General features: G+C 30.6%; 200 protein-coding genes, 1 tRNA gene, 5 pseudogenes and 1 other annotated feature. Of the genes and pseudogenes, 171 read left to right on the top strand and 35 right to left on the bottom strand.

What is annotated here, in order from left to right; translation table 11 throughout:
• From ACREV6_RS07030 to ACREV6_RS07015, 4 genes and pseudogenes are all read left to right on the top strand, one after another.
• A pseudogene (locus ACREV6_RS07030) lies at positions 1-317 on the top strand (hypothetical protein); the annotation flags it as partial.
• Between the two features lie 100 nt (positions 318-417).
• The gene (locus ACREV6_RS07025) at positions 418-591 is read left to right on the top strand and encodes a hypothetical protein (protein WP_431577287.1); all 174 of its coding nucleotides are present in this window, start codon (positions 418-420) and stop codon (positions 589-591) included.
• A 119-nt stretch (positions 592-710) separates the two neighbouring features.
• A complete protein-coding gene (locus ACREV6_RS07020) occupies positions 711-1,286 on the top strand; it encodes a hypothetical protein (RefSeq protein WP_431577286.1) in 576 nt (191 codons plus the stop codon).
• Positions 1,287-1,399: 113 nt separating this feature from the next.
• Entirely contained in the window at positions 1,400-1,768 is a 369-nt protein-coding gene (locus ACREV6_RS07015) for a hypothetical protein (protein ID WP_431577285.1), read from the top strand.
• Positions 1,769-1,822: 54 nt separating this feature from the next.
• Here ACREV6_RS07015 and ACREV6_RS07010 read toward each other — a convergent pair whose 3' ends face one another.
• Positions 1,823-2,263: a helix-turn-helix domain-containing protein gene (locus ACREV6_RS07010; protein ID WP_431577284.1), complete on the bottom strand. Its 441-nt coding sequence runs from the start codon at positions 2,261-2,263 to the stop codon at positions 1,823-1,825.
• A gap of 275 nt (positions 2,264-2,538) precedes the next feature.
• On the opposite strand from ACREV6_RS07010, the gene ACREV6_RS07005 reads away from it, so the two are divergent.
• From ACREV6_RS07005 to ACREV6_RS06890, 24 genes are all read left to right on the top strand, one after another.
• On the top strand, positions 2,539-2,700 hold the full coding sequence (locus ACREV6_RS07005) for a hypothetical protein (RefSeq protein ID WP_431577283.1): 162 nt from the start codon (positions 2,539-2,541) through the stop codon (positions 2,698-2,700).
• 202 nt (positions 2,701-2,902) lie between these two features.
• Positions 2,903-3,619, top strand: a complete 717-nt coding sequence (sigK, locus tag ACREV6_RS07000) for an RNA polymerase sporulation sigma factor SigK (RefSeq protein ID WP_431577298.1) — start codon at positions 2,903-2,905, stop codon at positions 3,617-3,619.
• A gap of 91 nt (positions 3,620-3,710) precedes the next feature.
• Positions 3,711-4,490 (top strand): shikimate dehydrogenase, encoded by a 780-nt coding sequence (gene aroE / locus ACREV6_RS06995; RefSeq protein ID WP_431577282.1) that lies wholly within the window; start codon positions 3,711-3,713, stop codon positions 4,488-4,490.
• Complete coding sequence (locus ACREV6_RS06990) at positions 4,490-5,545, top strand: type IV pilus twitching motility protein PilT (protein WP_431577281.1); 1,056 nt, start codon at positions 4,490-4,492, stop codon at positions 5,543-5,545. The genes aroE and ACREV6_RS06990 overlap by 1 nt, the downstream gene beginning before the upstream one ends.
• A 522-nt stretch (positions 5,546-6,067) precedes the next feature.
• A complete protein-coding gene (gene ftsA, locus ACREV6_RS06985; RefSeq protein WP_431577280.1) occupies positions 6,068-7,309 on the top strand; it encodes a cell division protein FtsA in 1,242 nt (413 codons plus the stop codon).
• 15 nt (positions 7,310-7,324) lie between these two features.
• Entirely contained in the window at positions 7,325-8,416 is a 1,092-nt protein-coding gene (ftsZ, locus tag ACREV6_RS06980) for a cell division protein FtsZ (RefSeq protein ID WP_431577279.1), read from the top strand.
• Between the two features lie 229 nt (positions 8,417-8,645).
• Positions 8,646-9,455, top strand: a complete 810-nt coding sequence (gene spoIIGA, locus ACREV6_RS06975; RefSeq protein WP_431577278.1) for a sigma-E processing peptidase SpoIIGA — start codon at positions 8,646-8,648, stop codon at positions 9,453-9,455.
• Between the two features lie 51 nt (positions 9,456-9,506).
• Positions 9,507-10,214 (top strand): RNA polymerase sporulation sigma factor SigE, encoded by a 708-nt coding sequence (gene sigE, locus ACREV6_RS06970; protein WP_431577277.1) that lies wholly within the window; start codon positions 9,507-9,509, stop codon positions 10,212-10,214.
• Between the two features lie 265 nt (positions 10,215-10,479).
• Positions 10,480-10,728: a YlmC/YmxH family sporulation protein gene (locus ACREV6_RS06965; protein ID WP_431577297.1), complete on the top strand. Its 249-nt coding sequence runs from the start codon at positions 10,480-10,482 to the stop codon at positions 10,726-10,728.
• Between the two features lie 136 nt (positions 10,729-10,864).
• On the top strand, positions 10,865-11,320 hold the full coding sequence (gene nrdR / locus ACREV6_RS06960; protein WP_431577276.1) for a transcriptional regulator NrdR: 456 nt from the start codon (positions 10,865-10,867) through the stop codon (positions 11,318-11,320).
• A gap of 74 nt (positions 11,321-11,394) precedes the next feature.
• Complete coding sequence (pgeF, locus tag ACREV6_RS06955; RefSeq protein ID WP_431577275.1) at positions 11,395-12,108, top strand: peptidoglycan editing factor PgeF; 714 nt, start codon at positions 11,395-11,397, stop codon at positions 12,106-12,108.
• A gap of 30 nt (positions 12,109-12,138) precedes the next feature.
• Positions 12,139-12,834, top strand: a complete 696-nt coding sequence (locus ACREV6_RS06950) for a response regulator (protein ID WP_431577274.1) — start codon at positions 12,139-12,141, stop codon at positions 12,832-12,834.
• 2 nt (positions 12,835-12,836) lie between these two features.
• Complete coding sequence (pnpS, locus tag ACREV6_RS06945; RefSeq protein ID WP_431577273.1) at positions 12,837-14,540, top strand: two-component system histidine kinase PnpS; 1,704 nt, start codon at positions 12,837-12,839, stop codon at positions 14,538-14,540.
• Between the two features lie 172 nt (positions 14,541-14,712).
• Positions 14,713-15,609 (top strand): phosphate ABC transporter substrate-binding protein, encoded by an 897-nt coding sequence (locus ACREV6_RS06940; protein ID WP_431577272.1) that lies wholly within the window; start codon positions 14,713-14,715, stop codon positions 15,607-15,609.
• Positions 15,610-15,812: 203 nt separating this feature from the next.
• Positions 15,813-16,724 carry a phosphate ABC transporter permease subunit PstC gene (gene pstC / locus ACREV6_RS06935; RefSeq protein WP_431577271.1) on the top strand — a complete coding sequence of 304 codons (912 nt, stop codon included), beginning with the start codon at positions 15,813-15,815 and terminating at the stop codon, positions 16,722-16,724.
• Complete coding sequence (gene pstA / locus ACREV6_RS06930; RefSeq protein ID WP_431577270.1) at positions 16,724-17,611, top strand: phosphate ABC transporter permease PstA; 888 nt, start codon at positions 16,724-16,726, stop codon at positions 17,609-17,611. The genes pstC and pstA overlap by 1 nt, the downstream gene beginning before the upstream one ends.
• Before the next feature lie 13 nt (positions 17,612-17,624).
• Positions 17,625-18,377 carry a phosphate ABC transporter ATP-binding protein PstB gene (gene pstB, locus ACREV6_RS06925; RefSeq protein WP_431577269.1) on the top strand — a complete coding sequence of 251 codons (753 nt, stop codon included), beginning with the start codon at positions 17,625-17,627 and terminating at the stop codon, positions 18,375-18,377.
• A 23-nt stretch (positions 18,378-18,400) separates the two neighbouring features.
• Positions 18,401-19,057, top strand: a complete 657-nt coding sequence (gene phoU, locus ACREV6_RS06920; protein ID WP_431577268.1) for a phosphate signaling complex protein PhoU — start codon at positions 18,401-18,403, stop codon at positions 19,055-19,057.
• Between the two features lie 66 nt (positions 19,058-19,123).
• Complete coding sequence (locus ACREV6_RS06915; protein ID WP_431577267.1) at positions 19,124-19,948, top strand: substrate-binding domain-containing protein; 825 nt, start codon at positions 19,124-19,126, stop codon at positions 19,946-19,948.
• A gap of 322 nt (positions 19,949-20,270) precedes the next feature.
• Positions 20,271-21,608 (top strand): DUF512 domain-containing protein, encoded by a 1,338-nt coding sequence (locus ACREV6_RS06910; RefSeq protein WP_431577266.1) that lies wholly within the window; start codon positions 20,271-20,273, stop codon positions 21,606-21,608.
• Positions 21,608-22,924: a ribosome biogenesis GTPase Der gene (gene der, locus ACREV6_RS06905; RefSeq protein ID WP_431577265.1), complete on the top strand. Its 1,317-nt coding sequence runs from the start codon at positions 21,608-21,610 to the stop codon at positions 22,922-22,924. The genes ACREV6_RS06910 and der overlap by 1 nt, the downstream gene beginning before the upstream one ends.
• Position 22,925: 1 nt before the next feature.
• Positions 22,926-23,918 (top strand): NAD(P)H-dependent glycerol-3-phosphate dehydrogenase, encoded by a 993-nt coding sequence (locus ACREV6_RS06900; protein WP_431577264.1) that lies wholly within the window; start codon positions 22,926-22,928, stop codon positions 23,916-23,918.
• A 160-nt stretch (positions 23,919-24,078) separates the two neighbouring features.
• On the top strand, positions 24,079-25,557 hold the full coding sequence (gene spoIVA, locus ACREV6_RS06895) for a stage IV sporulation protein A (RefSeq protein ID WP_431577263.1): 1,479 nt from the start codon (positions 24,079-24,081) through the stop codon (positions 25,555-25,557).
• A 111-nt stretch (positions 25,558-25,668) separates the two neighbouring features.
• Positions 25,669-25,744: transfer RNA gene (locus ACREV6_RS06890), tRNA-Pro, on the top strand.
• 230 nt (positions 25,745-25,974) lie between these two features.
• Here ACREV6_RS06890 and ACREV6_RS06885 read toward each other — a convergent pair.
• Positions 25,975-26,106 (bottom strand): annotated as a pseudogene (locus ACREV6_RS06885) (IS91 family transposase); the annotation flags it as partial.
• Between the two features lie 88 nt (positions 26,107-26,194).
• Between ACREV6_RS06885 and ACREV6_RS06880 the strand changes: the two are divergent.
• From ACREV6_RS06880 to ACREV6_RS06720, 33 genes and pseudogenes are all read left to right on the top strand, one after another.
• A pseudogene (locus ACREV6_RS06880) lies at positions 26,195-26,257 on the top strand (transposase); the annotation flags it as partial.
• 60 nt (positions 26,258-26,317) lie between these two features.
• Entirely contained in the window at positions 26,318-26,503 is a 186-nt protein-coding gene (locus ACREV6_RS06875) for a hypothetical protein (protein WP_431577262.1), read from the top strand.
• Positions 26,504-26,701: 198 nt separating this feature from the next.
• Positions 26,702-27,772 carry a GNAT family N-acetyltransferase gene (locus ACREV6_RS06870; RefSeq protein ID WP_431577261.1) on the top strand — a complete coding sequence of 357 codons (1,071 nt, stop codon included), beginning with the start codon at positions 26,702-26,704 and terminating at the stop codon, positions 27,770-27,772.
• 235 nt (positions 27,773-28,007) lie between these two features.
• Complete coding sequence (locus tag ACREV6_RS06865; RefSeq protein ID WP_431577260.1) at positions 28,008-28,796, top strand: hypothetical protein; 789 nt, start codon at positions 28,008-28,010, stop codon at positions 28,794-28,796.
• Positions 28,797-28,811: 15 nt separating this feature from the next.
• On the top strand, positions 28,812-29,078 hold the full coding sequence (locus tag ACREV6_RS06860; RefSeq protein ID WP_431577259.1) for a hypothetical protein: 267 nt from the start codon (positions 28,812-28,814) through the stop codon (positions 29,076-29,078).
• 1 nt (position 29,079) lies between these two features.
• Positions 29,080-29,235: a CD1375 family protein gene (locus ACREV6_RS06855; protein ID WP_431577258.1), complete on the top strand. Its 156-nt coding sequence runs from the start codon at positions 29,080-29,082 to the stop codon at positions 29,233-29,235.
• A 123-nt stretch (positions 29,236-29,358) separates the two neighbouring features.
• Positions 29,359-29,526: a hypothetical protein gene (locus ACREV6_RS06850; protein WP_431577257.1), complete on the top strand. Its 168-nt coding sequence runs from the start codon at positions 29,359-29,361 to the stop codon at positions 29,524-29,526.
• 118 nt (positions 29,527-29,644) lie between these two features.
• Positions 29,645-29,800 carry a hypothetical protein gene (locus ACREV6_RS06845; RefSeq protein ID WP_431577256.1) on the top strand — a complete coding sequence of 52 codons (156 nt, stop codon included), beginning with the start codon at positions 29,645-29,647 and terminating at the stop codon, positions 29,798-29,800.
• Positions 29,801-30,659: 859 nt separating this feature from the next.
• Positions 30,660-31,469 (top strand): phosphatidate cytidylyltransferase, encoded by an 810-nt coding sequence (locus ACREV6_RS06840; RefSeq protein WP_431577255.1) that lies wholly within the window; start codon positions 30,660-30,662, stop codon positions 31,467-31,469.
• Positions 31,470-31,590: 121 nt separating this feature from the next.
• Complete coding sequence (locus ACREV6_RS06835; protein ID WP_431577254.1) at positions 31,591-31,890, top strand: ribosomal protein L7/L12; 300 nt, start codon at positions 31,591-31,593, stop codon at positions 31,888-31,890.
• A gap of 144 nt (positions 31,891-32,034) precedes the next feature.
• Entirely contained in the window at positions 32,035-32,220 is a 186-nt protein-coding gene (locus tag ACREV6_RS06830) for a hypothetical protein (protein ID WP_431577253.1), read from the top strand.
• Between the two features lie 343 nt (positions 32,221-32,563).
• Positions 32,564-33,643 (top strand): helix-turn-helix domain-containing protein, encoded by a 1,080-nt coding sequence (locus tag ACREV6_RS06825; protein ID WP_431577252.1) that lies wholly within the window; start codon positions 32,564-32,566, stop codon positions 33,641-33,643.
• Positions 33,644-33,760: 117 nt separating this feature from the next.
• Positions 33,761-34,057 carry an immunity protein CdiI family protein gene (locus tag ACREV6_RS06820; protein WP_431577251.1) on the top strand — a complete coding sequence of 99 codons (297 nt, stop codon included), beginning with the start codon at positions 33,761-33,763 and terminating at the stop codon, positions 34,055-34,057.
• 302 nt (positions 34,058-34,359) lie between these two features.
• On the top strand, positions 34,360-34,836 hold the full coding sequence (locus tag ACREV6_RS06815) for an HIT family protein (protein ID WP_431577250.1): 477 nt from the start codon (positions 34,360-34,362) through the stop codon (positions 34,834-34,836).
• A gap of 163 nt (positions 34,837-34,999) precedes the next feature.
• On the top strand, positions 35,000-35,314 hold the full coding sequence (locus ACREV6_RS06810) for a glycine zipper domain-containing protein (protein ID WP_431577249.1): 315 nt from the start codon (positions 35,000-35,002) through the stop codon (positions 35,312-35,314).
• Between the two features lie 108 nt (positions 35,315-35,422).
• Positions 35,423-36,208, top strand: coding sequence for a nucleoside phosphorylase (locus ACREV6_RS06805; RefSeq protein WP_431577248.1), 786 nt, complete (start codon positions 35,423-35,425; stop codon positions 36,206-36,208).
• Positions 36,209-36,435: 227 nt separating this feature from the next.
• Positions 36,436-36,891: an AraC family transcriptional regulator gene (locus tag ACREV6_RS06800; protein WP_431577296.1), complete on the top strand. Its 456-nt coding sequence runs from the start codon at positions 36,436-36,438 to the stop codon at positions 36,889-36,891.
• Positions 36,892-37,267: 376 nt separating this feature from the next.
• Entirely contained in the window at positions 37,268-37,684 is a 417-nt protein-coding gene (locus ACREV6_RS06795) for a GNAT family N-acetyltransferase (protein WP_431577247.1), read from the top strand.
• 624 nt (positions 37,685-38,308) lie between these two features.
• Positions 38,309-38,464, top strand: a complete 156-nt coding sequence (locus tag ACREV6_RS06790; protein ID WP_431577246.1) for a hypothetical protein — start codon at positions 38,309-38,311, stop codon at positions 38,462-38,464.
• A gap of 22 nt (positions 38,465-38,486) precedes the next feature.
• Positions 38,487-39,257 carry a sugar phosphate isomerase/epimerase family protein gene (locus ACREV6_RS06785; protein WP_431577245.1) on the top strand — a complete coding sequence of 257 codons (771 nt, stop codon included), beginning with the start codon at positions 38,487-38,489 and terminating at the stop codon, positions 39,255-39,257.
• A gap of 331 nt (positions 39,258-39,588) precedes the next feature.
• Positions 39,589-40,119: a signal peptidase II gene (locus ACREV6_RS06780; protein WP_431577244.1), complete on the top strand. Its 531-nt coding sequence runs from the start codon at positions 39,589-39,591 to the stop codon at positions 40,117-40,119.
• Positions 40,120-40,297: 178 nt separating this feature from the next.
• Positions 40,298-40,612, top strand: coding sequence for a hypothetical protein (locus tag ACREV6_RS06775; RefSeq protein ID WP_431577243.1), 315 nt, complete (start codon positions 40,298-40,300; stop codon positions 40,610-40,612).
• 227 nt (positions 40,613-40,839) lie between these two features.
• Positions 40,840-41,181: a hypothetical protein gene (locus ACREV6_RS06770; RefSeq protein ID WP_431577242.1), complete on the top strand. Its 342-nt coding sequence runs from the start codon at positions 40,840-40,842 to the stop codon at positions 41,179-41,181.
• Between the two features lie 126 nt (positions 41,182-41,307).
• A complete protein-coding gene (locus tag ACREV6_RS06765; protein ID WP_431577241.1) occupies positions 41,308-41,487 on the top strand; it encodes a hypothetical protein in 180 nt (59 codons plus the stop codon).
• Complete coding sequence (locus ACREV6_RS06760; protein WP_431577240.1) at positions 41,450-42,319, top strand: alpha/beta hydrolase; 870 nt, start codon at positions 41,450-41,452, stop codon at positions 42,317-42,319. Before ACREV6_RS06765 ends, ACREV6_RS06760 begins: the two co-directional genes overlap by 38 nt.
• Positions 42,320-42,591: 272 nt before the next feature.
• Positions 42,592-43,701 carry a glycine cleavage system aminomethyltransferase GcvT gene (gcvT, locus tag ACREV6_RS06755; RefSeq protein ID WP_431577295.1) on the top strand — a complete coding sequence of 370 codons (1,110 nt, stop codon included), beginning with the start codon at positions 42,592-42,594 and terminating at the stop codon, positions 43,699-43,701.
• Positions 43,702-43,713: 12 nt separating this feature from the next.
• Entirely contained in the window at positions 43,714-44,109 is a 396-nt protein-coding gene (gene gcvH, locus ACREV6_RS06750; protein ID WP_431577239.1) for a glycine cleavage system protein GcvH, read from the top strand.
• 1 nt (position 44,110) lies between these two features.
• On the top strand, positions 44,111-45,451 hold the full coding sequence (gene gcvPA, locus ACREV6_RS06745) for an aminomethyl-transferring glycine dehydrogenase subunit GcvPA (protein WP_431577238.1): 1,341 nt from the start codon (positions 44,111-44,113) through the stop codon (positions 45,449-45,451).
• Complete coding sequence (gene gcvPB / locus ACREV6_RS06740) at positions 45,451-46,905, top strand: aminomethyl-transferring glycine dehydrogenase subunit GcvPB (protein WP_431577237.1); 1,455 nt, start codon at positions 45,451-45,453, stop codon at positions 46,903-46,905. The genes gcvPA and gcvPB overlap by 1 nt, the downstream gene beginning before the upstream one ends.
• Before the next feature lie 85 nt (positions 46,906-46,990).
• Positions 46,991-48,370: a dihydrolipoyl dehydrogenase gene (gene lpdA / locus ACREV6_RS06735; protein ID WP_431577236.1), complete on the top strand. Its 1,380-nt coding sequence runs from the start codon at positions 46,991-46,993 to the stop codon at positions 48,368-48,370.
• Between the two features lie 37 nt (positions 48,371-48,407).
• The gene (gene lplA, locus ACREV6_RS06730; RefSeq protein ID WP_431577235.1) at positions 48,408-49,400 is read left to right on the top strand and encodes a lipoate--protein ligase; all 993 of its coding nucleotides are present in this window, start codon (positions 48,408-48,410) and stop codon (positions 49,398-49,400) included.
• Positions 49,401-49,751: 351 nt separating this feature from the next.
• A complete protein-coding gene (locus ACREV6_RS06725; protein WP_431577234.1) occupies positions 49,752-51,776 on the top strand; it encodes a methyl-accepting chemotaxis protein in 2,025 nt (674 codons plus the stop codon).
• A 149-nt stretch (positions 51,777-51,925) separates the two neighbouring features.
• Entirely contained in the window at positions 51,926-52,180 is a 255-nt protein-coding gene (locus ACREV6_RS06720) for a hypothetical protein (RefSeq protein WP_431577233.1), read from the top strand.
• A 139-nt stretch (positions 52,181-52,319) separates the two neighbouring features.
• Here ACREV6_RS06720 and ACREV6_RS06715 read toward each other — a convergent pair whose 3' ends face one another.
• A complete protein-coding gene (locus ACREV6_RS06715) occupies positions 52,320-53,156 on the bottom strand; it encodes a class I SAM-dependent methyltransferase (RefSeq protein ID WP_431577294.1) in 837 nt (278 codons plus the stop codon).
• A gap of 183 nt (positions 53,157-53,339) precedes the next feature.
• Between ACREV6_RS06715 and ACREV6_RS06710 the strand changes: the two genes are divergently transcribed.
• From ACREV6_RS06710 to ACREV6_RS06675, 8 genes are all read left to right on the top strand, one after another.
• Positions 53,340-54,137: an amino acid ABC transporter substrate-binding protein gene (locus ACREV6_RS06710; RefSeq protein WP_431577232.1), complete on the top strand. Its 798-nt coding sequence runs from the start codon at positions 53,340-53,342 to the stop codon at positions 54,135-54,137.
• 12 nt (positions 54,138-54,149) lie between these two features.
• Entirely contained in the window at positions 54,150-54,833 is a 684-nt protein-coding gene (locus ACREV6_RS06705) for an amino acid ABC transporter permease (RefSeq protein WP_164949811.1), read from the top strand.
• 13 nt (positions 54,834-54,846) lie between these two features.
• Positions 54,847-55,590 carry an amino acid ABC transporter ATP-binding protein gene (locus tag ACREV6_RS06700; protein ID WP_431577231.1) on the top strand — a complete coding sequence of 248 codons (744 nt, stop codon included), beginning with the start codon at positions 54,847-54,849 and terminating at the stop codon, positions 55,588-55,590.
• Positions 55,591-55,618: 28 nt separating this feature from the next.
• Complete coding sequence (locus ACREV6_RS06695) at positions 55,619-56,755, top strand: trans-sulfuration enzyme family protein (RefSeq protein WP_431577230.1); 1,137 nt, start codon at positions 55,619-55,621, stop codon at positions 56,753-56,755.
• A 341-nt stretch (positions 56,756-57,096) separates the two neighbouring features.
• On the top strand, positions 57,097-57,840 hold the full coding sequence (locus ACREV6_RS06690) for a nitroreductase family protein (RefSeq protein WP_431577229.1): 744 nt from the start codon (positions 57,097-57,099) through the stop codon (positions 57,838-57,840).
• Between the two features lie 160 nt (positions 57,841-58,000).
• Entirely contained in the window at positions 58,001-58,945 is a 945-nt protein-coding gene (locus tag ACREV6_RS06685) for a ribonuclease Z (RefSeq protein ID WP_431577228.1), read from the top strand.
• 86 nt (positions 58,946-59,031) lie between these two features.
• Complete coding sequence (locus ACREV6_RS06680) at positions 59,032-59,238, top strand: hypothetical protein (protein WP_431577227.1); 207 nt, start codon at positions 59,032-59,034, stop codon at positions 59,236-59,238.
• A 68-nt stretch (positions 59,239-59,306) separates the two neighbouring features.
• Complete coding sequence (locus ACREV6_RS06675) at positions 59,307-60,359, top strand: DMT family transporter (protein ID WP_431577293.1); 1,053 nt, start codon at positions 59,307-59,309, stop codon at positions 60,357-60,359.
• 6 nt (positions 60,360-60,365) lie between these two features.
• Here ACREV6_RS06675 and ACREV6_RS06670 read toward each other — a convergent pair whose 3' ends face one another.
• Positions 60,366-60,860, bottom strand: a complete 495-nt coding sequence (locus tag ACREV6_RS06670; protein ID WP_431577226.1) for a methylated-DNA--[protein]-cysteine S-methyltransferase — start codon at positions 60,858-60,860, stop codon at positions 60,366-60,368.
• Positions 60,861-60,975: 115 nt separating this feature from the next.
• Here ACREV6_RS06670 and ACREV6_RS06665 point away from each other — a divergent pair.
• The 5 genes and pseudogenes from ACREV6_RS06665 to ACREV6_RS06645 all read left to right on the top strand — a co-directional run.
• Positions 60,976-61,305 (top strand): annotated as a pseudogene (locus ACREV6_RS06665) (hydroxylamine reductase); the annotation flags it as partial.
• 147 nt (positions 61,306-61,452) lie between these two features.
• Positions 61,453-62,715: a putative DNA modification/repair radical SAM protein gene (locus tag ACREV6_RS06660; protein ID WP_431577292.1), complete on the top strand. Its 1,263-nt coding sequence runs from the start codon at positions 61,453-61,455 to the stop codon at positions 62,713-62,715.
• Positions 62,708-63,442: a TIGR03915 family putative DNA repair protein gene (locus ACREV6_RS06655; protein WP_431577225.1), complete on the top strand. Its 735-nt coding sequence runs from the start codon at positions 62,708-62,710 to the stop codon at positions 63,440-63,442. The genes ACREV6_RS06660 and ACREV6_RS06655 overlap by 8 nt, the downstream gene beginning before the upstream one ends.
• A 126-nt stretch (positions 63,443-63,568) precedes the next feature.
• A complete protein-coding gene (locus ACREV6_RS06650; protein WP_431577224.1) occupies positions 63,569-63,934 on the top strand; it encodes a hypothetical protein in 366 nt (121 codons plus the stop codon).
• Between the two features lie 294 nt (positions 63,935-64,228).
• Positions 64,229-65,422: an acetate kinase gene (locus ACREV6_RS06645; RefSeq protein ID WP_431577223.1), complete on the top strand. Its 1,194-nt coding sequence runs from the start codon at positions 64,229-64,231 to the stop codon at positions 65,420-65,422.
• Between the two features lie 136 nt (positions 65,423-65,558).
• Here the strand turns inward: ACREV6_RS06645 and ACREV6_RS06640 are convergent, their stop codons facing one another.
• Complete coding sequence (locus ACREV6_RS06640; protein ID WP_431577222.1) at positions 65,559-66,506, bottom strand: ABC transporter substrate-binding protein; 948 nt, start codon at positions 66,504-66,506, stop codon at positions 65,559-65,561.
• 441 nt (positions 66,507-66,947) lie between these two features.
• Here ACREV6_RS06640 and ACREV6_RS06635 point away from each other — a divergent pair, with 441 nt between their 5' ends.
• From ACREV6_RS06635 to ACREV6_RS06590, 10 genes are all read left to right on the top strand, one after another.
• Positions 66,948-68,795, top strand: a complete 1,848-nt coding sequence (locus ACREV6_RS06635) for an FAD-dependent oxidoreductase (RefSeq protein ID WP_431577221.1) — start codon at positions 66,948-66,950, stop codon at positions 68,793-68,795.
• A 160-nt stretch (positions 68,796-68,955) separates the two neighbouring features.
• Positions 68,956-69,927, top strand: a complete 972-nt coding sequence (locus tag ACREV6_RS06630; protein ID WP_431577220.1) for a polyprenyl synthetase family protein — start codon at positions 68,956-68,958, stop codon at positions 69,925-69,927.
• Between the two features lie 24 nt (positions 69,928-69,951).
• Positions 69,952-71,397 carry a menaquinone biosynthesis decarboxylase gene (locus ACREV6_RS06625; RefSeq protein ID WP_431577219.1) on the top strand — a complete coding sequence of 482 codons (1,446 nt, stop codon included), beginning with the start codon at positions 69,952-69,954 and terminating at the stop codon, positions 71,395-71,397.
• The gene (locus tag ACREV6_RS06620) at positions 71,378-72,235 is read left to right on the top strand and encodes a UbiA-like polyprenyltransferase (RefSeq protein ID WP_431577218.1); all 858 of its coding nucleotides are present in this window, start codon (positions 71,378-71,380) and stop codon (positions 72,233-72,235) included. Before ACREV6_RS06625 ends, ACREV6_RS06620 begins: the two co-directional genes overlap by 20 nt.
• A gap of 16 nt (positions 72,236-72,251) precedes the next feature.
• Positions 72,252-72,833 carry a UbiX family flavin prenyltransferase gene (locus ACREV6_RS06615; RefSeq protein WP_431577217.1) on the top strand — a complete coding sequence of 194 codons (582 nt, stop codon included), beginning with the start codon at positions 72,252-72,254 and terminating at the stop codon, positions 72,831-72,833.
• Positions 72,830-73,582: an ABC transporter ATP-binding protein gene (locus ACREV6_RS06610; RefSeq protein WP_431577216.1), complete on the top strand. Its 753-nt coding sequence runs from the start codon at positions 72,830-72,832 to the stop codon at positions 73,580-73,582. Before ACREV6_RS06615 ends, ACREV6_RS06610 begins: the two co-directional genes overlap by 4 nt.
• Positions 73,579-74,322, top strand: coding sequence for an ABC transporter permease (locus ACREV6_RS06605; protein ID WP_431577215.1), 744 nt, complete (start codon positions 73,579-73,581; stop codon positions 74,320-74,322). Before ACREV6_RS06610 ends, ACREV6_RS06605 begins: the two co-directional genes overlap by 4 nt.
• Positions 74,323-74,426: 104 nt before the next feature.
• A complete protein-coding gene (locus ACREV6_RS06600; RefSeq protein WP_431577214.1) occupies positions 74,427-74,774 on the top strand; it encodes an FMN-binding protein in 348 nt (115 codons plus the stop codon).
• 23 nt (positions 74,775-74,797) lie between these two features.
• The gene (locus tag ACREV6_RS06595) at positions 74,798-76,381 is read left to right on the top strand and encodes an ATP-binding protein (RefSeq protein WP_431577213.1); all 1,584 of its coding nucleotides are present in this window, start codon (positions 74,798-74,800) and stop codon (positions 76,379-76,381) included.
• On the top strand, positions 76,374-77,069 hold the full coding sequence (locus ACREV6_RS06590) for a response regulator (protein ID WP_431577212.1): 696 nt from the start codon (positions 76,374-76,376) through the stop codon (positions 77,067-77,069). The genes ACREV6_RS06595 and ACREV6_RS06590 overlap by 8 nt, the downstream gene beginning before the upstream one ends.
• 85 nt (positions 77,070-77,154) lie before the next feature.
• On the opposite strand, the gene ACREV6_RS06585 is transcribed toward ACREV6_RS06590, so the two are convergent.
• Both ACREV6_RS06585 and nudC read right to left on the bottom strand, forming a co-directional pair.
• Positions 77,155-78,333: a DUF4317 family protein gene (locus ACREV6_RS06585; RefSeq protein WP_431577211.1), complete on the bottom strand. Its 1,179-nt coding sequence runs from the start codon at positions 78,331-78,333 to the stop codon at positions 77,155-77,157.
• Between the two features lie 519 nt (positions 78,334-78,852).
• Positions 78,853-79,680 carry an NAD(+) diphosphatase gene (gene nudC / locus ACREV6_RS06580; RefSeq protein ID WP_431577210.1) on the bottom strand — a complete coding sequence of 276 codons (828 nt, stop codon included), beginning with the start codon at positions 79,678-79,680 and terminating at the stop codon, positions 78,853-78,855.
• A 380-nt stretch (positions 79,681-80,060) separates the two neighbouring features.
• Between nudC and ACREV6_RS06575 the strand changes: the two genes are divergently transcribed.
• Positions 80,061-81,215 (top strand): ribose-phosphate pyrophosphokinase, encoded by a 1,155-nt coding sequence (locus ACREV6_RS06575; protein ID WP_431577209.1) that lies wholly within the window; start codon positions 80,061-80,063, stop codon positions 81,213-81,215.
• 146 nt (positions 81,216-81,361) lie between these two features.
• On the opposite strand, the gene ACREV6_RS06570 is transcribed toward ACREV6_RS06575, so the two are convergent.
• Positions 81,362-82,024, bottom strand: coding sequence for a TVP38/TMEM64 family protein (locus ACREV6_RS06570; protein ID WP_431577208.1), 663 nt, complete (start codon positions 82,022-82,024; stop codon positions 81,362-81,364).
• 379 nt (positions 82,025-82,403) lie between these two features.
• Here ACREV6_RS06570 and deoD point away from each other — a divergent pair, with 379 nt between their 5' ends.
• Positions 82,404-83,117, top strand: a complete 714-nt coding sequence (deoD, locus tag ACREV6_RS06565; RefSeq protein ID WP_431577207.1) for a purine-nucleoside phosphorylase — start codon at positions 82,404-82,406, stop codon at positions 83,115-83,117.
• 146 nt (positions 83,118-83,263) lie between these two features.
• Here deoD and ACREV6_RS06560 read toward each other — a convergent pair whose 3' ends face one another.
• Positions 83,264-84,052 (bottom strand): EFR1 family ferrodoxin, encoded by a 789-nt coding sequence (locus tag ACREV6_RS06560; RefSeq protein ID WP_431577206.1) that lies wholly within the window; start codon positions 84,050-84,052, stop codon positions 83,264-83,266.
• A gap of 215 nt (positions 84,053-84,267) precedes the next feature.
• Here ACREV6_RS06560 and ACREV6_RS06555 point away from each other — a divergent pair, with 215 nt between their 5' ends.
• On the top strand, positions 84,268-84,504 hold the full coding sequence (locus ACREV6_RS06555) for a TIGR04540 family protein (protein ID WP_431577205.1): 237 nt from the start codon (positions 84,268-84,270) through the stop codon (positions 84,502-84,504).
• Between the two features lie 105 nt (positions 84,505-84,609).
• Positions 84,610-84,741 carry a hypothetical protein gene (locus ACREV6_RS06550; RefSeq protein ID WP_431577204.1) on the top strand — a complete coding sequence of 44 codons (132 nt, stop codon included), beginning with the start codon at positions 84,610-84,612 and terminating at the stop codon, positions 84,739-84,741.
• Between the two features lie 95 nt (positions 84,742-84,836).
• Here ACREV6_RS06550 and ACREV6_RS06545 read toward each other — a convergent pair whose 3' ends face one another.
• Positions 84,837-86,204, bottom strand: coding sequence for an MATE family efflux transporter (locus tag ACREV6_RS06545; RefSeq protein WP_431577203.1), 1,368 nt, complete (start codon positions 86,202-86,204; stop codon positions 84,837-84,839).
• Between the two features lie 308 nt (positions 86,205-86,512).
• On the opposite strand from ACREV6_RS06545, the gene pulA (ACREV6_RS06540) reads away from it, so the two are divergent.
• From pulA (ACREV6_RS06540) to ACREV6_RS06525, 4 genes are all read left to right on the top strand, one after another.
• Positions 86,513-89,257: a type I pullulanase gene (gene pulA, locus ACREV6_RS06540; RefSeq protein WP_431577202.1), complete on the top strand. Its 2,745-nt coding sequence runs from the start codon at positions 86,513-86,515 to the stop codon at positions 89,255-89,257.
• A 164-nt stretch (positions 89,258-89,421) separates the two neighbouring features.
• Complete coding sequence (locus ACREV6_RS06535) at positions 89,422-90,330, top strand: alpha/beta hydrolase (protein WP_431577201.1); 909 nt, start codon at positions 89,422-89,424, stop codon at positions 90,328-90,330.
• A 95-nt stretch (positions 90,331-90,425) separates the two neighbouring features.
• Positions 90,426-91,370, top strand: coding sequence for a TRM11 family SAM-dependent methyltransferase (locus tag ACREV6_RS06530; protein WP_431577200.1), 945 nt, complete (start codon positions 90,426-90,428; stop codon positions 91,368-91,370).
• A 78-nt stretch (positions 91,371-91,448) separates the two neighbouring features.
• The gene (locus ACREV6_RS06525) at positions 91,449-91,754 is read left to right on the top strand and encodes a hypothetical protein (RefSeq protein ID WP_431577199.1); all 306 of its coding nucleotides are present in this window, start codon (positions 91,449-91,451) and stop codon (positions 91,752-91,754) included.
• Positions 91,755-91,879: 125 nt separating this feature from the next.
• On the opposite strand, the gene ACREV6_RS06520 is transcribed toward ACREV6_RS06525, so the two are convergent.
• The 4 genes from ACREV6_RS06520 to gatE all read right to left on the bottom strand — a co-directional run bounded on the left by ACREV6_RS06520 (position 91,880) and on the right by gatE (position 95,899).
• Positions 91,880-92,032, bottom strand: coding sequence for a lmo0937 family membrane protein (locus tag ACREV6_RS06520; RefSeq protein WP_431577198.1), 153 nt, complete (start codon positions 92,030-92,032; stop codon positions 91,880-91,882).
• Between the two features lie 228 nt (positions 92,033-92,260).
• Positions 92,261-92,416, bottom strand: a complete 156-nt coding sequence (locus ACREV6_RS06515; protein ID WP_431577197.1) for a lmo0937 family membrane protein — start codon at positions 92,414-92,416, stop codon at positions 92,261-92,263.
• 139 nt (positions 92,417-92,555) lie between these two features.
• Positions 92,556-93,938 carry a Glu-tRNA(Gln) amidotransferase subunit GatD gene (gene gatD, locus ACREV6_RS06510; RefSeq protein ID WP_431577196.1) on the bottom strand — a complete coding sequence of 461 codons (1,383 nt, stop codon included), beginning with the start codon at positions 93,936-93,938 and terminating at the stop codon, positions 92,556-92,558.
• Positions 93,935-95,899: a Glu-tRNA(Gln) amidotransferase subunit GatE gene (gene gatE, locus ACREV6_RS06505; RefSeq protein WP_431577195.1), complete on the bottom strand. Its 1,965-nt coding sequence runs from the start codon at positions 95,897-95,899 to the stop codon at positions 93,935-93,937. Before gatE ends, gatD begins: the two co-directional genes overlap by 4 nt.
• Before the next feature lie 432 nt (positions 95,900-96,331).
• Between gatE and ACREV6_RS06500 the strand changes: the two genes are divergently transcribed.
• Together ACREV6_RS06500 and ACREV6_RS06495 are read left to right on the top strand one after the other, a co-directional pair.
• Entirely contained in the window at positions 96,332-97,189 is an 858-nt protein-coding gene (locus ACREV6_RS06500) for a DegV family protein (protein ID WP_431577194.1), read from the top strand.
• Between the two features lie 62 nt (positions 97,190-97,251).
• On the top strand, positions 97,252-97,563 hold the full coding sequence (locus tag ACREV6_RS06495; protein WP_431577193.1) for a hypothetical protein: 312 nt from the start codon (positions 97,252-97,254) through the stop codon (positions 97,561-97,563).
• Between the two features lie 149 nt (positions 97,564-97,712).
• On the opposite strand, the gene ACREV6_RS06490 is transcribed toward ACREV6_RS06495, so the two are convergent.
• Positions 97,713-98,090 carry a hypothetical protein gene (locus tag ACREV6_RS06490; RefSeq protein WP_431577192.1) on the bottom strand — a complete coding sequence of 126 codons (378 nt, stop codon included), beginning with the start codon at positions 98,088-98,090 and terminating at the stop codon, positions 97,713-97,715.
• A 220-nt stretch (positions 98,091-98,310) separates the two neighbouring features.
• Between ACREV6_RS06490 and ACREV6_RS06485 the strand changes: the two genes are divergently transcribed.
• From ACREV6_RS06485 to ACREV6_RS06420, 14 genes are all read left to right on the top strand, one after another.
• Positions 98,311-100,080: a methyl-accepting chemotaxis protein gene (locus ACREV6_RS06485; RefSeq protein WP_431577191.1), complete on the top strand. Its 1,770-nt coding sequence runs from the start codon at positions 98,311-98,313 to the stop codon at positions 100,078-100,080.
• Between the two features lie 128 nt (positions 100,081-100,208).
• A complete protein-coding gene (locus ACREV6_RS06480) occupies positions 100,209-100,868 on the top strand; it encodes a prepilin peptidase (RefSeq protein WP_431577190.1) in 660 nt (219 codons plus the stop codon).
• Positions 100,869-101,076: 208 nt separating this feature from the next.
• Positions 101,077-102,258 (top strand): sensor histidine kinase, encoded by a 1,182-nt coding sequence (locus ACREV6_RS06475; protein WP_431577189.1) that lies wholly within the window; start codon positions 101,077-101,079, stop codon positions 102,256-102,258.
• Entirely contained in the window at positions 102,239-102,913 is a 675-nt protein-coding gene (locus tag ACREV6_RS06470; RefSeq protein ID WP_431577188.1) for a response regulator, read from the top strand. The genes ACREV6_RS06475 and ACREV6_RS06470 overlap by 20 nt, the downstream gene beginning before the upstream one ends.
• A gap of 183 nt (positions 102,914-103,096) precedes the next feature.
• A complete protein-coding gene (locus tag ACREV6_RS06465; RefSeq protein ID WP_431577187.1) occupies positions 103,097-103,270 on the top strand; it encodes a Flp family type IVb pilin in 174 nt (57 codons plus the stop codon).
• A gap of 26 nt (positions 103,271-103,296) precedes the next feature.
• Positions 103,297-103,686 carry a TadE/TadG family type IV pilus assembly protein gene (locus ACREV6_RS06460; RefSeq protein ID WP_431577186.1) on the top strand — a complete coding sequence of 130 codons (390 nt, stop codon included), beginning with the start codon at positions 103,297-103,299 and terminating at the stop codon, positions 103,684-103,686.
• Positions 103,687-103,720: 34 nt separating this feature from the next.
• Entirely contained in the window at positions 103,721-104,614 is an 894-nt protein-coding gene (locus ACREV6_RS06455) for a TadE/TadG family type IV pilus assembly protein (RefSeq protein WP_431577185.1), read from the top strand.
• A 33-nt stretch (positions 104,615-104,647) separates the two neighbouring features.
• Positions 104,648-105,625: a Flp pilus assembly protein CpaB gene (cpaB, locus tag ACREV6_RS06450; RefSeq protein ID WP_431577184.1), complete on the top strand. Its 978-nt coding sequence runs from the start codon at positions 104,648-104,650 to the stop codon at positions 105,623-105,625.
• 10 nt (positions 105,626-105,635) lie between these two features.
• Positions 105,636-106,802, top strand: coding sequence for a CpaE/TadZ family protein (locus ACREV6_RS06445; RefSeq protein ID WP_431577183.1), 1,167 nt, complete (start codon positions 105,636-105,638; stop codon positions 106,800-106,802).
• 10 nt (positions 106,803-106,812) lie between these two features.
• Positions 106,813-108,141: a TadA family conjugal transfer-associated ATPase gene (locus tag ACREV6_RS06440; RefSeq protein ID WP_431577182.1), complete on the top strand. Its 1,329-nt coding sequence runs from the start codon at positions 106,813-106,815 to the stop codon at positions 108,139-108,141.
• 45 nt (positions 108,142-108,186) lie between these two features.
• A complete protein-coding gene (locus tag ACREV6_RS06435) occupies positions 108,187-109,149 on the top strand; it encodes a type II secretion system F family protein (protein ID WP_431577181.1) in 963 nt (320 codons plus the stop codon).
• Between the two features lie 33 nt (positions 109,150-109,182).
• Positions 109,183-110,094 (top strand): type II secretion system F family protein, encoded by a 912-nt coding sequence (locus tag ACREV6_RS06430; protein ID WP_431577180.1) that lies wholly within the window; start codon positions 109,183-109,185, stop codon positions 110,092-110,094.
• 10 nt (positions 110,095-110,104) lie between these two features.
• The gene (locus ACREV6_RS06425) at positions 110,105-110,431 is read left to right on the top strand and encodes a DUF192 domain-containing protein (RefSeq protein ID WP_431577179.1); all 327 of its coding nucleotides are present in this window, start codon (positions 110,105-110,107) and stop codon (positions 110,429-110,431) included.
• Between the two features lie 195 nt (positions 110,432-110,626).
• Positions 110,627-112,642 carry a YgiQ family radical SAM protein gene (locus tag ACREV6_RS06420; RefSeq protein WP_431577291.1) on the top strand — a complete coding sequence of 672 codons (2,016 nt, stop codon included), beginning with the start codon at positions 110,627-110,629 and terminating at the stop codon, positions 112,640-112,642.
• Positions 112,643-112,689: 47 nt separating this feature from the next.
• Here the strand turns inward: ACREV6_RS06420 and ACREV6_RS06415 are convergent, their stop codons facing one another.
• On the bottom strand, positions 112,690-112,878 hold the full coding sequence (locus ACREV6_RS06415) for a hypothetical protein (RefSeq protein ID WP_431577178.1): 189 nt from the start codon (positions 112,876-112,878) through the stop codon (positions 112,690-112,692).
• A gap of 187 nt (positions 112,879-113,065) precedes the next feature.
• Between ACREV6_RS06415 and cysK the strand changes: the two genes are divergently transcribed.
• Complete coding sequence (cysK, locus tag ACREV6_RS06410; protein WP_431577290.1) at positions 113,066-113,974, top strand: cysteine synthase A; 909 nt, start codon at positions 113,066-113,068, stop codon at positions 113,972-113,974.
• 85 nt (positions 113,975-114,059) lie between these two features.
• Positions 114,060-114,539, top strand: a complete 480-nt coding sequence (locus ACREV6_RS06405) for a PIN domain-containing protein (RefSeq protein ID WP_431577177.1) — start codon at positions 114,060-114,062, stop codon at positions 114,537-114,539.
• Positions 114,540-114,606: 67 nt separating this feature from the next.
• On the opposite strand, the gene ACREV6_RS06400 is transcribed toward ACREV6_RS06405, so the two are convergent.
• The 4 genes from ACREV6_RS06400 to pgmB form a co-directional block, all read right to left on the bottom strand.
• Positions 114,607-115,194 (bottom strand): protein kinase, encoded by a 588-nt coding sequence (locus ACREV6_RS06400; protein WP_431577176.1) that lies wholly within the window; start codon positions 115,192-115,194, stop codon positions 114,607-114,609.
• An 85-nt stretch (positions 115,195-115,279) separates the two neighbouring features.
• A complete protein-coding gene (locus tag ACREV6_RS06395) occupies positions 115,280-115,735 on the bottom strand; it encodes a hypothetical protein (protein ID WP_431577175.1) in 456 nt (151 codons plus the stop codon).
• 158 nt (positions 115,736-115,893) lie between these two features.
• A complete protein-coding gene (locus ACREV6_RS06390; protein WP_431577174.1) occupies positions 115,894-118,203 on the bottom strand; it encodes a glycoside hydrolase family 65 protein in 2,310 nt (769 codons plus the stop codon).
• Between the two features lie 54 nt (positions 118,204-118,257).
• The gene (gene pgmB, locus ACREV6_RS06385; protein ID WP_431577173.1) at positions 118,258-118,905 is read right to left on the bottom strand and encodes a beta-phosphoglucomutase; all 648 of its coding nucleotides are present in this window, start codon (positions 118,903-118,905) and stop codon (positions 118,258-118,260) included.
• Between the two features lie 485 nt (positions 118,906-119,390).
• On the opposite strand from pgmB, the gene ACREV6_RS06380 reads away from it, so the two are divergent.
• From ACREV6_RS06380 to ACREV6_RS06370, 3 genes are all read left to right on the top strand, one after another.
• Positions 119,391-120,389, top strand: coding sequence for a LacI family DNA-binding transcriptional regulator (locus ACREV6_RS06380; protein WP_431577172.1), 999 nt, complete (start codon positions 119,391-119,393; stop codon positions 120,387-120,389).
• Positions 120,390-120,487: 98 nt separating this feature from the next.
• Positions 120,488-122,377, top strand: a complete 1,890-nt coding sequence (pulA, locus tag ACREV6_RS06375) for a type I pullulanase (RefSeq protein WP_431577171.1) — start codon at positions 120,488-120,490, stop codon at positions 122,375-122,377.
• A gap of 54 nt (positions 122,378-122,431) precedes the next feature.
• A complete protein-coding gene (locus tag ACREV6_RS06370) occupies positions 122,432-123,589 on the top strand; it encodes a metallophosphoesterase (RefSeq protein ID WP_431577170.1) in 1,158 nt (385 codons plus the stop codon).
• Positions 123,590-123,745: 156 nt separating this feature from the next.
• On the opposite strand, the gene ACREV6_RS06365 is transcribed toward ACREV6_RS06370, so the two are convergent.
• Together ACREV6_RS06365 and ACREV6_RS06360 are read right to left on the bottom strand one after the other, a co-directional pair.
• Positions 123,746-123,928 carry a hypothetical protein gene (locus ACREV6_RS06365; protein WP_125001750.1) on the bottom strand — a complete coding sequence of 61 codons (183 nt, stop codon included), beginning with the start codon at positions 123,926-123,928 and terminating at the stop codon, positions 123,746-123,748.
• A 771-nt stretch (positions 123,929-124,699) separates the two neighbouring features.
• A complete protein-coding gene (locus ACREV6_RS06360) occupies positions 124,700-124,915 on the bottom strand; it encodes a YwbE family protein (protein WP_431577169.1) in 216 nt (71 codons plus the stop codon).
• 202 nt (positions 124,916-125,117) lie between these two features.
• Here ACREV6_RS06360 and ACREV6_RS06355 point away from each other — a divergent pair, with 202 nt between their 5' ends.
• Positions 125,118-125,744: a hypothetical protein gene (locus tag ACREV6_RS06355; RefSeq protein WP_431577168.1), complete on the top strand. Its 627-nt coding sequence runs from the start codon at positions 125,118-125,120 to the stop codon at positions 125,742-125,744.
• Positions 125,745-125,973: 229 nt separating this feature from the next.
• Positions 125,974-126,132, top strand: coding sequence for a hypothetical protein (locus ACREV6_RS06350; RefSeq protein ID WP_164943594.1), 159 nt, complete (start codon positions 125,974-125,976; stop codon positions 126,130-126,132).
• A gap of 147 nt (positions 126,133-126,279) precedes the next feature.
• On the opposite strand, the gene ACREV6_RS06345 is transcribed toward ACREV6_RS06350, so the two are convergent.
• Positions 126,280-126,768, bottom strand: a complete 489-nt coding sequence (locus ACREV6_RS06345) for a hypothetical protein (protein ID WP_431577167.1) — start codon at positions 126,766-126,768, stop codon at positions 126,280-126,282.
• A gap of 245 nt (positions 126,769-127,013) precedes the next feature.
• Here ACREV6_RS06345 and ACREV6_RS06340 point away from each other — a divergent pair, with 245 nt between their 5' ends.
• From ACREV6_RS06340 to ACREV6_RS06310, 7 genes are all read left to right on the top strand, one after another.
• Positions 127,014-128,087 (top strand): protease complex subunit PrcB family protein, encoded by a 1,074-nt coding sequence (locus tag ACREV6_RS06340; RefSeq protein ID WP_431577166.1) that lies wholly within the window; start codon positions 127,014-127,016, stop codon positions 128,085-128,087.
• A 162-nt stretch (positions 128,088-128,249) separates the two neighbouring features.
• Entirely contained in the window at positions 128,250-128,699 is a 450-nt protein-coding gene (locus tag ACREV6_RS06335; RefSeq protein WP_431577165.1) for a hypothetical protein, read from the top strand.
• Between the two features lie 138 nt (positions 128,700-128,837).
• Positions 128,838-129,890, top strand: coding sequence for an FAD:protein FMN transferase (locus tag ACREV6_RS06330; protein ID WP_431577164.1), 1,053 nt, complete (start codon positions 128,838-128,840; stop codon positions 129,888-129,890).
• A 97-nt stretch (positions 129,891-129,987) separates the two neighbouring features.
• Positions 129,988-130,860, top strand: a complete 873-nt coding sequence (locus ACREV6_RS06325; protein WP_431577163.1) for a tRNA 2-thiocytidine biosynthesis TtcA family protein — start codon at positions 129,988-129,990, stop codon at positions 130,858-130,860.
• A gap of 214 nt (positions 130,861-131,074) precedes the next feature.
• Positions 131,075-132,229, top strand: coding sequence for an efflux RND transporter periplasmic adaptor subunit (locus tag ACREV6_RS06320; protein ID WP_431577162.1), 1,155 nt, complete (start codon positions 131,075-131,077; stop codon positions 132,227-132,229).
• Positions 132,230-132,273: 44 nt separating this feature from the next.
• Positions 132,274-132,966, top strand: a complete 693-nt coding sequence (locus ACREV6_RS06315) for an ABC transporter ATP-binding protein (RefSeq protein ID WP_431577161.1) — start codon at positions 132,274-132,276, stop codon at positions 132,964-132,966.
• A 13-nt stretch (positions 132,967-132,979) separates the two neighbouring features.
• Positions 132,980-134,191 (top strand): ABC transporter permease, encoded by a 1,212-nt coding sequence (locus tag ACREV6_RS06310; RefSeq protein WP_431577160.1) that lies wholly within the window; start codon positions 132,980-132,982, stop codon positions 134,189-134,191.
• Between the two features lie 25 nt (positions 134,192-134,216).
• On the opposite strand, the gene ACREV6_RS06305 is transcribed toward ACREV6_RS06310, so the two are convergent.
• Positions 134,217-134,489, bottom strand: a complete 273-nt coding sequence (locus ACREV6_RS06305; RefSeq protein WP_431577159.1) for a hypothetical protein — start codon at positions 134,487-134,489, stop codon at positions 134,217-134,219.
• A gap of 192 nt (positions 134,490-134,681) precedes the next feature.
• On the opposite strand from ACREV6_RS06305, the gene ACREV6_RS06300 reads away from it, so the two are divergent.
• Together ACREV6_RS06300 and ACREV6_RS06295 are read left to right on the top strand one after the other, a co-directional pair.
• On the top strand, positions 134,682-136,052 hold the full coding sequence (locus ACREV6_RS06300; protein ID WP_431577158.1) for a TRAP transporter large permease: 1,371 nt from the start codon (positions 134,682-134,684) through the stop codon (positions 136,050-136,052).
• A gap of 98 nt (positions 136,053-136,150) precedes the next feature.
• The gene (locus ACREV6_RS06295) at positions 136,151-136,489 is read left to right on the top strand and encodes an arsenate reductase family protein (RefSeq protein WP_431577157.1); all 339 of its coding nucleotides are present in this window, start codon (positions 136,151-136,153) and stop codon (positions 136,487-136,489) included.
• Positions 136,490-136,498: 9 nt separating this feature from the next.
• Here ACREV6_RS06295 and ACREV6_RS06290 read toward each other — a convergent pair whose 3' ends face one another.
• Positions 136,499-137,053 carry a biotin transporter BioY gene (locus ACREV6_RS06290; protein ID WP_431577156.1) on the bottom strand — a complete coding sequence of 185 codons (555 nt, stop codon included), beginning with the start codon at positions 137,051-137,053 and terminating at the stop codon, positions 136,499-136,501.
• A gap of 239 nt (positions 137,054-137,292) precedes the next feature.
• On the opposite strand from ACREV6_RS06290, the gene menA reads away from it, so the two are divergent.
• The 10 genes from menA to ACREV6_RS06240 all read left to right on the top strand — a co-directional run bounded on the left by menA (position 137,293) and on the right by ACREV6_RS06240 (position 150,614).
• Positions 137,293-138,231, top strand: a complete 939-nt coding sequence (gene menA / locus ACREV6_RS06285; RefSeq protein WP_431577155.1) for a 1,4-dihydroxy-2-naphthoate polyprenyltransferase — start codon at positions 137,293-137,295, stop codon at positions 138,229-138,231.
• Positions 138,232-138,508: 277 nt separating this feature from the next.
• A complete protein-coding gene (rbsK, locus tag ACREV6_RS06280; RefSeq protein WP_431577154.1) occupies positions 138,509-139,444 on the top strand; it encodes a ribokinase in 936 nt (311 codons plus the stop codon).
• Positions 139,445-139,500: 56 nt separating this feature from the next.
• Positions 139,501-139,896 (top strand): D-ribose pyranase, encoded by a 396-nt coding sequence (rbsD, locus tag ACREV6_RS06275; RefSeq protein WP_431577153.1) that lies wholly within the window; start codon positions 139,501-139,503, stop codon positions 139,894-139,896.
• 39 nt (positions 139,897-139,935) lie between these two features.
• The gene (locus tag ACREV6_RS06270; RefSeq protein ID WP_431577152.1) at positions 139,936-141,441 is read left to right on the top strand and encodes a sugar ABC transporter ATP-binding protein; all 1,506 of its coding nucleotides are present in this window, start codon (positions 139,936-139,938) and stop codon (positions 141,439-141,441) included.
• 40 nt (positions 141,442-141,481) lie between these two features.
• On the top strand, positions 141,482-142,411 hold the full coding sequence (locus tag ACREV6_RS06265) for an ABC transporter permease subunit (RefSeq protein WP_431577151.1): 930 nt from the start codon (positions 141,482-141,484) through the stop codon (positions 142,409-142,411).
• A 20-nt stretch (positions 142,412-142,431) separates the two neighbouring features.
• The gene (gene rbsB, locus ACREV6_RS06260; protein WP_431577150.1) at positions 142,432-143,340 is read left to right on the top strand and encodes a ribose ABC transporter substrate-binding protein RbsB; all 909 of its coding nucleotides are present in this window, start codon (positions 142,432-142,434) and stop codon (positions 143,338-143,340) included.
• Positions 143,341-143,583: 243 nt separating this feature from the next.
• Positions 143,584-144,582 carry a LacI family DNA-binding transcriptional regulator gene (locus ACREV6_RS06255; protein ID WP_431577149.1) on the top strand — a complete coding sequence of 333 codons (999 nt, stop codon included), beginning with the start codon at positions 143,584-143,586 and terminating at the stop codon, positions 144,580-144,582.
• A 605-nt stretch (positions 144,583-145,187) separates the two neighbouring features.
• Positions 145,188-145,874, top strand: coding sequence for a response regulator transcription factor (locus ACREV6_RS06250; protein WP_431577148.1), 687 nt, complete (start codon positions 145,188-145,190; stop codon positions 145,872-145,874).
• On the top strand, positions 145,864-147,357 hold the full coding sequence (locus tag ACREV6_RS06245; protein ID WP_431577147.1) for a sensor histidine kinase: 1,494 nt from the start codon (positions 145,864-145,866) through the stop codon (positions 147,355-147,357). Before ACREV6_RS06250 ends, ACREV6_RS06245 begins: the two co-directional genes overlap by 11 nt.
• A gap of 233 nt (positions 147,358-147,590) precedes the next feature.
• Positions 147,591-150,614, top strand: a complete 3,024-nt coding sequence (locus ACREV6_RS06240) for an insulinase family protein (protein WP_431577146.1) — start codon at positions 147,591-147,593, stop codon at positions 150,612-150,614.
• Between the two features lie 63 nt (positions 150,615-150,677).
• Here the strand turns inward: ACREV6_RS06240 and ACREV6_RS06235 are convergent, their stop codons facing one another.
• The 4 genes from ACREV6_RS06235 to ACREV6_RS06220 form a co-directional block, all read right to left on the bottom strand.
• Positions 150,678-152,465 (bottom strand): ABC transporter ATP-binding protein, encoded by a 1,788-nt coding sequence (locus ACREV6_RS06235; RefSeq protein WP_431577145.1) that lies wholly within the window; start codon positions 152,463-152,465, stop codon positions 150,678-150,680.
• Positions 152,404-154,158, bottom strand: coding sequence for an ABC transporter ATP-binding protein (locus tag ACREV6_RS06230; protein WP_431577144.1), 1,755 nt, complete (start codon positions 154,156-154,158; stop codon positions 152,404-152,406). The genes ACREV6_RS06235 and ACREV6_RS06230 overlap by 62 nt, the downstream gene beginning before the upstream one ends.
• 22 nt (positions 154,159-154,180) lie before the next feature.
• Positions 154,181-155,188: a LacI family DNA-binding transcriptional regulator gene (locus tag ACREV6_RS06225; RefSeq protein WP_431577143.1), complete on the bottom strand. Its 1,008-nt coding sequence runs from the start codon at positions 155,186-155,188 to the stop codon at positions 154,181-154,183.
• Between the two features lie 119 nt (positions 155,189-155,307).
• On the bottom strand, positions 155,308-155,838 hold the full coding sequence (locus tag ACREV6_RS06220; RefSeq protein WP_431577142.1) for an amidase domain-containing protein: 531 nt from the start codon (positions 155,836-155,838) through the stop codon (positions 155,308-155,310).
• Positions 155,839-156,312: 474 nt separating this feature from the next.
• Between ACREV6_RS06220 and ACREV6_RS06215 the strand changes: the two genes are divergently transcribed.
• From ACREV6_RS06215 to ACREV6_RS06175, 9 genes are all read left to right on the top strand, one after another.
• Complete coding sequence (locus ACREV6_RS06215) at positions 156,313-156,588, top strand: CD3324 family protein (RefSeq protein WP_431577141.1); 276 nt, start codon at positions 156,313-156,315, stop codon at positions 156,586-156,588.
• A 180-nt stretch (positions 156,589-156,768) separates the two neighbouring features.
• Positions 156,769-158,415: an ATP-binding cassette domain-containing protein gene (locus ACREV6_RS06210; RefSeq protein ID WP_431577140.1), complete on the top strand. Its 1,647-nt coding sequence runs from the start codon at positions 156,769-156,771 to the stop codon at positions 158,413-158,415.
• Positions 158,416-158,720: 305 nt separating this feature from the next.
• The gene (locus ACREV6_RS06205) at positions 158,721-160,346 is read left to right on the top strand and encodes an ABC transporter ATP-binding protein (RefSeq protein WP_431577139.1); all 1,626 of its coding nucleotides are present in this window, start codon (positions 158,721-158,723) and stop codon (positions 160,344-160,346) included.
• Positions 160,343-162,022 carry an ABC transporter ATP-binding protein gene (locus ACREV6_RS06200; RefSeq protein WP_431577138.1) on the top strand — a complete coding sequence of 560 codons (1,680 nt, stop codon included), beginning with the start codon at positions 160,343-160,345 and terminating at the stop codon, positions 162,020-162,022. The genes ACREV6_RS06205 and ACREV6_RS06200 overlap by 4 nt, the downstream gene beginning before the upstream one ends.
• 293 nt (positions 162,023-162,315) lie before the next feature.
• On the top strand, positions 162,316-164,091 hold the full coding sequence (locus ACREV6_RS06195) for an ABC transporter ATP-binding protein (RefSeq protein WP_431577137.1): 1,776 nt from the start codon (positions 162,316-162,318) through the stop codon (positions 164,089-164,091).
• Positions 164,084-165,847: an ABC transporter ATP-binding protein gene (locus ACREV6_RS06190; RefSeq protein WP_431577136.1), complete on the top strand. Its 1,764-nt coding sequence runs from the start codon at positions 164,084-164,086 to the stop codon at positions 165,845-165,847. The genes ACREV6_RS06195 and ACREV6_RS06190 overlap by 8 nt, the downstream gene beginning before the upstream one ends.
• A 175-nt stretch (positions 165,848-166,022) precedes the next feature.
• Positions 166,023-167,108 (top strand): hypothetical protein, encoded by a 1,086-nt coding sequence (locus tag ACREV6_RS06185; RefSeq protein WP_431577135.1) that lies wholly within the window; start codon positions 166,023-166,025, stop codon positions 167,106-167,108.
• A 60-nt stretch (positions 167,109-167,168) separates the two neighbouring features.
• Complete coding sequence (locus tag ACREV6_RS06180; RefSeq protein WP_431577134.1) at positions 167,169-167,891, top strand: response regulator transcription factor; 723 nt, start codon at positions 167,169-167,171, stop codon at positions 167,889-167,891.
• Positions 167,875-169,290, top strand: coding sequence for a HAMP domain-containing sensor histidine kinase (locus ACREV6_RS06175; RefSeq protein ID WP_431577133.1), 1,416 nt, complete (start codon positions 167,875-167,877; stop codon positions 169,288-169,290). Before ACREV6_RS06180 ends, ACREV6_RS06175 begins: the two co-directional genes overlap by 17 nt.
• 328 nt (positions 169,291-169,618) lie before the next feature.
• Here the strand turns inward: ACREV6_RS06175 and ACREV6_RS06170 are convergent, their stop codons facing one another.
• From ACREV6_RS06170 to ispG, 3 genes are all read right to left on the bottom strand, one after another.
• A complete protein-coding gene (locus tag ACREV6_RS06170; RefSeq protein ID WP_431577299.1) occupies positions 169,619-169,762 on the bottom strand; it encodes a hypothetical protein in 144 nt (47 codons plus the stop codon).
• An 84-nt stretch (positions 169,763-169,846) separates the two neighbouring features.
• Positions 169,847-169,972 (bottom strand): hypothetical protein, encoded by a 126-nt coding sequence (locus tag ACREV6_RS06165; protein WP_431577132.1) that lies wholly within the window; start codon positions 169,970-169,972, stop codon positions 169,847-169,849.
• A gap of 230 nt (positions 169,973-170,202) precedes the next feature.
• Positions 170,203-171,252 (bottom strand): flavodoxin-dependent (E)-4-hydroxy-3-methylbut-2-enyl-diphosphate synthase, encoded by a 1,050-nt coding sequence (ispG, locus tag ACREV6_RS06160; RefSeq protein ID WP_431577131.1) that lies wholly within the window; start codon positions 171,250-171,252, stop codon positions 170,203-170,205.
• Between the two features lie 176 nt (positions 171,253-171,428).
• Here ispG and ACREV6_RS06155 point away from each other — a divergent pair, with 176 nt between their 5' ends.
• From ACREV6_RS06155 to ACREV6_RS06135, 5 genes are all read left to right on the top strand, one after another.
• Positions 171,429-172,295: a LysR substrate-binding domain-containing protein gene (locus tag ACREV6_RS06155; protein ID WP_431577130.1), complete on the top strand. Its 867-nt coding sequence runs from the start codon at positions 171,429-171,431 to the stop codon at positions 172,293-172,295.
• A 527-nt stretch (positions 172,296-172,822) separates the two neighbouring features.
• Positions 172,823-173,716 carry a hypothetical protein gene (locus ACREV6_RS06150; RefSeq protein ID WP_431577129.1) on the top strand — a complete coding sequence of 298 codons (894 nt, stop codon included), beginning with the start codon at positions 172,823-172,825 and terminating at the stop codon, positions 173,714-173,716.
• A gap of 202 nt (positions 173,717-173,918) precedes the next feature.
• Positions 173,919-174,174: a binding site (T-box leader), on the top strand.
• Between the two features lie 130 nt (positions 174,175-174,304).
• Complete coding sequence (locus tag ACREV6_RS06145; RefSeq protein WP_431577128.1) at positions 174,305-175,069, top strand: class I SAM-dependent methyltransferase; 765 nt, start codon at positions 174,305-174,307, stop codon at positions 175,067-175,069.
• Between the two features lie 198 nt (positions 175,070-175,267).
• Entirely contained in the window at positions 175,268-176,080 is an 813-nt protein-coding gene (locus tag ACREV6_RS06140; RefSeq protein WP_431577127.1) for a GNAT family N-acetyltransferase, read from the top strand.
• Between the two features lie 32 nt (positions 176,081-176,112).
• Entirely contained in the window at positions 176,113-176,532 is a 420-nt protein-coding gene (locus ACREV6_RS06135; protein ID WP_431577126.1) for a hypothetical protein, read from the top strand.
• Between the two features lie 232 nt (positions 176,533-176,764).
• Here the strand turns inward: ACREV6_RS06135 and ACREV6_RS06130 are convergent, their stop codons facing one another.
• Complete coding sequence (locus tag ACREV6_RS06130; protein WP_431577125.1) at positions 176,765-177,373, bottom strand: class I SAM-dependent methyltransferase; 609 nt, start codon at positions 177,371-177,373, stop codon at positions 176,765-176,767.
• 302 nt (positions 177,374-177,675) lie between these two features.
• On the opposite strand from ACREV6_RS06130, the gene ACREV6_RS06125 reads away from it, so the two are divergent.
• The 7 genes and pseudogenes from ACREV6_RS06125 to ACREV6_RS06095 form a co-directional block, all read left to right on the top strand.
• The gene (locus ACREV6_RS06125) at positions 177,676-177,852 is read left to right on the top strand and encodes a hypothetical protein (RefSeq protein WP_431577124.1); all 177 of its coding nucleotides are present in this window, start codon (positions 177,676-177,678) and stop codon (positions 177,850-177,852) included.
• A complete protein-coding gene (locus tag ACREV6_RS06120; RefSeq protein ID WP_431577123.1) occupies positions 177,821-178,477 on the top strand; it encodes a hypothetical protein in 657 nt (218 codons plus the stop codon). Before ACREV6_RS06125 ends, ACREV6_RS06120 begins: the two co-directional genes overlap by 32 nt.
• Positions 178,478-178,483: 6 nt before the next feature.
• The gene (locus ACREV6_RS06115) at positions 178,484-178,645 is read left to right on the top strand and encodes a hypothetical protein (RefSeq protein ID WP_431577122.1); all 162 of its coding nucleotides are present in this window, start codon (positions 178,484-178,486) and stop codon (positions 178,643-178,645) included.
• Between the two features lie 312 nt (positions 178,646-178,957).
• Positions 178,958-179,818: an alpha/beta hydrolase gene (locus tag ACREV6_RS06110; RefSeq protein WP_431577121.1), complete on the top strand. Its 861-nt coding sequence runs from the start codon at positions 178,958-178,960 to the stop codon at positions 179,816-179,818.
• 888 nt (positions 179,819-180,706) lie between these two features.
• Complete coding sequence (locus ACREV6_RS06105) at positions 180,707-181,549, top strand: GNAT family N-acetyltransferase (protein WP_431577120.1); 843 nt, start codon at positions 180,707-180,709, stop codon at positions 181,547-181,549.
• Between the two features lie 237 nt (positions 181,550-181,786).
• Complete coding sequence (locus ACREV6_RS06100; protein ID WP_431577119.1) at positions 181,787-181,936, top strand: recombinase family protein; 150 nt, start codon at positions 181,787-181,789, stop codon at positions 181,934-181,936.
• Positions 181,918-182,106, top strand: a pseudogene (locus ACREV6_RS06095) (Tn3 family transposase); the annotation flags it as partial. The gene ACREV6_RS06100 and the pseudogene ACREV6_RS06095, both read left to right, overlap by 19 nt.
• 19 nt (positions 182,107-182,125) lie before the next feature.
• Here ACREV6_RS06095 and ACREV6_RS06090 read toward each other — a convergent pair.
• A complete protein-coding gene (locus tag ACREV6_RS06090; RefSeq protein ID WP_431577118.1) occupies positions 182,126-182,269 on the bottom strand; it encodes a hypothetical protein in 144 nt (47 codons plus the stop codon).
• Positions 182,270-182,584: 315 nt separating this feature from the next.
• Here ACREV6_RS06090 and ACREV6_RS06085 point away from each other — a divergent pair, with 315 nt between their 5' ends.
• Positions 182,585-183,646, top strand: coding sequence for a leucine-rich repeat domain-containing protein (locus ACREV6_RS06085; RefSeq protein WP_431577117.1), 1,062 nt, complete (start codon positions 182,585-182,587; stop codon positions 183,644-183,646).
• A gap of 24 nt (positions 183,647-183,670) precedes the next feature.
• Here the strand turns inward: ACREV6_RS06085 and ACREV6_RS06080 are convergent, their stop codons facing one another.
• Positions 183,671-183,976, bottom strand: coding sequence for a hypothetical protein (locus ACREV6_RS06080; RefSeq protein WP_431577116.1), 306 nt, complete (start codon positions 183,974-183,976; stop codon positions 183,671-183,673).
• 437 nt (positions 183,977-184,413) lie between these two features.
• Between ACREV6_RS06080 and ACREV6_RS06075 the strand changes: the two genes are divergently transcribed.
• From ACREV6_RS06075 to ACREV6_RS06005, 15 genes are all read left to right on the top strand, one after another.
• Entirely contained in the window at positions 184,414-185,118 is a 705-nt protein-coding gene (locus tag ACREV6_RS06075; protein ID WP_431577115.1) for a carboxypeptidase-like regulatory domain-containing protein, read from the top strand.
• A 223-nt stretch (positions 185,119-185,341) separates the two neighbouring features.
• Positions 185,342-185,488 carry a hypothetical protein gene (locus ACREV6_RS06070; RefSeq protein WP_431577114.1) on the top strand — a complete coding sequence of 49 codons (147 nt, stop codon included), beginning with the start codon at positions 185,342-185,344 and terminating at the stop codon, positions 185,486-185,488.
• 12 nt (positions 185,489-185,500) lie between these two features.
• Positions 185,501-185,776: a GTPase RsgA gene (gene rsgA, locus ACREV6_RS06065; RefSeq protein WP_431577289.1), complete on the top strand. Its 276-nt coding sequence runs from the start codon at positions 185,501-185,503 to the stop codon at positions 185,774-185,776.
• A 14-nt stretch (positions 185,777-185,790) separates the two neighbouring features.
• A complete protein-coding gene (locus ACREV6_RS06060; RefSeq protein ID WP_431577113.1) occupies positions 185,791-186,099 on the top strand; it encodes a hypothetical protein in 309 nt (102 codons plus the stop codon).
• Between the two features lie 31 nt (positions 186,100-186,130).
• On the top strand, positions 186,131-186,616 hold the full coding sequence (locus ACREV6_RS06055; protein WP_431577112.1) for a nucleoside deaminase: 486 nt from the start codon (positions 186,131-186,133) through the stop codon (positions 186,614-186,616).
• 295 nt (positions 186,617-186,911) lie between these two features.
• Complete coding sequence (locus ACREV6_RS06050; RefSeq protein ID WP_431577111.1) at positions 186,912-187,079, top strand: hypothetical protein; 168 nt, start codon at positions 186,912-186,914, stop codon at positions 187,077-187,079.
• A gap of 30 nt (positions 187,080-187,109) precedes the next feature.
• Complete coding sequence (locus tag ACREV6_RS06045) at positions 187,110-187,901, top strand: class I SAM-dependent methyltransferase (RefSeq protein WP_431577110.1); 792 nt, start codon at positions 187,110-187,112, stop codon at positions 187,899-187,901.
• A gap of 212 nt (positions 187,902-188,113) precedes the next feature.
• Entirely contained in the window at positions 188,114-188,653 is a 540-nt protein-coding gene (locus ACREV6_RS06040) for an HD domain-containing protein (protein WP_431577109.1), read from the top strand.
• Positions 188,654-188,863: 210 nt separating this feature from the next.
• A complete protein-coding gene (locus ACREV6_RS06035) occupies positions 188,864-189,406 on the top strand; it encodes a P-loop nucleotide/nucleoside kinase family protein (RefSeq protein WP_431577108.1) in 543 nt (180 codons plus the stop codon).
• A 640-nt stretch (positions 189,407-190,046) separates the two neighbouring features.
• A complete protein-coding gene (locus ACREV6_RS06030) occupies positions 190,047-190,469 on the top strand; it encodes a GNAT family N-acetyltransferase (protein WP_431577288.1) in 423 nt (140 codons plus the stop codon).
• A 15-nt stretch (positions 190,470-190,484) separates the two neighbouring features.
• Positions 190,485-190,637 (top strand): GNAT family N-acetyltransferase, encoded by a 153-nt coding sequence (locus ACREV6_RS06025; RefSeq protein WP_431577107.1) that lies wholly within the window; start codon positions 190,485-190,487, stop codon positions 190,635-190,637.
• Positions 190,638-190,836: 199 nt separating this feature from the next.
• Positions 190,837-191,061: a hypothetical protein gene (locus ACREV6_RS06020; protein WP_431577106.1), complete on the top strand. Its 225-nt coding sequence runs from the start codon at positions 190,837-190,839 to the stop codon at positions 191,059-191,061.
• A 5-nt stretch (positions 191,062-191,066) separates the two neighbouring features.
• On the top strand, positions 191,067-191,984 hold the full coding sequence (locus ACREV6_RS06015; RefSeq protein WP_431577105.1) for an aminoglycoside phosphotransferase family protein: 918 nt from the start codon (positions 191,067-191,069) through the stop codon (positions 191,982-191,984).
• A gap of 265 nt (positions 191,985-192,249) precedes the next feature.
• Positions 192,250-192,930, top strand: a complete 681-nt coding sequence (locus ACREV6_RS06010; protein ID WP_431577104.1) for an HAD family hydrolase — start codon at positions 192,250-192,252, stop codon at positions 192,928-192,930.
• Positions 192,931-193,237: 307 nt separating this feature from the next.
• Positions 193,238-193,912 (top strand): HAD-IA family hydrolase, encoded by a 675-nt coding sequence (locus ACREV6_RS06005; RefSeq protein WP_431577103.1) that lies wholly within the window; start codon positions 193,238-193,240, stop codon positions 193,910-193,912.
• Positions 193,913-194,391: the final 479 nt, after the last annotated feature.

Here is a 194,391-nt window from a genome sequence, read left to right as displayed (position 1 = left end):
GTAAGTTGGTGGCTATGGATATTTGGAATATAGTTGAAGAACATTTTAGATTAAATGAAATTATTGGAGATACTGTCCAAGCTAAGATTACATTATTTGAAACTTTAATTAAGCAAAAGGTACCTGGCATAAAAGATAAAGAAATCGAAACATTTAGACAAGCCATTGCTGGGGAAGTTAATAAAAATAAAGTAATTATAGAAAAAGCCATAGAGGATCCAGTAACCATTGCAACTCCAATTATAAAATACTTTGCGGCGGATGGAATAACAGAATTACAACCAGTTAAAATAATAGATCCAGTAGCAACAATATAATTATATTTAAAAGACCTGAGGTTAGAGAAATCTAGCTTCAGGTCTTTTTTTATTTTTTGTATAAGTATATAATATATGTAAATAATTTATTTTGGAGGCGATGGCCATAGAAGTTTTAAAAATTAGAGATACTTTTAAACTAATAAAAATTTCAGAAACCACCTATGAAATTAAAGATGGTGATGAATTAGTTTTAAAAATGGAAGGTACCTATACAGAAAAGGATTTGGAAGAACAATTCAATAATATTGGCAAGGGCTGCGTAATAATTTAATATTTTTTTATATATATTTATTTTTCTTTTCTTGTATATAAAATAATTTCATTAATTGTATGATTATACCTTTTATGGTACAATTCATTAAGAATTTAAAAGTACAAGGGGGAATAGACTTGAAAAAAAAACATATTATAATTGCAACTATAGCTGCGGCTAGTATATTTATAGTTGGTTATTTTGTAGGTGATAGTGCCGCAACAGATAGGGCAAATAAATTAGTAGATACAAGTGTAGCTATTAAAATAGCAAATTCTCAATCCGAGGCTAAACCAGTAACACCTTTAAAGGAGAAACCTAAAGAAGAGACAAAAATAAACACACTAACCAAATTGCCAGCAGAGCAGGAAGTTAAAGGCAGTAAAGTTACATTAAAAAAGGTTGTACAAGATGCTAATTCAATTAAAATTTATGTTGCATATGAAAATAAAACAAGTGAGACAATGCTAACTGGCGATTCGCAGTGCAAAATTATTAGCAGTAGTGTTCAATATGAATACAATTCAGATTTCAATTTTGAAAGATATTACGAGAAAAATATTGCTCATGCTCCTGATAGTATTGAACCTAGTGTAAAAGCTGATTCGATTATATTTTTTAAGCCAATACCTAACGTAGATAAAATTAATGTAATATTAAATGCAAACATGGAAAATTATAAGTTTAATAATGTAAAGGTAGAGATTAAATAAAAGAAGAAAGGTGCTGGTTAATCCAATGCCTTTCTTCTTTTATTTAAATTTTAAAGGAATATGGAAAGTTATGTTGAATTGTATATAATGACTAAAAATAGGGGGGCTTTTACATGAAAAAAGTAATAGGAATTTTAAGTATTGTTTTATTTACAATTATAACATTCCAATCTTGTGCGATGGGGGTAGGAAACGCAATGCAAAGTAAAACAGAAGCAAGCGGTTCAGCGGGCTTTATGTTGGCTTTAGCATGGCTTATTGCAGGAATAATTTTATTGTGTTCAAAGAAAAGCAAGGGTATGGTTATTACATCAATAGTATTTTATGCACTTGCTGGGATTGTAGGAATAGCCAATGTAGGTTCGTTTAGTGATTTACAAATATGGGCAGTAATTTCTTTTATATTTACAGGGTTATTGATATTCCACCTAATCAAAAATAAGCAATTATACGTTAAGCAACCTAAAAACGTTGCAGGATAACAAATAACATAGATACAATAAAAAGTAGCTAGGGTATAAAGCCTTAGCTACTTTTTATTCCTGTTCTTTTAACCATCTTTCAAGTACCTCATTAACTAAAGCGGATAGACTTTTCTTCTCCCTGTCCTTAAGTAGCCTTATTTGCACCTTTTCTTTTAGATCCGGTTCTATATATACCGTAGTTTTTTCATTCATGCTAACACCCCATAGATAATTATACGAACTATGGGGTTTACTGCATACCGTTATGCATGCACAATGCTTAAAAAATAAAGCATCATTGTTGGGACAATTAATACAAACATCAACCAACTTATATGGACACACCTCTAAAACTTTTCCTATTTCCAGCAATCTAAACAATTTAATCCTATATTTTTGATTTTCTAAATCAGACAGATAACTTTGGCTCACTCCTATTTTATTTGCAAGTTCGGTTACGCTAATACCTTTCGCCTTTCTTATTTCTTTTATTTTCAATTTATAATTATTCATATATAATAATAATATTATAAGATAAAATGTTTGTAAATAGGATAATGAAGGGCATTTTGTAAGTATTTAGTGCAATAATGTCGAAAGTATCGAGGTACTCGATAGATTTTCGATTTATAATGTAAGAAGAAGAAGAAAGCTATTGACTATATGGAATAGGATAATATCCTGTTGAATATATGAGAACGCTTGTTCTATTTAATCGAATGTGTTATTATTAATCTATTAAGGATGCATATGGAAAATTAGACAAATTAAACGAGGGGGATAAAATTATGGGGCAGGTAAAAAATAGCGAAGAGGATGTTTTAATTTTAAAAAAAACGGGAGATAATAATACAGATACCAATACAAAAACAATATCAAGACTATTGGTATTGGAGATAGATTACATTAATAAAATAGAAAAAGTACTAGCCCAATATATTATTGGCTAGTACTTTAAATAATATTCGTCAAAAATTCGTCAAAAACCATATGAAAAAATTAGATATAAAATAAAAGCCTTCCTTTATATATGTCCTACTAAAATGTTATAATATAGACCTTGCGGAAAAAATAAAGTAAAATAGGAAACAAATCGATGTTCCTTGAATATTATATTAATAAGCACTATTAGGAGGAACCTCCGTGTTTTTCATGAATTGTTTATTAGATATGATTGGAAATGTTACATTTTTAACTGCTTATATTACTGGTAGTAGTTCATTTCCCCAACCATTAAGTGAAGAAGAAGAAAAATGCTATTTAACAAAGTTAAAACAAGGCGATTTACTAGCAAAAAGTACATTAGTTGAACGAAATTTAAGACTAGTTGCCCATATAGTAAAAAAATATTCCTATCCAGGAAAGGACGTAGATGATTTAATATCAATTGGAACTGTGGGATTAATTAAAGCCATTGATTCCTTTGATACAAGTAAAGGAACAAGGCTTGCTACCTATGCTGCAAGGTGCATAGAAAATGAGATACTCATGCTTATTCGCAATAATAAAAAAACAAAAGGTGAAGTGTATTTGCAGGACCCTATTGGAATTGATAAAGAGGGAAATGAAATATCTCTTATGGATGTATTAAGTAGTGATGAAGATTCTATTATTGAGATTGTAGAAAATAAAATACAAATTAAAAAGCTTTATAGTAAGATAAACTTAGCTTTAATGGATAGAGAAAAAATAATAATTCAGATGCGTTATGGATTACTTGATGGAAATCCTCGAACTCAAAGAGAAATTGCATTAATTCTGGGAATTTCTAGGTCTTATGTATCTAGGATTGAAAAAAGAGCATTGAAGAAACTTTATAGGGAATTAAATAGTACTAATAAACCTAGACTCAATTGTTCTAATAAATAGTTATAGAGAATAGAAAAAAATAAAAAAAGGAGAATTTTATAATTCTGTCGAATATTATAAATTGTCCGTATTATAACTTGGAGATGATAAATTGAAATATACTGGATTATTAGGAAACAATATACAATATTCTCGTTCACCGAAAGTTCATAATGAGTATTATAGACTAAATGGATATGATTTTAATTATAAGTTATTTGATTTACAAAAGAATGAAATACCTTATTTTATTGAAAGTTTAGATGATAATAATATAATAGGATTTAATGTAACTATACCTTATAAAGAGCATATTATTAATTTCCTAGACAAGGTTATGTATCCAGCAAAAGATATAGGAGCGGTTAATACAGTCGTATTAAGAAATAATAAGCTTATTGGATACAATACAGATTATTTAGGTTTTATTAAAAGCTTACAAGTAGAGGGGATTAATTCTCTAAATGGTAGAGCGCTAATTATTGGAAATGGAGGAGCGGCAAAAAGCGTATTTTTTGCACTTAAAGATTTGGGAATAGAATGTATAGATATTACAGGAAGAGACAAGTGTAAAATTATACGTAAATTTTCTGAAATGGATAATTTTGTAGAATTTAATTCGGTTATAGATTGCAACAACTACAATATAATTGTAAATTGTACACCGCTAGGTGGAATAAATTATCTTGAGAAATTGACATTAAAACTAGAAAATACTTCAGAAAAAAATATATTATACGATTTAAACTATATACCCGAGAAAACATTGTTTTTAAAGCAAGGTGAAGAAAATGGAGCAAAGATTATAAATGGCAACAATATGCTTAAATTTCAAGCCCATTTTGCAATAGATATTTGGAAAGCTTCATTAAAAGAACAGGGGGAAAAATAATGATATCACTTAGTGAATTGCTAGAGAAAACTACGGAACAAAATGCATCAGATTTGCACTTAACAGTTGGTTCCGTGCCAATTATTAGAGTTAATGGACATCTAATACAAGTAGGGAAAGATAAATTAACTCCATCAGATACTGAAAAATACTCAAGGGAAATTTTGCAAGATTCTTATGAAGAATACTATGAAAATGGAGAAATTGATACCTCTTACTCTATTGGAGGACTTGGAAGGTTTAGAGTTAATGTTTATAAGCAAAGGGGAAGCGACACTATAGCTATTAGAGTAGTTGCGCTAAAAATACCTACACTTAAACAACTTGATTTTCCAGAGGTTGTTCGCGCCCTTACCACAAAGCAAAGAGGGTTAGTTTTAGTAACAGGACCTACAGGCAGTGGTAAAAGCACCACACTAGCTGCTATGGTTAATGAAATTAATTCTACTAGAGCATGTAATATTATAACATTAGAGGATCCTATTGAGTATTTGCATAAACATAATAAATCCATCATTAATCAAAGAGAAATTGGAAAAGACAGTAAAAATTATAAAAATGCTTTAAGAGCTATCCTTAGAGAAGATCCAGATGTTATATTAGTAGGCGAAATGAGAGATCTTGAAACAATTTCTATTGCTATTACCGCAGCTGAAACAGGACATTTGGTTTTCTCTACGCTACATACTATAGGTGCGGCAAAAACAGTAGATAGAATAGTGGATGTATTTCCTCCACATCAGCAGCAACAAATTAAAGTCCAGTTAGCTGCAGTAATGCAAGGAATAGTATCTCAGCAATTACTACCTAAAGTTAATGAAAAAGGAAGAGTGGCGGCCCTTGAGATAATGATATCAACTCCAGCAATCCAAAACCTTATAAGGGAAGGTAAAACACATCAATTACAGTCTTGTGTTCAAACTGGTGGGAAATATGGTATGAAAACTATGGACATGTCCATTGCAGATTTATATAAAAAAGGCATTATATCAAAGGATGAAGCGATGACGTACTCAGTAGACAATGAAATGATGTTAAGAATGCTATCACTTTAGTCAATAATTAAATTGAGCTAAAAGCATAGAGTAATTATAGCTTTTAGCTTTATTTTTATTTTAAAGCTAAATTTTAATGACATTTCAGAAGAAAAGTATCCCCCTTCTATAATCGGAAGATACATATTATAACAAAGAAAAAACTTCGGTGGCGGTCTAGATATCTTTCAAAGTCGTTAATACTGCAGCATCAAAGGTTATGATTAAATCCTATATTAAATGGATAAAGTTACCTGAGTAATATAATATTGCTTTTTTTATATATTGCTATTATACTAAGCCTAGAAGAAAAGTTAACTTTTTAACATTATAATTATAATTATTATTATAATTATAGTTATAGTTTACTAATTCTAAATTAAGTTTACATACTTCTACAGAAATAGGAAAAAAAGCAAGCGACTTTAATTGTATTTAAATTTATAATAAATATTATAAAAAATTCATTTAAATAAGAGGAAAATTTATTTTTTTGTTGAATATATACACTTGAGGTTTCTCTTATGAGGGGGGATAAACTTAATGAATGAACATATAGTAGGAATCGATTTAGGGTCATCGAAAATATGCGGAGCAGTTGGTAAGATTGCTAGCAATGGAAAACTTCAGATTATAGGCATTACATCAGTGGTATGTAGTGGTTTAAATAAATCAGTTGTAATTGATATTGATAGTACAGCTGAAGCTATAAAGCAATGTATCACACAATTAGAGCGTATGACAGATATACAAATAAGTGAAGGATATATATCACTACCTGGAGGAATTTGTGAACTAGTAAGAAATACTGGAATGATTGCAATATCTTCTGAAGACAGAGAAGTTAAACAATCTGATGTGGACAGAGTAATTGAAGCGGCTAAACTTATATCAGTTCCATCCGATAAAGAAATAGTTGGGGTTGAACCTGAACAATATATTGTTGATGGATATGACAATATCAAAGACCCAATAGGAATGAGTGGAGTAAGACTAGAAGTTGAAGCACAAGTAGTCATGGCACAATCTACCGTAGTTAGTAATTTGTTGAAAAGTGTGAAACGTGCTGGAATTAAAGTTAATGGGATAGTACTTCAACCATCAGCTATTTCAGAAGCTGTGCTACGAAGAGAAGAGAAAGATATGGGTATAGCAATCGTAGATGTTGGAGCAGAGACCATTGATATCTCAATATACAAGGGTTCAAAATTAAAATATACTTCTATTCTTCAATTAGGTGGAAATAACATAACCAATGATATAGCGGTTTGTCTTAAGGTTCCATTTAGCGAAGGTGAAAGATTAAAGCTTAAATATGGAAGTTTAGTTAAAGGTAAAGAAACCGATGTAGAGAAAATCAGAGTTAAAGATTCTTATGATAATTTTACGGATATTGATAATAACTTATTAATTGATATAATTGAGGCTAGAGTAGAAGAATTATTAAATTTAATTAAAAGCAACTTATTAAATAGTGGATTTTATAAAGAAATTTCTGGTGTAGTTATAGTTGGTGGAGGTATCTCTTTATTTAGAGGCACCACTGAGTTAAGTAAAGAGATATTCAATAAGTCAGTGAGAATAGGTTCTCCAGATTATGTGGGAGCGGCTAGCCCTATATATGTTACAGCAGTTGGAATAGTTGTACAAGCTGTTAATAATCTTAAAACTAGCAACAGTTTTTCTGAAGAAATAGATGAAAGTAAATGGTCAAAAAAACAAAATAAAAGTGGGAAAAACGATTTTGCAGCAAAAATCAAAGGGTTTTTTGCAGACTTTTTCTAATAAGGAGGTAGTGTTGTGCTAGATTTTGATGTTGATGTTCAAGAATTTGCTCAGATAAAAGTAATTGGGTGTGGTGGCGGAGGAAATAACGCTATAAACAGAATGATTATGGAGGGACTTAAAAACGTAGAGTTTATAGCTATAAATACAGATAAACAAGCTTTAATTCTTTCTCAGGCGGTACAAAAAATTCAAATTGGAGATAAACTAACTAAGGGGCTAGGAGCAGGAGCCAATCCAGAGATTGGTATGAAAGCAGCAGAAGAAAGCAGAGATGAGATATCCCAAGCTATAAAAGGCGCAGATATGGTGTTTATTACTGCAGGTATGGGGGGCGGTACTGGTACTGGAGCTGCACCTGTGGTTGCAGAAATTGCTAAATCTATGGGAATACTGACTGTAGGAGTTGTAACAAAGCCATTTCCTTTTGAGGGCAGAAAAAGAATGATTAATGCTGAAATAGGAATAAAAACTCTTAAAGAAACGGTAGATACTTTGGTGACAATTCCAAATGAAAGATTATTAACCATGGTAGATAAGAAAACTACATTGATGGACTCTTTCAAAATGGCAGATGATGTTTTAAGACAAGGTATACAAGGTATATCTGACTTAATTACTATACCCGGTCTTGTAAATCTAGATTTTGCAGATGTAAGAACAATTATGCTTGCAAAAGGTCTTGCACATATGGGTGTTGGTAGAGCCTCAGGTGATAATAGATCCCAAGAAGCAGCAAAGCAAGCTATTTCAAGCCCATTACTCGAAACTTCTATAGTTGGTGCTACTGGTGTACTTTTAAATATTACTGGTGGAACTGATTTAGGACTCCTTGAAATAAATGAAGCTGCGGAAATTGTTCAAGGAGCTGCAGATCCAGATGCTAATATTATATTTGGTGCAGTTATAGATGAAAATCTAAAAGATGAAATAAGAATAACAGTTATAGCAACTGGCTTTGAAAATGAACAAATCTTAAAAAATAAAACTGTACCAAAGACTAAAGAAAAAGAATTTGTTAAACCTATCGAAGAAGCTGCCTATACTAAAGATTATGAAAGTTCTGATTTGGAAATTCCAGCTTTTTTAAGAAGACAAAGTAAGTAAACTATATTTTATTAAATAGACTAGTCTAGAATAGACAAGTCTACTGGCTTGTGATTTATTTAAATTTAATTAACAAATAATAAAGTGCCGAAAGGCGCTTTATTTGCGTTTGAAACAAAATATGGGAATTGATGACGGTTTATAAAAGAATAAAATTTATAAATGTGGTAAAAAATGACAAAATTTTGATTGTATAAGTTATATAATGTTTTTAAAGGAGGAAGGACGAGTGATAGTATATGTAGATGTTCTTATATTAGTAAATTTTATAGTTAATCTATTCATATTGCATGTTACTGTTCAAACATTAAGAAAAAGAGTAAATCTTATGTGGATGTGCCTATCAAGTTTTGTGGGTAGCTTATATGTTTTAACAGTAGTGTACCCAAAGCTTAAATACTTGTCATATATACCTTTTAAAATATTAATAGTCATTGCAATGATTTTAATTGTTTTTAGAGAAAAAAAATTTTTATTCAACATTAAGGCTTGTTTAGTATTTATATTATATTCAATTCTTTTAGCTGGGATGTGTTTATTTATTCAAATAAGTAATAGTGATAATATGTCATTTAATATAATTATAATAAATTTTCCTTATGAAAAATTACTTCTTTCAGTAATGATAATTTATATATTGATATACAGGATCATAATTTTTATAGGGGATAGAAAAAAAATATTAACACTTATATACACTGTTGATATAGTTAATAAAAGTTATAAAAAAACTATTGTGGCATTTTTAGATACAGGAAATGAGCTTCGGGAGCCTGCTACTAATTTGCCAGTGTTAATTGTTGAAAGGGATATTTTAAGTGAGGTAATGCTGAAAAAAAACAATACTTATTACATTCCATATACTGTACTTAATGGTACAAAGGGTAGGCTTGTAGGGTTTAAACCAGAGTATATTAATATTCATATTGATAAAAAAAACATTGAAACAAGAGATGTAATTATAGCCTTTTGCGAGTATAAATTAAGCAAAGATAATGATTATAACGGGCTTATGTCTAGAGGTATACTCAGTTTATAGGTTCATATAACAATAATCATTGTTTACAAATAATAGAAAGAGGAGGACATTATGTTTAATTTTAAAGTAGTGTTAAACAAGTTGATTGTTAAGTTCAAAGTATTTTCAAAAAATTTGTTTTATATAGGGGGGAATGATGCACTACCGCCTCCTTTAACTAAGGATGAAGAGGATGAACTAGTAGTCAGATTAGATACAGGAGATAAAAAGGTGAGAGCCACCTTAATCGAAAGAAATTTAAGACTAGTAGTATATATAGCTAGGAAGTTTGAAAATACAGGTGTAAATGTTGAAGACTTAATTTCTGTAGGAACCATAGGGCTTATCAAAGCAGTTAATACTTTTGACCCTGAAAAAAAAATCAAGCTAGCTACATACGCTTCAAGATGTATTGAAAATGAAATTTTAATGTATCTTAGGCGGAATAGTAAAATTAAAACGGAAATTTCTTTTTATGAGCCTCTAAATGTTGATTGGGATGGTAATGAATTATTACTTTCCGACATTCTTGGCACAGAGAATGATGTGGTTTACAATATTATTGAAGATGATGTAGATAAACAATTACTTTGGCTTGCTATGCAACGTTTAAGTGCAAGAGAAAAAGAAATTGTGCAACTAAGATTTGGATTAAATGGAACTACAGAAAAAACACAAAAGGAAGTGGCTGATATACTTGGAATATCACAATCTTATATTTCAAGACTTGAAAAAAGAATTATAAAAAGATTAAAAAAAGAAATTAATAAAATGGTGTAAGGTTCTCTTTAGTATAAAAATTAAACCATTATGTATAAGGTTCCCAAGTGGGACCTTTTTGCAATCTAATTTTAAATTATGATTAAAAGTTCCTATTTTCATATGTCATATTCTAAGAAATTTTAAAATGTTTTAATTATAAATAATATTTTTAATAACTAATGAATATAAATAATATAAAGTGTAAGGCATTTTTAAAAATAGATTAGTGCACGTGACTAGGTGTTTTACAAATCTTATGGGGGGGAATAAAGTGGATAGCTTAATGTTTGCCATAAATAACTTAAGACAGATGGAAATTATAGATATAAATTCAGGTTCTAAAATGGGATATATCAAAGACCTAAAAGTCAATTGTGAAGAATATAGAATAATTTCAATATTACTTCCAACTCAAAAATCATCTTGGTTCAATAAAAATAATAGTATAGAGATACCTTGGGAAAAGGTGAAAAAAATTGGCGTGGACGTTATTCTTGTAGATGGAAGTGATATAAATATAGAAAATGAATAAGGTGGCACATAAAAACAAATAACAAGTCATTGCACTTGCTATTTGTTTTTATGTGCCTAACCTTTTTAATTTATAAGAAAAAGTGTATAATGTTAGTATATTTGTTAACTAAAGAAGGAAAAGGGCGTGAAGAATATTGAAGTGTCCATATTGTAGCTGTGAAGAAAGTAAAGTAGTTGATTCTAGATCAACAGAGGATAATATTGCAACTAGAAGAAGACGTGAGTGTCTGAGTTGTTTTAAGCGATATACTACTTATGAAAAAGTGGATGATATACCTATTTTAGTAATAAAAAAGGATTCTAATAGAGAATATTTTGACAGAACAAAAATAATAAATGGCCTTATGAAGGCCTGTCAAAAGAGGCCAGTATCAAGAATGCAAATTGAAGCCATTTGTGATGAGGTAGAAAAACAGTTGAATAATGAAATGCTTACAGAAGTAAAATCTGATTATATAGGAGAAATTATTATGAGTATACTAAAAAATGTAGATGAGGTTTCTTATGTGAGATTTGCTTCAGTTTATAGGCAATTTAAAGATATAAATACGTTTATGGAAGAAATAAGAAAATTAATGTCTAAGGAATAAAAATACCCTTAGGCATTTTGTGTTTTTGAAAATTAAAATATTTACATTGTATGTATTATAAATGAGGTGAATTAATGAAAATTGAAACTGTTAATAATTATGAATTTATAAAGTTCCAATATGAGAATGCAGTGATTTTGTTTTCTACAGCAAAGGATGAGCTAGACTTTAATAAAAATACTGAGGAAGGGTTACTAAATTTAGAAAAAATTAAGGCACATTATAAATTAAAAGTTATTGGCTATTTAAATCAAATACACAGTGACATAATTTTAAATTTTGATGGAAATATACATAATGGAGATGCACTAATAACAGATAGGACTCAAACAGCTATAGGTGTGTTTACAGCAGATTGTGTTCCAGTAATTTTGGTAGACACTAAAAAAAGAGTAATAGCCTCAGTACATAGTGGGTGGAAAGGCACAAAAGCATTAATCGTAAGTAAAACTATTGAAAAACTAGAACAAAATTATGGCTCAAGGGCTAAGGACATTAGGGTATACATTGGTCCACATATTGGTGGTTGCTGCTATGAAGTTAGCAGGGAACTTATAGAAGAGTTTACTAGTGAAGCTATTTATAGTAATATTAAAATTAGTAGTAATAATAAATTGGATTTAGAAAAGTGTATTTTGGAACAACTTTTGCAAAAGGGAATTAAAGAAGAAAATATTACTACTACCAATACTTGTACTGCCTGTAATAAAAAATATGAATTATATTCCTATAGAAATAGTGAAAACAAACTAGGGAGGATGTTTTCTTTTGTATATTTAACACAATAAATTAAGTAGGATAAATACGGAGGGATTAACATGGCTGGAGAAAAAATATTAGTGGTGGATGATGAAGAACATATACAGGAGTTAATTAGATTTAATCTTGAGAAAAGCGGATATAAGGTTATATGTGCGGGCGATGGTATAGAGGCTATAAAGCTTGTTAAAGAACAATTGCCACAATTGATGTTACTAGATTTAATGTTACCTGGAATGGATGGCTTAGATGTGTGCAAGGAGATTAGGAAAGACTCGGCTATGGCAAATATGCCAATAATAATGATAACAGCCAAAGGAGAAGAAATAGACAAAATAATAGGACTTGAACTAGGTGCAGATGATTATATTACAAAGCCATTTTCAGTAAGGGAGTTAGTTGCACGGATTAAAGCTATACTTAGAAGAACAAATATGCAGCTAGTTGAAAAGACTTTTAATATTGGTAATTTGGCTATTGACTTCGGTAAGCACGAGGTCATTAAAAGTGAAAGTAAAATTGATTTAACCTTAAAGGAATTTGAGTTATTGGAAATCTTAATAAAAAATAAAGGTAGAGTTATGACAAGAGACTTCCTACTAGACAAAATATGGGGTTATGAATACTTAGGAGAAACAAGAACTGTAGACGTTCATATAAGACATCTAAGACAAAAGATTGAAGAGGATGATAAAAATCCAGCGTATATCCAAACTATTAGGGGTATAGGATATAGATTTAATTTTGGTGATTAATTATGAAAAAAAAATTAGTTGTATATCTGCTCAGTACTGTGATTTTTATATTTGCAGTAGTAACTGTTATATTTGTATCTATTTTTAACTATGAATATCAACAAAATCTAAAAGATAAACTTCAAATAAATAATAATATGATAATTAGCTTATTGCAAAGTGATAATTTAAGAGACCAAGAGAAATTTTTCGTGGAAAACTTAGGGCATTCGGAGTTAAGAGTAACTTACATAGATAAGAAGGGTAAAGTTATTTATGATTCAGCTGCAAATGCGGAAACTATGGTTAATCACAATGATAGGCAAGAATTAATAGAGGCAAGAAAAAGTGGCAGTGGATTTTCAATGAGATATAGTACATCTACTGAGAAAAATATGATGTATTTTGCTACGGTTTTTGGTGAGGGGCTTATTATTAGAAGTTCTATGCCTCTTGAAATTGTAAATGGTCTAGGTAGTAAATATTTTAAGTTTTATATATTAGCTATATTATTTTGCGCGGTAATGTCAATTTGGTTTTCTCTAAAACTATCCTATATTATAGTAAAACCCATTACAGACTTAAATTTTATTACTTCAAGAATTAGTAAAGGGGAATTTAGTAGACGCGCCAGGATATTATCAGATGGTGAAATAGGGCAACTAGCAAAGAATTTTAATGAGATGGCGGATAAACTAGAATTTACTTTAAATGAGGTTACAGACAAGCAAAACAGACTAGAGGCTATTCTGCAAAGTATGGACAGCGGAGTCATTGCTGTTGATAGAAAAAATAAAGTGATAATGATTAATCCCTATGCTAAAAAAATATTTGGAATCACTAAAGATATTATAGGACAAAACCTTCTGGATAATATAAGAGAGTTTGAATTAGAAGATATTTTCCAGCAAAGTGATAATGATTATAAAGAAATAAAGATAGTTTGGCCACAAGAAAGAGAACTCAGAATAAAAACTGCAGATATAATCAACAGAAGTGAGCATATAGGAACTGTGGCTGTGGTTCAAGACATTACAGAAGTGAAAAAATTAGAGAAAATGAGAACGCAGTTTGTTGCTAATGTCTCCCATGAACTTAAAACTCCTCTAACGTCTATTAAAGGCTTTGCAGAAACCCTAAAATATGTGGATGATGCAGACACAAAGGAAAAGTTTTTAAATATAATCAATGAGGAAGCTGAAAGATTAACTAGATTAATTACAGACATTTTAACACTTTCACATATAGAACAACAAAAGGCAGTTAAAAAAGAAAAAATTGATGTTAATAAAATTGTAAGTGACGTCTACAATCTAATGAAAAACACTGCAGATGTAAAAGGAATCCAGTTATCAATTGAGCAGCAGAGCATAAAAACATTATTGGGTGATGCTGATAGGTTTAAACAAATGTTAATTAACTTAGTAGGTAATGCAATAAACTACTCAGAAATAGGTGATAGTGTTTGCATTGGAACAGAGAGCTACGATGATAGATTTATTCTATGGGTTGAGGATACTGGGGTTGGAATAGCTAAAAAACAAATTCCTCGTATTTTCGAAAGATTTTACAGAGTGGATAAGGCTCGTTCTAGGTCAAACGGTGGCACAGGCCTTGGACTTGCTATTGTTAAACATATAGTACTTCAATTTAACGGAAAAATATTTGTGGAAAGTGAGTTAGGGAAAGGTAGTAAATTCATAGTTGAAATTAAGTACTGTGAATAAGACTTACTGTATTAATAATAAAAATCTCCTCCATTGTTAAGTTTAATTAACATGAGCTAAACTTTAGTTAACTTTGTCATAATACAAAATTAACTTTCAGGGTATACTATTGAGAGTGTAATGAGTAGCTAGCTAATTAAACAATTTAAATAAGTGAACGGGGGAATTATTAATGAAAAGAAATAATTTAAAGTTAGTAATAGCAGTACTAGCAGTTGCAATGACAGCAGCAATTTTCACGGGTTGTTCAAGTAAAGATCAAGCAGCTAAAACCACACCTGAAACTAAAAAAACTGAATTATCAGGTTCTATAACTGCAGCAGGATCAACTGCACTTCAGCCTTTAGCTGAACTCGGTGCTAAAAGTTTCCTAGATAAAAACCCAGGAGCAACGGTAAATGTTCAAGGCGGTGGCAGTGGCACAGGACTTAAATTAGTATTAGAAGGTAGTGTAGAAATAGGAAATTCAGATATATATGCAAAAGACAAAGCAGGAATTGACGCAGCTGCATTAAAAGATCATAAAGTATGTGTTATAGGAATTGCAGCAGTAACAAACCCAAAAGCTAAAGTAGAATCATTAACAAAGAAGCAATTACTAGATATATTTACAGGAAAGATAAAAAACTGGAAAGAAGTTGGCGGAGCTGATATAGCAGTTACAGTTATAAATAGACCAGCATCATCAGGAACTAGAGCAACATTTAAACAATTTGGATTAGCCGGCACAGAAGAAGTAGCTGGCTTAACTCAAGATTCAAGTGGAGCTGTTAAGCAAGCAGTTAAACAAACAGATGGAGCAATTAGTTACTTAGCATTATCCTACTTTGCTGATGCAGCTAATAAAGAAGGCTTAAATATATTAAAAATTGATGGCGTTTCTGCAACTGCAGAAAACATAAGCACAGATAAATATAAAATTTGGGCATATGAGCACATGTATACTAAAGGCGAACCTACAGAAATAACAAAAGCGTTCTTGGACTATATGGTAAGCGATGAAATGAAAGCCGGAATAAAGAAAATGGGATATATTCCGATGGCAGATATGAAGGCTAAAAGAGATTAATGTTCTCAAAAGGCTGGTTAATACCAGTCTTTATTTGCATTAAATTATAACCTTCGGTGCTTGTCCTATTAACGATCTTAGAAGGAGATTTATACCCCTCTACCGAAGTTTTCTTTTTACTAGGGTAGTAAGTTCTCATTTATGCAAGATGGCGGACTTTCCTTCTAAAATGTGGTTAAAATAAATTTTTCGAGGTAAAATATATGAAAAAAAATGATAGGAAATCAATGCTTTTAAAACTTAAAAATGAATATTTAGGACGCGGTTTTGCAATATTTTGTGGTGCGATTATAGTCATTCTTACTTTTTCAATTATATTATTCCTAACTACTAAAGGCTTAAATACCTTTATAAAACATGGATATTCAATATTTCAGTTTATCTTCTCAGGTAATTGGAATCCAGAGGGGAGCGGAGACTCTTTAACTCCTCAATTTGGAACTTTGATATTTATTCTTGGGTCAACAGTAGTGTCTTTCCTTGCGGTGCTAGTAAGTGCACCAATAGGGGTAGCACTAGCTGTATTTATGAATGTAATTTCTCCAAAACTCGGCACAAAAGTTATTCAGCCTGCCGTTGAGTTATTTGTGGGAATACCCTCAGTTGTTTATGGTTGGATAGGCGTAAGTGTATTAGTACCTATTATTAAGATTTTTTTTGGAGGAATAGGGTTTAGTCTACTTGCAGGAGTATTAGTTATTAGCGTAATGATTTTACCAACAATAACAAGTATTTCTTCAGATGCTATAAAAACTATACCTAAAGATTATATAGAAGCATCCTATGGACTTGGAGCAACTAGATGGCAAACTATAATTAGAGTAATTATTCCAGCTGCTAAAAGTGGAATATTAACAAGCATAGTCCTCGGAGTTTCAAGAGCCTTTGGAGAAGCACTGGCAGTTCAAATGGTTATAGGAAACTCAGTTACCTTCCCTAAGGGTTTACTTGGAACCACAGCTACATTAACAAGCATATTAACCATGGATATGGCAAATACAATCTATGGCACAGCATGGAATGATGCATTATGGTCAATGGCACTATTATTACTAATAATATCCTTTGTATTTATACTTATAATTAGAAAACTTGGAAAAAGAGGTGAAATATAATGAATGCTAAAGTTAAAGATAAAATAGCAACTATAGTTTTATATGTAATTTCTGCTTTAGTAATTCTTTTGCTAATAAGCCTCATAGGATATATAATTTATAATGGAAGACAATCCTTGAATTTGAAATTTTTATTTGGTGAACCAAAAATCGGCGAAGCCGGTGGAGGGATTGGACGTCAATTATATAATTCAATACATCTGCTCCTAGTAACTCTTATAATTACAGTACCGTTAGGTGTAGGGGCTGGCATATATTTAGCTGAATATGCAAAAGAGGGCAAGCTATTAAATATTATTAGATTAAGTATTGAAACTATGGCATCCCTACCGTCTATAGTAGTTGGCTTATTTGGATTATTAGTTTTTGTTAACATGACAAAATGGGGATATTCGCTTATTGCTGGAGCACTCGCAATAACTATAATAAATTTACCGGGTATGACTAGAGTTTGTGAAAATGCTATTAAAGCAGCCTCATTTGGTGTTAAAGAAGCTAGTTTAGGTTTAGGTGCTACAAGATGGCAGACTATTAAAAATGTTGTATTACCCTCTGCAATGCCTCAAATTCTAACAGGTGTAATACTAGCAGCAGGAAGAATATTTGGAGAAGCAGCAGCACTACTATATACTGCAGGTATGAGTGCGCCAACTTTGAATTTTACTAATATAAGCTTAACCAGTAAAGCTTCAGCTTATAGTTTATTAAGGCCAGCTGAAACTTTGTCTGTCTACATATGGAAGCTGAATTCTGAAGGAATGGTGCCTGATGCTGCTAAGATAGCAAATGGAGCTTCAGCAGTTTTAATAATAGCAGTGCTTATATTTAATCTATCTGCAAGAATAATCGGAAAAAAAATATATGAATCTCATACAGGAAGTAAATAGGGAGGGAAGCAAAATGGGAATAGTTATAGCAAAGAATTTAAATCTATATTATGGAAATGTTCAAGCACTTAAAAACGTAAATATTAATATAGAGAAAAATTCAGTTACTGCGCTTATAGGACCATCAGGTTGCGGTAAATCAACATTTTTACGTACTATTAACAGAATGAATGATTTAATAGATTCTGTTAAAATAAATGGAGAAGTTTTATATGAAAATAAAAATATATACAGTCCAGATTATGATGTTATAGATTTAAGGAAAAAAGTAGGAATGGTATTTCAAAAACCTAATCCTTTCCCTATGTCAATATACGATAATGTAGCTTATGGTCCTAAAATTCACGGCCTAACTAATAAAAAAGAACTTGATGAAATTGTAGAGGAGAGTTTAAAGGGTGCTGCCCTTTGGGATGAAGTAAAAGACAGGCTTAAAAAGAGTGCATTAGGGTTATCTGGTGGACAGCAACAACGTCTATGTATAGCTAGGACTTTAGCGGTGCAGCCTGAAGTTTTATTAATGGATGAACCCACCTCTGCCTTAGACCCTATTTCTACATTAAAGATTGAAGAATTAATGGATGTGCTTAAAAAGAAGTACACAGTTATAATTGTTACGCATAACATGCAACAAGCAGGTAGAATATCTGATTATACCGCATTTTTTCTCAATGGAGAAATAGTTGAGAATGGGAAAACAGAAAATATATTTTATAAACCTCAAGATAAAAGAACAGAGGATTATATTACAGGAAGATTTGGTTAAAATATAAGAAGGAAGGTGATAATATGGCAAGAAAAGTATTTGAGGCCAGTCTTGAAGAGCTTCATAATGATTTAATTAGAATGGGAAGTATGGTGGAAAAACAAATTCATGACTGTATCGATGCCTTAGTTACTCAAAACTCTGAAAAGGCTGAAAGAATAATGAGCAATGATGACATAGTTGATGCACTTGAACGAGAAATAGAAGACAAGGCAATAAGATTAATCGCCATGCAGCAACCTTTAGCCATAGATTTAAGAAACATTTTTACTACAACCAAAATAGTAACGGATCTTGAGAGAATGGCTGATTATGCTGTTGATGTTGCTAAAATTACAGTAAGATTAAAAGATGAAAAGTATATAAAACAGCTAATAGATATACCTAGAATGGCTGAAATAGTAATACTCATGATAAAGGATTCCTTAGACGCTTACGTGGCGGGAGATGTTGAAAAGGCATATGAAGTTTGCAAACGAGATGATCAAGTAGACGATATATATAAAGAAGTATTTACAGAACTTTTACAATTAATGTTTAAAAATCAAGACACAGTAAATCAAGCTACTCAATTTTTATTTATTTGCAAGTGGCTAGAAAGAATTGCTGATCATACTACAAACATATGTGAATGGACAATTTATTTAGTTACCGGAGAAAAAGTTAATTTAAACGAATAGTTTTTACTTGAAATACAGAAACTACAATTACAATAAATATTAAAATATTGTAGTGGAGTAGTGATTATGAAGAGAAAAAAATTAAAAACACTTTGGATAATCTTTAGTATTATAATTGTAATGTTAAGTGCAGGATGCAAAAAAGATACAGAAACCAAAGACCAGCAACCTAAAAGCATTAAAATAATTTGTGAGGACACAGTTTTCCCCATGGTAAATGACTTAGTACGGGATTATAATTTAAATAATGATCCTGTAGTTACTGTGGAATCCGTTGACAGAGAAAGTGCTTTTAATAAACTGAAAAATTTTGAAGTAGATATATTAATTGGATATGTTCAGTCAGACAATAAGCAAATTGACTCTGAAATGCTAGCTTATGATGGTATTGGCATTATTGTTAACAACAGTAATAAACTAAATAGTCTGGGAACTTCCGACTTGAAAAAAATATACACTGGAAATATAGTAAACTGGGGAAAATTAAAGGGTGAATCAAATGCAATAGTCCCTGTAGCTTTTAAAAGCATCATGAATTCAGTTCAGTATGAATTTGATATAAAAATAATGGATACTCCTGTAAAAGAACAAATGAGCAGTAATACGCAGTATGTAGGAAGTGTAGAAGAAATGAAAAATTTTGTTGCTCAGAATAAAAATGCTATAGGTTTTATGCCTGGACAGTGGTATAATAAAGAGAGTGTGTTTTTAAAATTAAATGGCATTGAAATTACGGCCTCAAATTTAAAGAATAAACTGTATTCTTTAAGATTTCCAATACAAATGTATTACACCAAAGAAAAAAAAGATAGTCTAAAGGAGCTTTTTCAGTATTTTAAAAGCGAAGATTGTAAAAAGATTATAAGAAAATATTGCATAGAAGCATTTTAGTACCTCCTTCTTAGGAGGTATTTTTATTCTGTAGTAAAGTATTTATTAATCACAAATTTTCTAGTAGGAGTACGTGAAAAAGCGCAAAATTTGCGATATATGCACTTTTTCTTCTTTTAAAGACTAATAACGTTGACTTAAATATTGAATTCATGTAATATAACTTAATGGAATGCTATAATTTATTATTAAATTAATTGCTTATTATAAATTAAATATCTAGTACTATATATTTTAAAAAAGATATTTAATTTTAGTATAATATTTCTAATTCCTCATAAAGCCTTTTAAATGAAAGGTTATTGTTAAACAGGAGGTAAAAATGAAAAATCAGATAGCTAAGATACTTCCAGGAAGTATTGCAGAAGAAATTGAGTTAGAAGTGGGAGATAGATTAATTAGTATAAATGGCAATGCTGTAATAGATATTATAGATTACAAATTTTTAATTACAGATGAGCTTATATCAATTGAGATTGAAAAAGCTGACGGTGAAGTTTGGGATATTGAAGTTGAAAAGGAATATGATGAAGATTTAGGAATTCAATTTGTTGATGCCATTTTGGATAAGCCAAAGAGTTGTCATAATAAATGTATATTCTGTTTTATTGATCAATTGCCAGAAGGAATGAGAGAAACGTTATATTTTAAAGATGATGATTCAAGATTATCCTTTTTCCAAGGTAATTTTGTAACATTAACTAATATGAAGGAAGAGGACATCGACAGAATAATTCGATATAAGATAAGTCCTATTAATGTATCAGTTCACACTACTGATGCAGAGCTTAGAAAGATAATGTTAAACAATAAATTTGCTGGAGATGTTTATAATAGGTTAAAGAGACTGGCTGAAGCCTCTATTAAAATTAATTGTCAAGTGGTTTCGTGTCCTGGTATTAATAACGGACCTGAACTTATAAAAACCATTGAGGATTTATATAAACTTTACCCAAGCATTGAAAATTTAGCGGTTGTACCTGTTGGGATAACTAAGTATAGAGAAGGCTTATTTAATTTGACCTTGTATGATAAAAAGACTGCAACGCAAGAAATTGAATGCGTAAAAGAATTACAAGAAAAATACACTAAGGAAATCGGCTCACCTTTTGTAAGGTTGTCTGATGAATTCTATGTTACGGCGGGCATTGATGTTCCAGAGGAAGATTTCTATGATGGTTATGATCAGTTAGAAGATGGAATTGGTATGATAAGGATGCTTAGAAACGTTATTGATGAAGATATAGCAGACCTTTTGCTAAATCACAGTGGAAATTTTACATTTATAACAGGGCAATCAGCCTATGCAGAAATACTAAAGATAGCTGAGAAGATCACTACAACTAATAACAACATTATTATTAATGTTAAAAAAATAGTAAATGATTTTTTTGGAGAAACTATTACAGTAGCAGGTCTTTTAACGGGGAAAGACATAATTAATCAGCTAAAGGACGAAAAACTAGGGGATTATATAATAATTCCCAGCAATATGTTAAAAAGTGGATATGAATTAGGGGATTATGATCAGCAAGTATTTTTAGATGATATTACAGTAAGTGATTTAGAAAAAAGTTTAAATATAAAAGTTTTAATATGTGATTATTCAGGAGAAGATTTAATCCATATAATAAACCAAAATAGTCGGGAGGCAGAATAATGGCAAAACCAATAGTAGCAATAGTAGGAAGGCCTAATGTAGGTAAATCTACCTTATTTAATAAGTTAGCAGGTAGAAGAATATCAATAGTTGATGATAAACCAGGTGTAACAAGAGACAGAGTGTATGCAGATGCAGATTGGCTTAGACACAATTTCACACTAATTGATACAGGTGGTATTGAAATTGAAAGTCAAGATATTATTTTAGCACAAATGAGAAGACAGGCACAAATAGCTATAGAAACAGCAGATGTTATAATATTTATTGTTGACGGAAAGCAAGGCCTCACAGGTGCAGATAATGAAGTTGCTCAAATGCTTAGACAAAGCAAAAAACCAATAGTATTAGTTGTAAATAAAATAGACCATCTTGCACTAGAAGCAAATGCTTTTGAATTCTATAATTTAGGTATAGGGACTCCTTTTGCTATTTCGGCAACTCAAGCCCTTGGACTTGGAGATATGTTAGACGAAGTAGTAGCGCATTTTGACAGTATTTATTCAAACACAGAAGATGAAGAATATATTCAAGTTGCAGTGGTAGGTAAGCCAAATGTTGGTAAATCATCATTGATAAATAAATTGCTTGGGGAGGAAAGAAATATAGTAACTGAAATTGCAGGTACAACTAGAGATGCAATTGATAGTAAATTGGAAACTGAACAAGGGAAATTTATTCTTGTAGACACTGCAGGAATAAGAAGAAAAAGCAAAGTAGAAGAAGGAATTGAAAGATATAGTGTTATTAGATCCTTAGCAGCAGTGGAAAGAGCAGATGTAGTTATACTTATTATTACTGCTACAGAGGAATTAAGTGATCAAGATGAGAAAATTATAGGCTATGCTCATGAGATGAAAAAAGCTATTTTAGTAATAGTAAATAAATGGGATCTTATTGAAAAAGATGACAAAACTATGATTGAGTATAAAAAGAGAATACAAGCAGGATTAAACTTTATGGCATATGCACCATATTTATTTATATCTGCAAAAACAGGCCAAAGAGTACATAAGGTACTTTCAACAGTAAAAGAATGTTATGAAAATTATTCGAAAAGAATTTCTACAGGCATACTTAATGAGGTTGTAAATAAGGCTGTACTAATGAAAGAACCTCCAACAGTAGCAAATAAGAGATTAAAAATATTCTATGTTACTCAAGTAGCTTCTAAACCACCAACATTTGTGTTCTTTGTAAATAATGAAAATTTACTACATTTCTCTTATGAAAGATATTTAGAAAACCAATTGAGAAATAGTTTTGAATTTATGGGAACGGGTATAAAACTTATATTTAGGGAAAGGAAGGAATAGAATGTTAAAAGTTGCTTTTTTAGGTGGTGGTAGTTTCGGCACTGCATTATCTATCATGCTTGCAAAAAAAGGAATGAAGGTTAGCATATGGGATAGAAAACTTAGTGTTATTGATGATATTAACATCAAAAGAGAAAATGTTAAATATTTACCCAATGTTATTATACCAGCAGGAGTAACAGCATTCATTGATATAGAAAAGGCTACACGTGATAGCGATATAATTGTGTTATCAGTGCCATCACATGCAATAAGAGACTTAAGTGTGAAAATAGCACCACATTTAAAGCAAAATCAAATTGTGGTTAGCATTGCAAAAGGAATCGAAGAAGGTTCATCAAAAAGGATTTCACAGGTTATAGAAGAAGAGATTCCGAGTAACCCCATAGTAATACTTTCAGGTCCTAGTCATGCAGAAGAGGTTGCTTTAGATATACCTACGACAGTAGTAGTTACCTCTAAAAAAATGGAGTATGCAAAGATAGTTCAAGATGTATTTATGACAAGTAAATTTAGAGTTTACACTAATGAAGACATTATTGGAGTAGAAATAGGCGGAGCAGTTAAAAATATTATTGCACTAGCTGCAGGCGTATCAGATGGGATAGGCTATGGTGACAATTCTAAGGCTGCACTTATGACAAGAGGAATGAGTGAAATTATAAAAATAGGCACTGTGCTTGGCGGCAAAACTGAAACTTTCTATGGATTAACAGGCATGGGCGATCTTATCGTAACTTGCACTAGTATGCATAGTAGGAATAGAAGAGCCGGCATTTCCATTGGGAAGGGTATTTCAATGGATGCGGCATGCGAAGAAATAGGAATGGTAGTTGAGGGTATAAAAGCCACAAGAGCATTTTATGAACTTAAAGAAAAAGCGCAAGTTTCTATGCCTATTACAGATGTGCTTTACAAAGTACTATTTGAAGGCAAAGACCCTAATGATGGGGTACACGAACTTATGTCAAGAAATAAAAAAGATGAGTTTTAACCACATAATGTAATATATATATATAGCATTAAAGCCCAATTTTTCGTTAAGAAGTTAATGGAAAATTGGTTTTTTTTATATATTTTTAATCTGTAGTAATAATTTATTGTTCTCTAAAATATATTTATAATGTTAATAATAATTATTGGGAGGGTATATCTTGGATAATTTTGATATATACAAAGATATAGCAGAGAGAACGCAAGGGGATATTTATGTAGGTGTTGTAGGTCCAGTAAGGACTGGAAAATCAACATTTATAAAAAGGTTTATGGAGCTTATGGTAATTCCTAGAATAGACAATCCTCATAAAAAAGAAAGAGCAAAAGATGAACTTCCTCAAAGCGGTTCGGGAAAATCAATTCATACTACTGAACCTAAATTTGTACCCAATGAAGCAGTTGAAATTGATTTTGACGGTGGTACTAAATTCAAAGTTAGAATGGTTGATTGTGTTGGATATATTGTTAAAGGAGCCCTAGGATACGAAGAAGGGGAAACACCTAAAATGGTTACAACTCCTTGGTATGACTATGAGATTCCATTTGAGGAAGCAGCAGAGCTTGGAACGAAAAAAGTAATAAATGAGCATTCAACTATTGGTCTTTTAATTACTACAGATGGTTCTATAACAGGTATAGAAAGAGAAGAATATTTAGAGGCTGAAAAAAGAGTAGTTGATGAACTTAAAGCCATTAATAAACCTTTCATAGTGGTGTTAAATTCTAAAAACGCAGCTGCTCCTGAAACAGAATCTTTAGCAAGAGAATTGGAAGAAAAATATGATGTTCCAGTTCAAGTTATGGATGTTCTAAATATGAAAGAGGAAGATATAGCTAATATATTCCAAAGAATTCTTAGAGAATTCCCAGTTAAAGAAATTAACATAGATATGCCTGAATGGATTGAAAACTTAAGTTCTAAGCATTGGGTAAAAATTAATTTTATGAAGTTCTTAAAAGATATGTGCAAAGATATTTTTAAAGTTAGAGATATAAATAAATCTCTACTAAGCTTTAAAGAAGTTGACTTTTTAGACTCTGCGAGACTTGATGAAATGAATATGGGAGAGGGAACTGCCAGAGTTAATATAATTCCTAAACACGAATTGTTTTATAAAATACTAGGTGAAACTTGTGATTGTGAAATAAAAGGTGAAAATGATCTATTATCATTAATGGGAGAATTCTCTAGAGCAAAAGTGGAATATGATAAAATTGCAGATGCACTAAGAGATGTAAAGGAAAAAGGCTATGGACTAGTTGCACCACAGCTTTCAGAAATGACATTAGAAGAACCTGAAATAGTGCAACATGGTGGTAGATATGGTGTTAAATTAAAGGCTTCAGCGCCGTCGTTACACTTTATTAAGGCAGATATAACTACAGAAGTATCTCCTATTATGGGTACAGAAAAGCAAAGTGAAGAATTCTATAATTCGATTTTAGAACAGTTTGAGAACGATAAATCTCAAATTTGGCAGAGTAATATGTTTGGTAAATCTTTAGAAGTATTGGTTAAGGAAGGTCTTCAAAATAAATTATTTAAGATGCCAGAAGATGTTCAAGTAAAAATTCAAAAGACACTACAAAGAATAATAAATGAGGGTAATGGCAGCTTAATATGTATTATATTATAATAATATTTTTTATTATATAGTAGTTTTGAGTTATAGGGAACATTTCTTATAACTCAAAGCTAAATTTAATGTTGAATTAGTGTAAAATTTTATGCTATAATAAGTTGTTAACTGGGTGTAGCGCAGTTGGTAGCGCGCATGAATGGGGTTCATGAGGTCGCAAGTTCAACTCTTGTCACTCAGACCATAGAAATGCTTATAACTCAATGGGTTATGGGCTTTTTATTTTTATGATAAAAAGTAAAAACTAAAGTTGGCGGCGGTTTGACGCCATGACTTAAAATTTAGTTTTAAATAGGGTGTCGAGTTTATCAACAGCTTTTTTTCAATCTCATTTGTAACGTGAGCATATATATATCATATGTAGTACTAATATTTGAATGTCCAAGTCTTTGGGAAACAATTTTAGGATCTACATACATGTCCATGAAGCTCAGCTGTTCTACAAGCTTCAATAGAAATCATAGTTTTTAGAATATGTAGAGGAAACTTATGATATCTCCTATATTCATCACCATATTGATTGAATATATCTTGAATCTCAATCATCTTGTTCATCTTTTTTATCTAAGAGTATATCCAAATGGGTTCTTTATATTAAGTAAATCTACTCTCCTAAGATGTAAATAAATAGTGGTATCTTATGCATGTTTTACCAAGGAAGTTTGTTAAGATTAGACATTATGGAATATTAAGCAACAGTAAGGCTCCCTACCTACCCGACAAATACCTTTATTATTGATAAGGAGGAAAAGAGTAAATGAAAAACAAAAATGTATTTATGATAAGTTTAATTCTAATGATAATTACAATAATCTGTATGGGAATTAATCGGTTTGTATCACCATTTTCTGATATTGCAATAAGAGTCATAGGTGGCATAATGCTTATTGATATATTTGTTTTAAGTTATAGCACAGCGAAATTAAAAAGCAACAGTAACTAATGTAAGCTTTTTATATTTTGTGTCACAACTGTAATTTAATGCCTATTAAAATGGGAAAGTTTTATTATAAAAATGCTTTCCATTGAAGTATTGTAAATATAGTGTAACAATGGAAAAAGATTTATTATTATTACCTTGATGAATTAAGCATTTTACAGTAAATTATTTATAATAAAAGATAGTTAGAGGAGAGATGAAATGATTAAATTAGAAAGTAAAGAATTTAAGAAAATAGCCCATTTAGTTAAATCTCATGATGAACTGTCGGTATTTTCTGTTATCAGTGGTGAAAATCCTGGTGAGGTATATGTAAATAACATTGATAATCCAACGGCTACATTGATACAGACTAGTGAGTGTAATTTAATTGCTGGTAGTCCAAATGATGAAGTTTTTAATTCAGAGGTGTCTTCAGAATTGGATTTTTGGGATCAATTAGTTCCTGATTCTTGTGAATGGATGGAGAAAATACCAACTATTCATAAAAATCATTTCATTAGAAAATACAAAAGAAGGCATTATGTGTTATCTAGTGATAGATTTGTGGATTGTGATGCCACTTTAAAAGAAGGATATATACTAGAAAAAGTTGATACATCTTTCTTAAGAGAAAACTCCTTTGAAAACTCAGAAGGAGTACTAGAATGGGCTGAAAATTGGGGTGATGATGAAAGCTTCAAAAAATATGGCACAGGGTATTTAATACGTAATGACAAGGTAATTGTGAGTTGGTCATTAAGTGATTGTAGTTTTGAAAAGACAATTGCAATTGGCATACACACAGATGAAAGATATAGAAAAAATGGTTTTGGTAAAATAGCTGCAGCTGCAACTATTAAAGATTGTTTTACTAAGGGATACGAAAAAATTGAGTGGCTTTGTGTAGATTCTAATAAAGGGTCAAGGGCAACTGCGGAAAAATTAGGATTTAAATATAATAATCATTATTATTCGTTCACTTCATATCCTCCAATTGAGAATTTAAAGGACTTATCTGAATCTGAATGGCAGGAATGGGGTGCATATTTAGAAGATGCAACTAAAACTGAAGAATGTTTGCGACATGAATGCGTTGAGGCTTATGTGAAATCTAATGATGTTGAAAAAACAATTAATGTTCTGATAACTATGAATCAGAAGAACATACCTATAAATTATTTAAAATTTAATAATTATATCACTTCACTTCAAACAAAGGGTATGTGTTCTAACTTCACTAAAAAAGCTTGGATTGATTTTTTAAATGAAAATATTCATTGTGATGATTAAGGCCTAATGGCAAATCTATATTGTATTTGCAGCATATTTTTCTTATTAAGCGTCATAACTATTAAGACCGAATAATCCCATAAAACGCTGTATTATTCAGGAATTTTACGGCGTTTTTACGTCGTACTTGACTGATAACTCGAAGCATGTTAACAGAATGTTGGATGTTGGAACTTCAAAACATTATCAACTAGGTATTTTAAATGGATTATTATATTATAAGGAGGTTTTATAATTGGCAGGAGAAATTTTTATTGCAGATAAGGTAACATTGGATTTAGTTAAAACTGCAGCTGACAATATATTGGCCGCTGTTAAGAGTAACGTTAAGAGCGCCTCGTTTATATCCCCTGGAACATATCAGTGGAAAGTTCCAGAAGGAGTTTTTGTTGTCCATATATCCGCAATTTCAGGTGGAAATGGAAGTAGTGGAGGGCAAGGAGGCCAAGGAGGGACAGGGACTACCTATTCTGGAATACCAGGTGGGGAAGGCTGGGCTGGGTATCAAGGGGGCAAAAATTATGGTGGGGTAACAAGTTTTGGAGACTTGCTGTCCGTTTCTAGTGATAATCTGAATAGTACCATTGGTTGGTCTAAATATGGACTTGGCGGCGGTAATGGAGGACAAGGAGGACAAGGTGGCGAAGGTGGAACAGCTACACCTGGACCGGTATATAGTATCAAGGGTGTAGGTGGGGCAGGCGGAAATTATGGATATTGTGGTGGTAAGGTATTTAGTTCTCCTATAATGGTTACTCCGGGTGAAATTATTACAATAACTGTTGGCGCAGGTGGTGTTGGCGGTCAAGGAGGCCAAGGTGGTAATAGTTGGAATGGCACAGACAAAGGAGGTACAGGTGGACAAGGTGGCGCAGGTAGTAGTGTTTATGGTGTTCCTGGAGCTCTTGGTGTTCATGGGGCTCTTGGCATGGCTGCCTATAATAGTAATGGAGGCCAAGGAGGTACCGGTGGGCAAGGAGGGTCAGCTGGTAAGAATGGGGCATTGACGATACTTTGGAATTAATAAGGGGGTTACAGCATGAAAAAATTTGCGCAACTAGTAGATGGCAGAGCACATTGGATTTTTGAAGCAGAAGCAAAGCCGGAGTTTGCACCAAACATTGTTTTGGTAGAAATAACTGGTAATGAGGGTATTGAAGAAGATTGGGATTATGACGAGAAAACTAAGACATTTAGTGAGCATAGAGAGCCAATAATAGTCCAAGCAGTTGACTTAACCAAGGTTGAGATGGCTGAACTTATAATAGAATTATCACAAAAAATAAATGAATTGGAGGCAAAATAACATGAAAGATTATTTAATAAAAGCTTATGGGTATTTAGTTAAGGTAAATGTGTGGGATTTGGAACCGGTGGAAGCTAGTACAAAGAAGGTAGTTCCTGAAAATTATAGAGGCAGTGTTGCTTTATATTTAGCTACAGGAGAAATTGTTGCGATTTAGCAAACTAAGCTGATATAAAGATTAGGATATCTCTAATCTTTATATTTATGATAAATTATGGTATTATTAATTCGGAACAGTAAAATATTGTACCTTAAAAGAGTTTTAAGGAGGAGAATGTTTATGAAAAAAAATACTGCCAAGTACATATATTTTATTTTAGGAATCGTATTTGCAGTTACATCGATAATATATTTTAGTAACGACAAAAAATCATTTGGGATTTGTTATATAAGTTTAACCATAATATTTAGTTCACTCGGATTTAGGCAGAAAAACAAGGGGAAATAATCGGCACATTAAAATTATGACGTAGTGTTCTACTTAGACGCCACAAACAATAAAAGTTTGTGTCGTTTTTACTTGTGACGACTTAGAAAAATATTATACAATATTGGAGGTGTCATAATTGTCGAAGAAAAAAAATTATATATCTAATAATACCTTTTCAGGGATTGGATCGATTTTTGGATTTATTATAGGTGCTTCGCTTGGAAATGTTTTTATAGGGACGTTTAGTGGTATGATAATAGGATTACTAATTGATGCATTCATAAGTAAATAATAACGTCACAAACAATAAAAGTTTGTGACGTTTTTACTTGTGATGACTTAGGAAAATATGGTGCAGTAAAGTTTGGACTATTCCAATTCTTACTGTTATGTTATATAATGGTAATAATGATTCGGAATCGTTAAATTAGACGACGTAACTATTGAAATTAAAAAACGGACAATGATCTTTGAAAAATGAATAATACGGTATTTAAAAATGAAGATATTTACTATTATAGAAATATAGCTATGTATAAATATGTATAATATGCTATAATTTCTATAGAGTTAGGTCGAAGTTAGTTATATATTTCGAATTTAAGGGGGGTGAATGTAAAATGAACAGTGTTGGTTTATTAATAGTTAGTATAGGCTTATATCGTTTAATTTACTCTGTTTCATGTAGAAATAAAGTTACACCTATTTATAGAAGTGACAAAATGGTTATTTTAAAATCAAAAGAGTTTCTGAAGTTACAGTTATATTTTTCAATAATAGCTTCATTATTGATTATTATATTCGGAATAATAGTAACCATATATAATGTACATGATTTATATCCTACAATATGTTTTCTACTACTATTCTTTTTTATATATTACCTAATATATTACCTATTAAAAGTAGTAAGCAAAAGGAAAGGATATGTAAACTATAACTAAGTGTGCAATTATAAGACGCAATATTCTTGTTAGGCGTCACAAACAATAAAAGTTTGTGGCGTTTTTACTTGTGACGACTTAGGAAAATAAGCTGATATAAAGATTAGGATATCTCTAATCTTTATATTTATGATAAATTATGGTGTTATTAATTCGGAACAGTATTCTATGACGAATTAAATTAATTGTTTTTGGGGGGATTTAATAATGAAACAACGGGTGATAAGTTCTATAATTGGGATACCTATTTTAATAGCAATTATAATGAGTAAAAATAGTGCTATAATTAATGGCTCAATCCTTATACTCATGGTAATAGGTTTGATTGAATTTTATAAATCGTTTGAGGGTTTTGATATGAAGTATGGAGCAATCGGAATAATATTCTCTATTATATACTTTGTATCAATAACATTAAATTTAAGTTCAAAGAGTGGTTTTTATATATTTTTATTTTCCTTGTTTCTAATATTCTATTCAATTATTTTTTATAAAAGAGATAATGTTAAAAATGCTACAGTAACTTTTATTAGTTTTTTCTATGTTGCTTGTATGTTTTCATTTATAGTACAAATTATTAATATGAACCCTTATGGAAATACTCTTGTATTTCTGGTATTTGTAGTTGCTTGGAGTGCTGATACATTCGCATGTTTATTTGGGCAACGCTTTGGAAAGCATAAACTAACACCTATAGTAAGCCCTAAAAAGTCTGTTGAGGGGTTTATAGCAGGGATAGCCGGTGCAGGAATAATTTCTTATTTATATGGATTAGTAGTTTTAAACTTCACTAACATACATATCAATAACTTTTTAATTATTTGTATTATAGCAGGAGGTATTGGTTCAATATTATCTCAATTTGGGGACTTAACATCCTCGTTAATAAAAAGATTTAATAATGTAAAAGATTTTGGGAAACTTATTCCTGGACATGGTGGAGTTTTAGATAGATTTGATAGTATTATTTTAACAGCCCCTTTTATTTATTATTTATTGATACTAACAATGAAGTAATAAATTATTATTCAAGTTACATAAAGAATACTATTGATTCACATTCTAATTTTACGTCACAACGGTAAAATATTGTTGATTAAGTCTAAAATAAATTATTAAGCACAAGGAGTGATTATATATGGAAAGCGGAACTATTTGGATTTATATAGGGACATTGGCATTGGCATTTACGAGTTTGTTGAGTATTATTTTTCAGTTACGGAGTGATGTTACACATATAAAAGTAACTTTAGACAAAATTGCTAAACATATTGGATTGGCTGACACCGTAACAGAAAATATTGATGCCGAATTAAAAAGTCTCATTTCAGAAGGTAAGAAGATTAAGGCAATTAAAAGATATAGAATGGTCACTGGACTTGGATTAAAAGAAGCCAAAGAATATGTTGACCTATTTAGTGAGCAAGAATTAAAATAAGTAGGTTTAATTCGCAACCTTCTTATTAGACGTCACAAACAATAAAAGTTTGTGGCGTTTTTACTTGTGACGACTTAGGAAAATATGGCGAAGTAATCAATTTCATTTAAGAAGCAGAATGGTTCTAACAAAGGAGATAATAATATGTCAATTACTATTAAACGAAATACTGGATGGCAGGGCACAGGCTCAAAAATCCAAATAAAAGTAAACGGAGAAAAGGCAGACAGTGTCATGGAAAATAATAGTGTAGACATTGAACTTCCTGAGGGTAAAGCTCACATAAAAGTCACACAATTTGGAATAAAGAGCAATGAAATAGTAAGGTAATGGGAGTTTAAATCCAAATTCAACTTATTCCAATTGGAATTGGATATTAATAAGGGATAGTAAGACAGGTAATTGGCGATGCGATGACTGGGGATAATGAAAAGCGTTAACAGTGAATTATACTATGATAAGGTCGCAACTTTCTAAAGTTGCGTCACAACTGTAAAAAAATGCATCAGAATAGTAGAAGAATGTACAAGAAAAATTGTTTATATAATTCTATTAAAGTTGAATACTATTCAAATTTTCTTAACCAAAAAGCGAATTAGCCTGCATTGTCTGAATTCAAAAGTCAAGATATACTAAAAAAGAACATAAAGAAAAGGTGAAATAGGAGGTTTCAATGATGAATGAATTTAGTATTGGTGCAACAATTTTGAAATTGAGAAAAGGTAAATGTGTTACACAAGAGCAACTTGCTAATATGATTGGTATCTCAGCTGGAGCAGTAAGCAAGTGGGAGACTGGAAATTCTACACCAGATATTGGAATATTAGCTCCACTTGCAAGAGCATTAGATACAACTTTGAATGAGTTGTTGTCTTTTGAGAAAGAACTTCTGGCAACAGAAATAAACCAAATCAAAAATGAACTTATAGAGATATTTCTACATCGCGGTTTTACTGATGGTGAGACAAAATGTAAGGAGTATCTTAACCGATACCCCAATAGTAATGGTTTGAAGTTTAATATTGCTGGGTTAATACGAATGTACTCTATGTTGTTAGATGATGACTTAGACGAGTTAATTAATGAAAAAATGCAATATGCTTTATCCCTCTTATATCAAGTAATCGAAAGCAAAGACACCAAATATGCACATTATGCTTTATTTGTAATTGCAGACATACAGATGTCATTGGAAAATTATGATGAAAGTGAAAAGTACCTTAAGGAGTTATCTAATTCCTTTGTTGACCCAATGGTGATGTATGCTTCACTTTTACAGAAGCAGAATAAGAATAAGGAAGCAGAAAGTCTTTGCAAAGAAATGCTGTTGCAGTATTTAAATCAAAGTACAACAATGATGTCTATATTGTCGAATATTTCTAAACATGACCATAATTTTGATAAGTCAGTTTTGTATTCCGATGCAATTTATAAAATACAAAGCACCTTTAAAATAGGATTATGTTCAGGTGCGTATATGTTATGTAGGGTATACATTGAAGAAGGAAAGAAAGATATTGCTGCGCTATGGTTCGAGAACTATGTTGATGGGTTGCTTTCTACAGAATATGACTATGAAAATAATCCCTATTTTGAAAACCTACAGCTTGAAGTAACTGCAGAAGGGCAGAGTATTATACGAAAAAAGCTATTTCAAACGTTATTGAATGAGCCTTATTTAAAAGTATTAGAGGGAATTTCAGAATATGTGCACGCAATTGAAAAATTAAAAACAGCTATTTTATCATTATGAAGTAATTTTGATATGCAGAGTGAGGTTATGTGTCGCATCTTTCATAAGTTGCGTCACAACTGTAAAATATTACGTCGCAACGGTAATTTTTCCTAAATTAAAAGGATGGTGAATTATATGCAGTGCTCTTGCAAAGAACAAAGTTATGACTTAGTTCTCGAAGCTGATTTCGGTGCAGACCCAATTTGGTGTAAAAAATGTGGTTATAATCTTGATATAGATGATGCTCCTTTCTCATATGAATTAAAAAAAGAGCTTGATATTTGGGTTCGAAATTATTCTGAAACAGTATTGGACGAGTCTGAATATGTTTATGAGGTTTCACAAAAACATAATGAAATTGGTCTGAAATTATTAGAGAAAGCACAAAAGGAACTTGGTGATAAATACTCAATTTCCTATAAATCTTCTTAGGTATACAGCAAATACAGCGATATAGAAAGAAAGTAATATTTAGTTGATAAAATTGAACGTGCAAAAATAAATAGAGTATATTACTTCAGAATATTCATATTAGACGTCACAAACAATAAAAGTTTGTGGCGTTTTTACTTGTGATGACAAGAAAAATATGGTGCAGTAAAGTTTGGACTATTCCAATTTTTACTGTTATGTTATATAATGGTAGAAATGATTCGAAATCGTAAAATATTGTAACTTTAATAATTCTGGTTCGTATTTATTTATAGATATAGAAAAAGAAGGAGTGAATTATAATGAAAGATTTTATGAATAATGAGTGGAAGTCTGAATGTATTGGTTGTGAAATAGGTAAAGGTAATATTATACCTGCAGGCGGAATCATAAAGGAAACAGAGAATTTTTTTATACAGCAAGATTTAGAAATTCCTCTAAAGGGCTTTCTCATCATAGCATCAAAAAAACATCTAAGGTCAATTGCTCAATTTACTTTAGATGAAGTAACAGAACTTACTAACCTGATATATAAATCTAGATTAGCTTTAAATGAGATTAGTGATATCAATGAAGTAGTTATTATTCAAGAAGAACGTTCAAACCACTTTCATGTATGGCTTTTTCCAAAATATAATTGGATGAATAAGTTATTTGAAAATTCATTAACTGATATTAGAAAAATTATGGAATATGTAAAATTAAATATGAAGAACGAAAAAAATATTAAAGAAGTTTTATCAACAGCTGATCTTCTTAGAAATTTAATGCAATCTTAAAGTTCTATTAGCATGTAAATTCTAATTTACCATTTAAGAGTTTTAAATGTGTGGAATAATATAGCATATAGACTTAAGTTGATTCACAATATTTTAAAGTTACGTCACAACTGTATAAAAATGTTCAGTAACAAAAGTTGAGGTTAGAAGGAGTTGTTTAAATATGTCTGATAAAAATAATATTAATAATGAGAATCCCAATAATAATGAAAAACAAGATAAACAGAATTATTATCTTGGTGCTGGAATTGGAATTGGAATTGGAATTGGATTAGCACTTGGAGCTGCATTAGGAGCAATATTTGATAATATAGCTATTGGAGCTGGATTGGGTATGCTTCTTGGGCTAGGTACAGGTGGAATAATAGATAAAAATAATAAGGATGTAAAAAGAGACTTAATTAAGGTAGGTGTAGTGTGTACTATAGGTGTGATTCTTATATTATTGACACCTAAAGTTAGTGGTTATTTATTCTAATTTAACTGTTATTATATAAATCTATTGCACATAATTCTTAAGTGACGACATAGTAATAGATTGCGATGCAATTCTATTAGAAAATACATACAGAATGGGGGTGGAATCATGTGGAAACATAAGGAAGATAGCAGTGAGTCAATAATTACAGCCAAAAAACATATTGATAGTTCTCATAAAAGTGAAGAAAATGTGAAATTACCACCTAAAGCGGTTGTGTTTTGCATTGGGTCAGCTATGGAATGTTTGAAAACAAATTATAATACAAAAGTTATCATGAAGAAAATTCCTAAGTTTATTGGAGGAAGTGAATGTTTAGTAGTTAAAGAACATTCAAATGTATGCTTTGTCCATGGAGGATATGGTTCTCCTGCTATTGCTGATACGGTAGAAACTTTGATTGCATTAGATGTTAAAGATATCACTTTAATAGGTATGTGTGGTGGATTCTCTAAGAAAGTTAAAGTTGGAGATGTAATAATACCAAGAAAAGTATTGAGTGAAGAAGGAACATCATTACACTATTATGAAAATATTAAATTTGTAGAACAGTCTGAAATACTGATATCAAAAGGGTTAAGTTATTTTAACCAGTATTTTAATACATATCAACTCAATACAGTTACTACCGATGCAATTTATAGACAAACATTCTATAAAGAAGAGTATTGGAGAAACATGGATTGCGTAGGAGTAGATATGGAGGCGTCTGCATTACTATCTGTAAGTAAATATTATGGAATAGAGCCTAATGTAATATTACTTGTTTCAGATAAACACCCGATTAATAAAGAAGATAAAAATTGGGATTGGGGAAATTCTGAATTTAAAAGTATAAAAAATAAATTTATTATCAACTCAATAAAGTATGCAATCTATTATGAACATAAATAATACAAAAGAACAGTAATGAGACGATATCTTCTAATTAGACGTCACAAACAATAAAAGTTTGTGGCGTTTTTACTTGTGACGACTTAGGAAAATAATGCGTCATATAAATTATTAATAAACACCTGTAAGGGGTAAATTAGTAATTTTAAAAAATGTCTTGTTTTCTATTTTAAAGCATTATATGATGTTTCTAGACATCGATGTACTTTATAAAGAAAGGAAAAATTATGAATATAGAAATTGAAAAAACTTCATTTTATAGAATTGCTTATATAAGACAGATTGGATCTTATGGGCAAAATAATGTTCAAATAATGGAAAAATTAAAAAAATGGGCTATGTCTAATGGACTGATTAATGAGCAATCTATCATACTAGGAATTGCCCATGATAACCCTAAAATAGTAGAACCTGAAAATTGTCGTTATGACACATGTCTCGTTATTTCAAATGATTATTGCATTAGTGATGATTATATTAGTGATGGTAGCATTCTTGGAGGAAAATATGCAGTTTTTAAAATAAGACATACAGCTGAAGAAGTTCAAAAAGCGTGGCTTGCAATTTTTCCGGAATTATTCAAGAAAGGCTATCAACTGGATGAATCAAGACCTATTCTTGAAAGGTATAAGACTGAAATGGTTAAAAAACATTTTTGTGAAATTTGTGTACCGATTCACTAAAGTTTAGTTTTGATAAATTCTAGTTTATAGAATTTAATAAAATACGTAAGTCTTACGTATTAGTTGTGTCACATTTTTTCATATTAGGCGTCACAAACAATAAAAGTTTGTGGCGTTTTTACTTGTGACGCGATTTAGGCAGATAATTCGAAGCAAATTAATGATTTAAAAACCTCTGTCGATAATGGGAAAAATGGTATATACTCTGCTATTGTCGGGCTCCCTATCTACCCGACTAACAAACATGAAATTTTTTATACAATATCCTACGATTGTGTAAGTAAAAAATAGTTATAATTGTTTTTTACACTGTATTTCAATTAATTATATGCTAATATTTATGTTAAAGTAATATCATTAAAAGGAGCGTGTTTATATGAAATACATAATGACTGATAATCCAACAGAGCAAGATACTAGTGAAATTGTAAACAGATTAATAGAATACAATCTTTCTCATATCGAGTTAAACATAGTTAAGCATATAGCCATTTTCGTTAATGATGAAGGTGGCTATAAAATAGGAGGGATTTCAGCAGAAACTCATGGTAATTGGTTAGAGATATCATTATTATGGGTTGATGAAAAATTAAGAGGTCAGAAAATAGGTTCAAAACTATTAAAAGATGTTGAAGCAGAAGCCATAAGAAGAGGTTGTAAATATTCATTTCTTGATACTTTTAGTTTTCAAGCTAAGGATTTTTATGTAAAGTTAGGATATAAAGAGGTTTTTACATTAGAAGAATATCCACTAACAAGTAAACGTCATTATTTTGTAAAGCAATTGACATAAAGTAAGTAACTAACTAGAGGATTAAAATAGAAAGTTACTTTTCATCTTTCATTTTAGGCGTCATAAACAATAAAAGTTTGTGGCGTTTTTACTTGTGACGACTTAGGAAACTATGGTGCAGTAAAGTTTGGACTATTCTAATTTCTATTGTTGTGTTATATAATGGTAAAAATTTTAAAATTGTAAAATATGTTGAACTGAAAAAGGGGGGATAAAGTTGAATATTGTTGGTTTGCTTTTAATTGGTGTAGGATTAATCTTTCTGATTTATTCTATTATATGCAAAAATAAAGTCAACATTTATAATAGAAGTGATGATATTATCATATTAAACAAACAAAAATTCTTAAACCTTCAGTTGTTTTTTTCAATATTAAATTCAGTATGTGCCATTATTCTTGGATTGATTGTCATTAAATATAAATTAATCGGTACTTACATAGTGTTATATCCGTTAGTATTCCATTTAATAAACTATCTACTAAAATTAAAAAATATATCATATAAGTTCATATATGACGCAATATTCTTAAATAACTAAGATGCTACTTTATTATCTATGTAAAAATTAAGACGAAAAATGAGAACGGTTATGGAAAGTCTGCTATGCAACTCTGGTTCTCCATGATAAAGAATGAAGAGAAATATGATTCGATAATTCTTTGCTATATAGAAGGTGATGAAGTCGCACGAAATTTATACCTTGACATGGGGTTCAATCATACTGGTGAAGTTGATGAAGATGAAATAGTTATGAATTATATAAAAGCTATGACGTAAAAAGCAAGAAAGGGAGTGGATTATGATTACCATTTATGATTGGTTCGGCTATGAATTGCCGATAAAGGAACGTTATCGGCTGATAAAAGAAGCAGGGTTTGACGGTGTTTTATTATGGTGGAGTGAATACTTAGGTCGGAACAATTATCGTAGCGGTCCGCAAATTGTTCGGGAAGCGGGTCTTGTTATAGAAAATATCCACACACCATTCCAAGTCCAAGACAACATCTGGCTTGATAATCTGGACGGTGAAGCCTCAATCGATTGCTATTTGCAATGTGTCAAGGATTGTGCCGAATTTGAGATTCCGACCATGGTGGTGCATTTGCCGGACGATGACAAACCATATAACGCATTGGGATTGTATAGAATCAAGAGAATTGCTGAAAAGGCTGAACAGCTTGGCGTCAATGTTGCACTGGAGAATTTACGGAATTTTACCAATTTGTCACATATGCTGGAGCAAGTGGACTCCCAGCGCATAGGATTCTGTTATGACTGCTGTCATCACTACCACTATTATCCGAGCTATGATTTATTATCCATGTACGGTTCCCGTTTGATGGCATTACATTTACATGATTATAACGGAAATACCATACACCGATTACCCTTTGACGGTACAATTGATTGGTCTGTAGCCATGAAAAAAATTGCTGAAACTGGTTATTCCGGTCAGACTGCAATAGAGGCCATGAATTGGGATTATAAGGATTTATCGGCAGAGGAATTTTTACGAAAAGCGTATGTGCAGGCAAAAAAGTTGGAAGCATTAAAATTCTATAATCCATAAAAATGGAAATAATCTGCAACAATCTTTGATATATGCAGGATGCCGTAATTAGCAGAATTTTTGCCTTATTCTAATTAGACGTCACAAACAATAAAAATTTGTGGCGTTTTTTCTTGTGACGACTTAGGAATATATGATGCAGTAAAGTTTGGACTATTCCAATCTTTACTGTTGTGTTATATAATGGTAACAATGATTCGGAATCGGAAAATATGCTGGCGTGAATATTAAGATATATAAAATCTTTATATTTATGATAAATTATGGTATTATTAAGTCGAAATCGTATTTTTATGCGAAGATTATTTATATTAGGTGGTGCAGAATAAATATGAAAATTCAAAACAAAAAGACATGTATAGCAGTGCTTATTTTAGTAACAATAGAACAGGTTATTAAAATAGTAATTAACAACAATTTTCTTGACAGAAAATTTCCTATATTGCCTGGATTCCTATACTTTGAGCCTATGTTCAATAGGCAATATTCATGGCTTAATTCTATGTTTCAATTAGGTGTGAGTAAATGGATTCACATTGCTTTTGGAACAATTATGATCATATTAATATATTTGTTTTATCGGTATCTAAATTATCAATTGGGACATATCAAAATTATTAATATTATGTATGCTTTTATATTTTCTGGAGCTTTATGTTCGCTAATTGACAAGGTTTTTTGGAATGGTAGTTTAGATTACATATTAGTAAATGGTTTTTTTACGTTTGACTTAAAAGATGTATATATTAATGTTTTTAGTGGGTTGATAATCGTATTACTGCTCTTTAAAAACAAAGTTTTAAACCAAATTGATGATAATGTATTAAAAGATTTTACTAAATATATTCTACGGAAATTATAAACATAAATTACATCATTGAAAGAATAAGAATAAGAATTATTAACGGTTGTAGTTGTGTAACATTGCTCTTATTAGGCGTCACAAGCAACAAAGTCTGTGACGTTTTTATTTGTGATAGATTAGTAGAATATTATGACTACAAGCTTATGAATGATTATATTATGCAGGAGGTAATAAGATGCGTGAGTTTACATATGATAAAAAAAAATTCGAACTAGAAAACATATTATTTAATTATACTGCTATGTTTAATTCCGAGAAATATTCACCATTTGCTTATGCAGAAATACAAAAAACAAATGCTTCATTTCCGCATATAGATGATGAAAACTTTTGGGAGAAATTAAATGGCGTATTCATAGAAAACTACAATATGGATTTAAAGGCATTAGAAGATTATTTGACTAAATCACCAGGGGATGCTGATGCTTTTAGGCGTATACATATTTTTGATTTTATTAGAGAAAAATATAATGATAAAAGAAAAAAATGAAAAACAATAAAGAGCAAAAGTGATTTGCAGAATAGTCAATACGTAATCTTCATATTAGGCGTCACAAACAATAAAAGTTTGTGGCGTTTTTACTTGTGACGACTTAGAAAAATATACTACAGTAAAGCTTGAGCTATTTCAATTTTTACTTATATGTCATATAATAGTAATTATGATTCGGAATCTTATATTAATGTTCATTAAGTATTTTCTTGTAGGGAGATATTATGAAGAAAAAAACTAAAACCAAGATATTAATAGTTCTGCTTATTTTAATGGGTTTGCATTTTATAACATATTCAATTGATTCCAAAAGGGTTTCAGAATCAAGAAAGCCCATATTTGTAATTATTTCTTTGCCTTTTATTAAAGATGGTGGAAGTGCAATCTATTATGGAATAGGTTATCAAGTAATCAAATGGCATAAGCAGGGGGACGTGAATTTAGATGAAAGGTTTTTAGGATTTGAAATAAACAGAATACCGTTCTTTAAAAGTTATGAAGACGGTCCTGACCCAAATATAAAATACGTTGATTATTACATCTTCAGGAAAATACGTAAAAAATAGAGTGGTGGTACGGAAACTAAAGATATAAATTTTGATGATGAAATGCCATATTTTTAGTTCGTAAAAATGTTTGAAGTTGATGTACTGATGTACCGGATGATATAATTTGAATAGAGTTTTTAGGGGATGTTTTCAGATGAAAATAGAATTATAGCATTGCAAAGCCCCTGGGATCGTTGTGAACGTAGTGAACTTGGTAAGACGCATTCAAGGCGATACTCTAAAATTTCAGCACAAGAATTTTTGAATAGGAAAGGTGGATGGTGTTATGAAGGAATTAGATTTGGAATACAAGATTATTGGTAAAGGTAAAACTGTAATTGTTATAGAAACAGGGATAGGTAGCTCATTCTATGATTGGTATTCTATTGTACAAGAGTTGAAAGAAGACTTTACTATTGTTTTATATCATAGATCTGGCTATGGGAAAAGCCAAGCCCCAAACACTTCTCGAACTACAAAGAATATTGCAGAAGAACTAAATTATCTTATGGAAAAGATTGCGATAAAAGATAAATTTATTTTAATGGGACATTCCTTTGGGGGGCTATGTGTACAGCAGTATGCAAAAATGTATCCATATAAATTGAAAGGTATAGTGCTAATTGACTCTACTTCCTTTAATTTTAAACAATTGTACATGCTTGATACGCCTGTGATGAACTCCCTAATTGAAATAAATAAGATGGTAGTGGATAATATTAATTCTTCAAAAAAATCAAAAGTGGAACTAAAAGAGGAGAATAAAAATATCATTTCAGGTTATAGAAATCGTATAACTGATCTAGAAATGAAAGATGTAGAAGAATTCTTCACAAATCCCACACTTCATAAAACTATTGCAGAGGAATTTGAAAATTGGGATATAGATAGTAAAGAAATCAAGGGTATTTGTAACTTCCCCAATATTCCGCTTATTGTAATAGCAAGAGATAATAAGGTAGCGGAAAGATGTTGGGTTAGCTATGATATTCCAGAAAACGAAGCAATTTTATATGAAGCTGAATGGCGTAAACTACAAGTAGAGTTATCAAAACTTTCATGTGAGGGAAAATTAATAATTGCCGAAAATAGTGACCATGAGATTTACTTAGATAGACCTGATATAGTAATTCAGTATTTAAAGACATTACTATAATGCAAGAACGTTTGAGCGCTGAATGTAATTTGTCTTGAGTTGGTTACTTCACATTTTTCATACTCATTATTACTCTCTTTCTACCTGCATGATTTTCTGACCAAAGATCTTCTATCTACCCATAAAATCCATAATAATACATTTATTTGATATATATATTGTATTTTTTTACAATATTATATTTTTTAACATAAATCTTTACAAAAAACCGCAATAGATTTATAATACAGTTGTAAATAGTATTTTGTAAATTGGGAGGGAGCTAATTGGATATGAATAATAATTTTAAAGTCACTCCTTTAAGAGGAGAATATGAAAAAAGTGGTGGAAAAGTTGTAGAATTTTGTGGGTATGAAATGCCAATGCAGTTTAAAGGTATTTTGCATGAGCATGAAACTGTAAGACAAAGAGCAGGTCTATTTGATGTTTCTCACATGGGAGAAATACTTGTAAAGGGAAAAGATGCTGAAAACTTTGTTAACTACCTTTTAACCAATGATGTGAAAACGCTTACCGGTGGAGAGGTTATATATAGCTTCATGTGTTACCCAACTGGTTGTGTTGTAGATGATTTATTAGCTTATAAATATTCTGAAGATTTTTACTATTTGGTGGTAAATGCTAGTAATAAAGATAAGGATTTACAATGGATATTAGATAATAAGAGTAAATTTGATGTTACTATTGAAGATATTTCGGAAAATGTTGCTCAATTGGCGCTTCAAGGTCCAAAAGCTGAAGAGATATTACAAAAATTAACATCAGTTAAGCTATCTGAGATAAAATTTTTCACATTTAAAAATGATGTAGAAATATGTGGTAAAAAAGTTATGGTATCAAGAACGGGATATACTGGTGAGGACGGGTTTGAAATATACACTATGCCTCAAGATGCAGCATTTTTGTGGGAAGAGATACTTAGAGTTGGACAAGCACAAGGAGTTGAACCTATTGGACTTGGGGCTCGTGATACTTTAAGATTTGAAGCGACACTTCCATTATATGGTAATGAAATGGATGCAACAATCACTCCATTAGAAATGGGCTTTGGTTATTTTGTTAAACTTAATACCGAAGACTTTGTTGGTAGAGATGCTTTGTTAAAGCAAAAGGAAAATGGTGTAACTAGAAAATTGGTAGGTTTTGAATTATTAGATAAAGGTATAGGAAGACATGGCTATACGGTAGTTAAAGATGGTAAAGAAATAGGACATGTTACCACTGGATATATGTCTCCTACTTTAAATAAGTCTATAGGATTCGCTTTAATCCAAGGGGAATATGCAAAACTTGGAACTGAAATTTGTATAAAAGTTAGAAATAAAGAATTAAAAGCTACAGTTGTAAATAAAAAATTCTACAGTAAAAAAACTCAACAATAAGGAGGAATAGTTATGTTAGTATTAGAAAATTTATTGTACACAAAAAACCATGAATGGATAAAAGTAGATGGGGATAAAGCTTATATAGGAATTACAGATTATGCACAAAAATTATTAGGAGATATAGTTTTTGTAGATTTACCATCAGAGGATGATGAAATTTCTAAAGGTGATGCTTTTACAACAATTGAATCTGTTAAAGCCGCTGAAGATATTTTTATGCCTGCTAGTGGAAAGGTTTTAGAAATAAATGAGGCACTATCTGATAGCCCAGTTTTAATAAATGAGAATGCTTATGATGCTTGGATGATTAATATAGAATTATCTAATAAAGATGAATTAAAAGATTTGCTAAAAGCTAAAGAATACGAAGAATTATGTAATGAACTAAGTGAAAAGGAGGAATAATATGTCTCCCTATATTCCTATTACAGAAAAAGAAAAAAAGGAAATGCTTGATTTTGTTTGTGCAAAATCCATAGATGATTTATTTAAAGATATCCCAGATAATTTAAAATTAAATAGAGAATTAAATATTCCTAAGGGATTATCAGAATTAGAAGTTGAGAAAATCATGACTAGTTTGGCAAAAAAGAATAAATCTACAGAGGATTTAGTTTGCTTTTTAGGTGCAGGTATATATGATCACTATATTCCTTCAATTGTAAAACATTTAATTGGAAGAACTGAATTTTATACAGCCTACACGCCATATCAACCAGAGATTAGCCAAGGTACTTTGCAATCAATTTTTGAATATCAAACTATGATTTGTAACTTAACGGGTATGGATGTATCTAATTCATCTATGTATGATGGTGCTACAGCAGCGGTGGAAGCTTCTGTAATGGCTTTAGAAAATACAAAACGAAATACTATAATAATTTCTAAAACTGTACATCCAGATACAAGACAAGTTTTAAAGACTTATCTAAAATATAAAGGATATAATTTAATTGAAATTGATGAGAAAGATGGAGTTACAGATATAGAAAAAGTGAAATCAGAATTAAGTAAAGATATAGCAGCTGTTATTGTGCAAAGTCCAAATTTCTTTGGAATTATAGAAGAGGTAGGAGACTTAGAAAAAATGATTCATACAAACAAGTCACTATTTATAATGAGCGTAGACCCATTATCTTTAGGTGTTTTAAAAAGTCCTAGAGAATTAGGGGCTGATATAGCAGTAGGTGATGGTCAAAGTCTTGGTGGTAATATGAGTTTTGGTGGGCCAGGTTTTGGTTTTCTGAATACGACTACAAAGCTTATGAGGAAAATGCCTGGGAGGATAGTTGGCGAAACGGATGATGGGCATGGTAATAAAGGCTATGTACTAACTCTGCAAGCAAGAGAACAACATATAAGAAGGGAAAAAGCTACCTCTAATATATGTTCAGATCAAACATTAATGGCTATTGGTGCTGCTGTTTATATGTCAACTATTGGGAAAGAAGGTATAAAAGAGATAGGAAACCAATGCATTAAGAAATCTCATTATGCTTTTAAAAAGTTAATAGACAGTGGTAAATATAAACCACTATTTAACAAACCGTTTTTCAAGGAATTTGCAGTTGTATCAAATTCCTCCGCATATGAACTAAATAAAAATCTATTAGAGAATGATATTTTAGGTGGATATATTTTAGAAAAAGATTACCCTCAGTATAAGGATTCAGTGCTTTTATGTGTAACAGAAAAAAGATCAAAAGAAGAAATTGATGAGTTAGTTAAAGTGATGGGGGAGATATAATGAAAATTTATGATAAAGTTATCTTTGAACTATCATGTGAGGGTAAAATAGGGTATAAACTTCCAGTGTTAGATGTAGAGGATATAAATATAGACTCGGTTATACCTAAAAATATGTTAAGAGAAAATGAGGCTTTTCTTCCTGAGGTAAGTGAAGTTGAGGTGGTTAGACATTACACCGCTCTTTCTAATAAAAATTATTATTTGGAGAAAGGTTTCTATCCATTAGGTTCCTGTACTATGAAATATAACCCTAAAATAAATGAGGATATTGCTGCTTTTCCTGGTTTTAGTAAAATTCATCCTAAAGAAGCTGCAGAAGATGTACAAGGTGCCTTAGAACTTATGCATGATCTTTCTTTAGAACTATCTGAAATTACAGGTATGGATGATTTTACCTTGCAGCCTGCAGCAGGAGCACATGGAGAACTTACAGGACTTCTATTAATAAAGGCATATCATGAAAGTAGAAAAGATTTTAAACGAACAAAAATAGTAGTTCCAGATTCGGCTCATGGAACAAATCCAGCCAGTGCTAAATGCGCAGGATTTGATGTAGTTGAAATCAAATCTGATAAAGATGGTTTAGTTTCAATAGAAGAACTTAAAAAAGTTTTAAATGATGAAATTGCAGGACTTATGCTTACTAATCCTAATACTTTAGGTTTGTTTGAAAAAGACATAGAGAGCATAAGTAAGTTAGTTCATGAAGCAGGGGGCCTTTTATATTATGATGGAGCAAATTTAAATGCTATTATGGGAAAGGCGCGTCCAGGGGATATGGGCTTTGATGTGTGTCATTTAAATCTTCATAAGACCTTTTCTACTCCACATGGTGGTGGTGGACCAGGAGCTGGCCCTGTAGGTGTTTGTAAGAGAATATCGCAGTTTCTTCCAGTTCCAATGATAAAAAAGGAACAAGATAAATTTGTATTTGATTATGATAGGCCTGAATCTATTGGGAAAATTAGAAGCTTTTATGGTAATTTTGGAGTATTAGTTAGGGCTCATACCTATATACTAAGTATGGGTAAAGAAGGCTTAAAATCTGCGTCAGAGATTGCAGTGTTAAATGCCAACTATATAAAGGACGCATTAAAAGAGCATTATAATGTGGCTATAGAAGATATATGTAAGCATGAAGTTATTTTTGCTGGATTAAAAGATAATCCAAATCATATATCAACTTTGGATGTAGCTAAAAGATTAATGGATTATGGAGTTCATCCACCAACAGTATATTTTCCTTTAATAGTTGATAATGCTCTTATGATAGAACCGACTGAAAGTGAAAGCTTAGAATCTATCAATGAGTTTGTTGAAATTATGAAAAAAATAGCTTTAGAAGCTAAAGAAAATCCCGAAGTTTTACATGAAGCACCACACGAGGCGCCAGTAAGACGCTTAGATCAAGTTAAAGCAGCTAGAACACCAATTTTAAAGTGGTCTAAGTAATTATTTAGGTTAACATTAATTTATAATATGAAGAAGCTTGCGAAAAGTAAGCTTCTTTAATTATAAATCATTAGGAGGAACAGCTATGAAAGATATAATTGTAATAGGTGGAGGTCCAGGCGGTTATGTAGCAGCTATTAGAGCGGCTCAATTAGGAGCAAAAGTATGCCTTATAGAAAAAGAAAGCTTAGGTGGTACATGCCTTAACCGTGGTTGTATTCCAACTAAAACTATATATAGAACAGCAGAACTTTTAAATAATTTAAGTCACATTGAAGATTTTGGTATTAGTGTATCCAATCCTGAAATAGATGTAAATAAAATTCAAGAAAGAAAAAAAAGCATTATAAAAACCTTAGTAACTGGTATAGAAACTCTCTTAAAAGGAAATAACATAGAATTTATAAAGGGCGAGGCCTCCTTAGTTGATAAAAATACTGTAGTAGTATCTACAAAAGATGAAGAAATGACTATTGAAGCTAAAAGCATAATTATAGCTACAGGTTCTAAATCTGAAATTCCCTTAATTGAAGGAGTAAATAATAAAAAAATTATAACCAGTACTGAGCTTTTAGATTTTGATCATATACCAAAATCTCTAGTAATTATAGGTGGTGGAGTAATTGGTATGGAATTTGCCAGCATCTTTAATGCTATGGGAAGTAAAGTAACTGTTATAGTTGCAAGAGATTCTATACTGTATGATATAGATAAAGATATTTCAAAGAGATATGTTGTTATGGCAAAAAAAGCTGGAATAGAAATTCTTACGAACACTAAAGTAATGAGTTTTAGCGGTGAAGAGGAAGTTATTATAAAATGCCAAGGCAAAAAAGGTGAATTTGAAGTAAAAGGAGAACAAGTACTCCTTGCAAAAGGAAGAAATCCCAATTATGAAGGTATCAATGTAGAAAAATTAGGAATAGAGATTTATAAAAAAGGGATAAAGGTTGATGAGAATTATGAAACTTCTTTAAAAGGAGTATATGCTATAGGTGATGTAAATGGCATTTCACTTCTTGCTCATGCTGCCTCTCATCAAGGAGTGGTAACGGCAGAAGGTATAATATTAAATAAAACTTGTCATAAATCAGTGATTCCTTATTGTATTTTTACTTTCCCTGAAATTGCGGTGGTAGGAATTACGGAAGAAGAAGCAAAAAATAGTGGACTAAGTTATAAAAAGAATAAATTTTTATTTGGTGCTAACGGAAAAGCTTTAGCACTGGGAGAAGGCGAAGGCCTGGTAAAAGTTATAAGTGATGAAAATAATAAAATCCTAGGTGTTCACATTCTCGGCCCTCATGCTTCAGATTTAATACTAGAAGGCACTATAATGGTAGAAAAGGGAATGACGGTTTCAGACATGAAAGAAGTAGTTCATAGTCATCCTACTTTAGGAGAGGCATTGCATGAAGCGGTTTTAGGCTTAAATAAAGAAGCTATACACAGTATAAATAAATAATAAATACTTAGACATATGAAATAAAAAGGAGAAAAAAATGATCTATTTAGATAATGATTGTACAAACCCTTATTTTAATTTAGCCTTAGAAGAGTATTTATTAAGACAAAAGAATGATGAGTATTTTGTGCTTTGGAGAAATGAACCTTGTATTGTAGTTGGAAAAAATCAAAATACACTATCAGAAATTAATGAAGAATATGTTAAAAAACATAGTATAAAAGTAGTAAGAAGACAAAGTGGCGGTGGGGCTGTTTTTCATGATCTTGGAAATTTAAATTTTACATTTATAGTTCAAGATGATGGGAAAAAGTTTAATGATTTTGAAACCTTTGTTATCCCAATAATAGGAGTGCTCAAGGAATTAGGTATAAAAGCAGAGTTTTCTGGAAGAAATGACCTTTTAATAGAAGGTAAAAAATTCTCAGGAAATGCTCAGTGCAAGTATAAAAACAGAGTAATGCATCATGGTACTTTATTATTTTCTTCTGACATAGTTAATTTAAGTGATGCTTTAATTTCAAAGCCTCTAAAGTTTTCAGATAAGGCAGTTAAGTCTGTAGCTAGCAGAATTACAAATATAAATGAATATCTAAAGAAGCCTCTTAATGTTATTAATTTTAAGGACAAAATATTTGAATATATAACGAAGACCCAGCAAGATAAGACTATAACTACTTTAAATAAGAAGGAAATTGCAGAGGTTGAGAATATGGTTAAAACTAAATATGAAACTTGGCAGTGGAACTTTGGACAATCACCAAAATATAATTTCTATAATGAGAAGAAATTTTCCTGCGGGGCTATAGAGTTAAGTATTGATGTTGAAAAAGGTGTAATGAAACATGTAAGAATTTTTGGCGATTTTTTTGGTGAGGAAAATATTGGAGATATCGAAAAAGCGCTTACAGATAAAAAACATAATACGCAGGAAATTGATAGTGTATTTGATAAAATTAACATGAAAAAGTATTTTGGAAATGTAACCAAAGAAGAGCTTTTGAGTTTGTTTTTTGTTGAATCTATATAAAATTATATAAATAAAAAGAAAAAACCATCTGTGAAATCCAGATGGTTTTTTCTTTTTATTTATATGTTTTATTTAGAATGAATAACAGGAATGTTCATTGATAAAGAATTATGTTCTTTTTATTTAAAAATAAATATATTTTTTATAAGATAAAAAGTTTTAAAATTTATCCAATAAAAATATAAATATGTTAATTAATAGATAAACATGTAAATTAATAGATAAAAATGTTTATTTTTCTATTAAAGTTCCAATAAAAACTAAAGTTTAATAAATAATTATCGATAAAATATCTGTTATTAGAATTAAAAGTATGAAAAATAAGAAGAAAAACGGAGGAAATCAAAAAACATGATGAAAATATTAAAAAACATGAATAATGTAGGGACAAAAATATTTATCCAGATAACAATGGTGATTGTATTAATATGTTGTCTTTTTGGTGGAGTAACATATAGTAAATCAGCTAAAGCTTTAAAAACCAGAATAGAAATAGATCTTCAATCAAAGGCAAAGGATGAAAGTGCATTAATAAATTCCAAAATAAGTGAAGAAATAAAGGCTTTAGAGGCTGTGGCAGCAAGGCCAGAGATAAAATCATTAAATATGGCCACTCAAAATCCTGTTCTGGCATCTGAAAGTGAAAGAATGAAGCTTTTAGGGCTTCTATTTGTAGATGTAAAGGGAGTTATACACTTTCCAAATGGAAAAAGCTTTCCAATAGATTTGTCTAAAGATGATGTAGATGTTAGGTATATAAAGAAAGCTTTTGAAGGTGTAGGTTCAATCTCTAGTCCGCTTATAACTATAGATAAAAAAACAGTTTTTTCTATAGCAGTACCTATAAGAAGTAATGAGGACAAAATAGTAGGATTACTTTTAGCGAATATAGATGTAGCTAAAATAAACAGTATAATTCAAAGCTCAAATGTTGGGGAAAAAGGTTATTCCTTTGTTGTTAATAAGGAAGGTACCATTGTTGGACATCAAAATGTAGAGCTTATTTCTAAAAAATATAATGTGATAAAAGAAGCAGAAAAGGATAAGTCCTTAGCAGGATTATTAAGTATTACTAAAGAAATGGTTGGCGGTAAAACCGCTAATACTACTTTTATTGATAAAAACGAAGAAAAATTTGTAGCTTATACGCCAATAACAGGAACAGAATGGTCAATGGGTTTGGTATTACCTAAGGAAGAGATAACAAAAGAAATAGAAAGTTTAAAGCTACTCATAATAGTATTCACATTTGTTTTTATTATGGTTGGTGTGTTAACAAGTATTATTATAGCAAGAGGTATTAAAAAACCATTACTTCAAATAAAAAGATATGCAGAAGAATTAGCTGATTGTAATTTAGCCTATAGAATTACAACAAACCGTAAGGATGAATTTGGACAAACAGCCCAGGCATTAAACAGTGCCATAGATAATCTTCAGGGAGTAATAAATGCGGTTAAAGAGGAAAGTAACACATCCTATTTGGTGTCACAAACTGTTGGTACTATGTTCAATGATGTAAATTCACAAGTAGAACAAGTAATGGCAGCAACAGAAGAAATATCAGCAGGTATGGAAGAGTGTTCCGCTTCAGTAGATGAGGTTAATGTAAAGGCTATCAATGTAAAAACTGCAATTAACAATGCGGTAATAAAGGCCAAAGAGGGTAGTACACTAGCAAATAACATAAAGAAAAATGCTGAAAATATTAAGTGTGAAACAGAAGAATCACAGAGAAATGTTATACAAGCTTATAATACTTCTAAGGATAAGCTTCAAAAGGCTATTGATGATTCAAAAGTAGTGTATAATATTTCAGAAATGGCTAATAGCATACTAGGAATAGCGGAACAAACAAACTTATTAGCACTTAACGCAGCTATTGAAGCAGCTAGAGCAGGCGAGCAAGGAAGAGGGTTTGCGGTAGTTGCTGATGAAGTAAGAAAGCTAGCGGAAGAGTCATCTGCAGCAGTAGGAGAAATACAGGTAAATGTTGAAAAAGTATTAAAGGCTGTAGGTGAATTATCAAATTCCTCAGAGTATGTACTTCAGGTTATGGAAAAAGATGTGCTTAAAGATTATGAAAAACTAATAAAAGTAAGTGATCAATATTACAATGATGGAGAAACTATTAAAGAAGTGGTTTCAAACTTTGCCATGGCTGCAGAAAATATATCTAGCTCTATGGATGAAATTTCAGGAAATATGGGACAACTTTCTGAGTCTGTAGGTGAGGTAGCAAAAGCTTCTACTGAAATAGCTACAAATATTTGTGACATAAATCAAAAAAGTGATGAAATAGTTTTAGAGACTAATAGAAATGCAGAAAGCGCACAAAAATTATCAGGCTTAGTAGAGAAGTTTGTAATAAAATAATAGGTGCCATTGTAATAGACCATAATAAGTATTTTCCCTTGTTAAAGAAGGCCATAGAAAAAAATCATATGGATATTTTAAGACTTTTGTAGAATATTATATGTAGTATGTTAATGTATACTACATTATGTTTTATGGAGGAGTAAAAAATGCCAAATAAAAATACAATTTATGAAGTTACAATCACAGAAGAGGGACTTGATAATTATAAACGTGATAATATTAGTGCAAAAGACATGGCTGAAAATTTAGGTATTGATGCAGTGATGACTGATTTTCAGTGGGATGAAGATATAAAAAGAGGCCTAATTCTTACTGGAAGAATCATAGATGATATCTCAATAGAAGATGCACTAGAAGAAATGGAAAATACTGAGTATATTCAAAGTGTAGAGAAAAGTTAAGACATCTATAAAATATAGATTAGATAAAAAATAAATAATATACACAAATAAGGGCTATGAAATTAAGGTGTTAATCCTATATTCCATAGCCCTTTACAAATTTAATAATATTCCTTAAAACAAAGCCAAATCAACCTTCTTATATATTAGTATTCTTTTCTGCTACTAAAGTAAAAGTTTTTGGAATACCCTTGTCAAAAGCCTCACAAGATAAATTAGCCTCTTCATCTAAACTTTTAATAACTAATCCCTCTTTAGCAACAGCAGTAACTATCTCTCCAAGATTCCATTCACGAAGAAGTACCTTTTTAGGTTCTCCATCATTAGTTAAATATTTTGAGTAAGATACATTTTTTTCTTCTAATGAACTATCAAAATAATCTCCTGTAACCTTATGTTTACGAATTTTAGCTGTTGTACCTCTTGATGTAATTAGTTTAGTGGAGACTGGATGAAAATCTCTAATTACAAGTAAACCTTTATTACCTAAAAGCTTATATATTATATTTATAAAAGGTTTTAAATCCGTAAAGTAGTGTAATATGCCCATTTCTGCAAATACTATATCATAATCACTAGTAAGCTCTTCTTCAGATAGACTAAGCACATCCGCTAAAATATATTCTATTTTTACTCCTGCTTCGCTGGCTAGTTCCATGGCATAACGTTTATTTCCTTCTGAAAAATCGACTACAGTTACATCTGCTCCGAGTAATGCTAGTGCCACAGCCTTATTTCCATTAGAACCCATTAAATTCATGATTTTTTTACCTTTTACATTGCCAAATTTATCATATAGTATAGGGAGAGTTATTATTGGGTCCTTGCTAATTCTTTTGATTGATTCACTAGGCTTCCCAAATCTCTGAACCCAAGCATCATATGCCTCTTCATTCCATGATTCTTCATTTATATCTCTAGTGGCTTTTTTATCATCATTTAAGTTATAGCTATTTACATATTCTAAATTATTTATACTAGTAAAATCCTTTTGCACTGAGAATCCTCCCTCTTTAGTTAACATTTATATAAATAATATACCATGAACTAATAAAAATGAAAATGATTTTATAAAATCTACATTGACAAGAAAAGAAGACCTGTGGTATTATATAAACAATAACATACTAAGTCGGTAGGAATACTAGGAGGAACTCAAATGAAAAAATTATCTATATTAATTAGTACACTATTAATAGCATCCGTAGGACTTGTAGGATGTGGGACAAGTAGCAATAAAAATACTGAATCAAAAGATTTATTATCAAAAATAAAGAGCGAAGGAAAAATTCGTATTGGTACTGAAGGTACCTACGCACCATATACATTCCATGATAAGACAGGAAAGTTAACTGGATTTGATGTTGAAATTGCAGAGGAAGTATCTAAGCGTATAGGAGTGAAACCAGAATTTGTGGAAACAAAGTGGGATGGTATGGTTGCTGGGCTAGCTGCAAAGAGATTTGATATGGTAGTGAATCAAGTTGGAATTAAACCGGATAGACAATTGAAATATGATTTTTCAAATCCCTATATAGTTTCAAAAGCAGTTCTTATAGTAAGCAGCGCTGATAATACTATTAAAAAGTTTGCAGATTTGAAGGGCAAGAAATCTGCTCAATCCTTAACTAGTAACTTAGCTAAAATCGCAGAAGAGAATGGAGCTCTACTTCAGCCAGTTGACAGCTTTAACCAATCAATTGACCTTTTAGTTTCTAAAAGAGTAGATGCCACAGTTAATGATAGCTTATCTTACCTTGATATTAAAAAGCAAAAGCCAGAGCTTGCTATAAAAGTTGTTGATGAGGAAGGAAATGCACAGCCAAGTGCAATTATGTTTAATAAGGGAAATAAAGAACTAGTAGATGCAACTAATAAAGCACTTGCTGATATGAAATCAGATGGTACTTACTCAAAAATATCAAACAAATGGTTTGGCACAGATGTATCAAAATAAGATGGTGATAATATGAATTTCGATGTAGAAACAATAAGAATATTAAACATAATTAAAGATTCTTTCTTTCCTTTATTAATAGCAGGTGTGAAGTTTACTATTCCACTGGCAATAATTTCTTTCATACTTGGTTCAATTTTAGCTATGGCAACAGCTCTTGCACGTATATCAAAATATAAATCATTAGTTTTAATATCAAGTTTTTATGTTTGGATAATAAGGGGTACACCACTTCTTGTACAGCTATTTATAGTATTTTACGGATTACCAATGGCTGGTATAACAATGGGACCACTAACTGCAGCAATTATAGGTTTTACATTAAATGTGGGAGCTTATAATTCAGAAGTAATTAGAGCAGCTATTTTATCTATACCTAAGGGGCAGTGGGAAGCAGCATCTTCCATTGGTATGACACATACGCAAAGCTTGATTCGTATAATTTTGCCACAGGCAGCTAGGGTATCTGTACCTCCGCTTTCAAACTCTTTTATAAGTCTTGTAAAAGATACATCCCTGGCTGCTGCAATTACTTTAACTGAAATGTTTCAGATTGCTCAAAGAATAACTGCAGCAACATATGAACCACTTGTATTGTACTGTGAAGCAGCGTTTATATACCTATTATTTTGTACTATACTATCCACAGCTCAAAAGAAGATAGAGAAAAAGCTTGAAAGATATGTGGCTAGGTGATTGGAGGAAATTCATGATTAATATACAAAATTTACACAAGAGTTTTGGAAATAATGAAATTTTAAAAGGTATAGATTTGAAAATTGTAAGGGGTGAAACAACAATTGTAATAGGTCCTTCAGGTTCAGGCAAAACCACCCTTCTTAGGTGTATGAATTTGTTAGAAATTCCAAGCAGTGGAACTATAAGAGTTGGTGACAATGAACTTACATTTGGTGAAAATAAAAATCCAACCGACAAAGAAGTATTAACTTTGCGAAAGAATACAGGAATGGTATTTCAAGGTTTTCATTTATTTCCACATATGACAGTGGTAGAAAACATTATGGAGGGTCTTGTAACTGTGCTTAAGCAATCTAAAAAAGTAGCTCATGATAAGGCTCTTAGCTTACTCGAAAAGGTTGGTCTATCAGAAAAATGCGATAGTTATCCTCATGAGCTTTCAGGAGGACAAGGACAGAGAGTTGCTATAGCACGCGCTATGGCTATAGAACCATCAGTGCTGCTATTTGACGAACCAACCTCTGCACTAGACCCCGAACTTGCAGCGGAGGTACTTAAAGTTATGAAGGAGCTATCTCTTGAAGGGATGACTATGGTAGTTGTTACTCATAATATGAGTTTTGCAAGAGAAGTAGGGGACAATATAATATTTATGGATAAGGGACTTATTATTGATAAGGGCACACCCAATCAAATATTAAGTGAAACAAAAAATGCACGAATAAAACAATTTTTAAATTTAGTTTCGGATTAGATAATAGATTATTGAGGAGGAAAAAAATATGAAATTTGAATCATTATTAATACATGGCGGAATAGATGGGGATGCTAGTACTGGGGCAGTTAATGTACCTATCTATCAAACATCTACCTTTAAAAAAGGCAAATTTGATGCTGATAATACTTATGAGTATTCGAGATCAGGAAATCCTACAAGGGCAGCTCTGGAAAAACTTATTGCAGAGCTTGAGGAGGGCTATGCAGGTTTTGCCTTTGCTTCAGGAATGGCGGCTACAACTGCGGTACTATCTCAGTTTAAAACAGGAGATAAGATTCTTATATCAAATAATATTTATGGTGGAACCTTTAGGGTTTTAGACAAATATTTTAATAACTTTGGTATAAATTACAGTGTATTTAATTCATCAAACATAGAAGAATTAAAAAATAATATTGATGACAGTGTAAAGGCTATTTTTATAGAAACCCCAACCAATCCATTGATGGGTATTACAGATATTGAAGAAGTTGCAAAAATAGCAAAGGAAAATAATTTAATTACCATTGTAGACAATACTTTTATGACACCCTACCTACAAAAGCCAATCACTCTTGGTGCAGATATAGTTATTCATAGTGGTACAAAATATTTAGGTGGACATAGTGATTTAATTGCTGGTCTTGTGGTAGTGAATAATAAGGAACTAGCTGAAAAAATAGGGTTTATACAAAATTCAACAGGGGGAGTTTTGTCTCCATTTGATTCTTTCTTATTAATTAGAGGTATTAAAACACTAGCTTTAAGAATGGATAGGCATAATTCAAACGCAATGATTATTGCAAAGTTTTTAAAAGATAGAAGTGAAGTAGAAAAAGTATATTATCCTGGGTTTGAAGATCACCCAGGCTACAAAATACAATCAAAGCAAGCTAAAGGCTATGGTGGTATTATTTCTTTCCTTCTTAAAGAAGGGTACGATTATAAAAGTTTCTTAGGAAACTTAGAATTAATAACTTTTGGAGAAAGCTTAGGAGGGGTGGAGTCATTAATTTGCCATCCTGCCACTATGACACATGCTGCAATTCCTTCTGAAATGAGACAAGAAATTGGCATAACTGATAATTTAATAAGATTATCAGTTGGGGTTGAAAATGTTGATGATATAACAGAGGATTTAATAAAGGCATTAGAAATATAATTTTAACAATTTTTAATGAAATCAAATATAGATGCAAAATTAGCATCGATATTTACCCAATTAGATATTTCTAACAGTAAAAAAACGCACTAAATTTAGTGCATTTTTTTTCTGTAATATATTTCATATTGGACATTTCAAATAGATAAAATTGGTGACATTGTTAGCAAGTCGGAAACGGAGACCTTATATTGTGAAATATTATAATTCTACGACTTAGGGTGGGTTATTCCAGGTTGGGTTTAATCTACAAATTATGAAGGAGAATAGAAAGTTCATGTTGAATTATGTAAATAGAATATTTTATGTTGTTATATGCAGAGAATAAAGGGGGTTATGATATGAACGAGATTTTAAAACAAATAAAAGATAGAAAATCCATGAGGGTATTTGAAAATAAGCCCATTGTAGCTGAGTTAAAAAAAGAAATATTAAATGCTGCCTTTGAAGCTCCAACTGCTGGTGCAATGATGCTTTATAGCATACTTGATATTACTGATGAAAAATTAAAGAAACAACTATCAGTAGAATGTGATAATCAGCCTTTTATTGCAAAAGCTACTTTAGTGCTTATATTCCTTGCAGATTATCAAAGGTGGTATGATGCTTTTGACTCAGAAAATTGCAATCCAAGAACACCAGGGGAGGGTGACATCCTTCTTGCCTGCGCTGATGCAATAATAGCTGCTCAAAACACAGTAGTAGCTGCAGAATCTTTAGGAATTGGTTCCTGTTACATTGGGGATATCATTGAGCATTGTGAAACTATTAGGGAGTTATTGGACCTTCCAGATTATGTTTTACCTGCTGCTATGGTGGTTTATGGTTATCCTGTAGAGGCTCAAAAGAATAGAAAAAAACCTGTGCGTTTCGAAGAACAGTATATAGTCTATGAAAATAAGTATCGCAGACTAACTAAGGAAGAACATATAGAAATGCAAAGCGCAAGAAATGAAAAGGCAGGATTTCCAAATAAAAATATTAGTGAAGATATTAAAGCTCTATGCAATCGTAAGTATATGTCTGATTTTTCATTAGAAATGAATAGATCAGCATCTAAGTATCTTAAGAAGTTCAGGTCCTAAATCCTGTGTTACTCCTTGGAATTTTGAAGTGTGTTGGTATTAATGGTAAGATATATAAAAATGAGCTAAATATAAATAAGTATGCATAAAATATTGTTGTGTAGATTACTCTATAGATAGATAAATAGAGTGAATAAAAACTATAGATGAGGTGATTTAATTGGTTGATATAGCATTGCTAGGCTGTGGAGGAGGAATGCCAATTCCTGAAAGATATCTTTCTTCACTTCTCATAAACTATAAAGGGAGAAAGATACTGCTTGATTGTGGTGAAGGTACTCAGGTATCTATGAAAATACTTGGATGGGGTTTTAAGACAATAGACATAATTTGTATAACTCATGGACATGCGGATCATATTGTGGGACTTCCAGGTATTCTTTTAACCATTGGCAATAGTGGTAGAATTGATCCTCTTACAATAATTGGTCCCGAGGGTATTACTGATATTGTAAGAGGTCTACTGGTTGCAGCACCTTACCTACCTTACGAGCTTAATATTATAGAAAACCCAGAAAAGCCAGTTAAAGTACAAACTTCAATAAATTGTATGAATGCTTCAGTAGGAGAATTTCATGATTTAGTAATTTCAACACTGGAACTTGAGCACTCAACTAATTGTTTGGGTTATAGCTTTTATTTTAGAAGAAAACCAAAATTTGATGTTAAAAGTGCAACTATAAATGAAATACCAAAAATGTTTTGGAGCAGACTTCAAAAAAATGAAACTGTAATTAGCCAGGGGAAAACATATTTACCTAGTATGGTTCTAGGAAAAGAAAGAACAGGAATAAAGCTCAGTTTTACAACAGATACAAGACCAATACCTGAAATAACAACTTTCATTAAAGAAAGTGACTTGTTTATTTGTGAGGGCACTTATGGTAATGAAAATGATATTGAAAAAGCCATAAAGAACAAACATATGACCTTTAGCGAGGCGGCGCAACTTGCGTTGAAAGGTGAAGTGCTAGAACTGATATTGACACATTTTAGTCCGTCTATGCATATCCCTGAAGAATATAAAGATAGTGCAGAGAGCATTTTCAAAAATACTATTATTGGTTTTGATAGAATTGTGAAGACTTTATCTTTTAAGGATTAGAAAAAATAGAAAGTGTATGGTACTATAATAGAGTATATAATGATTTCAATACAAGGGGAATTTTAGATGACAATGGAGGTATAAATGTGTTAAATAACGAAATTAAAGAAAGTTTACTTAGAGAAGGAATTCATGAGGATGCTATAAAATCCTTAGATGAAAAGGGAAAGTGTCTATTTGATATAAATAGTACAAGAGACGTGTGCTTTGAATTTATTGATGAGGGTGTTAAATTTAGTTGTGAACAAAGCATTTTAGATCATGACTTGTATCTAATAAAAATTCTAAATTAAAGCTGTGAAGTATCAGTAATAATAATTTTCTGTGCTAATTGATATTTTATATGGAGGGAAATTTTATGATAAAATCAAAGCAACATTTGGCAGTATTTCAAGCAATACTTGCAGCTGCATTGTTTGGAATAAGTTCACCAGTTTCAAAGTTATTATTAGAAAAGATACCTCCTATGCTTATGGCTTCGCTCCTGTATTTAGGAGCAGGCATTGGAATGTTATTCTTAGGACTTATAAAGTGGTCAAAGAACACTAAAGCAAAAGAAGCTAAGATTAGCAAAGCAGAACTTCCATTTGTTATAGGTATGATAGTTTTAGACATTGCGGCGCCAATATTTTTAATGATTGGACTTACTATGACTACAGCATCTAATGCTTCTTTACTAAACAATTTTGAAATTGTTGCTACAGCTCTTGTTGCACTACTGATTTTTAAAGAGTCAATTGGAAAAAGGTTATGGGTAGCTATTTTTTTTATAACGGCATCTAGCATTGTTTTGTCCATAAGTGACTTTAGCAGTTTTTCGTTTTCTGTAGGTTCGATTTTTGTTTTGTTTGCATGCATTTGCTGGGGCTTTGAAAATAATTGTACAAGAATGATGTCTTTAAAAGACCCAATGCAGATAGTGATTGTTAAAGGACTTGGGTCTGGGGCAGGTTCACTTTTAATAGCAGTTTTAATGAATGAATATGCAAGTGATATAAGATATATACTTATAGCTATGATTTTAGGTTTCTTTGCATACGGATTAAGTATATTTTTTTATGTAACTGCACAGAGGCAACTAGGGGCTGCAAGAACAAGTGCATATTATGCTGTGGCTCCTTTTATAGGTGTAGGGTTATCTCTAGTATTGTACAACGAACAAATAACAGTAAACTTTGTTATAGCGGTTATTTTAATGCTTTTCGGAGCCTATTATGCTGCTGTAGAAAAACACAATCATAAACATATTCACGAAATTGTCCAACACGAGCATCGCCATGACCATAATGATAACCATCATAATCATGTACATGAAAAGTTTGAGAATGGGGAACACAACCATGTTCATATTCATGAAAGCACTGAACATGAACATAATCATACTCCTGATATGCATCATGCTCATAATCATTAGTGAGAATCACTTTTTAACATTTACTCCTTCAATTTCCAATAGTAGTTTTTGTGTTGGAGTTCTATTGCCTGCAAACCCTACCAAATTGCCATTTTTACCAATAACTCTGTGACAGGGTATAATTATAGGTAATTGATTACATCTATTAGCTTGACCTACAGCCCTTACAGCTTTAGGGTTTCCTATGGATTCTGCAATCTGCAAATAATTCCGGGTTTCACCGTAAGGTATAGTTTGAAGAGCTTTCCATACTTTTCTTCTAAATTCTGTACCTTCTATAGATAATGGTATATTGAAATTTTTCCTTTTTCCTTTGAAATATTCATCTAGCTGAATTATAACTTCTTTGCATATTTCCACGTCTTTTTTAATAAATTCATGTTTCTTCGTGTATTCTAACCAATCTTCTTCAAATATTTCTACTTTCCGAGCACCAATTTCATCCACGACTACATGTATTAGACCAATAGGGGAATCATAAATATCATAACCAATGTTCACAAAATCCCTCCTAAGTTTTATAATTAATTCTATAAATAAAGGTAGCATAAGATTTTGAGCCTGTCTAGTTTAAAACTATATATAAATGAAGGGAAAATAAGGCACTTTTTCTTAATTGGAGTTTGGCACAGTAGCAGGACTTCCAAGACTACTGGATATAGGTCAATGTAACGATGCATATTCCGCTGTTAAAATAGCACTAGCACTAGCTGATGCATTTAAATGTGGAATTAACGAACTACCACTAGCAATGATTATAACTTGGTATGAACAGAAAGCTGTTGCTGACTTATTAGCATTACTATCACTGGGAGTAAAAGGAATTTATCTAGGACCTACACTTCCAGCTTTCTTAAGCCCTAATGTATTACAATTTCTAGTTGATACTTTTGATATTAAACCTATAAGTACACCCCAGGATGATTTAAAACAAATATTAGGATAAGAAATATAGTTTAAGAATAAGCCACTTGTAAAGATAGTTAAATATCTTTACAAGTGGCTTATTTTAATGACACTTTCCAGTAAATAAGTGTTTCAATCTTATGCAAAATATGATAAAATGAGAACAAACGTTTGTGAGGTGTTAAAAGTGGATGTAATGAGAAAACTTGAAATATTATCTAATTCAGCAAAGTATGATGCGTCTTGCTCTTCTAGTGGTTCTAATAGAAAGAATACAGCGGATGGTATAGGAAATGCTTCTGTATCAGGCATTTGCCATTCTTGGTCGCAGGATGGTAGATGTATTTCGCTACTTAAAATTTTATATACTAATAAATGCATATATGATTGTAAATATTGCATTAATAGAGCTAGTAATGATTTAGAAAGGACCAGCTTTACGCCTAGTGAAGTAGTAGATTTAACTATGAATTTCTATAGAAGAAATTATATTGAAGGATTATTCTTAAGCTCTGGGGTAGAGCGAAGTCCAGATTATACAATGGAAAATTTAGTTAGAATTTTAAAGGATTTAAGATTGATTCACAAATTTAATGGTTATATTCATGTAAAGGCTATTCCAGGCGCTGATCCAAAATTTATATATGAGGCAGGATTATATGCAGATAGAATGAGTGTAAATATTGAGTTGCCCTCTGAAAAAAGCTTAAAGCTTTTAGCACCTCAAAAGAATAAAGAAGATATATTAAAACCTATGGGACTTATTAAGCACAGTATACTTGAGTCCATTGAATATAAGAAAAAAGGGTTTAAAGCACCGAAATTTACTCCTGGTGGTCAAAGTACGCAGATAATGGTTGGTGCAACTAACGAAAGTGACTTAAGAGTAATTAGTCTTACAGAAGGATTATATAATAGCTTTGGACTTAAGCGAGTTTACTATTCAGCTTATGTTCCAGTAGTATCAAACATAAATTTGCCGGCTATTCAAACCACGCCTCCACTACTAAAGGAGCATAGAATGTATCAAGCAGATTGGCTTTTAAGATACTATGGATTTAAAGCAAATGAATTATTAGATGAAACAAATCCTAATTTTGATGTGGATTTAGATCCTAAAGCTTTTTGGGCATTAAATAATTTAGACAAGTTCCCAGTGGAGGTAAATAATGCTCCCTATGAAACACTACTTAGAGTTCCGGGAATAGGAGTAAAATCAGCTTTAAGAATCGTAAGAGCAAGAAGACTTTGTAATCTTTCCTATGACAATTTAAAAAAAATAGGAGTTGTCCTTAAAAGAGCTAGATATTTTTTAACCTGTAGCGGTAAATTTTATGGAGATAAAGCAATGGAAAGAGGAAGACTTAAAAATTATTTATTGGACTATGAAAGCTTTGATAAGCCACAGCAACTTAGTTTATTTACCCAAAGGGGTGATTTATTTGGTTAGATACATTTATGACGGAAGCTTTGATGGGTTTTTATCTGTTATATATGCTTGCTATTATAGTACAATCCCTGAAAGTATTGAGAGAGAAAGTGATTATAACTTCAATATATTATATGAGGACATAGTTATTGGAACTGATATGGCAAAATCGGGTAAAGTATACAATGCTATATTAGAAAAGATTTCACAAGATACACTAGTTTATGTGTATCAGGCCTTTTTATCTGAGGAATATGGCATAGAATTAAAATTATTTAAATATATACAATTAGGCTTCACCCTGGGCAGTAAAGTAAATGACTTCCTAACAGAAGACACTGTGAATGAAGTACAGAAAATTTCTAGAAAAGTGGGATTTGAAGCACATAGATTTTTAGGACTAGTTAGATTTCAAGAGTTTAAGGGAATATTATATGCAGCAATAGAGCCTACTTACAATATTGCTTTCCTCATAGGAAATCACTTTAGTGCAAGACTCAAAAATGAAAAGTGGGTGATTCATGATGTAAAAAGAAAAATCGGTATAGTTTATGAAAATAATGAAATGATACTTAGAGATTTGAAATTTGAAAAATTAGAAAGTCATGAGGCGGAAGAGTTGTTTTATCAAAATCTTTGGAAGGCCTTTCATAAAAGTGTATCGGTAGAAGAAAGAACCAATAAAAGATTGCAAATGCAGCATATGCCAAAGAAATATTGGGATAATTTAACTGAAATGAAAAAGTGATCACCATTTTATAGTGAACACTTTTTTATATTTCAACATTTATTCTTAAAAAGGTTAGAAATCGTGATATAATAGATATAAATGCATTTATTAGATTATTGTTAGTTAAAGGAAGGAAAGATGATTATGAAAAAATTAGTAGAATACACTCAAGTTGAAAGTCCTAGTATAAGTATTGAAAGAAAAAAACGCAAAATGGAAGAGATTTATAAAACACTAGAGGCATTAGGAGCTAAAAATAAAGAGACAGCTAAAAGTAGTAAGGAAATAAACAGTAACCTTCCTAAAGAGCTTACTGTGCAGCACATAGATAATGTGAAAAAAAATAAGAAAGCCCACTTGAATACACCTTCATTTGTGGGTTCACTTGCAGGAGTTATGTCTAAGTTTAAAATACTTGGAAAAGTATATAATGTAGAAAAACAAGAAACTAAGTGGTACATAGCAGGTACTATAAAAATGATTACTGATATAGACCCTAGAGATATGTAATATTTATAATTTGTTTTTCGTGGATACAAACACATAACCACTGTAAAAAACTAAGTCTTAAAAGTTAAGACTTAGTTTTTTATAGTGAAATGTCATTAATAATCAAAAACTACTTGCAAACATATAGTTATTTATATAATATATGTATTGTATGATATACTATATAGGAAATGTGCTACACAAAAGTGGCGAAATTGGTAAAGAAAAATAGGAAATAACAAGATTATAAATCTTGTAGCTGTAATATTTGTCCGAGTTTAAAGAAGTAAATAATATGCTGGAAGGGGAATTTTTATGAAAATATTAGTTATTAATTGTGGTAGTTCTTCTCTAAAATACCAACTTATCAATATGGAGGATGAAACTTGTTTAGCGCAAGGATTGATTGAGAGGATTGGCAGTGAAGGATCTGTTTTAACTCAGAAAGTACAAGGCAGAAAAAAATTTATAGTAAAACAAATTATGCAGGATCATAAAGATGCAATTAAATTAGTTCTTTCAACTCTTATAGATGAAACTAATGGAGTAATTAAAAGTGTAGATGAAATCTCAGCAGTAGGTCATAGAGTGGTTCATGGTGGAGAATATTATTCTAAATCTGTATTGATTGATGAAAAAGTAATGAAGGCTTTAGAAGATTGTTCAAAACTCGCACCATTACATAATCCACCCAATATTATTGGAATTAATAGTTGCAAAGAACTTATGCCTAGCACACCAATGGTGGCGGTATTTGATACAGCCTTTCATCAAAATATGCCAGAACATGCATATATTTATGCACTACCATATGAATTATATGAAGAACACAAGATAAGAAAGTACGGGTTCCACGGAACTTCTCATAAATATGTGTCCCAAGTAGCTTCAGAGATGATGAATAAAGATATTAAAGATTTAAAAATCATTTCCTGTCATTTAGGAAATGGAGCAAGTATTGCTGCAATTAAAGGAGGTAAATCCATTGATACAAGTATGGGATTTACACCTCTTGCAGGGCTTGCTATGGGCACAAGATCTGGAGATATAGACCCTTCAATTATAACTTTCTTGATGGAAGAACTATCTTTATCATCAGAAAAAATAGCAGAAATACTTAATAAAAAATCAGGTGTTCTAGGGATTTCTGGAATAAGCAGTGATTTTAGAGATCTTTGGGATGCAGCTAAGAACAATAAAAGAGCACAACTGGCTTTAGATGTTTTTCATTATGAAGTTAAAAAGTTTATCTGTAGTTATGCAGGTGCCTTAGGTGGCGTGGATTGTATCATATTTACTGCTGGCGTTGGCGAAAACTCAGCGAAAGCTAGAGAAGCTTGCTGCACAGGATTAGAGTTTTTAGGGGTTAAAATAGATAGTGAGAAGAATAATGTTGCTGGCATTGCGGCAGAAATAAGTACAGCAGATTCAACAGTAAAAGTTTTTGTAATACCAACCAATGAAGAGTTAATGATAGCAAGAGATACAAAGGAAGTTGTTAACTCATAAAACATAAGACGCAATCAAAGAAACCTCTACAACCGCAAAGGATTGTAGAGGTTTCTTTTAAAGTCAATAGTTTTTTATGGAAATAACCTCTTTCTACATTTAGTAAAAAGAGGCTATTTTTTATTCTTATTGTGTATTATTTAATAAAGGAGCTATTTGACAAATCTTTTAATGTATAACTATTAGCAGTTAATTTTTTTGCTTTAAGCCAAATTAAAACTTCTTCTAGCTCTTTTTCAGGGGGCATAGAAGCCTTTGAATAAGTTGGAAAAGTCAATGTTTTTTTCACAATTTCAGGAAAGCCAGCTTCCTTAATTACAAAATCAATATAACTTTCCTGTTTCGATTCTTTTAAAAACTCCACAGATTTATTATAGGCTTTATAAAGCGCTTTTATTTCCTTAGATTTTGATGCTATTGCATCTTTTGTGAATATAATTACACCAGGGTTTATACCTAGTTTATCAGAACTACTTAAAATCTTTCCACCGGAAGAAATTGCAGTGCTTGCTAGAGGTTCGGGTAATGTAGCCATATCTAATTTGCCATTAGTTAGCATTTCAAGTCTAGTAGGTATCTTTGGTATTGCTACTTTTTTTTGTGAGTTAACATCTATGTTTGAACTTTCCATAATTCTATCTGTTAGATATTCAATAATAGTATTTTTAGAGATTCCTATGGATTTTCCAGCAGATTGTTCAATTTTAGAAATATTAGAATTCACTCCAGAAATCAATTTAAAACTACCATCTGTTTTTGAAGTGATTTTAACATCAAATTTATTATCGTTAAAAAATACTACTGCAAGCATATCAGATATTGCTCCATCAATTTTACCGGTTTGAATTGCTGTATCCCTATCTGTTGCGCTTTTAAAATGCTCTATTTTGACCTGAATACCTTCCTCTTCAAAATATCCATTGTGCTCTGCTATAATAAATGGAACAGAGTCTAAATCTGGCATAGCAACAATAGTTAGTGTTTTTAGTGACGAAGATTCCTCTTCTTTTACCTTATTAGTACAACCAGCAATACTTATACCCATTACCAATACTAGTGTAAGTGCTAAAAGCTTTTTTTTCATTAGGTACCTCCAATAATAATTTATTTTGTCCACAAATAACTTTCTAAAAATGATATTTTTTGAAAAGTCGAAAGAAAGTGAAACATTAGATAAAATAATATAAAGCACTGTAATGAAATGTAAATAACGCAGTCATCATAACACTTATTTAGTTAAGTGTAAACACTGATAAATCAACCTATGGAATATATCTATGAACTAAATTAACAAAACGTATTATTAATGACCAAATCACTTTTTTATACGCAGGCTTAATCATATTATGATAAAATTTTAACTAGTAAAGTTGAAAGAAATAAAGACTAGGTAAATGTGTAAATAACGAATTTGATTTATTTTAGGGCAATATTTTAATAAGCTTACAGTTTAAGCATTATAAACTATATATTTTGGTGAAAATAGTCGAATTGATAATAATTCTCAAACTGAGGGGGATATAGTATGAGTGAAAAGAAAAGAATAGCTATACTTGGCGGAGGATATGGTGGAGTATTAACTGCAAAAAAGCTTGCTAAGAAGTTTAAAAAAGATGAAGATGTTGAAATTACTCTTATAGACCAAAATCCATACCATACGCTACTTACTGAACTTCATGAAGTAGCTGCAGCACGTGTTTCAGAGGATGCAATTAGAATTGATTTCAAAAAAATATTTGCAAAAAGAAAAGTAAAGGTTGTACTTGATCAAATTACTGATTTAGATTTTAAAAATAATGTATTAAAATCTGAAAACAATACCTATGAATATGATTATCTAGTAATTGGTGCTGGATGTAAGCCAACTTACTTTGGTATAAAGGGCGCTGAAGAATTTTGCAAAAAATTATGGTCTTTTGAAGATGCTGTGGTACTTAAAGAACATATTCTTAAAATGTTTAGAAAAGCTGCCAAAGAAAAAAACAAAGAAGAAAGAAAAAAACTTCTAACTTTTATTGTTGTTGGTGGTGGGTTCACAGGTGTTGAAATGATGGGAGAACTCGGTGAGTGGAAAGAAAGGTTATGTAAGGATTTTTACCTAGGACAAGAGGAAGTAACTTTAATATTAGCAGATGACTTACCTAAAATATTACCTACTTTCCCGGAGAAGTTAATAGCAAAAACTAAAAAAAGACTAAATAAACTAGGGGTCACAGTACTAACTAATGCTGGTATTACAGAAGTTACAAAGGACACTGCTACAATTAGAAATAATGGATTGGTTAGCACATACACAGTAATTTGGACAGCTGGCGTTGAAGGCTCTGATATTATTGGGAAAATGGATATCCAGCAAAAGGGTAGGAAAAGAATAGTAACTGACGATAAACTGCGATCTTTAGACTATGAAAATGTTTATGTTGTTGGTGATAACATTTTCTTTATTCCAGAAGGTGAGGAAAGACCTCTCCCACAAATGGTAGAAAATGCAGAAGAGTCGGCTGCATTAATTGCACATAACGTTTATACAGACATAAAGGGTGGAGAAAAGAAATCCTATAAACCTTCATTCCATGGTGCAATGGTATGCGTCGGTGGAAAATATGGTGTGGCAAATGTTGGAGCTGGAAAAAACTTTTTTGCATTATCTGGGTTCTTTGCATTATTTGTTAAACACTTTATAAATATTGTTTACTTTATCCAGGTCGCTGGGTTTAATAAATGCTGGTCATATTTATTACATGAATTTTTCCATGTTAAAGATAATAGAAGTCTTGTGGGTGGCTATTTTTCAAAATCATCTCCAAACTTTTGGCTATTAGTACTTAGAATGTTTGTTGGTTATAAATGGTTAACAGAAGGACTTGCTAAATTACCTAAGATAATAGCTGATCCTTCAAAAATTTTCTTAATACCTGCACCAGTAGTTGATGGAGCAACAGCTGCAACAGCTGCAGCACCAGCGGCAGGAGCGGCACCAGTAGCAACATGGGTTGCATTACCAGTACCAGGTTTTATAGAAAAAATAGTTAAATGGTCTATGGATACTTTCTTTTATACAGGTGATGGTGGATATACATTTTTAGCTACAATTTTCCAAACCGGTATGGTAATTGCAGAAATATTAGTAGGAATAATGCTTATCGTTGGATTATTTAGCGCATTAGCTTCTCTTATGTCAGTTGCTATGGGTATTATGATTTGGACTTCAGGAATGGCTCCTGCTGAAATGTTATGGTACTTATCAGCAGGGATTGCGCTTATAGGTGGATCTGGAAGTACTTTTGGTATGGATTATTATGTGCTACCAATACTTAAAAAGTACTGGAAGAGTATAGGATGGGTTAAAAAATCTTATTTATATGTTGATTAATAAATATATATTTATACCATAGTTCTTTAATTAAAAACTGAATTTTTAAAAATGGAGTGTCCTTTTAGAAATAATTAAAAGGACATTTGGTTTTATAGTGGAATATTAATAATAAGTAATTATTATTCAAAATTAAAAATAATTGGACAAGGTGATAAAAATGAGTAAATTTTGGGAAGACTACCCTGATATTGCGGAAGAATTAGAAGGTATAAAAAAGATAATTGTGGATAATGTAAAATCTAGTGAAAAAGAGTTTGATGAAGCTATTTCTCCACTAGTTAATGCAGGCGGAAAGATGTTAAGACCGGCTTTTTTACTACTGGCCGCAAAGTTTGGAGAATATGATAGGGACAAAATGCACAACTTAGGTGCAGCCATTGAAATGATGCATATGGCAACATTAGTTCATGATGACGTTGTAGATGAATCTAAACTTAGACGCGGTGTGGAAACGGTGCAACACAAATACAGCAAAGAATATGCAGTATATATAGGTGACTTTTTATTTTGTCAATGCTTTATAATGCTATCTGGATTTGATTATTCCACTGAAAATTTAAGAGATATATCAAAAGCTATATCTAAAATATGTATGGGAGAAATAAGGCAATATAATATTAGATACAGAAGAAACACAAGCCTTAGAAAATATATAAAAATTATATCTGGAAAAACAGCAGCACTATTTTCTATTAGCTTTTATACTGGTGCAAAGGAATCTAAATGTAGTGAGACAACTTCAAAATTATTAGCAAGGGTTGGTTACTATATTGGAATGGCTTTTCAAATCATAGATGATTTGCTGGATTACAGTGGAGATGCCAGTAAACTAGGTAAGAATGCTCAAAGTGATTTAGTAAAAGGTTATTATACACTACCACTAATATATGCTATGGCAGCGGATCCAGAAAATAAAATTTCTACTATATTAGATAACACTTCATTAAATGATGAAGATGTAAAACAAATTACTATATTAGTTAATCAATATAATGGAATAGACAAAGCTCAAAATTTAGCGGATAAATACACAAAAAAAGCCTTTGATTATATAGAGAAATTACCAGAATGCGAAAGCAAAGAAATAATTAAAGCTGTAACAGAGAAATTATTAAATCGTAATTCCTAATAAAATATAGAAAGGGATGGTTATATGGCTTATAAGGATTTACAGGATTTTATAAATCATTTGAGAGATAAAAAACTTTTAGATGAAATTGAAATAGAAGTAGATAGTGAGCTTGAAATTACGGAAATAGCTGATAGAGTTTCAAAAAAGTATGGTCATGCCTTGCTTTTTAAAAATGTGAAAAATTCAGAATACCCAGTATTAATTAATTCATTAGGAACCTACGAGCGAATGAATTACGGACTTGAAGTAGAGAATCTTGATGATATTGCAGCAACTATAATGGATTTTATGGACGTAACTAATTATATAACCTTAATTAATAAAGTTAAATCCATTCCCAAACTTGCAAGACTTGCAAGAGTATTTCCTAAAAAAGTAAAAAATGCCCCTTGCCAAGAGGTAATAGAAGATGCAGACTTAAGTAAGCTTCCAATATTAAAGTGCTGGCCTAAAGATGGAGGGAGATACATAACACTTCCCCTAGTAATAACAGTAGATCCAGAAACTAATCAGCAAAATGTTGGAATGTACAGACTTCAAGTATATGACAAAAATACTACTGGTATGCATTGGCATCTACATAAAGACGGAAAAGAGATATACGAAAAATATAGGAAGTTTGGATTGAAAATGCCTGTATCAGTAGCATTAGGCTGCGATCCAGCAACTATATATGCGGCCACTGCACCACTACCAAAAATGATAGATGAAATGATTTTTGCTGGATTTCTTAGAAAATCACCTGTAGAAATTGTTAAATCAATAACCAATGATATTTATGTACCTGCTAATGCTGAATTTATATTAGAAGGATATGTGGACTTAGATGAAGAGAGATTAGAAGGTCCATTTGGTGACCATACAGGATATTATTCTCTTGAAGATATGTATCCCGTGTTTCACATTGAAAAGATTACAAGGAAAAAGCATCCAGTATATCCTACAACAATTGTAGGTAAGCCCCCTATGGAAGATTGTTACCTAGGAAAAGCTACAGAAAGGATTTTTTTACCTTTAATAAAGGTTCAATGCCCTGAAATAATAGATATAAATTTCCCATTAGAAGGTGTATTTCATAATTGTGTAATAGTTTCAATTAAAAAGGCTTATCCAAAGCATGCTCACAAAATTATGAATTCATTATGGGGACTTGGGCAGATGATGTATACAAAAATGATTATAGTTGTAGATGAAAATATTGATCCTCAGAATATCTCAACTGTAGCCTGGAAAGTATTTAATAATATAGATCCTAGTAGAGATATAGTAATTTCAGAAGGACCTTTAGATGCACTTGATCATGCATCAAATACTCCTTTTTATGGTTCAAGACTAGGTATAGATGCTACAAAAAAATGGCCCTCAGAAGGACATTCAAGGCCTTGGCCAGATGATATAGAAATGTCTGAGGAAATTAAAAAAATGGTAGATAAGAGGTGGAGTGAATATGGTATTAAAGAAACTTAAAAGCTATGGGGAGTTAGTTATGTTTTCCCATACACTCTTCTCTCTTCCTTTCGCTTTAATATCAATGATTTGGGCAGCTAATGGGTTACCGCCCGCTACTACAATATTTTGGATATTAATTGCACTTGTTGGAGCTCGAAATGGTGCTAACGCTCTTAATAGAATTGTAGATAAGGATATTGATAAAAAGAATCCTAGAACTGCAAATAGACATATGCCAAAGGGCCTGGTGAAGGATTATGAAGCCTTAGGTATAGTGCTATTTTGTTTTTTTGTTTTTATAATAGCGGCCTATAAACTAAATCCTCTATGTTTTATGTTATCTCCGGTAGCACTTTTTTTTTTTATAATTTACTCTTATACTAAAAGATTTACATGGGTATGCCATATTATTCTAGGTATAACCTGTGGCGGGGCTCCTGTAGGCGCATGGCTTGCGGTAACAGGAAAATTTGCGCTTGCACCAATTATTTTAGGTGCTGTTGTGACATTGTGGGTAGCGGGTTTTGATATAATTTATGCAACTCAAGATATTGAGTTTGATAGAAGAACCGGTTTGTTTTCTATACCTGCTAAATTTGGATTAAAGGGTGCCTTATACATATCCTCACTGTTTCACGTTATTACGATTTTGCTTTTAATTAGTTTATATTTTGTAATGCATAGAGGATGGATATATTTATTTGGCATATTTATCAGTGCCATTTTGTTAATCTTGGAGCATTATATTGTGTCTCCAACAAACACAAAAAAGATGAAAATTGCTTCTTATAACATAAATCAAGTGGTAAGTGTTTGTATATTTATTTTTACTGTATTAGATTTTTTTATATTATAATTAAGAGGTGATTTGTTTGGGAAGATATATAGTAGGGATTACCGGAGCCAGTGGAAGTATCTACGGTGTACGGCTTATAGAAGAGTTAATAAAAGGTGATAATGAAGTTTATTTAGTCATTACAAATAACGGCAGAAAAGTTTTGGAGTATGAGCTTGAAATTAATTTTGATGCATGGCTTAAAAATATTAATAAAAGCAATGGAAGGCTTAATTTATGTGATATAGAGGATATGTTTTCGTCTATAGCAAGTGGTTCCTTCAAGACTGATGGAATGGTAATTGTGCCCTGTTCAATGGGAACTCTTTCAAAAATAAGTAGCGGAACTTCTGATAATTTACTAATAAGAGCTGCAGACGTAATGATTAAAGAAAAAAGAAAATTGATTTTGATTCCAAGGGAAACCCCGCTTAGTTCTATTCATCTTAAGAACATGCTTTTTTTAAGCAATTTGAATGTTTTGATAATACCTCCTATGCCAGCGTTTTATGAAAAGCCAAAAACTATTGAAGATATGGTAAATATCACGGTAGGGAGAATTCTTTCAAGCTTAAATGTAGATAATGAAATGTACCATGAGTGGGGCATAAATAAATGATAAAAATAAGTGATTTAAGTGTTTGTTATAAAAACGTGGACAAAAATACCAAAGTCATAGAAAATGCAAATTTAACAGTGAAAAAAGGGGATATTTGTGCTATAATTGGCCCCTCAGGTGGTGGTAAATCAACTTTATTAAAGGTTATAGCAGGAATTATTGTGGACTACACAGGTGAAGTTTTAATAGATGGAAAAGCAGTGGATCCTAAAATACATAGAATTGGTTTAATACCTCAAAATTATGGATTAGTTAAATGGAAAACAGTAGAGCAGAACATATTTTTATCCGCAAAAATCAAAGATGGTAAGGGTAATATAGATATGGATTTTTATGAGAAATTACTAGTGGAGTTAAAGCTTAAAGACTTTGTTAAAAGATATCCAAGTCAGCTAAGTGGAGGACAAATGCAAAGAGTATCCATGGCTAGAGCTTTATTATTAAAACCAAATATACTTTTAATGGATGAATCTTTTTCTGCGTTGGATGCTATGACCAGGGAAGAGGTTCAGAAAATGTTTTTAGAAGTTTGGCAGGCACACAAGGTTACCACTATAATTGTAACCCATGATATTAAAGAAGCAATATATTTAGCAAAGAACATAGCTGTAATATCCGCCTCCCCAGGAAAAATAGTTGAAGTTATAAGCAATCCCTTATTTGGAAAAATAAATAGGGAAGTTGATTTTGAGTACATAGATATAAACAATAAACTTAGAAAAATTCTTAAAGGGGGCCAGCTGGAATGAGACTTAAAGAATATAAACTAGTTAACTTTGCAATTGCTTTTTTTATTATTTTTGGTTTGTGGCAAATAGGAGCTATGATTATTAATAAGCCATTATTTCCACCACCCTATGCAATAATAATAAATATATTTATAACTTTTAAAAGTGAAATAGCAGTCCACGTTGTTTACAGTTTTAATAGAATTATAGTAGGCTTGCTATTTACTTTGATAATAGGTGTGCCTGTAGGTATTTTAATGGGATATTTTAAAAAGATTGATTTAATATTATCACCAATTATATATTTTAATTATCCTATACCTAAGATAGCATTACTTCCTATAGTAATGCTTATTTTTGGCTTAGGTGATTTAACAAAAATAGTTATGATCTTCTTAATTACCTTTTTCTCTGTAGTGGTTAATATACGAGATGAAGTAAAAAATATCCCTGAAGAAGTTTTTTATCCTATGTATTCATTGGGAGCAACAAATTTTCAAATAATGAAAGAGATTATTTTTCCTGGAATACTTAAAGCTTTATTAACATCTCTTCGAATTGGAATAGGTACTGCTATATCTGTTTTATTCTTTACTGAAAACTTTGGCACAGAATATGGCATGGGGTATTTTATTATGGACTCTTGGATGAGAATTAACTATATTCAAATGTATTCAGGCATTTTAATTTTAAGTTTAATCGGCCTATTTTTCTTTATTATAACTGATGTTTTAGAAGGGATTTTTTGTCCTTGGAGATAAAAAAACATATACTTAAAATGACACAAAAGTAGAAGAATGATATAATTATATTATGGCTATTGACCCAAGAAAAACTTATTTGGATGACAAGGGAGGAGACTTAATTGAAAAAATTAGTTGTATTAGCATTATGGATAGTTTTAGCAACTGGACTCGTGGCTTGTGGTTCAAAAAGTGTTATTTATAAAAAAGGAACCTATGAGGGTAACGCAGAAGGGCATATAGGACCCATAAAGGTTAAAATAGTGACGGATCAATACGAAATAAAGGAAATTGTGATATTATCGCAACAAGAAACTCCAGTGATAGCTGAAATAGTATATAAAAAAATCCCGCCAAAAGTAATAAAAGCTAATAGTTCAGAGGTTCAAGTTGTTGCAGGAGCTACATATACAAGCAATGGACTTATTAAAGCTATTAAAGATGGGTTAAATAAAGCAAAAATAAAATAACCATAATATGAGGTGAAGTGCTATTGAAATTGCAGTATAAATTAACAATATTTATAAGCATTATAATATTTATGGTCATTGGTGGAATAGGAATTGTTACTTATTATCAAGTGCAAAATTCTGTGGAAACTCAAATGGGTAATAATGCTATGGATTTAGCTGTAACTATTGCATCTATTGATATAATTGAAAAAACTTTAGCAACTTCCAAAGATTATGACACTGTTCAAAAAACTATAGAGAGTTTTAGAGAAAAAACTAGATTTCAATATATTATTGTTATGAATATGAAGGGAATAAAATATTCCTATCCAAATGGAAATTCTCTGGGCAAGAAATACGCTGACGGTGGAGAAGAGCAGGTGCTAACAAAGGGTGAATCTTATGTGGCGAGGGACAGAAATGTTTTGATTTCGGCAACAAGAGCCTTTGTACCCATATATTATAAGGGAGAACAAGTAGGTGCAGTTTTAGTGGGCCTTTTAACTGATACAGTATATGCTGAACTTGATTTTCATTTGTTTTGTTTGAAAATAGCTTTAGTAGTTGGTCTTTTAATGGGAATAGTAGGTGCGGTTTTTTTGTCAAATACAATAAAGAAAAGCATATTTGGCCTGGAGCCAAAGGAAATTGCACTACTACTAGGACAGAGAGATTTAATTTTGCAGAATCTAAAAAATGGTATTATAGCTATTGATAGTGATGGCAAAATAATACTCTTTAATAAAATAGCTAAGGAAATTTTAAAACTAGAAGATGAAAATATAGGCAAGAGTATTGCTACTTTGAACTTAAATTATACAGATGAAATGATGGAAGTATTGAGGAATAAGGAAGCAGTATATAATCAAGAAATTAAAATGCGTCATGGTAAAACACTTATGTGTAGCCATACTTTATTAAGAAATCATAAAGAAGAAATTATAGGTGTTGTATCCAGTTTTCAGGACTTAACTGAGGTTAAAAATATGGCTGAAGAATTAACTGGAATTAAAAAAATGACTTGTGCCTTAAGAGCTCAAAATCATGAGTTTATGAATAAACTTCACACTATTTCAGGTCTAATACAATTAGAAGAGTATAACGAAGCTGTTGAATATATATCTCATATATCCAAGCTTCGCGGAGAAGTTTCTGAAATTCTTAGCAAAAGAATTAAGAATACACACATAGCAGGGCTATTACTTGCCAAATATAATAAAGCAACAGAAGCTAAAATTTCTGTAGAAATTGATGCAAATTCATATCTAGATATTATTCCTGAAAATATAACAGTAGATGAGATTTGCTCTGTAATTGGAAACTTAATAGAGAATTCTATAGAGGAATTAGTTAAATTTGAAAATGGTAAGATATCCATAAGATTAATATCTAATAATGAAGCACTTAGAATAAGAATTCAAGATAATGGTCCTGGAATTAGTGAAAATATAATAGATAAAGTTTTTGAACGTGGATTTACAACCAAACCTGGGAACAGAGGATTTGGCCTTAGTATTATAAAACAAATAGTAGATTATGCAGGTGGTGACATAAATATTCTACAAGAAAATGGAGCTATATGGGATATATATATACCAATGAAAAGGGGTAGATTATATGATTAAGGTTCTTATTGTTGAAGACGACCCTATGGTGAGGGAAATAAACGAAAAATTTCTTAGAAAAATAGAAGGGTTTACACTATATGATAGCGTTAACTCCATCGAAAAGGCAAAAGAAGTTATAATAAGTGGAAACCCTGACCTAATATTATTAGATGTTTTTTTTCCACAGGGTTTAGGTACAGATTTATTAAAGTGGATACGACTGGAAAATTTAAAATGTGATGTTATATTAATTACTGCAGATAGGAATACAGAAACTGTTGAAGAAGCATTTCGATATGGAGCAGTAGATTATTTAGTAAAACCTTTTATATTCAACAGGTTCAAGGAGGCATTGCTCCAATTTAAAAGTAGAAAGAATAGTTTTAAAAATGTTCATAGTATGGAGCAAGAAGTTATTGATAAATATACTATAAAAGAAAATAAACACGTCATAGAATATTATGAAAGCATTGGTGATATTAAGGGCTTTAATCAGTACACTTATGAAAAAGTTATAGTGGGAATATCAGACATGAAAGATAAACCATTTACATCTGAGCAGATTGCGAAAAATATTGGAGTTTCTAGAATAACTGCTAGAAGATACTTAGACTATTTAGAAAAAGAACAAAAGCTTGTGGTTGAAATGGAATACGGTAAAGTGGGTAGACCTAAAAACAAATATAGAATAAAAGGAGAATATTAGTGCAATTTAATATGCACTAATATTCTCCTTTTAATATAAAGGTAAGAAGTAACATCACTGAGCAATAGTTGGGTAATGATACCTACTAAAACTCCTCTGTTTGTAAAATAAATCCTTCTATTACAACATCCTCATCAATTTCAATAAGTAGACATCTTCTACCATCACTATTTTTTACTTGCTTAACTGAATTTAGATCCTTAGGGGTTAATGTAATATTTGCAATTTCACTAGTAATCTTAATGGATTTTGAATTGAATTCAGGTACAATATTGTTTATCTTAAAATCATACTTCATACCACAAGTTTCTTCAAAGGCAGTTTCTATATCATATATAATCTCTGCTCCACAATTACTCAGAATATTTTTAATATCTACAATTCCAAGAGTAGGTTCTTCTCCTTCTTCAAATTGCTCAGAAAGTTCATGTATATTAACATAAATATCTTGCATAAGTTCAGGTTTGATTTTTTCTCCAATTATAGACTTTAAGATATCACCAAAGCAATTTTTTTCATCTTCAGCAGTAAATTTAAAATCACAGTTAAGAACCTTCTCAATGAAATCAGCATTTAATTCTTTAGGTTTTGAAGCGTAATATAAAATTTTGTTTATGTCTGAATATCCATTGGTAAGAGTAGGGAACATGAAGCCCTCCAAGGGAGCATTAAGATTAATGACTGAATCTAAGGCTGAATTTGCTTTAAATTCCTTATCAGTATAATCAAATTTTAGAGTCCTTTTTGGAAGATCTATTTTATTTACACTTGAAAGAATGAAATTAAAGGTTTGCATTGCATCGTCAATGCTTTCATCTGCCGCCATATTTTTATGGCTAGAACCTAGCCAATATTCAGCTTTAATAAAAGTAACCACCACATCAGTTTCGTATTTATAGTTAGCTGTAATTTTTTTTATAAGCTCATTAAGGGAGTTTTGAATTTCGTTTTTATCACTTGTTTTTAGTGCACTACTTAAAATATGTTGAGTGTTATTTTCTTCTTCGATATTCTGAAAATCTAACTCGAAAATTTTTGTATCTATAGCGCCAGTTAGTACTTTCTTAAAATTACCTAGAAATAATTCTTTTTTGTCCATATCCATTCTATCAAAAAAATCAAATTCTGAATGAATAATTGGCTCATAATCAATTTGAACATTATCTTTTTTTAGATAAACGCTATAAATTTCCTGGATTTTCATCATACCACTATCTAATTTAAATTCTTTCCTTATGTTTGTAAGCTCTTTTTTATTCATCATAAAACCTCTTTTCATTGTTATTTTCTTTTATATGCTAAAATTATAACACAAAATTGTGGAATGATATTATAAAATTTCCTGTATTGTTTAATAATAACTATTGACAAAGTATTATTAGCGTGTTATATTATAAATATAAGAAGCGCAACTTATCGTATATTTAGTAAAATCTTTAAACAAAACTTGATACCCCCAACAAATTGAAAAATAAGAGAGTGGGGTGAGATCATAAAAATATATAAAAACTATAAGTAGACTAAGAATTCAATGATGATTGCCATTGCAATCGGCTAAGAAGCCATTAAAGGAATTACTTAGGAATACAAGAGATAGCTTTACCGTAATAAATTTAGTTTAAGTTCGTAATACAATACTGATTTAATTATTAAAATTTAAAAAGGTCAATATATAGTTTAAGGAGATAAAATATTGTTAAATATATTAAGAAAAGATAGAAGTTAGAATCTAATTCGCTGTGAATTAAGTATTCTAACTTCTATTTATTTTTGTCATTAAATATTAATAATTTTCAGTAAACCAACCGATTAATTTTTTAGCTATACTTATACTATCAGGTGTTAAAGGCATTTCGGTAGAACTATACCAGTTAGCGTCACCAATTTCTTTCCCATCCACTTGTATTTCTCCGCTTGCATATTCTGCTGTAAATCCTATCATAAGAGAATTGGGAAAAGGCCAAGGTTGATTTCCAAAATATTTTATATTTTTAACAGTAATCCCAGTCTCCTCTTGAACCTCACGAACAACGCATTCCTCAAAAGTTTCACCAACCTCAACAAATCCAGCAACTACGCTAAATAAATCTTTGGGGGATTGATTATTATGTGCAAGTAGTAATTTTCCCTCGCGTACAACAGCCACAATTATTGCGGGAGAAATTCTAGGGTAATTTACAAGTCCACATTTAGGACACTTTTTAGCTCTTTCTCCCTCTACGTTTTGAGCTAATGTACCACATCTGCCACAATATTTATGATCATTATTAAAGTTTACTAATTGATTAGCTCTTCCGCCTATCCAAAACATGTCTTCAGATAACTGGTGAGTAAGTGCTTTAAGTTTACTGAAATACATATCGATTGGTATAATAGCATCATTATCTAATTCGCCATAAAAGCAATTTTGACCATTTATAGACCCAAGATATTGAGTATTAATTAATTTTAAATTATCTAGATCGCAAATAGCAGGTATCACTGCCTTGTTGTCTTCAGATTTAACTAATAACTCATCCTTATAAAATAAAAAATAAATATCCTTATTAGTTTTAGGCAAAATCACATCTACTGATGGTATAAAATTCGTCATATTGTCTTCATTACGCATTATTGTCATATCTCCAATCTACAGTTATATAATTAATAAGCCTAATTAATAGGCTATTGGTGGTTGTCTAAAAATTTATCAACGTCCTATAATTATATCATATACTTAAAATCTTTAATATTCTAAATTTATATATTATTTAATATAGGGAACACTTGTCTTAGTAAAGTTATCAATAAAATCTTGCGAAAAAAAGTCGAATTTTATATTTTAAGCTTCATTTGCATTTATATATATGTTAAAATTGTAATGAGTCAAATCGGTTTTGTAGTAAAATTATAAATACTCATATATTTAAAGAATAAACAGGAGAAAATATAAAATACTATATGCATTTGAAGTTTTTAAGCCACTTTTGTGGATATCAAGGAGGTATTATTATGGATATTAAAGAATCATCTAGCATTCCCTACTGTAGCCTAGGTATTATGGCACTAGAGAGTAGCTCAGAACTGGGAAATAGAATTAATGAGCTTTTAATTAAAAAACGAAAAAAAAATGACAATGGGCCTATAAATCATGACTTGGGTGATGAAAAATCTTTTCTTATAAACATGACTGATATTCGATTTTCAAATGGTGAAGGCAAGATTATTATAGAAGACTCGGTTAGAGGTAAAGACATATTCATATTATGTGATGTAGGAAATTATAGTTGTACCTATACAATGTATGGTTATGAGAACCATAAAAGTCCAGATGATCATTTTCAAGATATAAAGAGGGTTTTGTCCGCATTAGGTGGGAAGGCAAGGAGAATAACTGTAATAATGCCATTATTATATGCAAGCAGGCAGCATAGGCGAAAACGTAGAGAGTCTCTTGATTGTGCCATTGCTCTTCAGGAATTAGAAAGATTAGGGGTTGATGATATTATAACCTTTGATGTACATGATCCAAATGTTCAAAATGCAATACCACTTATATCCTTTGATAATTTATATCCAACTTACGAAATAGTGAAAACGATTTTACAAGAGGAACCTGAATTATTAGTAGATAAGGCAAAGGTGCTGGTGATAAGTCCAGATACAGGTGCAATGGATAGAGCTGTTTATTACTCTAGTGTGATTGGACTTGACATTGGGCTTTTCTACAAAAGAAGAGACCATTCAAAAGTAGTAAATGGTAAAAATCCCATAGTACAACATGAATATATGGGAAGAGAAGTAGAAGGACAGGATATTTTGATAGTTGACGACATGATAGCTTCTGGCGAATCAATATTCGACATAGTATTGGAATTAAAAAAACGTAAAGCAAAAAGAATATTTGTAACAGCAACTTTTGCACTCTTTACTGAAGGCATAGAAAAATTCAATAAATTTTATGAAGAAGGTTTAATTGAAAGAATATATTCAACAAATTTAACCTATATTCCTAAAGAAGTTAAAGAAGCTAAATGGTTCCGTGAAGTTGATATGTCGGGATTTATAGCCAGCATAATAAATAACTTGAATTATGATAAATCTATAGCACCACTACTTGATGCCACTAAAGGTATAAAAGACTTGCTAAATAAATCAAAGGTTTAGGTAAATATAATTCCCAATTATAGAAGTAGGAGATTTTCCTTCTGAAATATAGTTGAAAATAAAAATACATATAAAAGAGTATTAAAATAAAAGAATAACTCAGCTTTAATTTTAAATATTCTTTATAATTAAGAGCTAGTATAATACTAGCTCTTAATTTTTTGTAAGGAAATTTTCTTTTTTAGAACATAAGATATCACAATAAGCCCTACTAAAAGTGCTAATGACACATAGAAGCTAGAAGACCCAATATCTGTTGCTTTATCTCCAATGTTTACAAAAACGAAGATACCAGGTATTATGCCCAAAAGTGTAGCTAAAGCAAAATCCTTAAATTTGACCCCTGAAAAACCTGCTGCGTAGCTAATTATATCAAAGGGGAAAAGTGGAATCAGTCTTAATATAAACACTAATAAAAAGCCTCTGGTTTTAATTGAATTTTCTAAATTTGATAGGTCTTTTTTTATGAATTTGTTGAATACCTTATGACCTAATATACTCGCTAGAAAAAAAGAGAGAGTGCCCCCCAAAATAGCACCAATCATAGTGTAAATAAAGCCGCCCATCATTCCAAAACACATACCGCCAGCAATGGCAAGGATTGAATCTGGGAAAAATGTAAGGGGTACAAAAGTAAATAAAATTATATAGATTATTGGTGAGAACATTCCATAAGAGTTTATAAAATCTTTCATATTTTCTGGGGTACAATGACGTAGAGTCTCTATATTGAAAAAGGTACACATAATAATTGCAACAATTATTAAAAGGGATACTACCTTTAAAATTTTTGTGATTTTTTCACTCATAAAAACCTCCTTTTAGTAAGCTTATATTGTCTTGCTTAAAGCTATTATTAGCCACATTAATTATATAGTAAAGTATTAAGTATATCTAATAGATAATTTATATAGAACACAGTTCAACTATAGAAATATCAAATAGATAATTTAGGTTGTAAAACTAATTAAGTACAGGTACCTAGTTATCAATACTAAAAAAATATGTATATTATAGAAATAGAAAAAATTTGAATTGCATGAAAATATTAATATGAAAAAGTGACATATGTCATTTTTTTTTATTCCTATTTTGGGTATAATAGTTAAGGTATAATAAAATAGCCATAGGGGATTATTAAATTTACTATATTTTTCAAACTAAATATAATTATAAGGAGGTTTCAATATGATACCAACAGCACATATTGAAGTAAAAGAAGAAGGAATTATTGCAAAAACAGTATTAATGCCGGGAGATCCATTACGTGCCCAATTTATTGCAGAAACATTTTTAGAAAATGTTGAAAAATTTAATAATGTCCGCAATGTATTTGGATACACGGGTACATATAAAGGACGTAAGATTTCTGTAATGGCTAGTGGAATGGGTATGCCTAGTATAGGTATCTACTCATATGAATTATTTAATTTTTATGGGGTAGAAAATATTATAAGAATCGGTTCATGTGGTGCTTATACTGCCGACCTAAACTTATATGATGTAATACTCACCACCGATGCTTGGAGTGAATCTACGTATGCAAAGGTTCAAAGTGGATGTAAAGATGATATAATTGCGGCATCAGTTGAGCTAAATAGTAAGTTAGAGAAAATAGCAGAGGATTTAGGAATTAAAGTTCATAAAAATAGAGTTCACTCATCTGATGTATTTTACCGCGAAAATTTTGATGAGTATAAAGATATTTATGAAACTCATGGTTGTACTTCAGTAGAAATGGAATCATTTGCACTATTCCATAATGCAAATGTATTGGGTAAGAAAGCTGCTTGTTTATTAACAGTTTCAGATAATTTAGTAACTCATGAATTAACTACATCTGAAGAAAGACAAGAGGCCTTTACTAATATGATGAAAATAGCATTAGAGATGGCTGAATAATACAAAGAGAGTGCCATCCAAGTGGCAAGTGGCAAGTGGCAAGTTTAAAAGAAAATATTGGAATTATTATAAAAAACCCCTCAAAGTAAGATTATTGAGGGGTTTTTTGAGTATTTTAAGCGTAAACCTTTGGTCTAGGTATTTAATTATTTTATTATCAGTTCATTAACTGCAATTTTAGGATGTTTATACCTGCCTTTCTTTTCTGTACCTTTACCATATTGAATTGCTTTGGCTTTGCATAAATGGATGCAAGCTAAACATTGGGTACAATTGTTTCCCCATAGGGGCTTCCCCTGAACCTTAATTGTTCCACTATTACATACCTTCTCGCATAATCCGCAACCAGTACAGTTTTCATTTACATGAAAACTCTTTGTATTATGAGCGTTCTTATTAAACAATGGATTTACTACATAAGTCATCACTCTAGGTAGTAAGCCTTTTTCAAGTTGATAAACATTATCCGCTTTATGTTTTACCGTATTATTTATGGTAGCTATTACTTGTTTGGATTCTAAAAGTTTTTTATTTTCAACTTCCACAGTGTCAACATCCCCAAAGAAAATATAATTATTGGGCATTATTACTGAAAATCCACTACTGAGATGTAAATTCTTTTTCTTCAAGGCTTTATCAATAACCTGAACCGTATTACCAATATTAGCTCCACAAGTGGCTACAGTAAAGATATAGTTATTATTATAGTTGTTTAACTTCAACTTATTAATAAATTGAATAACTTGCTTTGGTGGTGACCAGGCATAAACAGGATAAACAATGCCTATAACTTCATTAGGGTTTAATGTGTATTCATAGTATTGCTTATTATCCCTCATAGTAGCTGATATGGAAATTAAACTTTCATTATTTTCTTTTGCTATACTTTTAGCAACATACAGAGAATTACCAGTGCCTGAAAAATAAAATATCATAAATGGCCTCCAATCAGTAATTAAAAATAATTACTTAATATTAGTATAATTTTTTTAGTTGAAATTGTAAATGGCATATTTAATTACAAATTTCGTGCAAAAACTTTAAATAATTTATTAAAGATATCTTTAAATATTAAATATATTAGGATATAATATAAGAATATACATATAGAAGAAATATATATATTAAAATGAATAATAAGGAGTACATTATGAGAAAAGTTTATAAGGACCCAAAAGCGTTAGCAGCATGTTTAAAAGATTTAGTAGATTTTTATTTAGACGATGTTATGACCTATGAGAAGCTAGAAGAAAAATTAAATATCTTAATTAATGCAAATGAGGATAGGATTTATAAGGATGGAAACTTATCTTTAAAAATATCTAATATAATAGGCAGTTCGAGAGTAGACATTATTAATAAAGTATTTTCAGAAAGACAAAATTAATTGTGTAGTTAAAAACAATGCCTATGCATAAATTACTTGTATATATATCCATATAATTATATAATTAATTAAAGTTAAAATAATTAATTAGTAAGGAGTGGTATAATGGCTAAAAATAAACCAGCTTTTCCATCAAGTAACAATAAGTCTTCAAATGGACAAGAATCTAAAGGTGACAATAAAACTCCATTACCAACACCAAAGAAAGCTATACGAGGTAATTCTAGGGGACAATAAATATAAGTAAAGATTTATGAAAAAAATTATAGCTTGCTATTGGATTTTAAAAAGGGTAGCAAGTAACTGACTTTAAGCCAGTTACTTGCTACCCTTTAATCATTGGTTCTAATTATTCTTTTCTGCCATCCACCTTTTCTATAGAGATAATACCCGTATAAACAGATAATTAAATTACTAGAGCTCATAGAAATCCATATTCCCGTGGAGCCAATGGTTGTAAAATATTTAAAAAGAAGTATCATAGGAAGCCTTACAAACCATAGTCTACCTATTTCCATATTCATGGAGTATTTCGTGTGGCCGGACCCCTGAAATATTCCTTGAAAGACGCTGAATATACCCATTAGGGGCATTGAAAAAGAAATATATATTAAATAAGTAATAGCTTCAGATATTACTCGATTATCATCCTTAGAGCGTATAAAAAAATTAACTATTGGTTTGTCTTGCCATATGAGCACTATACATCCTAAAATTGAAATGCTTATAGTAAGTTTTAATGCCTTAACAAAAGCTTCTTTAACACGTTCTAATTGACCTGAGCCAAGATTTTGTCCCACAATAGCTGTTAGTGAAGCACCTATTCCCATGGCTGGTTGCATAATAAGCGAAGTAATTCTGTTCACCATGCCAAAGGCCGCAAGTGTTGAGGTTCCATAGGATACAATAAAACCATTAAGGATTATAAAACCAAGAGCTGAACCACTTTGCCCAATAGCAGATGGTATGGCAACTTTAAATAGTTTATTTAATATGTTCCTATCAAAACGAAAGTTTTTAAAGCTGGGTTTTATTTTTGAAGTGGATTTATGAAGTATATATAATCCAGCAGCTGCAAGAAGAGCCTTTGATATAATAGTAGCTACAGGAGCTCCTGCGATTCCCATATTAAATTTAAATATAAATATAGGGTCTAAAATAGCATTTATAATAACACTTATAGAGCTTAATATAGTAGGTGTTAGAGTGTTACCCTGTGAACTCATAATGGCATTAAAGCAAAAAAACAAAAATGTAAAGGGCATATCTAAAAATGTTATCCTTAAGAAGATTTCACTATAATGAGCTAAATCGCCTTTTGCTCCCATAACATTTATTATAATCGGGCTCATTAAATAGCCTATAACTGAAAAACAAATAGCACACACAACTGCAATTGCAATAAGCTGAGAGGAATACATCGATGCTTTGTCGTATTTTGATGCGCCAATAAATTGAGATAAAATGGAGGTTCCTGCAATAAATAATCCGATTCCTATAGATATAAATAGAAATATAACTGGCCACACAAAGGATATGGCTGCAAATTGCATCGAACCTAATTTGCTTACCCAAATTCCATCAATTAAACTATATAAAGTCTGAATTAAATTACTAAGCATTATTGGTGCTGCCAAGGTTATTATTACCTTGTACATTGATCCTTGTAGTATAAGATTCTTTCTTTCCTTCATGTCCATAAATTAATCCCCCAATTTCATAATAAGTGATATAATAGTAAGCATATTATCTATTATATCATTTTAAATTTAGACTAATAAGAGAACCAATTAATTTATTGCATTAATTGCATAAAAACCAAGTCAATTTATAAACGAGTATATGGTAAATGACAGCTATTGTTTTATATTTATATAATAATTTGCTATGAATGAAGGGTTTATTAATTTTACGTAGAATACTTTACTAGAAAACTACAAAATTAGAGAAACTAGAGAAATATAGATTAGAACACCATAATCTTATTTTTTTTTAGAGGAGGAAATTTATGAACTTCAAAATAGGGAAGAACAAAAGTAAAACATTGAGCATTTTTCTTGTGGCAGTTTTAGTTATTACAGAATTGCTTTTATTAATGCCCAGTGTTCAAACTTTTGCCCAAAGTGGCAAAACAAAGATTATTATCCATTATGCTAAAACTCCAAATAGTGATTTAAAATGGAATATGTGGTTATGGACTGATAAAAAGGATGAAAGCAAGTTTGAATTTAATGGCAAGGACGAATTCGGTAAGGTTTGCGTAGCTGAATTTGATGGATCCTTTAAAAAACTAGGATTTATAGTGCGCACGGACGAGTGGAGAAAAGACACTGTGGATGATAGATTTATTGAAAAATTTAACAATGGTGTTGGAGAAGTTTGGCTTAAAGGAGGCGACACGAAAGTATACTATTCTTTAGCTGAAGCTAATGCAGGGGATGCTAAATCAGCAGTAGTTCCCGCAACTGCAATAGACAAACCGGGTACATTTATAGTTGCAAAATTAGATGAGATGAATAGCATAAGCATAGAAACAAGCGTAGCATTTACATTTAGCGCAGAAGGAACTCAAGGCATTACAGTTAAGTCGGATGACAAGATCTTAGCTGTAAAAAAAGTAACAAGTGATGAAGTAATAAATGGGACTACAACTGTTGCAAAAATAGAGCTTAGTGAAAATGTGAACCTAGGTCAAAAAATTACAATCTCAAAGTTAGGGTTCCCTGAAAAAGAAGTGGTGTTTGGAGATGTAATGAAAAGTGCTAGTTTTGAAAAAATCTTTTATTATGAAGGAAATGATTTAGGTAATACCTATACTAAAAGTAAAACAAGCTTTAGGGTATGGGCACCAACAGCAACTGAGGTAAAGATTGTAACCTATAAAAAGTGGAATGATAAAAGTGGTATTGATTTTAGTATGAAAAAAGGTGAAAATGGAACATGGACGTTTAACTTAAATGGAGATCAAAAGGGTATTTTTTATACATATAAAGTTAATATTGGAGGAGTTTGGACTGAAGCTGTGGATCCTTATGCACGTTCTGTGGCTGCAAACGGAGACAAGGGTGCGGTAATAGATTTAAAAGGAACAGATCCAGAAATATGGAATCCAGGTGAAAAACCTAATTTTACAAATTTAAATGATGCTATTATGTACGAACTACATGTTAGAGATTTTTCTATAGACAAAAACAGCGGTATTGAAAATAAAGGGAAATTTTTGGCTTTTACTGAAAAAGGAACAAAGGGAATTGATGGTAAGCGGACAGGTGTTGATTATATAAAGGATTTAGGAGTAACACATGTGGAGCTTATGCCAATATTTGATTACGCTAGTGTGGATGAGACTTCAAGTAAGGCGCAATATAACTGGGGTTACGATCCTAAGAACTATAACGCTCCTGAAGGAAGTTATTCAAGTGACCCATACAACCCGGTTGCGAGAGTTAAAGAATTAAAACAAGCAGTGCAATCTCTTCATGATAATGGGTTAAGGGTGAATATGGACGTAGTTTATAATCACATGTACAGTAGCAATGATTCTAATTTTAATAAATTAGTACCTGGGTATTATTTTAGATACGATAAAGATGGCACTGCTGCAAATGAAAGCGGTTCTGGAAATACCATTGCCTCGGAAAATGCAATGGCAAGAAAATTTATTGTTGATTCTGTTATGTATTGGGCAAAGGAATATAATTTAGATGGATTTAGATTCGATCTTATGGGCCTACTTGATATAAAGACTATGAATGAAATTAGAAAAAAGCTAAGTAGTTTAGATCCTTCAATTCTTATTATAGGAGAAGGCTGGGATATGGAGACTGCTCTTTTATCAGATGTAAAAGCAACACAAAAAAATGCCAGTAAAATGCCTGGAATATCACTTTTTAACGATATAATAAGAGATGGTATAAAAGGTAGTGTATTAGATACAAAAGCCAAGGGCTTTGTGAATGGTAAATCTTATGGAGAGCTAGACATAAAAAAAGGAATAGTTGGAGGAATAGATTACTCAAATGATATAAAAACCTGGGGCAAGATAGCCCCGCTTCAATCTGTTAATTATGCCGAAGCTCACGATAATAATACGTTATGGGATAAACTTCTTTTAACAAACCCAAAGGATAATAATGAAATAAGATTGAAAATGCACAAATTGGCAGATTCTATTATTCTTACTTCCCAAGGGACTCCATTCTTCCAAGCGGGACAGGAGTTTTTAAGAACAAAAGCTGGGAATAGCAACTCCTATAAGTCTAATGATACAGTAAATAAGCTTGATTGGGCTCTGAAATCTAAAAACATTGACACCGTTAATTATTTCAAAGGTTTAATAAAGTTAAGAAAGGAACATCCTGCCTTCAGAATGAATTCAGCAGAGATGATCAAGCAAAATTTGAAATTTTTAAGAGCTCCGGAAAACGTTGTAGCCTATGAAATAGCCCATAATGCCAATATGGATACTTGGTCTGACATCGTAGTGGCTTTCAATGCAAATAGAGAAGATATAACCATTAAATTATCTAAGAAAAGCACATGGAATATTGTAGTGAATGGAGAAAGAGCAGGGGTTAAAACTATAAAACAATTTAAAGGCGATTCATTAGTAGTGCCTGCACTAAGCTCTATTGTAATTTATGATGGAGTAGAGAATATATTTACAACCTTACCCTTTTGGATTTATACTATACTAATATTATGTGGGATTACTTACCTAATATTGTTTTTGAAGGGGAGAAAGAAAGCTTAGCATTACGGTGTATTGTATTTTTTTAGAAAGTCCTTATTGTAAAATATAAGGACTTTTTTAGGTTATCAATAAGAGTCTACAGAATTTACTTTGTTGTTATTTACTTTATTTGGAGACGTGTCTATAATAAGAATGTACATCGCATTCAAAAGGGAGATTTTAAGATGATAAAAATATTACTTTTCATATCAATTTTGATTATTGTTACTGTTATTATTGTAGGTTGGCATTTTTCTAGTATTATTATAGCTCCTAAAGTTGCTAAATATAATTATACCTACGATTATGAAGTTGAAAAAGGTAAAATAAAAGTAGAAGCATTTACTAACTTAGAAAAACAAGAGGTATATCTAGATTCTAATTATGGTTATAAAATTCATGGTTTCTTCTTTCCAAATAAAGATTCAAAGAAAATTATAATATTATGTCATGGAATAACTTGGAGCTTATATGGTTCTGTTAAATACATGGACATGTTTATAAAAAGAGGTTTTTCCGTTTTTATTTATGATCATAGAAATCATGGTTTAAGTGGTGGAAAAGACACTTCCTATGGTTATTACGAAAAGTATGATTTGAAAAAATGCACAGATTGGATATTTGATAAATTAGGAAAAGATATAATAGTTGGGTTGCATGGCGAATCCATGGGTGCTGGAATAGCTCTTCAAAATATAGCAATAGACCCACGAATTGTGTTTTGTATAGAAGACTGTGGATACTCTGATGCACAAGATTTGTTTAAGTATAGATTAGAAAAAGATTATAATATAAAAAAATTGCCCTTAGTAAAATTAGCAAGTACAATAAGTAAAATTCGAGTTGGCTGGAAATTTAAAGATGTTTCACCTATAACTACTCTACCTGAAGTAGAAATTCCAGTATTATTTATTCATGGTGAAGAGGATGATTATGTACCTACTTTTATGTGTAATCAAATGTATTCAGTAAAGAAGGGTTACAAAGAAATATATATTGCGACCAATGCTGGTCACGCAGCGGCATACTGGAAGAACAAAGATGAATACGAAAAAAGAGTTGATGGATTTTTAAAAGCTATAAACATAATCTAAGTATTGTGATATACTGATACTATAAGTAAAAACATAAATAACGTACCACCTTTATTAAGGTGGTTTTTATATTGTAGAAAGGAAGGTGTGCTTTAATGTTTCAGCTACTGCAAAATGATAAGAAGTACTTGTATACAACAAATTATTCGGGTGATGAAGAAAGCCTATGCAAAATGGAAATAAAGTGCCTCTTTAATAAACCCCTTGATGAAAAGCATTTATTTTCTGATATATATGTGGATCCTTCCAGAAGTCCTTTTATAAAAAAATGCATCTCTATTATATATACCGGAGAAACAATGAAGCAAATTATTGATCAAATTGTTATGGACAAACTGACCAGTGTAAATTATAAGGTTGCTTATATCAATGCTAATGATGAGATCATAGGTTTTCATGAAGGACGCAGCATTGAATTCGAAATAGGCTTTAGTATACTTGGGGAAGCTGAAATGAAAAATCCGGAAATTACTTTTGGTATAACAAAAGTAGATAATAAGTGGATATTTGGTGAATGTGAAAGCAATACCTCAGATTGGTTATTTCATAATAAAAAACCTTTTTCTTATTCTAATGCTCTAAAGGTGAACGTATGTAGAGCATTGGTTAATATAGCCGTAGGTAATAACTTAGATTATAGTGTTGTAGACCCTTGTTGCGGCATCGGAACGGTACTAATTGAAGCTATTTCAATGGGAATTAACATTAAGGGTTATGAGATAAACCCATACATTGGTAAAAATGCCAAGACAAACCTTCGGTATTTTGGATATGAAGATGTAATAATTATTGGTGACATGAATGAAATCCAAAATAAATTTAATGTGGCCATCGTTGATCTTCCTTATGGAATATTTACACAAATTACGCCTGGGGAGCAGTTAGCTATTATGGAGAGTACCCGTCGAATAGCCGAGAGAATGGTAATCATTACTTTTGATGAGATGGATAAGCAAATAACATCTGTAGGATTTCACATAGATGATAAATGTACAGTGTCTAAAGGAACCTTTAAAAGGCATATATATATATGTAGTTAACATTGCAGATGATGGTTAACCTGAATTCATTATATAATATTAATTATGATATTGACACAATATAGCGAGGTATTAAATATGGCAAAAAAAAACAGTAGAACTAATGATCTTTTATATAATTTTAAGGCAAAGGGTTCCGCACAAATATACTCTTTATTAATTAAACTAGTTAACAAAGATAGAGAAGATTTAGCGCAAGCGGTAATAAAAGTTGATTATTTACTAGAATATGCAAGTTCCTGCATAAAGCAAAAGGACTTTGAGGAAGCGAATGAAAGTCTAAATAAGGTTAAAAGCAGAATAGATATGTTAAAAAGCCAAGAAGTTGATACTGAATACCTGGAATATTTATATACTGGAATAGCAAAAAAGGCAAAATCATAATGGAGTAAGTATATTTGATTAAATACAAATATACTTACTCCATTTTTCTATTATAGCGTTAACTTTATGTCTTTTATTAAAAGTTGCTAAATTTAATCAAAAAGTATTGTTAGCATAATAGGTTCCTATCTTATTTTTTTTCCTGAAATTCTATCGACTATGAAAACTATTGCAGCCACTATAAGTAAGGTATTAATCATACCGCCACCAATTTTAAATATAAGTCCTAAAATCCAAAAGAATACTACTATTCCGCCTAACCAACGTAAAAATCCCATTTAAAACACTACCTTTCACATATAAATTTATTTTTTATATATGTTTGAATATTATATCAATAAAATTCTATATTTACAATGTATTAATGGTATTCTATGGAGTATGTAGTGATAAAAAAAATAAGTACATTTGCTTAAGCGCAAATATACTTATTTGATTTTGCTAATATAGAGCTTATTTTTGAAAAATGGTTAATTTCAATTATAATCTATTGTTGGTATAATAGGTTAGGAGATCTTTTTTCTCCCTAAGATCATATTTACCACGAAAACTATTGCAGCCAACACAAGTAACAGATGTATCATACTGCCACCAATTCTAAATATAAGTCCTAAGGCCCAAAAGAATACTACTATTCCGCCTAACCAACGTAAAAATCCCATATAATACACTACCTTTCACATATATTTATTTTCTAAACTCCTTTAGATATTATACTGACCTAAATTTAGTTAAAATATGCAAAGTGATTTTAGTATTAATTTTTATAGGATAATTACGGTTTAAAAATGTAGACGCAAGCTATTTATGAAACTTTTTAATAAACTCCTCTACCTCAGGAATTCCTCCTTGGTAGATTAGATAACCATTATAAGGCTCTCTCTCCGTGATCTCACTACAGATGGGAGTTAGCATAATATCTTTAACTTTACCTAAGTCAGAAGTTTGTCCAAGTGCCCAACCTAGTTTAATGTATGCTACTTCTGGTAGCATGTTTTCTGCAGGTATCATTCCCATGGTCATTAGATCCCGTCCGGTATCGTATACAAACATGTTCACATATCCCCAAAGTGTCTGCACTGTCATATAAATGGCAACTCCTTTTAGTACAGCACGCTTAATTGCTGGATATAAAAGTTTATTTACATGGCCAAGACCTGTGCCTGCAATAACAATTCCTTTATAACCAAGATTAACCATGGCATCGATTATATCAGGGTTCATGTTGGGATAATAGTACAATAGGGATACACGCTCCTCAAATACAGGATTAATAGTTACGTTTCTGTCACTACGCCGATGATTGTAATCCTGCCTAAGGGGCGTTATTTTCTGCCTATCTACCATTGCTAGGGGTATATCTCCAATGGTACGGAAAGTGGAACGGTAGGAGGAGTGCATCTTACGGACTCTTGTGCCACGATGTAGTAATCCATATTCATCAGAGGTTGGTCCAAACATACACACCATCACCTCGGCAATATCTGAATCCGTAGCAGTTTTAGCAGCATGAATTAGGTTTAGTGCAGCGTCTGAAGAGGGCCTATCTGAAGAACGTTGCGAACCTACCATAACAATTGGAATAGGTGAGTTTTGCACCATAAATGACAGTGCCGCAGCTGTATGACTCATAGTATCAGTGCCATGGCCAATCATAATTCCATGGGTGCCTTTTTTGATTTCCTCTCCAATAGCTTTTGCTAAGACTTTATACTCATTGGGCCCCATATTTTCAGAGAAAACTGCAAAAAGCTTCTCAGTGCTTAGGTTGCATATATCTGCAAGCTCGGGAACAGCTCCATACAATTCACCAGGAGAAAAAGCTGGAATAACTGCCCCCGTTCGGTAATCAAGGCGTGATGCAATTGTACCTCCTGTACCTAGGAGCTTTATATTATGCTTGTTTTTAGATGTAGGAAATTCCCTTTCTGGAATTTTATATTGTATCTCTTTGAAATTATATTCTTTCATATCTTGTATAGTATCCACTGTTATTCCTATATTATAACCAGTGGCAAGCTTTATTACTATGTGACCATCATCATCATTTTCAGAGCGAGGAAGTATAACTCCTTTAAAATCACCTCTAGTAGTTGTTATTGTAGCTTCACTCCATATGCGCATATTAAAGCTTTTTAGAACTTCTAGTGACGCGCCCTTGTAACCTTTTAAAATATCACTCATTTGCCTAGGCCTCCTTTACGAATTACCATTGCAAGTTCATGGAGAGGTATATTCCCAATGGCTTTCTCTTGTAAGTTTTTCATAATCCAGTTAAGTTCTGCTTCCGACTTTTTAGAAGTTTTTAGTTTTTTAAATCTTGCCTGCATAATTGGTATAAGCGAAATGATACTATCAGCGCTACACTTAGAAAAATATATAGCTTTTAAAACGTACTTCATTTCCATCTTAGGTCGTTTATATACAACAGGTAGCATCTTATATATAAGCTCAAGTTCTATTTCTTGCTCTTTTATAAAGGCAAAGAGTTTATATATTCTTTCAAAATCAAAGGGTAAATCTGTTTTGAATTTTCCTTGCAGTGATTTAAGCTTATGGCTAAGTAGAGTTGCTACAAATTTAGGCTGCGTATTAAAATCATCACAAATTCTTTGTATAAGAGGAACTAGATTGTACCTTAGAATGTAAAAAAAAGTATCAGCTGGTATGTTCCAATTATTTAACTTAGTTATTTGCGTCTCAACATCAACGGGTAAATTCCTACCTGCAATATCTATGAGCTCTTGACTAATTGAAATTGGTGCTGAATCTGTGTCAGGATACATGCGATCGGCACCCGGCAGTACTCGTTCAAACATAGTGTTACCATTATTAAAGGATTTACGAGTTTCATTTGGAACTCCAATAAAGGCTAGTCTACAGCGTTCTTCAATAGACTCTAAAGCTGTGCTAATATCATCAACAGGCCCCCAGAAAAGAATTTGGGCATCACCTACTTTTGAGTTAAGTAATTTTCGGAGGTATTCAAAATTAATATCCTTATTTTCATTTCTGAATTCCTCAGAATGCGTCATATTTGGTTTTTCTATACAAGCAATAACCTTCAATCTGTCAGAAATCTCATCGGAAAACATTCGGCAAGGCCCAGTGAAAAATGAAAGAATGTCTTTAAAACCTGGTAGGTTAACTGCAACTAGTCTATTTTGTATATTTAAATTGTTTCTAATGCTACTAGATACAAGAGTAATGCTTTCGTCCTCAAGAATTACATGACTAATTTTCCAATGCACAAAGTTTGGTATCTTTTCTATAAGATCATTACGGATTTCTAGAAGACTCTTTTGGCGAAAAGCTTCATTGTGAACTAATTCAGGAATGTAGGTTATATGGGATACACCTTTAATTTCTACCCGAGTTCCACCACTGATACTAACATTAACATCCTCGCGTGCAGCTCCAATGCCTGTCCTTACTTTACCAGTACTACGATTTAAAAAACGAATATAGTTAGCAGCTTCAGCCGCTTCCGCAGGAGTTTTCATATCAGGATAAGTAACTGTCTCAATAAGTGGCATGCCCAAACGATCAGTAGTATATGATCTAACATGGCCTATGTCTGAAATCTCACGGCAGGAATCTTCTTCAATACTTAGTTGAATGATCCGAACTATTTTATTTTTTAAAGGAATCTGCCCTTCAATGCTGATTATCCCCGTACGCTGGAAGCCAGCAGGTATACTTCCATCTAGGTATTGTTTACGGGTGATGTGTAGCTCTCCCACAATATTTGTTTTAAGAAGCAACGCAATCTCTAAGGCAATTCCTAGAGCCTGCTGATTTATCTTAAAAGGTGGTGTATCATCAATATCATAGGTGCAAGTTGTCAAATTGGCAATACGGTACACAATGTTCTTTTTAGTCTTAAACTCCATGAGTGCTGTGCCATCGTATCCGCCCATCTCACTTAAAGTAGGCCGCATATGTCTTATTATTTCTGCATCATATTGTCCCTCCTTTTGAAAGACACCTGCCTGGCAGTGGCAAAAAAGTTTCTTTTCTGTCTTTAGTTGTTGGTGGACCTCTAGACCACACATAAATCCCAAATCCTCATAGACATTTGGGAGAGTTTGATTTAGAGGCGAATAACCAATGCGTCGTTGGGTTTTTATGAAGTTATTTTCCATTTTTATTTAATCCTCCACAATTAATATATTAGAAACTTAAAGTCATTAAATATCTTTACATAGCTGCTATATTCTAAGAATATTAGGTGAAAATGCAATTAGGAAACAAGCCTTTAGTTCATTTATATCTATAAGAAGTATATGTTTAGGATTTTAAAATTATGTGACTATGCATTTGCAAAAAAAACTAGTGGTGGAATAATTTTAAATTGTCAAGTATATTGAGGGTTTAATAGTGTAGGTTCAGAACTTGGACACATAGTTAATGAAGTACTACTGGAAGTTGAAGTAATAAAATTGTTTTAATTATAGGCATATAAGGATATAATATTGTTAACTAGTAAATGATTCAAAGATTACGGTATTTTGCTCTAGTTTATTTAATAGCTTATAGGTAGTTAAAATTTTTCATTGTAGAAAGGTGATGTTAAAATGAGCAAGATTGCACTTATTACTGACAGTACTTCCGATGTTGATAAAGAAATGATTGAAAGGTACGATTTAAAAGTACTGCCTCTAAGAATAATATATAAAGACAGAGAGTATATTGACAGAGTAACTATTACCCCAAAAGAGGTTTATGATAATTTTGTACATGAAATCCCCTCAACTTCATTACCTTCAATGCAAGACATGGAAGACATGTATTTAAAGCTTGAAGAAGAAGGCTATACGCATGCCATAGCAGTGATAATATCTTCGAATTTATCAGGTACCTATAATACATTGAGATTAGCAAGTGAAAATCACCCATCTATAGAAACCTGCGTTTTTGATTCTAAATCACTAACTATTGGTGAAGCCGCAATTGTTGAAGAATGTGGTGAGATGATAAAAATTGGAAAAAGCTTTGCTCAAATTGTAGAAGCTCTTCCAGAAATACGAAGTAGAATCACTGTTTATTATGCAGTGGATACGCTTAAATATCTAATCAAGGGCGGTAGAATCGGAAAAGTTTCTGGGACTATAGGTGAAATATTAAATATAAAACCTATAATTTCAATTAATAGTGATGGCGTGTACTATACTTATGCAAAGTCAAAGGGGAAAAAGAAAGCCATAAGCAAGCTTGTAGATATAGCAAGAGAAGCCCTTGAAATTACTCCTTGTAAAATATGGGTTATGCATGGTGGCGCTTATGAAGAAGTAAAGTCCTTTTCTGAAACAATTGCAGCTCTTCCAAATATTACGAGATTATCCTTTGGAGAAATAAGTCCAGTGGCTGGAGTTCATACAGGACCTGGATTACTTGGAATTATTATAGTAAAGGAAGCGCCTACTAAAAATTAAATAATATCTGTTTTATAATAAAAATATGTTTAAAAAACTGAAATTGCTAAGGAGTGTCCATAATGAATATTCAAGATATAATGTCAGGAGATTTTTCTGCATACCCTGAAGAAACACAAATATTTATGAAGGAATATACAGAAAGACTACGAGAAAGTATAAAAGAAGAATTAATACAGGATATATCCTGCAAGATGCTTAAGGATATAGATAAAAGCAAAGATTATTTTATGAATGTTTTAACGGATATATTAGATAATGGATATAAAGGCCTAAGCAAAATGTCTACTCAGGCACTTATAGACACATATTTAGAACGAAAAAATGAAGAAGATTTTTTTGTGTTATTAGGAAAAGTCAATGAAGAAGTTTAATTCTATAATTAATTACAAAATGTATATAAAAGAGAAACCTATTAAAATTAATGGGTTTTTTTTTGCATCAATTTATTCTAATTTAATTAATTATATTATAAAAAATAATAGGATACAATTAAATAATTTTATCTTTAAATATAGTTGAACTAGTACTTTATGGATAATTCTCCAATTAGAATTGTATCTTCAGGTTGTGTCCAAGTAGCTTCAATTAAAAAATTTATTTTTAATCCCGTTTTATAGCTAAATGAAATTTCACTATCGTGCAACATATGACAATTTTTATAAACCACTAGATTTTTATTAGCTTTATCTTTAATTATAATTGTCCAAATTCCATTTTGAGGCTGAAAAATTTTAGCTGTAATAATTAGCGTTGACCAAAAGGTATTCTTGATTCCCGTTTCATAAAATCCTCTTCCATCATGAATATTCATTTTAAAATCTTGTATAATATTGCTGCTATTACTTGTTACTGCTTCTTCACCCATTATCATATTTTCATTTTTTAATAGTTTTATCATAGACTTTCTCCTTCTTTATTACTCTAAAGGAAGGTAAAAATAATACTTAAGTATTTGTATTCATTAATAAAAATTTCTTATAATTTTAGTATATGTAAAATAATAAAAAATGTTATTAAATAAAATTGACTAATCAAATTAGTGCAAACGATTGCACTAATTTGATTTATTTAGTATAATACAAATAGAAGCTTAAACGTTAAATTATGGGGGGAAATATATGAAAAAAGTCAATAAAATTAACGACAAAAAGTCTACAAATACCAAAAAACAGAGAACTAAAGGTAAAACAAAATCGCATAGTATTAAATTGATTAATTTAATACTTATTATTTTAATATTATCAGTTATATTTTTAGGTTTAGTTGGCACTATAGGCCAAATAACTGTAAAAAAAGTAAACAATAATACTGATATAATTTACAATGACCAATTAGTCTCAATAATAAATATTGGAGAAATTAATAATAATTTTTTAACAATACGCAATAATGTATCAAGAGGAATAGAAAGCCCATTGTATTACAAATTCGAAAAGGATATAAAAGCTAGTGATGGTCAAATAAAAGGAATATTAGAACAGTATAAAAAATCAAGCGGTGACAAGTATCAGACAGAGCATATGGAAAAAATCAAAAAAAATTACAATGATTACATGTTGATGTGGGAAGATATTAAAATTAAGAAAAAAGAAGGAAATGCAGCTTTAACCTTGGAGGTTATTAAAATTAATACTTTAGAAAAAAACATAATTACGTCTATTGATGGTCTCATAAAATATAATAAATTAGCTGCGGAAAAATTAAAAATAAATAGTAGCAAAATATATAAAGATGGAGTTAAGATGCTTTATATTATTAACATAGCAGCAATTTTTATACTAACCGCATTATCTATTAGTATTATAAAAATTATTAAACATTCATTAAAGGAACTTATAGAAGAATTGAATTTTATATCTCAGGGTGATTTTACAGCAAATATAAATATTAGTGATAATAATGAATTTGGTATAATGAAAAAATCTTTAGCTAAAATGATTGATAATGTGTCAAGTACATTAAAATCGGTAACAGAGAATTCAGACTGTATAGTTGAACAATCTTATAGTTTAAACCAAGTATCACAGGAAATGAACTTGGCTTCAAAGCAAATTGCTACATCTATGGAGAGTGTTGCTGAGGGTTCTATATCACAGAGTGGAAATTTATTAAATATAGATGAAACAATAATTAAATTAAGGCATGAGATAGCTAGTATTTTAACTTATATGGAACAATTGGGAAATGATTCAAAAACAACAGAAAACATAGCTGAGAAAGGAAATGAAGAAATTAGAACTTTGATGGTAGCTATGGGAAGTATAAATAGTTCTTTTAACAGTGTTAATAGTGAAATAGCTATTTTAAGTAAGAAGATTCAACAAATAAACAGCATATCAAATATGATTAAATCTATATCAGATAAAACAAACTTACTAGCACTAAATGCAGCAATAGAAGCTGCGAGGGCAGGTGATGCTGGTAAAGGGTTTGCTATTGTTGCTGAGGCAATAAGAGGCCTTGCTGAGCAATCTAAAGATTCATCAAAAGAAATTAATATCTTAGTGGAAGATATTTCCTTAGGAGCAGACAACGTAGTTAATATTACACAGAAAGTAAATGGCCATTTGAAAATTCAGAATGAAGCTTATGACAACACTGTTAGTTCTTTTAAAAAGATTGCAAATGCAGTAGGAGATATACAACCTAAGATTAAATATATCAATGAGAGGATAATAGGATTAAGCTCTGAACAAGACGAGCTAATTGTAAAGGTGGATAAAGTAAATTTGATATCAAAAGAGAATTCAGAATTATCTCAACAAATAACCGCATCCTCGGAGGAAATGACCGCAGCAGCCGATGAAGTTTCTTGTTCCTCGCAGTTACTTAGCACTATGGCAGTTAAAATGAACGAACAGATTAATAAATTCAAACTTTCTAATTGAAAATAGTTAAAATAGTATATAATAAATTTATATACTATTTTTTATGTAAAAATACAACTATGACTAGCAGATAAGAAATATGAAGGCATAAAAGTATAAATTTTTAAAAGATACAAAGGGGTGGGAATATGGCTATAGTGGTTTTTTTTTGTGGGCTCTTAGTTGGGCGTTTTTTAAGTATTCTTATAAAAAAAATTTCCAGCATAGTTGCTAATAGAGAAAATAATGAAAAATATATTAATATTAAGGATTCGAAAAAGCTTGAAAATCACACTAAATTTACAAGCAAAAATATTATAGTGATTTTAATTAGTGGCTTATTATTTTTAATTTCCTTTTTACAAATTGGATTAAATATTATTTTTATTAAAGCCTTAATTTTAGATTCTATACTGATTGTTATTTCTTTTATTGATATTGAACATCAGATTATTCCCAATAAATTAATTGTTTTTACATTAGTAATGGGTACTCTTTTTTCATTTATTGATAATATTTCTTTTATGAATTCAATATTGGGAATGTTACTTGGAGGGGGATTACTTCTTATTTTAGCACTTGTACCTGGTTCACTCGGGGGAGGAGATATCAAATTAATGTTTGTGCTTGGAATATTTTTGGGAGCAAAAGGAGTTTTATTTGCACTGTTTTTAGCTTTTTTTATAGCCGCAATAATAAGCGTATTATTATTGCTTTTTAAAATAAAAAAAAGAAAAGATCATATACCTTTTGCTCCATTTTTAGCACTAGGGAGCTTTATAGCTTTCCATTTTTTAAATATTATATGATTGTTAATATTATGTAATTTTTAATTTAATAATACTTAAGAAAATAAAAACATATTTAAAGTGTTAATTGCCCTTAGGAAATGTAGATATTAGACGATATATGTATTGTAGATAAAATATCTCTTGTTATTTTTTAAAAATAATAAAAAGATACAATATAAAAATTTTATTTATTATTAAAAAATCAATATAAGAAGGTGATATAATAATGAATAATTTAACCATAGATATTGGTAATATTAATGATATTATAAAAAAAATAATTCAGCAAATAAGCAATAGCCGCGAACAAATTCTTGAAATAATTGATAACGTAAGAATAGAGTATGAAAATCAAAAATCAGAGCTTTTGTTAATCAGAGTAAATATAGATAAAGTTATTAATGAAGTTGATTCACTTGAAGCACAGGATAAACTTATGCGCAAAAAACTAGTGGAGGTTTCAAAAAAATTCAACTCATATAATGAAGGTGAAATTAAATCTGTATATGAAAGTGCTTCGGATATTAGAGTAAAGTTTATTATCAAGCAAAATGATGAAAGGCAACTTAGAGAAAAAAGAGATGCATTAGAAATAGTTTTAAAAAAATCTATAAAGAATATAGATAATTCAGAAAAAGTAATTAACCAAATAAGTATTGCTATGGGATATTTAGAGGGGGACATTCTTTCAGTTTTAGAAGGCGCTGATAAAAGTTCTGATATGTTTATAGGAATAAAAATATTAGAAGCACAAGAAAATGAACGAAAAAGAATATCAAGGGATATTCATGATGGACCTGCACAACATATTGCTAATATTATTATGAAAGCAGATATTTGTAAAAAGGTTATTCAAAAGGATTTAGATGAAGGACTTAAAGAATTATCTGATTTAAAAGAAAGTGTAAAAGTGGCTTTAAAAGAAGTTAGAAGTATTATTTTTGATTTAAGACCTATGACATTAGATGATTTAGGATTAAACAAAACAATTGAACAAGCTGTAAAATCTATTTCAGAAGAGTTTAGTATGGATATTAATTTAAAATTAAAACCTATGGACACAGAGGTGGAATCCATTATTCAAGTAGCGGTGTTTCGTATTCTTCAGGAAATTTTCAATAATATAAAAAAACATTCCAAAGCAAATCATGTGGAGGTCAAATTAGATTTTGGTACAAAATATTTAAGGCTACTCATATCAGATGACGGTATTGGTTTTGATGTGGAAGAAACTTTAAAAAAAGTAAAAACCAAAGGAACTTCTTATGGACTTATTGGTATATTGGATAGAGTAAACCAATTACAAGGCCAAATTCATATAGAATCGCGGGCGGAAGCAGGATGCGTTTATAATGTGTTGCTTCCAGTTAATCGAGAGGTGATTAGAGATGAAAAAAGAGGACATTAAAGTATTAATAGCAGATGACCACGATCTCATTAGACAAGGATTAAAGAGAATAATTAGTTTCGAGGATGATATAATTATAGTTGGAGAGGCTGAAAATGGTGAGAAGGTGCTTGATATGTTAAATAATTGTGAACCTGATGTCATATTGTTAGATATGAAAATGCCTTTAATGGATGGGCTTGAAGTGCTCCAAAAGTCAAAGGAAAAATTAAACAGTATAAAAATAATCATGCTTACAGTTGAAAATGACAGGACTTTTATTCTAGATGCTATTAACAAAGGAGCAGATGGATATGTACTTAAAGAGTCTGCAGGCACAGAAATTGTGGAGGCCATCAGAACAGTGTATGATGGAGACAAATATATTGATAAATCACTAGTTTCTATTCTGTTTTCGGGATTTAAATTAAAAGATAAAAAAAAGCAGTGTGTTTTAGATTCCTTATCAAAAAGAGAAATTGAAGTTTTATTATATATTTCAAAAGGATTAAGTAATAAAGATATTGGAGAACGTCTGTTTTTATCAGAAAAAACAGTAAAGAACTATGCCACAACTTTGTTTAGAAAAATAGGAGCACATGATCGTGTTCATGCCACTATTTTTGCACTAGAAGAGCACATTCAGATGTATTATGAATCTAAGTTTCAAGAATAATTCAAATAGGGACTTTTTTCAATAAAAAATAGGGACTAATGTCCCTATTTTTTATTGACTTTTATACCTATAGAATGTGACTTTTAGTATCTTATATGTCTTTCTATTTAGGAATATAATGAGCTTAATAAAAGAACAAAGTTTAAAATAAATCAAATATAACAAATAAGAGGAGGAATTATTATGCTAAGATATTTTATGAATTATGTATCATCAAAGGTTAGAGAAGAAGAAGGACAAGGAATGGTTGAATATGCATTATTAGTTGGACTTATAGCTGTAGTTGTAATTGCTGCAGTAACATTGCTTGGAGGTGATATTAAAGCTAAATTCGAAGCTATCACTAACGTACTATAATATCAAACATAACAGAGGTGGCCAGTATGAAGAGGTTAAGAAATGAAAAAGGACAATCCCTTGTAGAGTTTGCAATTTTGCTCCCTTTGTTATTGTTACTATTGATGGGAATTTTAGAATTTGGCATAATGCTAAACTCATATCTAACCATCCACAATTCAGCTAGAGAAGGTGCTAGGCTTGGTATAGTTTCTGGTTCTAATATTGAAATCAAAGAATTGATTAACAACATTTCTCCTAATTTAGACAGTGAGAATCTAATAGTAAACATAACGCCATTAGAAGGAATGAGAAGTTCTGGTGATACCCTTACAGTAGAGGTTATATATAATTACCATGTAATTATTCCTATAATAAGTAATATTCTTCATAATGTGGTGGTGTTAAAGGCGCAAACATCCATGAGGATAGAATGAGTGTTGAGTTGGAAGCTCTGCAGGAGATGGTATAATGCTAAAATTAGATAATAAAGGAAATGTTGCTATTATATTATGTTTAGTTTTTACAGCACTTTTGGGGTTTACAGCTTTTGTGATAGATATTGGTTTAGTTTATGTAGAAAAAGTTAAATTATCTAATGCTATTGATTCAGCAGTTCTGGCGGCAAGTCTAGAACTACCTATGGATGATAATAAAGCAAGAAATGTTGCTATAGAATACCTTCAAAAGAATAATGTTGATCCAAGCAAAGTTACAATTACTATAAGTGATAATAATAAAAGCATACAAATGCAGGGAATAAAAAATGTGAATCATATTTTTGCACCTATTCTAGGAATAAATAGCAGTAATATAAATGCAATTACAAAAGCAATTATAGCACCTGTAAAATCTGTAAAATCTGGTGTTAGACCCTTTGCAGTTGAGGTATTTGAGTTTTCTTATGGGGATGTGGTAACACTCAAAGAAGGTGCTGGTGATGGCTATCATGGAAATTATGGTGCAGTTGCATTGGGAGGTACTGGTGCGAATCTATTCAAATCAAACGCACTTTATGGTTATAATGGTACATTAACAGTGGGTGATATGATAGATACTGAACCCGGTAACATGGCAGGAGCTACTAATGAAATCAAAAATTATATTAATTCAGAATATAGTAGTTTTAATAATTTCAAAAGAAATTCTATTAGATTATGGACAATGCCTTTAGTGGATTCGCTAGACGTTAATGGAAGAAAAGAAGTATCAATAGTTGGGTTCGGAGAATTTTATGTTGAAACAATTACAAAAAACTCAGGAAAAATCGAAATCCAGGGACGTTTTATTAGATATGTAACAAATGGCGAGATTGACATGACGCTAAGTGATACTGGCATCTATGGATCCAAACTTGTAAAATAAGACTTAAAAGTAAAAAATATGGGTGGTGTTTTTATGAAAAATACAGGAAAACGATTAATACTGATATCATTCATGTTGGCAGTAGTAAGTAGCATAGCTATATTTATATATTTAAAATCTGTAAAAACACCAGACATATCCCTTAAAGAAAAAACTATTTTAGTTGCTAATGAAACAATAGCGGCAAGAACTGTAATATCTAAAAAAATGGTAAAAGAAATTCAAGTGCCTGACAATGCAATATTCAAAGATTATATTGTGGAATCTTCTAATATTGTTGGCAAATATTCAAAGGAAACTATTTTAAAAGATGAGGGTTTCCATAAAGATAAGCTGATTAATGAACTTAAGAATGAATTGAGTTTAAAAATAGCAGGTAATAATAGAGGGATTTCTATAAATGTTAATGGAAGTACAGGAGTGTCAGACCTTATTAAACAGGGGGATTTTGTTGACATAATTGTGTATTTATCAGAGAAGAAAGATAGTCAAAAGATTATTAGACCGGATTTGTCAAGAATCCTACTTCAAAATATTCAAGTTATAGCCATAGATAAATCACTTAATAGAGATGACTCGCAAAGAGTAGTAGTGCCTACTAATTACCTAGTAACATTATCTGTGCCAATTTTTGATATAGAAAAATTAACACTGGCAGAAGATATTGGTCAGTTAAAACTAATTTTACGGCCTTTAATCCCAGATTATATACACAAAACAGAAGGTGCAATTTGGCAAGATCTTATTTTGGATGATTCTAAGGAAATGAAGAATTTATTTCCAGAATATAAGGCAAAACCAGCAGAAGTAGCTAAAGTCGATGTAGGTGATTATAAGTATGAAAAATATGTTTATTATGTTATAAAACAAGGTGACACTTTAAGAAAAATAAGTAAAGCTTTTTATGGAGATCCAGAAAAATATGTATTAATAAAACAAGCTAACGGAATTTGGGAGGAAAATCTAATTAAGGCTGGAACAGGCATTAAAATCCCGGCACTAGAGAAATAGGGGTGAATTTATGAGTAAAATCAAAATAATAATAGCAGACGATATAGAAGAGACAAGAAATGTAATAAAGAAAATATTAGATTTTGAGAATGAATTCTTTGAAATTGTTGGTGAAGCAGGCAACGGAGAGGAGGTTTTAGAACTTCTCACTAAGGTAAAGCCCGATATTGTATTAATGGATATTAATATGCCTATACTTAATGGGCTTGAGGCTACAGAGAAAATTACAAATCTATTTCCCTCAGTTACAGTAATTATTATGTCTGTTCAAGCTGAAAGTGAATATTTAAAAAAAGCTATGTTCCACGGAGCAAAAGAATACATTATTAAGCCTTTTAACTACGAGGTTTTAGTTAATACTATAATTAATACCTATGAAAAGTATAAGGATAAGGTTGTGAAGGACGCCTACTTTGGAGAAGGGCAGAGTAATGCAAAGCAAAGTAATGCAAAAGTCATAACCTTTTTTAGTTCCAAAGGAGGAGTGGGAAAATCTGTTTTAGCGCTAAATAGTGCTGTGACTGTAAGCAAAGAGTATCATAAGAAAACGCTACTAATAGATTTGGATTTGCAATTTGGCGATATATCAATGCTGGTGAATCAATATGCGCAAAAAACCATTCTTGATGTTATAGAGGATGGACAATTTGATTGTTACGAAAATATAAAACCTTACTTATATGGATTCAATGAAAATCTTCACATCCTATTTGCTCCCACAAAACCTGAAGCAGCGGAGTATATTGATAAAGATAGTATTGAAAAAATGATGAAAGTTCTGCTAAATCAGTATGATGTGATTATTATTGATACCGGCGTTAATTTTAATGATAGCACACTTTATATATTAGATATTTCAGAAATAGTGCTATTTGTTACTACTATGGAAATCGTTGCTCTTAAAAACACTAAATTAGGTCTGGGAGTTATGCAATCGCTTGGGTATGATGAAAACAAGGTAAAATTAATCATTAATAAATTTACGGCTAAATACGGAATAAACAAGTCAGAAGTAGAAGGCGCTTTTAGAGATACTATTTTTGCTTGGATTCCAGAGGAGCAAAATACAGTTAGCATTTCAGTTAATAAAGGACAGCCTTTTTGTGATAGTCATAAATACGATAAGCTCAAAATAGGAAAAGCTATTGCTATAATGTGTAGTGAATTAGCAATATAGAGGTGATGGTATGTCTCTTATAAAGAGATTAGAAGAGATAAATGTAGATAAAAAATGCAATAAATCTAATGAAAAAGAAGTAGATCCTTATTTTGAATTAAAGTTAAAAATTCAAAATAGGGTAATAGAAGAACTTGATATAGATTTTAATGATATCTCGGACCAAAATGAAGAATTAAGGGAAGAAATAAATTATATTGTGATGAAACATATTGAACAAGAATCTCTAAACATGACAACAAATCAAAAGAAAAAAATAAAGGAAGAACTACTGGATGAAATTATTGGGTTTGGTCCTATTACGGCCTTGCTTGCGGATAAAAGTGTAACAGAAATTATGGTTAATGGTCCTAGTCATGTGTATATTGAGCAAGAAGGAAAACTAGTGCTTACAGATGCTAAATTTAAAAATGATAATCATGTGATGCATGTTATTAAAAAAATTGTAGCTCCTATTGGTAGAAGAATAGATGAGAGTTCTCCTATGGTTGATGCAAGGCTGCCCAATGGATCTAGAGTAAATGCTATTATACCTCCACTAGCTATTGACGGGCCATCAATTACCATAAGAAAATTTGCTGAAGATCCTTTTAAAGTAGAGGATTTAATAAATTTTGGAACCTTGAGCACAAAGATGGCAGAGCTTCTTAAATATTGCGTTGAAGGGCGGTTAAATATTGTTGTTTCAGGAGGGACTGGTAGCGGAAAAACTACCACTTTAAATGTACTTTCTTCTTTTATCCCTGAATCAGAACGTATTGTTACCATAGAGGATGCAGCGGAGCTACAACTATCTCAAATACATGTTGTAAGACTTGAGACAAGGCCTTCTAATATTGAAGGAAAAGGGGAAGTAAGTATAAGAGATTTAGTTAAAAATAGTCTTAGAATGAGACCTGACAGGATAATTATAGGAGAAGTACGATCAGGAGAAACCTTAGATATGCTTCAGGCTATGAATACTGGTCATGATGGCTCCTTAACAACTGGTCATGCAAATTCTCCACGAGATATGTTATCAAGACTTGAAACTATGGTACTTATGTCAGGAATGAGTCTACCTATTAAAGCAATTAGAGATCAAACCGCATCGGCAATTGATTTAATTATCCAACAGTCAAGACTTATGGATGGTAGTAGAAGAATAACCCATATAACTGAAGTTCAAGGTATGGAAGGCGATGTTATAATCCTTCAGGACATTTTTAAGTTTGAACAAAAGGGACTAGATAATAAAGGAAAAGTTAAAGGAGAATACGTTTTTACAGGTATCATGCCAAAGTTTCTTGAAAAATTCAAAGAAAGAGGTATTAATATACCACAGGGTATCTTTTACTAATAATTTCTAATTCTTCACTAAAAATAAAAAGTGGATGTGATTAAAATGATATATATTGTAATATTGCTCTTGTTTTTCCTTGTTTGGGCGCTGATAAGTGGACTACTAATAATTATGTTTTATAAGGAAAAATCCATAGATAAACTAAAATACTACGAGGATGATTATGTAATAAAGGAAAAAATTGAAAATAAGAGCAAGGATAAAATAAGGCTTTTAAAAATATTATCAAATCTAATCCCTAATATGAAATTTAGTGAAAAGCATGATAAAAAATTAGAAATTGAACTAATGAAAAGTGATATACCTATAACAGTGGAAGAACTATTAGTGATAAAAATTCTTACATCAACAGCTTTTTCAATTTTAGCATATGCACTTTCAAAGGATATTATTATTGTATTTTTCATATTTGTTATAATTTGGAACATACCTAAGTTCATTATTTCTCGTAGAAAAAAAGAAAGAGTAAAGACCTTTAATGAACAGCTAAATGAAGGTATAATGATTATTTCAAACTCACTTAAAGCAGGGTATTCTTTTTTGCAAGCTATTGCTTCAGTATCCGAAGAGACAAAAAATCCTTTTGCAAAAGAGTTTAAGAAGTTGCTTAAGGAAATGAGTTTGGGAATTACAGAAGAAATTGCATTAAATAATATGCTAAACAGAATGGAATCAGAAGATCTTAGACTAATAGTAAATGCTATATTAATTCAAAAGGACATAGGAGGAAACTTATCAGAGATATTGGATAATATATCCAGCACTATAAGGGAGCGTCAAAAAATCCAAAATGAACTTAAAACTTTGACTGCGCAAGGAAGACTATCTGGAATCATTGTAATGCTTATCCCGTTTTTCATAGGTATTACCATTTATTTATCTAATAGAGAATATATAATGCTTTTGTTTACTACACCCATTGGGATAGGCATGATAATTATTGCAGTTTTAAATCAAATAATAGGTTTGATTATCATCAAAAAAATTATTAACATTGATATGTAGTGAAAAATACAAATAATGATTGAGGTGATAACATTGCTATATTTTATAGTTTTTGTCTGTTTTATAGTTATATTTATGTTTTTTTATGGAACTATGCTCATTTTAAATAAAAGCAAGTTGACTATTGGATATAGAATAAAACAAGTAAAGGGTATTGATACGGATGAAAGATTGGATATTGAAAAGAGTTCTTTTTCAAAAAGGGCACTGATGCCAATTTATCAAAGAATAAGCCAATTTATCATGAAGGCAACGCCAAGTAAAAAAATTACACGGCTTAAGAAAAAATTAGAAAAGGCAGGATTACTAAAAAGCAATACCCCTGAAAATTGGCTATATACTAGAATAATGATTATGCTAATTTTTTCAATTTTATTTGGTTTATTAAGCTATATAATGGTGGCTGATTTTTTAAAGTCACTTACCATTGCTTTATTAATAATGCTACTTATTAGCACGATTTTTAATTTCTACCTTTCAAAAAGAATCGATAAAAGAAAAAAAATGATTGTAAGGGAATTGCCTTATACACTGGATTTGATTACAGTAAGTGTTGAGGCAGGATTGTCTTTTGATGGTGCCATGTCAAGAGTCATTGCAAATATAAGTGGAGAGTTATGTGATGAATTTTCAAAAACTCTTAAAGAAACACGAATGGGGATACAAAGAAAAGTAGCGCTTAAAAATATGAGCCAAAGGTGTGAAGTAAAGGAACTATCAACACTCCTTACATCATTAATTCAAGCTGATGATTTAGGTGTTGGCCTATCCAAGGTTTTAAGAATTGAGTCTCAGGCCTTAAGAGAACATAGAAAGCAAGTGGCAAGAGAGGCAGCTATGAAAGCACCTATTAAAATGTTATTTCCACTTATATTTTTTATTTTCCCTTCAATATTTATTATAATATTAGGTCCAACTGTTATCAAAATTTTAAATATGATTTAGGGGTGATGATGTGATTAAAGTTTTAGAATGTAATGATAGTAAAATAATTAATGTATTCATAGCTGATTCCTATACTAAAAGGCTCTTTGGGTATATGTTTAGGGAGAAACCTCATTATGAGGCCATTATGCTAACGCCATGTAATGGCATCCACACATTTTTTATGAAGTTTAACATTGATGTTTTATTTCTGAATGAACACATGCAAGTTATTATAAAAATAGAAAATTTAAGGCCAGGACAAATTGTTACTAAGGTAATGGGATCTAGGATAGTCATAGAATCTAAAGCAGGTGTATTTAGTAATATTAAAGAAGGAAGTGTACTTAATATTTAAGGCAGTTCATGGTTACGGTTTTACTATCTTACTTGTAATAAAAAATCTTATGATATTAAAATTGATGAATAAATGAAAACATAATACTAAATTTTTTTATTTATTATTTTAAAGAATTAAAGCGTAAAGAATGCTATAATTGTATTTTGAATTATATATTGTGATTTACGATTAAAGCAAAAGAAGGTGGAAGTAATTAAAGATAATAAATATTTACCTATTAGTAAAAGTGATATTTTAGATAGAGGTTGGACTGAATTAGATTTTATTATAGTAACTGGTGATGCATATGTAGATCATCATAGTTTTGGAACAGCAATTATTTCAAGAGTTCTAGAAAATGAAGGCTACAAAGTGGGAATAATAGCTCAACCTGATTGGAAAGATACAGAAGACTTTAAGAAACTCGGCAAACCAAGACTAGGATTCCTAGTTAATGCTGGTAATATGGATTCTATGGTTAATCATTATACAGTAAGTAAAAAAATAAGAGAAAAAGATTTGTATTCTCCTGGTGCAAAGATGGGTCTTCGGCCTGATAGAGCAACAATAGTTTACTGTAATAAAATAAGGGAAGCATATAAAGGTATTCCTCTTATTATTGGAGGAATAGAAGCAAGTTTAAGACGGTTTGCACATTATGATTATTGGAGTGACAAGGTAAGAAAGTCTATGCTAATCGATAGTGGGGCAGATTTGCTAATATTTGGTATGGGTGAAAAACAAGTTGTTAATGTTGCAAATAAATTAAATGAAGGTATAGATATAAAAGACATAACGCAGGAGCTTGGAACCTGTTATGTATCAGAGAACATAGAGGATATCGGTGATCATGTTGAAATAGCATCCTACAAAGAAGTTTGCAATGATATGAAAAAATATGCACAGGCTTTTAAAATACAATATGATGAACAAGATCCTATAAGGGGTAGCATTATAGTACAAAAGCATACAAATAAGTATCTTGTGCAAAACAAGCCAGAAATGCCACTTACCAGAGAAGAATTAGATGTTGTTTATGGCTTGCCATATCAAAGAAATTATCATCCTATTTATGAAAAGATGGGTGGAATACCTGCTATAGAGGAAGTTCAGTTCAGTTTAGTTAGTTCAAGAGGATGTTTTGGTAGCTGTGCTTTCTGCGCTATAACCTTTCATCAAGGTAGAATTGTTCAAAGTAGAAGTGAAAATTCATTAATAGAGGAAGCCATAGAAATTACAAAATTAAAGGGTTTTAAAGGATATATTCATGATGTAGGAGGGCCTACTGCTAATTTTAGGAGACCAGCATGTGATAAACAATTAAAAGTAGGTGCTTGCAAGGATAAGCAGTGTTTACATCCAGCCCCATGCAAAAATTTAAATGTTGATCATATGGAGTATTTAAATGTGCTTAGGTCACTTCGTGAATTGCCTAATATTAAAAAAGTTTTTGTGCGTTCAGGGCTACGTTATGATTATATTATGGCAGACAAAAACGAAACCTTTTTTAATGAGCTTATTAAACATCATGTAAGTGGGCAACTAAAGGTTGCACCAGAGCATGTTTCTCATAAAGTTTTAAAATTCATGAGTAAACCAGCAGGTAAAACCTATGAAAAATTCAGGGAAAAGTTTTATAAGGCTACTGAAAAAATAGAAAAAAAACAATATCTTATTCCTTATTTAATGTCTAGTCACCCAGGATGCAGCATGAGTTCAGCGGTAGAACTTGCAGAATATCTTAGGGATACTAATTATCAACCTGAACAAGTTCAAGATTTTTATCCAACTCCAGGAACGCCATCAACAACTATGTTTTATACTGGACTTGATCCAAATACCCTTGAAGAAGTTCATATACCTAAAACTAAGCATGAAAAAGCCATGCAAAGGGCATTACTTCAATACAAAGATCCTATGAAATACGATTTAGTATATTCAGCATTAATAGAAGCAAATAGAGAAGATCTTATTGGTTATGGCCCTAAATGTTTAGTAAAACCACGTGGGCAAAAAAATAAAGAACATTTAAGTAACACAAACATAAAACCAAAATCAAAAGAAATAAGAGGCAAAGATAAAGGAAACAATATAAAAAGTAGCACTAGAGATAAACCTATAGATAAAAATTTTAAAAAGAAAAATAAGCCCACAATAACTGAAAATAAGACCAATCATGGAAGTAGACAAGATAATAAAAATAAGGTAAGAGGCAAAAAAAGAAAATAGTGAATTATAAAAAACGTCTACATCCATTTTATGGATGTAGACGTTTTTTATAACTCAACTTCAACTATTTTGCTTATACATTCTGCTTCTACTAGTTCGCTTTTGCTTAAACCCTTTCGAAAATATCTAATTTGCTTATATTTAATTTTATTCATCTCAAAATCTAAAACATCTATTCTGTCGCCTTTATAAATAACGGCTTCTTTACTACCTTTTAAAAATACATGTACTTCCATAGTTTTATTTATTAGCTGCAGTGCAGCTACTCCTTTCGTTGTTTAATGATAAAAAAATCAAATGTTACTATTTAAATTATAGTGCCATTATCGACATTTATCAAGGTGAAACAAGCAAAGAATTTAATAATAGTTAACCATTTATTTATTAGTGAATATAATATTAATAAAACAATCGTAGTAGGTGATTAAAATGTATACTGATAGTGTTTTAAATTTAATTGGGAATACACCACTTATAAGCTTAAAAAAGCTATATGATTCAAATATATTTGCTAAGGCTGAATTTCTTAATCCAGGGGGAAGCATAAAGGACAGAATTGCAAAATTTATGATTGAGCAAGCAGAAAAGGAAGGATTACTTGCGCGTGGAATGACAATAATGGAAGCTACTTCAGGAAATACGGGAATAGGTTTAACATTAGTAGGAATTCAAAAGGGTTATAAAGTTGTTATTGTAATGCCTGAAAATATGAGTGATGAAAGAAAGAAGATAATTAGGTTACTAGGAGGCGAACTTATATTAACTCCTAGCTCAGAAAATGTTGAAGGTGCTTTAAATGAAGTTAAAAGACAATTAAAGAGTAATCCCAATATTTTCGTGCCTAATCAATTTACTAACATTAATAATCCACTAATTCATTATAATACAACTGCTGTTGAAATATGGAGTGAACTTCAGGGCCATGTAGATGTTTTCATATCGGGCATAGGTAGTGGAGGAACACTTCAAGGTATTGGTTCATTTTTAAAAGATAAGAACCCAAAATGCATAATTGCAGCAGTAGAGCCAAAGAATGTTTCTGCTCTTTTAGGGCATACTCCCGGATTTCACAAGATACAAGGAATAGGGGATGGATTTATTCCAAAAGTATTAGATGTTTCATTGATTGATGATATAATAATGGTTACTGATGAAGATGCTATTGAGACATCTAAAAAAATAGCAAGAGTAGCAGGAGCTTTAGTTGGAATCTCTTCTGGGGCCAATATATGGGCAGCAAAAAAAATGGCTGAGAAATACGGTGTGGATAAAAATATAGTGACTATTCTGCCAGATAGAGCGGAAAGATATTTTAGTATGGATTTGTTCTAAGATAATCAGAAATCATAAAATTAAGATGCAGATATCTTTTTATCGAAAATCTAATATAGATTTATTTCTAAAAGGAGATAAGAAAATGATTTGTAAAGAATATTTATTGGATACTAATATAGTTATAAAAGTGTGGAATAAATATCCTACCTTATTAGATACTATTGAAAATATAGAATGGGTTGATTTTAAAATTTCTGAGGATATAGCTGGAGAGTTATCCGTAAAAGAATATGCAAAATACAATGAAGACTTTGTACTCTCAAATAAATTCTTAAAATTATTAGGGCATATTATTACTAATAATTGCCCCAGTTTTACTGAAGATTGCATAGGTGGTAATCCAATTAAATATGAGAAGAATAAAAATATATATTTTGTTAATGGAGATAAAATTTCTATAAATGACTATAGTCTAATTCATATTTGCGAAAGGAATAAAGATTATACCCTTGTGACTGAAGATAAAAAAATGCTTAAAAGTGCAAAAATCATATTAGATTCTTCAAGAGTGCTAAACTTTGATCAATTCGTGGATGAGTTAAAAGAATTAAAAGTATTATAATGACGCAGTATAAAAGACTCCAATTCAATAAATTGCAGTCTTTTATACTATTTTAAATTATTGTGATTTATTTATTATTTTTTTCTAAATATTGTTTGAAGTTAAAATTCCATAACTCATGAATTTCTGAATTTTCATCACTAACTACTGATAAAAATTCATCTAGTACACCTAAATTGTTTAGCCCTTTCATTAGATGTCTGGGGTAAATTACTTTCTTCGAATAATTATTTTTAGGATCAATGACGGTAATTGAAAAATCTTCTTTTAAGTACAAATCCTTACATCTAATATCTAGTCTCTTAAAATTCAGTTTCTTGAATTCTTCAATAAGTTCTATGATGTTATGTGAGATTTCTTTATTTATACCATGCTTTTTTATATACTTATCTAGCCGTTCTCCACTTGCGTAATCTCGTACAATGAAGTAATCTCCATGTTCGTAAACTTTAGGAAAATATTTACTTCTTCTGGTTTTCATAAAAATATCATATTCCTTGCCACAAATTCTCTTATCTTTGAAAATTTTGATCACTTTTTGGTTAGGAAGGGAATATACTATTCCATTATGACCAGACCCTAAAAATTCTGATGTTCTAAGCATTTTTTCTACTCTACTATTTAATTGAATATAATAATTGACCTTTTTCTTCATATTATCATCTTCTTTATAATTATATTACTATATTATATGATAGAAGTTTGTAAGTATTTCTTAGATATGAATAAAAATAATATAATTATTTTTTATCTAGATATTTTTTGTTATCCCAGGCCATTTTTATTGCATTATTAATATTATTTGTAAATTTGTTTCTATAAGAAACAAAACTTCTCCCATCTTGAATTATTTTGCCTGTGTTTTGAGGTGGTTCTTTGATTTTAAAAACCATATCATTTAGATCTTCTAGCCTTTTAATTAGACTAGTATTTTGCTTTTGGAGTTCATCAGCATAAGTGTCAGTATTGCCAGGCACTATATTTGAATTAATTAATGTTTCAGAATACTGAAAGCCTTTAAATATTCCTTTATAATAAGATAGTTCAATAAAATCGCGAATTCTAGGTGAGGTGGTTTGTTTTAATAATGATTCTATATAAAAGTCTTCTATATCATCCTTCTTAAAGCCGCTTTTAACTGCTCTATTCATAACTCTATCTGCTATTGCTTTAATTTTTATATTTTTAAAATTCATAGTTTTCCTCCATTGTTTAAATTTTCTTTTGTTTATTTGAAATTAATTATAATTTAACCCTATGTAATCTTATCAAAATAAGTGCCATGAGTAAACAAAAAAAACCTCAGCACTGAAAATATATGCTGAGGCTTATGGTTTATTTAAACGTCTTACGTTTATTGTATTGGAATTTCTAATAAATCATTTCCATTTAAATTATAGTTCCTGTTATAAATTGATAAGTTCACTGCTACGTCATTCTCATTTTGTATTTGAAGAATACTATCATTAAATTTAATGTTTAAAAGTGCACCTCTAAAGGTTATTTTAAAAGAGCATGAGCGCCAGTGTTTAGGGATAAATGGATTTAATATTAATTTATTATCGCGAACTCTGAGCCCTCCAAACCCATGAACTACTGCCATCCATGTTCCTGCCATACTAGTAGAGTGACAACCATCTTGTGTGTCCTTGTTATAATTATCAAGATCAAGCCTAGAAGTTCTTAAATACATTTCATAAGCTTTATCATAATTCCCGATTTTTGCAGCTAATATAGTATGAATGCAAGGGGACAACGAAGACTCATGTACAGTTCTTGGTTCATAAAAATCGAAATTTCTTTTAATTGTATCAGTATCGTATTCCTGTTCAAATAAGTAAATACCTTGAAGTACATCAGCTTGTTTTATAAAGCATGAACGTAGTATTCTATCCCATGACCAGTTTTGATTTATTGGTAAATGTTTTTTATCTAATTCACTAACTAATATCTGCTCTTTATCCATATATCCATCTTGTTGAAGGAAAATTCCAAGTTCTTCATCACAAGGATAGTACATATTTTCAATAATATTCTTCCAAGTAATAATCTCTTGGTCCACAAAATTAAGTTTTATCTTAAGTTCACTTAGTCTTTCAGGTTCATTCTGACTTAGGTAATTTATAACCTCAATTGTATAATTTAAAGTCCAACAGGCAATTTTATTGGTATACCAATTGTTATTTACATTATTTTCATATTCATTAGGTCCAGTAACACCTAGAATCACATATTTATTTTTACTTTTTGAAAAAGTAGCTCTTTGAGCCCAAAATCTTGATATAGCCGTAAGCACCTCAAGACTAAATTCACCAAGGCAAGACTTATCTCCAGTATAATTCACATAATTATAATTAGCATAAGCTATAGCTCCATTTCTGTGTATTTCCTCAAAGGTTATTTCCCACTCATTATGGCATTCCTCACCATTCATTGTTACCATTGGATAAAGGGCTGCTCCATTTGTAAAACCTAATTTCTCAGCATTTTCTATGGCTTTGTCTAACTGCTTGTATCTATATAATAAAAGGTTCCTTGATACTTTTTCCTCAGAAGTACTTAGATAAAAGGGGATGCAATACGCTTCCGTATCCCAGTAAGTGCTTCCACCGTATTTTTCACCAGTGAAACCTTTTGGCCCTATATTTAGCCTATAATCTTCTCCCGTATAGGTCTGGTTTAATTGGAATATATTGAATCTAATTCCTTGTTGCGCAGAAATATCGCCTTCAATAACTATATCGCTTTCCTTCCACTTTTCTTCCCAAGCATCAGCCTGTTCTTTTAGTAATATTTCAAACCCAGCCACTTTAGCTTTGCTACAAAGTTCTTTAGTTATTCCAATTAGCGCATCTTTTTCATAATATCTTGAGGAGGTATTTGCAACATATTTATAAATTATAACTTCATCATTTTCATTGCAATGGACTGATGCAGTACTAGAAATATATTTTTCGCTTTGCTTAAATTCTACTATTGGTTTAATAGTTTCACCGTTTTTAGTTATTTCATAGGTCATATATGTGCAAATGTGAAAATCTAATTTCTTGGTTTTAAGCATCATATATCCTTCATAGGGTTTAACTTCACTAGAAACCTCATCCCAAAACTTTTCATCATAATTAGAATCAGAATTCATAACATCCCCATCAAGGTAAGGTGTAATCTCTAGTTTTCCTTTAAAATTCAATGGCACTATAGAGTACTTTATTGTGCCTATTTCACCTCGCGTCATACTTATGAATCTTTTAGCATTTACTCTAATCTCATTGCCATTTGAAAGTACAGCCACAAAGCTTCTCTGCAAATATCCTTGTTTCATGTTCAAAACTCTCTCAAATTCTTTTACGCTGCACTTAGCAAGGTCTAGTGAAATGTCATTAATTTTAACGTTTATGCCAATCCAATTTGTTGAATTTAAAACCTTAGCAAAATATTCTGGATAGCCGTTTTTCCACCAACCAACCCTTGTTTTGTCAGGATAATAGACACCCGCTATATAATTTCCTTGAAGTGATGAACCGCTATAATCCTCTTCAAAATTTGCTCTTTGCCCCATATATCCATTACCTAAACTAAAAATACTCTCAGATATTTCATTGTTATCTGCATTAAAGCCTTGTTCAATAATATTCCATTCGTCTAATTTATAATAGTGTTTCATTAAAATCCTCCTAGTTATTTTTCAGGTAAAACAACAATTGTCAATTGTTTAGTCTTACAGTTTTAATTTATCAAAAGTCATATCAGAAAATCCTGATAGGACTAAATGAGCCCTTTTTAATATATGTTTAGAACCTATTCCAACGCAATACATTCCAGCATTAATGGCAGCATCTACTCCGGCCTCCGCATCTTCAAAGACAATACAATCACTAGGCGTTACATTAAGTGCTTCAGCGCCTTTTAAGAAAACTTCAGGGTCTGGTTTTGCTTTAGAAACCTTTGTACCATCAATTATAGCATCAAAATAATTCGTTAAATTTAACTTTTCAAGAATAAGCATAGAATTCTTACTTGCAGAACCTAATGCAACTTTTATGCTAGCTACTTTAAGACTTTCTAAAAAACCAATAACCCCAGGTAAAATATCCTTTGGAGTTAATTCAGAAATATACTCCACGTACCAAATGTTCTTTTTTTGGGCTAGTTCAGTTTTTGTATCCTGGTCTAGTGTAGTATTTCCGATCTCTAATATGATATCCAATGACCGCATTCTGCTTACACCTTTTAACCTCTCATTGTCTTGCAATGAAAATTCAATGTTTAATTCTTCTGATAGTCTTTTCCATGCTAAATAATGATATTTAGCAGTATCAACCAATACTCCATCTAAATCAAATATAACTGCTTTAATATTATGCATAGCTTCCTCCTTTATTTTATGTAAATTATTATATCAATGAAAGTATTTACTTATAATATGTTAATGCCTGTAGTTATATAATAATATAAAATGATGGATTTGTGAATGCGTTTGCACAAAATAATTTGTATTATTTTTTATACGTCAAAATATTGTTACTGGAATAATGAAATAGTATACATTCAACGAATTCAATGGTGCGACAAAGTAAGTATAGATAAAGTAGCTATAATCACAAAAGAAAAACTATATTGTTATTGACAGAAGTTAAACTGAAAGATTATAATCATATTAAATAAACTGCAATCGGTTGCATAATAAATGGCATAGCACTTAACTATAATTGCTCTTTATTTATAAGAAACTAACATATTAATTACTAATTCAGATAATGTCAACACTTATTCAAGCTAGCCTTGCACAATATTACATTTAATAATATAATTAACGTAGAATATTTTTATAAATTAGGAAGTGAAGTTTTTATGTCCGTAACTATAAGAGAAGTAGCAAAGCTTGCAAATGTATCACCCTCCACAGTTTCACGAGTAATTGCAGATAATCCCAAAATTAGTGATGCAACAAAGCAAATAGTTTATAAAGCAATGAAAGAAATGAATTATCATCCTAATGCCATAGCTAGAAGCCTAGTTAGTAAAACAACAAAAACTATAGGACTTATTTTACCTAACACTGATGAGGATTTATTTGTTAACCCATTTTTCATTCAAATTATGAGAGGCATAAGCCATTATGCGCAGAAAAAAGGATATTATATAATGTATACTTACAGTAATAATGAAGATCAAGAAGTAGAGTATATAGCAAGTTTAATGAATAGTAGAAGAGTTGATGGTATTATTTTGCCTGTAGTAAGGAAAAACGATAAATGTATTGCTTATTTAAAAGAAGCTGATTATCCTTTTGTAGTAATAGGTAAACCAGAAAATACAGAAGGTCTTTTATGGGTTGATAATGATAACTTTCACGCAATGTACAGTGTTGTTAATTATCTAATACAAAAGGGCGAGAGAAAAATCGCATTTATAGGAGGTTCACCTACACTTAATGTAACTATAAATAGGTTAGAAGGTTATAAGAAAGCTATGGAGAATATTGGCGTAAAAATAGAGGAAAATATGATACAAGTAGCAGAATTTACAGAATCTAGTGGCTATGATGCTATGAAAAGAATTTTGCAGAATTCAAGTCCTACAGCTGTTGTGACCACTGACGATTTAATTGCATTCGGTGCATCAAAAGCTATAAGCGAAATGTCTCAAAATCACATTTCAATTGTTGGGTTTAATAACACTCCCTTGACTGCTTACAGGAATCCTTCTCTATCTTCAGTAGATATTAATTCTGAAGAATTGGGTTATTTTGCAGTTAAGCTATTAATAAACAAATTAGAGAATGAGAAAGAATATATAACCAATTATATTATTGATACAAAATTAGTTGAAAGAGAATCAACTAAATAACTCTAGATTTCTGGGGTTATTTTTTAGGTACATGCATATTATTTAAAACATAATTCTTTCGGTACTTTTTATTATTTTTAAAGGAGAGAGATTAACTAATGGAAAATATATTAGAAAACATAGAATTTACTTACGATGGAAACGATTTAGGTGCAGTTTATACTCTCCGGTATACAATGTTTAAGGTTTGGGCACCTACCGTGGAAAAAGTAACAGTAGTCCTATATGAAACTTTTAGTGATAACCTGGGACAAAGACATGTCATGACTAAAGGCCAAAAGGGCGTTTGGGAACTTAAACTTCAGGGCGATTTTAAAAATAAATATTATAATTATTTAGTATTAAATGACGGTGTAGAAAAAGAAACACCGGATATTTATACTAAAGGATGCAGTACTAATGGTAAAAAAGGTATGATTGTTGATTTTAGTTCTATAAATCCCGTCAATTGGGAAAATCATCTAAGAACATTACCAATTAACAGGACCCAGGCAGTAATATATGAAATCCATATTAGGGATTTTTCAGTGTCAACGGACTCAGGAATTAAAAATAAAGGGCAATATTTGGGTTTTGTTGAGAAAGATACTAAGACCTCTGAGGGTATTGTTACAGGGCTTGACCATCTTATAGATTTAGGAATAACTCATGTTCATTTATTGCCTGTTTATGATTTTGCAAGTGTTGATGAAACTGTGGGGGGATATAACTGGGGATATGATCCTTATTTATATAATGTTCCAGAGGGTTCTTATGCTTCAAATTCAGAGGATGGCACTGTGCGAATTAGAGAGTTTAAGACTATGATCCAAACTTTGCATGAAAATGGTATCAATGTAGTTATGGATGTTGTATATAACCATTCTGTTGCTATAGATAATTCACCAATGGACATCTTGGTTCCAGGATATTATTATAGAAGAGATGAGAATGGAAACTATACTAATGGCTCAGGGTGTGGGAATGAAATAGCTTCAGAAAAGCCAATGGTAAGAAAATTTATAGTAGATAGTATTATATTTTGGGCTCGCGAATACAAGATAGATGGATTTAGATTTGATTTAATGGCTCTACATGATATTGATACAATAAAAGAAGTAGTCAGGCAAGCGAAAATTATTAATCCAAATATTATTATCTATGGTGAGCCATGGACAGGTGGACAATCATCATTAGAACCTTCAAAACAAGTAAGAAAAGGAAGTCAAAGAGGTCTACAAGTATCTTTATTTAATGATGATATGAGAAATGCACTAAAGGGAGATAATGACGGCGCCGGAGCAGGCTTTGTAAATGGTGGAGTAGGTCTGGAACCCGAAATTAAGAAAGGTATTGTTGGTAGCATTAAATATAATGATGAAATATGCAATTTCACACAAGAACCTGGAGAATCAATAAATTATGTAAGTTCACATGATAATCTATGTTTATATGATAAATTTGAAAAAAGTAATACTAATAATACTCCTTTAGAAAGAGAAAAAATGAATAGATTGGCACTAACTATAATACTTACTTGTCAAGGTGTCCCTTTTATTCAAGGAGGAACCGAAATACTAAGGACTAAACAAGGAAATCATAATAGCTATAATTCTGGTGATGCTGTGAATGAAATAGGGTGGGGTAGAAAGGTTGAATGCATGGAAACTTATGAATATATTAGGGGTTTAATCGCTTTGAGAAAAAGTCAAAAGGTTATGACTTTGGACAATGATTACGAGGTAAAAAAATCTTTGATATTCCTTGAAGCACCTTGTAATTCTGTGGCTTACCAATTAACTTCAAACTTCAAGGATGACTTTAATAAATTAATTGTAATTCATAATTCTAATAATGAAGAAATAAAAATAGTTTTACCAGATTCTAATGAATGGAAAGTTTTAGCCAATGAATATGAAGTGGATAAAACAGGAGTAAGTAAAGGAATAAAAACCTGTATTAATGAGGTAAGTATACCTTCCATTTCTACTTATATATTATGTAGATAACGGTAAACTAACGGATACGCCGAAAGTATCTAAGTTTGGAGGACATATGAAAAAATGATTTATTTTCAAATATTTTTTTCTTTTGCAATTTTCATTGCTGCCAACCTTTATGTTGGTAAAAAAGGTTGGTTGCTTATAAATGCAGCAATTCCAAAAATTAGTATATATTTATATTGGACCATGTTTATTTTTGTTGCATTGTCTTTTATAATAGCAAGAATTAGTAAAGACAAAGTACCATATTTTTTTGAAAAATTCCTTAACATTTTAGGAGGATACTGGCTTGCAGCATTTTTATATTTTATTATATTGCTAGGAGTCATAGATATTGTAAAACTAATTTTAGGTATTAAAAGACTTGCATTCATAGGTACTAAAACATTACAAAATATATATTTTATATCTAACATAGGAGCGCTCATTATTGTAGCTATTTTGCTAATATATGGGACCTACAATGCAACAAATTTAAAAATAACAAATTATTCAATAAAAGTGAGCAAGGATGCAGGAACGCTAAAAAAGTTAAATATTGTAATGCTTTCAGATTTACACCTTGGTGATATTGTAGATAAACAGAGACTTTCAAAGATGGTAATTAAAATAAATGAATTAAACCCAGATATAGTAATACTAGCTGGAGACATTATTGATGATTATATAAAACCTTTTATAGACCAAGAAATGGGTGCAGAATTTAAAAAGATACATTCTAAATATGGAGTTTACGCAGTTTTAGGTAATCATGAGTATTATGGGGGATCAATAGATAAAATTGCTTATGAATATGAAAATTCCGCAAGCTTTAATTTATTAAGAGATAAGACAGTAAAAATCAATAATAGTTTTTATCTTGTAGGGAGAGATGATTTATCCTCTGAGAGATATTCTAAAGCAAAAAGAAAAACAATGTATGAATTGCTAAGGGGCACAGATAAGCTTTTACCCATTATTGTAATTGATCATCAACCTGTGAATTTTAGTGAAGGAGAAAAAGCTAGAGTTGACCTTCAATTATCAGGCCATACCCACAAGGGTCAATTGCTACCAGCGAATATTGTTACTAAAAGGCTATTTGAAAATGATTTTGGATTACTTACAAAAGGTACATATAATGTTGTGGTTTCAAGTGGCGTTGGAACTTGGGGGCCGCCTATAAGAATAGGTACATCTTCAGAAATTGTCCAAGTAGAGGTGGAGTTTAAACAATAGTCCATAATGATTAATCAAGTACTGTCTGGAGTAGATTGTACCTGAATTTACCATGGTGTGGAGGCAGAAAAACCTGCAATCATAAGATTTGCAGGTTTTCTATTTTGTTCAAATTCATATTGTAAATTATTAATTGCTTTGATATAACACCAAACTCTAAGGCTCTATTTCAATATAAGCTATTGCCTTTTTGTTAAAGAGGTACTTCTTACCCATTGTATTAACCTCATGAGGCCTGGAGTTTTCAAAATTGTAAAACCAGCTTTTAAACAAATCAGCTTCGGATTGTTTTAAATCAAGTAATTCTTTGTCACCACTAATAAAAGAAATCGTTAACATTTTATGCCCTCCCTATAAGTAAGTATTTTATACTTAGAGATATTCTATACTAAAGAGAAATTTCCTCTATTTGTAGTACTATTTATTTAAAATTGTTTTTTAACGATATTTCAGCACCGCAGGTGATGATTTAACCACGTTTCAGAAAGAAAGTCTCCCACTTCTATAAGTAGGTATACATAATATAAAAATACGCTTCCTAAATTTTTACAATTAATTTTACGAAAAAAAAAAGAAACCTTCACTAGAACAGGACAGTGATAGATTTGCTTTTTTATTGTTAGTCTAAACATTCTAAACATTCATCAATTACATCTTCTGTAATTTCAAATAATTCGTCTTTTTTCATATAAATACCTCCTTACTGGTTTACAAGGTCACGAAACAACTAATAATTGTTTAACGCCTTAATTTAATCACAAATCATGCTATAACAAATTGTATTATGTTATAAGCGTTATCAGTACAATATTCAACAAAATTTTTAATAAGGGATTCATTAAGAAATTTTCGAATGAGGAGGGTAAGAATTAAAGAATTGAAATTTTAAAATTCATGTCTTCTCTTGTTAAGTGTTTTAATGATCCGATTTTTTTACTACATATTGGGTAGTAGTAAAAGAATGTTTTGTTTCTACTAGGTAACTTTATTATTATATATCATATTAATCCAAAATGCAAGTGCAATTTTGGATTAATATTAAAAAGCCAATTTACCATTGAATATTTACAATAATGGTAAATTGGCTTTTTAACTTTAAACTTTTAATTATTATTTTGATATAATAGCTTGAACTCTACCTACCTGGCCATCTTCTAGCATCACTTTAATACCTCTATGGTGCACAGCTGAGTTAGTCAATAACCTCTTTACTACACCTCTTGTTAGTGTATTTGTTCGTTGGTCTTTTTTTAAAACAATGTCTACAGTAATGCCTATAGGTATATTATTTCTTATTTGTCCTTTATTATCATTTTGTGTAATCATGTGTTTTTAGTCTCCTTCAATAAATTACTTTAAAGCATAGGAATAATTTTCAATAAAAATTATATTTGTATATGCTTTATATATAGACAATACTCCAATTATCATTGTCTTGTCAAAAAAATTAACGGAGACTATAAGAATATAATATATTTATATGGAAACTATACTGTAGAAAATACTTTTTTAGAAAGGAGAAATTGGAATGCAAGAATCCTTTTCATTCATACCTGATCATCTTATATCATCTATTTCTATTATAATTGGAGCTATTTTAGGTGGAATTTTCAGTTGGTTTATAAATAAAAATTCTACTTGTAAAGCAATTGAAACACAAAGTAAAATTGAAAAAGCCAAAAGAGAATATCAAGAACAAAATAAAGCGCTAAAACTCAATGAGTATGCCACTATTATTCAATTAGATATATGCACCTCCTTATTTCAAAGTTTAAGAATGTTAAAAGAATTTGATTATAATAATAAAATCAGTATTTATCCTGTACCTATGAATTTTAATTATGCTGAGGCTATTGTAGCTTTAACTAAAATTTTTAATTTAAAAGAAATGAGTTATATTTACCAATTATATGGAATTATAGAAAAATTGAAAAATGATACAAATGGGTATCATTATGATGATAGACATTATGCTTTAATTAAAGAAGATTGTGAGATGTATATTAAAAAACTTTATGGGACCAATTTGTCAAGTGCATTAGACTTTGATATAGATAAAGTAACCTATGAAAGTTTAGTTGATAATGAAATTATAAAACTGGGATATAAAAATGTACTAATTAAGTTAGGCAGTATTGTGGCCAGGATAGGATAAAGGTATTTAAGAAGATAAATCATCAATTTTATAAAAAAGTATTGTTACATTGAAATATTATATTGAAATCTTGAGTGAATTAAGATAAACTGATTAGTAGGGAAAACAACAAGTTGAGTTTGTGTAGTGAATAGAAATGTAGAAAATAAAAATTTAAAAATTATAAACTTAAACATAAATTCTATAGTATCTAACATACTTTGATTTGCTACAAAAGGAGGAAAAATTTATGTCAAGTAATAATATTGAAATGATGAAAAAAATTATTGAGGAAAAGAAAAAGAAAAGTTCTGAGCAAGGTGGAATTTCAAGACCAGATAAAGTGATTGGAAAACAAAAAAAAGCAGCAAGAAGCACTAAAAAAACTGGCGGTTTATTTGATAGATAGAGGTATATTAACAGTGGAAACAATATTTAATAATATATTATAGTATACCACCAAAATTAATAGTAGTTAAAATAGATGAGTCTCTTATTTAGAGACTCAATTTCTAAAAGTAATAAGTGCTAGAAACTCTGACTTCAAGAAGATAATTTAATCTAGTCCAATAATAGTACAATCTTTTTCTAAATCATCTCTGGCTTCTAAATAGCTACATAATTTAATAAATTCTTCTATTTTGTTAATGTTACATAAATTTCTCAGATCAATAACAATACCGGTTCTTCTATGCTTAATAAATTCCATGTTATAAATTTCGGTTTCTATAAAACCCTTTTTCCAATGATACACGCAGGCACAATAATCATCCCAGTTTTTTTCAAAATACTTTACTTTCGCATAACAAAGTCTATAAATTTGGAATATTACGCCTAAAGTTGAGGCTTTTTTAGTGAATTTATAGCTAAAATATTCTTGAGTTGGGTACTTGTCTTTGACTCTTTGCCAATATAAATTTTCATTACATATAAGACAATATTTATCTATTACTTTGCTTTTTTCTTCTCCTAATTCGCTCTTTAAACAGTTATCTCTAGTTTCTTGAGTGCTTGTTTTTAAAATTTCGTAATCCAAATAAATCACTTCCTTATAACTCTATTAGCTACTAAAACCTAACACATAAATTAAGAATATTAGTAGTTACAAATATAGGATATACCTTGTTAATTACATAGTCCAATATTTATATACAATAGATATTGATGTAACTATTATAATTTTTATGAAACTGTCACTTTATTGTTTAAATATTTAAAATAATGAAACATTACGCATTATACTATCGTCTAATAAATGAAAGAATATTTATAAAATTGGAGGTAAAATTTATGAAGAGTAAAATAATAATTGGGCTAATATTGACTATGTCATTTACTTTTAAAGCAATTCCTGTTTCTGCTTTAAATTCAAACTTAATAAGTAATGTTCCTAAACAAAGAATTATACTTAATAAAATAAACTTTGAAGTAATAAGTAAGTTAGATGCTCCTCAGATTCTAATGGAAATGGTTAATAAAAATAAAGATACAAAAGGCTTCGTTTTTACAGTAGATGATTTAACTGGTTATATTTACATTGCAATAATGGGAGGGACTAAACCTACTGGGGGATATTCTATTGAAGTTACCGGTGTTGAAGATAATGAAGGAAAAACTAATGTATTTGTTAAAGAATTAATTCCCGCAAAAGAAATGATGGTGACACAAGTTACAACGCAGCCTTATACAATTATAAAAGCAAAAGGAATAACGCCAAATATAAGGGTGGAAAATATAAAAGACCAAAGTTTTGATAATCTTACCATGGAAAAGGTGCATCCTCCTATAGGGATTGATTCTATGATAGGAATTCTTAAAAAAATCGAAACTGTAGAAAAAAATACCTATGCTACTATTTTAGATGAGAAAGGCAATTATCATTATTATTACTCTTCAAACCCTAAAATAGTTAAGGATCTAAAGGTTTCGGATAAGGTATTTATTAAATATGTTCTAGGCACTCCTTTAAAATATAAAGACAATATGGCAATGCCCTTAAGTCAGATTTCTCTAAACACTTTCTCATCAAATATTCAAAACAAAAATTGGAAGGAACTAAAAAATTATATTAATGTAGTAGAAGACAAAGAATGGACAATTAAATTTAATATAAGTATTAAAAATCTAAACTTTACTCACGATACAGTATATGTTTTAGATAGTTTAGGTAATAAAATGGATGTTGAATTAAGTGTAAGTTATGATAAGACGTATGCTAAAGTTATACCAATTACAAATTATAAATCTTCGGAAACCTATTATCTATTTATATCAAAAGATATTGCAGAAGAATGGAAAAACAAATCTACTATTGAAGGTTATAGAATGATGTTTACAATAAGAGATAAGGTAGCAGTAGAGTAATTTAACCTATGAAATATATCCATGAACTAAATTAACAAAACGTATTATTAATGAACAAATCACATCTTTATTAGCACTGGTACCACTATTATGATAAAATTTTAACTAGTAAATAAATTAAATATTTAGTGAATTTATCTTTAAAAATGGGGGGTATTTGTAATGAAAAATAAAAAAAATCTTTCAATAATGGCTGCCGGTGTAATGACACTTTCAATATTAAGTGGCTGTGGTAAAAAAACAGAACCTACAGTAGCAGAAAAGCCAGCAGAAACTACAGCACCTGAAGTATATAAAGCTTCAGCTTCAGATTTTGACGAACGTGGTTGGAAAGCTGAGTTATCATTAACCTATGAAGGAGCAAAGATTGTTAAGGTAGAATATGATGAAGTTAATAAAGATGGCAAGAAAAAAAGCGAGGATGCTGGATACTCTAAAGCTATGAAAGATGCCAAAACAGATAAAAAAGAAGGAATTACGATTACAGAAGCTTATGCTAGTTTAACTGAAACTGCTTTAAAAGAAGATAAGGTAGCAACGGTTACTGGTGCAACTACGACTGCAAAAAGTTTTGAAAAATTGTATACAGAAGCTAAGGCTATGAAGAAATAAAGTAATAATTGAATTAAGAAGGACTTTAGACTTAGGTCTAAGGTCCTTCTTATTGATAAATAACATTTCTAATATTTGAATAATCTTTAACTATAAGCCAAATATAATTGATTAAATGAGAAAATGAGGTGTATAATTATGATTTTTTCATCAAGAAATAAGAAACTTAGGATTATTGCAACATGTACTATACTAGCCATAATACTATCTGCTTGTTCTAAAAAAGTTCTACAACCAGTAGAGCCAATTTCTAATACTGAGTTTTTAATGGGAACTGTGTGTACAATTAAAATTTATGATAAAACTTCTACTAAAGTACTAGATAGTGCTTTCAAAAGAATTCGTGAAATTGAAGATACAATGAGCCTTAGTAAAGAGGCTAGTGAGGTTATAGATATAAATAATGCAGCTGGAGAAAAGCCAATTAAAATCTCTGATGGAACAATGGAAGTTCTTAAAGAAGGTGTAAAGTTTGCAGAATTAACAGGCGGAAAAATGGATATAACTGTAGGCCCTCTTGTAAAATTGTGGGGAATAGGTACTGATGCAGCAAAAGTGCCCTCAAAAGGTCAAATTCAAGAAAAAAATGCACTGATAAATTACAAAAAATTAATATTAGATGAAAAAAATAAAACAGCATTTCTTAAAAATAAAGGTATGATAATAGATTTAGGCGCTATAGCTAAGGGATATACTGCTGATGAAGTAGTAAAAGTTCTCAAAGAAAATGGCGTAGAACATGCTATTATAAATCTTGGGGGTAACGTATTTGCTATGGGTAAAAATGTTACTGGTACTCCTTGGAAAATAGGAATTCAAGATCCTTTTACTCAGAGGGGTGATATTATCGGAATGATCAAAGTTGAAAATAAATCTATTGTTACTTCTGGTATTTATGAAAGGTATTTTGAGAAAGATGGTGTGAAATATCACCATATTTTAAGTACTAGCACAGGCTACCCTTGTGATAATCCTATAGCAGGAGTATCCATAGTAAGTGAAAAATCAATTGATGGAGATGCTCTTTCTACTAGTGTGTTTTCATTGGGACTAGAGGAAGGAATGAAATTTATAAATACAATGCCTGGAGTAGAAGGTATTTTTATAACTAAAGATAAGAAGGTATACACTACGACTGGGTTAAAAGATAATTTCAAAATCACAAATGCAGCATTTACATTAAAAAATTAGAAAAGAAAAAATCATACTATAAATTCCATTGCATTTTTCAAAGACAAACTCTTCTTAAATATGTTATAATATTCTAATGTATTAGAGGGGTGATTTTATGAGTAGTATTGCAGGAGAGGGTTGTGAAATAAGAGTTCCATTTAATGAAAGAAAACCAGTAGCTGAAATAGAACGTAGTCTTATTACAACCTATAGAAGACATATTTGGACAAAATTCACTAAAGCTATAGTGGATTATAAGTTAGTTAAAGAGGGAGATAAAATTGCTGTGGCTATCTCTGGGGGTAAGGATAGTCTAATAATGGCTAAATTATTTCAAGAGTTACAACATTATGGAAGTGTTAAATTTGAATTAGAGTTTATTGCAATGGATCCTGGTTATCATGAAAATATAAAAGAACTATTAATTGATAATTGTAACCATTTAAATATCCCGGTGAAAATATTTGAATCAAGTGTTTTCCATATAATTGATAACATAGCAAAGGATTATCCTTGTTACATGTGCGCTAAAATGCGACGTGGGGCCCTATATGCAAAGGCAGAAGAACTAGGTTGCAATAAACTTGCCCTTGGGCACCACTTTAATGACGTAGTTGAAACCACTATGTTAAATATTCTTTATTCAGGAAACTTTAAGACCATGCTTCCTAAATTAAAATCACAAAATTTTGAAGAAATGGAACTTATTCGTCCTCTATATTATATTGAAGAACAATATATTGAAGATTTCACACAAAATAGCGGTATTTGGCCACTTAATTGTGCCTGCATGGTTGCGGCTAAAAAGATAGGAAACAAGCGCCATGAAATTAAAGCTTTAGTTAAAGATTTAAAGAAAAATTTTAGTGATGTAGATAAATCTATTTTTAGAGCTGCACAAAATGTAAATATGGATTCTATTTTAGGTTGGCAAAAAAATGGAGAAAATTATTCCTATTTAGATTTTTATGATAAAGATGAAGATTAATAAACAGCAGTAGAATACTTATTGTGTTCTGCTGCTATTTTTTATATAATTACCATGTATTTTTGAAATTTATTAATAAATTTATATTTTATATGTATATTTTAGAAATGATTTAGAAAGAGTTTATAACAGTATTGTATAATATGAATATTAAGTTGTGTTTATAAAGTTAAAAATTGATAACTATAAGCGAAGCATATAAGGAGGAATATTGATGAAAAAGAAAACAGTAATTTATGGATTAATTGTAGTAGGTATTTTAAGTGGTGTTTTTCTGATAAGTGAAAAAAAGAAGGCTAGTAAAATTGTAACTGTAAAAACTTCAATAGTTGCGGTAGGTGAACTTAAATCTTATATATCTACTACAGCAACAGTGAATTCAAAAAGTAGTAAAGAGTATTTTGGTCTTCAATCTAAAATTAAAAAAGTTAATGTATCAGTAGGAGACAAGGTTAAAATAGGGGATATCCTAGTAACCTATGATACTATAGATTTAGCTTCTACAGTTAGTCAAGCTCAAATTCAATATGATAATGCAGTCCTTGCTAAAAAAGATCTGTACAATCAAAATAATGATATTAAAAGTAAAATTGAAGATTTAAGCAGTGAAATTGCAACATTAGAAAAAAGCACAAATCCAACGGACAAAGCAAAATTGGAAAGTTTAAAACAACAAAAAAGTGCTTTATCGCCCTTATCTTTGGAGAAGTTAAAACAAGCAGATAATTCTGTAAAACTAGCAGAAATATCCTTGAATTCGGCTAAGCAAAAGTTAGTAGAAAATAAAAGCACAATTATAGCTACAAATGCTGGAGTTGTAACAAAACTTAAGGCAATAGAAGGTGCGGTAGGCAGTGGTATGGAAGCAGTGGTAGTAGTTCAAGATATAGAAGACTTAAAAGCAACCGCCTCCCTTGGAAAATATGATGCAAGTAAAGTTAAAATTGGTCAAGAGGTAATCCTTAAAAATGGAGACAAAACCTATAAAGGTAGTGTTTCATTTATAGATCCGGCAGCAAGTAAAACAGTGGGAGTAACCGGAAGTGAAACAACCTTAGCAGTGGAAATATCTATTCTAGATAAAGCTCCAGATTTAAAGATAGATTTTGATGTAGACATAGACATATTAGTAAGCAAAGCAGCGAACGCTATTAAAATACCTTCAGAAGCCTTAAGGGTAGAAAAAGGCGGCAAAAATTTAGTGTACGTTGTTGAAGAAAATATAGTGCGTGAAAGACAGGTAACTATTGGATCCCAGTCAGACACCGAAGTTCAAATAACTAAAGGGATAAAAAAAGATGAAAAAGTTATTTTGAACCCTTCAACTTCAATTGTGGAAGGCATAATTGTAAAAGAGGCAGCGAAGTAAAAGATAATTGTTTTGTACCCCAGGGAATACAAGGAGGAATATAAATGTTAGAAGTAAAAAACCTTATAAAAATATACAAAACTGGAGATCTTGAATTCACAGCCCTTAAAAATATTAGTCTTAAAATTGAAAAGGGGGAGTTTACATCAATAATGGGGGCTTCTGGCTCTGGAAAATCTACTTTGATGAATATATTAGGATGTCTTGATAAAATGAATAGTGGTAAGTATATTTTGAATGGACGTGATATTTCAATTCTCAGCGGTGATGAACTTGCCTATATTAGAAATAAAGAAATAGGATTTGTATTCCAGTCATTTAATCTTATTCCAAGAATTAGCTTACTCGACAATGTTCAGCTTCCTATGATGTACGCAGGTATACCTGCCAGGGAGCGCAGGGAAAAAGCCCTTTATGCACTTGAAAAAGTAGGGCTATCAGATAGAGTACGTCATTTGCCAAATGAAATATCGGGAGGACAAAAGCAAAGAGCTGCTATTGCAAGGGCCATAGTTAATTCTCCAGCGGTGATCATGGCAGATGAGCCTACCGGGAACCTTGATTCTAAATCTTCAGAAGATATAATGAAGATATTTGAAGATTTGAATAATGAAGGAGCTACAATCCTTATGGTAACCCATGAAAATGATATTGCAGATCATACAAATAGAATAATAAGGTTTAGAGACGGCGAAATTGTATCAGATTCTATTGTTAAGCATAGAATCCTTTTATAAAGGGAGTGAGAGTATGAATATATTTGAAAGTGTAAAAACAGCCTTAGAAAGCATAAAGGCTAATAAAATGCGTTCTTTCCTAACCATGCTTGGAATAATAATTGGTATAAGTTCAGTTATAACAATTGTATCTCTTGGTCAAGGCGGTCAAAAAGCAATCACAGGTGAATTTGAAAAATTGGGTGCCTCTTCAGTTACAGTTAAAGTAAGTGGAGAAAATGCTCAATCAACAGATTATATAACCTTAGAAGATGTTAAACAAATAAAACAAAAAATTGAGAGCATTAAATATGCAAGCCCTGCCTTTCAACTTCAAGGTACAGTTTTTTCTGATAAGAAAAGTAAAAACGCTTTTATGAGGGGAGGCTCTCCAGATCTTGCATATATAAATAACACAGAAATTATTTTTGGAAGATACTTTAATGAGAAGGAATATCAGCAAGGAGCCGCAGTAGGCATAATTGATGAAACTGATGCAATTACCTTGTTTGGTTATTCAGATGTAGTAGGGCAAAGTATAAAAATAGGTCAAAATGCATTAATGAAAAAGATGACTATTGTAGGTGTTGAAAAAGGAATATCTTCTCCTTTTGGAAAAGGTGGAAATACTGGTAAACCCATTATAATAACTGCACCAGTAACCTTCTTAAGTACCCTGCAGTCCAAGGAATTTAAAATAAGTTCAATAACCGTAGTTGCAGATTCCCAAGATAATAGTGAATCCGTAGGAAATGGAACAATAAAAATGTTAGAATCCAGGCATAATAATCGCGGCAAGGAAATATATTCAGCAGACAATGCACTGGCAATGCTTGAGCAAATTAACAGTGTTCTTGGAATATTCACAGCATTTATAAGTGCTGTTGCGGCTATATCATTACTGGTTGGTGGCATTGGTGTAATGAACATAATGCTTGTGTCAGTGACCGAGCGAACAAGGGAAATAGGCATAAGAAAAGCAGTAGGAGCAACAACTAAAATAATACTAATGCAGTTTTTAATTGAGTCAGTTATTTTATCCTTAATAGGAGGTATAATTGGAATGATTTTGGGCATTGTTGGGGCTGAAATAATAGGAAGTTTTGCAGGAATAACGCCTGTGATATCTTTGGCTTCCATAGTAGGGTCTATTTTATTTTCTTCAGCAGTGGGTGTTTTTTTTGGTATCTACCCAGCTAAAAAAGCAGCAGAATTAGATCCAATTGATGCCCTTAGATATGAGTAAAATTAAAATAGTGCCTGTGAGGGCACTATTTTTCATTTTCTTTTAATTCTTCTATCATAAATTTATCAAAGTGAATTTCCTCTATAAAATTATTTTCATCAAAACTAGTTTTACGTCTTTTATTATATTCATTAACATTTGATTTTAGCCAGTAAGGTGTTGATATATCAAATTTATAACATAACTCGGTTATGCAGGCTTTTAAATTTTCTTGATAACTATCTAGGCTTTCTGACACGGACACTTCATCCTCAATAATTCTATTATCATAAATTAATTTCCCCCAAATTTTTAACATGTTTGCCTCCTATTTTAGAAAATACTATTGTATTATCAAATATTTTTTGTTAGTCATAAGTCTATCATAAATAATAGTTAAAGTCATGAAATATATTTGAATGTTTGCTTTGTTATATATTGCATGTTTTTAATCCTTTTTGGAAACAATACAAATTGATTATTTTTTAATACACAGGAGGAATAAAAACACATGGTAAATTTAAGTACAATCCATTATGCGTATATCATCATCATTGTAATAATTATTGTGATAATTACACTTAAAAAGGATGTTATACTTCCATGTATTTTAGGAATTGGAATAATAGGTTATATCTTTACAGGTGATGTTCTAAGCGCTGTACAGATTATATATAAGGCGGTAGTTATATCTGGAAAAGAATTTATTGAAGTAGTTGTCCTTATTGCATTAGTTAATGCAATGTCTAGTGCATTAACTGACATTGGTTCAGACGAACTAATTATAAAACCACTGAAGAAATTAATGATAAACAAAACTATGTCCTTTTTTGTTCTAGGTATAACTATGACTATGGTTTCATGGTTTATTTGGCCGACACCTGCAGTGGTTTTTATAGGTGCTTTAATGGTGCCTGTGGCAGTGAAATCCGGTTTACCTCCTGTATGGGCTGCGGTAGTTTTATGTATATTTGGAAATGGAGTCGCCTTATCTAGTGATTTTGTTCTTCAAGTAGCACCATCCATAACGGCTAAGACTGCAAATTTGACAAGTCCATTAGGAATTATTAAAGATTGCCTTCCATTTTGGGGGGTAATGAGTATAGTTACTATAACTACAGCATTCATTCTTATGAGAAAAGAAAAAAGTATAGAAATAGTGATTGATGATAAAACAACTGAAACTAAAAAAATAGTTCGAAAACAGTCCATTGGACCAAAATTCATAGCAATAGCTACCCCTTTAGCATTTATTATAGACATAATATTCATAACGAGCTTAAAATTAATAGGCTCAGAATCTACAGCTTTGATAGGGGGAACAGCTGCGATAATAATGATAATTTCATCTATAGTTCATACTAATATTAAAACATCATTAGGCCAGGTTACTAAATATGTTAAAAGTGGTTTTACTTTTGGCATAGGTATATTTGCACCAATTATTATTATCGGTGCTTTCTTTTTTCTAGGAAGTGAAAATACAGCAACGGCTATATTGGGTAATGATGCTAGCGGCATTTTAACTGATATAGGCATATATGCAGCTAGCAAGGTGCCCCTATCTAAGTATTCTGTGATAGGCATACAAACAGCCGTAAGCACACTTCTTGGGCTTAGCGGTTCAGGTTTTGCAGGTCTGCCCCTTGTCGGAACTTTAGCTCACACATTTTCAACCGCTATTGTTATAGACAAAGAAAAGGTGGCAGCCTTTGGTCAAATCATTACCATTTGGATAGGTGGCGGAACTATAATTCCTTGGAGCGTGGTTGCTGCAGCCGGAATATGTAAGGTTGAACCCTATGAAGTAGCTAGGAAAAATTTTATACCTGTTACTTTTGGCATAGTCGCAACAATTATAATGGCTATTATAATATTATAGTTATTTTTTTAGGGTGTCTTCATAATTAATAGTAATCAATGCTATAATTAATGGTAGCATAAAATTTACACTAATACATTTTAAGGAGATTAAAACAAATGAATATTCAATGTTTTGGAACCAAAAAGTGTTTTGATACACAAAAAACAGAACGATATTTTAAGGAAAGAACTATAAAATATCAATTCATAGATTTAAATATTAAAGGACTTAGTAAGGGTGAACTACAAAGTGTAAAAAAATCTGTAGGTTTAAATAATTTAATTAACACAAAATCAAAGGATTATAAAAAATTAAATTTAGATCAGATTAGAGGAGAGGAGACTAAAGAAGATATTCTGTTGAAAAACCCACAACTTTTTAAGACTCCTATAGTACGGAACGGAAAAGAAGCCACCGTGGGTTATGTGCCAGAGATATGGACAACCTGGGAATAGTAGTACATATTACTTTGAATTTAGATATTTTGACAACCTAGGAATTAATTGTTTTGCTAAGATTATAGCTATAATTGCTTTTATAACATCCCCGGGTATAAATGGTATGCAAGCGTATTTAAGAGCTGCATAAAAATTTATGCTTTTTCCTAAATAGTTTGTAAAAATAAAATAAAAGTAAGGTACTCCTATAATATAGATTACAAAACTTCCTGAAACAACAGAAAATATTATGTTAGAAAGAGACTTGCTTTTTTCTGTAAGCTTCCCAATCACATAAGCTGCAACTATAAAAGACAATAAAAATCCAAAGGTAGGGCTAACTACAGAAGTTAATCCTCCAGTTCCAGAAGCAAAAACAGGCACTCCAATTAAGCCTAAAATGACATAGGTAATTTGAGATAGTGCACCGAGCTTTGCACCTAATATAAGTCCAGATAAAACAACGAAAAGAGTTTGAAGTGTTACAGGAATCGGGCCTAGTGGTATAGAAATAAAGCCTCCCACTGCTGTTAGCGATGTAAATAATGCAGTAATTATTAAATCTCGCGCGGATAATTTCAAAATAAATTCCTCCCTAAAAAGTTATAAATTAACCTAACACTAATATAGTCTATGGTGATGTGTTAGGCGAGATATTGTAAACCTTATTATTAAATGAGGTTTACAATTATATTATCATGGATTATTTTCAAAGTCAAACAAACTATAGCGAGTTTTTTTTAATAGGCTATAATTAACTTACAATGGAATCTGCATTATAAGTGCTTATTTCATATGTTTATTATTAGGAGGGCTTAAAATTGTCTTTAACTAGTTTCTTTCAATTTATTGAAATCAAAACAAAATTGGCCAGTATGATACCATTTATATTGGGAACACTGTATTCACTGTACAGGTATAAAAGCTTTAATTCTAAAAATTTTATTATTATGGGTATATCTCTATTAGCATTCGATATGGCTACAACAGCAATTAACAATTATATTGATTATAAGAAAGCTTTAAAAAGTCATGAAAATAAAAATGAAACCCCAGAATATGGCTTCAATGAATCTACAGCCTTAACTATAATTTCCATTTTGCTTTTAATAGCAATTTGTTTTGGAATTTTATTAACTTTAAAAACTAATATAATTGTTCTCTTAATTGGAGTTATTTCATTTTTAGCCGGAATACTATATACCTATGGACCTATTCCAATTTCACGTACACCTTTTGGGGAAATATTTTCAGGAGTATTCATGGGATTTATAATTTTGTTTTTATCTCTATACATTCATGTATTTGATAGAAATATAGTTACTTTTATGTATTCTAATAATATGTTAAATCTTAGCATAAACCTAGTGGAAGTATTTTATATATTTTTAATTTCCATACCTACAATGTGCGGTATAGCAAACATAATGCTTGCTAACAACATTTGTGATGTTGAAGAGGATATATTAAATAATAGATACACATTGCCACACTATTTAGGTTCAAAAAATGCATTAAAACTATTTAAAATATTATATTATATTGGATACCTAGACATTATAATTTTAGTTATATTGAAAATTTCTCCAGTTGTGTCTTTGCTGGTAATCTTGACTATAATACCATTGAATGAAAATATAAAGATATTTTGCCAAAATCCTATTAAAAGTAAAACTTTCGTTTATTCTGTGAAAAACTTTGCGTTAATTAACATTATTCACATTGTATCAGTATCAATAGCACTTATATTTACTTGGTAGAAACGTTTATAAGCATTAGCAGATTTAATTAATCTCAAGAAATTAACGAATTTTTTTATTTTAGCTATTGCCCATTTCTTTAAAATATCAATTTGAATGTAACTACTTTAAATAAAAACTATCCATGTTGGATAAACTTATTTGAGGTGGTTATTTTAATTTTAACCATTGTTAAGCAAACATATAAAATTATTTATTGACAAAGGTAATTTAAACGTATACAATATGATTAACCGGTTCAGTTAATCGGTTAAGTAAATAAGAGGTGATGTAGTATATGAGTAAAATATGCATTCTTGGAAGTTTAAATCTAGATATAGTATTAAAAGTAGAAAACATGCCTAAGATTGGTGAAACAATTTTTGCGAAAAGTTTAACCACTATGCCTGGAGGAAAAGGAGCAAATCAAGCAGTTGCTTCTAGAAGGATGGGTTCAAAAGTTTACATGATAGGTAAGGTTGGATTAGATAGCAATGGTGAATTTTTGGTTAGCAAGCTTGAAAACGATGACATAAATACTGACTATGTTTTTAAAGATAATAAAGAAACTACGGGCACAGCAATAATTAATGTTAACTGTGAAGGTAATAATTCAATAGTTGTAGTAGCTGGTGCTAATATGAGTATTAATATAGATGAGATAAAGCAAAGCTATTCAATTATAAAGGCTTGTGATGTAATAGTTGCACAATTTGAAACACCTAGTGAAATTACAATGGAGGCTTTTAAATATGCAAGATCTCAAGGGATTATAACAATACTAAACCCAGCTCCAGCAAAAAAAATAGATGAAAATTTGCTGGAATGTACAGATATAATAATTCCTAATGAAACAGAAGCCTGTGAACTTACAGGAATTTTAGTTAAAGACTTAGAAAGTGCTAAAAAAGCTGCTGCGAGTTTCATGAAAATGGGAGTGAATTACGTAATAATAACTTTAGGTTCAAAAGGTGCAGCATTAATAACTAAGGAAAAGGCAGAACTAATTCCAGCAATTTTGGTTAATGCCATTGATACAACGGCTGCAGGAGATAGTTTTATTGGAGCAGTAGCAAGTAAATTAGGGTCTGAAGAATTAAACTATGAAAATCTTAAAAAGGCTATAGTCTTTGGAAATAAAGTTTCTTCAATAGTAGTTCAAAGATCAGGGGCACAACCCTCAATACCAACTTACAAAGAGGTAATAGATATTTACGGTGAAGATTATAATTAATAAATGGGCTTCCCATATAATCATACATGAAGGAATTACTAGAAGGAGGTATAATCATGAGAAAAACCACATTACTAAATTCACAAATATCTGAAGTAATATCTAAAATGGGACATACTGATACCTTAGCTATAGGGGACTGCGGTCTACCTATACCAGATGAAACAAAAAGAATAGATATTGCATTAATTAAAAATATACCAGGCTTTCTTGAAACTTTAACAGCTACATTAACAGAACTTCAAATAGAGGAAGTAATAATTGCTACAGAGACATTTGAAGTTAGTCCTCAATTGTTTAATGAAATAAAAAAAGCAGTTGGAGATGTAAAAATCACATTTATAACTCACGAGGAACTAAAATCTCAGTTAAAAGAGTGTAAAGCAGTAGTAAGAACAGGTGAACAAACACCCTATGCAAATGTAATACTAAAATCAGGAGTTGTATTTTAATTATAGTTCAATTTAAGTGAGTTTTGAGGAGGAGATTAAATGAATAACATACAGCCTCTACTTCAGATGAAAAATGTTTCAAAATACTTTCCGGGTGTAAAAGCTCTTGAAGATGTTAAAGTAAACGCCTATAGTGGAGAAGTTTTAGCTCTACTGGGAGAGAATGGAGCAGGTAAATCTACTTTAATGAAGATTTTAAGTGGAGTTTATAATAAGGATTCCGGAAGTATTATTATCGGAGGATCTGAAGTAGATATAAAAGGTATAAAAGATGCGGAAAAACATGGAATTGGAATTATTCATCAAGAACTAAGTCTTCTTTCTAATCTAACTATATGGGAAAATATATTTTTAGGGAATGAAGGATTTAATGGAATAACAAGAAGAATAAATAAAAAAGAGCTAAAAGATAAATCAGAAAGTTTACTTAAAGATATTGGTTTCAGTATTGATGTGGATACCTTAGTTAAAGATTTAAACGTAGGTGAAATGCAGTTAATAGAGATAGCAAAGGCACTTTCCAAAAACTCGAAAATAATAATAATGGATGAACCTACAACTGCGTTAACTGATGTTGAAACAGATAATCTTTTTAAAGTAATTAACAATCTTAAAAGTAAAAATATGTGTATTGTATACATCTCCCATAGAATGGATGAAATATTTCAAATCTGTGACAGAATAACGGTTTTAAGAGATGGTAAATATATTGGCGAGGTTAAGACAAAAGACATTACTAAAGATGATTTAATATCAATGATGGTTGGTAGAAAACTGGAAGAACAGTTTCCATATAAGAAATCATCTAAGGGGGAGGCTATTCTTAAAGTTGACAATTTGTGCTTTGCTGAAAAGGTTCGCAATGTTAGTTTTGAAGCAAAGAGTGGTGAAATCCTAGGAATCTCAGGACTCATGGGTTCAGGGCGAACTGAAACAGCAAAAACTATATTTGGAGAATATAAAAAATCTTCTGGTAGAATATTTGTTGATGGCTCCGAAGTTAATATTTGTTCACCTAAAGATGCTATTAAAAATGGGATTTGCTATCTTTCAGAAGACAGAAAAAAAGAGGGTCTTATTCTAGGTATGTCAGTTGCAAGCAATATGACATTAGCTAATCTTAAAAAATATGAAAATGGAGCTAAACGTATAAATAAAGCAGAAGAAGGTAAAGAAGTCCAAGAATATATAAAAAAACTTGCTATAAAAACTCCTAGTGCCCAGCAATTAATTAAGAATTTAAGTGGTGGAAATCAGCAAAAAGTTATATTAGCTAAATGGCTTATGCTTGCGCCTAAGGTATTAATTATAGATGAACCAACTAGAGGAATAGATGTAGGCGCTAAGAAGGAAATCTATGATGTTTTAAATGAATTAAAAGCAATGGGAAAAGCAATTGTTATGATATCATCTGATATGCCTGAAATACTTGGAATATGTGATAGAGTTTTAATCATGCATGAAGGAGAAATAGCTGGTGAGCTATCTCGGGAAGAAGCTACGCAAGAAGCAATAATGAAATATGCGGTGGGCATAACAGATTAACGTTTTAAATAGAGCCCGTATAGAGGAAGGAGTTTATATTGTGAAAAATAATTTAAAGAATACGCTTTTAAAATATAAATCACTAATAGGTCTTTTGATATTATGTATAGTTATATCATTTATTACACCTAGGTTTTTAACCATACCAAATCTTAAAAATGTATTTACTCAAGTTTCAGTAAATGCAGTTATAGCTATAGGAATGTCTTTTGTAATTCTTACAGGAGGAATTGATTTATCTGTAGGGTCTATACTTGCAGTGAGTGGTGCTGTTGCTGCAAGCATAATAAAGTCAACAGGTAACGTATATTTAGCAGTAATTGTAGCTTTAGCTATTGGCTCTGCAATAGGTTTTATAAATGGTATCCTTATTTCTAAAGGTAGAATACAAGCTTTCATAGTTACACTCGCTACAATGACTATCTTCAGAGGTGTAACTTATGTGTACACAAATGGGACGCCTATTTCAGGACTAGGACAAAGTTTTTCCGGCATAGGCAATAAAATGCTTTTAGGACTACCAATTCCAGTAATATTAACTATTATAGTATTTGGTATAGCATTTTATATTTTAAGTCAAACTAGATATGGTAGATATCTTTATGCACTAGGTGGAAATGAAGACTCAGCAAGATTATCCGGTATTAACACAGATAAGATTAAAACCCTTGTATATGTTATCAGTGGAGCAGCTGCAGCCTTAAGCGGAATAATTGTTACTAGTAGAATAGGTTCTGCTTCTCCAAATGCTGGAGTAGGGTTCGAACTAGATGCCATCTCAGCTGTAGTTCTCGGTGGTACTAGTTTAGCTGGTGGAGAAGGAAGTGTAGTTGGTACAATAATAGGAGCATTAATAATAGGTGTACTTAATAATGGATTGAATCTTATGAATGTATCACCTTTTTATCAAGCAATAGTTAAGGGTTTAGTTATTCTACTAGCCGTAATGGTTGAAAAAAAGAATAAATAAAAAAATGGAGGATGATTCAAATGAAAAAAAGAACAAAATTACTATCAATGGCATTATCAACCCTACTAATTATGGGAACAGTTGCTGGTTGTGGAACAAAAAAGGCCGCTGAGGGTGGAAAGAAAATTGGAATGGTGGTTTCAACTCTTAATAACCCATTCTTTGTATCAATGAAAGAAGGAGCAGAAAAGAAGGCTAAGGAACTGGGGTATGAAATTGTAGTTCTTGACTCGCAAAACGATGCTGCAAAGGAAAGATCTAATGTGGAAGATTTAGTTCAACAAGGAATAGCAGCTTTAATTATAAATCCAACGGACAGTGATGCAGTTGCAAACTCAATAAAGGTTGCAAATGATAATAAAATAAAAGTTATAACTGTAGATAGAAAAGCCAGTGGTGGAGAAGTTACTTGTCACGTTGCATCTGATAATATAAAAGGTGGAGAAATGGCAGCAGAATTTATATTAGAAAAATTAAATGGTAAAGGAAACTTAGTAGAATTACAAGGTATTCCAGGAGCCTCTGCAACAAGAGATAGGGGTAAGGGATTCCATAATATAGTAGATAAAAAAGATGGAGTTAAAGTTGTTTCTAGTCAAGCAGCAGATTTCGATAGACAAAAGGGATTAAACGTTACTGAAAATATTATTCAAGCCACTCCTGCCTTTGATGCAATATTTGCACATAATGATGAAATGGCACTAGGCGCTGTAAAAGCAGCTAAAGCCGCAAATAAAAAAGTGATTGTTGTAGGTTTTGACGGTAATGCTGATGCAAAAGCAGCTGTTGCAAGTGGAGAACTGGCAGCTACTATAGCACAAAAACCTGATTTAATGGGATCAGTTGCAGTAGAAAATGCTATTAAAATTGCAAAAGGGGAAACAGTTGCAAAAGAAATTCCAGTAGAACTTCAGCTTATAAAAAAATAAAAAAGAAAATATTATTTCCCCAATAATAAAATATATAAAATTATAACCCAGGGGAATGTCCTCTGGGTTATAATTTTATTAACTATTTCAATACAGTGCATATTTTGGTATAATTTTATATAATTATATTTATTAATTAAAATTTAAAAATGGTTTTTAAATAGAGTAATAGCATGGAATGATATCATTGGATTCTAGATTATTATACACTAATGGTTATTCACTTAAAATCGGAGGAAAATTATGAATAATGTTACAATGAAGGATATAGCAGAAATGGCTGGAGTTTCAAAGGCCACAGTCTCAATGGTTATGAATAAGAAGGATTCTAGTATAAGTGAGGTAACCAGAAAAAAAATACTAAGAATTGCTAAGGAAATGAGCTATATTCCCAATTCTATAGCTAGAAGCCTTAGCACCAAGAAATCCGGTACTATAGGAATTATACTTCCAGATATTACAAATCCGTTTTTCTCAGAAATGGTAAGAGCTATTGAGGATGAGGCAGAGAGATTAGAATATAATTTGATAATATGTAACACTGATAATGACATAGAGAAGGAACAAAAATATATTGAACTTCTTATAAGTAAACTTATCGATGGCATTATTTTTATGTCAGGCGGTAAAAGTAATGAAAGTATAACCATACTAAAGAACAACAATGTTCCTTTTGTATTAGTTGATAGATATATTGAAGGGTATAAGGATGATTACGGAGTCTTTTGTTTAAATAAGCAGGGGGTAATAGATGGTGTTCAATACTTATATGAAAAGGGAAACCGTAAAATAGTTTTTGTAAAGGGGAGAGAGGATGTAGAAATATCTAAGCAAAGATTAGAAGGATATATCGATGCAATGAAAAATTATGGAATATATGATGAAAAGTATATATTTGAAGGAGACTTTAATGTTGAAGGTGGTATTATAGCTACAAAAAAAATAATAAGTTGTTTTCAGGATTTAGATGCCATTTTTTATAGTAACGATATGATGGCACTAGGAGGAATGAAAATTTTACTCCGAAATGACTATAAAATTCCACGAGATATTTCAATTATTGGCTTTGACAATATTCATATATCAGAAATTATTGAGCCAGAACTTACAACAATATCACAGCCTATATATATGATGGGAAAAAAAGCTTGCAGTATCTTAATAGATGTAATAAATGGAGAGCTACTTACTGAAAAACAAGTTTACTTTAAAACAGAACTTATTATTAGAGGAACTACATAAATTTTTATTAAAGACAATCTCAGCAATTGTGGAAATAATTATTTCATTTATTTCCTTGGAAATATAATACAATATTTTTCATAAATTGCTGATTTTAATAAACTTTTTAATAAAAAAACGACTGGTTAATACATTAGCATAGGAGTTATATTTAACTGGCTTGATACGCGCTCTAAAAATTTTATTAACTCATGGATAGTGCAATTATTATAATTTGATTAAGAATGCTTGAAATAGTCTGATTTAGTACAAAATATAATGTTTGGAGGTGTTATTTATGTATGAATATAAATATGAAGAATAGAACCTTTCTAACTCTATTCATGGATTGTTAACATGTTTGCCATTTAAGTGCCATGATATTCCTTTAATATATAGTTAAAGGAAAGAGCCATTAACATACCAGCAAAATAGTTGAATTTAATATACTAATTTATACTTCCTCTGTGAACCACCTTTTGCAGAGGAAGTTTTCATATTAGTAAAACATAATAAATTATGATTATTGATGGTATTATAATATAATATAAAGTAGAGTTAGAAATTAGCATTTAAACTTAAAGATTATCTGATTTACGAAAGATTTTAATAAAGGAGAAAATTATATGAATGAAACCATTTTAATAGTAGATGATGAAGAAAGAATTAGAAATCTTGTGTCAATTTATTTAAGAAAGGAGCAATATAATATTTTACAAGCTGAAAATGGAAATGAAGCTGTAAGTATATTTAATAAAAATAAAGTGGATTTGATTATTCTAGATGTAATGATGCCTATTATGGATGGCTGGGACGTCTGTAAGGAAATAAGGAAAACCTCCAATATTCCAATTATAATGCTCACAGCAAAATCTGAAGAAGATGACGAATTATTAGGTTTTGAACTCGGCACAGATCATTATGTCACTAAGCCTTTTGTTCCAAAGCTATTAGTTGCTAAAGTAAAAGCGATTATACGGAGGACTCATAGCACCGAGGTTATTCTCAATGAAGGAGATAGCTTTGATGGACTTGTAGTTGATAATTTAAGCCATGAGGTTTCTGTAGACAATATTGAAATTAATTTATCCCCAAAGGAATTTGAACTACTAAATTATTTTATACTCAATAAAAGAATTGTATTAAGTAGAGAAAAAATATTAGATGCACTATGGGGTATTGACTACTTTGGAGATTTAAGAACAGTGGATACTGTTATAAAAAGATTAAGAGAAAAGCTAGGCGAAAAATCTTACCTTATAGCAACTATAAGAGGTGCTGGATATAAATTCGAGGTTAAAAATGAAAAGTAAAAAGAGCATTACTAGAAAGCTTTTTGCTATAACCTCTATAGTTTTCGTAATTTTTATAACTACTAATTTGATAGTTCAGTCTCAGTTTTTCGAGCAGTTTTATAGAAAATGGAAAGTAGACAATCTTGAAACTAATCTTGTTAAATTCAAAAGTCAATATAGTTTGCTCCAAAATAATAAAGATGAGACTAGTTTAATTAGTTCTTTTGAAGAAGAGAATAATTATAAAATAATTATACGAGATAGATTAGGAAATTCAAAATATCTTATAAAAAATGATATAAGAAAAGACTCCATAAAAGCTAGAATGATGAATCAAATAATGTCATCTGAAATAGAAAATCGGGGTGGCATTACTAAATTTAAAGGTTATAAAAAACCTTTTATTTTTATTATGCGGGAAAACCCTGATATGGCAGATAGTGTAGCAGGAATATTATATGATGAAAAGAAAGATGAAACTGTGTGTGCGTTTTCTTCGCTGCAGCCAGTAAATGAAGCAGTCCAAGTGATAAGGGAATTTTATTTGTATTTTTATATAGGTGCCCTAATTACTATTTTGATTCTATCTTTCTTTTATTCAAATATGATTGCAAAGCCACTTATAAAAATCACTAAAACAGCGTCTAAAATGGCGAAGCTTGATTTCACAGAAAAATGTGAGGTTAAAAGTGAAGATGAAATAGGTGCTCTGGCTACTTCACTTAATCTTCTATCAGAGAATTTAAATGGTGCATTAACTTCACTTACAGATGCTAATACACAATTAGAAAAGGATATTGAAAAAGAAAAAAAATTAACAGAGATGAGAAAAGACTTTGTAGCAGCGGTTTCTCATGAGCTTAAAACACCCATTACCCTCATAGAAGGGTATACCCTAGCTTTAAATGACGATGTTTTAGAAGGGGAAGAAAAACAATATTTCATTGATGTAATTATGGATGAATCTAGAAAAATGAACAGTTTAGTATCAGATATGTTGGATTTATCTCAATTAGAATCAGGAAATTTTAAATTGACTAAAGAGGAATTCAATCTTCATGAACTTGTAAAATCAGTTACTAGGAAATTTTCATCCCTACTTAATGAAAAACAAATTAAATTAGGAGTAAATTTTATTGAAGATATAAAAATAAATGCAGATTGGAATAGAATAGAACAGGTAATAACAAATTATATGACTAATGCAATAAGACATACCCAGGAGGGTGGGGCTATAACAGTAACCATGATAAATAGAGAAGATACTATTTGTGTTGAAGTAGAAAATAGCGGAAACAAAATTGATATTTTGGAAACAAGCAAGATATGGGATAACTTCTATAAAATTGATAAATCAAGGACTAGAAAACTTGGAGGCACCGGTTTAGGTCTTTCAATAGTTAAAAATATAATATTACTTCACGGTGGTAGCTGTGGAGTAGAAAACACAGAAATGGGCGTTAAATTCTATTTTAGCTTAACAAAACAATCTGGGTTATAATAACAGCTTGGAGAAATTTGTAAAAGGAGGCAGAATAATTATAGTGAGTTTACTATAATTATTCTGCTTCCTTTTTATTGAAGTTAATGTGCTTTGATTTTTTCTGCGGGAATAGTTAATACAAAGTTTCTCTTATTATCTGCTTTTATTAGTAAAAAAATAAATTGTATTGCAATTTAGTGTAAAATGTATTTTAATAGTATTACAGTAAATATATTCAAAGGGGTGATGATATGCTAAAAAGGTCTAAAAAATTTTGTGCGGTAGTTGTAGCCGGGTTACTTTTTATACAACCAGCATGTTCTATAATGGGCTATACACACATAGCAGTAGCAACAACTATAAAGGATAGTGGGGTAACTGTTTCAAAGGATTATCATGGATTTACACTTGATAAAAAGTCCTTTTCAAAAGATTTAAATTCTATGGTTTATGAATTTGTGTATAAGAAAAATGGCGGAAAATTAGTTTATATTGAAAATAATGATTCTAACAAGTGGTTTGATATTACGTTTAAAACACCAACCTCTAATGATACAGGAGTTAATCATATAATAGAACACACTGTGCTTGAAGCTTCGGAAAAATTTAATTTTAAATCTCCATTCACAGAAATAGGTAAACGTTCAGTTAATACGTATATGAATGCTCTTACAGGACAAGATTGGACTAGTTATCCAATTGCTAGTGAAAATGATAAGGATTTTCAAAATCTTATGGAGGTCTACCTTGATGCTGTATTTGCACCAAAAGTTGTAACAGAGCCAAATTTACTAATGCAAGAGGGTTGGCGTTATGCATTAGATGCAAAGACTGGTAATCTTAGCTGTAATGGTATTGTTTTAAACGAAATGAAAGGTGCAATGTCTGGAAAAACTGATGAAGCCAGTCAAACAATAAAGAAACTAATGTATCCAGATACTAAGTATAAATTTAATTCAGGTGGAGATCCAAGATACATTATAGATCTTACTCATGAGCAGTTAGCTACTACTCATAAAAAATATTACAATCCATCAAATGCTTGCATTATGCTTTATGGAAAAATGGATATTGATAGTAAGTTAGAATATATTAGTAAAAACTATTATAGCAAATATGAAAAATCACCACAAATTAAGGATGATAAGATTCAAGTACCATTTAAAGAAGTTAAAAAAGAAATAAGTAATTACCCTGCAGATAGTACAGCAACTAAAGATAAAGATTCAATTTTAACTTTTAATATGGTTCTAAATAATGTAGATCAAAAGGATAGGTTAGGATTAGAACTTTTAAACGTGCTTCTTACTGGGGCTGATGATGCACCAATTAAAAAAGCTGTATTAGATAAAAAACTTGGGGTAGATTTATCGAGTGGAGTAGATACGTGGTTTTATCAACCTTTATTTTCAATAACTCTCGAAGGTGCCAGTTCAAAAAAAATAAATGAGTTTGAGAATATTATAAAAACTACTTTAAAAGAAACATCCGAAAATGGATTCAAAAAAGAAAAAATAGAGGCGCTTATTAATTCTTCGGATTTACAGTCAAAGGTTAGCCTTCTTTCAGTAAATAATGGGGAAAATACTATGTATAATATAATTAATGGTTTTATTACTCAGGATAACCCTATGCTACGTCTTAATGATAGTGATGTTATACAAGATATTAAAAAGGAAGCTATGCAAGGAAGATATTTTGAAAATCTTATAAATAAATACTTGCTGAATAACAATCATTTAAGTTTAGTAGCTTTTGAACCGGATTCTCAATTTATGACTAAAATTAATACAAGTCTTGACGAAAAAATAGAAAAAATTCAAAAGAATTTGAAAGCAAAAGAATTTGAAGAAATTAAAAAATCAATTGATAACTATGCTAAATATGAAAAAAAACCTGTAGATAAGCAAGCACTAAAAACCCTTCCATCACTAAAAATTTCTGATTTAATATCTAAAAATAGTGAAAATAAAGTAACTGAAAAGCAAGTAACTGGTGTTAAAGTATTAGAACATGAAGTTGATTCAAAAGGGACAACCCAATTACAACTATATTTTGATTTATCTACATTAACACAGCAGGAGTTATCTTATTTAGAATTATTTAAAGCTGTAATGTTATCATCTAACACAAAGAATTACACATTAGATAAAATAGAAGAAATGATTACTCTGTATTCAACTGGAATAGGCATGCAAGAGTTAATAATTAAAGACCAAAATGATAAGGATAATTATTATCCATTATTTACTGTGAAATCAATCTTTTTAAATGAAAATGCTGATAAAATGACAAATATTATGATAGAAAAACTTAAAAACACCAAAATTGATGATAAAGAAAATATTAAAGAAAAATTAGAGCAAGTTGTTAATGAACTTTCTAATAAAAAAACAGAAGATACTTTTAACGTAGTAAGATCAAGATTAGAAGCAAGTTTGACAAAAGCTAATGCAGTATCAGATATAAAATATAATGAAGGATATAAAGTATTAGTACAGGCTAATGAAGACTTTGAAAAATCATATGATGATATAATCAAAAATCTAGGGTCAATCTATGGAAAAGTATTTAATAAAAATAATTGCAAAATTTCCGTAGCGTCAGATTTAAAAGGCATAAAAAATTGCGAAAAAGGTATTGATGAAATATTAAAATCATTAAGTGAAAAATCTATTAAAAAAGAAGAGTGGTCATTCGGAATAAATAAAACTAAAACTGCTATGATTATTCCAGCTGAGGTGCAATATGTATCACTTGGATTTAATAGTCCAGTTAATGGTTCAGATTACGTTTTTGCAAATATGCTTAACAATGGATATATGTATGAAAAAATTAGACTTGAAGGTGGTGCATATGGCGGCGGATTAAGGGCGTATGAAAATGGAAATTTCATGTTCTATACTTACCGTGATCCAAAACTTAAAGAGTCAGTTGAGAAAATTACGCAAATGGAAGAGTATTTAAAGGATTTTAAACCTACTCAAGAAGAAATAGAAGCGGCTATTATTTCTATTATTGGAGAGTTAGACACTCCAAAAGATGTTTATGCTAAAGTGAATACTCAAGATACTCAAAAAATAGCGCCTTATGATTCAAATAAAAAAGAGAAACTTAGAAAAGAAGTATTAGCAACAACAATAAAAGATCTTCCTGCTTTTGTTTCAAAAATTGAAAAAGGATTTAAAGGTTATAACTTAGTAGTTGGTGGTTCAAAAGAAAAAATTGATGAAAATAAAAATATGTTTGATTCAATAAGTGGAATATTAGATTAATTAAATCAATGTTATTGTACAGGCATTCTAATTTAGGAATGCCTGTTGTTTTTAACAAAATGTTCAATGCCCGTCTTGTATCATATCTTTGTAATAGCCACCACATCGCATAAGTTCATCATGATTTCCTAATTCTATAATTTCTCCATGTTTTAGCACCACTATTTTATCTGCATTTCGTATGGTTGATAATCTATGTGCAATAATAAGTGTGGTTCTATCTTGAGCCATTTCTTCAATTACCTTTTGTATTAGTTTTTCAGTATGTGTATCTATATTTGCAGTAGCTTCATCTAATATAAATATAGAGGGTGAATGAGCAAGAGCCCTAGAAAATGATAAGAGCTGCTTCTGACCTGCTGAAAAAGTGGATCCTCTTTCCATAACTGATGAATGTATTCCACCTGGCAGACCATTTACAAAGTCTAAGGCAAAAGTAGTTTTAAGGGACTTAATTAAGGTATTTTCACTAATATTATCATTTAAGATAACATTTGATTTTACATCTCCTGAAAATAAAAATACATCTTGAAGCACAACGGATATAGCTTTTCTTAAATCCCTCTTTTTTATATCATTGATATTAATTCCATCTATTAGTATCTCTCCCTTTTGTATATTATAAAATCCGCTTATAAGACTTATTATTGTAGTTTTTCCAGCACCAGTTTCTCCTATAAAAGCAACAGTTTCTCCCTTTTTAACTTTAAAACACACATTCTTTAATATCCAATCTGAATTATTATAGGAAAACCATACATTCTTAAATTCTATATCCCCCTGTAAATTTTCAATGCTCCTACCCTCATCTAAATCTTCAAGAGAGTCTTCCTCATCTAGGAGTTCAAAAATTCTTTCTGCAGAAACCAATGCAGATTGAATGGTAGTATAATTATCCGCAAGATCAGAAATTGGATTAAAAAATTGTTTTATATAAGTCGTAAAAGCGAAAAGTACACCTATCTCTAAAGTATGGTTAGCAATTTTGTTCATGGAATACCATAATATAATTGCTACTGCAAGGCTTTGGAAAACATCTGCTGCAGGCCTTAATATACTGTTCATTCTAACTTGAAATAAAGTGCTTTTTAAATACTCCCCGTTTAATTTTAGGAACTCATTATTTTTTTCCTTTTCTCCTGTAAATATTTGTATAATTTTCATGCCTGAAATGTTCTCGGCCATAAATCCATTAATTCTACCTATTAAGCTTTTCATTTTAGAAAAATTTCTCTTAATCTTATTTTTCAAAAGTAAAATAATAAAAAACATAATAGGAACTACAGAAAATGATATAAGAGCTAATTTTACATCCAGTGCAAGCATAGCATACACTATCCCTATAAGTAAGAAAACATCTTTAAACAAACTAATAATTACATCAGTATACATTTCACTTAGTGCTTCTACATCATTTGTGGCTCTAGTTATGAGTCTTCCAGAGGAGGTTTTATCGAGATAGGATATTGGTAAAAATTGTATGGTTCTAAATACTCTCCTTCTCAAATTTCTCATGATTTCCTGACCAGCACTATTTATTAAATTCACTTGGGTAAAAGAAGATAATCCACCAATAGCAACAACAATAAAATATAATATACCCATAGATGTTATAGAGTACATACCATTTTGTGATATTTTCTTTATTAAAAAATCATCAATAACAAGCTTTAGTATATAGGGTTTTAAAAGCTGCGCAGCATTTACAATCATTACACATAGTGCAGCTAAAATTATCTTATTAAGGTACGGTTTTGTTAAGGATAAAAGCCTTTTAATACTATTTATTTTATGAAGCTTCCCACTCTGATTTTTTTTGCAGCCCTTCATGTTGAGACTTGTAGGTTTCATAATATAGTCCTCCTTTCTTTATGAGTTCATTATGAGTTCCATTTTCGCATATCCTACCTTCATCTAAGACTATAATTAAATCAGCATGTTTTATTGTGGAAATTCTATGGGCAACAATTATTGTGGTTTTACCAAGTCTGCATTTTTTTATATTTTCAAGTAACTTAGATTCAGTAATAGTATCCACAGCCGATAGAGAATCATCTAAAATTAGTATTGATGGGTCACGAATTATGGCCCTGGCAATAGAAATACGTTGTTTTTCACCACCGGATAGATTAACACCGCGTTCGGAAAGGTTGGTATCAAATCCCTTAGGAAAATCCATAATACTTTCATATATAGAACTTATGATTGCAGCTTTTTCAACTTCATTATCTGTGTATATATCCTTAAAAAATTTTATATTTTCTTTAATGGATGCAGAAAACAAGAAATTATCTTGAGGTACATAACCAATGCTCCTTCTAAGTGTTTGTAGGCAATAGTCATTTATGTCAACTGAGTCAATAAATATTTCTTCTGGTGATGATGCATAAAGCTTTAATAATAAGTTTACTAGGGTGGTTTTCCCCGAACCAGTTTTTCCTGTGATTCCAACGGTATAACCCTTAGGTATTTTAAGGCTAATATTTTGCAAAGCTTTTTTGTCAGAACCTATATAAGAAAAGCTCAGATTTTTGAATTCTATTTCACCATCAATAGCAGTACTTATCATTTTCACTCCATCCTGAATTTTAGGGTTTACTTTAAATATTTCATCCAATCTTTTAATTGAAGCAATACCTCTTTGAACTATGTTTATAACTCTTCCTATGGAAACTATAGGCCTCATAATCATGGTTAAATATCCATTAAAAGCGATAAAATCACCAAGAGTTATATTTCCATTTAACACCATATTTCCACCTATGATAAGGTTCATAACAAAGCTTATACTAAAGGAAATCTCAATTACAGGTGAGAGGGAGGATGATACTTTCACCATATTAATGTTAGAGTCCATCATCTTATCATTTAATAGCTCAAACTTCTCAGCCTCTGCTTCTTCCTGAACATAAGATTTTATTACTCTAATTCCATATATATTTTCTTGAACGCTGCCAGATATAGAGGAAAAGTTCTCTTGAACCACTCTAAATCGCTTTTGAACAAGCCGTCCTATTTTTAACATGAAAAATAGGATAAAGGGAATTGGCATTAGTATCATTAAAGTGAATTTTAGATTCATAATCTTTGACATGGAATATATAGAAACGCTACAGATAGCAATGCCATTAATTATCATGGCTGTTGCTGGCCCCAAAGTCATTCTTACAGCAGAAATATCATTTATAGCGTAAGCGATTAAATCTCCGGTTTTTCTTTTATTGTAAAACTCTGGGGATAGTTTTTGAAAGTGATTATATAATTTTTCACGAAGATGACATTCAAGATTTCTAGCATTTACTACAATTAGATTTCTCCATGCATAAGTACTTATAAAGGTGCCTGTAGAAATTAAAAGTATATATACTATTTTGATTCTCACAAGACTTAAATTAAAATTAGCCCTTCCTAATATATCAATGGTATCGCCTAGAACTCTAGGAAAAAACGACTGAATATAAGATGTTAAAAACATAAATAGAATGCCAATAAAATATGATATTTTATGTTTTTTAATAAACTCCACTATTATGCTTTTTCCCATTTAATTCTCTCCTTTACGAATTTCACTTAGTTAATCTTTTTACAGATTCTCTTGGAATTAAAGTACTATTAATGGTTATACTCTCACAAGGTTTATCTGGGTTATTAATTCTTTTTAAAAGGAGCTCCACTGCTATTTCACAGGAATATTCAATGTTTAGATCTAAGGTTGTAAGAGTAGGCATAGTTAGCGACGCCATTTCAGTATTGCCACTACTAATGATAGATATATCTTCTGGAACTTTGATTCCTTGTTTATACATGAGATTAATTAATTTTACAGCTATAAAGTCCCCTTGGCATATAATTGCTGAAGGTCTATTTTTCATCCTAAGTAAATTCATAACTGATGTTTCAAAATTTTCTTCGAAATTCTCTTCAATATAAGTAAAGAATTCACTGCGAATAGGTATTTCATGATTTTCAAGAGCAGAAGTTATCCCCAGTACCTTTTCTTTATTTCTAAACAAAATACTACGCCTTCCTAAAAAGCCAATATCTATATGTCCTTTTTTTATTAAATACTCACATTGCTTATATCCTCCATTATTGAAATTAAACCAAACACTGTCAACATCACAGGAAGGAGAATATCCTGTATAAAAAATATAACTTTTAATTTTCTCTTTTAGAAGATTTACATAATTATCATCAAATTTTCCAATAAAAATAAGACCATTAAAATTATTCTCTTTTAGTAATTTTAGTGGAAGTTGCATCTTGTCTTGGTTATTTTTATCAACAAATTCTGTGTGATAAGATATATCTTTATTTTGAAGGGCGCGCTGTATTCCCTGTATCATATAAGCAAAATTACTATTATCTTGTAGAAGAGGCCTTTGATGTAGAACTAAAATTTTATAGGCATTTTTGTTTATAGACTTTATATATCCCATCTCTTTTGCCTTAATTAAAATTTTTTCTCTTAATTCTTCTCCAACTCCGATTTTGCCAGATAGTGCTCTGCTCACAGATATTGCTGAGATGTCTAAAGCAGAGGCTATATCTGATATTGTAGTTTTATTAGTCAAACAATTCACCCCCAAATTTACCCTATAATACTATTATAAGTAATGATACGTTAAAATGCAACGTTAAAAACAAGTAAAAAACAACGTTACAATATTAAACTTGTAACGTTGACTGGATCTTATAAACTTATTTTTAAAAAATGTACCTGCTTAGCTGGCCAAGAATTTTTATAATATATATCTAAAGCCTCAAAAGAATGATGAGACACTAAAGGTTGCGAATATATAAAAGCTGTAACAATAGCAGAATGAAATATATTTCCATTATTACCTTCGAAAAATATCAAATCACCTAATTCAAGTAGGTCAGTATCATATATTTCAAGGCCTTTAATTCCGGTGGCATTAGATTGTTGATTAACTTTCAAAGTCCAATAAAGTGAGTGTGCCACAGTCCAGGTCACAGACCAGGTGTCATCCTCCGTACTTAATGTATTAGCCTTATTGTACCACCAAGGATGTGAGCCAGTAAAAATCATAGGCGCTCCACCAGCTAGTAGGCACTGAGATACAAAGTTTGCGCAATCTCCACTTGTCTCATTATTAATAAGAGAGAAGTACCTAAAGTTAGGGTTTGGATGCAAGGCATAGGTCCTTGCATAATTAACAGCATTTATTCTTGAATATTGATTTTCTCTAAAAAGGTCCATGTTACTCTCCATAAAATTATTATTATTTAATTCTATGATAAAGCTGCTGTGAATGTTCATAAAAAAGCAAAGGTTTATTGCCTGAAGGCTATATATTTAAATAATGGCAATGACGCAAGGTAGATGTAAGTATGTTGAACATTTGACATATAAATTAATCTTGTGTATAATTTATAAAACTAGAATATTATAACAATTTTAAATTTTGTTAAACGTATTTTATGTTAATGTTTTGTTAATTATAGCCTATACAAATAAAAGGAAGATAAGGATAAAATAATTTAAGGGGGTGAAAAAATGTATAACTTAAAGTTTACATTAAGTATAAGGAGCTCTAAGCAAAGACTATTTTAATGTTAAGTCTACAACTTTGCTTGGAGTAATATAGGTATAGTAGATAAAATGGGCTTAACATATAGTGGTTTTTGCGCTTAATTCATAAGTTATATTATAGAATTAAAGGAGCGTATAGAAATGAAATATGTTAAAGCAGAAAATATTTTACCAGAACATGTAATAGAAATTATTCAAAGTTATATAGATGGGGGGTATTTATATATCCCTAGAAAAAAAGGTAATGAGAAATTTTGGGGAGAAAATAGCGGAGCAAAAAGTTCCTTAAAGGCTAGGAATGTTGAAATATATGAGAAATTTACATATGGATTTAGCGTAGAGGAGCTATGTGCTGAATATTATCTTTCCGAGAGTAGTATAAGAAGAGCAATAAGAAGTGAAAAATTAGCTAGTTAAAAATAAACCCAGCAGGGGACAACCCTGCTGGGTTTATTTATGTACCATAATTATATTAGCAGAGTATGAGTAGAAATCAAGTTCTATACAGAAGCATTTGTGAACGTGAAAAGAACCTAGTACTAGGGTATAATTTTGCTTAGAGAATTATTTGTATTTTATAAAGCAGGGGGGATAATTTTGAAAAAGTATTTTTGTGAAATAAAACTCTTTATTTTTATGAGAGTTTTATGCGATGGGATTATGGCATTATCTGTTGCAGCGTTACCAGCACTACAAAAACAATTATTCGATTTAGTAACAGGAGAAGTAATAAAAACAAATTCTTTTCTTAGGATTATAATCACATATGTAGTATGTTTATTAGGCTCTGTAATATTTTGCTATTTATCAATGATTTTTACTTGGAAAGCTAGTTTGAATTTTGAACAATCAATAAAAAGGGATTTCTTCAAATCAATTTTTAGCTATAGTTATGAGGATTTTTCAGCAAAAGATGTGGGGGAGTATATTTCGATTCAAGGAAATGATATAACTGCACTTGAGCAAGATTATTTAACACCATTGATAGACATAATACAAGCTGCTATTAAAATTATAATTTTTAGTGTTTTCTTATTTTTAAATGTAGATTGGAGAATTTCAACTGTAATACTTTTAGGATCTATACTGACAATACTAATTCCAAAGATGGCTTCAAAACCACTGGCTACTAAAAGACATACTTATTTAGATGAAATGGGTGTTTATGTTTCAAAAATTAAAGATTATCTTGAAGGGTTTAAAGTCATTCAAAGTAGAACAAGAAAAAGTATTAATAGAGAACATGAAAAAGCATTAATTAACACAACAAATATGAGATTTAAATATGGTAAATTCAAATGTTTAACAATGGCTTTAGAGCATCTTAGCTTAAATTGTGTAAGTGCAATTGCATTTATACTTGCAGCAATTTTATTATTAAAACGTGAAATAACAATGGGGACCTGTGTAGCAACTTTTGGGTATATCAATAGTTTTATTGAACCTATTAATAACCTGATGTATGATTTTAACGCTGTAAGTTCTTTAAAAAAGACAAAACAAAAGATACTTTCTTATCTAAGAGAGGTACCAAATGATAAATTAACAGTTAAGAAGCAATTTAATAGTGATATTGTATTTGATAATGTAACTTTTGAGTATAATAACTTTTCTTTGAAAAGTGTTAGCTGTAGATTTGAAAAAGGCAAAAAGTATGCATTAATTGGCCATAACGGTTCAGGAAAATCTACTTTAATTAACATGCTTATGTCATATACGACTCCCACTTCTGGTACCATTAAAATTGATGGGGAAAATATAAATTCTATAGATACCGCACATATTATGTATTGTCTTAACCAAAATGAACATATATTTTTTGATGATTTTATGAATAATGCTACAGTATTTTCTTCTTATGCAGAATCAGATGTAAATAAAGTCACTGATAATTTTAAATTGAAAATAGTTGATGTTATAAAATCCAACAATAATTCAGAGCAGTTAAGCGGCGGTGAAAAACAAGTTTTAGGAATTATAAGAATGATTACAGCAAACACAGAAATATGTCTTATGGATGAGCCTTTTGCAGCCACGGATGTGAAGACAACTGAAATATTAGAAAATACTCTTCTTAACATGGAAGAAAAAACTATTATTATGGTTACTCATAAATTATCAAAAGATTTAGAAAAATTCGATGAAGTAATTTTAGTGGATAGCGGGAAAATTGTACAAAAAGGTACATTTGAATATATTTGTAAAACTGCGGAATTTAAAAAAATGAAAATGGTGCAAACGTAAATTATACAAAAAAACAAGATATGGTTCAATATTATGGGCACTTTTGGTATATTGGTCAGAGAATAAAGTATTGGATAACAGGTTGTTTATTGTTGAATTAATTGAAAAAATGTTATATAATTACTTTAAATTGTATTTTAAAAAGGGGCTTGAAAAATGTTTATAACTTATCTTTTTAACAATAATAAAATTCGTTAATTAAATTTACAACCTATTTAGAAAAACATGTAAAAAACATGTTTTATCGTTGTGCGAATTTTATTATGTGCATTTTTAAATGCACTGTTAGAGAGGTGGGTATTTTTATGTCCAAAAACGAAAATAATCAATACAAATCTGCATTTAAATTTTTATTTAAATTTATGAAACCGCATAAAAAATTATATTTAGTTGCGGCTACATTTTCAATATTACTCATTGGTACTAATATTCTTCAGACCTATGCCACAGGTATGCTTATAAACAATTCATCCATAGGAAACTTTAAAGAAATTGTGCTGAGCATTTTTATTTTCACCTTATCAATTGCTTTTAATATAGCGCTAACATATAAAAATGGTTACGCATGTGCATCGCTGTCTGCATTATCTTGCAAAGATATAAAAGCATATATTTTTAATAAACTGCTTAATTCGAAATACAGCGAATTTCAGAAAGTAAAATCTGGAGATATGCTAAACACTATAAATTCAGATACTACTAATGTATGTAACTTTGTGTCCACTAATTTAACTGGGCTATTTTCACAATTTGCAATGGCTTTTGCAGGATTAATTTACTTACTAATTGTAAGCAAATCTTTATGCTTTGTAACCTTTGCATACACGCCAATTGGAATGTTTTTTACTCTTTCTCTTAATAAAAAGTTAAATAAATTATATCCTAAAAGTGCTGATTATAAAGGGGAATCGCTGTCTGTAGTTGAACAAGCACTCTCTTGTATTCCAGTTATAAAATCCTTTATGATGGAAAAACAAACTGTAAAACGTGTAAAAGCACAATATGATAATGTTTACAACACCGATATGAAAATATCCGTATGCAGTGCGCTAATGCAGCCAGCCTGTTATACTACATCCTGTATACCTCGAATTTTATATTTAATTTTTGGTGGGTATATGGTCATAAGCAGCAATTTATCCATTGGTACCTTTATAGCGACCTTTAATTTGCTTGATTTTATCATTGGTCCAACGGTATATTTTCCATTTCTGCTTAATGGTCTTAATAAAACTATTACCTCAATAAATCGTATAAACCGACTTGAAAACTTACCTCAGGAAGACATGCAAACAGTTGCAAGAAAAAATTTTGGTAAGCCATCAATAAAAATTCATAACTTATGTTTTGGTTATAATGAAGATGAATACACCATTAACAATTTAAACTTTGAACATAATAGTTCTGGTATTATTGCACTATGCGGAGGATCTGGAAGTGGGAAGACAACCCTTTTAGATTTAATCTGCGGACTGTATAAACCTCAAAAGGGAAAAATTGAACTGAGAGGTGATATAGGAGTAGTTTCACAGGATACTTATTTATTCCCTACAAGTGTAATGGAAAATATTAAGTGCGCAAAAATCCACGCCTCAGATGAAGAAGTAATCAATGCTGCAAAAAAAGCAGGTGCTGACAGTTTCATTAAAGCATTGTCTTATGGTTATGACACAATGATTGGTCAGGGCAATAATAATTTATCAGGAGGACAAAGACAACGTATTTCCCTAGCACGAGCTATGCTTAAAAATGCTGAAATTTGGCTACTTGATGAACCCACTTCAGCACTTGATGAGCAGACGGAAAGCCTTATAGTAGACACAATGAAAAAAGCATCAAAAGAAAATTTAATTATTGTAGCAGCTCACAGAAAGTCACTCATAGACTGCGCCGATGTGATACTGAATTTGCAGGAGGTGAGTGTACAATGAGACATTTAAAAAGCTTCAATATACCAACGATAATTAAGTCAATACAAATTATGGGCAAGCGTAACATTCCATATCTTGTGTCCATTTTCCTGTTTTGTAGTATAGAATTAGCTGGAATACCTCTTTTAACCTATGGTATTAAGGGGGTAATTAATGCAGTTACTATGAAAAGTTACTCCTTATTTTGGAAATCCATAATATTAATTGCCCTAAAGCATCTTATATGGAGTATATATTCTCCAATAAGTTCATACCTTTGTAGCTATGCATCAAATGGTGCAATTCGGGATGTTAAAGTAAATATAACGGAACATATAATAAAACTGCCACAAAAATATCACGATTCAAAGACTAATGGAGAAATATTGTCGCATATTTCAAATGACACTTCCTGTTTGGAAGGAATATACGATTACAGTTTTTTTGAAGTAATACGTCATGCCCTTCAAGGTATAGGCGGTATTGTAATTATGGCCCTAATAGATTGGCGCTTTGCTATTGTAGTATTTATGCTTGGTACAATCAGTGTATATGCTACAGCCCATTTTAGTAAAAAGCTTGAAGTTACAGGTGAAAAGCTACAAGAGGATCTAGCAAAAACTACTGTGGATGCCTATGAACTTATAAAAGCTGTAAAGACTATTCGTTTGCTAAATCTTTCTGATAGTAAAAAACACCAATTTGATGATAGTACTGAAGCAGAAGCAATTACACGAGTAAAAAGTGGTGAAATCTCCTGGAAAATGAAAGCTGTTATTACAGGACTTGCTGCTGCTACTTATCTTTTAATTATTGCAATTGGAGCTACTTTTGTATATTACAACTTGTCAGATTGGGGCACAGTTATTGCTCTTACAGGATTAAAATCTTCCACGGATTGCCTTTTCTTAGAGTGTGGAGAGCATATGGCTGGCATGCAGACTAATGTTGCCGGTGTAAAAAGATTGCTTGCTATATTAGATGAAAAGGAAGAAACTATTTTGGAAAATGGAAAGTTTATAATTACAAAGGATTCTATTCCTTTGAGCACAACTAACATAAACTTTTCTTATGATGAAAAATCACCAGTGCTTGAAGATATAAATATATGTATAGAACCTTGTAAACTGACGGCTCTTATTGGTGAAAGTGGTTGTGGTAAAAGCTCTCTTATGAAACTGCTTTTAGCCTTATATGAACCAGACAAGGGTAGTATATCTTTTAAAGGAAATGAAGTAGTAACTTTTGAAGCTCTACGGAGTAAAACTGCCTATGTACCACAAGAGCCCATGTTATTTTCAGGCACTGTTTTTGAAAATATTTCGTTTGGGTATGAGAATGCTTCTATTAATGAGGTTATATCTGCAGCTAAGGCTGCTAGTGTGGATGAATTTATTCAGTTATTGCCAAATGGATATGATACTATGATTTTTGAGGAGGGTAAAAACCTTTCAGGTGGTGAAAAACAACGAATTGCTATTGCAAGAGCACTTTTAAAAAACACACCTATTCTATTACTTGATGAGATTACATCCGCACTAGATAATACTACAGAAGAAAAAATAATGGAAACTATATTAAATATAAGTAAGTCTAAAGCTGTTTTTATTATTACGCATAATCCTGATATAGGCATATATGCAGACAGAGTATATGATTTTAACGATATTTCAGAAGAAAAGTCCACCATCTTCTAAAGTTACGTTAACCGACCCTTGACAAAAATTGATGGTTGAAATAAGATATAGACCAATTGACAAACATAACTAATTTTGTAATAAATTACTCTGTTAAGTAATATTACTTAGGTCCTTTTGATATAACAAGAGCTAAATATATTAGTATTGGCCCAGAAAAGACTTTGTTAAGAATTAGTGTAGGAGTAGAACCCGAACCTGAGATGTACAAAATTAAAAGCGTTATAACAAATACGTTGTCAAAAATTAGGGGAATAACTAAAAATCAAGACTTAATTAGGTAGGTGTAAATAATGTTAGATTTAGCTAGGAAAAAGATATCCATTTTTAGTATTGTTAAATTATGTGCCAGATATTCACCGATGATTTTTGTAATGTGCATTGCTTTAACGGTGATGGATGGTTTATTAGTGCCTCTGATGATGGGGGTTGTTGCAAATTTTATTGATTCTGCAATAACATTAGCCTCAAAGGATCCACAAACTTATATAGTGATGAAAAATGCCTTATTTATGGGTCTGGGCTATTTCTATATGCAGCTTAGTCAAGAATTAAAATTGTACTTTTATGAATTGTTCGAAGATACACTTAGAAACAAATTAAAGCCAGATATCATAAAAAAGCAATTTTCTATGGATTATTTATTGTTCGAGTCAACGCAAACACAAGATTTACTATTAAGAGTTACTAAGAACATAGAAAAGAAATTCATTCAAATTTTCAAATCAAGTAATTCGATTATCACCATAGCTATACAAGTAATTGGTATTTTATATATGTTGTATAAATATAATTGGTGGATAGTTATCATTTTTGTTTTCATTATAATTCCAATAATTTTCTTAACTTTTAAAGGTGGTAAAGCAATCTATGAGTCAGAGAAAAAGGTTGGTTTCATGACAAGACAGATGAATTACCTATCTGATGTATTGTCAAATAGAGAAGCCAGTGCTGAAAGAACACTATTTAATTATTCGCATACACTAAATAAAAGATTCAAAGATGCCCATCTTTATAGATCGAATTTTAATACAAAGACTTTAGCACGTGAAACTTTAAGAATCAAATTATGTAATATGGTGATAAATATATTTACCATTATAATAATTATTATCTTATCAAGGCAAGTATACAATAACCTATTAAGTGTTGGTTTATTTGCATCCATAGTAGGGAGTATGATAAATTTAACAAAAGTTATTTCAATTCAATTATCAGCGGCTTTCTTTGAATTTTCTTCACATAAGGAATATGTTAAAGATTTTAAGGAGTTTATAAAATTAGAAGAAAATAAAGAAGTATTTGATAAAAAATATGAAAATTTGAAGTTTGAAAGCTTACACATTAAAAATTTATACTTTAAATATAAAGACTCTAAAGACTATATAATCAAAGGAATAAATTTGTATCTAGAAAAAGGTAAATCCTACTCTTTAGTGGGCTTAAATGGGGCAGGAAAAACAACTTTGATAAAAATATTAGTCGGTTTATATAGAGATTTTGAAGGCGAAATTTTAGTTAATGGTAAGGATATAAAGATTTACACCTTCGATCAACTACGAAGCATGTTTTCTATTGTTTCTCAAGACTATGCCAAATACTATGTTTCTCTGAAAGATAATATTGCCTTTGATAATCCTGAAGCGGATATTAGTTCAGTTATAGAAAAGCTAGACCTCCGTGACTTGATTCGTGATTTACCAGAGGGGGAAAATAGCTATTTAGGTAAAATGTATGATAATGGAATAGATATTTCAGGGGGGCAGTGGCAAAGAATCGCTATAGCTCGTGCTCTTTATAAAAATGCACCATTTGTGATTTTAGATGAACCAACATCGAGTTTGAGTCCAACTGCTGAAAGTAAACTTTATAATAATTTTTCAAAAATAGCTAAGGATAAAACTCTACTTATGATTAGTCACAGGTTAGGTTCAACAAAAATATCAGATGACATAATAGTACTTGATAGTGGTAAAATTGCTGAGCAGGGTTCTCATGAAGAATTGATGAAGAAAGATAATATATATGCCAAATTATTTAACAAGCAACGAGGGATGTATTATGAATAAAAGAAAAAGAATGTCTAATAGTAAGGTTTTTTTAAAATTAATTAAATATATATGGCTTGCAAGTCCGCTTACTTTTTCGGTACTTGTAGTCGCATCATTACTATTTAGTGTTTTACGTTACTCAGAGATAGTAGTATTAGAATCGCTATTTTCCAATATATTGAAGGTTGTTAAGGGATCGACCTATGATACCATGATAATGCCCATATTAGCTATGCTAGTCATCTTAATCCTTAATCCAGTTGCCGAATGGTTAGAGTTTTTAGCACAAGGCTACTTTTGGAGACGCGGTAATGGGTACATGCAATCACTATATCATGATCGCATCAATAGAATGGATTTAATTGATTATGAAGATGTAGAAAATTTTGATGAATTTAAGAAGGCGAGTCTCGGAAATGAAGAAGCACCAAATGCAATCCGTGTTATTGTCCAAATATTGTTTTTATACTTACCTTTTATATTAATAACATCATTATATCTGATTGCTATAAAACCTATGTTGGTATTTGCCATAGTATTAATGTTTATTCCGGTTTTAATTTCTGAATTAATTAGTATGAGTAATAATTATGATTTTGAAGATAAAATTGCGAATAGAAGAAGAAGGACTGAATACTTTGAAAGTTGTATTGTTTCAAAAGAAAATTTCAAAGAAACCTTAAATAATGGATCCTTTAACTATTTCTATAGTCTATTTGTAGATTCTAACAAAAAATTTAGTAAAGCCTTTGTTGATGTTAAAAACAAGCAACTAAAAGTTGCTATAGTTATGCGAGTTATAAATACCTTAGGGTACATTTGCGTACTAGCTTTATTAGTTTACTATTTATATAATGGTTCTATTTCAGTAAGTCAATTTGCAGCTATTTATTATTCTATAGAGAAAATTACGACTATGCTAAAGAACCTTATTGAAAATATTGGTGAAGCTTTGGTAGGGAATTCAACTACATCTTTTCTTATTAGATTTTTAAATGAAGAAAAAGAAATTGAAAGAGAAGCGGAACTCTCAAAGACCGGTGATATTGTATTAAGAGATGTTTCTTTTAGATATCCAAATGCAAAGGAAAAGTCTTTGTCAAATATAAACCTAACGATAAAAGCTGGCACATCCCTGGCAATCGTTGGGGAAAATGGTTCTGGAAAAAGCACATTAACAAAAATAATTATGGGTTTGTATAATCCATCACAAGGAGTCGTGCTGTATGGTGGTGAAAATATTGCAAAACACTCGAACTTATCCAAATTCAGTAATATTAGTGCGGTGTTCCAAAATTTCATAAAGTATAAACTACCTGCTGAAGATAACATAAGAATTAGTAATATTTCGTCGCAAGACTCAATTGAAAATGCTTCTTCAAAGATCAATCTAAGTTTTGATGATTTAAAAATTAATAATGAAACTATTTTATCAAGAGAGTTTGGTGGACAAGAACTTTCTGGAGGTGAATGGCAACGTATTGCAATTGCACGTGGCTTATATCGTCCACATGATTTAATTGTTTTGGATGAACCCACTGCTGCTATTGATCCTATTGAAGAGGCAAATGTTTTCAGTACTTTTAAGAAATTGAGTGATAATAAGACTTGCATTTTTGTTACTCATAGATTGGGATCAACTCAAATCGCCGATAAAATTGTTGTAATGGAGAAGGGGGAGATAGTGGAAGAAGGTACAAATCAAGAGCTAATTAATTTAAAAGGAAAGTATTATTATTTATTAGAATCTCAAGCTAAATGGTATGAACGATGATCTGTAGTAGAAAAATATAAACTGTATTATAACTTTTAAATTCTCACATAAATTTCTATAAAATAATGAAATCCTTAATGCATTTTCTTTAGATGCTCTTTAGGTTTGCTTTAGGTTTAATAAACCATTGCAAGCTATAATTTAAATAAAGATTAAGTTAAGAGGAGTGGAAGATGTGAAAAAGTGGGCTAAAAGAATTATATTTTTTTTGCTTTTAATTACTATTGTATTATTAATTAATAATACAATAGGTAGATTAGGTTATAACAGGGAAGAAAAAGAAGAAAAGCAATTAACAAAATTTGAACTTGAAGATGTAAAGGAAGCAAAAAGATTAAAAGAATCTTATGGCGATAAATTATTTAATGGGTTTAGTAAGTCTGATATACCAATAGTAGTTTATAATGATAAATATGAATTTTTAATTAATGATACATCTTTGGATGCAAGTTTTATGGAGTTTGATAATAATAATTCAATAGTTGGAGAAAAGATTTATATAAGAGATCATAAAAATGCTCAAGCTTTCGCTTTGAAAATAGATAATAATTGGGTAGGGTCTATGCCAACGCTTTATACTTATAATAAGGATGCTATTAATGCAATGAATAAGGAAATGCCCTTAGTAGTTAATAGGTTATTTCCACCACAACTAATAACAATAACGAGAGGCTTTATTCCATCAGCGATAGTACACGAGATGATGCATGCATATTTCGGTAACTTGAATGAAAAAAAATTAAATAGAGCTGAAGAACTAACCAAAATCCAAAAGGAATATCCTGATACTGATGGTATTAATGAAAAGTGGAATATGGAAGGGAACGCATTATATAATGCACTAAACGCTAAAAGTAGTGAGGAAAGTATTAAATATGTAAAGGAATTCTTGAAAATAAGGGATGGGAGACGTAGGGCACATAAATTATCTTCTGAATTTGTTGACCTTGAAAGATTTAAAGAATGGGAAGAGGGATTGGGCAAGTATGCAGAAATAAAAATTTATGACTTTGCACAAAAGGATAGCAATAGTTCCAAAGTTTATAATTATAGAAATAATAGACCTTATTGGAAGTCAGACTTTAAGTCTATAAGGGACAACCTTGGTTTACGTGATGTAGAATATAGATTTTATTTAAGTGGAATGGCTCAAGCAATGATATTAGATAATCTTTCTGACAAATGGAATGTGAACATTGATAAGGATGGAGTATATTTGGAGGATAAACTTAGGGAAATAGTAATGAAAATAAATAATTAAAATGATTGGTTTAACTATATAAAATAAATTTTTTAAAAGATAGTATCAGGAGGGAAAGGTATGAAATACAAAATTCTTATTGCTGATGATGAAAAAGAAATATTGGAAGTACTTGAGCTTTACCTTGAAAACGAAGGTTATCACGTAATTAAAGCTGAAAACGGACTTGAAGCATGGATGGCAATAAATAAAGAGGAAATTGATATGGCGATTTTAGATATTATGATGCCAAAAATAGATGGATTCAAGTTAATTAAAAAAATCAGGCAAAGCAACAATATTCCTGTGATAATTCTTTCAGCAAAGAATTGCGACAGTGACAAAATTTTGGGATTGGGTCTAGGGGCAGATGATTATGTTTCAAAACCTTTTAATCCTCTTGAAATTGTTGCTAGAGTTAATGCCCAACTTAGAAGATTTTATAGTTTAAGCAATAATAAAAGTTATAGTACTAAAAAAACAATTAAGATTGGGGACGTTGAACTTAATACAGAAGAATGCACCTTAAAAGCAAAGGACTATTATGTTGATTTAACTTCAAGGGAATATAAAATAATAAAGTTTTTGATGGAAGCATCAGGTAAGGTACTTACGAAAAAGCAAATATTTGAAAATGTGTGGGAAGATTCCTTCATAGATGATGCTAGTACAATAATGGTTCACATTAGTAACATTAGAAATAAAATTGAAGAAGATGCTAAAAATCCAATATATCTAAAGACTATTAAGGGATTGGGATATAAATTCACAAAGAAGGTATTGGCTGATGAATATAAAGAGTAAGGGTATATTTAGTTCTTTAGTTATAAGATATATTATATTCGTGCTAATACTTATGGTGTCATTGTTTCTAACTGTAGTTTTTATATACTTTAGGATAAGTGTTTCTGCACAGAATGGACAAGTTCCAAAGCTCACGCCTATAGATATAGTAAGAGTAGATTATGAGAATATCAATATAACAGATATTGAGACCCTTGGGGGTTGGGTGGAGATACTTGATGAAAATATGAAGGTTATTTGTGTATTGGGAAATAAAAGTGATGATAAAATAATTTACACAGAGCAGGATTTAATAAACACATTAAATATGGACAGTAATTCCAAATATTTGGGCTTAATTAAATCTTTTAAATCACAAGAAGGTAAAAACTTGTATTGTCTAATTAAATATCCAAGTGATACATTTAAAGTGCAGTTTAGTATGAATAAATTTACTTATAAAACAGGCAGTATTATATATAACAACTTATTAATGGGAGCAATGTTTTTTTTAATACTATTTACAGTTAATATAATATTATATAGTATATGGACATCGAAAAAGATAAAAGAGCCGCTAAGAGAGATAACTAAAGGTATAAAAAAAATGGCGGAAGGAGATTATGATTCTAGAATAGATTTTAAAGCAGAAAGAGAGTTTGCTATTATAAGGGATAGCTTTAATTCTATGGTAGAGAAGATTAAAAGTGTAAAGGAAGAAAATATAAAAATCCAACAGGATAAAATAAGGATGTTAGTAGATCTATCACATGATATTAGGACACCTATATCAACAATACAGTGTTTTGCAAAGGCATTAAGCGAAGGGTTAATCCATAACGACGAAAAGAAACAAAGATATTATAATACCATCTATGCAAAGGGGGAAAGAGTAAGCGAGCTTATAGATGATTTGTTTGAGTTTGTAAAGCTAGAAAGTTTAGATTATAAACTTCGTAAAACTAAAAACGATTTTGGAGAATTTATCAAGAGGATAATAGTCGAATTTTACCAAGAAATCGAAGATAAGGATTTTATACTTGAACTGGAAATTCCTGAAGAGGAGATAATTGTAGAGTTTGATGAGAAGCTTATGAACAGAGCTATTTCAAATATCATTTGTAATGCTATAAAATATAATCCGAAAGGTACTAAACTTAGAATAGAGGTAATAAAAACTATAAATAGTGTGATATTTGAAGTAGCAGACAATGGTATTGGGATACCAAGTCACATGAAAGATTATATTTTCGAACCTTTTGTAAGAGTTGACGATGCTAGAAAAAGCGATGGAGGAACAGGACTTGGGCTTGCAATAGCAAGAAAAATAGTAGAAAAGCATTTTGGAAAATTAGAAATCAAAGGTGGTAAAGATGATGAAAAGACAATGTTTCAGATAAGTTTATATAAATATGAATAGATATGCAGACGGTACTATTAAGCTTAATAGCTTGTGTTTTTAAGAAAATTATAGGGATAACCAAGTAGTAGTTTTGAGCATTCACCACCACTTGTCATTGTTGATATGCCTTGAGAATGTTTATAGATTTGTGTAAATGACTTTAGAAGTATATATCTAACTAGAAATTAGTATGGGAATTTACTCCTGTACTAATTTTTTATTTTTAGGGCAATACTAATACTGGGGTAGTGTGGATATTATTATATTATTTGTAAAAAGTTTTAAATTATACATTAAAATATAAAAAAATAAATTTTTAATTTTTAATTATGCTTCAATCCTATCTTCAAACATAATTGTTAGTTGTGCTAATGAGCTGGACCAATAGTAGTCTTTGCATTAAACCATTCTTACCAACTACATCCTCCATAGTCTTACATTTTTTAACCTCTGCCTTTAAATCAAAATCTGGTGCTTCAATTTCTTTCATAACCATTCCTCCTAACTTAATTATTAGATATTATTACCACAACTACCATTTATTTATACAAAAAAAGAATGTAGCTAGATTTATTTACACAAATCTAGCTACATTCCCTATGCCTATTGTAATTGGGTCTGAATAACATTTATATAGTTCAATTGTGCTTTCATCCTTAACTTTTGTAAATATAAAATTATCAGGTTCATATTTCCTCATGAAATTTCATAGAAAATCCTCCTGTTTTTTCTTTTATTATACAGGAGGATTCACGATAACTGTATGTCACTATTCAGGATATAAATCTATCGTGTCATAGGCAGTTAAAAGATTACCATTTTTTATAATACCATTTTCAATTTCACTTTCAAATAATTTTTTTAAAACGCTTATCCATCTTTACATCCCAAGTGAACTATAAATAACCATCATTGAACATAATTTTATATTTATAGTTTTTCAATTTCGTTCATCAGTTCTTCCACTAAATTTTCTTCTTTAACCTTTTTTATTACTTCGCCCTTTTTAAATATTAACCCCTCACCATTTCCACCTGCTATGCCAATATCCGCTTCTCTAGCTTCTCCTGGTCCGTTAACGACGCACCCCATTATAGCTACCTTAATATTTTTTTCGCAATTAGCTAATCTTTTTTCTACCTCTTCAGCTATTTTTATAAGATCTATTTTTGTTCTACCACATGTAGGACAGGATACAAACTTAACGCCTTCTTCTAAATGACCTAAAGCTTTAAGAATTTCACGACCTACTTTAACCTCATCCAACACATCCCCAGTAAGTGAAACTCTTATAGTATCACCAATACCTTCTGATAAAAGAGTTCCTATGCCGATGCTAGATTTTATAGTTCCATGCCACAAAGTTCCTGCTTCTGTAACGCCTAGATGAAGAGGGTAATTTACTTTTTCAGAAATCATCCTGTAACTTTCTATCATATGCATTACATCAGAAGATTTTATAGAAATACCTATATCATAAAAATTCAAACTCTCTAATATTCTTACATGTCTTAGAGCACTTTCGACCAAGGCTTCTGGGCAAACTTTTGTATACTTTTCTAAAATATCCTTTTCTAAAGAGCCCGAATTCACTCCAATTCTAATAGGTATATTTTTGTTTTTCGCAGCTTCGGCTACCATTTTTATTTTATCTATATTTCCAATATTACCTGGGTTTATCCTTAAGGCAGCTACCCCACTTTCTATAGATTTAAGAGCTAATTTATAATCAAAATGTACATCTGCTACTAGAGGTATATGAATTTGTTTTATTATATCCTTCAAAGCCTCTGCCGATTCTATATCAGGTACCGCACACCTTATAATGTTACAACCCGCTTTTTCTAAGTTAAGAATTTGATTTACAGTAGCACCTACATCTCTAGTATCTGTATTAGTCATAGACTGCACCGATATCCTTGAATCTCCACCTACATACATGTTTCCTAGCTTTATTTTTTTTGTAATTTTCCTATTCATTAATTTCATCTCCTATAATATATGGATATGTTTAAAAGTTAAAAATAAACTTTTAATAAATCCTTTTTTTTATGTTGTATTGAACTTATATATAGTATAACAAAGGGTTTTGGATTTTAAAAACGAATTATATTAATAATAACAATCGAAACAATAGATAGTAAATGGAGGACTTTATGAATATTGAATCATTGGAAACCTTTGTGCTTCTTTCGGAAAATGGAAACTTTACCAAGACTGCAGAAATACAATATTTAGTTCAATCAACAATCTCAAATAGAATAAATGAACTTGAAAAATACGTGGGGAAAGAATTATTTGTAAGAAATAATAAAAATGTAAGACTCACAAAGTCAGGTGAGGCTTTTCTACCATATGCTAAAAGGATGATTATGTTAAAAAAAGATGGAATAATAAAAGCTAGATCTGTAGGAATATATGAAGATAGATTAGCAATTGGATTAGTTGATTCTATATATAAGGGTATTATATCGCCAATAATAAAAGAATATTTTTTAAGCTTTCCGGGTATTGCGGTAAAACTTAAAGTTAATCATTCAGAGGAAATTATAAGACTATTAGGTGATGGTATATTAGATATTGGATTTGTTTATACAAAATTAAAATCGAGTAGATTTGAAGTTATTGATTTTTTAGAAGATGAAATAATCCTAGTGACAAGTCCTAAAAAGAAAATAGTACTTGAAGGAGAAATTCCTTACTCAGATTTAATGCATTTACCTTTGCTTTATGCAGATTTAGGAGAAGATTTTTTTGAATGGTTAAGTAAATTGTTGGGAGATAGTCCTTTATTAAGACTTTCAGTTGATGAACCTTCCTATGTAATTGATTTTATTAAAGAAGGTTTTGCTTATGCATTTGTTACTAAATCCGCTGTTAATAAGGAGCTGGAATATGGAGAGTTAATAGATGTAAAAATAAAAGATTCCATACTACCCAAAAGGCAAATATATATGTTAATTAATAAAAACAAAAAAGATTCTATTGCAATAAAAAGTTGGTTAGGAATAATCAACTTTTAAATAAGATCTATTATAAGTCGCTTCCTCTTTTTGGGCGTGAATTTTCTTTTAGCCAATATGCCTATTTTTGTTGCGGCCTCATTGATTCATATATTATTTAATTACTATTACTTATAAATTTTGATCATAAATGCTAAAAAAACCATTCAATATAATAAAAGTTATATTGAATGGTTTTATTTTTACTTTAAATCACGCTTTTTTATTGATTTTATATGTATTTTTAAAAGTTTTATGGTATACTTATAAAGTAAACATTACGTATACGCAAAGAAACGCATTGTACACGTACGTATACAAGAGTAAACATATGTGTGAAGTTTATAGTATACTAAGAAAATTTCAATTATTGACATAAATATATCATTGAAAAATAATTGAACCCAAATAGGCTAGTATTTATAGTGTTTATTAAATATCTTAGCAAGTGGTAGATGTATTTAAGTATAAATGGAATTTAGTTACAAAAAAGATTAAGTTTATTCTATTAATCATAGAAAATACTGGACTAAGAGAGGAAATAAGAAATGGATGCAATATTAAGCGTAAGAATAAGTGATGAATTAAAACAAAAGTTTAATGAACTCGCTCAGAGTGAAGGGATAAACAATAAGGAACTCATGGAGCAAGTAGTTAAATACTACGAATTAAATAGAGCAAGAGAAGAAGACGGTAATATGTCTGAGGATATAAAGGAGTTACAAACAATAACCAGCAGAATGGCGGATATATATATAAATATAGTAGAAAGAAATAATATTAAAGCCTTAGAAGTAAAAAATATTCATAGAAATGAGCTAGTAGATAAGGATGATGAGGTTCAAAAACTAAAAAAAGAGATTGCATTGTTAAAAGAAGAGAATAAAAAAATAAACACTCTGGAAAAAGACTTATCAGATGCAAAGCATATAAGTAAAGATCTACAAGAAAGTATTAAGAGTTTAAAAACCCTTAATAATATGCAGGAGGAAAAAATATTAAAGCTAACTGAAACCAATGAAAAATATATTAAATACAGAGATGAAATTGTAAAACTTAAAACAGAGCAGGATAAATCAACAAATGAGAATATGCAATTGAAGAACGAATTATCTAATAAAAATGATGAAGAAGATAGATTAGTAAAACAGATAGATGAGTTAAAACAAATAAACAAAAGTAAAATAGGCGAACTTGAAATTAAAGCTAATCAAGATATTGAAATGCAGAGGGATAGAGCAAGCTTCCAAATGGAAAAAGAAATTTTTAAATTAAAGGAGGAACAACAATTAAAAATACAAGAATTACAAGAAAATTTTAATGATAAGATTAATAAATTATTAATAGAAAAAGAGGAAGTAGCGGAGAACTTTAAAAATATGATTATGCAAATGGATAAAAGTAAAAATGAAACTGAGAATATTGTTAATGAAAAAAAATAGAGGATGGTAATATCTAGAACCCCATGCCTTAAGGCATGGGGTTCTTAGGTGCTAAATAACTTTATTATTTTTTTGAATGTCCCTTATAGAAAAGGCACTTCAAAATTTAGAAAAAGCGGATACAAAAGTATGGTATAACAATATTTTCAAAATATGTTGACATATGCAAACGATTATATTATCATAGTAAATAATTTAATACTTAAATACCATGATGAGAAGAGTAAGTCTAGGAAATAGTTTCAGCGAGCCGATGATAGTGTGAGATTGGTAACAAAGCCTTTACTGAAGAACATCTCTGAGTATCCAGCTGAAAACCTTAAGGTTAGTAGGTGAGGACGGGTTCACGCCGTTAAAAGTGACCAGTATCGAAGAATCTATTCCGTACTGAGAAATATTAAGTGAGCATATATGCTAATTTAGGTGGTACCGCGGAAGTGTAGTCTTTCGTCCTATTTATGGACGAGGGGCTTTTTTTATTTAATAGGAATTTAACGTAGATTGGAAGAAAAGGCCATTCTTCTGAAGTTGTTAAATTTAAGAAGTGATAACTTATTAAACACTTTAATGGAAATAGGGGGAATAAATATGGATTTAGACAAGTTATATGATTCTTTTGAAGAAGATAAACGGTTAAATAAAAGTAAGGCTTATAGCATAGAGTTTTTAACTACCACAACATTTATTGAGAGGTATTTGAAGGAAGGTATGAAAATTCTTGATATAGGTGCTGGTACAGGTGCATATAGTATCTATTATGCCGAGAAAGGATATGATGTAACAGCTATAGATCTTATAAAAGGAAATGTTGATATTATAAAATCTAAAGTTATTGAGGGGAAAATGAAGATTAATGTTCAACAAGGAAATGCCTTAAATATGGCAAATTTAGCTGATGAGAGTTTTGACATTATCTTATGCTTAGGGCCTCTTTATCATTTAGCTGATGATAATGACAAACTAAAATGTATAGAAGAAGCAAAAAGAGTTTGCACAAAAAACGGTAAAATATTTTATGCGTATTTATCTAATGATATGGTTTTTATAACTGAATCCATGTTAAAAAATGAGAATTATTTAGGTGGACCTAATTATGACCACGAGACCTTTAAACTAACTGATGAACCATTTTGTTTTATGACTGTTGAACATATGAGACATCTAATGGAATTATCAAATTTGAAAGAAGTGAAGCATATTGCAGTGGATGGTTTATCTGAATTATTACGTGACAAAATAAATGCATTTGATGACAAGCAGTTTAAAGAATGGCTTCGTTTTCATTTATATACATGTGAAAAGGAAGAAATGCTAGGATACAGTAATCACATAGTTTTTATTGCAGAAAAATAACTATTATAAGCGTAAAGTATAATTTAATTAATGCTCAATATTCGTAAATTGTATACTAATTATAATATTGCAGCAGCGCAGATGATGATTTAATTATAGACTACATAGATCATATGTAGTCTATGTATAAAACAAGTAAAATCAATCAGTTTACAAGCAAGTACACTATATATATATGGATATATGGAGGGGATCACAATGATAATTAAACTAAACGAAGGACTTAGAGCATCATTATTTGAATTTCTAAAAAAAGAGGCTGAAATAAACCTTTTTATAATTGGTGATGTTGAACTATTTGGTTTTGATAAAAACTTTCAAGAGGTATGGGCACAGCTTGATAGAGATATGAGCTATAGAGCTGTTCTATTAAGATATAAAACTCACTTTGTTTTTTATGCACCATCAATTGAATACAATGCAACTGGATTTTCAGATATAATAACGAGTTATGATGATAAATTTGATTTGTCTGGCAAAAGGGAAATCTTAACTCCGTTACTAGAAAAATTAGAGTATAAAAAGATAAGGGAGCAATATTTTTCAAAGTTAAGTTCAAAAGAAGAATTACTAAAATTAGATTCACATTATAGAGTAGAAGAGCCCTCAGTTGAGGACGCAGAGGAAATATACTCACTTAGAGAGCAAATAGCAGAATTCAAGGACTTTGAAACAACAATTGAAAACACAAGAGAATTGCTAAAAGGTGAAATGGGTAGGTACCTTGTTACAAGACTTGAGGGCAAGATTGTGTCATGTGCTTCAACCACTGCGGAAAACAGCATGTCAGCAATGGTTGTAAGCGTTATGACTCATCCAGAATACAGAAAAAGAGGGCTTGCAGGTGCTTGTGTACAGAAGTTATGTGAGGAATTATTAAAGGAAGGAAAAGGGTTATGCCTTTTCTACGACAACCCAAAGGCGGGAAGTGTTTATGGAAAACTAGGGTTTAAAGAAATTGGACAATGGAGCTCGGTTTTTTTTGCCCATTCCCCCGAAAAGGTGGAATAAGCCAATTAACTGAAAAACTTTTTAAATATTCTATGCCAAGTATGATAGAATTATTTAGTAGAAAATCTAAGGATTTAAAGTTTGAGTTTGAGACAGGGATGACACCAATACATTTAAGTGAGAGTGTTGCAAGCTTATCAGCTATTTTATTAAATGATTCCTATATTCAAGGAAAAACTATAGTAGATGGATACTTAGTACTTTCTATTGAATATATTCTGCTTTTTAAAGTGATGGCATGGCTTGATTTATTGGAAAGGAAAGAAAATGGAGAGCATATGGATTCCAGAGATATTACTACATTTTTAAAGAGAATTACTGAAGAGAGAATAGACTTGAAAAACCTTGGTATACGTGCAGTTAGTTTGAATGACATATTAATATTAATAGAACCCACCACTCCTCTTTACAATGTGGGTGTTTTTGCCTATCCTGCCAAAAAAGTATATTAGTAGATTATATAGAAAAAAGGCATTTCTGCCTTTTAAAGTTGATAAACAATATAAGAATAAAGAGACTTACCTGCAAACAAGATTTTGATCCTAATCTTACCAAGGTCTTTTTCCTTGTAACCAACCCTTTTCTCTCCAATATTCTTTATCTTGATGACCATCCGAATAGCTACTCATAAGATTTCTAAATATCCTAAACAATAGTTTTGTTTTTAATGTGATATAAACTTTTTTATTTTTTTACTATATAATCAATATATCCTTGAGTTATCATTTTGCCTTCATATATTCTTTCCAAGGTTCTATTCTCTTTCAATAGTATATTCATATCACTAAAATATTGGTCACTTTCATTTATATCAAGATATGAATGAAGGACTTTTTCACCATCTTCATCTTCAAGGAATTCATTTTCACCAGCTTTTTCACCCTTTTCAAATCCAAAGTTATTCAGTGAAAGAAAATTAATGAAGCATAAGCCATTAGGTTTAAGTACTCTTTTAATTTCATTGACGGCAAGGGCTATATCTTGTTTTTTCATATGAAAGATTGAATTATAGGAATATACAAAGGAAATTGAATTATCTTCGAAGGGTAGGTGTCTCATATCACCTTTGGCGATATTTAGTATCATTCCGTGAAGCAGTTCAAATTCTTTGGATTTTTGGACTTCGGTATCATCTAGTTCTATTCCATATGTCTTATATCCAAATTCATGAAAAAGTCCTAGGGGTGGGCAGTTTCCTCCTGCTCCACAATCTAATACCGTTTTTTCTAAGGAAGTATCCTGGCAATGGTTTAAAAATTTGTAAAGTTGAGTTTGTCTGTACAAAATGTTCATGAAATTACCCCCTAATAATTAAATTTAATTCATATTTATAATGATACAGTAATAATACATTAATTATAAGTCTTATAATTTGTGGAATTTTATGGTATAATATATGTATAGAAGGGATATTAGTGTTTTCAATATGTCACTAATTCGAAGTCCTACATTAATTCCAAATATGAAAAGTAATTCATTTCTTACTGATTGACCTTTTTGAAGTAGAGGAAGACTTGCAGTATGTATTGAAAAAACATTTCCTCCATCGCTATCAAAATATGCATGATATTCTTATCAACACACTTATTTATAACATGAGGCACTACATAGATGAATCTAAATACAAAGCCAAAGAGCAAATATATGAGTGTTACACAGAAACTAGTCAAAATATAAAAAAGGCTGGTCAAGTGCTTAAAATATTTACTGATGATAGTATTGCAATTGACACGCCTTTTAATGGTGGATTTTGTAGCTCCTTTAACTCATGATCCATTAATTGACGCTGTGAATTTTTTGAAGGTGGCTTTTATTAAAAATAAATCCCTTGGGAAATATCCATCTGACGATTTACCAAATCAATTTATACCTGACAGTATAAAGCGCTACATGTATAAAGAAGACGTCAATGGACAAAAAACTCTCTTAGTAGATCAATATGAATTTTTAGTTTATCGCCTCAAGGAAAATCAACAAGTTTACAAAGAAGGACTGCATGAACAGACAACAAAATTTCTAAACGATTATAAGATACCGAATGAAGTTGCGGATTTTTTAATTTCCTTTTCATTCAATAAAAATATTAGATTTAACCATGTGTATTTTTATAGAGTAAATGATATTTTTGATAATAATACTTATGAAGAAAATAGAAGATGTCTTGAATCAAGTTTGCTAATAATAGGTTCAGGACTAAACGGAGATTTTATTGCACTAGATTTAAAAAACCTTAAAGTAGGATATGTATTTCATGATGATTTATGGGAAGATAGCAGTTTAAATCCCAGAGAGATATTTATATGTTTAGATTGTACAGTAGGAGAATTTTATTACTATTCTATGGTAAAAAAAGATTTTCCCGTTGATGGTTTTGAGGCAGAAGAATATATGAAATAGATTGCAATGTACCCAAAAAGGAATTTATTACAAGCGGATATGGGATACCCTGATACCTTTGTAGTTATGCCGTTCCTGTTGCATATAGTGGACGCTGCCAAACGTAGCAATACACCGTCTACTACTGGCAAATTTTCTGCTATTTTACTCAATTCAAGCTGTAGATAATATTTTGTAATCATTATTTTTGTACTGTGGAGAAATTCCAAAATGTCACATTCTCTTTTAATCTTGGCTCATTCTTATTTCTTAATCATTTTTGAGGTATATGATTGCATCTACTAGGTGGTATAATTTTATTATCAAAAATATGGGAAGTGATACCTGTGGTAAAATAGGTTACTTAAAAGGTTGGAATAGTAAATAAATTAATTACCATCAATTAGAGATAATGTTGTGGAGATATGCAAACCGTTATATAATATATCGCGAAAAGCCGCGGTCATCCGAGCCGCAGATTAAAATGGGAGGATAATATCGATGAGATTAAAAGATATAAAACTTTGGGAAAAAAATGTTCCTGATGCCGACTTAATTTCTACTATTGGGGACTTGAATAACGAAGGGTTACCTACCCTGACTCCTTATTTATTAAAAGGGGAGAAACCCCGCCCTGCAATTATTGTTTGCCCGGGCGGATCATTTCAATTTAGAGCGTCTATTGAAGGAGAACCAATTGCAAAATGGCTAAATCAAATAGGAATAAATGCTTTTGTTTTAAATTATAGGGTTGCTCCTTTTACTCCATTTACGTCAACCAAAGATGCAGTACGAGCGGTTAGGTATATTCGGTATCATGCCCTAGAATTTAATATAGATCCGGAACGGATCGGCATGATAGGATTTTCAGCTGGCGGTTATCTCACCGCTTTTGTAGGAACTCGTTTTGATAATGGAATTATAGAACCGGATAGTCGAGATGCGCAAATTATGTCGATGCTTTTGGGAGAACAAGATTTTAACGATCCAATTGATCAAACGAGTTCTAAACTTAATGCGATTATTTTATGTTATGCTGAGACATCCCCCTTTTCTAAGGAAAAATTACCGCCAGATTCTCTATTAACAAAAGATATTACAGTGGATGAATTTATAGACTTTACTTCAAATCATAAACATGTTACAGCTAAAACACCACCGACTTTTCTATGGATTACAGCCACTGATCACTGGAATTTTCAGCGCCAAAACTTACTTTTTGCTCAAGCTCTAAATGAGCTAAATCTACCATTTGATTTACATATATTCTCCAAAGGTCCCCATGGTTTAGGATTAGGTGAGGATGAACCTACGGTAGCAATCTGGCCAAAACTTTGTGAAAATTGGCTTCAAGGATTATAATATTCCGTTTATTAATTCCATTCTTGTAATCTCAGCATGGGAAAATGAACGCTTGATTGGGGCTGTGAGGTGTTGAGCGATAAAATGTTCAGATCTATAATTTATGTTTTACCGAAATTTCAAAACAAGGGAATAGGCAAAGATTCCTAAAATGCTGCATTGAGCATTTCCCAAACTCGGAATGGTTAGTTCAAACAACAGAAATTATCATAGTTTACTATGAGTTCTATCTCTTTTTCTAGTATAGTTAATCCGACAAAACCCACGCTAAGACATAAAATGGATAAATATCTTATAGTTCATCCGCTCTAATAAATGATAATTTATGGTGCATGATAGTATATTTAACTTGAAATTATTGCGTGAAATCCAATCCAATAGAATCTAAATATTATCTGTAGTAAACTAGCTGCGTGTTGTTCCTCAAAGACAATATATATTTATACAATATTTTTGTTTAATTTATGATAATCTAGTAATATAATGTATTTTGTAAACATATTAACAATTACTATGAAATTAATATGAAATTAATATGAAAGGAGAATTCTATAAGATGAAAACAATTATTTGCTATTAATTTTCATTAAGAAAATTAACCTTTAAGGAGTTTAATTAGCCTGATTTATTAGGGTTATTTTGTGTACCTCTTTTTAGCATTGGCAAATATAAGTAAATCAACTTATAGAGTAGAAATTTCATCCTTTAGTTTATAATTGTAATAGAATTAAAAAGGAAGATTTTTATCTGTAGGGGAGTTGTACTTTCTTGCGGCTTTTATTTTGCGCAAAATAAATATTTAAATCAGGCTTAATGGTGGGGATTATATTATAAAGATCTGTAATAGTGAAGTATTTTTTCAATAATAGAAAATAAAGGAGAATTAATATGATTAGAGATTATAAACAAGCTGATATTGATGAAATTGTTAGGATATATACACTAGAATACAAGGCAATGCCAGAAGAAATTGAAACTTTAAAGAAGGCATCTAAAATTTTGGTATATGATGATAAAGGCATTCAAGGATTTATTCATTTAATGATAAGTGGGAGTTCTTGCTCTATTGAAATGGGTACAGCAAGTGATGACCAAATACTTACTGTCGGCTTAAAACTTTGGGAAGAAGCAAAAAAGATTTTTATTAAAAAGTCGATAAGTCTTATCGAAACCTTTCACGTAAAGGATAATCTAAAATGGCTGCAGTTATTTAATACAATTGGATTTGAATATTGGTTTTCTGTATATCGCTTTTCTTATAAAGGAGCTAAATTTGAGGAACCAAATATTTCTCCAGTAAAATATGAAGATAAATATCACGAGGATAAGTTTAGGCTTGAGAGTGAAGCCTTTGCAGTATTAAGAGAGCAAAATGATATTAAGCCCTTTAATTGCTATCTAAGTTACAGTAAAGAGGCCTTAGAAAATAACAGAATGAGAACATTGAAAAACAAAGAATACATCCATTTATTTTTTGAAAATGATGAAATGTTAGGAGCATCAATGGTTAAAGATGCTGAGGTAGAATTATTATTCGTAAATATTAAGTACCAAGGAAAAGGCTATGGTAAAAGGATATTAGAATTTGCAGTAAATAAAGGTTTAGAACAAAATGGAGTGGAGGTAAACCTAACTGCATTGGCAAATAATGAAACGGCACTAGAGTTATATAAAAAAACTGGTTTTAAAGTTGTACAAGCACAAGATTGTAGAAGACTAATTATAAAATAATATATTTAAACTTTTTTATATGGAAATATTCATATATTGTTTAGCAACAAGAGCAGAAATGCTCTTGTCTTATTTTTTATAACAGTATCATAAACGGTCGTTTTTGGAACTAAAAGAGTTAGATACTTTTTTAGTTCTTATTTTTATACTTTTTAGCGCCAAAACTATTACCAAAAACAAAGTTTCAAAATTGACTATCATCTAACGTTTTTGGTACTATTTAAGTGAGGTGATAGCATGAAAATAGGTTATGCTAGGGTAAGTACTGTAGAACAAAACTTAGATAGGCAACTAGATATACTAAAACAGATTAGTTGCGACAGAATTTATGAAGAAAAGGTGTCTGGTATAAAAAAGGACCGTTCAGTGAGCAGCAAACAACATTAAAACCTAAAGAAATAATGACAGCTACTGCCGGATATAGTGATATTGTATTTGGGCTATTTGGATTACTTGCGTATCAATTTAGTCCACGTATTGCGGATATAGGAAAGACCACATTTTGGAGACTCGATACTACTGCTGATTATGGCGTACTAAATAAACTTGCAAAAGGTAAATATTTATAATAGTGCATTACGACACTTTATTAAATAATTTCTCTTGATCTAGCAATGCCTTTTCCTTTTCAAACTCTTTTAGTGCTGCAATTTGCTTTCCTTCTTTTGGAGTTTGTACAGCTGTAGCTTCAAGTTTTATTTTTAGAATATCCACTTTCATAAAGGAAGATGTTTTTTCTTTTTTATAAAATTTTTATCATCCTAGATTTACATTTAAGGAATAAAAGCCTTTTTATTAAATGTAAGACGGAAACAATCAGTTGAAAGACAAAGAGATGGTCAATGGATTAAAATAGGTGGTAGCCATGGCTTTGTAAATGTAGGTATTGATACTGTAGGCTCTGAAGCTACAAAATTACCTTTAATTGGTGGATGGAATCATTAATAAAATAGAAAAGGAAGACAAGATATTCCCTTGTATTCCTTTTTTTGCTATAATAGGCTAAGAATATATTTAATTTAAAGGAGTGATCTTATGAAAAAATTTCTAATACCTATTATTGCCTTTATTTTGCTTTTTATAGGATGTAAAAATGCTAACAACAATGTTCAAAACATAAAAAATGAAGCTGTTACAACAATACATGATGCCAATAAAAATACTAAAAATGATTCAAAAACAGAAGAAAAAGTTTTTTATACAGAAGATAGTATTATTAAATTTAAAGATAAAGAAATTGAACAAAGTATTAAACAAGCTTTGAATATAACTGATAACAATTATAAATTGACATTCAAAGACTTGCTAAGTATTACGAAACGTTTAGGAGAAAGCTTCAGAGTTGAAACAACAAATGAAAATTGGTTTGAAGATTTTGATAAAATATTACTATGTAAAAACGCAGATGACTTGCAATTAATAACACCTTCTTTTGATAAAGTAGATTTGACAAAGTTGAAAGAACTAACAAAATTACGTGTGCTTTTTTTAACTAAAAAAAATTCTACAGGCTCTATCAATACAAATTTTTTACCTAAAATGAAAAATTTAAAATATCTAACCCTTAATAATTTTAACTTGAATAATGCCAATTACGAAGATTTAAAGAATCTTAATAATCTTCAATCTCTATCTTTTATTAAATGTAAAAATATATCTATTGAAAAAATAAGTGAATTGAAATCATTACGCTTATTAGCGTTTGATACAATAGATTTATCTAAAAATAATTTGTCTCCATTGTCAAAATTAGAAAAGCTTGATTTTCTTTGTTTAGTTGACTGTAATCTTCAAGACTTTAATGTTCCTGTTAATACAATAAGATATCTTCAACTTGACAATAATAAAATTAAAAAAATAGATTTATCTAATTATGCTAATTTAAACACCTTACAGGCTAAAAACAATGAAATCTCTACTATATTAGCACCTAAAAAGAATAATGTAATTTACTTTATTGATTTGCCTGATAATAAATTAACTGATATAAATTTTATAAAAAACCTTGATGGACTAATAGATTTGCGTGTTAAAGGAAATGACATAAAGGACTTATCTCCTTTAAAAAACAGAAAAAATATTGACTTTAGAAACTAAAAACATTATTTTTTCTAAAGATTATTATTGGATGCTGAAATTGGGCTTATGGCAATTCTTCATACTTGGTATCAGAATCTTATGAATCCTCATACCATTATTTTTTTCATAGGAGGGAGCATGTATTTCTGCTTCGCTGTGAAATTCTTTGTTTGTAAAATGAGAGTAGTAATATTCTTTTATCAGCATTAAGTCATCTTTATATTTTTGCACATCCATTGCACATACCCGCATGAACAATAATCTATCTATTGATACCACCGATATGAGATCATATGCGATTGCATCAGCTTTATAGAAATAAAATCCTTTGAAATTTCTTACTATCATGAATCGTAAGTCATAAAAAGCATAATTAACAGATAAAAATATGTTTTCATTGACCATATCATATCATGTATTTTATTGAAAAATAAAGTGTTTTTTTATATTTTGCATATTTAATGGAAAATATTTCAAAATAACAAAATGTTGCCGTCTGCCTTGGTCGGTAACTATTTTTTATAGCAATATGTAAAATTATGACTTATAATGTATATATAGGTTGGCAGTTTCTCCATTACAGAAAAATTCAGGAATGACTTTAAAAATTGGAAGGAGATATATAATGATAGTACTGATAATGATTTAAAGGAATGTTATTAAGGGAAACGTAGATGAAATTTGTAAAAGCTAATATACCAAGAAGGTTTCTTTTTGAAATGATGAAATTCTAAGAATGAGTGAGATATCGGGAGTAATTTATAATATAGAGAGGAAGGTTTATTATGGATAATAAGCATGTAAAAATTTATGGAAAGGTAACCGCCTTTGATAATACACCACTTCCTGGAGCAATTGTAAGACTAATAAGCAATAAATTTGAAGATCTTTATATTGCATATACGGATGATAATGGTAAATACGAATTGGAAATAGAGAAAGGATTATATTATACATTTTATGCTTGTAAAGATTATAAAATAAACTATCTTGAATATTGGGCTTGGAATGTACCTATTTTTAATGATATGAAATTAGATGCGCGAATCGATGGATTAGAGGTATATGCTTTAAATGCATTCCGCGTTCAAGGTGCGTATCCATCTATTTCTTTATATTTTAGGCCGATGAGCTTAAAAAAAGGAAAAGAACTTGAAGAATTAGAGTATTGGGATTCTAAAACAAAAACTGATAAAAAATTTATTAAAATATTTGATATATGTCCAGAGCTATCAAAGAAAGATATTGAAGTGCAGATAGAGGGAGAAAAAGTTGAAGTGTTTGAAGTTAATAAGATTTTAGAATACTGTGGAAAGGCTGATTGTGGTAAAAATCAATATATGTATTCATATTTAATTCAAATTGGTTTGCCTGAAAATTATAGAAATAAAAAATATGAATATAAAAAAATTCATATTACTTTGGCTGATAGAAAAACTGGGGAAAAAGGAGAGGGAAGTGTATTTTGGAAAGAGGAAAAGCCAATGTAAATAATTTCGAATAAAAGTGTAAGCGGAGTAGAACACCCCATTAAAGTTCACTTTGGTAAGTTAGGGTCAATCCAATGGAGGAGCCAAAGCACATTCTTTCGCCTAGCACGGCTTAAGAACGTCTTTAATGGAAAAAGTTCTACGTATTCTGCTTTGCATAAATAATTTATGGGAATAGAAAAGTTGCTTTGCTCGTAAACTTGCTATATCAGGCGGAAGAAAAATGAAAAACGGTATACTGGTTGGAGGAAATATAGAAGAACAAATTATAGGTTCAAATATAGATACTGCATTTATTGTAAGTGGTCTAGATGATAATTTTAATATAGGACGTATTGAAAGATATATTACCTTAGTTCGTAGTAGTTGAGCAACACCTGTTATACTCTTAAATAAATGTGACCTTTGTAATAATGTATCTGATTATATAGAAAAAACAGATATCATTGCTAAGGGTATAGCTGTTTACTCCATAAGTGTATTAGATAATATCAATATGGGTATCTTTGATAAATTTTTATGTTGTAATGAGACAATAGTATTTCTTGGTTCCTCTGGAGTAGGCAAGTCTACTGTCATTAATTATCTTTTGGGTGGTGAAATACTAAAAACAAATACTATAAGTAGCTCTAATGGAAAAGGTAGGCACACACTATAGATTTTGATGATGCAATGGATCATTGGTATGCACTGGATATTCAAATATCAATAGACAATATCACTGAGGATATGCAAGGAGAACAAGTAGAACCTGCAATAAATCAATTTATTAAAGGCTACCGCTGCGAGTATACTGTTTCCAACGATATGCTTAAATTATTACCGATCTTCAGAAGATATGATAATTTATCTAGTTATGTACGTTTGCTTCTCTCTATAAAAGAAAAATGGAATAATGAGCCTGCATGGATGGTAGACTTAAGAATTCACTTAGAGAATTCATTAAATAATAAAAAATGTATATTTACAAAGTCAATTTAATTAGTAAGGTTTTATAAGGAGGTGGTTTTACATGTCATTTACAGATGAAGATTTTTTACGCATTGCTATTGAGTTGGCTCAAAAATCACGTAAAAAAGGCGAGGATCCATTTGGTGCCGTATTGGTATGTAATGGAGAAATCATGCATAAAGCTCATGATCAAAGCATTATCAATTGTGACCCAACATCTCATGCGGAGTTGAGTGTTATTAGTGAATATTGTAGATTATCTAATAATTTTTCACTTGAAGGATATACCCTTTATACAAGTACAGAACCATGCGTTATGTGTGCTGGGGCAATAAAATGGGCGAGGATATCTAAAATTGTTTATAGTGTGTCTCAATGCATGCTCCAAAAGTTAAGTGGAGGACGTCCAAAACCTTGCTGTGATAATATTTTAAATACAGGAAAAAAGAAAATAAAAGTAGTTGGTCCACTTATCCCAGAAGAAGGTGTTCAGGTTTTTCAAAATTATAAATTTATATCAAAAGAAGAACGAATTAAAAAACATTAAATTAGTATATATTTAAAATATTTTATATAAATATATAAGTATATAAGTATAATAGTATTAATTTATAAAAAATAGCTTTAACAAAATTAAATCAATACCGTTCACCTTGTGTGGACGGTATTTTTCATATAATTATGAGCTAGTATATTACTAATAATTACATATTAAATTAATAATGGATGAGAATACATAAATCAATACACATAAAATTAAAGTAATGGTATAATATGTTTATAGTATGGCGATCACTAATATAGGAACAAACGTTCTTGCGTTATAGAAAGAAGGTATTGTCATGACAGTAAATATATCAAAACATGAAAATGAATTAGTTGTATCATTCGATTATTCACAAGAAAGAATAGCTAAAGTTAAAAGTATAAAAGGTCATAAATGGAATGCAAATGATTGCATAAAAGTTTTTGGATTGATTTTATTGAAACGTAATCGTAATTTTCTATGAATTATTAGGAAAAGAGGGGGTACAAAGTTAATGAGCAACCAAAGTGAAACAAATAAAAAAGCATGGTCATATAAAGCCTATGAATTTTGGATGAATGAATTGGGCTTACCCAGTGATGTTGCTAAAGATATGATAAAACAACCTGAAAAACACTTGCGAAGACATCTTGAATATCTTGGTGATGTAAAAGGAAAGAGAATTGCTAATTTGCTTGGTTCTTGTGGTAAAAAGGCAGTTCCATTATCAATACTTGGTGCTGATGTCACTATTGTAGATATTTCTGAAGATAATAGGAAATATGCAATAGAAGTTGCTAAAAGTGCAGGTGTAAATTTAACATATATCGTATCAGACTTTTTAGAATTAAATATTGATGAAATGTATAATAATTTCGACATTGTTTACATGGAAGGCGGAATACTACATTACTTTTCAGATTTAAATGAGTTTTCAAAAAAAATATATGATTTACTAAAAATAGGGGGTAAATTGGTTTTAAATGATTTTCATCCTATTAGAAAAATATTTAAAGTTCGTGATATTTTTGTTGTAAGTGACGACGCCCTGGAACTTACAGGTGATTACTTTGAAAATACATTACAAATTGGTGAGGTAGCACATGAAAAGTTTTTTCCAGAGAAGGAACAGATTGAGTTCCCTAAGTGCCTATTAAGATATTGGACTATGGGTGAAATTATTAGTTCTTTTGCTTCAGCTGGGTTTATTATTGATACACTTGTTGAAGGACCGAGATTTGACTCCTATAAAAATATTCCAGGTGAATTTACATTGGTTGCTTCAAAGCTGAAAATTGAAAGATGAAAGTTTTTAAATTCGCTTCTATTGAGATGCAAATATAAGATTAAGCAATCAAAAATAACACCCTTATCAACTGGAGTTAAAAGAGAGATTTTTTGTAGTACTTATGGTTAAAACGATATAAATTTAAGGAGATATAAGAAATGTATGAAGAATATTAAAAGTATGTAAAAGACTATTTTGCGGTACATGGAGATGTACCACCTAATCCTCTAATGGCATTTAGGTCTAAATATCAGCATACTATACGTGTACTTGGTTGGGCTAAAAGACTAGCAGAAGGACGGAAAGATGTTGATACAGATGCCTTATATATAGCAGTGATTTTTCATGATATAGGATATGCTGAAGGTAAAGAATTTCATGCTGAACGAGGAGCAAAATTGTTTTATCAATATGGTATAAAAACTAAAATGGATTTAACTTTTATCAAAAAGGTAAAAAACTTAATATTTCTTCATTCTTCCAAGGAATTATTAAAGGAAAAGAATATACCAATAGAATTAATAATTCTTATTGAAGCTGATTTACTTGATGAAGAAGGAGCATTAAGAATGGTATGGTATTCTTTAGATAAAGGGATTAGTGGAGCGCAGAGTTATGATGATGTTTATCAACATATAGTTATGGGAAATAATAAGCGTTTAGTTAATCCTATGGTAACTGAAAAAGCAAAATATTATTGGAATGAGAAGCAAAAACTTGTTGAAACATTTACGAAGCAACTGGAGGATGATATTACAGTTAATATGTAGTGCTAAAATAAGTTTGCAACTTTCATATAGTGTGGAGTGAATTCAGAGATTTCTAAATAGGATTATCTTAAAGTATAGTGGCTAAAACTATATATAACAATGTGTTCAAGTTCGCTTTGCATGAGAAGACTGCAAAGCACACCAAGAAGAAATTAAAAATTTAAAATATATGGAGGGGAGAGAACTTTTATTTGAAATTATTATGAGAGGGTGAATGGATTGTTTCTTGTTCAAATGTCTGGTTTGCCTGGTTCTGGAAAATCAACCATTGCAAAAGCAATAGCTAAAAATACAGGTGCAATTGTTATAGATCTTGATATTGTAAAATCGTCAATACTAGAATCTTTTAAAGGGGATATTGACTTCAAATTAGCAGGTAAAGTATCGTATGATATTTTGTTTTCACTTGCTGATTACTATTTATCACAAGAACGCAATGTCATTATTGACACACCTTGTGGCTATACTGAATTATTGGAAAGAGGAAATTCATTATGCAGTAAATATAACGCAAACTATAAATACGTTGAAGCATATATTCTTAACTTAGAAGAAATTAATCAACGGCTAAAAAATCGAGAGAGACATATTAGTCAAATATTTCAAGTTGATTCCGAAATAACAAACAATGATGATTATAGAAAACTAATTAATATCATGAAGCGACCCAATAATATCAAATATTTGACTGTAGATACCTCACAGCCTCTAGAAAGTTATCTTGAAAAAGTTGTCAATTATCTGTTTATCTAAATCATAGGACTATATACTTGTTAAAACAGCTAGTTATATAAAATAAAAATGTGAAGATTAAATACTGAGGAATATTCGTTTGTTATTAAATCTTTGATTAGGTTTATAAATTCAAAGCAATAGTGGAACTCAAATGCAGAATGTAATTTTAACAATAACTATAATTATATAACGTGATGTGACATTTCAGGTCTATCTGAAACTTTCTTACGCAGTTAGTGATTTTTAGCTATTCAAATATAAAAGATAAGTCATATCACGACTTAATATAAATGTTTTAATAAAATAGTATATGCAGTACTCATTTTTTAAAAAGAAGATGAGATTAAAGATATATGTTTAAAAAGGTTATGTTTACAAGAATTCTTAAATAAGGGTGGAAAACTTATACAAAAAAAACAACTTGATTATGATATGGAGATGTATGCAGGAGTACATCTAACATTTTTAAATACATTACTGAGGGATAAAGATGATTTAATTAAAAGATATTTAAATAAAGAATTAACTTAAGGGTATTAGTTTAATGAAAAAGGAGCTAGAAACGTTATACGTAATTTGAAATGAAAAAATGAGTGTACCTAATTTATTTAATTTAACCTGATCTAATTATTTATATAAAGGAAGGAAAGTGAAGAACATGATTGATTACAATAAAATTATAAAAGAAAACTCTATCTTAGAATCAAATAGATTAATTTTAAGACCATTTTCTATCGAGGATGTAGATGATGTACTCTTATATACCAGTGATGATATTGTAACAAAATATTTAACATGGCCATCATATAAGGATAAATCTAAAGCTGAGGAAGTAGTAAAAAAATATTATATAGATAAAATAGGAGTTTTTGCAATTGAATTAATATCAGAACATAAATGTATTGGATGTATTGATTTAAACCTATGCATTGAACATAATAAAGCAAGTTTTGGGTATGTATTGAATAGAAAGTGTTGGAACAATAATTACATGTCAGAGGCATTAAGTTTAATATTAGATCTTTCATTTTCAAAATTAGAATTGAATCGGATTGAAGCTACACATTATGTAGGAAATTAAGCGTCTGGGCGTGTTATGCAGAAGTGTGGAATGAAATATGAAGGAACAGGGTTACAGGAGGTAAATGTAAAAGATACTTTCTATGATGTTGTTCATTATGCAATTTTAAGAGAAAATTGGATTAACTTAACACAAGTTCAAAACTTAAAAATTGAAATTACAAACTAAGAATTTGTTTTGTATCTTTCTTATATTTACCGTAATTATTATGTAGTATGAATTATATTCAAAGGTAATCGGAGTAAGGGTTGCTCAAAGTGTAGTGGCAAAAACGACCTATAACAAAATGTTGACGTCCGCATTGGCTGGTGGACTATTTTTATATAGCAATGTGTAAATTTATGACTTATAATCTATATATAGGTTAGTGATTAAACCAGCGCCAAGGCATGATGAAAATTGGGTTACCTATCTATTGGATGATTGTGATATTACATTGTGTAATAGAAAGGTTTCATCTTATATAAATACGTTGGCAAAAGCAGGATTTGATGTAGAACAGATGGTTGAGGAGTTTTTTGATTATTTTGTGATACTCAATTGTGATAAAGTGTTAAGTATGGATTATTTGAACACTGTGGAAGGTGGATGATAAATATGGATAAGTACTATCAGTTCAATCAAAATAAAATTGAAAATATAATTGACCGTTTTGGTAAAGATTTTTATGAAAAAGTTTTAAGAGATATTAAAACATATGCTGATAAATGGGCTTTGTCCTCTTTTCAATTTATTCCTTCATATTCAGCAAATTTAGTTTTTAAATGCTATTCAGAAAACCTGGGAAGCGTAGTGCTTAAAATAGGTAATCCTTCTTTCAGAGAGGTTATTACAGAATTCAACACTTTGAAGGAATATAATGGCAGAAGATTTTGTAGAATTTTTGATGCTGATATTGAAAGCGGCGTCATACTTGAAGAATGTGTGCAGCCAGGGAATACTTTAAGGGATGAAAATTCGCTTGATAAGAGACTATCCGTATTTTCATCCCTATATAAAGGCTTACATATAACGCCCATTAAAGCAGATATATATCCAACTTACATAGAGTGGGTATGTAGGATAACAGAATACATGAGTAAGAGACAAGATTGTAAAGAATTATATTTATATATGAAAAAAGCAAGAGATATATGCTTATCGGTTTCTAATGTATATTCACAAAAGATGTTACTTCATGGAGACTTTCATCATGATAATATTTTACTTGGCTATGATGGAGAGTATAAAATAATTGATCCTAAAGGGGTGATAGGCGACCCTGTATTTGATGTTCCACGTTTTATATTAAATGAATTTGGTGACGAAATAACTACAGAATTATATAAGAAAATAAACGATATAATATGTATCTTAGAAAAAAAACTTAATATTCCAAAGTACATATTAAAGCAATGTCTTTATGTGGAAACTGCAATGGGAGTGTGTTGGTGCATAGAAGACGGTTCAACGCCTGAGGAATTTGAGAAATTTATAAAAACTGTTGCTTTCGCAGATGCAATTATGAATACTTGATTGCTTATTTATACTTTTTGAAAATACACAGTATAATAGGAGGTCAAGTTAGTTTCTAATTTTCTTAAAGTACTAAACTACTTAAAGTTATTTAGAATAGGCTTTTCTTAAAGTGTAACTGCAAAAACTACATATAACAAAATGTTCAGGTGTGATTTGCATGAAAAGACTGCAAATCACACCTGCGGTCGCTCTAGGCTTCTCGGGTCTTGAACACGAAGCTTTATGTCAAATCCATTTAAGTGCGTGATGTAGGGAGGATAATATGCATACATATAAAACCATTATTTTTGATTTAGATGGAACCTTATTCAAAACGGATACAGTTTTTATAGATGCGATTTACCAAGTTTGTATCTCAAGTGAGGAAGAAATACAGTTCATAAGAAAAGAACTTAGAACAATCGAGGATAAGCTCATTAATGTATCAGCGCAGCTATATGAAGATGTTAAGAATATGTTGGATAACCTAAAAAAAGAGGGTTATATATTATGTATTTGTACTAATGGTAGTAATCACTATGTAAATAATATACTTAAGACTTTTGGAATAAGTAATTATTTTACAATTATAAAGTCTAGGAGAGAAGGGCTAACAAAAGGTCAGCTTATTAAGCAGATATTAGATGAAAGTGCATGTTGTAGTGCTATTGTTGTTGGGGATACGGCTATAGATTTTAAAAGTGCGGATGATACAAGTTGCTTATCTATTGGTGTTTCCTATGGTTATGGGGGAAATGCCTATAAAAATGTAGATTTCATAGCTGATAAGCCTGTCGATATTTATAATATTATAAAAAAAATCAATGGATTCTATCAAGATATAGCTATGCAAATTCTTGATAGAAAACAAAAGAACATGCCTCTTGTTGTAGGAATAAATGGAGTAGACACTTCGGGCAAAACAACGTTTACCAAGGAGTTTGATAGATATCTTTCTAATTAGATACATATATTGACACTTGGATAGCAACGAAGGCTCAAAAGTTATAAATTACTTAATATTATTAATATAAACATATAAGTTTGGAGAACAAGAGTTATTTATAAAAATAGTGTGAGAGTTGATTGGACTTCATATAACAATGCATTCAAGTTCGCTTTGGATTGAAAAGACAGCCAAAGCACATTCCTTCACCAAGCCATGTCTGGCTAAGGTTCAGTAACGTCTTGAATGGAAAATGTTAAGCAACATTTGGTTATAGATATAAATATAAAATGTATATAAAAATAGTAATTCGTGGGGGTATAAAATGAGTATAAAAAAAATATCAACAGTTATTTTTGATGCTGGGGGAGTACTTTTATATATTAAACGTAAGAGAAACGATATAGCTAAAAATTTGTTATTATCAATGGGGTATGAGATTGAAACCATAAATAGAGCTCTTAAAGTAGGACTCGCGTTTGATGACAAGTATTTTAGTAATCAAACATGGATTTATAACTGGAAAGAAGAAAAGGACTGGTTATTAGGTCATTATAAAGCTATAGCAAAATCAGTAGATGAGCATAGTGATTATTTAGGAGATAAACTATTTATGCTAACATTTGATACTAATGAATATGCTCTTTATCCAGAGGTTATAGATATATTGGAAACTCTAAAAGAAAATTATGAACTGGGTATTATTTCCAATGCGTTGCCGAGTTTAGACTGGTCATTTGATACTTTAAAAATCCGAAAATATTTTAAGAATATAATCATATCAGCATATGAAGGAGTAGATAAGCCCGATAAAGCCATTTATGTATCTGGTGTAAGAAAATTAGGCTGTAAATTTGAAGAATGTATATTCATTGATGATAAAATTGAAAATGTAGAGGCAGCCGAAAGCTTAGGGATGAAAGGCTTTTATCTTGATAGAAAGAAGGACACATTGAAAGCATTGCTGGATATACTGAGCAATGAATTTAACGTCGCTTAACAAAAGACTCCCATTATGGAAGGTAGATAATAAATACTATCGGTTCAATGAAAATATAATTGACCGTTTTGGTAAAGGTTTTTATGAAAAAGTTTTAAGAGATATTAAAACTTATGCTGATAAATGGGCTTTGTCCTCTTTTCAATTCATTCCTTCATATTCAGCAAATTTAGTTTTTAAATGTTATTCAGAAAACCGCCAAAACACACTCTTCCGCCAAGTGCGGTCGCGCTAGGATTCAAGAACGTAAGGAGTTAGCGACGTCATACGTAATTCAGAATAAAAAAAATGATTACTCATAAGTTACTTGACATGGTTTTATTAAGACTCAGTTGTATATTATGATGGAATAAAGATTATTTATAGTGCGCCAAGAAAGCTTGGCATCTACTTGTAGGGTGAAAGTCCCTATTGAGGAAGGTCTAACCAACCACTCATATCGAGTGTTGCGTTGAAGCTGGTAACAGCAATACGAAGCG

Source organism: Clostridium sp., from assembly GCF_050717515.1.
Taxonomy (GTDB): Bacteria; Bacillota; Clostridia; order Clostridiales; family Clostridiaceae; genus Clostridium_AD.
This window is presented reverse-complemented; position numbering and strand designations above follow the sequence as displayed.

Bases quoted from the DNA above. Each gene is read 5' to 3' on its own strand.
- gcvH (WP_431577239.1), top strand. From the start codon at position 43,714: ATGTTAGTATTAGAAAATTTATTGTACACAAAAAACCATGAATGGATA.
- ACREV6_RS06480 (WP_431577190.1), top strand. From the start codon at position 100,209: ATGGCTATAGTGGTTTTTTTTTGTGGGCTCTTAGTTGGGCGTTTTTTA.
- ACREV6_RS06490 (WP_431577192.1), bottom strand. From the start codon at position 98,090: ATGATAAAACTATTAAAAAATGAAAATATGATAATGGGTGAAGAAGCA.
- ACREV6_RS06720 (WP_431577233.1), top strand. From the start codon at position 51,926: ATGCCAAATAAAAATACAATTTATGAAGTTACAATCACAGAAGAGGGA.
- ACREV6_RS06040 (WP_431577109.1), top strand. From the start codon at position 188,114: ATGGCATTTAGGTCTAAATATCAGCATACTATACGTGTACTTGGTTGG.
- ACREV6_RS06815 (WP_431577250.1), top strand. From the start codon at position 34,360: ATGAAAGATTTTATGAATAATGAGTGGAAGTCTGAATGTATTGGTTGT.
- pnpS (WP_431577273.1), top strand. From the start codon at position 12,837: ATGAAAAAAAAATTAGTTGTATATCTGCTCAGTACTGTGATTTTTATA.
- ACREV6_RS06105 (WP_431577120.1), top strand. From the start codon at position 180,707: ATGATTAGAGATTATAAACAAGCTGATATTGATGAAATTGTTAGGATA.
- ACREV6_RS06805 (WP_431577248.1), top strand. From the start codon at position 35,423: ATGTGGAAACATAAGGAAGATAGCAGTGAGTCAATAATTACAGCCAAA.
- ACREV6_RS06220 (WP_431577142.1), bottom strand. From the start codon at position 155,838: ATGGACCTTTTTAGAGAAAATCAATATTCAAGAATAAATGCTGTTAAT.
- ACREV6_RS06635 (WP_431577221.1), top strand. From the start codon at position 66,948: ATGAGTGAAAAGAAAAGAATAGCTATACTTGGCGGAGGATATGGTGGA.
- ACREV6_RS06530 (WP_431577200.1), top strand. From the start codon at position 90,426: ATGTTTCAGCTACTGCAAAATGATAAGAAGTACTTGTATACAACAAAT.
- ACREV6_RS06495 (WP_431577193.1), top strand. From the start codon at position 97,252: ATGAATATTCAAGATATAATGTCAGGAGATTTTTCTGCATACCCTGAA.
- ACREV6_RS06180 (WP_431577134.1), top strand. From the start codon at position 167,169: ATGAAATACAAAATTCTTATTGCTGATGATGAAAAAGAAATATTGGAA.
- ACREV6_RS06835 (WP_431577254.1), top strand. From the start codon at position 31,591: ATGGAAAGCGGAACTATTTGGATTTATATAGGGACATTGGCATTGGCA.
- gcvPA (WP_431577238.1), top strand. From the start codon at position 44,111: ATGTCTCCCTATATTCCTATTACAGAAAAAGAAAAAAAGGAAATGCTT.
- ACREV6_RS06355 (WP_431577168.1), top strand. From the start codon at position 125,118: ATGCAAGAATCCTTTTCATTCATACCTGATCATCTTATATCATCTATT.
- ACREV6_RS06775 (WP_431577243.1), top strand. From the start codon at position 40,298: ATGCGTGAGTTTACATATGATAAAAAAAAATTCGAACTAGAAAACATA.
- ACREV6_RS06405 (WP_431577177.1), top strand. From the start codon at position 114,060: ATGATTTGTAAAGAATATTTATTGGATACTAATATAGTTATAAAAGTG.
- ACREV6_RS06650 (WP_431577224.1), top strand. From the start codon at position 63,569: ATGAAAAAATTAGTAGAATACACTCAAGTTGAAAGTCCTAGTATAAGT.
- ACREV6_RS06535 (WP_431577201.1), top strand. From the start codon at position 89,422: ATGATAAAAATATTACTTTTCATATCAATTTTGATTATTGTTACTGTT.
- gatD (WP_431577196.1), bottom strand. From the start codon at position 93,938: ATGAGTGATATTTTAAAAGGTTACAAGGGCGCGTCACTAGAAGTTCTA.
- ACREV6_RS06380 (WP_431577172.1), top strand. From the start codon at position 119,391: ATGTCCGTAACTATAAGAGAAGTAGCAAAGCTTGCAAATGTATCACCC.
- ACREV6_RS06470 (WP_431577188.1), top strand. From the start codon at position 102,239: ATGAAAAAAGAGGACATTAAAGTATTAATAGCAGATGACCACGATCTC.
- ACREV6_RS06900 (WP_431577264.1), top strand. From the start codon at position 22,926: ATGTTAAAAGTTGCTTTTTTAGGTGGTGGTAGTTTCGGCACTGCATTA.
- rbsD (WP_431577153.1), top strand. From the start codon at position 139,501: ATGAGAAAAACCACATTACTAAATTCACAAATATCTGAAGTAATATCT.
- ispG (WP_431577131.1), bottom strand. From the start codon at position 171,252: ATGAATAGGAAAATTACAAAAAAAATAAAGCTAGGAAACATGTATGTA.
- gatE (WP_431577195.1), bottom strand. From the start codon at position 95,899: ATGGAAAATAACTTCATAAAAACCCAACGACGCATTGGTTATTCGCCT.
- ACREV6_RS06310 (WP_431577160.1), top strand. From the start codon at position 132,980: ATGAATATATTTGAAAGTGTAAAAACAGCCTTAGAAAGCATAAAGGCT.
- ACREV6_RS06810 (WP_431577249.1), top strand. From the start codon at position 35,000: ATGTCTGATAAAAATAATATTAATAATGAGAATCCCAATAATAATGAA.
- ACREV6_RS06850 (WP_431577257.1), top strand. From the start codon at position 29,359: ATGAAAAAAAATACTGCCAAGTACATATATTTTATTTTAGGAATCGTA.
- ACREV6_RS06710 (WP_431577232.1), top strand. From the start codon at position 53,340: ATGAAAAAATTATCTATATTAATTAGTACACTATTAATAGCATCCGTA.
- ACREV6_RS06545 (WP_431577203.1), bottom strand. From the start codon at position 86,204: ATGGACATGAAGGAAAGAAAGAATCTTATACTACAAGGATCAATGTAC.
- ACREV6_RS06120 (WP_431577123.1), top strand. From the start codon at position 177,821: ATGGTGGATTTTGTAGCTCCTTTAACTCATGATCCATTAATTGACGCT.
- ACREV6_RS06460 (WP_431577186.1), top strand. From the start codon at position 103,297: ATGAAGAGGTTAAGAAATGAAAAAGGACAATCCCTTGTAGAGTTTGCA.
- ACREV6_RS06855 (WP_431577258.1), top strand. From the start codon at position 29,080: ATGAAAGATTATTTAATAAAAGCTTATGGGTATTTAGTTAAGGTAAAT.
- phoU (WP_431577268.1), top strand. From the start codon at position 18,401: ATGGCAAGAAAAGTATTTGAGGCCAGTCTTGAAGAGCTTCATAATGAT.
- ACREV6_RS06485 (WP_431577191.1), top strand. From the start codon at position 98,311: ATGAAAAAAGTCAATAAAATTAACGACAAAAAGTCTACAAATACCAAA.
- ACREV6_RS06060 (WP_431577113.1), top strand. From the start codon at position 185,791: ATGGATCATTGGTATGCACTGGATATTCAAATATCAATAGACAATATC.
- ACREV6_RS06860 (WP_431577259.1), top strand. From the start codon at position 28,812: ATGAAAAAATTTGCGCAACTAGTAGATGGCAGAGCACATTGGATTTTT.
- ACREV6_RS06875 (WP_431577262.1), top strand. From the start codon at position 26,318: ATGAAAAACAAAAATGTATTTATGATAAGTTTAATTCTAATGATAATT.
- rbsB (WP_431577150.1), top strand. From the start codon at position 142,432: ATGAAAAAAAGAACAAAATTACTATCAATGGCATTATCAACCCTACTA.
- ACREV6_RS06255 (WP_431577149.1), top strand. From the start codon at position 143,584: ATGAATAATGTTACAATGAAGGATATAGCAGAAATGGCTGGAGTTTCA.
- ACREV6_RS06910 (WP_431577266.1), top strand. From the start codon at position 20,271: ATGAAAAATCAGATAGCTAAGATACTTCCAGGAAGTATTGCAGAAGAA.
- ACREV6_RS06330 (WP_431577164.1), top strand. From the start codon at position 128,838: ATGATTTTTTCATCAAGAAATAAGAAACTTAGGATTATTGCAACATGT.
- pstB (WP_431577269.1), top strand. From the start codon at position 17,625: ATGGGAATAGTTATAGCAAAGAATTTAAATCTATATTATGGAAATGTT.
- ACREV6_RS06190 (WP_431577136.1), top strand. From the start codon at position 164,084: ATGAATAAAAGAAAAAGAATGTCTAATAGTAAGGTTTTTTTAAAATTA.
- ACREV6_RS06055 (WP_431577112.1), top strand. From the start codon at position 186,131: ATGTCATTTACAGATGAAGATTTTTTACGCATTGCTATTGAGTTGGCT.
- ACREV6_RS06915 (WP_431577267.1), top strand. From the start codon at position 19,124: ATGAAGAGAAAAAAATTAAAAACACTTTGGATAATCTTTAGTATTATA.
- gcvPB (WP_431577237.1), top strand. From the start codon at position 45,451: ATGAAAATTTATGATAAAGTTATCTTTGAACTATCATGTGAGGGTAAA.
- ACREV6_RS06075 (WP_431577115.1), top strand. From the start codon at position 184,414: ATGGATAATAAGCATGTAAAAATTTATGGAAAGGTAACCGCCTTTGAT.
- pulA (WP_431577202.1), top strand. From the start codon at position 86,513: ATGAACTTCAAAATAGGGAAGAACAAAAGTAAAACATTGAGCATTTTT.
- ACREV6_RS06390 (WP_431577174.1), bottom strand. From the start codon at position 118,203: ATGAAACACTATTATAAATTAGACGAATGGAATATTATTGAACAAGGC.
- ACREV6_RS06620 (WP_431577218.1), top strand. From the start codon at position 71,378: ATGGTATTAAAGAAACTTAAAAGCTATGGGGAGTTAGTTATGTTTTCC.
- ACREV6_RS07010 (WP_431577284.1), bottom strand. From the start codon at position 2,263: ATGAATAATTATAAATTGAAAATAAAAGAAATAAGAAAGGCGAAAGGT.
- ACREV6_RS06300 (WP_431577158.1), top strand. From the start codon at position 134,682: ATGGTAAATTTAAGTACAATCCATTATGCGTATATCATCATCATTGTA.
- ACREV6_RS06585 (WP_431577211.1), bottom strand. From the start codon at position 78,333: ATGATGAATAAAAAAGAGCTTACAAACATAAGGAAAGAATTTAAATTA.
- ACREV6_RS06110 (WP_431577121.1), top strand. From the start codon at position 178,958: ATGAGATTAAAAGATATAAAACTTTGGGAAAAAAATGTTCCTGATGCC.
- ACREV6_RS06090 (WP_431577118.1), bottom strand. From the start codon at position 182,269: ATGAAAGTGGATATTCTAAAAATAAAACTTGAAGCTACAGCTGTACAA.
- deoD (WP_431577207.1), top strand. From the start codon at position 82,404: ATGATACCAACAGCACATATTGAAGTAAAAGAAGAAGGAATTATTGCA.
- ACREV6_RS06115 (WP_431577122.1), top strand. From the start codon at position 178,484: ATGTACCCAAAAAGGAATTTATTACAAGCGGATATGGGATACCCTGAT.
- ACREV6_RS06640 (WP_431577222.1), bottom strand. From the start codon at position 66,506: ATGAAAAAAAAGCTTTTAGCACTTACACTAGTATTGGTAATGGGTATA.
- ACREV6_RS06690 (WP_431577229.1), top strand. From the start codon at position 57,097: ATGAACGAGATTTTAAAACAAATAAAAGATAGAAAATCCATGAGGGTA.
- ACREV6_RS06140 (WP_431577127.1), top strand. From the start codon at position 175,268: ATGATAATTAAACTAAACGAAGGACTTAGAGCATCATTATTTGAATTT.
- ACREV6_RS06800 (WP_431577296.1), top strand. From the start codon at position 36,436: ATGAATATAGAAATTGAAAAAACTTCATTTTATAGAATTGCTTATATA.
- gcvT (WP_431577295.1), top strand. From the start codon at position 42,592: ATGAATAATAATTTTAAAGTCACTCCTTTAAGAGGAGAATATGAAAAA.
- ACREV6_RS06030 (WP_431577288.1), top strand. From the start codon at position 190,047: ATGATTGATTACAATAAAATTATAAAAGAAAACTCTATCTTAGAATCA.
- ACREV6_RS06575 (WP_431577209.1), top strand. From the start codon at position 80,061: ATGGATATTAAAGAATCATCTAGCATTCCCTACTGTAGCCTAGGTATT.
- ACREV6_RS06550 (WP_431577204.1), top strand. From the start codon at position 84,610: ATGGCTAAAAATAAACCAGCTTTTCCATCAAGTAACAATAAGTCTTCA.
- ACREV6_RS06950 (WP_431577274.1), top strand. From the start codon at position 12,139: ATGGCTGGAGAAAAAATATTAGTGGTGGATGATGAAGAACATATACAG.
- ACREV6_RS06780 (WP_431577244.1), top strand. From the start codon at position 39,589: ATGAAAATTCAAAACAAAAAGACATGTATAGCAGTGCTTATTTTAGTA.
- ACREV6_RS06150 (WP_431577129.1), top strand. From the start codon at position 172,823: ATGGATGCAATATTAAGCGTAAGAATAAGTGATGAATTAAAACAAAAG.
- der (WP_431577265.1), top strand. From the start codon at position 21,608: ATGGCAAAACCAATAGTAGCAATAGTAGGAAGGCCTAATGTAGGTAAA.
- ftsA (WP_431577280.1), top strand. From the start codon at position 6,068: ATGAATGAACATATAGTAGGAATCGATTTAGGGTCATCGAAAATATGC.
- ACREV6_RS06245 (WP_431577147.1), top strand. From the start codon at position 145,864: ATGAAAAGTAAAAAGAGCATTACTAGAAAGCTTTTTGCTATAACCTCT.
- ACREV6_RS06155 (WP_431577130.1), top strand. From the start codon at position 171,429: ATGAATATTGAATCATTGGAAACCTTTGTGCTTCTTTCGGAAAATGGA.
- ACREV6_RS06320 (WP_431577162.1), top strand. From the start codon at position 131,075: ATGAAAAAGAAAACAGTAATTTATGGATTAATTGTAGTAGGTATTTTA.
- ACREV6_RS06130 (WP_431577125.1), bottom strand. From the start codon at position 177,373: ATGAACATTTTGTACAGACAAACTCAACTTTACAAATTTTTAAACCAT.
- ACREV6_RS06765 (WP_431577241.1), top strand. From the start codon at position 41,308: ATGTTTTCAGATGAAAATAGAATTATAGCATTGCAAAGCCCCTGGGAT.
- ACREV6_RS06230 (WP_431577144.1), bottom strand. From the start codon at position 154,158: ATGGGAAAAAGCATAATAGTGGAGTTTATTAAAAAACATAAAATATCA.
- ACREV6_RS06295 (WP_431577157.1), top strand. From the start codon at position 136,151: ATGAATATTCAATGTTTTGGAACCAAAAAGTGTTTTGATACACAAAAA.
- ACREV6_RS06785 (WP_431577245.1), top strand. From the start codon at position 38,487: ATGATTACCATTTATGATTGGTTCGGCTATGAATTGCCGATAAAGGAA.
- ACREV6_RS06025 (WP_431577107.1), top strand. From the start codon at position 190,485: ATGCAGAAGTGTGGAATGAAATATGAAGGAACAGGGTTACAGGAGGTA.
- ACREV6_RS06100 (WP_431577119.1), top strand. From the start codon at position 181,787: ATGAAAATAGGTTATGCTAGGGTAAGTACTGTAGAACAAAACTTAGAT.
- ACREV6_RS06820 (WP_431577251.1), top strand. From the start codon at position 33,761: ATGCAGTGCTCTTGCAAAGAACAAAGTTATGACTTAGTTCTCGAAGCT.
- ACREV6_RS06350 (WP_164943594.1), top strand. From the start codon at position 125,974: ATGTCAAGTAATAATATTGAAATGATGAAAAAAATTATTGAGGAAAAG.
- pstC (WP_431577271.1), top strand. From the start codon at position 15,813: ATGAAAAAAAATGATAGGAAATCAATGCTTTTAAAACTTAAAAATGAA.
- ACREV6_RS06370 (WP_431577170.1), top strand. From the start codon at position 122,432: ATGATTTATTTTCAAATATTTTTTTCTTTTGCAATTTTCATTGCTGCC.
- ACREV6_RS06205 (WP_431577139.1), top strand. From the start codon at position 158,721: ATGTCCAAAAACGAAAATAATCAATACAAATCTGCATTTAAATTTTTA.
- lplA (WP_431577235.1), top strand. From the start codon at position 48,408: ATGATCTATTTAGATAATGATTGTACAAACCCTTATTTTAATTTAGCC.
- rbsK (WP_431577154.1), top strand. From the start codon at position 138,509: ATGAGTAAAATATGCATTCTTGGAAGTTTAAATCTAGATATAGTATTA.
- ACREV6_RS06475 (WP_431577189.1), top strand. From the start codon at position 101,077: ATGAATAATTTAACCATAGATATTGGTAATATTAATGATATTATAAAA.
- ACREV6_RS06795 (WP_431577247.1), top strand. From the start codon at position 37,268: ATGAAATACATAATGACTGATAATCCAACAGAGCAAGATACTAGTGAA.
- ACREV6_RS06435 (WP_431577181.1), top strand. From the start codon at position 108,187: ATGATATATATTGTAATATTGCTCTTGTTTTTCCTTGTTTGGGCGCTG.
- ACREV6_RS06235 (WP_431577145.1), bottom strand. From the start codon at position 152,465: ATGAAACCTACAAGTCTCAACATGAAGGGCTGCAAAAAAAATCAGAGT.
- ACREV6_RS06080 (WP_431577116.1), bottom strand. From the start codon at position 183,976: ATGATAGTAAGAAATTTCAAAGGATTTTATTTCTATAAAGCTGATGCA.
- ACREV6_RS06695 (WP_431577230.1), top strand. From the start codon at position 55,619: ATGAAATTTGAATCATTATTAATACATGGCGGAATAGATGGGGATGCT.
- ACREV6_RS06645 (WP_431577223.1), top strand. From the start codon at position 64,229: ATGAAAATATTAGTTATTAATTGTGGTAGTTCTTCTCTAAAATACCAA.
- ACREV6_RS06825 (WP_431577252.1), top strand. From the start codon at position 32,564: ATGATGAATGAATTTAGTATTGGTGCAACAATTTTGAAATTGAGAAAA.
- ACREV6_RS06965 (WP_431577297.1), top strand. From the start codon at position 10,480: ATGTTTGCCATAAATAACTTAAGACAGATGGAAATTATAGATATAAAT.
- ACREV6_RS06200 (WP_431577138.1), top strand. From the start codon at position 160,343: ATGAGACATTTAAAAAGCTTCAATATACCAACGATAATTAAGTCAATA.
- ACREV6_RS06085 (WP_431577117.1), top strand. From the start codon at position 182,585: ATGAAAAAATTTCTAATACCTATTATTGCCTTTATTTTGCTTTTTATA.
- ACREV6_RS06135 (WP_431577126.1), top strand. From the start codon at position 176,113: ATGCCAAGTATGATAGAATTATTTAGTAGAAAATCTAAGGATTTAAAG.
- pgeF (WP_431577275.1), top strand. From the start codon at position 11,395: ATGAAAATTGAAACTGTTAATAATTATGAATTTATAAAGTTCCAATAT.
- ACREV6_RS06400 (WP_431577176.1), bottom strand. From the start codon at position 115,194: ATGAAGAAAAAGGTCAATTATTATATTCAATTAAATAGTAGAGTAGAA.
- ACREV6_RS06145 (WP_431577128.1), top strand. From the start codon at position 174,305: ATGGATTTAGACAAGTTATATGATTCTTTTGAAGAAGATAAACGGTTA.
- ACREV6_RS06465 (WP_431577187.1), top strand. From the start codon at position 103,097: ATGCTAAGATATTTTATGAATTATGTATCATCAAAGGTTAGAGAAGAA.
- ACREV6_RS06555 (WP_431577205.1), top strand. From the start codon at position 84,268: ATGAGAAAAGTTTATAAGGACCCAAAAGCGTTAGCAGCATGTTTAAAA.
- ACREV6_RS06560 (WP_431577206.1), bottom strand. From the start codon at position 84,052: ATGATATTTTATTTTTCAGGCACTGGTAATTCTCTGTATGTTGCTAAA.
- ACREV6_RS06700 (WP_431577231.1), top strand. From the start codon at position 54,847: ATGATTAATATACAAAATTTACACAAGAGTTTTGGAAATAATGAAATT.
- ACREV6_RS06625 (WP_431577219.1), top strand. From the start codon at position 69,952: ATGGCTTATAAGGATTTACAGGATTTTATAAATCATTTGAGAGATAAA.
- pstA (WP_431577270.1), top strand. From the start codon at position 16,724: ATGAATGCTAAAGTTAAAGATAAAATAGCAACTATAGTTTTATATGTA.
- ACREV6_RS06515 (WP_431577197.1), bottom strand. From the start codon at position 92,416: ATGGGATTTTTACGTTGGTTAGGCGGAATAGTAGTATTCTTTTGGGCC.
- pgmB (WP_431577173.1), bottom strand. From the start codon at position 118,905: ATGCATAATATTAAAGCAGTTATATTTGATTTAGATGGAGTATTGGTT.
- ACREV6_RS06175 (WP_431577133.1), top strand. From the start codon at position 167,875: ATGAATATAAAGAGTAAGGGTATATTTAGTTCTTTAGTTATAAGATAT.
- ACREV6_RS06335 (WP_431577165.1), top strand. From the start codon at position 128,250: ATGAAAAATAAAAAAAATCTTTCAATAATGGCTGCCGGTGTAATGACA.
- ACREV6_RS06250 (WP_431577148.1), top strand. From the start codon at position 145,188: ATGAATGAAACCATTTTAATAGTAGATGATGAAGAAAGAATTAGAAAT.
- ACREV6_RS06240 (WP_431577146.1), top strand. From the start codon at position 147,591: ATGCTAAAAAGGTCTAAAAAATTTTGTGCGGTAGTTGTAGCCGGGTTA.
- ACREV6_RS06195 (WP_431577137.1), top strand. From the start codon at position 162,316: ATGTTAGATTTAGCTAGGAAAAAGATATCCATTTTTAGTATTGTTAAA.
- ACREV6_RS06455 (WP_431577185.1), top strand. From the start codon at position 103,721: ATGCTAAAATTAGATAATAAAGGAAATGTTGCTATTATATTATGTTTA.
- ACREV6_RS06165 (WP_431577132.1), bottom strand. From the start codon at position 169,972: ATGAGGAAATATGAACCTGATAATTTTATATTTACAAAAGTTAAGGAT.
- ACREV6_RS06570 (WP_431577208.1), bottom strand. From the start codon at position 82,024: ATGAGTGAAAAAATCACAAAAATTTTAAAGGTAGTATCCCTTTTAATA.
- lpdA (WP_431577236.1), top strand. From the start codon at position 46,991: ATGAAAGATATAATTGTAATAGGTGGAGGTCCAGGCGGTTATGTAGCA.
- ACREV6_RS06520 (WP_431577198.1), bottom strand. From the start codon at position 92,032: ATGGGATTTTTACGTTGGTTAGGCGGAATAGTAGTATTCTTTTGGATT.
- ACREV6_RS06500 (WP_431577194.1), top strand. From the start codon at position 96,332: ATGAGCAAGATTGCACTTATTACTGACAGTACTTCCGATGTTGATAAA.
- ACREV6_RS06790 (WP_431577246.1), top strand. From the start codon at position 38,309: ATGATAAAGAATGAAGAGAAATATGATTCGATAATTCTTTGCTATATA.
- ACREV6_RS06440 (WP_431577182.1), top strand. From the start codon at position 106,813: ATGTCTCTTATAAAGAGATTAGAAGAGATAAATGTAGATAAAAAATGC.
- ACREV6_RS06270 (WP_431577152.1), top strand. From the start codon at position 139,936: ATGAATAACATACAGCCTCTACTTCAGATGAAAAATGTTTCAAAATAC.
- ACREV6_RS06990 (WP_431577281.1), top strand. From the start codon at position 4,490: ATGATATCACTTAGTGAATTGCTAGAGAAAACTACGGAACAAAATGCA.
- ACREV6_RS06760 (WP_431577240.1), top strand. From the start codon at position 41,450: ATGAAGGAATTAGATTTGGAATACAAGATTATTGGTAAAGGTAAAACT.
- ACREV6_RS06170 (WP_431577299.1), bottom strand. From the start codon at position 169,762: ATGAAAGAAATTGAAGCACCAGATTTTGATTTAAAGGCAGAGGTTAAA.
- ACREV6_RS06010 (WP_431577104.1), top strand. From the start codon at position 192,250: ATGCATACATATAAAACCATTATTTTTGATTTAGATGGAACCTTATTC.
- sigE (WP_431577277.1), top strand. From the start codon at position 9,507: ATGTTTAATTTTAAAGTAGTGTTAAACAAGTTGATTGTTAAGTTCAAA.
- ACREV6_RS06525 (WP_431577199.1), top strand. From the start codon at position 91,449: ATGGCAAAAAAAAACAGTAGAACTAATGATCTTTTATATAATTTTAAG.
- ACREV6_RS06015 (WP_431577105.1), top strand. From the start codon at position 191,067: ATGGATAAGTACTATCAGTTCAATCAAAATAAAATTGAAAATATAATT.
- ACREV6_RS06605 (WP_431577215.1), top strand. From the start codon at position 73,579: ATGAGACTTAAAGAATATAAACTAGTTAACTTTGCAATTGCTTTTTTT.
- cpaB (WP_431577184.1), top strand. From the start codon at position 104,648: ATGAAAAATACAGGAAAACGATTAATACTGATATCATTCATGTTGGCA.
- ACREV6_RS06070 (WP_431577114.1), top strand. From the start codon at position 185,342: ATGAAAAACGGTATACTGGTTGGAGGAAATATAGAAGAACAAATTATA.
- ACREV6_RS06305 (WP_431577159.1), bottom strand. From the start codon at position 134,489: ATGTTAAAAATTTGGGGGAAATTAATTTATGATAATAGAATTATTGAG.
- ACREV6_RS06325 (WP_431577163.1), top strand. From the start codon at position 129,988: ATGAGTAGTATTGCAGGAGAGGGTTGTGAAATAAGAGTTCCATTTAAT.
- ACREV6_RS07005 (WP_431577283.1), top strand. From the start codon at position 2,539: ATGGGGCAGGTAAAAAATAGCGAAGAGGATGTTTTAATTTTAAAAAAA.
- ACREV6_RS06870 (WP_431577261.1), top strand. From the start codon at position 26,702: ATGATTAAATTAGAAAGTAAAGAATTTAAGAAAATAGCCCATTTAGTT.
- ACREV6_RS06630 (WP_431577220.1), top strand. From the start codon at position 68,956: ATGAGTAAATTTTGGGAAGACTACCCTGATATTGCGGAAGAATTAGAA.
- ACREV6_RS06830 (WP_431577253.1), top strand. From the start codon at position 32,035: ATGTCAATTACTATTAAACGAAATACTGGATGGCAGGGCACAGGCTCA.
- ACREV6_RS06610 (WP_431577216.1), top strand. From the start codon at position 72,830: ATGATAAAAATAAGTGATTTAAGTGTTTGTTATAAAAACGTGGACAAA.
- ACREV6_RS06395 (WP_431577175.1), bottom strand. From the start codon at position 115,735: ATGAATTTTAAAAATATAAAAATTAAAGCAATAGCAGATAGAGTTATG.
- ACREV6_RS06215 (WP_431577141.1), top strand. From the start codon at position 156,313: ATGAAATATGTTAAAGCAGAAAATATTTTACCAGAACATGTAATAGAA.
- ACREV6_RS06045 (WP_431577110.1), top strand. From the start codon at position 187,110: ATGAGCAACCAAAGTGAAACAAATAAAAAAGCATGGTCATATAAAGCC.
- ACREV6_RS06705 (WP_164949811.1), top strand. From the start codon at position 54,150: ATGAATTTCGATGTAGAAACAATAAGAATATTAAACATAATTAAAGAT.
- ACREV6_RS06340 (WP_431577166.1), top strand. From the start codon at position 127,014: ATGAAGAGTAAAATAATAATTGGGCTAATATTGACTATGTCATTTACT.
- ACREV6_RS06360 (WP_431577169.1), bottom strand. From the start codon at position 124,915: ATGATTACACAAAATGATAATAAAGGACAAATAAGAAATAATATACCT.
- ACREV6_RS06315 (WP_431577161.1), top strand. From the start codon at position 132,274: ATGTTAGAAGTAAAAAACCTTATAAAAATATACAAAACTGGAGATCTT.
- ACREV6_RS06125 (WP_431577124.1), top strand. From the start codon at position 177,676: ATGAGGCACTACATAGATGAATCTAAATACAAAGCCAAAGAGCAAATA.
- ACREV6_RS06005 (WP_431577103.1), top strand. From the start codon at position 193,238: ATGAGTATAAAAAAAATATCAACAGTTATTTTTGATGCTGGGGGAGTA.
- ACREV6_RS06590 (WP_431577212.1), top strand. From the start codon at position 76,374: ATGATTAAGGTTCTTATTGTTGAAGACGACCCTATGGTGAGGGAAATA.
- ACREV6_RS06445 (WP_431577183.1), top strand. From the start codon at position 105,636: ATGAGTAAAATCAAAATAATAATAGCAGACGATATAGAAGAGACAAGA.
- ACREV6_RS06840 (WP_431577255.1), top strand. From the start codon at position 30,660: ATGAAACAACGGGTGATAAGTTCTATAATTGGGATACCTATTTTAATA.
- ACREV6_RS06050 (WP_431577111.1), top strand. From the start codon at position 186,912: ATGACAGTAAATATATCAAAACATGAAAATGAATTAGTTGTATCATTC.
- nudC (WP_431577210.1), bottom strand. From the start codon at position 79,680: ATGCGTAATGAAGACAATATGACGAATTTTATACCATCAGTAGATGTG.
- ACREV6_RS06365 (WP_125001750.1), bottom strand. From the start codon at position 123,928: ATGTTAACGATTTCTTTTATTAGTGGTGACAAAGAATTACTTGATTTA.
- pulA (WP_431577171.1), top strand. From the start codon at position 120,488: ATGGAAAATATATTAGAAAACATAGAATTTACTTACGATGGAAACGAT.
- ACREV6_RS06940 (WP_431577272.1), top strand. From the start codon at position 14,713: ATGAAAAGAAATAATTTAAAGTTAGTAATAGCAGTACTAGCAGTTGCA.
- ACREV6_RS06415 (WP_431577178.1), bottom strand. From the start codon at position 112,878: ATGGAAGTACATGTATTTTTAAAAGGTAGTAAAGAAGCCGTTATTTAT.
- ACREV6_RS07025 (WP_431577287.1), top strand. From the start codon at position 418: ATGGCCATAGAAGTTTTAAAAATTAGAGATACTTTTAAACTAATAAAA.
- ACREV6_RS06725 (WP_431577234.1), top strand. From the start codon at position 49,752: ATGATGAAAATATTAAAAAACATGAATAATGTAGGGACAAAAATATTT.
- ACREV6_RS06770 (WP_431577242.1), top strand. From the start codon at position 40,840: ATGAAGAAAAAAACTAAAACCAAGATATTAATAGTTCTGCTTATTTTA.
- ACREV6_RS07015 (WP_431577285.1), top strand. From the start codon at position 1,400: ATGAAAAAAGTAATAGGAATTTTAAGTATTGTTTTATTTACAATTATA.
- sigK (WP_431577298.1), top strand. From the start codon at position 2,903: ATGAATTGTTTATTAGATATGATTGGAAATGTTACATTTTTAACTGCT.